The sequence below is a fragment of the Salinicola lusitanus genome, from assembly GCF_038648475.1.
Classification (GTDB): Bacteria; Pseudomonadota; Gammaproteobacteria; order Pseudomonadales; family Halomonadaceae; genus Salinicola; species Salinicola lusitanus.
On sequence record NZ_CP151919.1, the window covers coordinates 458,976 to 684,103 of the forward strand.

A 225,128-nucleotide genomic window follows, 5' to 3' on the forward strand; every position below is an offset into this window, starting at 1 on the left:
CGCCCTTGATCACCTTCGCCAGCGACAGCCGCCCCTACCGGGAGCTCCAGTCGCTGTTGCATCAGCAGCGCCTGGAGCGGATCAAGCTGCACTGCTCCGGCTCGGTCTGGACCATCGTGCGCCTGGCACTGGACGGTATCGGCGTCGGCGCCATCCCGCCTCGCATCGTCGAGCAGGAGATCGCCCGCGGCGAGCTCATCACCCTGCCCTGTGATCTGCCACGGCTCGACTTCGCCGCCTCCTGGCCGCAGCACATCGACAAGGCGCTGGCCGATGGCGTCATCGACCTGGCGATCGAGCTCGGGCAACGGGACCAGCGCGAGCACGCCTGACGCCGAAAGCGGCGTTACCGAGGGGTCCCTTGTCGCAAGGCGTTGCCGATGTACCTGACGTCGAAAGGTTTTGTCGAGAACGCTGGGATTGAAAGGTTTTACCGATGAATAAGAATCATAAAAATCGATTGGATTGATGCGCCGTGAACCCATAGCGTGGGATGTCATAAGGCGGCGCCCGGTTCTACCGGCCAAGACCGCCACGACAATGACAACCAGGATCGACGACATGACCTCTCTCGACGCCACCGTCTCTCCGGCCGAGGCGCGCGCCGCCATCCGCCGCGGCGACTGGCCCACCACGACCACCGGTATCTCCAACGGCTATGCGCAGGCCAATCTGGTCATCATTCCCGAAACCTACGCCGCCGACTTCCTGCGTTTCTGCATGGCCAACCGCGCCGCCTGCCCGGTGCTCGACGTCAGCGAACCAGGCAGCTTTCATCCGCAGGCCCTGGGAGAGTCGATCGACCTGCGCACCGACGTGCCGCGCTATCGCGTCTACGAACATGGCGAACTGGTCGACGAGCCGGCCGACCTCGTCTCCCGCTGGCGCGACGACCTGGTCACCTTCTCGATCGGCTGCTCGTTCTCGTTCGAGGAGTCGCTGATCGCCGAGGGCGTGCCGGTTCGCCACATGGCCGCGCGGACCATCGTGCCGATGTACCGGACCCGCATTCCACTGATTCCCGCCGGCCCGTTCCACGGCAGCTACGTCGTGTCGATGCGCGCCATGTCGCCGGCCGATGCCATCCGCGCCGTGCAGATCACCACCGACATGCCCAGCGTTCACGGCGCGCCCCTGCATCTGGCGCGACCGGAGCTGATCGGCATCGACGATATCCACCGGCCGGACTTCGGCGATGCCCCGGTGATGGAAGCCGGCGACATCCCGGTGTTCTGGGCATGCGGCGTGACACCGCAGATCGCGCTGATGAATGCGAAGCTACCCTTCGCCATGGCCCACGCCCCCGGTCATATGCTGATTACCGACATCCCCAACTATCGTCTGAAGTATCGGTAGCGGCGATATCGCGGCGGTCACGCCGGTCGCGCCTGCCGAAGACTCGTAAAACAACCTCAACAAGCGAGACTCCCATGAAGAAGACACTGTTTGGCCTCACGCTCTCCGCCCTGACTGTCGGCCTTGCCCAGGGCGCCGTCGCCGATACCAGCCTCAACGTCGTCGGTACCTGGAGCGCGGTCTCCCTGCACAAGAACTTCGAGAAGCCGTTCTGGACCGAGACCCTGCCCAAGGCGAGCGATGGCCAGATCCAGGTCCAGATGACGACCTTCGATCAGATGGGTATCGAAGGCAGCGATGTCTTCACCTACCTGAAGAACGGCCTGTTCAATGTCGGCATGACCTTCTCCGACTACGTCGGCGGCGAGGCGCCGGCACTGGAAGGTCTCGACCTGCCGATGATGACCACCGATCCCGAGAAGGCCCGCGAGGTCAGCGAGGCGTTCATGCCGATCGCCGAGAGAACGATGCAGTCTCACTACAACGCGCACGTGCTGGCGATCGCGCCCAACACGCCGCAGGTGGTGTTCTGCAACACGCCGATCAAGGGCCTCGGCGATCTGCAGGGCAAGAAGGTCCGCGCCAGCGGCCGCACCACGGCGGAGTTCCTCTCCGCCATCGGCGCCCAGAGCACGGTCATGGCCTTCAACGAAGTGCCCGGCGCGCTGGAACGCGGGGTGATCGACTGTGCTGTCACCGGCTCGCTCTCCGGCTACAACTCCGGCTGGCAGGATGTCGCCGATTATCTGCTGCCGCTCCCCATCGGCGGCTGGGATACGGTCATCACGGCGGTCAGTGACGATACCTGGAACTCGCTCGACGACGAGACCAAGCAGACCATCGAGAGCCAGATCGTACCCGGCTTCATCGATCCGGTGTGGAACAACCTGGCCAAGGATGAGCAGCAGGGCATCGCCTGCCTGACCGGCAATGGCGAGTGCGAGCACGGCAAGCCGGGCGACATGACACTGGTCGAGGTGACCGATGCCGACCGCGAGCGCGCCCATCAGGCGCTGGTCAGTGCGGTCCTGCCGAGCTGGGCCTCGCGGATCGATGACGAAACGATCTCGCTGTGGAACGAGAACGTCGCTCCCCTCGTCGCCCTCCCCATCGTCAAGTAAATGGATCGCAGGGCCGGGCACGTCAGTGCTCGGCCCTTGCCCGTCGGCAGGTATCCAACATGCTCGCTCTCGTCTCTCTGTTCGACGCCCTCGTGCGCGTCGTCCGCCTCGTCTCGCGCTGGGCCGCTCGGCTCATCGGCCTGCTGCTGCTGGCCGTCGTCGCGATGGTCATCATGGAAGTGGTCAGCCGCAAACTGCTGGGCCGCTCCTTCGAAGGCGTCCAGGAGTATGCCGGTTACGTCCTCGCCGTTCTCTCGGCCTGGGGGCTCTCGCACACGCTGGTCGAACGAGCCCATATCCGCATCGATGTCGGCTACTCGAAGCTGCCGATCGCCGCCCGTGCGGCGCTCGACCTGCTCTCGATACTCGCCGTCAATCTGGTCGGCTGGATGATCGTCATCCACGCCTGGCCGGTGTTCTCGGGGTCACTCTCCAACCACACCACCGCCAATACGCCGCTGTCGACGCCGCTGTGGATACCGCAGCTGGTCTGGGTGTTGGGCTACACCTGGTTTGCCCTGGCGGCGGCGGTGCTGGCGATTCGCGCCCTGCTGGCGGCGGCCGGCGGCGATAGCGCCACGATTCGCACGCTGATCGGCATGGGCCACGAGGCCGACCCGTTCGAGACCAACGAGCTCGAAGCCCGCGCGCACGACAACGCCGCGACAGGAGGAAAATCCTGATGCTCGCCTATCTCTCCATCGGGATTCTGGCGCTGCTGCTGACCGGCATCCCGGTCGCCATCACGCTGTTCCTGCTCGCCTTCGGCGTCGATCAGTTCTTCTCGTTCTTCCCGCTGATGCGGGCGCTCGGCCAGAACCTGTGGTCGGCGGCGGACTCCTTTCTGCTGATCGCGATTCCGCTGTTCGTGCTGATGGGCGAGATCATCGTCCGCGCGGGGATCGCCGAGCGCGCCTATCGCGCCATGGATCACTGGCTCTCCTGGCTGCCCGGCGGCCTGCTGCATGCCAACGTGATGACCTCGATGCTGTTCTCCGCGACCTCGGGCTCCTCCGTGGCCACCGCGGCGACGATCTCCACCGTGGCGCTGCCGCAGGGCGACAAGCTCGGCTATCACCCGCGGCTCTTCTGCGGCAGCATCGCCGCCGGCGGCACGCTGGGCATCCTGATCCCGCCATCGATCAACCTGATCGTCTACGGCTTCCTGACCGAGACCTCGATCCCCAAGCTGTTCGTGGCCGGGCTGCTGCCGGGGCTGCTGCTGACCGGCCTGTTCATGCTGACGGCGATCCTGTTCTGCACCTTCAAGCCGTCGCTGGGCGGGCCACGTCGTCGCTCGAGCTGGCCGGAGCGTTTGCGTCATCTGAAGTTCCTGCTGCCGCTGCTGATCCTGTTCATCGCCATCGTCGGCTCGATCTACACCGGCTGGGCGACGCCCACCGAAGCCGCCGCCATCGGCGTGGTGGTCGCGCTGATGCTCGCCGCGTTCAACCGGCGGCTGGACTGGCGCATGCTGACCGAAGCGCTCGACAACACCGTGCGCACCACCTCGATGATCCTGTTCATCATGCTGGCGGCCTCGTTTCTCAACTTCGCGCTCGCCTCGGCGGGTCTCTCCGGCCAGCTGACGCAGCTGCTGACGCAACTGGACCTGTCGCCGATGGCGCTGCTGCTCTGCGTGCTGGCGCTGCTGGTGGTGCTCGGTTTCTTCATCGAGACGCTGTCGATGATGGTGATCACGCTGCCGATCATCGCGCCCCTACTGTTCGCCGCGGGCTTCGACAAGGTGTGGTTCGGCGTGGTGATGATCCTGTTCGTCGAGATGGCGCTGATCACCCCGCCGGTCGGTCTCAACCTCTACATCGTGCAGGCAGCCCGGCGCGGCAAGCCGTTCTCCGACGTGATCGTCGGCACGCTGCCGTTCATTGCCGCCATGGTGGTGATGGCCGTGCTGCTGATCCTGTTCCCCGGCATCGCCCTGTGGCTGCCGAACTCGCTCTGATCCGCCGCGTCATCGATGACTCGCGGCACTCGACGCCGATGTCCGCTCCAACGACAACTCAGGAACCGCTCATGCTGACTTTCGATACCCCCGAGAACACGCTCACCGTCACGCCGCAACGGCTGGCGATCGCCGGCTGGGCAGGCCGCGATCAGGCGAACGTGCAACATCACATCGACGAGCTGGCCGCCATCGGCGTCAAGCCGCCCTCCAGCGTACCGCTGTTCTATCGCGCCAGTGCGCAACTGCTGACCCAGGCGGAGAACGTCGAGATGCTCGGCGGCGACGGCTCCGGCGAAGCCGAGGTCTGCCTGGTCAGCGACGAAGATGGCCGACTGTGGGTGACGCTAGCCTCCGATCACACCGATCGTAAACTCGAGGCGGTCGGTGTCGCCGAGTCCAAGCAGCTCTGCGCCAAGCCGGTCGCCCGACAGGCCTGGCCGCTGGCGGCCATCCGCGAGCATTGGGATGCACTGGAACTGGCCAGTGAGATCGAAGAGAACGGCCAGGTCGTCACCTATCAGCAGGGCACGCTGGCCGAACTGCTGGACGTCGACACGCTGCTGGCCAAGCTGCCGGCCGCACTCAAGCAGGGCGAATCGCTGGCCCCCAACACGCTGCTGCTGTGCGGCACGGTACCGGCCATCGGCGGTATCCGACCCAGCCCGCGCTTCTCGATGACGCTCACCGACCCCGTGCTGAATCGCCGCCTGAGCCATAGCTACACCGTCATCGAGCTCGAGGTCGCGCAATGAGCTCGCCACAGACGCCACAGGATGCCGCTCGCGCATTCTGGGCGCACCCTGCCGGCCAACGCCGCCTGCACGACTGGCAGGCGGCCATCGACAGCGGCGACTTCACCTCCGCCCAGGCGCTGGAGGCCCTGGTCGAGCGAGCCCGGTCACAGGCTGCGGTCACCGCCACGGCCTATCTCGAATTCGATGCCGACAAGCTGGCGGACCGGTTGGCGCGGGTCGACCCCACCCAACCCCTGGCGGGTGTGCCGATCAGCATCAAGGATCTGTTCGACGTCCAGGGCGAGCTGACCCGGGCCGCCTCCCGCGTGCTGGGTGGCAATCCACCGGCCAGCCACGATGCGCCGGCGGTCCAGCGTCTGCGCCGTGCCGGGGCGCTGCTGACCGGGCGTACCAACATGAGCGAATTCGCATTCTCGGGGCTCGGCCTCAATCGACACTACGGCACGCCCCCCAATCCGTTCGATGACGAACGCATCACCGGCGGTTCGACCTCGGGAGGCGCGGCCTCGGTCGCCTTCGGCCTCGCCGCCGCCACGCTGGGCAGCGATACCGGCGGTTCGCTCAGGATCCCGGCGGCGTTCTGCGGCCTGACCGGCTTCAAGCCGAGCCAGGCCAGCGTGCCCGGTGAAGGGGCTTACCCGCTCGCGCCGAGCCTCGACTGCGTGGGCCCGATCGCGCCCAGCGTCGCGTGCTGCGCCAGCCTCTGGTCGATTCTGGCCGAGCGGCCGCTGCCGGCGCTGGATACCACGCCGCGGCCGCTACGGTTGGCGATCGCCGCAGGCGGCCTGATGAGCGAGCTCGATGATGCGGTTCGCGACGGCTTCGAGGAGGCCGTCGCTGTCCTCGAAGCCAGTGGGTGTCACGTCGAGCGTCTACCGTTCGCGGCCGTCGACGCGGCGCTGGCGATCAACCAGCAGGGTGGTCTGGTGGTGCCGGAAGCGGCCGCGCTGCACCGCGAGCAGCTCGCCCGCGCCGAGGCCGACTACGACCCCTTGATCGCCGAACGCCTGAAGGGCGGCCGGGACATCAGCGCCGCGGATTACCTGCAGCGTCTGTGGCCAAGGGCGGGCTGGCAGCAGCGCTTTGAACAGGAGATGGCCGGCTTCGACGCGGTGCTGCTGCCCACCGTCGCCACGCTGCCCCCGAGACGCGCTGCGCTCGAGAACGACGCCGCCGCCTTCCAGCGCGCCAACCGGCTGGCGCTGCGCAATACCAGCGTCTTCAACTATCTCGACGCGGCCTCGATCTCGCTGCCCTACCTCGCCACCGGCGCCGAGCTCCCCATCGGCCTGATGCTATCGCGCCCCCAGGGCGACGATAACGCTCTGCTGCAGCATGCCTGCGTGGTGGAAGCGATGCTGCAAGACACCGATCGATCCCGTTGAGGACAGTGCATGAACGTCAGGACGCTGCCGATCGACGCACTCTCGCCGACGTCGTTCGCGCCATATGGCGATGTGATGGGATGGCCCGCCGATCTTGCCGAAGGCGAGCCGGGATATCGCTCGACAGCCAGCGATTTCGTCCACCAGCTCAGCTTCGACACCGGCATCGATGGCGGCCCCGCTGAAGTGCTCTGGGTGCACTATCGCGATGACTCATCGCGCATCGACAAGCTGGAGATGCATCGGCTGACCCATCAGGCCGTCGTGCCGATCCATGGCGGCGATCTGGTGCAGATCGTCTGTCTCGATCACGACGGCGGTCCGGATATCGATTCGATGAAGGCCTTTCGGCTGCCTCAGGGCCTGGGCGTATCGATGCATCCCGGCTGCTGGCATGCCACGAGGACACTCGACGGCGAGGTCACGGCGTTGATGCTGACCCGTCACTCCACCACTCGGGAGCTGGTCGCCATGCTGACCGAAGGTGCGGCCGGTAGCGAGAGCCGGTTGACACCGCTGCCGGCCGCGATCGAGCTGGATGTCTCACGGTGATGTGCCACGCGTCGAGATGCATCACGCGCCTGGGCCTCAAGCACCTCATCAGCGTCCCGACCCACGACGCGCGAGACGGCCGATCTTGTCGATCAGTCCCAGTGGCGGCATGGCGGGCAGATAGAAGTGTTGCAGCGGCGTGTCCGGTCGGCTCGATACCATAGTTTTCGGCGCGGCATCGACCTGTCCCCCGCGGCCGGGCCGGTAGCCGATCAGCATCGTCGCCAATGCGATCGACGCGAAGACGATGAAACAGAAGGCGTAGCCGTGGTTGCCGATCAGATAGCCCGCCAGTGGCGAACCGACAATCTGGCCCGCCGCGATCATCAGGAACGGCAAGCCGAGCCCGATGGCGGGACGGTCACTGTAGAGGCGCACGCCCCAGACCAGATAGATCCCCGTCAGCATGATGTAGCTCGCCCCGAACAGGGCACCTGACCCCAGGGCGGCCGGCAGGCTCGAGGGCATCAGCGCGAGCAGCGACAGCGCAAGTGCCAGCGCGGCCAGCGTTGCCCGGTGCACCCCATTGATACCGAAGCGGTTGACGAGATCCCCGGCAAGGCCACCGACCAGACCGGCGACGCCAATCAGAATCCAGACGCTGTTGGCCAGCGCCTGGGAGAACTGCCCCCGCGTGAGCAGCGCCTCGCTCGAGAAGGTCCAGTAGGCAGCACTGGCAATGCCCATGCCCATCGCGGCCACCATCACGCGCCAGGCCGAGTCCCGTTGCACGCCTCCTCGGTTCGACCTGCCCGCTGCCTCCGAGGCAGTGTCGCCACGTGCTTCGCCTGTCCCGGAACGCGGCACGCTGACGAACAACAGCACGGCGTTGAGCAACGCGGTCACCGCAAAAGCGGCGTAGGCGATGCGCCACTGTCCCGTGGCGATAAACGCCACCGGGCCGGAGATGGCGACGCCGAGGCTGGTGCCGGCATTGATGACGGTATTGGCCCGGCCCTGGCGGTCGGTTGCGATCGAACTCGAGACGGCCTGGGCCATGGGTGGCGATGCCAGCCCGGTGCTGGCTCCCGCCAGCAGGATGGCGCCGGCCAGCCACAGCGCGCTGGTGCTGACGGAGATGACCGCCATTCCCGTCGCGGCGACTAGGGCCGCGGCAACGGCCATGGCTCGAGCGCCGAGCCGCTCCACCAGTAGCGCGCTGATCACGATAGCGAAACAGTAGCCCACGTAGGCACCGCTGCCGATGGCCCCCGCCATTGTCGAATTCAACCCGACATCCTCGCGCATGCTGGGCAGGAACAGGCCGTAGGCGAAGCGTGCCAGACCGTAGCTCACACCGATCAGTAGCGTCCCCGCGACGATCAGTCGACGTTCCTGGTGGGTCATGATGCTCTTCTCCCTGGCTACCGAATCCGGCTCGAGCGACGAGCCCAGACGACAGCCTCGATGTAAAATGATCGTTTTCCCTACACTCGTGACACAGCCGCCGGCATCGAGCCGGAGAGGACAATCTGCTGCGGTCAGACCATAGCGGCCTCGACCAACCGCCGCGCCGCTCGCAGAGCCACGTCCACGGTCGCGCTACCCCGATAGGTCGCGGCGTGGGTCACACCTTCGACCAGCAGCAGAATCGATTCGGCCAGTTCGTCGTCGCGACGCCCGGTCTCCGCTTCGACGATCTCTTCGATGCGCTGCCGCAGCCGTGCCTTGTGACGCGTCATGGCCTCGACGATTTCCGGCACCTCGCCGCCGGTCTCGGCCCAACTGCGCAGAAACAGACAGCCCCGCGCGCCCTCGTCGGCGAACCACGCGCCCAGCGCCCCGAACAGGTCATCCACGCTGACAGCGCTCGCCAGCGAGCGCATGAAGCGACGATCGCGCTCGTCGAGGACAATCGCCAGCAGGCGGTTCTTGCTGCCGACATGCTTGTAGAGCGTGCGGCTGGAGATGCCGGCGCCGTGGGTCAGCCGGTCCATCCCCGTGGCGGTGAAGCCATGGCGATCGAAGAGCTGCTCGGCGGTGTCGATCAGTCGTGTGCGAATATCCATGGCTCCAATGTAAAACGATCACTTTACTTATGCAAGGCCCGATTCACCGGACTTCGGCCATCTCCGCGGGCCGCCTGTGCCGGGCGCTTCGCGCAAGGTCGGGTCCGCCCCTTGGCAGGAAAATGCTAAGATGCCGCCCCATTTAGCGAAGGCCGTCAACCGTGTCCCGACCCGTTCCCCCTGCTGCTCGATCGCTCCCCGCCTGGCTATGGCTCGTGGCCTTCGGCCTGGCGGCGATCAACTTGCGCGCGCCGATCGTGGTGATCGGGCCGGTGCTCGAACCGATCATGGGGACACTGGCCATCGGTGCCGGCACGGCGAGCCTGTTCACCACCGGAATGATTCTCTGCTTCGGCCTGCTGTCGCCGCTGGCGCCGGGGTTCGCCGACCGTGTCGGGCTCGATCGCGCCATCGCCTGCGCGATCACGCTGATCGCTCTCGGCGGCGTGATGCGCGGCGTCGAGAGCCTGACGGTCATGCTGCTCGGCACGCTGTGCGCGGGGATGGGTATCGCCTTCGGCAATGTGTTCATGCCGAGCCTGGTCAAGCGCGATCGCGGTGATCGCCTGGGCCGTACCATGGGTCTCTACACGGTGATGATGGGCGTTGGCGCCACGATCAGCGCCGGTAGCGCCATTCCGCTGATGAACGCTTCGGGAAGCTGGTCCACCCCGATCTGGCTGTGGGCCGCCTTCGGGATCGGATCCGCCATCGTGTGGTGGCGCATGGCACTCTCGCTGGGGCCCGAGCCACCGGCCGCCGCCCGTCGGCCGCCAATGTCGCGTCTGTTCCGCAGTCCGGTGGCGTGGACCCTGACCCTGTTCATGGGCGCCCAGTCACTGAGCTTCTATACGCTGCAGACCTGGGTGCCGGCGGTGGCGATCCAGGCCGGCGTCCCCGAGGCGACCGCCGGGATCATGCTGTCGCTGATCAACCTCACCAGCATTCCGGGCAGCTACATCGTCGCCCGCCTGGCCTCGCGGCTGACCCATCACAGCCTGCTGGTGCTCGGGCTCTGTTCGCTGGTGGCGTTGGCGCTGTTCGGCCTGCTGCTGGCACCGGCGGCCTCGCCACTACTGTGGGCGGTACTGCTGGGCGCCGGCCAGGGCGGCTGTTTCGCCTTCGCGCTGACCATGATCGTGCTGCGCACGCGCCAACCCCAGCATGCCGCGATGCTCTCGGGAATGTCCCAGAGCATCGGCTACCTGATGGGAGCCAGCGGCCCTCTGCTGTTCGGCGCCCTGCACGGCCTGAGCGGCGACTGGCAGCTGTCGTTGATCTTCCTGATCGTGCTGCTCGCCGGCCAGAGCGTCGCCGGCGTACTGATCGGCCGGCCCAGAATGGTCAAGCTGGGAGACGACTGACCTCCCCGGATGGACAGGCTGTCGGCAAACGCTCACCGCCCTTGTCGGCAATCTCTGATACGCTGGCCGGTCGAATGCGGGCAGACTTCGGGATCGTTCTGCCGCGATCGGTGACGGGAACCAGCCCATCGGGCTTCGATCGCCTATCGCAACCTCCTCTCTTCCATCACCGCGCGTCGGGAACCGATATGGATTGGAACGTGGCTTATGTCTGGCTGGCCGTCGCCCTGCTGCTGGGGTTGGCGGAGCTGGCCTCCGGTGCCCTGGTGCTGCTGGCGCTGGCGATCGCTGCCGCCACCGCGGCACTGCTGGCCTGGCTGGGTGCCTCGATGACCTGGCAGCTGCTCGGGTTGGGGTTTGCGGCCGGCGTGCTGCTGCCGCTGGTCGTCAAGGTGATCCGGCCGAGGTTCTCGCCGCCGGGCGTCGACTACGGCACCACCGGCACCGGCGTCGAGAAGGGCAACGAGTACCGCACCCTCAAGCGCGATTTCGACGGCGCGACCGGCCTCAAGATCAATGGCGACTTCTATCGATTGAGAGTCGCCGATACCGACACCACCGAACTGCCGCTCGGCAGCCCGGTCATCTTTCAGCGTTTCGACGGCACCGAAGCCATCGTCACGCTGAAGCGTCCTACGGAGTAACGCTCATGGATCTTCTCGCCAGCCCGGGCCTGATCATCAGTCTGATCATCGTCGCCATCGGCGTGCTGCTCATCGTCAAGGGACTGGTGATCGTTCGCCAGTCGGAGGTGATGGTGGTGGAGCGACTGGGCTCCTTCAACCGACTGCTCGAGAGCGGGATCAACATCATCATCCCGTTCATCGAACAGCCCCGCGCCATCAGCATGATCCGCTACCGCAAGCAGGGCGAAGAGTACTACCCCATCGCCACCGACGAGATCCGCATCGACCGCCGCGAGACGGTGATGGACTTCCCGGGCCAGCCGGTGGTGACCACCGACAACGTGACGGTCACCATCAACGGTGCGCTCTACTACCAGATCATCGACCCCAAGCGAGCGGTCTATGAAGTCGCCAACATGAGTCAGGCCGTCGAGGTGCTGGCCAAGACCACGCTGCGTTCGGTGGTGGGCAAGATGGAGCTCGACAAGCTGTTCGAATCCCGCGCCGAGGTCAACAACGCCATTCAGTCCGCCATGGAGGAGCCGGCCTCGAAATGGGGCGTCAAGATCTCTCGCGTCGAGGTGCAGGACATCGCCATGCCGGAGGAGGTCGAGAGCGCCATGCGCCTGCAGATGGCCGCCGAGCGTAAACGACGTGCGACGGTGACCGAAGCCGAGGGCGAGAAATCCGCTGCCATCGCCATGGCCCAGGGTCAGCGCGAATCGTCGATTCTCAATGCCGAAGGCGACAAGCAGTCCGCCATCCTGCGCGCCCAGGGTGAACAGGAGTCGATCAAGCTGGTGCTCAATGCCATCGGCGAGACGGAAGAGAACAAGCGCACCGTGGTGGGTTATCTGCTCGGCCAGAGCTACATCAAGGCGCTGCCGACCATGGCCAAGGATGGCGAGCGCGTATTCGTGCCTTACGAATCTTCCGCCCTGCTGGGCAGCATGGGGATGTTCCGGGAGATGGCTGGCTCACCGGAAGATGTGGTGAGCCAGCATGTCAGAAACCGCCAGAGTGGCGCCGACCTGCGCAGCGGCATGGTCGGTGGCGCCGCGGGGCAAGGCTGAGCGGCAGGCTCATGTCGCCAGTTGAAACGGATAGACGTTGCCGATACCCAGCAGCCGGGTCAGCTCGTCGAGTGCGGTGAGCGTCTCGTCGGCCAACTGGGGGTCGGCAAGGTCGTCCGGGGTCAGGTTGTCGCGATAGTGACGCTCGACCCAGGCGACCAGATCCGTATACAGCGCGTCGTTCAACAGCACCCGACCGTTCAGGGCCTGGCGCTCCGCCGCGGAGAGCACCACCCGCAGACGCAGACACGCCGGCCCGCCGCCGTTGCGCATGCTCTGCTTGACGTCCTTGACCGTGACCTCGCCGATCGGGTTGTAGCCCGCCAGCAACAGATCCTGGATCGTGCGCCACACCGCCTCGTTCTCCTGGCACTCCCCGGGCACCACCAGGGTCATGCTGCCATCCGGATTCGACAGTAGCTGCGAGTTGAACAGGTAGGTCGAGACCGCATCCTCGAGACTGATCGCCTCGCTCGGTACCCGCACCGGGATCAGCGGCGAGGCCATCCTGGCGCGCAGCGCGTCCAGTGTCCTCTCCTCGTCGAGAAACGCCATCTCGTGGTAGAGCAGCACCGGCCCGTTGCCCACCGCGATCACGTCGTTGTGGAAGACGCCGGCATCGATGGCGTCGGGATGCTGCTGGGCGAAGACCGCCTGGGCATCGCTCAGCCCGTGCTGACGCGCGATCGCCTGGCTCGCCTCGAGAGTCTGACGGGCGGGGTAACGCTGCGGCCCCCGCTCGCCACCGAAGGCCTGGCGGCCGTAGACGAACAGATGCACGCCGGCCTCGCCGTACTCGCCACACAAACGGGTGTGATTGGCCGCGCCCTCGTCGGAGAAGGCGGGCGTCGCCGGCAGCTGGGCGTGATGCACGAAATGACGCTCGTCGCGGAAGATGGCGGCCAGCACGCGGCCCGTGGTCTCCGGCTCGAGATAGCGATGAAAGCTCGACTGCAGGTTGGCCGGGGTGAAGTGCACCCGACCATCCGGCGCATCGGGACTTGGTGTGATCGTCGCCGCGTTGGCGGTCCACATCGACGAGGCCGAGCAGACCGCCCGCAGGATCTGCGGCGCTTCTCGCCCAGCCCGCGCCAGCACCTCGGCGTTGCTGCCGGCAAAGCCGAGCGAGCGCAGCGCGCCCAGATCCGGGCGCTGCTGGGGCGGCAGTACGCCCTGGGCGTAGCCGGCATCCATCAGCGACTTCATCTTGGCCAGCCCCTGCAGTGCCGCCTCGCGGGGGCTGGAGGCGAGCCCGCCATGGCGCATCGAGGCCACGTTGCCGTGAGCCAGCCCGGCGTAGTTGTGGGTCGGTCCGACCAGGCCGTCGAAGTTGACCTCGCGCACGTCGTCCTTCACACCGTCGCTGCTCATAGCGTGACCCCGGGCGGCAGCTCTGCGGGCATGACCAGCGTATCCGCTTCCATCGAGGCGACCGGGTAGGCGCAGTAATCCGCCGCGTAGTAGGCGCTGGGACGATGATTGCCGCTGTCGCCGATGCCGCCGAAGGGCGCGTCGCTGGAGGCCCCGGTGGTCTGGCGATTCCAGTTGACGATGCCGGCGCGAATCCGCAGCAGAAAGTCATCCCAGTCGGTCTGATCGCCGCCGATCAGACCGGCGGAGAGCCCGTAGCGGGTGTCGTTGGCCAGTTCGATCGCCTCGTCCCAGCCCGTGTAGCGATGGATCTTGAGCAGCGGACCGAAATGCTCCTCGTCGGGCACGTCGCAGCCGGTGACATCCACCAGGCCCGGTGACAATAGGCTGGTCCCCGCCTGCAGCGACTGCATCCGCACCAGCACACGTCCGCCTCGGGCTTCGAGGTCACGCTGCGCTTCGAGCAACCCCTCCGCGGCCTGGGGGCTGACCAGTCCGGCGTAGAACGGCGCCGGCTCGCTGAAAGGTTCCGCCACACGCAGTTCGGCCATGGTTTTTGCCAGCTTTTCGACCAGTCGATCGCCGGCCTCGCCTGCCGGTACGATCAGGCGGCGGGCACAGGTGCAGCGCTGGCCGCCGGAGAGGAATGCCGACTGCACGACGGTCAGCACCGCTGCATCGAGATCGCGCACGTCCTTGACCACCAGCGGGTTGTTGCCGCCCAGCTCCAGGGCCAGGATCTTGCCGACCTGGCCACCGAACTGGCGGTGCAGCAGACCGCCGACCTTGGCGCTGCCGGTGAACAGCAGGCCGTCGATAGCGGCGCTGCCCGCCAGCGCCTGTCCGACTTCCGCCGCCCCCTGGACCAGATCGATCACGCCGGGGGGCAGCCCCGCCCGCTCCCAGCACTGCAGGGTCAGGTCGGCGGTCATCGGCGTCTGCTCGCTGGGCTTGAACACCACGCAGTTGCCCGCCAGCAACGCCGGCACGATATGCCCATTGGGCAGGTGGCCCGGAAAGTTGTAGGGGCCGAAGACCGCCAGCACCCCGTGAGGGCGATGGCGCAGCACGGCCCGCGTGCCACTGGCATCGCGAGCGCGTTCGCCGGTGCGCTCATGGTAGGCGGTGAGCGAGATCGCGATCTTGCCAATCATTGCGCCCACTTCGGTGCGCGCCTCCCAGATCGGCTTGCCGGTCTCGCAGGCGATGCTCCGGGCCAGCGGTTCACGATTGGCCTCCAGCTCGTCCCGGAAGCGCTCGACGATGGCCTGGCGTTCGGCGAATGGCCGATGCCCCCAGCCGGGGAACGCACGCCGCGCCGCCGCGATCGCTTCATCGACCTGCTCGGGAGACGCCGCCGCGGCCTGCCACAGCAAGTCGCCCGACACGGGATCGCACTTGTCGAAACGCCTGGCGGCGCCGTCGACCCAACGGCCATCGATCAGCAGTTGTTGTTTGGCGTGCATATGTCGCTCCTGATGATTCATGGGTAAGCCGCGAGCCGCGAAATGCAGGATTGAGCCCGCTGAAAGTTCGCAGTCCCTTGCTCGAAGCTCGAAGCTCGAAGCTCGAAGCTCGAAGCTCGAAGCTCAGGTTTCCAGCACCCGCAGCGCATCGCCACTGGTCACGCTCAGCCGCTCCGCTTCCGCGGCGGTGAGCGTGATCACCCGGTCCTCGCTGGGTCCGCGCCCGATCCAGCTGCAGCGGAAGTCGCTCATGCCGGTGGTCGCGGCCAGCCAACCGGGGCGTTCGGACTGGGCGAGAGAGTCACCGCCGACTTCCACCGTGACGCAGGAGGAGTGACGAATGGCACGAACGTCGTCGATATAGGCCTCGACCGTGGGGCCGCCGTCGAAGATGTCGATGTAGCCTTCCCAGCGCAGCCCCTCCTTCTTGAGCATCTCCAGCGCGGGGCGGGTATGCTCGTGGACCTGGCCGATGCACTCCCGCGCTGCCTGCGGCAGAAACGGCGTGTAGATCGGGTACTTCGGCATCAGTTCGCCGATGAAGCTCTTCTGACCCAGGCCGGTGAGCTGGTCGGCCTGCTTGAACTCCATCGGGAAGAAGTGGCTGCCGAGGCTCTCCCAGAACGGGCTGACGCCGTCGGGGCTGAACACGCCGCGCATTTCCGCCAGCACCTTGGCCGGAAAACATTCGCGGAATTCCGCCATGAACAGCCAGCGCGCCTTGGAGAGCAGCGTGCCGTTGCGATCGCGGCGATAGGCCGGGCGCAGGAACAGCGAGGCCACCTCGGCGTCGCCGGTATGATCCGAACTCAGAAACAGCGTGTCGATGGTGCGATGCAGGTCGAGCTGAACCGACGAGTGGGCCAGCTTGCCGACACGGTAGTGGTAGAACGGTGTCTCGCGGCCAACCTCGGCCTCGATCGCGCAGCATCCGGCCAGCTCGCCGTTCTGCTCGTCCTCGAGCACGAAGAAATAGAGCCGCTCCGACTCGGGGACACGGCGCTCGAAAGCCGCCACCGCGTTGGCGATCTTGGCGGCCAGGAATTCGCGGCTGTTGGGCAGCGAGGTGAAACCGACCCCGGTCTCCTGGGCCAGTGCCTGCAGCTCGTCGATGTCGTGGTGCCCAATGGGTCGCAGGCGCATTACAGTTCTCCCTCATCCAACGCGTCTTCGACATCGGGTAACGCCAGCGGCGCGACCAGTACCGCACGCCCCTCCTCGACGCCAAGCAGGGCCGCCTGCTCCTCGGACAGCAGCAGTTGGCCGGTCGGGGTGAGCGCGTAGCGCGCCACGGTGCAGCGGAAGTCCGCCAGCTGCTGGTTGGCCACCATCGCCGGCTCCGCATCCGGCAGCGAGGCGGCCGGGCGGATCCGTACCGGGTGCCAGCCGCAGTGGGTCAGCGTATGCAGTCGCTGGCGCTCTCCCCTGACCACCGGCCCGGCGTCGAAGATATCGACATGCCGCGACCGCACGAAGCCTTCGGCCAGCATCTCCTGCAACGCCTGCTCGTGGGCCGGGTGCTCGCGGCCGATCGCGGCCCGGGCCTGCGGCGTCAGCAGCGGCAGGTAGAGCGGAAACTGCGGCATCACCTCGGCGATGAAGCTCTTGGAGCGCACCCCCGCCAGCAGGTTGATCTCGTGGTAGCCCTGCTCGAAGAAGTGGCGGCCGACACTATTCCAGAACGGCGATCCGCCCTCCTCGTCCAGATAGCCCGGAAAGGCGACGCCCAGGGTTTCCGCGAAGCGTTCGGGGTACTGGGCGATGAACATCAGCCGGGCCCGTCGCAGCAGGGTTGCCGCGCTGGTGCCGCGGTAACGTGCGTCCAGCGACAGCGCACACAGCAGCGACACTTCCGACATCTCGTGGGAGAGCGACAGCGTCTGCACCTCATGGCGCAGGTTGAGCTGCTGCGAGGCGTGGATCAGGGTTTCCTGGCGGTAGGTGTAATAGGCGTCCTGCGCTCCCGCCTGGGCCCGAATGCTGGCGGTACCGACGATCTCGCCCAGATCCCGATCCTCCAGCACGAAGGTGTAGAGCTCGTCGCCGGGAAAATCGACGTTATGGGAGAGTGCGCGGGTCGAGCGGGCGATTCGCTCCTCCAGCCGGTCGCGATGGGCAGGCAGGTTGGTCAGCCTGGGGGTGGAGCCGCCGGCAAGCCGCTCGATCGCGGCCAGATCGCCCGGCCGGGCCGGACGCACCAGCAGGTGGCCGACGCCACGCGACGCGGCCTGCTCCATAGCACCTGAAACCACGTCGGCGTCGATCATGACGGCTCGACGAGTTGCCCGATGGCGATCTCGAGACGCGCCATGCCCTCCTGGATATCCGCCTCCGGGATCACCAGCGACGGCGCCATGCGCAGCACGTTGGGGCCGGCGACCAGTACCATCAGCCCCTGTTCGATGGCCAGCGGCAGGATGTCCCGCGCGCGACCCTCGAAGTCGTCGCTCATCTCGGCGCCGATCAGCAGCCCCATGCCGCGGATCTCCTTGAATACGCCGTACTTGCGATTGATCACCTCGAGATGCTCGCGGAAGAGCTGATGGCGACGTTCGACGCCAGCCAGCACCTCCGGCGTATCGATGGTGGTCAGCGCTGCCAGACCCACCGCGCAGGCCAGCGCGTTACCGCCGTAGGTGGAACCATGAGTGCCCACAGCCAGCGATGGCGCCACTCGATCGGTGGTCAGCATGGCGCCGATCGGGAAACCGCCGCCCAGCGCCTTGGCCGAGGTCAGGATGTCCGGCGTCACGCCGTAGTGCATGTAGGTGTAGAGCTTGCCGCTGCGGCCGACACCCGACTGTACTTCGTCGAGGACCAGTAGCGCCTGGTGCTGGTCGCAGAGCTCGCGCAGACCGCGCATGAACTCAGGCGTCGCCGGCGTCACGCCGCCCTCGCCCTGGATCGGCTCGACCACGATGGCGCAGGTATCGTCGTCGATCAGCGCGCGCACGCTGTCGAGATCGTTGAACTCGGCATGCACGATGCCCCCCGGGATCGGACCGAAGCCCTCGGAGTACTTGGGCTGGCCGCCGACGCTGACGGTGAACAGCGTGCGGCCGTGGAATGCCTGCTTGAACGAGATGATCTTGTGCTTGCGCTCGCCGAAGTTGTCGAACGCCCAGCGCCGCGCCAGCTTGAACGCCGCTTCGTTGGCCTCACCGCCGGAAGAGCAGAAGTACGCCTTGTCGGCGAAGGTCCGCTCGACCATCTGCCTGGCCAGCGCCAGGGCCGGCTCGTTGGTGTAGACGTTGGAGAGATGCCACAGCTTGTTGGCCTGCTCGGTCAGCGCGCCGACCAGCGCCGGATGGCAATGCCCCAGCGCATTGACCGCGATACCGCCGGCGAAATCGATGTACTCCTTGCCCGCCTGATCCCACAGTCGGCTACCTTCGCCGCGCACCGGAATCGCCTGCTGCGGCGAATAGTTGGGGGTCATGTAGTGGTCGAAATCGTCACGTGTCGGGCTCGCGGCCATGTCTCTCTCCCTGGAGGTTTGGGGAAGCACTGCATAAATGCCTGCGCAGGCGAATCGCCGCGTTGCGCGGTGCTCGAAATCCTCACCTATACCCCATAGGCTCCGGCTCCTGCGCTCCGGGCGTCTTGCGCTTCATCCTGCTCGTCGATCTATTCAGCGTTTCCCTAGGGTTGTTTCAGTTGAGTATAAGGAGGCGGCAGCCAGGCGGCTTTCAGCAATGGGACGGCGAATTGCGAAAAGCGTCCTACGCTGAAAGACCCCACGGGGTTGTGTTCGCTGCCAATGCCCCGATCTCGAAGTGTACCCCCGCGACTTTCGTCGGAGCCATCACCCTCGCTCTCGAGACGGCGTGACTCGCGCGAAACGCAGACCACAGCGCAGGACAAAGGAGAGACCTGATGAAAATCGATCTGACAGGCAAGACCGCCATCGTCACCGGCTCCACCGCCGGCATCGGGCTGGCCATCGCCGAGGGGCTGGCCGGCGCCGGTGCGGCCGTCACCATCACCGGGCGAACCCAGGCGCGGGTCGACGACGCCATCGCCCAGCTCGAGCGCAAGCGCCCGGGCGCAACCGTGGACGGGGTCGCGGCGGACCTGGGAACGGCCGAGGGTTGCCGCACACTCATCGACCGGAAGCCCGCCTGCGACATCCTGATCAACAACGTCGGCATCTTCGGACCCAAGGATTTCTTCGAGATCCCGGACGAGGAGTGGCAGCAGTTCTTCGACGTCAACGTGATGAGCGCGGTGCGGCTGTCGCGTCACTACGCCCAGGGAATGAAAGAGCGCGACTGGGGCCGAATCCAGTTCCTCTCCAGCGAATCCGCGCTCAACATCCCCGCCGAGATGGTCCACTACGGCATGACCAAGAGCGCGGTGCAGTCGATCTCCAGAGGCCTGGCCAAGGTGCTCGCCGGCACCCAGGTCACCGTCAACGCCGTGCTACCGGGGCCGACCAAATCGGAAGGGGTGGGCAAGATGATCGCCGATATCGCCCGCCAGCAGGGCATCAGCGAGGCCGAGGCGGAAGCCAACTTCGTCAAGGAGAACCGCCCGTCCTCGATCATCCAGCGCGTGGCCGAAGTCGAGGAAGTCGCCAATCTCAGTGTCTACCTCGCCTCGCCCCAGGCCAGCGCCACTACCGGCGCCGCGATGCGAGTGGAAGGCGGCATCGTCGATACGATGGCCTGAGATTGCGGGTTGCGAAAAGCTTCCCTCGAAACGAACCGGGCCAGTGATCGAGTCACTGGCCCGGTTCGTTTCAGGTCGGCGCGGCTGACCGTGACCCCAGGCGTTTTCTCAGATAGCCGGCCAACGGCGCCAGCAAGAAGAGTATCGCCAGGACCATGAAGACGCCGGCGATGGGCCGGGTGAAGAAGATCGTCCAGTCGCCCTCGTTGGCAATGAGCGCGCTGCGTAGATTGACCTCGGCAATCGGCGTCAGGATGAAGCCGATCACGAAGGGGGCGATCGGCAACTTCAAGCCGCGGAAGGCCAGTCCGACGAGCCCGAAAGCGAGCATGACCCAGACATCGAAGAGCCGATTGTTCACGGCGTAGGTTCCCAGGATGCAGCACACCAGGAGGGTGGGGACGAGAACCGACTTGGGCACCGTCATCAGTCGGGCCAGCCAGCGCAGCGCCACCAGCATGAATACCACCATCACGATATTCGCCAGCAGCAGCGACGACATGAATCCGTAAACGACTTCGGGGTTGGACTGGAACAGCAGTGGTCCCGGACGGATGTCGTGTACCGTGAGCGCGGCGATCAATATGACATCGATGATGGAACCCGGGATGCCCATGGTGATCATCGGAATGATGGCGCCACCGATGGTGGCGTTATTGGCGGACTCCGATGCCAGAACCCCCTCTTCGCTGCCCTTGCCGAACTGTTCGGGTGTCCTGGACATCGAACGAGCGCTGGCGTAAGCCATGATGGATCCCACCGACCCGCCGACGCCCGGCAGTATGCCGACCCAGGTGCCGATCAGCGACGAGCGCAAAAGATTCCATTTCTGACGCACGAAATCGCTTATCCGAATGGATCTGGAGCCCTTCGCGAGAGTGATGATCTCGGCCGTTCTCTGAGGGCGCGCATCGCTGATCAGTTGAGACACGGCAAAAATACCGATCAAGACGGCCAGCAGTTCGAAACCTCCTGCCATTTGACCGAAACCGAAGGTCAGCCTTGTCTGGGCCGTCACCTGATCCAGCCCTGGCAACGCCGCAATCATCCCCAGCGCGCCTGCCAGAAGCCCCCGAGTCAGGGAACCGGCGCTCAGGGTGGCGATCAACGCCATCGCCGACAGGACCAGCGCAAAGTACTCGGGTGGCCCGAAACGCAAGGCGAACGTCGCCAGGGGCGGGGATAGAAACACCAGGGCCAGCCACGAGACCAGTCCGCCGAAGAACGAAGCGACGATACCCAGCTGTAGCGCCCTGACCGCCTGCCCGCGACGAGCCATCGGCATGGCATCGAGCGTCGTCATCATGTTGGATGGGGAGCCGGGAATGTTGAGCAGCGTCGCCGATATGAGCCCGCCGGCGATCGATCCCACGTACTGGCCGATCAATAGCGCAATGGCAGTCAGCGGATGCCACCCGAACGTCAGTGGCAGGCTCAGCGCCACCAGCATGCCGCCGTTCAGGCCCGGTATGGCACCAAAGACGACGCCGAGCACCGTCCCCAGTACCAACAGTGCCAGCACGCCGGGACTCAGCATCGTACCGAAGGACGAAAGCAGTTCCGCTGTCATTGGATAATCACCATGAACAGTTGCGAGAAGACGATCCAGACCACCACCGTCGTCGCGAAAGCGACGCTCGACGCGATGACGAGCGCCTTCTTGCCAAGCCCTTCGAGCATCAGGATGACGGCAAAGATGAAAATCGCCACGGAGAGGTAGAACGGTATTAGCTGGTAATCGGCGTTGACCAACATCAGCACCAGCAGCAGCAGCAGTGCGCCAGGCTTCCAAGCGCCCCGCAGTCGTGGGGAGGCTTCGTGGTCAGGTTCCGCTGGTGGTGCCGTTCGAGGGTCGGTCGCGCGGCGCCCCGCCGTCATCGTCTCCAGCAGAAGCAGGGCCGCCAGCAGGATCAGCACTCCACCGAGCCATTTCGGCAGTAGCCCTGCGCCAAATCCGGTATCCATGAACGAGGGAGGAATGACGTCTCCCGCATGCCAGACCACCACGCCGAGAATCATGAAGGCGACTGCGGCGAGCGCCTCGACTCGCCACTGCCATGACAGCGAGGCCATCACGGGCGCAGCTCCTCGGCCACGCTCTGCATCGTCTGCCACCGCGCGTCCAGATCCTGGGTCAGCGCCTCACCACGCTCGAAATCCGGTTCGATGGAACGATCGAGCATCCGCTGCTGGAACTGCTCGTCCCCGACGATGGCTTCGATGGCATCGGCGACGATGTCGATCCGGTCTGCCGGCGTGCCCTTGGGGGCGTACCAGACATAGTGAATACCGATATCCATCGGGTATCCCTGTTCGCCCGACGTCTCCACATCGGGAAGATCAGCGTGGCGTTGCGGCCCGAAGGTAGCGAGGGCACGAATATTGCCCGCCTCGATCTGGTCTCGGGCCTCCGAGACCACGAAGGTCCCCACATCGATGGTGCCCGACAGCAGCGCCTTCATGGATGGGCCGCCTCCACCGGTAGGGACGAAGGTGACCTCGGGGTCCGCAACGGGCTGCAGTATTCGCATGAAGGCGAAGTGATTGGCAGCGCCGGGACTGACCCCGAGCTTGGGTTTCACCCCACCGGCCGCGGCGGCAGCGTAGAAATCCTGAAGGTTCTGCATCGGGCTATCCTGGCGCACGGCGATGATCTGGCGTTCCAGGCCAACCTGCGCGATCGGTGTGACGCTGTCCGGCCCCATGGTATTGACCCCCATTGCCGAAGAGGTCAGCAGCGCCTCGTGGGTCGACAGCAGGGTATAGCCGTCCGCTCGGCTGCGCGCTGCCTCCTGGGCACCGATCGCCGTACCGCCGCCGGTCACGTTGGCGACTGCGAGACCTTGCCCGAGCCGTTCGGAGAGCGGCTCGACCAGTAGTCGGGTGGTGATATCCGTCGACCCACCGGCGCCATGAGGCACGATCACCTTGATCGGGCGGTCGGGGTAGTCGTCTGCCATCGCCGGCGACACGGTGACGGCGGTCAGAAGCGCAAACATAAGACTGGTCGTTAATTTCATTCTGCCTCCTTTCATCGGCTGACTAGCCGCGTTACGAACGTTGATATGCCGTCACGACTCGGTGGCCATGAGAGTCATGCCCAGCCCCGGGCTTTCGGAAGCCCGGGATATGGCATTGTCGAATGCCGCCCCAGGAGTCGTGATGCTTTCGAACATCGGTGTTTCGCGCCACTGGATTTCGAGACGCTCATGACCGCCAATGGCGGTCGTGGCATGAACGCTGGCTTGGTGGCAGATCGGCCCGGAAGGGTTGTGAGGCGAAACGGCGACTCCGTGCTGCTCGGCACGCCTGGCGATTTCCAGCATCGAGCGGTAGCCGCCGCAATGCTTGATGTCCGGCATGACCACGTCGTAGCAGCCACCCGACACGAAGGGCTCGAAACGCTCCCATCCACAGAGGTTTTCCAGGCCCGCGAGCCGCATGCCCGCAGCGTTGGCCTGGCGACGCAGGCGAGCCAGATCGTCGATGTTCGCGACCGTTTCGGGAAGCGGACACTCGAGCCAACGCACGCCGAGCTCGGCCAGTTCATCGATCAAGCGGGATGCCGCACGCGGCGAAAAACGCCAATGACAGTCGACCTGCAACGCCGTGCGGGGCGAAACGGCATTGGCCACGGCTGCGATACGTTCGATCCCGGCGGCGATCAGCGACTGCCCCTGCTCGGTCTCCGCCAGCTCGGGGGTAAGCGCATCGAATGGCGCCAGTTTCACGGCCTGGAACCCTTCCCTCTCGGCCTCCAGGGCGTTCGCGGCGAACTCTTCCGCCCGTCGGCTTCGCGTCTTGCGGTTGATGTTTGCATAGAGCGCTACGGGGAAAGCCTTCGCCTCGTCCCGTAGCAGAAGGAAACAGGGTTTTTCGGCCTGCTGTCCCCGCAGGTCCGTCAGCGCCTGATCGAGCGCCGAGAAGATGGTCGCATCGGCCATGTCCCCCTGTGTCAGGGAGGCCAACGCAGCCAGCGTCTCCTCATCCGACGTCTTCCCGACAAGCGCCTCTCCAGCACGCGACAGCCGCCTGTTCATGTCGGCCGGCGCAGCATCGAAGGTAGCCTCACCGATGCCCACGAGGCCTTCCCTGGTGGCGACAAGAACATGGCGCCACAGCGTCCGGGCAGTGACCCTGACCTCTCTGATTCGCACTTCGGTAATGATGTTTCCCTTGGTCATCCATGGACTCCGATGGCTTTCCGCAACGCACTCGATAAAAATGATAAACCTTTATCATTTTTTGGCAGGGTCTGTGTCAATACGACGAAAGTGGCTCAATCAGGGTGTGATATTCTCTATCGGTCCAGAACCGACGGCACTCGAAATGGTGAAGAGATGCACAAGCGCAAGCCCCGTATCGACGATGTAGCCAAGGCCGCCGGGGTCTCGTTCATTACTGCATGGCGCGCTCTCAACACCCCCGAAGTGGTGCGCGACGCGACCATCGAGCGTGTCAAGAAAGCGGCAGAGGAGATCGGTTATGTCGCCAACGCCATGGCTCGCAGCCTGGTGTCGAACCGCTCGGGCGTCATTGGCGTCATCGTCCCGACCCTCGAGGACTCGGTCTACTCGGATACCGTGCAGGGCATCTCCGACGAACTCGTCGCTTCGGGACTCGATTTACTGGTGGGATTGTCGAATTACGATCCGATCAGGGAAGAGGAGCTGGTTCGCGCCTTCCTGGGACGCCAGATCGACGGCCTGATCATTCCAGGGCCCATTACCAACCCCAAGACACGCGACCTATTGACGAGAAATCATATTCCCGTCGTGGAGACCTGGGATCTACCCTCCGATCCGCTCGATATGGTGGTCGGCTTCTCCAACCGGGCCATGGCGAAAGCGGCGACCGAGTTTCTGATCGCCAAAGGGAGGCGACACATCCTGTTCCTGTCGCCGCTGGATCGCCCTCGCGCCGAACAGCGGCGCGCCGGAGTCATCGAAACGTTGGCGGCACACCAGTTGCCCCATGCGGACGCTGCCGTACACATCGGTACGACGATGGACGATGGCCGCCACATCATGCCGACCCTGATGGCGCGCGACCCGCGCCCCGATGCGCTCTTCTTCAATGGCGACTCCATGGCACTCGGGGCGTTGACCTGGTGTCTCGAACACCAGGTCGGCATTCCCGACCAGCTCGCCATCATCGGCTTGCACGATACGCCTATCGCGCGGCACATTCGGCCATCGCTGACCAGTATCCGTGTGCCTCGCTATGAGCTCGGCAAGCGGTCGGCCGTCGCGCTGATGGCACGCTTCGATGATCCCGACTTCACCACCTGCCAAAACATCGAGTTCGAGATCATCGAGCGCGGTACCACGTAGCGAGACTCGCGATCAGCTCTCGTAGCGCTTGAAGATCGCGCTGGCGTTGACCCCACCGAAGCCGAAACCGTTACAGATCGCATGCTCCATCGGCATCTGGCGCGACTCGCCGTGAACCACGTCCAGATCCGCCGCCATCGGATCGGGATCGGTGTAGTTGCGGGTCAGCGGCGCCACCTGATCGTGGAGCGCCATCACGGTGAAGATCGCCTCCACCCCGCCGGCAGCACCCAGCAGGTGGCCCGTGGTCGCCTTGGTGGCGCTGATCGCCGGCGAGTGGTCGCCGAACAGCCCATGGATCGCCGCCAACTCCCCACGATCGCCCACCGGGGTCGAGGTGGCATGGGCATTGAGGTGCTGGATATCGCTCGCTTCCAGCCCGGCCTGGCGCAGCGCAATCTTCATCGCCCGTGCCGCGCCGGAGCCGTCCTCCGGACCGGCGGTCATGTGGTAGGCGTCGGACGTGGTGCCGTAGCCGACCAGCTCCGCGATGGGCGTGGCGCCACGCGCCAGCGCGTGCTCGAGCGTCTCGATCACGATCAGCCCGGCACCCTCGCCCATGACGAAGCCGTCGCGCGCCTGATCGAAGGGGCGGGAAGCCTGCTCCGGAGTGTCGTTGAAATGGCTCGACAGCGCCTTGGCGGCGGCGAAGCCACCGAGGCTGACACGATCGATACAGGCTTCACTGCCGCCGCAGAGAGCGACATCGGCTTCGCCTGCGTGAATCATCCGCGCAGCGTCGCCGATCGCCTGCAGGCCGGCGGCGCAGGCGGTCACCGGGGCCCCGAGCGGGCCCTTGAAGCCATGGCGAATCGACACCTGGCCACAAGCCAGGTTGGCCAGGAACGAGGGAATCGTGAACGGCGACAAGCGGCGTGGGCCGCGACTGTCGGTGGTACGCACGGCATCGGCAATCGCCGGGAAGCCGCCGATGCCCGAGCCGATCAGGGTCGCGGTGCGCTCCTGTTCCGCTTCCGTCTTCGGATACCAGTTGGCCTGGGCCAGTGCCTCTTCCGCCGCCGCGACGGCCATCTGGATGAAGCGGTCCATCTTGCGCCGCTCCTTCGGGTCCATGGTGGCGTCGGGGTCGAACCCCGCGCTGTCCTCGGCGATGGTCGGCACCGGCCCGCCGACGCCGGCCGCCAGCCCCTCGACGACTTCCGCCGGCAGCTTGCGCAGACCGGAAGCGCCCGACAGCAGACGCTGCCATACCGTTTCGACGCCACAACCCAGTGGCGTGAGAAGCCCCATACCGGTCACTACGATACGTCGCATGACGATGTCCTTTCATTCATTGATCGAGTCACTCGCCGCCATGGCGGCCCGGCAGTCGGCGCGCGCCGCCGCTGGCTGCGAGTCGGGAAAATCGCCTCGTTCGAAGGCGTTGCGCATACGTTCGACACGGGCATGGACCGCCGGATTGGCATCGGGCCCCGGGGCCAGACACACGTCCCCGGGGGACAGTGGTCGATCGTGGCATCGGTCGTAGAGGATTGGCTCGACAGGGCCCTGGGTCCGTCGATCGACGAGCCGAAAACCATCGGCTTCGATCGGCAGATGCTGCTCGCCCCAGCGGTAGAGTGTCAGGATGACCGGAGCGAGATCGTGGCCCTTGGCTGTCAGATGATACTCGTAACGCGGCGGATGCCGCTGATAGCAGCGTTTCTCGAGCAGTTCGTTGGAGACCATGCGCTCCAGCCGTCGCGTCAGCATGCTGGAAGCGATACCCAGGCCGCGCTGGAACTCGTCGAAGCGACGCGCGCCCTGCATGGCGTCGCGCAGGATCAACAGGGTCCAGCTGTCGCCAACGCACGTCAGCGCGCGGGCTACCGGGCAGAGGGGTGAACTATCATCGGTCACTTTCATTATGGAAGCGACTCTACCGAATTTTCCGCGGCAAGGGAATCCCGACCGGGGCCGCCATCACGAAAACCCCGCTATTCGCCGGACGACTCGGGCGGAAGGCGCATTCGCACCCTCGCCAGCCGTTCGCCGCGACGCTCGACCCACTCCTCGCCGAGGGTCTCCCAGCCGCGCCCGGAGAGCGAAGACGCCAGCATCAGGCTGGCTTCGATCGACACCTCCGCGACGCCCGATTCCCGCACCGCCTCGACGGACAGCGCCAGCAGGCGTGCGCCTACCCCCTGGCGGGCAACCGAGGGCCAGACGTAGAGCGTCTCGATGCGGCCAGCCGTGGCATCGCGCTCGCAGAAGCCGATGCAGTGGCCATCACACTCGGCGACCAGGGTCGGATAGAGGACCTGGCGTGCCGCCCACGCCTCCGCGGTGCGCGGCAGCGAGCCGGCCCAGGCCTCGCGCTGAGCCAGCGTGTAGTGCCCCGCGGCCCCCTCCATGATCGCATGGTGAAAGACCTCGGCCTGGTCCGAGGCGTCTCTGGGCAGGGCCTGGCGAAAGCGGGTTCGTTCGAGCATGGCGATCTCTCTCCTGCCATCGGGGACGGCATGGCGGCCGTCTCAAGCCGTTACAGCGTCGACCAACTTCTCGAAGCGCGGAAACCGGAGAGCGATATCACTCGCCGTCGCGATCACGTCATGGGACGGGACGTTGCACATCGTCAGCACCAGAAAGTCGGGTTCGGGGCCAATATCCAGCCAGTGCGGCAGCCCTGCCGGCACCGAAATCAGATCGCCCCGGTCGCAGCCGACGACATACACCCGGTGGTCGAGGTGAAAATAGAAGATCGCCTGCCCCCTCAGAAACAGATGCCAGGCCTCCTCATCGCTCGCCGACTCGGTGCACAACAACTCCCGCCTGAGTTCGAGATCGGGGTATTGCGGGCTCATGCCGCGCAGGTCGCAGTGACGGCGACCGCTGAGCTGCTGGATCTCCTCCGCCGCATCGTTGTTCAGCACCATGAGCTGGCGACGATCGACACCGACCGGTAGCTCCGTCAACTCGCGCCGATCGAAATAGACCTCGATGGAGCTGAGTTCGAGAGAGATACGATAGGCATCGTGGCTGCTCAACAGCGGCTGATCACCGTCCGCCTCGTGATATACATGCAAGAAACTCATCCAACACCTCTCCTTGGTATCATGCGAGCCTTAACTCTCGTGTCCGGCGAGCTTGGCGACTGTCGACGTTTCATCCACGGCCACACCATCGGCCAGGATGCGAGACCCGGCAGGCGGCACCTGGTCTGGTGTGACCAACGGGCAACCCACGATGCCGCGTTGCAAGGTTCCAGATGACGCGGCCCTTGGCACGGCATCACGGGGTGTGACAGGCAACCGCCAGCCTCGGCATCTCGCACCTTGCCTGCCACCTTCCGGTGCCGCAACGCGGCTCGTGCCGACACGTCGACAGCCCTGACGTCACTGCAGTATGGCACCAATACCCAATTTCACCTCGAGAAGCGTGATTCGATGACACAACCGCCCCGCCTCGGCCCCCCTTCGCCCGACGACACCTTCACGCTGGAGGCGATCGGTCACGTGGCCAGCGACTACCCCGACAAGTTCGGAGTCCCCCGGCAACCCGGGCTGGCGCCGTCGGCGCGGGCGATTCTCTATCTGACGCCGCCTTTCGACGACCCGCTTGCCGTCGAGGGCGTCGAGGCGATGAGCCATCTCTGGCTGACGTTCCTGTTCGATCGCAGCCCGCTGACGTGGAAGCCACGGGTTCGGCCGCCGCGCCTGGGCGGCAATCGCCGTGTCGGCGTGTTCGCCAGTCGAAGCACTCACCGTCCCAATCGGCTTGGTCAGTCGCTGGTTGAACTGGTCGAGGTGGAGTGCAGCCCGCGCCCTTCGCGAGCTCGCTCGCCGATCGCCGGTTCGCGGCTGGCCGGGCACGAGAGCCGGGTCAAGCTGCACCTGCGCGGGCACGATCTATGCGATGCCACCCCGATCCTCGACATCAAGCCGTATCTCCCCTGGGCGGAGTCCCGCCCCGACGCCGACGCCGGTTTCGCGCCCGCCTCGCCGCCCCGCTGCCGCGTCGTCTTCGATACTGCTGCCGGCGAAGCACTTCGTCGGCACGCCGACGGCGAGTCGCTGGCTCGGCTGATCGAGGAGGTACTGGCGCAGGATCCGCGCCCCGCCTACCACGGCAGCGCCACGGCCCGACAGGGCGCCTCGAAGCCCTATGGCGTCCTGCTGCGCGACGTCAACGTTCGCTTTCTGGTCGACGAGCGCGACGGCGACATCGAAATTCGGGTAGCGGCGATCGAGCCGCGCTGACTGGCTCAGCGCAGCAGTCGCTCGAGCACCAGGCTCGCCGGCTCGCCCGGCGTGTCTTCCAGCGTGCCGACGTCGCGGAAGCCCAGCTTGTGCAGGACCCGAACCGACTTCGCGTGTTGCGGACGAACCAGGCCGTGCACCCTGTCCGCCGCCAGTCGCTCGGCCGCGTAGTCGACCGCGCCCTGGCCCATCTCGGTGGCATACCCCTTGCCCCACGCGGCGGGGGAGAAGCGATATCCCAGGTTCAGCATCCAGCCCCAGCCCGCCTCTTTCGTCCAGCCCAGACCGCCAAAGCCGATGACGCCGCCCGGATTCGCCTTCTCCTCGATGGCCCATATCCCGAAGCCGTGGCGCTGCCAGTGGTCGAGCCACCCGCTCAGCACCGCCATCGATACCGCGGCGTCGGTATGGGGGCCGGCCGGATTGAAGCGGTGGGTCTCGGGATCGCCGTAGATCGCGAACAGCCGCGGTCCATCGGCGCTATCCGGCTTCCTCAGGACCAGTCGGTCGGTCTCAAGGCGTGTCATGTTTCACCTCGTCATTGGCCCGTTGGCGGTGTGGACGCCCCGGCCGGCGCTGGCAAGCCCGCCCGGATGCCGCTAGGCTGGCGAGCTTCGATGAAAGACTGGAGTGCCTTCGATGCGAAAGTCGCTGATCCCGCTGTGCCTGTCCGCCCTGACCCTGTTCTCGCTGCCGGCGCTCGCCGATGCCGACCATCCCCACGTGCGCCTGGAGACGAGCCAGGGCCCCATCGAGGTGGAGCTCGACGCCAAGGCAGCGCCCAAGACGGTGGAGAACTTCCTGCGCTACGTCGATGAGGACTTCTACGCCGGCACGGTCTTTCACCGTGTCATGCAGGATTTCATGATCCAGGGCGGCGGCATGACGGCAGACCTCGAGCCCAAGCAGACTCACCCGCCGATCCCGCTGGAGAAGAGCGGTCTCGACAACACCCGCGGCACCATCGCCATGGCGCGCACCGCCAATCCGGATTCCGCCACCAGCCAGTTCTTCATCAACCTGGTCGACAACAGTGCGCTGAATTATCGCGACCTCTACAACCCGGGCTACACGGTGTTCGGTCATGTCGTGTCGGGCATGGACGTGGTCGACAAGATCGCCGAAACGCCTACCGGACGCCAGGGACCGCACGCCGACGTGCCCAGGACCCCGATCACGATCACCGGCGCCGAGCGCCTGGACTGATCCCGGCGACGCCCCCCGAGACGCCGCTTTCCTGCCACGGCCCACCGGCATCTCGGGCCCGACACGAAGAAGCCCCGGCGTGATGACGCCGGGGCTTCTTCGCTCAAACGGCAGGCGAAGGCTCAATCGAAGCTCATGCCCAGACGGCGCCCCACCTCTTCGTAGGCCTCGATCACACCGCCAAGGCCCTGGCGGAAGCGATCCTTGTCCAGCTTCTCGCGCGTCTCGGCATCCCACAGTCGGCAACCGTCCGGCGAGAACTCGTCGCCCAGCACGATCTCGCCCTCGAAGAGACCGAACTCGAGCTTGTAGTCCACCAGCAGCATGCCACCGTCGAGAAACAGCTGTTTGAGCACATCGTTGACCCGGAACGTCAGCGACTTCATGGTCGCCAGCTGCTCGGGCGTCGCCCAGCCGAACGTCTCCGCCAGCGACTCGTTGATCATCGGATCGCCCTTCTCGTCGTTCTTGAGGAACAGCTCGAAGGTCGGCGGGTTCAGAGCGATACCCTCCTCGACGCCGAGACGGCGCACCAGACCGCCGGCGGCCAGGTTACGCACCACGCACTCCACCGGGATCATCTCCATCTTCTTGACCACGCACTCGGTGTCCGACAGCAGCTGCTCGAAATGCGTGGGGATGCCGGCCGCCTGGAGTTTCTCCATGATGAACGCGTTGAACTTGTTGTTGACCATTCCCTTGCGCTCGAGCGCCTCTTTCTTCTTGCCGTCGAAGGCGCTGGTATCGTCGCGGAAGTGCAGGACGAGCCGCTGCGGGTCGTCGCTCAGGTAGACCGACTTGGCCTTGCCGGCGTAGAGAAGATCGCGTTTTTGCATGGAGCTGTCTCCGTCGCGGCCCCGTAGGGCAGCAGGTTCATGAAGAGGGTGTGTAGCGTGATGTGGCGACGGGGTGGGCGGGAGCCAAGGTCACGCCACCTGCTGCCAGTCGATACCCCGATCCTGGGTCGAGACCAGCAGACGCGATTCATCGCCGTCGAGCAATGGCACCAGCGCCTCCAGTACCCGCTCGGGGTGGTTATTTTGCGCCGACAGGTGCGAGCAGACAATCCGCTGCAGCCGGTCGAGTCCCAGCCGCCGCAGCAGGTCCGACGCCTGAGCGTTGGCCAGATGCCCCCAGCGACCGGCGACCCGTCGCTTGAGATGCGGCGGGTAAGGCCCCTCGGCCAGCATCCGCGGATCGTGGTTGCACTCCAGGAACAGCGCATCGCAGCCGCTGAAGGCGTCGACCACGTGGGATGTCGGGTGACCGAGATCGGTCAGCACGCCGAGACGGCGACCGTGGGCGCGAAAGCAGAACTGGATCGGCTCGCGGGCATCGTGGGGCACGGTGACCGGGTCGATCTCCAGCCCGCCGATGGCGAAGCGTGCCTGCGGCACCAGAAGCTGATGGCGGGGTACGTCGCCGAGCTTGCCGGAGAGCCAGCTGCCGGCACTGAGATAGACCGGCAGCTGATGGCGACGCGCCAACGCGCCGACCCCGGTGATATGGTCGCTGTGCTCGTGCGTGACCAGTATGGCGGCCAGCTGGCGCGGGTGGACGCCGCAACGGGCGAGGCGTCTCTCCGCCTCGCGCACGCCGAATCCGCAGTCCACCAGTACCAGGGTCTCGCCGTCGCTGACCAGGGTCGCGTTGCCCTTGCTACCGCTGCCCAGCGAGGCGAAGCTGAGCCCCGGTTCGGAGCGCGCCCCGGGTAGAGCGCGCTGAGCGGGCATCGACGGCCGTGACATCACCGCAGCGTGGACGCGATGGCATCCAGCAGCTCCCGGGCCGCGGCCGGCTCGACCGGCTGTCCATCGGCGCCGGCCACCGTCACCACGCTGTTGCCGGCGTTCGAGTCGAGCTGGAGACGATAGTGGCCGGGCTGCGGATCGCTGCCGAACCAGCTGAACCAGCCACCGTCATCGGCATCCTGCGGCAGGTAGTCGATGAAGAACTGGCCTGCGCTTCGGTTCTGGTCGGTCACCGTCAGGCGGTTGCTGTCGAAGCCATTCTGCAACTGATAGTAGAGTTCGGACCAGGCGCGCTCGCCATCCAGCGCCAGGTCGAGCTCCCAGTTGCCGCCGCGATTGCGCAGCTTCACGCGCTCGCTCTGATCGAGCGGCTGGGCGGCCAGCGAGACACCACTATCCGCGGTGTGGTTGCTGTCCAGATAGGCCTTGATCGAGCTCAGGCACTGGGCGCTGCCGCCGATGTCGCAGCGGACTTCACTGGTGCCGCTACGCAGGCCCTGGCGCAGACTCACACTACCCTGCGCCGTCTCGATGCGACCGCCAGCGGCATTGATCGCCGTCGGGTTGACGCCGTGATCGACGGCGAAGCCCTGCAGCCGTGGCCATACGCTGGCCGGCGCGGCATCGACCAGAAGCCAATGCTCGCTACCGGCCTGGCGCAGCTCGGCATAGGGCTGCTCGTCGCTCTGTCCCGATGCCAGCGGCTGCGGACGAGGCGCATCGTCGACGGCGTCCGACGTGGAGAAGTCGCTGTCGGCCTGGGGCACGGGCATCGAATCCTGGTAACGCACCTGATTGCGCGAAGCCGGCAGCTCCAGCGGCTTGGCCATCTCCGCCGTCTGATACTCGGCATTGCGGTCGTAATAGTAACCGTCCTGGAAAAGTCCGCAGCCGGACAGGGCCAGCGACGAGCACAACATCAGAGGCATCCATTTGAGGATGGGCTTCATGCATCCACCTTTGTTTGAAGCAATGGGCTGGTTGGCGATTCGAACCACGTCGGCAGATTTCACGTCGTTTCGATATTGGCGAGTTGCAGCGCTTCGCCGACGTTGCCGTGATAGCGCTCGGAAAGCCAGGTCAGCGGCAGCCGGATGCCGGTCTCGGCATATCCCATGCGATTGAGTGCCCACTTGACCGGAATCGGATTGGATTCGATCCCCAGCGCCGTGTGCAGCGGCGCCAGGCGCGCATTGATCTGGTGCGCCTTTTCGCGCTGGCCGCTGGTCGCCGCGACGCAGAGATCGTGCATCGACTTCGGCGCGACGTTGGCGGTGACCGAAATGTCGCCATGGCCGCCCATCAGCATGAAATCGCAGGCGGTGGCGTCGTCGCCGGAGTAGAGAGCGAAGCCGCTGCCCTCGAGGCGGTCGATCAGCTCCTCGGCACGCTCCAGGTTGCCGGTGGCATCCTTCAGCCCGATGATCCGCTCGAGCTCCGCCAGCCGGAAAACCGTCTCGTTGTAGATATCCGAGCAGGTCCGTCCGGGAACGTTGTAGAGAATGATCGGCAGCTCGCTCGCCTCGGCGACCGCCTTGAAGTGCTGATACAAGCCTTCCTGGGTCGGCTTGTTGTAGTAGGGTGCCACCGAAAGACAGCAGTCGGCGCCCACTTCACTCGCGTAGCGGGCCAGCTCGACCGCCTCCGCGGTGTTGTTGGCTCCCGTGCCGGCGATGACGGGGATCCGGCCGTTGACCTCTTCGACCACCGTGCGGATGACGTCGAAATGCTCGGCAAACGACATCGTGGTCGGCTCGCCGGTGGTACCGGCGGCGACGATGGCGTCCGTGCCGTGTTCGAGATGGAAATTGACCAGGCGGCGCAGCGCCTCCCAATCGATCTCGCCACCGGCTTTCATCGGCGTCGCCATGGCAACGATACTGCCTGTGATCATCTTGCAGCTCTCTCTACTGTGACCGGATGGGCGGCCGGCCGCCTTGTCCAATCGATATCGAACGGCCGGAAACCGGATTGCCGGCCGGATGCACACCGACACCGGAATCGCTGGCGGGCCCGGTGAAGGCCGGGCCAACGCGTTCAGGTCTCGGGCTCCAGCACGTCAGACATGAAGTCGATGCGGTCGTGGCGCCTGCCCAGGCGCGATTTCACGCCCCCCAGATGGTACTCAGGCAGCCCCAGCGTGTACAGCCGCCAGGCCGGCTGTCGCCGCGATCGGCGCGACTGCCGAAGATCCGCGAGGCCTCGGCTTCCGAGCATTGACCGCCAGGATCGGCTATCGTTCGCCATTCACTTCCCGGTTTCGGAGCGCCTCATGACTCTCAGCGTTGGACAACCCGTAGAAGATTTCTCCGCCGAAGCGACCGGCGACACGCCCTTTCGGCTTGGCGACTATCGTGGCAAACAGGTGGTGATCTACTTCTATCCCAAGGACAGCACCCCCGGATGCACCACGGAGGGCGGCGACTTCCGCGACAGGATCGGCGAGTTCGAGGCCGCCAACACGGTCGTCTTCGGCGTCTCCCGCGACGGTCTCAAGTCCCACGAGAACTTCAAGGCCAAGCAGGGTTTCCCGTTCGAGCTGATCTCGGATCGCGACGAGGCGGTCTGCCGCCAGTTCGACGTGATCAAGCTCAAGAAGATGTACGGCAAGGAGCACCTGGGCGTCGAGCGCAGCACCTTCCTGATCGACGCCGACGGCAAGCTCGCCCGCGAGTGGCGCGGCGTCAAGGTCCCGGGCCACGTCGACGAGGTACTGGAGGCGGCGCGGGAGCTGAACGGCTGAACACGCCCATGACGGCGGTCAGCTCTCCTCCGTGATCACGGCCTGGTCCGACTCCCCGCGCGGCCAGGCCTGGACCAGCGCCTTGATCAGGGTCGCCAGGGGGATGGCGAAGAAGATGCCCCAGAAGCCCCACAGCCCGCCGAAGAAGAGCACCGCCAGGATGATCGAGACCGGGTGCAGGTCGACCGCTTCCGAGAACAGGATCGGCACCAGCACGTTGCCGTCCAGCGCCTGCAGGATGGCGTAGGCCAGCAGCACGTAGAAGAACTGCTCGCCCATGCCGAAGTGAAAGCCCGCTACCGCGGCGACCGGCAGCGTGGCCACCGCGGCGCCGATGTAGGGCACCAGCACCGACAGCCCCACCATCAGCCCGAGCAGCGCCGCGTAGGGCAGTCCGAAGGCCCAGAAGGTGATGAAGGCGACGCTGCCGACGATGATGATCTCGATGGTCTTGCCGCGCACGTAGTTGGCGATCTGGTCGTCCATCTCCTGCCACACCCGGGTCATCAGGGTGCGCTGGCGCGGCAGCAGCGAGAGCAGGAACGCGACCAGACGTTCGCGATCCTTGAGCATGAAGAAGATCAGGATCGGCACCAGCACCAGATAGATGATCAGCGCCATCAGGCTGCCCAGCGAGGCGAGCGAGAGGGTCAGCGCGCGCTGGCCCAGGGTAGACGCCTGGCGCCCGGCGGAGGCGATCCAGCCCTGGATCTGATCCGGCGTCACCACCGTGGGGTAGCGCGCCTGCAGCTCATCGAGCCAGAGCTGGCTGCTGGCGAACATGCGCGGCGCTTCCTGCACCAGCTCCACCAACTGATTCCACACCAGCGGCAGCACGATCAGCGCCAGCGCCAGCAGCGCGCCGAGGAACAGCAGAAAGACCAGCCCCACCGCCAGCAGCCGCGGCAGCCCGCGGCGTTCGAGCCAGGCCACCACGCCCTGCAGCAGGAAGGCGATCACCAGCGCGGTAAAGAACGGGGCCAGCGCGCCGCCGAACCAGATGACGATGGCGAAACCGCCGATCAGCAGCGCCAGCAGGACGATGGCCTCTTCGTCGGACAGATATCGCTCGAACCAGTTACGCAGGATGCCCTTCAAACTCATGCTCGCGCCTCTCCGTCGGCTTTACGCAGCCAGTAGTGGTACACACCCGAATTCTCTTCGCGCCCGACCAACGTATGTCGGCTATGCTCGACGAAACTTTCGAAATCCCGCCACGAACCGGCATCCGTCGCGATCACTTCGAGCAATTGCCCGGCCTGCATGTCCGCCAGCGCCTGCTTGGCTTTCAGCAACGGCAACGGGCAGTTCAGACCGGTGGCATCCAGTCGACGATCCGGCTGTTGAGACATGACATACCCCAGGTTGGTTGGAAAGAGGCCCGCTCGCGCGACAGACCCGCCATGAGGGCTGTTGCAACGCCCGGATTTTCTAGGCAACGTCTGCCACAAGCCGCGGTCGAACGCATGATAGCGCAGACCACCATCGACCACCCCGGCTTCAGCCTGAATGAGGAACGAGATCGTCAGCATGAACCGTCAACGACTGACATCATTCCAGCGGCGCCTGCTGGCCGTTCCGCTGCTCGCCGCGGGGCTGGCCGGCACCATGCCGCCCGCGCACGCCCAGCAAGGCTATCAGCTCCCCGATCTCGGCAGTACCAGCGCCGCCGTCACGTCCAACGACGAATATCGTCTGGGGCGGGCCTGGCTGCGTCAATTTCGCGCCCAGACCGACCCGTGGCAGGACCCGATCACGCAGACCTACGTGCGATCGATGCTGGCCAAGCTGGTGCCCTACAGCGGGGTCAACGAGAATCTCGTCGTAACGATGGTCGACAGCCGCCTGCTGAACGCCTTCGCCGTGCCGGGCGGCGTGGTCGGGGTCAATGCCGGTCTGTTCGCCACCGCGCCCGACGAGGATGAGTTCGCCTCGGTGCTGGCGCACGAACTGGGCCACCTGGCCCAGCGCCACTACGCCCGGCGCATGGAGCGGGTCAAGGAGACGCAGTTGCCGACCATGGCGGCCATGCTGGCCGGGATGATCTTCGCGGCTGGCGGCGGTGGTGGCGCGGGTATCGCCGCGATGATGGGCTCTCAGGCGGCGTTCATGCAGGATCAGCTCGCCTACTCCCGCCGGTTCGAACAGGAGGCCGATCGCGTCGGCCTCAGCGCCATGGCCAAGGCCGGATACGACCCGCAGGCGATGCCGGAGATGTTCCGCACGCTGCAGAAACTCGCTGCGCTCCAGGGCGGCAATCCCCCCGAATTCCTGCTGACCCACCCGGTCACCGAATCGCGGATCAGCGACACCCAGGCCCGTGCCGACCAGTTGCCCTCTCCGCCCCACCGGGACGACCCGACCTACGCCATGATCCGCGGGCGAGCCCTGCTGATGCTCAACCGGGATAACCCGACCCAGGCAATGACGATACTCGAGCAGGACGATCCGCCAGCGGCTGCCGTACGTTACCTGCAAGCGCTCACCGATGCGCAGCAGACGCGCCCCGACGCGGCGCTGAAGACGCTCGACGAGCTTGCCCAAGATTATCCCGACCTTTCGATGATCCCCGCCACCGCCGCCCAGGTTGCCTACGACGCTGGGCGCCACCAGGACGCGCTGGCGCGAGCAAGACGTATCCTGCGGCTCTCTCCCGGCTATTACCCGGCGCAGTGGGTGCAGGCGGAGGCACTGGTACAGACGGCGCCGGCGCAGGCGTTCGACGTGCTGCGAGACATGAGCGAGCAGTATCCGGAAGACCCCAACGTGTTCGGCCTGCTGTCCGAAGCGGCCGGCCGCACCGGCCGTGATGCCTGGGGCCAGCTGGCTCGCGCCGAACAGCTCCAGCTCGAGGGTCGCATCGATACCGCCATCCGTCAGATCGACTCCGCCGAGGATGTCGCCAAACGGAGTGGCGACTACGCCATGGCCAGCCGCATCGAGCAACGACGCAAGGATTTCCTCGGCTACCGGGAGACGATGCAGAGTTTCTGACCGCGTGGTCTCAGGCTGGCGCGCCGGCCTGCCCCTCGAGATGTGCCGCGACCGCATCGCAGAACACCATCGGGTCGATCACCAATCTGCCGAGCGGTTTCGGCGCGGCGGCGTTCTGTGCGATCACGATGTCACGCGTTGGATTGACGTAGATGAACTGGCCGTGAATGCCCTTCGCGGCGAAGGCGCGATCCCGGCGCGACGATGGCGTCCACGCGGTCCACCACATGTAGCCGTATTCCAGCGAATCGCCGCCGGCGAGTGTCGTGGGGCGTGTGGCGGCGTCGATCCAGCCGTCGGGTAGCAGCGATCGACCCTCGACCCGGCCACCATCGAGCATGAATTGACCGAAGCGCGCGTAGTCGCGCAGGGTCGCCGCGATGCCACTGCCGCCGATCTCGACGCCATCGGCGGACTCCAGCCACCAGCTCGCGTCGCTCTCCATGCCGTAGGGCCGCCACAGTTTCAACGCCAGGTATTCGGCCAGCGGTCGGCCCACGGCCCGCCGAACCAGCTCGGCAAGAATCTGCGTCTCGCCGGTACTGTAGTTATGGCGCGTGCCCGGTTTGGCGGCGCGGGGCAGTGCCGCCATCACCTTCATCGCCCCGCCCGGCCGCTGGGCGATCTGCGCCCTCAGCAGCGCGCGACGATCGGACCGGGGGTCGATATAGGTCTCGTTCCAGGCGACGCCGGACGCCATCATCAGCAGGTCGCGCAGGCTGACGCCCTGGTAGGCGCTTCCCGCCAGCGCCGGTACGTAGTCGGTCACCTGTGCGGCCAGGCCCTCGCGGATCAGCCCGTCCCGGATGGCCATGCCGGCCAGCGTCGAACAGACGGACTTGGCCACCGACATCGACATCCAGCGGGTATCGCGATGATTGCCGCGCTGGTAGGTCTCATGGACGATGTCGCCGTGTCGTAGCACCAGCAGGCCGGTGACACTGTTCAATGCCAGGTAGTCGTAGAGATCGTAGGCCTCGCCGTTGACGCTGGCGACCACCCCATCGAGGCACGTCGGCGCCTGCTCGAGCGGACGCGGGGAAGCGCCAGCGGCGATGATCCGCGAGGGAAACAAGCGGTCGATATTGCGGAAGGTATTCACCGCCAGATCGGGTGTCAGGCGGCCGCTGTAGGCCTGCTCGATGTCACCGATCGGCTCGTCGCCATGGCGGTAGATGGCGCTCGAACGGGAGGGTTCGCGGCGAGACGTATCGGCAGCGAGATCTGGCTGGGGCGAACGGGACGTCATGAGGAGGCTCCTGAGGGAATCCTCAATCAGTAACACAGCCACGCGAAGAGGTGCATCGATTTGTCGGCGAAGCGGGAGACCATCGAAATGGTGGGTCGTGTAGGATTCGAACCTACGACCAATTGGTTAAAAGCCAACTGCTCTACCAACTGAGCTAACGACCCGAGACGTGCCACTGACAGCGGGCGCTGTGCAGTGCTGCCGAAACGGCGGGGAAGTGATCGATGGTGGGTCGTGTAGGATTCGAACCTACGACCAATTGGTTAAAAGCCAACTGCTCTACCAACTGAGCTAACGACCCATCGTGCGACCCGTCGGAAAGTGGTGGGTCGTGTAGGATTCGAACCTACGACCAATTGGTTAAAAGCCAACTGCTCTACCAACTGAGCTAACGACCCCTTCCGACTGGGCGCACATATTACTCATAAGCCTCGGAGCAGGCAAGCGTTTTTTCCCGCCCCGAGGCCGATGGCTCAACGCCGGAATCAGGAGTCCTGACGACGCGGGCGACGCGGTTTCTTCATCGCCGTCACCGGGCGCCGCTTGTTCTTGTCGCGGCTCCAGCGGTTCTTCTCGTCCGGCGTCAGCTCGGGCACCTTGCGCGGTTCGAGGCCTGCCAGGTTCGACAGCTCGTCGATCTCGTCCTGGGTCATCTCGGTCCACTCGCCGGCCTTGGCCCGCTTGTCGAGGAAGATGTTGCCGTAGCGAACCCGCTTCAGCCGGCTCACGGTCAGCCCCTGGGACTCCCACAGCCGCCGAACTTCCCGGTTGCGGCCCTCCAGGATCACCACGTGGAACCAGGTGTTGATGCCCTCGCCGCCGAACTCCTGGACATCGGAGAAGCGCGCCGGGCCATCCTCGAGCATCACGCCCTCGACCATGGCGACCACGTGTTCACGCTTCACTTCACCCATGACCCGCACGGCATATTCGCGCTCGATCTGGTGCGAGGGGTGCATCAGCCGGTTGGCCAGCTCCCCGTCGGTGGTGAACAGCAGCAGCCCGCTGGTGTTGATGTCGAGACGGCCGATCGCGATCCAGCGCTCGCCCTTCAGTCGCGGCAGGCGTTCGAATACGGTCCGCCGCCCTTCCGGATCCTTGCGCGTGCACAGTTCGCCTTCCGGCTTGTTGTACATGATGACCCGGCGAGGCACCTCCTCGACGGCGCGCAGGTTGATGGCCCGGTCGTCCAGCGCCACGCGGTCGCGCGAGCCGACGCGATCGCCCAGCTTGGCGACCTGGCCATTGACCTTGATCCGACCGGCGCTGATCGCGGTCTCCATTTCGCGGCGCGAGCCATATCCGGCGCGCGCCAGCACTTTCTGCAGTTTCTCGGTGTTGGTATCCGTCATGATGCTTCATTGCCTCATCGGCTAGTCGCCAGCTTCCGCCCGCGCTATCGGCAGCCCGGTTCGAGGTGGCGACTGTCAGGTGTCCGTGTCTCTTCCATCGGGGTCCGAATCGGTGCCGCTAGCCGGCACCTCCGGTTCATCTCGACGTTGGCGAGCACGTTCGGCCAGTCGCGCCTCGAGCTCGGCAAAACTCAGCGACTCGCCGGGGGACGCCATCTCGGCGTGTTCGTCATTGTCGGAAGCAGGTTCCGGCGTTGCCGATGAATCTTCCCTGCCGGCCGGGGTGTCGTCGAACGATGCGGTGTCATCGACGCCGGCTTCGTCATCGCTCTCGCCCGTCTCGTCGGCGCCGGGTCCGGCATCGGGGGCGACCCCTTCGGGCAGATCGGCGAACGGCTGGTGCATGGCCGTTTCGAACGTCTCGAAGGACTTGAGTTCATGCATCGGCGGCAACGAATCCAGCGTCTGCAGCCCCAGGTCATCCAGAAATGCCCGGGTGGTCGCGTAGACCGCCGGTCGTCCCGGCACGTCGCGATGACCGACGACCCGGATCCAGCCGCGCTCGACCAGGGTGCGCATGATCGAGCTAGACACCGCCACGCCGCGCACTTCCTCGATGTCGCCGCGGGTCAACGGTTGACGATAGGCGATCAGCGCCAGGGTCTCCAGCAGCGCCCGCGAGTATCGCTGCGGTTTCTCGTCCCACAGTCGCGACACCCACGGCGAGTAGCGCTGACGGATCCTGACCTGATAACCCGAGGCGGACTCCTGCAGCTCCAGCGCCCCGCCCGCCATCAGCCGCTCGCCGAGCTTGTTCAGCGACTCGCGGATGGCGGCACGGGACGGCGGCTGCCCCGCACCGAGCGGGCCGTCGCCGAACAGCCCCTCGATCCGCTCCAGCGAGAGCGGCTCGCCGGCGGCCAGCAGTAGCGCTTCCAGAATCTCGTCCAGCGCCGGGGTCACGTAAGGGTCGGTCAGGCGGTTCATGCCCGGATCTCGCCGTCGCCGTTATCGGATGCCTCGATCCCGCTCGCCGAGGCGGACGTCCCGCTCTCGAAAGCCGGCTCGCCCGGGATATCGCCATCGTCGCCTGCGGCGCCGTCCTCGATCGCCAGCCTGGCCCGCAGGTGTATCGGCGAGAGCGGCGCATTCTGCACGATTTCGATCATCGACTCACGCGCTAATTCGAGAATCGCCATGAAGGTGACGATGACCCCGGCGCGGCCCTCGGAGAGGTCGAACAGCGCCTCGAACGGCGTGAAGCGATCCGCATTCAGCCTGGCCATGATCGACAGCATCCGCTCGCGAGTCGAGAGGACCTCGCGACTGATCCGGTGGGTCTGACGCAGATCGGCACGTTTGAGCATGCCGCCGAGGGCCCCGAGCAGGTCGTTCAGCGAGACGTCGGGATGGACCACCCGCGGCTCGAGTTCCGGCAGCGCCGCCTGGGCCGGATACCAGTCCCGCCCCATGCGTGGCAGCGTGTCGAGCTCCTCGGCGGAGAGCTTGAGCTGTTCGTACTCCTGCAGCCGGCGAATCAGCTCGGCGCGGGGGTCGGCTTCCTCGTCGTCTTCGTCACCCTTGGGCGGCCGAGGCAGCAGCGTACGCGACTTGATCTCCGCCAGCATCGCGGCCATGACCAGGTACTCTCCGGCCAGGTCGATCTCCATCGCCTGCATCAGGTCCACATACTCGACATACTGGTGGGTAATGGCGGCGACGTCGATGGCCAGGATGTCGAGGTTCTGGCGCCGGATCAGATAGAGCAGCAGGTCGAGCGGCCCCTCGAAGGTCTCGAGGAAGACCTTGAGCGCTTCCGGCGGGATATAGAGATCCTGCGGCAGCTCGGTCAGGCGCTCGCCGTTGACCCGGACCACGAAGTCGAGTGGCAACTGCCCTGACGGCGACGCCTCGGCGGCATCGGGCTGTTCGGATTCGATCACGCTCACGCCGCCTCCCGGATCACTGATGGATAGTGAACGCAGTCTAACAAGGCAGGCGACGCTGGCCTATCGGCACGAAGTCGACGGCGCGGCGATGGCCCTAACGCCCGGCCGGATATCAAGCGGACTGACGCGAAAATCGCCGGTAGGTGAAGTCGTCGTCACGCTTCGAATCGACGATCGCCAGCGTCTGGATCTCGTCGTGGTAGGGCGAGCGCTCGCACACCGGGTCCATCTGGCTGGCCTCCCCGGTGAGCGCGAGCGCCTGGCAGCGACAGCCGCCCCAGTCGATCTCGCGCCGCTCGCAGCTCTGGCAGGTATCCGGCATCCACGCCGTGCCGCGATAGGCGTTGAAGGCCGAGCTGTCGTACCAGATTTCGCCGAGACCGTGCTCACGCACGTTCAAGAAGGTGAGCCCTGGGATCGTCTCCGCCGCATGGCACGGCAGCACGCGGCCCGCGGGGGTCACGTTGAGCGACTGCCGCCCCCAGCCGTTCATGCACGGCTTGGGCAGGCGCGCGTAGTAGTCCGGCACCACGGCATCGATCACCAGCTTGCCCTCGAGCCGCTCGCGGGCCGCCTCGACCAGCGCGAGCGCCTCCATCACCTGCTCCCGCGGCGGCATCAGCGCGCCACGGTTCTCCAGCGCCCAGCCGTAGTACTGGGCGTGGGCGATCTCCAGGCGCCGTGCGCCCAGGTCGAGCGCGAGTTCGACCAACTCGGGGATCTGATGCAGGTTGGCGCGATGGATCACGCTGTTGAGGGTCAGCGGCAGCCCGACGTCGGCCACCTCCCGGGCAAAGGCGAGCTTCTTGTCGAAGGCGCCGGGCTGGTTGGCGATATGGTCGTTGATCGGGGCGGTCGCGCCCTGCACCGAGAGCTGGACATGATCCAGGCCCGCTTCCGCCAGCGCCTCGAGACGCGCACGATCGATATTGACGCCAGCGGTGATCAGGTTGGAGTAGAGCCCCTGTTCGGCACAGCTCGCCACCAGCGCTTCGAGATCCTGACGCAACGCCGGCTCGCCGCCGGAGAGATGCACCTGCAGCACACCCAGCTCGGCGGCTTCGGCGAAGACACGCTGCCAGGTCGCGGTGTCGAGTTCGTCGCGCTTGCGCGTCAGTTCGAGCGGATTGGAGCAGTAGGGACACTGCAGCGGGCAGCGGTGGGTCAGCTCCGCCAGCATGCCGAGCGGCGGCGCGGGGCGGGCCGGGTCATCGAGATGGCTCATGCCACTTCCAGCACTTGCTTGAGGATCAGATCGGCGAGCATGGCGCGCACGTCGCCGAGAATGCGTTCGCGCGGGGCCGCGAAGGCGGCGGCCAGATCATCGACGATGGCGCCGATATCGCGCTCGCCGTCGACCCGTGCGAGGACTTCACGGGCCACCGGGTCGAGCTGGAACACGCGCTCCGGGGCGAGCAGCACCCAGCCGCCGCGGGCCTTGTCTTCACGCAGTCTGACGCCGCGCGGCAGGCGCACGATCGCGTCCTCCGCGAGCGCTGGCGCTGATGCATTCATGCCGGCTGCCCTCCCCTTTCAGCCTCGCCATTCCAGGCCCCTGGCGGGACTTGGCCCGTCCCTTTCGAACCGGAGCCGACGTAGGCGTGCTGGAGCGCATCGAGCATGGCCCACAGCACGCTGCACTTGAAGCGCAGCGCATCGATCACCGCCTGCTGCTGGTCGGCCCGCTGGGCATGGCGCTTGACGTAATCCAGCGCCATCTCGGCATCCCGCGGCGCCTGGGTCAGGCGCGGCTCGAAGTAGGCCAGGGTCTCGGCCGAGACGAAATCGTAGTGCGCCAGCATGCCGCGCACCCGCTGGCCGATCACCATCGGTGAAAACAGCTCGGTGAGCGAGGAGGCCACCGCTTCCAGCAGCGTGCGATCGCGCACGAAGTGGGTGTAAGCCTCCACCGCGAAGCGTGTGGCCGGCAGGATACCGCGGGTCGAGACCACTAGTTCACGCCCCAGTCCCAGGCCATCGGTCAGCTTCAGCCAGCGCGCGATGCCGCCCTCGCCCGGCGCCTCGCCGTCATGGTCGACCAGCCGGGCGCGCCAGATGCGACGCAGCTCGGGATCGTCGAGACGCGCGATCAAGGAGGCATCCTTGATCGGAATCATCGCCTGGTAGTAGTAGCGGTTGAGCGCCCAGGCCTGCACCTGGCGCTTGTCCAGCTCGCCGTTCTGCAGCATCAGCTGGAACGGATGACGATGGTGATAGCGGGTCTCGCCCACCTCGCGCAGGCGCGCTTCCAACGCTGCCATGCTCAGGGGTTCGACCAGATCGGGATGGTTTTCGACCGTCAGCTGCGACACGCAAGCTCCATGCCGTCGTAGGCGATTTCCCAACCCGCGCGCTCGGCCTGGGCGCGCTCTGGCGAGCCCTCGATCAGCACCGGGTTGGTGTTGTTGATATGCACGAAGACGCGCCGGCTCACCGCCAATTCGGCGAAGGCGGCGATACTGCCCGCGTCGCCCGACATCGACATGTGGCCCATGCGCGCCCCGGTCTTGACCCCGACGCCGGCGGCGATCATCTCGTCGTCGCGCCACAGAGTGCCATCGAACAGCACCAGATCGGCGCCCTGCAGACGCGCGGCGAGGCGCGGCGTCATCGTTGCGCAGCCGGGAATGTAGTAGACCCGCGAGCCGGCGCCGATGAACTCCACGCCGACGGTGTCCTCGCCCTCGACGCCGATCTCGACCGTATCGCCTTCCAGGTAGAGCGCGGTCTTGCCCGGCACCGCGAAGAGTTTTGCGCTGACGCCGTCGAGCAGCTCGAAGGCGGTTTCGAGCGCCACCGGCTCGCGCGTCACGCACTCGGCGTCGAGCACGCCGAAGATCGGATTGGCCTCGAGCACCGCCTGGATCGACGGCGTGGCCAGCAGCCGGAACGACGAACGCTCGCGCAGGTTGAGCAATCCACCGATATGGTCGACGTCGGCGTTGGTCAGCAGCACGCTGCGAATCGGGGTATGGCGGTCACCGTGCTGCGGCTGCAGCACCGGGTTTTGTCTAATCTGGGCGAGAATCTCGGGGGCGCAGTTGATCAGCGCCCACTGCTCGCCGTCGCGACTGATGGCAATCGAGGATTGCGTGCGCGGGGTGATGCGCGGGTCGCCGGCCCAGGCCAGGCGGCACACCTCGCAACGACAGTTCCACTGCGGGGAGCCGCCACCGGCGGCCGCCCCCAGCACGCGAAGCCGCAGACCCGCGGTTTCGCGTGCACCTGCTGCCGGGCTCAAAACTCGGCGGGCATGTAGTCGTTGATTTCCATGCCGACGCAGATTTCCTTCACTTCCGGGGTCGTCCAGCTCATGGCGAGCTCCTTGAATCGAGTGGCGTGGCGCTCCAACGAGCGCCCGTGCATTCTAGCCAATCCGGTTGAAATCCGTGCAACAATTAGCCGGTAAACTATCGTCGTAGGATCCGCCGTCCGCCGCCTCGGCGGTGCGATAGCGCCCGGCGTAGTCGAATAGCTTCTCGCCCAGACGCCAGTAGCGGCCGCTCTTGCGCGCGATGACGAAGTCCGGCGCCCGCAGGCGATGCGCCTCGGCGGCGGCCTCCTCGGCCGAGGCGGGCTGCCAGCCGCTGCCCGGTGCACGCAGATGCCGGCGCAGAAAGACGCGTTCGAACACATGCCGCTGCGCCGGTGTCTCGAGGCCGAACCACTCGTCCAGGGTGTCGCCGTCCTCATCGTGATAGGTCACCTTGAGCCGTGGCACGCCGCGGCCGTTGGTGGTCGCCTGCAGCTGCATGCCGCTGACCCTCAGCACCTTGGCGTGCTTGAGCTTGAGCGCATCGCGCAGCTTGTCGTCGGGGTCGACCAGGCGCTCGCCGCAGTGGCCGCAGGCGCGGGCGGCGATATCGTTCTCGCCACCGCACTGGTCGCACACCTTGAAGCGGAAGCGAAAGGTGCACTGCACCTTATTACTGGCGCCCGAAGCCGCGCCCTTGGCTTTATTGGCACCCGAAGCCGCGCCCTTGGCTTCATTGGCGCCCGAAGCCGCGCCCTTGGCTTTATTGGCGCCCGAAGCCGCGCCCTTGCCTTCATGAGCGCCCGAGGCCGCGCCCCGGCTTTCATTGGCGCCCGCCCCCATGCCGACACCGGCTGACGTTTCCGGGTTCGACCTGTCGTCTTGCGCGCCGGGTTGGGCGCGATCGACAGCGCCGCGTGTGGCTAGCAGCCCCTGGCAGCGGCGGCCGTGGTGTTCGATCACCAGATCACCGTCGCGCTTGCCCCAGAAGGTGTTGGCGAAGCCGCACTCGGGGCACTCGACCTGGACCGGCTCGCTGTCGCTGTCCGGGCGCGCCTGGTCGATCTCGGGGGCGTAGAGATCCCACGGGTTGCCGGCATAGTCGAGCACCAGACAGTCGCGCTTGCCGGGCGATAGCCGCAAGCCGCGGCCGACGATCTGCTGATAGAGCCCCACCGACTCGGTCGGGCGCAGAATGGCGATCACGTCCACGTGCGGCGCATCGAAGCCGGTGGTGAGTACCGCCACGTTGACCAGATACTTGAGCTCGCGCGCCTTGAAGGCGGCGATCAGACGCTCGCGCTTCGGCCCCGGCGTCGCCCCGGTGACCAACGCGCTGGCCTCCGCCGGCAGCAGCCCCAGCACCTCCTCGGCGTGGGCCACGGTGGCGGCGAAGATCATCACGCCTTCGCGGTCGCGGGCCCGCTCGATGACATCGGCGACGATCTGCGGCGTGGCGCGGTTGCCCTGCACCACCCCGTTCAGGTCGCGCTCGGCGAACTGGCCATTACGCTGCGTGGTGAGGTGCGAGAAGTCGTAGAACGCCAGGGCGGCGTCGAGGCGCCGCGGCTCGGCCAGATAGCCCTGGCGCACCATCACCCGCAGCGGCTGCTCGAACACGCAGTCGCGGAAGAAGGCGTCCTCCGGCCCCTTGACCATGCCGTGGTAGTGGCGGTGGTAGAGAAAGCCCTCGCCCAGCCGGTAGGGGGTGGCGGTCAGCCCCAGGATCTTGAGGTTGGGCCGCGCCTGGCGCAGCCGGGCGATCACCTGGGCATAGCTCGAGGAGGCCCGCGCCCGGGCCGCGGCGCTCGTTTGCGCCTCGCTCTCTACCTCGCCGTGGCGCAGTGCGACCCGGTGGCACTCGTCGATCACCAGCAGGGTGAAGTCACCGGCCGCAAACGCCTCGAGGCCGTTGACCACCGACTGCACCGAGCCGAACACCACCTGGCGCGCGCTCTCCTTGCGCTTGAGGCCGGCACTGAAGATATCCGCCTCCAGCCCGTAGGCGAGATACTTGGCGTGGTTCTGCTCGACCAGCTCACGCACGTGCGCCAGCACCAGTACGCGCCCCCGCGCACGCCGCGCCAACTCGGCGATCACCAGCGACTTGCCGCTCCCCGTGGGCAGCACCACCACCGCCGGCTCGTCACTGCCGCGAAAGTGGGCGATGACGTTGTCGACGGCCTGGGTCTGATAGGGGCGGAGTCGGTGGGCGGCGCTGGTGGCGGAGGATCTGGGCATGAGCGGCATGGTACTCAGGTCGCACGGCCGAGGAAACGGTCCGATCAAGGCGAGGCCACCATGCTTTGAGCGCAGCGCTCAACGGCATCCATGCCGACCCACTACATCTTTAGTTGAATTGCCAATAATGATCGTTTCGATCAAATTAACTACCGTTTCAATCACCGAATGCCCTGCATAACTCGACGAGCGGCGTAAAGCACGCCGCGTCGGGGGCTCAGAAACCGGAGCCCAAGCGGTACAGGCGAGAATTCCGTCCGGGCTGGCGTGCCAGCACCGCACAACGAAGCGACCTGCCGCCCAGGCATTTATGCAGCGTTTCCCTAGCGAATCACTCGCCACGCATGGCGCACGGGAGTCAACCCCATGAAACTGCTCGCCACGATCCAGAAGGTCCCCGGAGGCCTGATGGTGGTCCCCCTCATCTTCGGCGCTGCGCTCAATACCATCGATCAGCTCCACCTGCCCTGGATCACCGCGATCCTGCAGTGGCTGGGGGCGGGGCAGACCGACAGCGGTCAGTACGAATTCCTGCGTATCGGCGGTTTTTCCCAGGAGCTGTTCAAGGATGGCGCACTGGTACTGATCGCGCTGTTCCTGTTCTGCTCGGGCAGCCAGATGAACCTGCGCGTGGGGGGCAAGGCGCTCAAGAAAGGTGCCCTGCTGGTCACCGCCAAATATCTGACCGGGCTGGCGGTGGGTGTGGGCCTGGGCCTGATGTTCGATCCGATCGACGGCCTGCTGGGCCTCTCGACGGTGGCGATCATCGCCGCCATGACCAACGGCAACGGCGGCATGTATGCAGCCCTGACCAGCCAGTACGGCAACCGCTCCGACACCGGCGCGGTGGCGATCCTGTCGCTCAACGATGGCCCGTTCTTCACCCTGATGTCGCTGGGCCTGCTGGGCTCCCAGTTCCCGGTGATCGCCTTCATCGCCGTGCTGCTGCCGATCGCGCTGGGGATGCTGCTGGGCAATCTCGACCGCGACATTCGCACCTTTCTCAAGCCCGGCGAGATCCTGCCGGTCCCGTTCTTTGCGTTTGCCCTGGGCGCCAACATGAACCTGGCGGCCTTCTTCAATCCCGAGGTCGTGGGGGCCGGCCTGCTGCTGGGCGTCATGACCACGATACTGACCGGTGGCGTCGGTATCCTGGTCTTCCGGCTGTTCCGCGAGCCCAGTGTCATTGCGCCGGTGTCGGAAGCGACCACGGCCGGCAACGCTGCCGGAACGCCGGCCGCCATCGCCGCCGCGGCAGCGGTGGCCGCCAACTCGGGCATGATGAGCGCGGCCGAGGCGCAGAGCTATCATGACCTGGTCAATATCGCCACGTCGCAAATCTCGATCGCCACGCTGACGACCGCCATCCTGGGGCCGATCACCGTGATGCTGGTCGACCGCTGGCAGAAGAGACGCGGTATCGACGGCACCCTCGAGGACGAACCGCACCTTCGGGCCGGCGAGGAGCTGGGCACGGCGCGCGAGGGCTGAGCGACGCCACGTCGATATCGTGGCATGCTGAAAACCACGCGATTCCCCGACGGCGCGCCAGCGCCGTCAACCTGGAGCTCTCATGAAAATCTCTCTGCTCTACGGCAAGGGTGAGCTGGCACTCGACTTGCCGGACGACGCCTTCGTCGTCGAACCGCCGACGCAACACGCCATGATGGATCCCGCGGCCGGGGTTCGCGAAGCGCTCGACTCGCCGATCGGCACGCCCCCGCTCAAGGAGATGGTCAAGGCCAGCGATACGGTCGCGATCGTGATCAGCGATATCACCCGGCCCACGCCCAACCATCTGCTGGTGCCGCTGCTGATCGAAACGCTCGATCACGTGCCGCACGAGAATTTCATCATCATCAATGGCACCGGTACCCACCGCGACCAGACGGTCGAGGAGCTCCGCGGCATGCTGGGCGACTGGGTGGTGGACCACATCGAGATCATCAACAACCACTGCGACAACTACGACGAACTGGTCAACGTCGGCGACAACAGCTTCGGCTGCCCGTCGTGGCTCAACCGGCGCTGGGTCGAGGCCGATTTTCGCATCGTCACCGGCTTCATCGAACCGCACTTCTTCGCCGGCTTCTCCGGTGGCCCCAAGGGCGTGATGCCGGGCATCGCCGGTCTCGAGACGATCATGACCTTCCATAATGCCCGCATGATCGGCGACCCGCGGTCGACCTGGGGCAACATGGACGACAACCCGCTGCAGGCGATGACCCGCGAGATCAACGCGCTGTGTCCGCCGCATTTCATGCTCAACGTCACGCTCAATCGCGACAAGGCGATCACCCGGGTGTTCGCCGGCGACCTGACCGAGGCCCACCGTCAGGGCTGCGAGCACGAACTCGAACACGCGATGGTGAAGGCCGATCGGCGCTTCGACGTCGTGATCACCGGCAACTCCGGCTACCCGCTGGACCAGAACCTCTATCAGGCGGTCAAGGGAATGAGCGCCGCGCACAAGATCGTCAAGCGCGGCGGCACCATCCTGATGGCCTGCGAGTGCTCGGACGGCATTCCCGATCACGGCAAGTTCGCCGAGATCCTGGCCATGGCCGATTCGCCCCAGGCCCTGCTCGAGATGATCGAGGAGCCGGGGTTCGCCATGCTCGATCAGTGGCAGGTTCAGAAGCAGGCGGTCATCCAGAGCTGGGCCGACGTCATGCTCTACTCCACGCTGAGCGATGCCCAGGCGCGCGCCGCCCTGATGGAGCCGGTCCGCGATATCGCCGAGACGCTGCAGCCGTTGAAGACGCGTTACGGCGAGGAGATGACCATTGCCGTGATGCCGCTGGGGCCGCTGACCGTGCCCTATGTCGATGAATGAGCGGCGACCAACACCTGACGGGAGGGAACCCATGACCTCGCTGGCCCGAACCGAACGGATCGACGCCTTGACCGTGGACGCGGCGCCGTCGTACTCGCCTGGCGTGCCGCTGACAGCCGATGTGGCCCAGGGCGCCGAGCTCGACGCCAAGCTCGAACGGCTGCGCCAGGTGCTGCGCGAGATGGGCGACGTGGTGGTGGCATTCTCCGGCGGCGTCGACAGCACCTTCCTGCTGGCCGTCGCGCTGGAGACGCTGGGCCGCGAACGCGTCCTGGCGGTGACCGCCGATTCGGAATCCTATCCGTTCGAGGAACTCGATGCCGCCCGCGACCTGGCCCGGCGCCTGGAGGCGCCGCACCGGGTCATCGAGACCTCGGAGATCGCCATTCCCGGTTACGCCGACAACGACGCCAACCGCTGCTACTACTGCAAATCCGGCCTGTTCACCCATCTGGCGCCGATCATGGTCGATGCCGGATTCCACAATATCGTGTTCGGTCTGATCGCCGACGATGACGGCGAGCACCGGCCCGGCACCCAGGCCGCCCGCGAGTATGGCGTCCGCGGCCCGCTGCACGAAGTCGGGCTCTACAAGGCCGAGATTCGCGAACTCTCCCAGGCCATGGGCCTGCCGACCTGGAACAAGCCGTCGCTGGCCTGCCTGTCGTCCCGGGTCGCCTACGGCGAGCGCATCACGCTGGAGAAGCTGGAGCGGATCGCCGAAGCCGAGCGCCGCGTCAGAGCTCTGAACATCGGACAGCTCCGGGTACGTCATCATGGCGAACTGGCCCGAATCGAAGTCGAGCCCCAGGACATGACGACGGTGCTCGCACACCACGACCGGCTGGTCGCGGAGCTCACGGCACTGGGTTATGCCTGGGTGACGCTGGATCTGGCCGGCTATCGCAGCGGCAGCATGAATCGGCTGCTGTCTTGAATCCGGATCGACAGGATAAGGCATGACCGAACGCTCCATCTCCGACCTGGGGTTCGCCCGCGTCGACCATGATCGTGAAGCCCGCAACGGTGTCCCCGAAGTCGTGTTCGGCGAAGGCAAGCAGGCCGACCAGATCAGCGCCATCGTCGGGCGCCTGATCGCTCGGCACCAGCGCGCGCTGGTCACGCGCCTCGACGCCGAACGCGCCGAGCGGGTACTACGGGACCATCCCCACGGCCACTACGATCCGATCAGCCGCTTGCTTTGCTGGGGCGCTCCCCCCAGACGCCTTCCCGGGACCGTGGCGGTGATCTGTGCCGGCACCTCCGACCTGCCGGTGGCGGAAGAGAGCGCGGGCACCCTCGAATGGCTGGGGGCCGACGTCGCCCGACTCAACGATGTCGGCGTGGCCGGGATCGATCGACTGCTGGCCCACCGCGAGTCACTGACCCGGGCCGACGTGCTGATCGTGATCGCCGGCATGGAGGGCGCGCTACCCAGCGTGGTCACCGGGCTGGTCCGCAACCCGGTGATCGCGGTGCCGACCTCGGTGGGCTACGGCGCCAGCCTGCAAGGCGTTACCGCCCTGCTCGGCATGCTCTCGGCGTGTGCCACCGGCATGAGCGTGGTCAACATCGACAACGGTTTCGGCGCCGCCTGGCAGGCCGCCAGCATCCTTTCACTGCTCGAACGCGGCCCCGACCCGCGCCCCGCCAGCTTCGAGGGCAGCGCGTCCACCGCGCCGACCTCTCAAACCCAAGCCTCCACCGAGCCCCGGACCTCATGAAGACGCTTCATATCGACTGCACCTTCGGTATCGCCGGCGACATGCTGCTGGCGGCGCTGGTGGACCTCGGCGCCGATCTGGACGAGATCGCCGTGGCGTTGCGGCGCTTGCCGATCGATCCGTTCGCACTCGAGACCCGGCCGGTGGATCGTTGCGGTATCCGCGCGCGACTGCTCAGGATCGCGCTCGAACCCGAGGGTCACGATCACTCCCACGGCCATGACCACCACGAGCATGCGCATGGCCACCGCCGGGCCGGTGACATTCTGGCGATGGTCGCCGATGCCGACCTGCCCCCTCGCGTGGGGCGCCGGGCGACGGCGATCTTCACCGCGATCGCCGAGGCCGAGGGGCGAATCCACGGCATCGACCCGGCCGAGGTGCATCTGCATGAAGTGGGGGCGATGGATTCGATCATCGATATCCTCGGCGTCTGCCTGGCACTGGAAGCCCTCGATATCGAGACGATCACCGCGACCCCGGTGCCGGTGGGGTACGGCGTGGTCAGCATGGCCCATGGCCGCTTCCCGATCCCCGCGCCGGCCACGCTGGAACTGCTCAAGGGCGTACCGCTGTCCCCCTTCGAGCCCGATGTCGCGGGCGAACTGACCACCCCCACCGGTGCCGCGTTCCTGGCAACGCTGGTGGAGTCGTTCCACCCCGCGCCATCGGGGACCCCGGTCGAGATCGGCTACGGGGCCGGCAACCGCGACTTCCCCCACCCCAACGTACTGCGCGTGATCTCGCTGGAGACGGTCGCACCGGGCCAGGGTAGAGAGACCATTGCCGTGCTGGCCTGCCAGCTCGACGACGTCACCGGGGAGCAACTGGGCCATCTGATGGGCGTACTGCTGGATGCCCGGGCGCTCGACGTGTTCTACACCCCGGTGACGATGAAGAAGTCGCGCCCGGGAACGCTGGTCACGGTACTGGCCCCCTGCCACGAAGCCGATCGCCTGGAGACGCTCATGCTGCGCCACTCGCCGACGTTCGGCGTGCGCCGTCACCACACCACGCGACGCATCCTCGAGCGCCGGATCGAAACGGTGGAGACCCCATGGGGAAGCGTCCGGATCAAGATCGGTAGCCTGGACGGCGAAGAGATCCGGGTCGCGCCGGAGTATGAAGACCTGCATCGGATAGCACTGGCGCAGGGCTGCAGCTTGGCCGACGCCCACGCCGTTGCATTGGCGGCTCATGATCAGCGGAAGCAGTCGCCAACCGGACCGAACGACCTCCAGTAATGACCGATTCGATCACCCACTGATCATTTCCAGATCAGGGTATCGAGGCGGCCTCGTACCCGATATTGGTGAAATCCCGGGGATCGCCACTTTAGTCGACTTGCCATTTATGATTGAAACGATCATTTTATGCGGCAAAATACTATCGATTCAATCACGAGCGATGACGCCAATGCTTCCCGATCGCCACTCTGATCCCACCAAGAGCCAGCTGACGTCGCTACTGATTCTGGCCGACGATCTCACCGGAACCGCCGACTCGGCGGTCGGCTGCACGCTGCTGGGCCTGTCCACCGAGGTCATGCTCTCTGCCACCGCCGTCAGTGGCTGCGATGCGGTCGCCATCGATCTCGACTCCCGCGCCTGCAGCGCTGAAGAAGCCGCGGAGCGACATCGCGCCTGCCTGACCCAGTGGAAGCATCGCTACCGCTATCTGTTCAAGAAGGTCGACTCGACCCTACGCGGCAATGTCGCCGCCGAGATCGCGAGCCTGGTGCCCAGCGCGGGCATGGCGATTGTCGCGCCCGCCTACCCGGCCACCGGCAGGACCACGCGCGACGGCCGCCAGTGGCTTCACGAGCGTCCGGTCGAAGAGACTGAAGTCTGGACCAACGAAGGCATTGGCGGCCGCGCGGATCTGGTCGGGATGCTGGAGGGCGCCGAGTTGACGACACGCCGACTCGATCTATCGACGCTCCACGAAACGGACGCCGTGGTATCGGATACCTTGCGCCAGTATCAGCAGGAGGGCGTCCAGGCCGTGGTCTGCGATGCGCTGACGGCGGGCGACCTGGAGCGTGTGGCGATGCTTTCCGCGCCACTCGCCGGGGTGTTCTGGGTCGGCTCGGCCGGGCTGGGGCTGGCGCTACCAGGCGCTCTGGGTCTCTCGGGCCGGCCGCAGCCGGGCCCACCGCCGGTTCCGCGTCGACGCCCGACGATGATCGTGGTCGGCAGCATGAGCGGCATTTCACACGCGCAGGCCGATGCGCTGGTTGCCGCCGATCCCGCCCTGGAGGTGGTCGTGGTGGAAGCCGGCGATCTCTCGAATGGCGCGAGTGATGCCCCAGCCTCGCCCGCTCTGACCTCGCTTCATCAACGCATCCAGCAGACGCTGCAGGCCGGCAACGACATCATGGTTCGTCTGGCCCAGCCCGACGATCGCGATGCCGCGGAGGGGCCCAGACTCAGCCGCGAGCTCGGCGAGCTGCTCGCACCACTCCTGGCGGCGCTCGATCGCCTGATCGTCACGGGCGGCGCGACCGCCCGGGCACTGCTGATGGCGGCGGATATCACCCAGCTCGGCCTCGTCGACGCGCCCGATACCGGAATGGCACGACTCACGACGCCTCACCGCGGCCGGACGCTGGAGGTCATCACCAAGGCTGGCGGCTTCGGCGACGTCGATGCGTTCCAGCGAATCTGGCGCGACGCGGGACCTACCGCCCACGCTAGACCCGCCACCCGTTTTCGAGACACAGAGGATATACGCATGACCGATCGTCCTATTATCGGCATCACCATGGGGGATGCCGCCGGTGTCGGGCCGGAAATCATCGTCAAGGCACTCGCCCAGGAGACGGTCCATGCTGGCTGCCGACCGCTGGTCATCGGCGATGCCGGGCGCCTGCGCCAGGCGATGGAGATCGTCAGCTCGCCGCTCGAACTGCACGTTGTCGAGACTCCGGCCCAGGCCCGCTTCGAGCCCGGCACGCTCGAGTGCATCGATCTCGGCCTGATCCCCGCCGACCTGCCCTGGGGCAAGGTCTCCAGCGTCGCCGGCGATGCCGCCTACCAGTACATCGCCAGGACCGTGGAGCTGATCGAGGCCGGCGAGCTCGATGCGATCTGTACCGCACCGCTCAACAAGGAGGCGCTACATGCCGGCGGGCATGTGTTCCCGGGGCACACCGAGCTGCTGGCGCACCTGACCGGTACCGAGGAAGTCTCGATGATGCTGGTGACCCCCAAGATGAAGGTGATCCACGTCACCACTCATATCGGCATCATCGATGCGATCGCACGTATCGAGCCGGGGCTGGTCATGCGCACCATCGAACGCGCCCACGCAACGCTGGTCCGCGCCGGCCAGAACCAGCCGCGCATCGCGGTCTGCGGCATCAACCCCCACGCCGGCGAAAACGGCCTGTTCGGCTATGGTGAGGAGGAAGAGAAGATCGTTCCGGCCATCAAGGCGCTCCGCGAGCGCGGCTGGGACGTCGAGGGGCCGCTGCCCGCCGACACCCTGTTCTTCCGTGCCGGGCGCGGCGACTTCGACTGCGTGGTGGCGATGTACCACGATCAGGGCCATGGGCCGGTCAAGGTGATGGGACTCGAGGCCGGCGTCAACGTCACCGTCGGGTTGCCGGTCATACGCACCTCGGTCGATCACGGCACCGCCTTCGATATCGCCGGCAAGGGCATCGCCGACGACCGCAGCCTGATCGAAGCCCTGCGCCAGGCGGTCGAATTGGCGAGCCGTCACGGCGCCGAGACTTGAGCGACAGGGCGCCGTCGACAACGATCCATCGATACCCAGGAGAGACACATGCCGATCATCGGTTTTGCAGGACTCGGACTCATGGGCGCCGGTATGGCCGGCAACATCCTCAAGGCGGGTTACCCGCTCAAGGTACTGGCGCACCGCAATCGCCAACCCATCGACGACCTGGTCTCCAGAGGGGCCGCAGAAGCCGCCAATGCGGCAGCGCTGGGCGCCGAATGCGATATCGTCTTTCTGTGCGTGACCGGCGCGCCCCAGGTCGAGTCGCTGATCGATGACGAGCATGGCATCCGCGTCGGGGCCAGACAGGCGGGACGCGACAACCTGGTCATCGTCGACTGCTCGACGTCCGAACCGACGCTGACGCGCAAGCTCGCCGAATCACTGGCCCAGGATCGCATCACACTGATCGACGCCCCGCTGGGCGGCATCCCGGCCCAGGCCGAGAGCGGCGAACTCCAGGCGATCATCGGTGCCGACCCAGCGACGCTCGAGCGAGTGCGCCCGGTCATCGAGACCTGGGCCGCCAGAATCATGCATGTCGGCCCGGTGGGTGCGGGCCATACCATGAAACTGCTCAACAACTTTCTGGCCATGGGCTACGGGGCGATCTTCGCCGAGGCGCTGGCCATCGGTGCCAAGGCCGGCATCACGCCGCAGACCTTCGACAGCGTCATTCGCGGCTCGCGCATGGATAGCGGTTTCTACCGCACCTTCTTCCAGTACGTGCTGGAACGTGACCGTAACGCGCACCGTTTCACCCTGGCGAACGCCCATAAGGACACGCGCTACCTGGCCTCGCTGGCCGAAGCGATGAACGTGGACGCCGGCGTCGCCAGGGCCGTGCGCGACCTTTACGCCGGCGCCGAGGCCCAGGGCGATGGCGAGAAATACGTTCCCGAGCTCTCCGATATCGTTGCGGCGCGTCATCAGTTGTCTCTAGCCGACTGAGCGCCGCCACGATCCACGGTGGGGCGCGAGCCATAGCGATGGCACAATAGCCGGCGATCACTGGCCAGGAACAGGAGTCGAACCCGCCCAGGCGGGTTCGTTCGATTGCGGGGATACCTCCATGAAAGTCGCCAAACGCCGCCACGACATGCTCGAAGCCGTCCATGCCGGCATTACCAGCATCGAGGCCCTCTGCCGCCATTTCGGCATCTCCGAGGCGACGGCTCGACGCGACCTGGGCGCGCTCTCCGAACAGGGGCTGCTGGTTCGAACCTACGGTGGTGCGGCCACGACGATAGGCCAGCGCGAGCCCGAGTTGACACTCGAGCAGCGCCGCATGCGTCAGGGTGACGTCAAGGCGCGGCTGGCGGCGTGCGCGTTGGCGTGCATCGAGGATGGCGACACCCTGCTGCTCGATGGCGGCACCACGACGGCGGCACTGGCGGCTCGCCTCAACGAACGTCACGGACTGCATGTGGTCACCAACAATCTGGCCGCCCTGCCCTGGCTGACGCAGCTACCGGAGGGGCACACCACCGTGCTGGGCGGCGATCTGCGCGCCTCGAGCATGACCGCCTATGGCCCGCTGGCCCACGCGGCCCTCTCTCGCCTGACCGTCGATCGGCTGTTTCTCAGCGCCGACGGTGTCACCGAACTCGGGCTGTGCGAGGCCAGTCCGGAACAGGCCTGGCTCAAGGAGGCGATGATATCGCGTGCCGCCGAGGTCTACGTGATGGCCGATGCCACCAAACTGGGCCATGCCAGCCAGCAGCACTGGACACCGTTCCCGCGGCAGTGGACGCTGATCACCGATGCCACGGACGAACGGCTGGAGACGTTTCGCGCACTGGGCGCCAGCATCAGGCACCCCGCCGCGGCAGAGCGCTGATCGCCAGGCCAGCGCCCTGCCACCCAGTGAAGACCGCAAACGCCGTGATCGATGTGTGCTGACGGGCCGGCGCCGGCCGGCATGGTGTCCGACCGGGATGGCGGGCACAATGAATGGCATTGGCGCCGCCGCGCCCAAGACCGACTTTGCCCGGAGCGCCCCCATGCAAACCGATACATCACAGGAATCCAACGCGCCACTCGCGCGTTACATCGAACAGCTGCGTGCCATGGAGATCGACATCGAGGCGATGGACACCCACGCGGCACGCATACGCCAGGACCAGTTGGAGTTCGTGCTGGTCGTCGCCGCCGACGAGCCGGCGTTCTTCCAGTTGATGCTGCCCGGCGTTTGGCAGGCCGCGGAGACCACCACCCGGACGCTGTTACTGGAAACCGCCAACGAGGTGATGAATACCCTGAAGGCCGCCAAGCTCGTCGTGCACAACGAGGCCGTGCACGTCAGTGTCGAGCAGTTCGTCGAGGGGCCGGATCAGGGCGTTGCGCTGATCCCCGGATTGCTGGAACTCCTCAAGAGCGCAGTGGCCGAATTCCAGGAGCGTCTCGGCATGGGCGAGGCACCGCGCGTCCACTGATCGGGCCGGCGGCTTTCGCCCTTTCCGTCGCGCGCCTAGACTGCTTGCAACACATCCATTCCCACAAGGAGGTTCCCATGGCCGACACCACTCACTTCGTGGTCATCGCCGAGTTCCAGGTAGAGGCTGGGCAGGTACCGGCCTTTCTGGCGCTGGCGCACAACGATGCCAGCGAGTCGCTGGCCAACGAGGAGGGCTGCTTCGCCTTCGACGTGCTGACCCCGGAAGGCAGCGAGGACATCGTCGTGCTGCACGAGGTCTACCGCGATCGCGCCGCCTTCGAGCACCACACCCAGATGCCGCACTACAAGCCGTTCAAGGAAGGCTCCGCGCCGTTGCTCGCGGCCGACCCCTCGGTTCGGTTCTTCTACACGGCGGTCCGGCCAGGCTGATCGCGAGGACCACCGCCCGGCCTGCGGTTGCGCCAGCCTGTCGTGACAGCCCCCTACACTCGACCTTTGTCGTACGCCATCCGCTGGTTCGTGGCCCGATCGCCGGGCTAGACTCGGCGATCCTCGAACCCCGGATGTCGCTTTCATGTCACTCCCCGCCTCTCCTGTCGTCTTCGGCCCCGAGCCGCTCTCCATCGATGCGATCGACGCGCTCTCGAAGCGTCGAGTGACATCGTGCCTCGATGCCGATCCGCAATGGCGCGAGCGAATCGACCGGGGGGCGGCGGTCGTCGACGGCCTGCTCGACCGCGAGGGGCAGATCTACGGCATCACCACCGGCTACGGCGACTCCTGCGTCACCGCGATCCCCCTGGCCCAGGTGGCGGCGCTGCCGCGTCAGCTCTACACCTTCCACGGCTGCGGCCTGGGCCGCTTTCTCGAGCCCGAGGCGGCGCGGGCGGTGCTCGCGGCACGCCTGCAGTCGCTGTGCCAGGGCGTCTCCGGAGTGCGCTTCGAACTGCTCGAGCGGCTCCACGCCTGTCTGCGGGAGGACCTGCTGCCGAGAATCCCCGAAGAGGGCTCGGTGGGAGCCAGCGGCGACCTGACGCCGCTCTCCTACGTCGCCGCCATGCTCTGCGGCGAGCGCGAGGTGATCTGGCGCGGCGATGTCCGGATGGCGGCCGATGTCCACGCGGAGCTGGGCTGGGAACCGCTGACCCTGCGCCCCAAGGAGGCGCTGGCGCTGATGAACGGCACTGCGGTGATGACCGCGCTGGCGTGCCAGGCCTTCGTCCGCGCCGAGTACCTGCTGAAGCTCGCCACCCGCATCACCGCCCTCAATGTGGCCGCGCTGCGCGGCAATCCGGACCACTTCGGCGCCCGGCTGTTCGCCGCCAAGCCGCATCCCGGCCAGGGCCAGGTCGCCACCTGGCTGCGCGCGGATCTGGAGAGCGAGACCGCCGCACCGCAGCAGCGCCTGCAGGATCGCTACTCGCTGCGCTGCGCGCCCCACGTGCTGGGAGTGCTGGCCGATAGCCTCGGCTGGCTGCGCGGCTTCATCGAGACCGAACTCAACAGCGCGAACGACAACCCGCTGATCGACCCGGACGTCGGCGACGTCATGCATGGCGGCCACTTCTACGGCGGCCATATCGCCTTCGCCATGGACAGCTTGAAGACGCTGACCGCCAACGTCGCCGACCTGCTCGACCGCCAGCTCGCGCTGCTGGTCGACAGTCGCTACAACCACGGCCTGCCGAGCAATCTCTCCGGCGCGCCGGCGGCCCGGGCGATGATCAATCACGGCTTCAAGGCAGTGCAGATCGGCGCCTCCGCCTGGGCCGCCGAGGCGCTCAAGAGCACCCTGCCGGCGAGCGTCTTCTCGCGCTCCACCGAGTGCCACAATCAGGACAAGGTGAGCATGGGGACCATCGCCGCCCGCGATGCCCTGCGCGTGCTCGAGCTCACCGAACAGGTCGCCGCGGCGACACTGCTGGCGGCGCTGCAGGGGGTGCATCTGCGCGCTGACCCGCTACCCGCGCCGCTGGCGGCGATGGTCGAACACCTGCGTGAGGATTTCGCCCCGGTGGCCGAGGATCGCGCCCTGGATGGCGAGCTGCGCCACTGCCTGACGCGGATCCGCTCACGCCACTGGCCGCTGTATACGTCCGCGGCCTGAGGCGACAGCGGTCGAATCGGCCAGCCAATGGGCACTCAGCGTAGCGAGCGCCCAGGGCGGGCGCCGCTCAGAGAGTGTTTACAAATTCGACGAGCGAAGGCCAGACCGGGGCGCGTCGCCAAGGCAAAAATCGGCGAAAACGGACCGGGCTGACGCTCCAGATTACGGGATCTACATGACCTTTTGACGGGGGCGCCGAGCTCAGGCTGGCGCTCCAGCCGACTTTCAACGCCGTATTGTCGAGCGCAGGCACTTTGTAGACACCCTCTCAGTTCACCAGACGCAGGCACTGCCCCAGGTGGTAGAGCGAGAAGCCGCTTTCGTAGGCGGCGCTCCATAGCCCGCGCCCGCGTATGGCGCGGTAGGACTTGAGCGGCAGCGGCAGTAGGCTGTCGTCGCCGCGGCTGAGATACTCGGCGAAGCCCTCGCCCACCACCGTGCCGGTGGTGTTGCCACGGCCGTTGTAGCCGCAGGCGGCGACGATCCCCGGCAGCGGTTCGAACAGGCGCAGGGTGTGATCCGGGGTGAAGGCGACGCGGCCGCTCCAGGTGCACTCCCACTCGACCGGGCCCAGCTCGGGAAAGTAGTGGCCGGCGATGCGGTCGGCCCAGCACTTCAGATAGGCCCGCGGCCGCCCTTCGCCACGCCCCAGGCTGCCCAGCACCAGCCGCCCGGCGGCGTCGCGGCGGATGCTCGAGAGCACCGTGCGGGTATCCCAGGCGCCCTGACGCTCGGGCAGGATGGCATCCGCCGCGGCCCCGGAGAGTGGGCGCGAGGCGACCTGCATATAGTGGCCGGCGAAGAAGTGCTGGCGCGTCTGGTTCCAGCTCTCCTGGGCGTAGGCATTGGTGGCGATCACCACCCGGTCGGCGACGACACTGCCGCGGGGGGTGCTCAGGCGCCAGCCGTCGCCCTCGCGCTGGATGTTCGACACCGGGCTGTGGGTGAACAGCCGCGCACCCTGGGCCTGGGCGACACGGGCCAGCCCGCGGGTATACTCGGCGGGGTTGAGCGTGCCGGCACGGCGGTCGCACAGCGCGGCGCGGATGCGCCGGGTCCCGGTGAGCCGTTCGCACGCCTCGCCCTCGATCAACTCGACCGGTGCCCCGCGTGCCACGAGCTGGTCGCGCCGGCGGGCCAACTCGTCGCAGCCCTTGGCGTTGTGGCCCAGGTGCAGGGTCCCGGTGCGGGTGGGATGACACTGGATGCCATGGCGCTCGATCAGCGCGAACACCTTGGCCGGGGCCGCGCCCAGCACCTGGTTGGCACGCTCACCGTCGGCCTCGCCCAGCGCCTTGACGATATCGTCCGGCGGCACCCACAGGCCGGCGTTGACCAGCCCGACATTGCGCCCGGAGCCGCCGGTGGGAATATCCCCCGCCTCCAGCACGCACACCTCGGTGCCGCTGGCGCTCAGATGCAGCGCGGTGGAGAGGCCGGTGATCCCACCGCCGACGACGCACACGCGGGTGCGCAGCGCGCCATCCAGCGTCTCGGTGACGGGCGCCGGCTCCTGCGCCCCCTGGGTCCATAGACATTGCTCTTGCATGACCGCTCCTCGCCTGAGCGCTGATTGCTGGATGCCTTACTGGCCGGCCACTGACCCAGCAGCCAATGTCCGGCCGATCCCATCGCCTGGGATGGCGTCTCGATCACGCCGCGCGCTCAGGTGACGCCCGCCCGTACCGCGCCTCCAGGCGATGAACTCATACGACCCACATCGGCCGCCCCATCCGCTGTCGTCGTTTCCCGCGGGACAAAGCGGCCGAGCAGTGCCCACAGCAGGCCGAACAGCGGCGACAGCCAGCAGGCAAAGGCGAAGGGCGCATAGAGCAGCGTGGGCACGCCGGTGGTGGCGGCGACGAAACTGCCGCCCATGTTCCACGGGATCAGCGGCGACAGCAGCGTACCGTTGTCCTCGATGGTGCGCGACAGCACCGAAGTGCGGTAGCCCAGCTGCTGGTACTGCCCATGGAGCAGCCGCCCCGGCAGCACCAGGGTGGTATAGACGTCGCCGACCACGGTGCCCACCGAGGCGGTGGTGACCGAACTGGTCAGTACCATACTGAAGCGGCCACGCATCAGCTTGGCCAGGTGCAGCATGATCGCGTCGATGGTGCCGTAGGCTTCGAGCATCCCGGTGAAACCGAGCGCGAACAGGGTGAGCGTCACTACCCAGGTCATCGACATCGCGCCCCCCTTGGAGAGCAGCGTATCCATCGCCGCGCTGCCGGTATCCGCGACGTAGCCGTTCTGCATCACGTCGAACACCGCCTGCACGTCGCTGCCCTGGAGCAGGATCGCAATCACGCCACCGAGCGCGGCACCGCCGAAGATGGTGGGGAACGGCGGAAATCGGGCCATCGACAGCGAGATCACCACCACCGGCGGGATCAGCGTGATCCAGCTCAGGGTGAAGTGCTCGGCCAGCGTGCGGCGCAACGTATCGATACCGCCGACGTCGATCAGCTGATCGGCGTAGCCGGCACCGAGCCAGGCGTAGGCCAGCAGCGCCAGCGTCATCGCCGGCACCGTGGTCGCCATCATGCTCTTGATATGGGTCCACAGGTCGGTCTCGCAGACCGCCGGGGTGAGATTGGTGGTATCGGAGAGCGGCGACATCTTGTCACCGAAGAAGGCGCCGGAGACCAGCGCGCCCGCGGTCAGATAGACCGGGATGCCGAGGCCATGGCCGATCCCCATCAGCGCCAGACCGACGGTGCCCACCGTGCCCCAGGAGGTCCCCACGGCGAGCGAGATCAGCGAGCTGATCAGGCAGGTGGCGACCAGAAACCAGCCCGGCGAGACCAGGTTGATGCCGTAGTAGATCAGCGTCGGCACCGTTCCCGCGAGAATCCAGGTACCGATCAGCATGCCCACCGCGAGCAGGATCAGGATCGCCGGCAGGCCGAGCTTGATCACCTTGAGCATCGACGCCTCCATGCGCGTCCAGGGGATGCCGCGCAGGCGCGCGAAGAAGGCGCAGATCAGGATGCCGCAGGCGAGCGGAATGTGGGGCGTGAAGTCGCCGAAGACGAAGAACTGCGTCATCAGCAGCGCCACCGTGAGCAGTAGCGGCGCCAAGGCCATGGGCAAGCTGGGAATGGCGCCCACGCGAACGTTGTCACTCATCGACCTTCTCCCGGAGTTGTTATTGGTGCGCGTATCGGGGATCGCGTTGGAGACTGCGGAAAGGCGTGCCGGAGCGCAGGAGGGCGCTCCGGCGAGGCGTCAGTCGAACTTGATGCCCTGGGCCAGCGGCAGCTCGCGCGAGTAGTTGACGGTATTGGTCTGGCGGCGCATGTAGCTCTTCCACACGTCGGAGCCGGACTCACGCCCGCCGCCGGTCTCCTTCTCGCCGCCGAAGGCGCCACCGATCTCGGCGCCGCTGGGGCCGATGTTGACGTTGGCGATGCCGCAGTCGCTGCCCTGGTCGGAGACGAAGGCTTCGGCCTCGCGCACGTCGGTGGTGAAGATGCACGACGACAGTCCCTGCGGCACGTCGTTGTTGAGCGCCAGCGCCTGGTCGAAGTCGCGGTAGCCGAGCACGTAGAGGATCGGCGCGAAGGTCTCGTGCCTGACCAGCTCGTCCTGCTCGGCGACCTCGACGATCGCCGGCGAGACGTAGTAGCCATTGGGATAGGTCTCGGCCAGCTGGCGCTCGCCGCCGAAGACCTTGGCCCCCTGCTGGCGTGCTTTCTCCAGCACCGACTGCATCTGATCGAAGGCCTGGGCATCGATCAGCGGGCCGACCAGGTTGCCCTGCATCGGGTCGCCGATGGTGACGTTGGCGTAGGCTTTCTTGATCCGCTCGACCACTTCGTCACGCACCGATTCGTGGACGATCAGGCGGCGCAGGGTGGTGCAGCGCTGGCCGGCGGTACCGACCGCCGAGAACAGGATGCCGCGCACGGCCATGTCGAGATCGGCACTGGGGGCCAGGATCATGGCGTTGTTGCCGCCCAGCTCGAGAATGCTGCGACCGAAGCGCGCGGCGACCCGGGGCGCGACTTCACGTCCCATGCGGGTGCTGCCGGTGGCGCTGATCAGCGGCACCCGCGGATCGTCGGTGAGGGCTTCGCCGGCCTCGCGCTCGCCGATGATCACCTGGCTCAGATCCTGCGGGGCGTCGTCGCCGAAGTCGGCCATGGCTCGCTCCAGCAGGGCCTGGCAGGCGAGCGCACACAGCGGGGTCTTCTCGGAGGGCTTCCACAGCAGGCTGTTGCCGCACACCAGCGCCAGCGCGGCGTTCCAGGCCCAGGGCGCGACCGGGAAGTTGAAGGCGGTGATCAGGCCGATCGGCCCCAGCGGATGCCAGCTCTCGCGCATGTGGTGGCCGGGGCGCTCGGAGGCGATGGTCAGGCCGTAGAGCTGGCGCGACTGACCCACGGCGAGATCGCAGATATCGATCATCTCCTGGACCTCGCCCAGCCCCTCCTGCAGGATCTTGCCGCACTCCAGCGTGACCAGTGCGCCGAGATCCTCCTTGTGCCAGCGCAGCTGCTCGCCGAACAGCCGTACCAACTCGCCGCGCCGCGGGGCCGGCACCTGACGCCAGGCCGCGAAGGCGCGCTCGGCGCGGTCGATACGCGCGGTCACTGCTGCCGCGGATTCGGTGCTGACCCGGCCCAGCTCGCCGCCGTCGGTGGGCGAGGTGATCACGTAGTCGCCGTCGCGGTAGGCCGAAGTCGCCACGCCGAGGCGTCCGAGGATCTCGTCGATCATGTTGTTCTCCTGCTGCCGGAACGAAAAAGGTGTCGCGGCAGTATTGCGCCGGCCATTGACGCGCCACAAACGACGTTTTATACCGACGTCATTCCTTTTTTTCCTGTCAGCAGGCTGCCATGAATCGTCGTCACCTCCCCACCCTCACCGCCATGCAGTGCTTCGAGGCCGCGGCACGCCATTTGAGCTTCACCCGCGCCGCCGACGAGCTGAGCCTGACCCAGAGCGCAGTGAGCAAGCAGGTCGCCCAGCTCGAGGCGATTCTCGAACATCCGCTGTTCCGCCGCGTGCGACGCCGGCTGCAGGTCACCCCGGAGGGGTCGCTCTATCTCACCGAGGTGCGCAAGGTGCTGGCCCAGGTCGAGATGTCGACCCGCTACATGCAGTCCTACGGCGGCGAGAGCGAGGTGCTCAATGTCACCACCCTGCCGACCTTCGGCGCGCGCTGGCTGGTGCCGCGGCTCAACGGTTTCCGCCTGCGCTACCCCGGCGTCTATCTCAATATCGGTATCCGCACGCAGCCGTTCGATCTCGAACAGGAGCGGGTCGACGCCGCCTTCTTCTACGGCCGCGGCGTCTGGCCCAAGGCGGAGTGCATCCATATGCTCGACGAGGAGATGGTGGCGGTATGCGCGCCCTCGCTGGTGCCCACCGGCGGCTTCGACGACCCGCTCGCGCTCACCCAGCAGGTGCTGCTGCAGAGCGATTCGCGCCCTGAGGCGTGGCACGCCTGGTTCGCCGATCAGCGGCTCTACACCCAGCACAGCTATCACGGGCCGCGCTTCGATACCTTCGAGATGCTGCTGCGTGCGGCGCGAGTGGGCTGCGGGGTGGCGCTGGTGCCGCGGGTGCTCGCCGCCGAGGAGCTCGATCAGGGGCTGCTGGTGCAGGCCTGGCCCCACGCGCTCGCGAGCCGCGACGCCTATTATCTCGCCTATCCCGAACACAAGGGCGAGGTGGCCAAGGTGCGCGGCTTTCTCGACTGGATGTGCGAGCATCGCGACCGCCCCACCCTGGGGCCGGTGCAGGCGCCCGCACCGACCGACGCATAGCCGGCGGGAGAATCCAGAATTTTTGGAATGATACCGCGGCTTTTTTTCGTTTGAAGCGCCGCCTGCCGGGCTGCTTTGATGACCCCGAACCGTCATCGTCGCCACCGCAGGTAGCCGCCCATGGAGTTTCCCCACGTCAGCCACGCCCTCGGGGTGGTCCACCCGATCTGTCTGGAGCGCGGCGCCAACGCCGAGGTCTGGGATGAGCAGGGCCAGCGCTATATCGACTTCATCGCCGGCATCGGCGTACTCAACCTGGGGCACGGCCACCCCCGCGTCCTGGCGGCCATCCAGGCGCAGTTAAGCAAGCTGACCCACTCGGCCTTCAACGCCCTGCCCCACCGCGGCTATCTCGATCTGGCCCAGGCGCTCGATGAGTTCGTGCCGGTCAGCTATCCCCTCAGCTGCATGCTCACCAACAGCGGCGCCGAGGCGACCGAGAACGCGCTCAAGCTCGCCCGCGCCCATACCGGGCGCACCGCGGTGATCGCCTTCGACGACGCCTTCCACGGACGCACCCTGGCGGCACTCAACCTGGGCGGCAAGGTCGCCCCCTACAAGCAGCGTCTGGGCAGCCTGCCCGGCCCGGTGCATCACCTGCCGTTCCCGGGGCCGGACAGCGGGGTCGACGCCGCCACGGCCCTGGCCGCGCTGGAGCGGCTGTTCGCGGTCGAGGTCGACGCCGAGGAGGTCGCCGCGATCATCGTCGAACCGGTGCAGGGCGACGGCGGCTTCCGCCGGCTCTGCCCCGAGTTCGCCCGCCAGCTGCAAGCGCGCTGCCAGGCGCTGGGCATCCTGCTGATCTTCGACGAGATCCAGTCCGGCTTCGGGCGTACCGGGGCGCGCTTCGCGTTCTCGCAGCTGGAGGTCGAGCCCGACCTGCTGCTGCTGGGCAAGAGCATGGCCGCGGGGCTGCCGCTGGCGGCGGTGGCGGGCCGCGAGACAGTGATGAACGCCCTGCCCCGGGGCGGGCTGGGCGGCACCTACTCGGGCAACGCCCTGGCCTGCGCGGCAGCCCTGGCGGTGATCGCGGAGATGAGCGACGCCAACCTGGCACGCTGGTCACAGGCGATCGAGTCGCGCGTGCTGGCCCACCACCGCGAGTGGCAAGCCAGCGGCCGCTACCCCATGGTCGGTGCCCTCACCGGGATCGGGGCGATGCGCGGCATCATGCTCGAGGACACCCCCAACGCCAGCGGCGCCGAGCACCTGAGCGCGCTGCTCGCCGCGGCGCGCGCACGCGGCCTGCTGCTGATGCCCAGCGGGCGCAAGCGCAACGTGCTGCGCCTGCTGCCGCCGCTGACCAGTGAACCCGAGATTCTCGATGAGGGCCTGGCGCGGCTCGGCGAGGCCCTGGCCACGCTGCGCGCCTGAGCGCGTCACGCCCTGGCCACCCCCCAATCCGCCCCCCCCCTTTTTGACGCGCCCCCTTGCAGGAGACTTGCCATGCCCTCTTTTCTCTCCCCCGACGCGATTCGCGATCGCTTCTCGCGCGCCATGTCGGCGATGTACCAGGCCGAGGTGCCCCAGTACGGCACGCTTCTCGAACTGGTCGAGACCGTCAACCGCGAGACCCTCGCGGGCGACCCCGAGCTGGCCGCCAAGCTGGATGCCCACGACGATCTGGCGCGCCTCGACGTCGAGCGCCACGGCGCCATTCGCGTGGGCACAGCGGCAGAGCTGGCCGGCCTGCGCCGGCTGTTCGCGGTGATGGGCATGCAGCCGGTGGGCTACTACGATCTCGCCGCGGCGGGGGTGCCAGTCCATTCCACCGCCTTCCGCCCGGTGGACGATGCCGCGCTGGCACGCAATCCGTTCCGCGTCTTCACCTCGCTGCTGCGCCTGGAGCTGATCGAGGATGCCCAGCTGCGCGAGCGCGCCGCAGACATCCTTGCGTCACGCCAGATCTTTACCCCGGAGGCGCTGGCGCTGATCGAGCGCCACGAAGACCAGGGCGGGCTGAGCGAAGAGGACGCCGAGCGCTTCGTCGCCGCCGCGCTGGAGACCTTCCGCTGGCACCGCGAGGCGACCGTGGACTGGCCCACCTACTGCGCCCTGCACGACCAGCACCGGCTGATCGCCGACGTGGTCTGCTTCCGCGGCCCGCATATCAACCACCTGACCCCGCGCACCCTCGACATCGATTCGGTTCAGCGCCGCATGCCCGAGGCCGGGATCACCCCCAAGGCGGTGATCGAGGGTCCGCCCCGGCGCGCCTGCCCGATTCTGCTGCGCCAGACCAGCTTCAAGGCGCTGGAGGAGGAGATTCGTTTTGCCGACCGCCAGCAGGGCTCGCACAGCGCGCGCTTCGGCGAGATCGAGCAGCGCGGCATGGCGCTGACGCCGGCCGGGCGCGAGCGCTACGACCGCCTGCTAGCGACCGCCCGCGAGCGCAGCCAGGGCCTCGACAACACCGCCCACCAGCAGCTGCTCGACGACGTCTTCACGGCGTTTCCCGATGATGCTGCTCAGCTACGTCACCAAGGGCTGGCCTACTTCGATTACCGCCTGACCCCGGCGGGCGAGGCGGTCAGAGAGGCGGCGGTGAGTGGGGAGAGGGCGGACCTGGCGGCCGTGGATCTGGCCACAGTGGACCTGGAAGCAGCGATCGCCCGCGGCTGGGTCAGCGCCCAGCCGATCACCTACGAGGACTTCCTGCCGGTGAGTGCGGCCGGCATCTTCCAGTCCAATCTCGGCGATGCGCGCAGCGACGGCTACGCCGGCCACGCCAACCGTGACGACTTCGAGCAGGCGCTGGGGGCAGAGGTCATCGACGAGCTTTCGCTCTATGCCCGGCGCGAGAATGCCTCGCTTGAGAAACTACGCGCCTTGATAGGATTCGAGCGATAACGGATCCAAGCACTAGAGGGGCGGACACACTCCACTCCAAGAAGAGACCCATAAAAAACCGGCTTGCTCCAGGATAGTGATCCCAGGGCAAGCCGGTTTTCGTCATAACGCCGCTGGCGTCACGTCTTTACATCATCCGACCCAGACACGGGCATTGCGGAACATCCGCATCCAGGCGCCGTCCTGCTTCCACTCCGGCGGCCGCCAGGAGTTGGTCACCGCGCGGGCGACCCGCTCCGGGTGGGGCATCATGATGGTGACGCGGCCGTTCGGCGTGGTCAGGCCAGTGATACCGGCCGGCGAGCCGTTGGGGTTGGCCGGATAGCGCGTCGTCACCTGGCCTTCGTTGTCGATATAGCGCATCGCGATCTGGCCGCTGGTCTGCATGCTGCGCAGGTGGCCGCTATCCTCGAACAGCGCCTGGCCCTCGCCGTGGGCGACGGCGATCGGCAAGGTCGAACCGGCCATGCCAGCGAGCAGGATCGACGGGCTCTCCTCGACCTGGACCATCGACACGCGCGCCTCGAACTGCTCCGAGCCGTTGCGGACGAAGAGCGGCCAGCGCTCGGCGCCGGGAATCAGCTCCTTCAGCTGCGAGAACATCTGGCAGCCGTTGCAGACGCCGAGGCCGAAGGTGTCTTCACGTTCGAAGAAGGCCGCGAACTGATCGCGCGCAGCGGCATTGTAGAGCGCCGACTTGGCCCAGCCGCCACCGGCACCGAGCACGTCGCCGTAGGAGAAGCCGCCGCAGCCGACCAGGCCCTTCATGTCGTCGAGGGTGAGGCGCCCGGCGAGAATGTCGCTCATGTGAACGTCGACCGCCTCGAAGCCGGCACGGTCGAAGGCCGCCGCCATTTCCACGTGCCCGTTGACCCCCTGCTCGCGCAGGATCGCCACCCGTGGCCGTACGCCGGTCTGGAGGTAAGGCGCGGCGATGTCGTCGTCGACATCGAAGGTCGGGCTGGCCGACAGCCCCGGATCGCGCAGGTTGAGCAGCCCGTCGAATTCGCTCTTGGCGGACTCCGGGTTGTCGCGCAGCGCCTGCATCCGATAGCTGGTTTCCGACCAGACACGCTGGGTCATGGCCCGAGTGGTTTCCAGCAGCGGCTCCTCGAACAGCGTGACGCGGACCTGATCGTCATAGCGCGGACGGGCGATGACGCCACAGGTCTCGAGGCCGGCCGCGGCGAACTGCGCCAGCACGAATTCGGTGTCCTGGCGGTTGACCTGGATCACCGCGCCGAGTTCTTCGGCGAACAGGGCATCCACCGCGCCGACGGCATCGTCGGTGAGCCAGTCGAGCTTGATCTCGAGCCCGCCGCGGCCGGCGAAGGCCATCTCCAGCAGGGTCACGATCAGGCCGCCGTCGCTGCGGTCGTGGTAGGCGAGCAGCTTGCCGTCGGCGTTGAGTCCCTGAATGACGCTGAAGAACGCCACCAGATCCTCGGCTTCGTCCAGATCCGGGCAGACGTTGCCGACCTGGCCATAGACCTGCGCCAGGGCGGAGCCGCCGAGCCGATGCTGGCCGCGACCGAGATCGATCAGAATCAGGTCGCTCTCGTCCTGGTCGAGGCGCAGCTGCGGGGTAAGCGTGCGCAGCGCGTCGGTGACCGGGGCAAAGCCGGTGATATTGAGCGTCAGCGGTGCGGTAATGCTTTTCTCGTCACCCGCTTCCGTCTGCCAGGCGGTGCGCATCGACATCGAGTCCTTGCCCACCGGCACGGCGATGCCAAGCTGAGGGCACAGCTCCATGCCCACCGCGTGCACGGCATCGTAGAGCGCCTGGTTCTCGCCGACGTGATCGGCGGCACTCATCCAGTTGGCGGAGAGCTTGATGTCGGAGAGCTTTTCGATCGGCGCGGCGGCGAGGTTGGTGATCGCTTCCGCCACCGCCAGGCGCGCGCTCGCCGCCGGGTCGATCAAGGCCACCGGCGGCCGCTCGCCCATCGCCATCGCTTCGCCGGCATGGGTATCGAAGCTGGCAGTGGTGACCGCACAGTCGGCGACGGGCACCTGCCACGGGCCGACCATCTGGTCGCGGGCGACCTGACCGGTAATCGAGCGGTCGCCGATGGTGATCAGGAAGCTCTTCGAGGCCACGGTCGGCAGGCGCAGCACGCGATCCAGCGCTTCCCGCAGGTCGAGATTGTCGAGCCCGAGGCCGGGCAGGTTGAGGGTGTGACGTTCGAAGCTGCGCTGCATCTTGGGCGGCTTGCCGAACAGTACACTCATCGGCAGGTCGACCGGATCGGCCTCGAAATGACCGTCGCGAACCGCCAGGTGATGAGACTCGGTCGCCTCGCCGACCACCGCGTAGGGGCAGCGCTCGCGGGCACACAGCGCGTCGAAGCGCTCGAGCTGCGCCGGCGTCACCGCCAGCACGTAGCGCTCCTGGGCCTCGTTGCACCAGATCTCCAGCGGGCTCATGCCGGGCTCGGCATTGGGCACCGCGCGCAGATCGAACAGGCCGCCGCGACCGCCATCCTTGACCAGCTCCGGCAGGGCGTTGGAGAGCCCGCCGGCGCCGACGTCATGGATGAAGGCGATGGGGTTGTCGTCGCCCAGCGCCCAGCAGCGATCGATCACTTCCTGAGCGCGGCGCTCCATCTCCGGGTTGTCGCGCTGCACCGAGGCGAAGTCGAGGTCCTCGCTGGAGGCACCCGACGCCATCGACGATGCCGCGCCGCCGCCGAGGCCAATCAGCATCGCCGGGCCGCCCATCACGATCAGCTTGGCGCCAACGGGAATCTCGCCCTTGAGCACGTGAGCGTCGCGCACGTTGCCGTAGCCGCCGGCCAGCATCACCGGCTTGTGATAGCCGCGGCGCTCGATGCCGGCGGCGCCGACGGCGTCGAGCTCGAAGGTGCGGAAGAAACCGTTGAGATTGGGCCGACCGAACTCATTGTTGAACGCCGCCCCGCCAATCGGACCTTCGAGCATGATGTCGAGGGCCGACTGAATCCGCTCGGGCTTGCCGTAGTCGAACGCCTCCCACGGCTGCACGAACTCGGGGATGCGCAGGTTGGAGACGGTGAAGCCAGTCAGCCCCGCCTTGGGCTTGCCGCCACGCCCCGTGGCGCCCTCGTCGCGAATCTCGCCGCCGGCACCGGTGGCCGCCCCCGGATGCGGCGCGATGGCCGTCGGGTGGTTGTGGGTCTCCACCTTCATCAGGATGTGGATCGGTTCCCGAGTCGCGCCGTAGACCTGATCTTCGGGCGAGGGGAAGAAGCGCCCCGCCGTCGACCCCTCGATGATCGCGGCGTTGTCGCTGTAGGCCGAGAGCACCTTGTCGCCGGACTGCTCGAAGGTGTTCTTGATCATCTTGAACAGCGAGCGGCTCTGCGGCTCGCCGTCGATGACCCAGTCGGCATTGAAGATCTTGTGGCGGCAGTGCTCGGAGTTGGCCTGGGCGAACATCATCAACTCGACGTCCGTCGGATTGCGGCCCAGCGCCTCGAACGCTTCGACCAGATAGTCGATCTCGTCTTCCGCCAGTGCCAGGCCGAGCTGGCTATTGGCATCCGCCAGCGCCGGGCGTCCGCCCTCGATCACGTCGATGGTCGCCAGCGGTGCCGGCTGGTGATGGGAGAACAGCTTGGCGGCATCGCTGGCGTCGTACAGCACGGTTTCCGTCATGCGGTCATGCAGACGCGAGACAAGGATGTCGTAGGCATCGGCGGTCGGCGCACTTTTCAGCGTCAGCCGATAGGCGATACCACGCTCGATGCGCGCGACCTGCCCGAGCCCGCAATTGTGGGCGATATCGGTCGCCTTGGATGACCACGGCGAGATGGTGCCGATACGGGGCACGACCAGGAACAGATGCCCCTCGGGCGGCGTGTCCCGTCCGGGTTCGGCGCCGTGGCCATAGTCCAGCAGCCGCTCCAGCACCCGACGTGCCTCATCGTCGAGCTCGTCATGGTGGTCGACGAAATGAACGTAGTGCGCCTTGAGAGACTCGACTTCGGGAACGGCGGCGCGAAGATCGGCGAGCAGTTTGGCGTGACGGAATGCAGATAGCGCGGGGGCGCCTTGCAATTCGAGCATGGCGTGGAAAGCCTCCAGGACGGTCGAGGATCGCATTTGTCTCGTGCGAGACGGGCAGCAATGCCGGGATCAGGGCGACATGATACTGGAAAGCGACGACGCTCGCTAAGGCAACGGAACCGGCGCCGGCCGATGCCCCTGCGGGGCGCCAGGCCGTCCCTTGCACCGAAGCCGCGCCCCCGCCTTGCGGGACGTGTAGCGTGGTAGCCAATAGATGACAGCGGGACGGCGGCCGGCTATGGTGTGCCGTCACGCTCTCACCGATCCGACTGCATGGCCAAGCTCCTGACACGTCTGCGGCGCGCACTGGTACTGCTGTTGGCGCTGACGATCGTCCTCTGCCCCGCTCAATGGGTACCGCCTTTCAGCGACGGACTCGAGCCGATCCAGAAGCGCGGTTTCCTGCAGGTGGCGACACGCGGCGGGCCGATCACCTTCTATTCCGGGGGCCATGGCCCGACCGGCTTCGAATACGAGCTGATGCGCCGTTTCTCGGCGTCGCTGGGAGTCAGCCTGTCGGTCGATACCGAAGCCAGTATCGGAAGCGTCATCGGCCAGGTGAGGCGTGGCGACGCAGACGTGGGGGCCGCCGCCCTGGCACTCGACCTGGATCGGGAAGGCATCCGCTACAGCCAGCCGATCCTGACGCTGCAGCCGCTGGTGGTCTACCGCCGCGGTCTCCCTCCGGTACGCACGCTGGACGATCTTCCGGGGTTGCGTATCGGCGTCATTGCCGATTCCGGCAATGCCGCGGCGCTGCGCACGCAGCAGCGAAATCTGCCGGGGCTGGGCTGGAAGGAAGCCGAAGGCCTGACCATCGCCGATCTGATGGAGATGGTCGAGCGTGGCGACCTCGATGCCGCAGTGGTCTACACCCAGCAATTCAGGCTCAACCGGTTGTTCTTTCCCAATGTCGAGCGCGGTTTCCCACTGGGCAAGCCCGTGAGCCTGGCCTGGGCCTTCTCGGCGAATCAGCCGATCGACCTGCTCAGCGCCGCCAACGATTTCCTGGAAGACCAGCGTCGCAACGGCAAGCTCGACGAACTCGTGGGGCGCTACTTCGGCCACGACGACTATCTCGAATACGTCGGCGCCCGACTGTTCATTCACCATGTCGGGACGCGGCTGCCGCGCTTCGTGCCTTACTTCAAGGAGGCCGCCCGGGAGACCGGCTTCGACTGGCATCTTCTGGCCGCGCTCGGCTTTCAGGAGTCGCACTGGGAGGCCGATGCCGAATCGCCGACCGGCGTTCGCGGGCTGATGATGCTGACGCACCCCACCGCCGAAGAGGTCGGCATCGACAATCGTCTCGACCCGCGACAGAGTATCGACGGTGGCGCCAGATACCTGCTTCAAGTCAAACAGCGCCTGGCCGATAACATACCTGAGCCCGATCGAACCTGGATGGCGCTCGCCGCCTACAATGTCGGCCTGGGACACCTGTTCGACGCCCAGGAAATCGTCCGCATGCGCGGCGGCGATCCCGAGCGCTGGGCCGACGTCCGCGAAGCGCTGCCGCTGCTGCAGGAGCGCGAGTGGTACTCCCGGGTGCGCCACGGTTACGCTCGTGGCGGCGAACCGGTAATCTACGTTCGTAACATCCGCCGTTATTACGAGATACTGAAGTACGTCAATCGCAGCCAGCAACAGTTTAACCAACTGGGCGAGCGCGCGCTGGACGACGAGGGCACCACGCCCTTCGAAATCGTCGCTCCGCTGCTGTAATCGGCGACCGCGCCGTGGAGAACCATAACGCCTATGCCTATGGTGGTGTCTCGTCTGTCGCTGTACCTGGCGTTTCCGGTCGCGCTAATCGCCCTCCTCCCCGCCGGCGGACCGGATCAACGCTGGTTGCTGATGCCACTGCTGGGCGCGCTCTGGCTAGGCCAGATCTCCGCATTGCACCAGTGGATCCGGGCCAGTCGCTGGCTGCTGATTCCCACCGGGCTCCTTGCCCTGACCATCCTTGCCAGTTATCTGGTGGCGGAGACCTGGCTCAGTGTCGATATCTGGCAGCGCTGGCTCGATCATCTGCCAGGCGGCTGGGAGCTCTTCCGCAGCCGACCGCCGGTTCTCTCGCTCTGCATGATCTTCGGGCTGACCCTCAACGTGCTGTTGCTGTCGCGCCTTGGCCTGGGCTCACCGATTCTGCTGCTGCTGGTCGCCATGGGCGGCGTCTGGCTCAGCTACCGCTCGTTGGCTCCACCGCCGCAATACGCCTCCAGCACGACGGCAGTGCCCCTGGCGATCCTGGCGGCGTTATGGCTGCTCTGGTCTGCCCAGGGCCTTGCGCTTCTTCCCACGCTCCGCCGCTACTGGCGGCGGATCCTGCCACCCTTGGCAGCCGGCGGGCTGATCGCGCTGCTGGCCATGGTCAGCTGGCAGGAGCAACGGCAGACCGACAACCTGCGCCTGTATGACCTTGCCGCCGACGAAGGCGACGACATCGCCACCTGGATGGCTTCGGAGACCGCCTCCCATCTCAAGGCGATGCGACGCTTCACCAGTTTCTGGAACATGCTGGGCTATATTCCGTCCCGCTCCGAGTGGGAGCAACAGGCCAGGCGATACCATGACGACTTCGGCTACTTCCGCAACATCGCCTTCATCAACCTCGACGGTACCGTCATCCGCGTCTATCCGTTACGAGGCAATCAGAAGGTACTCGGCACCAACCTCTACCTGTCGGATTTACAGAGCCGAGAGGCACTGGATCACCCGCTGGTCTACGGCATCGAGGGGCAGACCGGGATCGTCGACTTCATTCAGGGTGGGCGCGGCGTGATCAGCTATATCCCGGTACGCGATGTCGTCGATGGAACCCTGCGCGGTGCCGTGGGGATGGTGGTGAGCGTCGACGAGCTGCTCAATTCGCTACTGGCGCAGACGTCCAACCAGGATCGCGCGGTGACCCTCAGTAGCGACCGCCAGCTCTACTTTCACTACGGCCCGCTGGGCAATCTCGCGGACTGGCGGTATCAACAGTCGGTCGCCCTGGGTGCCGACCGGCTGACCCTGAGCGTGGCGCCGTCTCTGCACTGGTTACAGGTCCAGCGGAGTCGGCTGCCGGAGATCACCCTCGTCTTCGGCATCCTGCTGGCCTACCTGCTGCACATGGTGCTCTATATCTACAGGAGACTGGCCCATCAGCATCGCCTGGCGAACCGGGCCAACGCCTCTCTGCGCGAGGAGATGAAGGAGCGCGAGCGCCTTCAGCAGGAGATCGAATGGATCGCCCGCCACGACGAGTTGACCCAACTGCCCAATCGTCGCGAACTGCTGCGCTGGATGGACGATCATCGGGACCCGCTACCGCTGGCACTGCTGATCTGCGATCTGGACCACTTCAAAAGCGTCAACGACCACTTCGGCCACCTGGAGGGGGACCGTTATCTCAAGACGATCGCCCAGCGCTGCCGGCTACCGGTCGAACGGGCGGGCGGGCTGTTCGCCCGTTACGGAGGAGAGGAGTTCGTGGCCTGCCTGCCGAACTGCGATCGCCGGACCGCCGGAGAGATCGCCGAGGCGCTGCGCCGGGCGGTGGCCGAGAGTGGCCTGCTCCTGCCGGGCGACGTGCCGGTGACGCTCAGCATCGGCGTCAGTATCACCGACGAGCCTCCGATCCGTCGCGATCGACTCTTCCAGGCCGCCGACGAGTCGCTCTATCGCGCCAAACAGGGCGGACGCAATCGCGTGATTCTCACCGACGCCAGCTGATCCGGGTCACGGCTACGGGTCAGCCCGCCGGCGTTCCCGGAAGAATTGCTGAAGCAAGCGCTTCGCCGGCGCGGCCAGCACGCCACCCTCGATCTCGACCCGGTGGTTGAACCAGGGCTGCGCGAAGAGGTTGGCGCGGGATTCGACCATACCGCCCTTGGGCTCCGCAGTCGCGTAGACGACCCGCCGAATCCGGGCATGGATGATCGCCCCCGTGCACATGAGGCAGGGCTCGAGCGTGACGAACAGCGTACAGTCGTCCAGCCGGTAATTGCCCAGCGCCCGCGCCGCGCTTCTCAGCGCCTGCACCTCGGCATGGGCGGTCGGATCCTGACCACCGACGGGGCAGTTGTAGCCGGCGCCGATCGGCTCGCCCCGGCCATCGACGACCACGGCGCCAACCGGCACCTCGCCAGCCTCCAGCGCCAGCCGGGCCTGCTCCAGCGCCCGGTGCATGTAGAATTCGTCGTTGCGTATCATGATCGTCCCGTATTGCCGCGCCGCGTCGCGGCGAGTCACCATCGAGCAGGATATACTCGTGACCAGCCATCATCGACGCGCCATCAAGGATACCCGAATGACACAAGCGCTGAACGACCTTATCCAGCTTCTTGGCCTGGAAGCGCTGGAGGAGAACCTGTTCCGTGGTCAGAGCCAGGACCTGGGGCTGCCGCAACTGTTCGGCGGTCAGGCTCTGGGCCAATCCGCCGCCGCCGCGACCCGCACGGTGCCCGAGGATCGCTACCTGCACTCGCTGCACGGCTACTTCCTCCGCCCCGGCGACGCCCAGCTCCCGGTGATCTACTCCGTCGACCGCGTTCGCGATGGCGGCAGCTTCACGACGCGGCGCGTCACCGCGATTCAAAAAGGCAAACCGATATTCTTCTGCAGCGCCTCCTTCCAGGGACGGGAACACGGCCTGAGCCACCAACCCAAGGCGCCGGCGGTACCCACGCCCGAGGCGCTGCTGGCGGAGGGCAAGGCGGTCCACCAGCGCTTTCGCGGACACCCCGTCGAATTCATCACCGTGGAAGAGCGCCATGACTGTCCGCCCTCGCGGATGATCTGGTTCCGCATGGCCGGCGGCCCGATGCCGGACGACCCGGCACTGCACCGCTACCTGCTCTCCTACAGCTCGGACTTCAACCTGCTGTTGACCTCGCTGCTGGCCCACGATGTGGAGTTCGGCGATCCACGCCTGCGCATCGCCAGCCTGGATCACGCCCTGTGGATCCACGAGGACCCCAGGATCGACGAGTGGTTGCTGTACGTGATGGAGAGCCCCTGGGCGGGCGGCGCACGCGGTTTCGCTCGTGGCAGCTTCTACGACCGCGACGGCCGCCTGGTGGCCTCGACGGCGCAGGAGGGATTGGTGAGGGTTCAGCCCTGAGCCGCGAAGTCATCGGGCGCTACCCGAAACGGAAACAGCGCCAGTGCACCACTGGCTGAAAGCGGAGAGACACCAGACGCTTGTCACCGACTCCGCCAGCGATGCTTCGCTTCGAGGAGTGCCTTGTACCGCCGCTTATCTGGCTTTCACGAGCCGTTGCCACGCGAGCCCGGTAAAACGTCACGGGCTCGAGTAAAATTTTTCGAACTGCGCTGCCCACCGCACTGCATACAGGGGGAGCGCCCCGACAGCTCATTACAGAGCAGAGAGCCTCCCTCACCGCTGCGAGCCGCTACCACAGGCCAGCGAGCCATGGGCCCACAAGGAGACATCGGATAAAGGAGGACAACATCCAAGCCACATTTATTCATTCACCTGGACCACAGTTCATGCACAACACTCTACCCTTTCTCGGATCGCAGCTCGTCTTGAAAGTCCATCGCCCACAACGGAATGACAAGCACGATAGCAATGACCATAAACGCAGGAGTCGGGTCTCCAGCGACATCCAGAGCCAGCCCCAACCATGACCCCAGCATAAACAAAACCGAAGAAAGTGTATGGGATAAGCCAAGTGCGCTGGCAAACTGACCACCTGAATACCTTTTTTGCCGCGCAGTAACATTCACGAAATATATCCAGCTAGCAAAAACCGAGCTCGAAAATAAATAGACTGACGACAATACAATAAATATCAATTTTCCACCGAACATGAAACAACCTGACAGCGCCAGAAAAAAGGCCACAAGATTGAGCATCAACAGAACAATAAGGCAACCAGCAACATTGGCCGAGAACTTGTAAACCCTGATAAATCTTCTGCCCAACCACGGTCCGATCACCATTCCAACCCCGCCAATCATAATGAAAAAGGCGATCGCCCCACCTGCATTCTCAAAATACTGCGATATCCATATCACCAGATACATACTCGTCAAACCGGACGTTAGCGAGATCGTAGGAACCAGCAATGCGGCGCCAGGAGCATAGCTAAGCAACTCGGTGCGGAAGCGTGTTCGAGAGCTACCTTTATCCAAAGACCCGTTACCCACCTGGAGCTCAACCAAGTCAGAACACCTCAAAGAGGCCAGCCTAAAGAAAAGGCCTGCCGCAGAGAAAACGGCATTCGCCAAAATCAAGAGCAAGATAGAAGACTCTACAACCAGACTCCCCAAGGGCTTTGCTACTATTAAAGAAACGGCAGGAACCAACATGAGCACAGTGGCGTTAAAATTGAGCGCAGCGGATTCCGACACTCTGGATATATTTTCGGCATACATCTCCTCCGCCAAATCGACCAGAGTTGGAAGAAACGATACGGACAATATGTAGATCGACAAAACCAGCGCAGGGTTAACAGGAACCGACCAAATCACGAGAATTGCCAATGCCGACAGAAAAATATCAGCACACTCACAGAACACCAATATACTGCCTGCTCTAAATCTCGCCAGGTACCTGGCAAAAAAGACACTCGATGAGTCCAACAGGCGTGTAATAGTAGAATATACTGGCACCCAGGCTAGCGGCAAGAAACCCAATGCAACCATGGAGGGCACACTACCTTCAACAAGCATCGTTCCAAAAAAAGAGGAAAGAAATCCCAGTAGCATCAAATTACTGGAAGTTTTCAGAGCACGAAAAATACTCGTTACCGACATGCCATCACCAATTGGCGAGCGGTGTCATTCAAGACGTAACCGGATATTTGCAGGCTGTCTGACCGGAAAATGAAACTCTCACTGACCTGAAAGCCAATATCAGCTGCCCCTTACCTTCATGGTCAGCATCGGACTGCTCTCTCATGGCTCGAGCGATGCAGACTATCGAGCCTCCTATTTTCTCCGACGTAGAAAGCCGAAGTAGAAAGAACACCTAGAGGATAAACATCGACCAATGATGACCCGATAGCGACAGATCCTCCAACGTTTTCAGAACTGGGAGTTCTTGCAACTCTCCAGACATCGAGGGCACCGATCTTAGCTCGTGCACGTCCCATTTTCTTTCTCTTAAAGCGATATGAATTTTCTCCTGCCCTTTCCATGTACGATTTTCATGCCAAAGAAAAGCTTTACTTTAAATTTCATGGCCTTGAATAATTATTCTACGAATGGGTATGCCACCTCTCTTTCCATTCTTGCGCTCGTTTGCCATTCCCTGCACTTGCTCAGTGCAAACCTTGTGCTGGAGGAAGCACACTGCTGACGACTCACCAGCAAGGCCGAGGGGAGGGCTGGATTGGCAGATCGTTTTTAGTGGTGACTGACATGGCCAGCATCATTGCCGGCTTAGCATGGACTCGAGATGTACAGGGTGACGGTAAAGGTGTGCCGTCCGCGAGACAGCGACCCACCGAAGCCGGCGGGCCCTTTAACCTGTCTCACGAAAAACGCCAGCGACATCGTCGCTGGCGTTCGAAGCTCGAGGCTCGGGGCTCTTGGCTCTTGGCTCTTGGCTAGGAGCTCTTAGCTCTCCTTGATCGATGCCATGTCGATCACGAACCGATACTTCACGTCGCCCTTCTGCATGCGCTCCCAGGCCTCGTTGATCTGATCGATGTTGATCATCTCGACGTCGCAGGTGATCCCGTTCTCGGCACAGAAATCGAGCACTTCCTGGGTTTCCGGCATGCCGCCGATCAGCGAACCGGCCAGCACCCGACGACGGAACACCAGGTTGGCACCAGAAATCGCCGGATCGATCGGCTCGAGCAGGCCGACGAGAATGTGCGTGCCATCCGGCTTCAGGGCATTGAGATAGGGGTTGATATCATGCTGCACCGGCACCGTGTCGAGCATGAAGTCGAAGGTTTCGGTGATCGCTGCCATCTCGTCGTCGTTGGTGGAGATGACCACGTGATCGGCGCCCTGCTTTCTGGCCTCGGCCTTCTTGGACTCGGACCGCGTGAACAGCGTGACCTCGGCACCCAGCGCCTTGGCGAGCTTGACCCCCATATGGCCGAGACCGCCCATGCCGATGATGCCGACCTTGTCACCCGGCTTGACGCCGTAGTGTTTCAGCGGTGAATAGGTGGTGATACCGGCGCACAGGATCGGCGCGGCAGACTTGAGGTCGATGCCATCGGGCATGCGCACGACGAAACGTTCGCTGACCACGACCTTGTCGGAGTAGCCGCCCTGGGTCAGGGTGCCGTCATGCTTGTCGGGACTGCCGTAGGTCATCACGAAACCTTCGGCGCAGTAGTTCTCGAGGCCTTCGTTACAGGCCTGGCACTGGCGGCAGGAGTCCACCATGCAGCCGACGCCGACCAGATCGCCGACCTGGTACTGGCTGACGTCATCGCCCACGGCCGTGACGCGACCGACGATCTCGTGCCCCGGCACGACCGGATAGGAGGCCATGCCCCAGTCGTCGCGAGCGAAGTGAAGATCGCTGTGGCAGACGCCGCAGTAGAGAATTTCGATCGAGACATCATCCGGGCGCGGCGCACGGCGCTCGAAGTCCCAGGGCGCCAACGGCGTCGTGGCGGAATGCGCAGCGTAACCCTTGGCGGGCGTGGCAGTAGCCTGAGTCATAGCGGTAACCCTTGGTCGAGAAGACGAATGATGCGCCGTGATGGGGCGCGGAAACGCGACCAGTGTGGTCGATGCGCTTGACGGCCGCCATGCCGGATCCTGTCGAACATCCGCCCTATTCTCTTGAGATGGCGCATTTTGTTATTTTATAACGCCATTTTCATGCACAATACGCTGATCCTCCGTATCGCCCCACTTTCGGGAGACGTCATGCTCGAGCACTCACTTCAGGTTTCGCCAAGCGATCAGCCAGACGCCATCGAACCGACCCGGCCGGCCCCGGACTGGGCTTCCCGTCTGGCCCGGGCACTGGCACCGCTGGCCAGGACCAACGGCTTCTCCGCCACCCACATCGACGGGGTGAAGCTGATCGCCTCGGAATGCAGCTGTCCGCGAACACCGCTGATCTACGAACCGGGGCTCTTCATCATCGCGCAGGGTGACAAGATCGGCTATCTGGAGGACCGGGTCATTCATTATGGTCCCGGCAACTATCTGGTACAGGCGATGCCGCTACCCTTCGAGTGCGAGACGCTCGCCCGCCCCGGCGCGCCGCTGCTGGGCCTATCCATCGATGTGGACCCGTTGACGTTGAGCGAACTGGTTCACCACCTGCCGACACCGGCCGATGGCAATCGTCGCTCCCCCGAGCCCATGGCGGCGGTCCCCCTCGATGCCACCATGGCGGAAGCGGTACAACGACTGGCCGACTGCCTGCAGGATGAGAGCACCAGCCGGGCCCTGGGCGCGGGCCGGGTGCGGGAGGTGCTGTTCGCGGCGCTCAACGGCCCGCAAGGCCAGTCGCTGCGGGAGCTGGTCCAGCAGCAGGGACACTACGCGCGTATCGCCGAGTCGCTGAACTACCTTCATCGCCATTTCGCGCTGCCGCTGACAGTGGAAGCGCTCGCCGAACGTGCCAACATGAGCGCCTCGCACTTCCACCATCACTTCAAGCGCGTGACACAGTTGTCACCGGTGCAGTATCTCAAGCGCCTGCGACTACTTCGGGCGCGGGTCCTGCTGAGCCAGCAGCGGGTCAATGTGGCCAGGGCTGCTGGCGATGTGGGCTATCGCAGCACCTCGCAGTTCAGTCGCGAGTACAAGCGCTACTTCGGCGTCAGCCCCTCCCAGGAGTAGACTTGCCGGCCGCCCCGATCACGCCCACAGCCCCATCAGTCCCCGGATCAGGTAGTAGGCCCCCACCACGGTGACGATCCAGCGCGTCCAGTAGCGAAAGCCGGCATCCGTCAGCCGGGAGAGCACCAGATTGCCGGTGCGCGTGCCCACGAAGGCGAAAGGGATCGCCAGCGCCACCCAGCCCCACTCGCCGCTGTCCATCGCCAGGGCCGCCTGCCAGTAGAAGAGGATCTTGAGGCTGTGCGCGATGACCTGAATGGTGGCCTTGGTCGCCACCACGGTGCGACGATCGAGATGGGTACGGATGAAGCCGAGGTCGATGGTCGGGCCGGATACGCCGACGGCAATGGTCAATCCCCCGGAGACGAGCCCGCACAGGACGGCATGCCCCGGCCGCGAGACATCGAAATGGAACCAGCGCTTGGGTATCCACACCATTACCGGCATCAGCCCGAGCACGATCAGCACCACCGTCTCGCTGGGAGAGTAGCGCACCAGCGCCAGCAACCCGGCCGCGATCAACACGCCGCAGGCGATCATGGCGACGATGCGCCATTCGATGAAGTGACGCGACAGCCAGGCGCGCGATCCGTTGGCGGTGAGCTGGATCACCCCGTGAACGGCGATCGCCGTCGCCGCCGGTAACCAGGCGAGCAGGAAGCCAAGCAGAATCAGTCCGCCGGCCATGCCAAAGACGCCGGACAACACCGAGGTCGAGAACACCACGGCCAGAAACAGCAATCCAACGGGTAGTGCCATACGAGGTCTATACTCCAGTGGCGGGCCAACAGTGTCCGAGAAAGATCCACGACCGCTGAAGCCGTGGACAATGTGCCAGCTCGACGGGCGCGATGCGCTCATACCACTGGCAGCCGGTGACACGCCACCGGCATCGCCCCTTCCACCGGCAACAAGGACCGTATCCCTCATGCGCCGTTTCACGCCCTACACCGTCCCGACCTGCCTCGCCACGGCCCTGCTCGCCATGGCCGGCCCCGCCCACGCCTCCAGCGATGCCGCCTGGGAGGAGCACGACCGGGCGGTCATCGAACAGTGCCAGCAGGCCAGCCAGTTTCCGGATGCCGCCCCGGCTGGCGAGCCGGTGCTGTTCGACGACGAGGCCGGCATGACGGCTCTGCTGATCCAGGGCCATTACCCGCAGGACCACATGAACGGTCAGGCCGGCCAGGAACTCTGCCTGTTCCTGCGCAGCAGCCAGGAGGTCTATATCGCCGACGCCGACAAGCTGGCGATAGGTTCCGATGCGCTGCCGAGCACGCCGACGGAGGCCATCAACGGCGACGCCGACAGCGGTAGCGCAGGCCAGTCGGGCAAGCCCGGCGATGCCCCCTGATCACTCCGCGCGAGGGCGCTCCGGCGTCGCCAGGATCCGCTGGTAGAAGGCCAGGTCGAGCCAGCGCCCGAACTTGAAGGCGGCCTGACGGACAGTGCCGGCGTGTTCGAAGCCCAGCCGTTCGTGCAGCACGATGCTGGGGGCGTTGGCGGCATCGATGCCGCCGATCAGGGTGTGGCACTGCTGAGCCTCGGCGCGCGCGATCAGTGCCGTCATCAGCTGCCTGGCGACGCCCCGCTGGCGGAAGTCGCCATCCACGTAGACCGAGTGCTCGACGCTGTAGCGATAGGCGGCATGGGGCCGAAACGGGCCATAGCTGGCGAACCCCATCAGCCGGCCGCTATCGTCGTCGAGCATGCCGAGGATCGGAAAGTCCCCTGCGCGCTTGGTCTGGAACCATTGCTCGACGACAGCCCTCGTCCGTGGCTGATACTCGTAGAGCGCAGTGGTATTGAGGATGGCGTCATTGAAGATCGCCAGCACGGCATCGCCATGCCGGTCGAACTCGCAGTCGATCAGGGTCAAGGTACGGTCCTCACGGTCGAATCAGGGAGCTTGCGCGTCGCTCAATACAGCGCATTGGCCTTGAGTCTGGCCAGCGTTCTGTCAGCCGCGTCCTTCAGCACGAGCGACTGTCCGGAAATCGAGTAGTGCGCCGTTTCGGAGAGTGTCGCCAGCCACCCCTGTTCGAGGGTCGCCATCTCCCCGGGACACGCCATTCGGGTCGAGGCCAACTGCGAGAAGGTCAGCGTATCGCCCTCCATCCGGTAGCCCCCCATCAACCGGTTGCAGCCGGTCGAGCCGGCAACGCGCCCCTGCGCATCGAGTACCAGGTGCGCTTCGCGCTGGTTGTCCGCCACGGGCACCGGCTCGCCGTCGAGCGTCATCAGTTTCCAGTAGGTACCGACCAGGGCTTCGCTGGCGGCCGGTGCGTTGGCGCCGGTTGCGGCGTCATCCGGGTTCGAGGCACAACCGGCAACGCTCACGATGATGGCAGCGGCGAACAGGGAAAGGCGTGACAGCACTTGGACGTCCTCATGTAGGAAGGGTGGAGCAAACGGTACGATTTTGCGCGCGGGCGACCACGGAGGCAATCCGGGCCGCCCGCCTCGGCGAAAACGCCAGGGCCTGTCCAAACGATTCACCCGGCTCACGATGTCGCGGGTGAACACGCCCTAGTGGCGCTCGATCATCGCGGTCAGGTCGTCGGCGACCATCGGCAGCGTCTCGCGCCAGGAGAGATACGGCGTCGACCCGGTACCGTTGACCAGCACGGCGAAGCTGCCCCAACGCCCGCTGTCGGTGCGGAAATAGCCTGCCACCGCGCGTACCGTCACCGGCTCGTTGAGCGTACCCGTCTTGAGCATCACGTGGTCCTGGAAGGTCTGGCTGCCACGACGGATGAAATGCATCGGCCCGTTGGCGGGTACCTGCATGCCGGCCACGAACGTGGGAAACAGCGAGGCATTGCCATACATCGCGCCAAGCAGCGAGTTGACGCTCTGCGCCGACACCCGGTTTTCCGGCGTCAGCCCGCTACCGCTGCGCAGTATCGCCGCACCGTGTCCCGGCAGGCTGGTGGCGAAACGCTCGAGCTCCCGCCCGGCGTCCGGCAGATTCTGCTGGGTGCCGGAGGTCAGATCCAGCGCCAGGGTGTCGGCCATGAAATTGTTCGAGTAGTTGAGCGTGCGCAGCAGCAGCTCCTGCAGCGGCTTGCCCTCGACGGCGGCCAACTCCTTGGCGATCGACGGCGGAGCCTGCCGACTCACGGCGTAGCCGCCGCTGACCGGCACGCCCGCCTGGCGCAGCAGTGACAGCAGCGTCTGCCCGGTCTGGTCCGCCGGATCCGAGCTCGCCTTGTAGATGGGGCGGGGATAGGTCCCGGCGGGAATCTGCCCGCTGACCTTGAGCGTGTCCCCCTGGCTGTCGGTCACCCGCTTGGCGTAGAGGTCGGCGGAGCCGCCCGCGGCGATCGTGGTCACGTCGTTCTGGATTCGCAGGGTCGGCGCCACCGTGTCGCAGCTGGTGATCCGTGCCGGCTGGCCGACCACCCCCGGCATCACCGTGGCGCACCAGCTGCCGTAGTTGACCGCCGCGGAAGAGAGCAGCGAGGCGTAGGCGTTGGTGCCCTCCGTCTGTGTCTTGCAGCGATCGCTGGTCTGGCAGGTCACCGGGCCGAAGCGCCACTGGCTGATCACCAGTTGCCCGTCGACGCTGGAGACCCCGAGCTCCCGCAGCTTCTGGATCAGCCGCCAGAGCTCTTCCGACGTCAGCGCCGGGTCGCCGCCGCCCTCGAGCACCAGGTCGCCGTGCAGGACGCCGTTGCCATCGAGCGTGCCGGTAGAGACGAAGCGGGTGGTGAACCGGTGCTGTGGTCCCCAGCGATCCAGGGCGGCGGCGGCGGTGTAGAGCTTGGTGACGGACGCCGGTGACAGCGGTTGCGAGGGATTGAGGGCGCCCAGCACCTCCCCGCTATCCAATAACCGCGCCTGGGCGCTGATCACGAAACCCTTGTCGGCGAGCCGGGCGACATGATCGAACCCGGCTGCCTGGACGACGACAGAGACCACCGATAGTGACAACGCACCGAGAAACAGAGAACTCCGACCTAGCCACTGCCGCATAATGGATGCTCGCTTCAAAGAAAAATGAGGGCCAATCTGGTCCAGAGCGTACCAATTAACGCCCCTCGGAGGCGATGCCTGGTGTCATGTCGAAGTACCAAAAGACGAAAGCGCTGAAATAGAGAAGGCACCACCGCACGTCAGTGCGACGACAGCCGCGAAAAAACCTGGATGACGACGACGCCGGCGATGATCAGCCCCATGCCCAGGTAGGCGGGCAGGTCCGGTTTCTCGCCGTAGAACACGATACCGATCAGCGTCACCAGCACGATACCGAGGCCGGCCCAGATCGCGTAGGTGATGCCCACGGGCAGCGACTTCAGCACCAGCGACAGCGCATAGAACGAGAAGCCGTAGCCCACGACCACCACGAGGCTGGGTAGCCAGCGTGTGAAACCGGCCGAGGCTTTCAGCGAACTGGTTGCCACGACTTCGGCGACGATCGCCAGGGCGAGGAGCAGATAGCTCATCGGGCGGGCTCTCCGTTGGGTAGCGAAGCGGCGAGATCGACGCGATAGCGCCACAGCGTCTGGCCGCTCTCGTAATATTTTCGCTCGAATGGCGTCATGAACGTGACGCCGGGAGTGAAGGAAGCGATCTCGCCCTCGACCCCGAGCAGCGCCTCGACGCCGAGGGCGAACTCCTCGACATAGATGGCCCAGTTGGAGCGCAGCTCCAGCACCCCACCGAGCGCGAGCAGCGAGGGAAAGACCGGATGGCCATGCCAGCGCTTCTTGAGTTGCGTGCTCTTGGGATAGGGGTTCGGGTAGAGCAGGTAGTGCCGCGCCGGCCGCCACCCGGCGGCGAGCGCCAGGCGCCAGAAATCGACCAGATCGGCACGCACCAGTCGCGCATTGTCCGGCAAGGCACCGTGATCTCGCGACAGCCGCAGTTCGCTGCGGTCCACGCCGATCACGGCATGATCGGGATGACGTTCGGCGAGCCGGCGCGTGGAGAGCCCCACGCCACAGCCGGCGTCGAGGATCAGCGGCCGGCACTGCGCCTCCAGCCATCGAGCCGCTTCCGCGAAGGCCAGCCGCGTATGCTCGGCCGGCGGGCGTTGCCACTCGCTATCGCGAGCACGCTGGACGCGGCGCATCAAATCCTGGTGCGGCCCCTGCTGACTTGAGACGATGGCGCGCGATGAGGCTTGCATGAGAACACCGATGATAAAGCTGCGACAGGCCGGGTATTCTAGCAGCCGGCTGCCCGACCCATGCATCCGGAACGCACGATAGCTTACCTGGCGTGGCATGACGGCGCGCGCGCGCAGGTGTATCATCCCTGCCCACATTCAGCCAATCCTGGCAATACGGCCTTCGATGGCATGTACGATCACTGTTTTCCCTGTTCGCTCGGGGGCTTTTCTCCACCGGTCTGGACCGAAAGCTGAGTCCCCGGCGGGAATATCCTTTCATCGCAGTCGATCCATCCCCATGTCATGGTCACCGATTGCCCCAATGTTCACGAGGGACGTGGCTTGTCACATTTACCGGTAATCGTCGGTATGGGCGGCGTCAACGCCGCGGGAAGAACCTCCGGGCACCAAGCCTACCGCCGCACGATTCTCGACGTTCTGCCAGCCGCCGAGCAGACCCGTACGCTCGTTGCCCTGGCGACCCTGATGCAGTTGGTCACCCCGTGCGGCGAGGGCCAATGGCAGAGTCCCGATGGCGAGACGCTCGGCGAGGCCGCGGTCGTCGATCGCTACCGCGAGCAGATTCTCAAGCAGACGCTGATCCGGCGCATCGAGGACGACGCCTTCCGGGAGGCCGGTATCCCCGGCAACCGCGAGATGCGGCTGACGTTCTCGCAGCCCGTGAGCTTCACCACGTTACGGCGCCAACTGCCGCAGCCACTGCCCGATGGCTGGGAGATCCGCGAGCTCGACAGGCAGACCGTCGAGGTCAACGTGCCTGCCGGTACGCTGAACGCGCTGCTGCCCGAAAGGCGGCAGGCGCTGGTGCGGGCTGCCGGCTGCCTGCCGTCGGGCTTCTCGCCGGAAACCTTCTACCGCAGCGTTCACCACCCGCGTGGCCTGTCGATGGCGATCTTCGGCGTCAGCGACTGCCTCGGCCAGAGCGGGCTCGACTGGGAATCGCTGCGTGACCGGGTGGATCCGGATGCCATCGCCGTCTACGCCGGCAACTCCATCGGCCAGCTCGACGACGCCGGCTGGGGCGGCATGCTGAAGAGCTTCGTCACCGGCCAGCGGACCACCTCCAAGCAGATGCCGCTGGGCTATGGCCAGATGCCGGCGGACTTCCTCAATGCCTACGTACTCGGCAGCGTGGGCGCCACCGGTGCGATCCAGGGCGCCTGCGCCACCTTCCTCTACAACCTGCGACTCGGCATCGACGATATCCGCCAGGGCCGTCGCCGCATCGTCATGGTCGGCACCAGCGATGCGCCGGTGACGCCGGAGATCATCGAAGGCTTTCGCGCCATGAGCGCGCTCGCCGACGACCAGAGCCTGATGGCGCTGGACGCACTGGAGCTGCTGACCGACGAGGATTACCAGCGCGCCTGCCGTCCGTTCGCCCGCAACTGCGGCTTCACCATCGCCGAGGCGGCACAGTTCGTGCTGCTGATGGACGACTCGCTGGTGCTGGAGACCGGCGCCCAGATCCTGGCCGCCGTGCCCGAGGTGAACGTCAATGCCGACGGCTGGAAGCGTTCGATCTCCGCCCCCGGTATCGGCAACTATCTCACGCTGGGCAAGTCGGTGGCCCTGGCCACCTCGATCCTGGGCGAACAGAGCGTGCGGCAGCGCAGCTATCTCCACGCCCATGGCACCAGCACGCCGAAGAACCGCACCACCGAGTCGCATATCTTCGACCAGGTGGCCCGGGCCAACGGCATCGAAAACTGGCCGGTCGCCGCGATCAAGGCGTTCATCGGCCATTCTCAAGGCACTGCCGCCGGCGACCAGATCGCCAGCGCCCTGGGCACCTTCGCCCATGGCTGGGTGCCGGGCATTCCGACGCTCGATGCGGTGGCGGACGATGTCTACGCCGAGAAGCTACGCTTCTTCCAGGCGCCACTCGCGTTCGAGGCGGACTGCAGCTTCATCAACGCCAAGGGGTTCGGCGGCAACAACGCCACCGGCCTGCTGCTGTCGCCGCAGGTGACCGAGCGCCTGCTGGCCCAGCGCCACGGCCAGCGCGCACTCGACGACTGGCGGCATCGCCGCGAGCGCACGCTCGCCGCCGCCGCGCAGTACGAAGCCGAGGCCGATGCGGGACGATTCGAGGTCATCTATCGCTTTGGCGAGGGCGTGCTGGAGGGGCCGGAGCTGGAAGTCGGTCGCGATGCGATCCGGATTCCCGGCTATGCCAACCCCGTATCGCTGAAGGTCGACAATCCTTTCGGTACACTGGATTGAGTTCGGATCGTCAACGACACCCGGACAGGAAATCGACTTCGGCCGAGCAGTCGGCCGTCCGCCATGCTCTCGATCAGCGCGGAGTCTTGCGAATGAAGAACATCGTCGTCTACCCCGGCACCTTCGACCCGATCACCAACGGTCATCGGGATCTGATCCAGCGCGCCGCGAGGATCTTCGACAAGGTCGTGATCGCCGTCGCCGAAAGCCCGCGCAAGCAGCCGACGCTGTCGCTCGAGGTGCGCGAGGCACTGGCTCGCGAAGTGGTCGCCGACTGGCCCAATGTCGACGTGGTCGGCTTCGACGGCCTGCTCACCGAACTGCTGGTGCAGCAGCGGGCGAGGATCATCCTGCGCGGGCTCAGGGCGGTATCGGACTTCGAGTACGAGATGCAGCTGGCCAACATGAACCGCGCCCAGGCACCGGATGTCGAGACGCTGTTTCTGACCCCCGAGATCGAAAATTCGTATATCTCCTCGACCCTCGTGCGCGAGATCGCGCGCCTCGGCGGGGACGTTTCCCAACACGTATCGCCGTGCGTTGTCGATGCACTCCGCCGGCGGTTCGCGGCAGACGGCGCGTGAGCGCCGCGAGGACGGTTACATGGCACTGATGATCACCGATGAATGCATCAACTGCGATGTCTGCGAGCCGGAATGTCCCAACGACGCGATCTCGCCCGGGGAAGAGATCTACGTGATCGACCCGGGCCGCTGCACCGAGTGCGTCGGTCACTTCGACGAGCCGCAGTGCCAGCAGGTCTGCCCGGTGGACTGCATTCCGCTCGACCCCGAGCGCGAGGAGAGCAAGGAGCAACTGATGGAAAAGTACCGGATCATCACCGCCGCCTGAGCCCGCTCGTCCCGCTCCCGTGACCCGTGAATGAGCCCACCGCAAATCCGGGTCGCGCCCGTTATCCGCGAAACGCCCACCATGAAGATCAACGTCGTCGGCACCAGTGGCAGTGGCAAGAGCACGCTGGCGAGAAAACTCGCCAGCGTGCTCGACGTTCCGCATATCCAGCTCGACCAGCTTTACTGGCAAGCCGACTGGCAAGGCACTCCCGACGACGAGTTCTTCGCCCGTCTCCGCCAGGCCATGGCGGCATCGCCGGACGGCTGGGTCATCGACGGCAACTTCGATCGCACACGTCATATCAAGTGGCCCGAAGCGGATATCGTCATCTGGCTCGACCTGGGCTTCTGGCGAGTACTGAGCCAATCCGTGCGCCGCGCCATCGAACGCATCGTCACCCGCGAGGAGCTCTGGCCCGGTACCGGCAACCGGGAAAGCTTTCGTCAGACCTTCCTCAGTCGCCGTTCGATCCTGCTATGGTCGCTGGGGACCTGGCGTCAGAATCGCAGGCGCTATCTGGCTGCCATGATCGACCCGGCCTACCGGCACATCCGCTTCATTCGCCTGACCCATCGCCACGAGCTGGCGACCTGCGTCTCCGCGCTGGTCCAGCGCAACCGCTGAAAACGCCGGCGCCGCGCCGATTTCCGGGTCGGAGCGGTGCTGGCATTCTCGCATTCTCGCATTCACGGCATCGCGTTCGCGGTGCGGCTAGAACGTGTAGGTTGCGTAGAGCTCGAACAGCTGAGCGGTGTCGTCGTTGCCACCGAAGCGCTCCTCGGCCCCCTGCTGCGGGTCGGCGATGGCGTAGATACCCGACAACGAGAGACGCTCGGTGATCGACCAGTCGGCATAGAGATTGAGTTCGTTGGCGAAGTCGCTATGGCTCGTACCCGCCGCTTCGGTGTCGTGATAGCGGAACCGGTAGCCGATCGCCCCGACCTCCAGATCGTCCCGCGGCGCCACCGAAAAGCGCAGCATGTCGACATCCAGATTGGCGTTGAACAGCATGTACTCGCCGACGATCTCGCCCATGAACCAGTTGCCCCAGCCGCCGGCGAAGTCGTAGAACAGCGTGTCGTAGTCCTCGCCGAATTCGGCGTGGCGATAGGCGATCTGCGGCGTCCAGGGCGCCTCGGAGAAGTCGTAGGTCGCCTGTATATACCAGCCGTTGTCGTCGATGCCTTCATCGCTGTTCTTCTCGCGGACGATCTGGCCCCCCAGCGAGAAATCGGGCACGGCGGCGAACGGCTTGCCCTTGGCTCGCAGGTTGTAGACGTCCATGCCGTCGCGGCCGGCGATGTCGCTGTCGGAGACTCGCAGGTAGGCCGCGCCCACCTTGGCCCGATCGCCCCAGGTGTAGTCGACGTTGACGCCATTGGTGCTGGTTTCGTCATCCGGCCCGCCGCTGACGTACTGATCGGCCTCGAGGTGGAACAGGTCGCCGTGCCAGCCGTGACTCTCGATCGAGGCGACGGCACTGTTCTTGAAGCCTTCGCTGGGGCCGATGTAGTAGCCCGCGTACTTGCCGGTATCGGTAAAGCCGTCTCCGACCAGAAAGCCGTCGCCGAATTCGAACTTCTGGCGTCCGGCCGAGAGCGTGATCGCGTCCTCGCCCAGCGTATCGGCCCACAGATCGCCGCTGCGCCATCCGAGGTAGGCGCGATCGAGGCGCGCATGCTCGGGATGTCCGGGTGTCGCGCCGGCCGCATCGCCGTAGGCGCTGCCGCGAGTCAGCGCGTAGCTGCCCTGAACACCGGTGAACCAGGTGCCACCGTCGGGGATATCCCACTCCGCCGTCAGCGCCGGCTGGCCTGCGGCTTCCATCCAGTCAGGGCTGGTCCCGGTGGGCGCGCCGCCATCGATACTGGACCCTGATCCGAAATTGACGTTATCGGTCGCGGCGCCGAAACCGTAGAGGGTCAGCCCGCCGTTGAGGCGAAGACGTCCATCGTCACTCTCGTAGAGCGAATGCGGGGCGCTCGGTGTGGCGATGCCGGCACCGAGATAGTCGATATCGGTGACGGCAGTGATGGCGTGGGCCTGGGAGGAGAACATTCCCCCCATCAGAAAGGCGCACGTGAGTGCACGACGACCGGGCAAGGCCGGCTGCTCGCTGCTTGGCGACATGGTCAGGTTCCCTTGGCTCTCGGCTTTTGTTCAACCGTTGGCGATAGCGAATGCGGTCTCCGGGATCGGCCGGTCAGACGACGATGGCATTCGCGTGACATCGAGCTAAGCCTAGAAAATTTCGCCGACAGCGCAACTCGCGACCCGCACGGGGCCGAGTTGCGAGTATGCTGGCGGACGCCGCTGGCTGGATTTCGACGAACCGCAGGAAGCACGACTTGGCCTCTCAATATACGACCCGCCACATCTGGAAGCTGGCGTGGCCGATCATCCTCTCCAACATCACCGTCCCGCTGCTGGGCCTGGTGGACACGGCCGTCGTCGGCCACCTCCCCGACTCACGTTATCTGGCAGCAGTAACGCTCGGCGCCACGCTGTTCAGCTTCCTCTACTGGGGGTTCGGCTTTCTGCGAATGGGCACCACCGGCCTGACCTCCCAGGCGGTGGGTCGCGAGAACGACAGCGACGTGCGTCTGCTGCTGGCCCAGTCGCTGGTCATGGCCGCCACGATCGGGTTGATGCTGATCCTGCTGTCGCACCCGTTGATCGATTTCGGCCTGTGGCTGCTCGACGGCAGCGAGGCGGCGATGGGGCTCGCCGCCGACTACGCGCATATCCGGATCTTCTCGGCCCCGGCGGTGCTGGCCAATTACGCCATCCTGGGCTGGTTCATCGGCCAGCAGAAGACGCGCATCACGCTGGCGATCCTGCTGCTCACCAACGGCGTCAATATCATCCTCGACCTGCTGTTCGTGGTCGGCTTCGGTCTGGCCAGCGACGGCGTCGCCTGGGCCTCGCTGATCGCCGACTACAGCGCGCTGGCCTTCGGCCTGTGGCGCGTCGCCGTTCACTGTCGGCAGTTGGGCGGATCGCTGTCGCGCCAGGCGCTGTGGGTGTGGGGCCACTACTCGGCGTTGATTCGCGTCAACCAGCACCTGTTCGTACGAACGCTGGGGCTGCTGTTCGCCCAGGCCTTCTTCACCGCCCAGGGGGCCAATTTCGGCGACACCGTCCTCGCTGCCAATGCCGTGCTGCTGCAGTTCATCATGCTTGTCTCGTTCGCCCTGGACGGCTTCGCCAACGCCGCCGAGGCGCTGACCGGACGCTCGGTGGGACGCCGCGACTGGAACGACTTCGGCGCCGCCGTCGGTGCCGCCGGCAAGCTGTCGCTGCTGGTGGCGGGCGGCTCGATGCTGCTGTTCGCGGTGGCCGGGGATGGGCTGATATCGCTGCTGACCGACCTGCCGGAGGTCCGCGCCACCGCTGCCGACTACCTGCCCTGGATGATCGCCATGCCGGCGCTGGCGGTATGGAGCTACCTGCTCGATGGCGTCTTCATCGGCGCGACCGAAAGCCGTGCGATGCGCGACACCGTATGGCTGGCCATCGCCTGCTATCTGCCGGTGTGGTGGCTGACCCAGGACTACGGCAATCATGGCCTGTGGTTCGCGTTCCTGTTTTTCACCCTGGTGCGCTCGACTTCTCTCGGCCTCTGTTACCTGTACTACCGAAGGACGCGCTGGTCTCCGACCGCCGGCAGCGAAACTTCCCCGGAAACAAGTCGCTAGACCAAGGTTGACTAATGGAGAGTGCGGGGATGCGTTAGGCTCGCGCCAATCGAACGCTGCATGAATCGATGAGCAGGATGAAGTGGCCGGCACGCCGTCGCACAGAGCGCAGGCTCAGAGAACGTCTCAAGGACGGCCTCGAAGGGGCGAGAAACCGCAGGTTTCGAGTCAACCGGAGCATATGGGTGATAGGCGAGGATTGCGCTCGGACTGGCACCGCGCAACGAAACCGATTCGCCTGCTTGGCCATTGATGCAGTGTCTCCCCAACGTTCACCGACGAGATACCCCTCATGCTGCAGCGCCTCTCCCGCCCGGCGGTCAAGCTGGTCGAGCGCTACCTGCCCGACCCCTACATCTTCGTACTGCTGCTGACGATCGTCGCCGCACTGGCGGCGATGCTGCTCGAACGACAATCGCCACTGGCGGTCATGCAGTACTGGGGCGACGGGTTCTGGGGACTGCTGTCGTTCTCGATGCAGATGCTGATGGTGCTGGTGACCGGGTTCATGCTCGCCAACTCGCCACCGATCAAGCGCCTGCTGGACAGGCTCGCCGCCACCGCCCGGACGCCCGCCGGCGCGATCATTCTGGTGACCCTGGTATCGCTCGCCGCGAGCTGGATCAACTGGGGCTTCGGGCTGGTCATCGGGGCGCTGTTCGCCAAGGCGCTGGCGCGACAGATACGGGTCGATTACCGCCTGCTGATCGCCAGCGCCTACTCCGGTTTCGTGGTGTGGCACGGCGGCCTGGCCGGCTCGATCCCGCTGACCATCGCCACGCCGGGGCACTTCAGCGAGGCCCAGATCGGCATCATTCCCACCTCGCAGACGATCTTCGCCGGCTACAACCTGGCCATCGTCGTGGCGCTGTTCGTCATCATGCCGTTGATCAATCGCTGGATGCTGCCACCGGAGAACGAGAGCGTTTTCGTCAGCCGTGACCAGCTCTCGGAACCGGAGGCCCCGGACGCCACTCGGGCCCAGCGACCCGCCGAGCGACTGGAAAACAGTACCCTGCTGTCGCTGCTGGTGGGCGTGCCGGGACTGCTCTACCTGATCCACTACTTCGTCTTTGCCGGCGGCGGGCTCAATCTCAACAGCGTCAACTTCCTGTTCCTGTCACTCGCCATCGTGTTCCATCGCACGCCGCGCAGCCTGCTTGCCAGCCTCAACGAGGCCATCAGGGGCGGCGCCGGGATCGTGATCCAGTTTCCGTTCTATGCCGGCATCATGGGCATCATGATGCAGTCCGGTCTGGCGCAGTCGCTCTCGGAGATGTTCGTCGCCATCGCCACTGCCGATACGCTGCCGTTCTGGTCGTTCATCAGTGCCGGTATCGTCAACCTGTTCGTGCCCTCCGGTGGCGGCCAGTGGGCGGTTCAGGCGCCGGTCATGTTGCCCGCGGCCCAGGCGCTGGGTGCCGATGTCTCGCGCGTTGCCATGGGCGTGGCCTGGGGCGATGCCTGGACCAATCTGCTGCAGCCGTTCTGGGCCCTGCCGGTGCTCGCCATCGCCGGTCTCAAGGCCAAGGACATCATGGGATTCTGCCTGATCCAGCTGGCGGTCACGGGGGTGGTCATCGGGCTGGGGCTGACCCTGATCTAGCTCGCCGCCCTCGCGCCCGAGAGCCGGCGCGAGGGAACCGGCGGGACGATCGATGGGCAGTCCGGGCCAAACGTGGTACATCTGGCGCATAACAACACGCACCAGACGACCCCGAGGATACCGTGACGCCCGATGACCTGCCCCGACAGCACGAGCTGTCGATGACCGTACTCATGACCCCCGACATGGCCAACTTCAGTGGCAAGGTGCATGGCGGGGCGATTCTCAAGAAGCTCGACGAAGTCGCTTACGCCTGCGCCAGCCGCTATGCCGGCAGCTACGTGGTGACGCTTTCCGTCGACCAGGTCCTGTTCAAGCAGCCGATCCACGTCGGCGAACTGGTGACCTTCCTGGCGATGATCAATCACGTCGGCCGCTCGTCGATGGAGGTCGGCATCAAGGTGCTGGCCGAATCGATTCAGGAACGGGTGATACGCCACACCAACAGCTGCTACCTGACCATGGTCGCCGTCGACCATGACGGCAATCCCGTCCCGGTACCGTCGCTGGAATTGAAGACCCCACTGCAGAAGCTACGCTTCGAGAAGGCGGCACTGCGCAAGAAGCTGCGCAAGCAGGAAGCCGAGGAAGAGCGCAACGCCATGGCCGAGCATCTCAAGGCCTATCCGGCCGGACAGTGACATTTCACCCTCCCGCGATATCGTCGCCGGCCTGAACGCCCGACGAACAAGGATGTTCGATGCCTGAAACCGAATTCCATCAAGCCCGCACCGCCAGGCGGTCCAGTCCGCTCGGCGAGCGGCTGTTGATGATCTGGGATCTTGCCGTCGTCGTGCTGGTGGCGATCAACCTGGCACTGCTGCTGTTCGACAGCCTGTTCCTGATCCCGCCGCTCAACAGCGCTTTCGGCGCCGTGGCGCCGGGTCTTCATGCCGCCTACGACACCTACATCAGAGCCAATTTCGTCGAGATCGACCTCTGTTTCGTCGCCATCTTCCTGCTCGACGTGCTGCTGGGCTGGGCCATCGCCATCGCCCAGCGCCGCTATGCCCGCTGGTTCTTCTATCCGTTCGTGCACTGGTACGACGTGCTCGGCTGCATCCCCCTGGCCGGATTCCGCCTGCTGCGCGTGCTGCGTGTCATCTCGCTGCTGATCCGGCTGCAGCGCCTGGGCCTCATCGACGTGACGCGCTGGCGTCTCTATCGCTTCTATCGCACCTATTACGGTGTGCTGATGGAAGAGATCTCCGACCGGGTCGCCATCAACCTGCTCGGCGATCTGCAGAAGGAGATCCGCAACAGCAAACACCTGACCCAGCGCATTTCGAACGAGGTGATCCAGCCGCGCAAGGCGGCCCTCGTCGACGAGATCGCCAGCCGGCTGGAGCGCACCGTCAGCAAGGGCTACGCCGAAAATCACCAGCAGGTGCACCGCTATGTCGCGGCGCTGGTGGCCAGGACGATGGAGGAGAACGAGGAGCTGCGGCGGCTACGGCGCCTGCCCATGGGCGATGCCGTGGCGGAGAGCATCGAACGCAGCCTCAGCGACATTGCCAGTCGCGTCGTCCACGAGGCCATCGATGGTCTGCGCTCGCCGCATTTCCACTCGTTGATGACCGACCTGGTCGGCAGCGGTCTCGACGCCTGGCTGCAGGTCGACGACAAGACCGACCGGGTGACCCAGCAGGTGCTGATCGACATGCTGGAGCTGCTCAAAGAGCAGGTCGCCATCAAGCGTTGGAAAAGTGAGCTCAGCGAGCCGCGAACCCGGCACGACGACACCGCCGAACCGACTGGCGGGGGCTGAACCGGCGAATCAGTCGGGCGCCGGCCCCAGCATCCGGCGCAAGGTGCCATCTCGAAGCCGGAAGTGGTGGTACATCGCCATGCAGACGTGGCCGACGATCATGAGCGTCAGCAGCCAGGCAAACGTGCCGTGCAGGCCACCGAAGCTGGCGGCCCAGGGCGCATCGGCGCCTTCGAACCAGGCCTTGCCGAAGAGATGGACGCCGTACCCCATGCCCCAGGTCATCAAGGCACCCGACAGCGGCATCAGTATCAGCAACGCATACATCACCACGTGGCCGACGATGGCCAGGCGCTGCAGCCCGCCTTCGTGGCGCGGGCGACGCCGGCGCTGGGAAAGCGACCACGATGTGCGAACCGCCATCAGGATCAGCACGCTCACCCCGATGGTGGTATGCCACGGGAAGATCGCCTGGCTGAAGGCATTGTCCTTCCACAGGGCGTTGACGAACACACTGCTCAATTGCGTGACGATCAGCACCGCGACCAGCCAGTGCAGGATTCGCGTCACTCGACCATAGGCCCGCGGGGAATCCTTCAGCATGATGATCTCGCTCTCCCGTCGTGGTCTGCGGCAAGGCGCCTCGGCGCACATCGGATCGCCAGCGTTGCCGCCGTCATGGCACGATTCGCAATAGCGTGTAGGGCGCTTCGCACGCTTCCCGTTCGTCCCGCTGGTCGATTCGGCCCAGAGACATGTCGCGATCGTTGTCGTAGGCCACGAACAGCCGCTCGGCGTCGAGCACCGCCAACCCCTCAGCCTTGTGCTCGAACTCCAGCACCTCCCCGTGAACGTCCTCCACGATCGAGGGCGGGGTCCCGCGACTCAGATCGGCCAGTGCCATCGACCACAGGTAGCCGCCGATCTGCTCGCCATGCTCGTCCGCCACCTCGAAACTGGCCATGAGATAGAGGCGATCGTTGAAGGGATCGTATTCGAGGCTCGATAGACCGCAGATGTGGCGGACACCCGCGTACTCCGAGGGGTCGAAGCGGTAGCGCTCGCGGAGTTCGTCGACGAACTCCAGGTTGCCGGCGGCCGTCGTCCGATAGTGAACGCCCACCACGCGAGCCACGTAATCGAAATCATCGTGCGCGCGCCCCTGCTCTCGAACGCCGAACAGCAACAGCCCATCACAGGGTTCGTCCAGCTCAGGCGAGGCCGGAACCGCCGCCAGCCCCTCGATCTTGTAGTACGGCAGGCCGATGGCATCGTCGAGCTTGCGACGCAGCTCCAGCGACCCCTCGACACCGTCGCGGGGATCCGGATCCACGACCTGCACCCGCTCCGGCTCGCCCACCGGCCAGATCAGCAGGTGATTGTAGACGTTGAGATCGTGACTCTCGTCGTCGATGCGGTCGAATCCGGTGGTCGCCAGGATGTAGCGCCCATCGACGGTCAGGGCGAAGTCCTCGTACTTGACCGCGCGCCGGATGGCATCGGCGGTCAGGAATCGATGGCTATCGGGATCCGGCACTCCCTCCACCAGATCGAAGGCGAAGACGGCCGAGCGCCCCTCTCCCGGAATCGGCTTGTCGCTGGCCAGCAGCAGACGATGGCCGTCGAAGACCACCGCCGACACCTCGACGTTGACCGGCGAGCCGTCCTCGTATTGCAGTCCGGGAGAAAAACAGGTCAGCGTTCCCTCGGTGATGATCTCGGTACGTAGCATGGCAACCTCCCCGGCAGGGCCCGCTGCGTGAAAGAAAAGGGCCGAATGGTTCGGCCCTCGAAGTCCGCTGTTGCCGCGATCAACCGCAGGAGATATCCGTGATCATGCGCTGATCGTCGACCTTGATATCGAGCCGCTCCGCACGGTAGTCCATGGTGTAGCCCTTGCCGGGCTCGATGACTCGAATCTCGGAGGCCCGTGATCGGTCCGCGATATCCGCCCGCAGCGCATCGGTGAGGGTTTCCCCGACCAGGCTACCCACCGTCTGAGCACCGCAGGCATCCTCGGGAACCGGCTTCACGTCGGGGGGCAGAGGCGCCTCGTCGGGCTTGGGTGCCGTGCTGCAACCCGCCAATAGAAAGCCACTCACGATCAGCGCCGCACCGGAAATTTTCATGCCTTGCTCCTTGCTGGAGAAACCGCTCTCGTTGATTGAGGCGCGCTGAGCCGGGCGCCACATTGGGTCCGCCAAGCCTAGCAGGTCACGCCGAACTCGGCATCGGCTGGTCGACCCGGCGCAGTGCCGCTAGACTCAAACTCTCATTGACCGGCCCTTGTCCCGGTCAGCCACGCAGAGCCGTCCCGGACGGACGACCCAAAACAACCGAGTCTTCAAGCTCATCGATCGCAAAGGAACGCCACCATGCGCCCGTCGCTCTCCGTTCGCCTCATCACCTCCATCGCCGCCGCGGCGATCACCGCCAGCCTCGGCGTGGGTCAAGCCGTGGCGCAGGACGACCAGCAGCCGATTCGCGTCGCCTCCAAGATCGATACCGAGGGCTCCCTGCTCGGCAACATGATCGTCGATGTCCTGGAAAACGCTGACCTGCCGGTCGATAGTCGGCTGCAGCTCGGCCCCACCAACATCGTGCGCCAGGCGCTGGTGGCGGGCGATATCGATCTCTACCCCGAATACACCGGCAACGGCGCGTTCTTCACCGACACGACCGACGATCCGGCCTGGAAGGACGAGCAGGCGGGCTACGACAAGATCAAGGCTGCCGACAGCGAGGCGCATCAGCTGGCTTGGCTGACGCCGGCGCCGGCCAACAACACCTGGGCCATCGCCGTACGCCAGGACGTGGCCGACGACAACGACCTGTCCACCATGGCCGATTTCGGCCAGTGGGTCAGTGACGGTGGCGAGATCAAGCTGGCCGCCTCGGCCGAATTCGTCGAGAGCGATGCGGCGCTGCCCAGCTTCCAGCGCGCCTACGACTTCACGCTCGACGAAGACCAGTTGCTGGTGCTCTCGGGCGGCAACACTGCCGCCACCATCCGTGCCGCTGCCGAGGGCACCAGCGGCACCAACGCCGCCATGGTCTACGGCACCGACGGCGCCATCGCCGCCGCCGAACTCAAGGTGATGGACGATCCCAAGGGCGTGCAGATGGTCTACGAGCCGGCCCCGGTGGTGCGTCAGTCGGTGCTCGACACCTATCCCCAGATCGCGGAACTGCTGAAGCCGGTATTCGAATCCCTCGACCGCGAGACGCTGCAGACGCTGAACGGCAAGATCCAGGTCGACGGGCTGCCGGCCGATCAGGTTGCCCATGACTATCTGACCGAGCAAGGCCTGCTGGACTGAGTTCGATCGTGGCGCTTCCCGAACGACGCCGATGGGTCGGCAACCGAGTGCTGGCGACGCTGCTGATTGCGGCCGTCGCCAGCGTCGTGATGCTGCCGTTTGCCAGCCTGTCCCCCAATCGGCTGGTGTCGGGCCAACCGGTCATGCTGTGGCAGGCGCTGGCCGGCTGGCAATTCGCGGCCTTCGCGCTGATCGGACTCCTGCTGCTGGTCGCGGCGCAGGCCGGACCGCTGCCCCGACGCCTCGCGCTGTGGCTGTCGCTGGGCGCCACGCTACCGCTGCTGGCGCTCGATCTCCAGGCGCTCGGGGCCTACGCCCATGGCGCCCTGGCCGACGCCTCGCCGGCCGCGCGCGTGTCGCAGGGCGCGACCTTCTGGATCCTGCTGTTCGCCAGCGCGCTGATCGCCATCGATGCGCTGCAACGGCTGCGTCTCGGCCCGGCGGGGCGCGCCCTCTACGGCGTCGCGGCGCTGGCGGTGATCGGCGTCTGTTTCTCCGGCGAGCTGCTCTCGCCGCTGTCGATCATGCGCGAATTCGCCAACCAGCGGGACAACTTCATCGACCAGCTGGTGCGACACCTGCTGCTGGTCGGCGGTGCGCTGCTGCCCGCCCTGCTGGTCGGGCTGCCGCTGGGCCTGCTGGCCAATCGTCGGGCCCGCCTGCGCAACGGCCTGTTCAGTGTGCTCAACGTGTTCCAGACGCTACCGTCGATCGCGGTGTTCGGGCTGCTGATCGCACCGCTCTCGGCGCTCGGCCGGGCGGTACCGTGGCTGGGCGAGCTGGGGGTCAGCGGTATCGGCGTGGCGCCGGCGATCATCGCCCTGGTGCTCTATTCGCTGCTGCCGATCGTGCGCAACACCTACTCCGGCCTCGCCGGTGTCTCGACCGGCGCCCTGGAGGCGGCCCGCGGCATGGGCATGACGCCGCGCCAGATCTTGTGGCGGGTGGAGATCCCGCTGGCGCTACCGGTGATCCTGTCGGGGCTGCGCATCGTCACCGTCCAGGCGATCGGGCTGGTGGTGGTCGCCGCCCTGATCGGGGCCGGCGGCTTCGGCGCCTTCATCTTCCAGGGGCTGGGCCAGTACGCCATCGACCTGGTGCTGCTGGGCGCCATCCCGACCATCGTGCTGGCGGTCATCGCCGACTTTGCGCTGCAGATTCTGGTCAGCCTGAGCCGTCCATCCGGTACTCGCTGACGCCGTTTCAGGCACCGATCAGGAAAGACCCATGATTGAATTGCAAGGGCTGACCAAGACCTACGCGGGCAAGAACGTCGTCGAGGACGTCTCGATGACGCTGGAGACCGGTGAGTTCGGCGTGCTGATCGGCCCTTCCGGCTGTGGCAAGTCGACCACCCTGAAGATGATCAACCGGCTGGTGCCGCTGAGCAGTGGCCGGATCATTCTCAACGGCGACGACGTGACCGAGCTACCGGCCGAGCAGCTCAGGCGACGGATCGGCTACGCCATCCAGTCGACCGGGCTGTTCCCGCACTGGAGCGTGGCCCGGAATATCGCCACCGTGCCGCAGCTGTTGAAATGGTCGAAGTCCCGTATCGACGACCGGGTCGACGAACTGATGGCGATGTTCCACCTCGATCCGGCCGAGTTCCGCCACAAGTACCCGCACCAGCTCTCCGGCGGCCAGGCGCAGCGCGTCGGCGTGGCTCGCGCGCTCGCCGCCGATCCGGAAGTGCTGCTGATGGACGAGCCGTTCGGCGCGGTCGACCCGATCACCCGCGAGGCGCTCCAGGCGGAGATGCGTCGGGTTCATGGCCAGACCGGCAAGACCATCGTCTTCGTCACCCACGACATGGACGAGGCGCTGCAGCTGGCGACCCGGATCGCGCTGCTCAACAACGGCAGGCTGGTCCAGTACGACCGCCCCATCGAGATGATGGTGAAACCCGCGGACGACTTCGTTCGCGAGTTCTTCGGCCAGGCCGACCTGGGGCTCAAGCTGCTCTCGCGGCGCTGGGTCCATCAGTACCAGCGGCCTCCGAGCCTGACCCATCACGCCACGCTTCCCGGCCTCGATCACTGCTGGCGACTCGACGAGGCCGGCCGGCCGATCGTTCTCGAGGGCGCCCGGCTGGACGACCAGCATCAGCACACCGACGTCAGGTCGGAGTGGATCGCCACGCCGGAGATGAGCATGAAGGAAGCGCTCTCGCGGATGGTCTGGTATCGCGTGATGGTGCTGCCGGTCGTCGATGAAACCGGCAAGCTGGTCGGCGAGGTGGGCATGCAGGGCATCATGGGAATCGAGTCGAACGGCGGGCTACGCGCCGGAGGGCCGGCGTCATGAGCGGCGTCGCTCGAAGCGCGCGACAGTGGCGGGCGGCTTCCGCCGGCAACGGCGTACTGTTTGTGCTGATCGCGCTGCTGATCGCACTGACGCTGGGCATGGCCCAGCTCGAGCCGCTGTTTCGGGCGCTGTTTCCCGATCTCGGCAACCCGCTCTACGCCCGCGACAGCTTCCTCAACCTGATGCTGGCCCATATCGGGCTGGTGCTGGTGTCGTCGCTGATCTCGGTGACGATCGGCATCGCCGCCGGCCTGTTCGTCACTCGCCCGGTCGGGCGCGAGTTCGAACCGATGGTGTCGTCGCTGGCCGCCATCGGCCAGACCTTCCCGCCTGCCGCGGTGCTCGCCATCGCCGTTCCGCTGGCCGGCTTCGGCTTCGCCCCGACCATCATCGCCCTCTCCCTCTACGGCCTGCTGCCGGTGATCCAGAACACCATCGCCGGTCTCGGCACGGTACCGCAGACCACGCTGGAGGCCGCCCGCGGCAACGGCATGAGCCGTTGGCAGATCCTGCGCCGCGTCGAACTGCCGCTGGCGATGCGGGTGATCATCGCCGGCATTCGCGTCTCGGTGATCATCAACATCGGCACCGCCACCATCGGCTCCACCGTCGGCGCCAAGAGCCTGGGCACACCGCTGATCGCCGGTCTGGTCGGCAACAACCTCGCCTACGTGATCCAGGGCGCGCTGCTGGTCGGGCTGCTGGCGATCGTCACCGACCTGCTGTTCGAGCGGCTGGAGCGACGCTACTCGTTCGGCGGCCAAGCCTAGTCGGCGCCGAGGGGATTGACGAGCGGCGTAACGCACGAAGCGTAAGGCGCGCGAAAGCGAAGCGGAGAGAACGTCTAGAAAGCGGCCTCGAATGGCAGGTTTCGCGTCAGCCCGAGTCTATGAGGTACCGGTGAGGAGTTGCGCTCCGGCACCCTGAACCGACGTGACATGCCCATCCAGCCCTTTATGCCGTGTTTCCCCGACCGGCGGTACTCTCCGCCTCATCGGAGGAGAGGTCATCGGTGGGCGGGATCTGCTTGCGCAACTGACGAAGGAAGGCTTCCAGCGCCGGCGAGGCGTGCAGCGGCTTGCGCCGGAGAATGCCGATTTCCCGTGGCTCCTGCATGTTGACGGGCAACCGGGTGATGTCGTCGAGATTGAAGACGTCGACGCTGGAGGCCGGCAGCAGCGCGTAGCCGAGCTTCGCTCTCACCATCGCGATCGCCGAGCTCATGAAGCTCACCTCCCAGCTGGGCGCGACCTGCCTGCCGGCGTGCTCCATCGCCAGATCCGCGTAGTGCCTGGCGCTCGAGCCCGGGGCCATGGCGATGTAGGGCATCTGGTCGAGCCCGTACCAGGGCGATTCACTGCGTCTTACCACCCGTGGCGGCGTGATCAGCAGCAGATCGTCGTGAAACAGCGGCTGGAAATCGAGCTCCCGGTCCCGTTGCAGAGGCGACCCCAGCCCCATGTCGACCTCACCGCGACGCACCCACTGGTGAACCTGGTCGGCCAAGCCGTCGCGCAGGACGACGGTCACCTTGGGATGACGCTTGCGAAAGGCGGCGATGGCCCGCGGCAGCAACGACGAGGCCACCGAAGGCAGCCCGGCCACCGTGACCTTTCCCTGCTCGAGTTCGCGCACGTTGCGGGTGTCGTCCAGCGCCAGCGACATGTCGGCGAGGATACGCCGGGCGTGGCCCAGAAACAGCGCCCCACCTTCAGTCAGGACCACGGTACGGGTATTGCGCGCAAACAGCGCAATGCCCAGTTCTCCTTCCAACTTTCGTATCAGATAGCTCAACGCAGGCTGCGACAGGTGAATGTCCTTCGCGGCCCGCGTGAAGCTGGCCAACTCGGCGGTTCGCACGAATGCCTGCAGCTGCCGCTGATGAAACATCTCGCCCTCGAATCGAAATTTTTTATCAATTCATAAGATATATGGCTTTGCCTGATCCTGTCGCGCTACGCCATTGTTTTTCGATCTTCGATGCCATGGATCCCTCATGCTCCCCTCCCCTCGACGCATAGCGCATATCGGCTGCGGTGCCGGCTTTGCCGGCGATCGCCCCGACGCGGCGATCGCGCTGGTGGCGGCACTCGCCGAGCGCGACGGCCCGCGCTATCTATTCTTCGAATTGCTGGCCGAACGCACTCTCGCCGAAGCTCAGTTGCGGCGGCTGGAAGACCCCGATCTTGGCTACGCCACGCACCTGTTCGCGTTTCTCGCGCCGATCCTCCGGCCCTGCCTGACTCACGGCATCCCGATCATTACCAACGGCGGCGCCGCCAACCCGGTGGCGGCGGCGCGTCGGCTGCGACGAGAACTCGAATCACAGGGGCTCGAGGCCCGCATCGCCTGCGTGCTGGGCGACGACCTGGGCGAGGCGCTCGACGACACGGCCGATTGGCTTCCCGCCGACTGTCCACGCGAGGAGATCGTCTCCTGCAACGTCTACATCGGTGCGGAAGCGGTCACGGAGGCGCTTCTCGGAGGGGCGGACATCGTCATCGGCGGGCGGCTGGCGGACCCTTCGATGGTGGTCGGTGCCTTGCGCCACGCCCACGGCTGGGCAGCCGACGACTGGCAGCACCTGGCGGTGGCCACGGCCGCCGGCCATCTGCTGGAGTGCGGCACCCAGGTCACCGGCGGCTATTTCGCCGATGCGGGACGCAAGGCGATTCCCGACCCCGCCCACCTCGGCTGCCCGATCGCCGAAGTCGGCAGCGACGCCAGCCTGGTCATCACCAAGACCGCGGGCAGCGGCGGCTGCGTCACCGAACAGACGGTCAAGGAGCAACTGCTCTACGAGGTTCACGACCCTGCGGCCTACCTGACCCCGGACGTCACCCTCGATGTCTCCCGGGCGAGCCTGGAAACGGTGGGCCCGGATCGCGTCGCCATACACGGTATTCAGGGCCATCCGGCCCCGGCGACGCTGAAGGGCAACCTGGGGCTGCGCGGGCTGTGGTTCGGCGAGGCGGGTATCTCCTACGCCGGCCCCGGCGCGGTGGAGCGGGCCCGGCTGGCCATGGACATTCTGCGCCAGCGGCTGGATGACCGGTTGCCGGCGCTGCGGCCCCACTTCGACCTGATCGGCGTCGCCAGCCTGTTCAACGATGGCAGCGGCGAATGGCTGGCGGATCGTCTGCAGGATGACCCCGCCGTCGAGGACGTCCGCCTGCGCCTGGGCCTCGTCGATCGCGATCGCGAGGCCGTCGAGCTGGCGCTGCAGGAGCTCGAGACGCTCTACCTCAACGGGCCAGCCGGCGGCGGCGGTGTCCGCCGGCAGCTCGGCGAATCGCTGCGCACCCGATCCTTCCTGATCGCGCGCGAACGGGTGACACCGTTCGTGACCTGGCCATGAGGTACCGACGATGACACCTGACGTGCTACTCGCCGATTTCGCCCACGCCCGCGCCGGCGACAAGGGCAACACGTTGAACGTGGCGGTGTTCGCCTTCGAGCGCCGTCACTACGCCTGGCTCGAGCGACACCTCTCCGAAGATGCGGTGGCGGCGCGCTTCGGCCATCGCCATCCGACCAGGGTCACGCGCTACTGCCTGCCCCAGCTCGCCGGTATCAACTTCGTCATCGAGGGTGCACTGGAGGGCGGCGTCAACCAGAGCGCCACCCTCGACCGCCACGGCAAGAGCCTGAGCTATCTGCTGCTGGGCATGTGCCTGCCCTCGCCCGGGGATTGAACGCGACCGGGGTCGTCGCGTCGTGACGATCGGCAGCCAGCGGAGGACGGTGCCATAGGCCCCGTTCCCATCCAAGAGGCGCCCAAGCGCCCCAACCTACGCCAACTCACGGAGCCATCATGATAACAACGCTCGGATTCGTGATGATGCTGGGCATCATCGCGCTGATACTGCTCAAACGACTGACCCCGGTGGTCGCGTTCGCCCTCGTTCCGGTCGCTGCCAGCCTGCTGGCGGGCTTCACCCCCGCCGAGACCGGTGGGTTCATCAAGGATGGCCTGACCGCCGTCGCCCCGACCGCGACGCTGTTCATCTTCGCCATCCTCTATTTCGGGATCATGCGTGAACGCGGGATGTTCGACCCGCTGGTCAACTTCCTGATCAAGCGTACCCGGGGCGAGCCGCTCAGAGTCGCCATCGTCACCGTGCTGGTCGCCGCCATCGCCCATCTCGACGGCGTCGGCGCGGCGACCTTCCTGCTCACGATTCCGGCCTTCCTGCCGCTCTACCAGCGCCTCAACATGAGCCCGCTGATCCTGCTCTGCCTGGTCGGGCTGAGTGCCGGGGTGATCAACATGGTGCCCTGGGGTGGCCCCACGGCCCGCGCCGCGGCTACCGCCGGCGTGGACGCCTCGGAACTGTGGTTGCCACTGATACCGGTACAGGCGCTGGGGATCGTGCTGCTGCTGGGGTTGGCGAGCTACTTCGGCATCAAGGCGCAGCGCCACAACCGCGTCACCGGGCACGGCCATGCCAGCGGCGACATGAGCGCCTACCTGCTGCCGCCGCGGGAAACCGCCCTGCCGCTCAGCGACTGGCGCTATTGGGCCAACGTGGGGCTGACGCTGATCATTCTGCTGATCCTGTTCACCGGCGCCTTCCCGCTCTACGCCAGCTTCATGGTCGGTCTCGGCATCGCCCTGCTGCTCAACTACCCCCGTCCGGAAGCTCAGGGCAAGGAACTGGCCAGGCATGCCAACGATGCACTGCAGATGGCGCTGGTGATGCTCGCCGCCGGCATCCTGCTCGGTATCCTGGCCGGCGCCGGCATGTCCGACGGCATGGCCGGTGCGCTGATCGAGCTGCTACCGGCGGGCTCGGCGAGCGTACTGCACCTGATCGTCGGCTTCTTCGGTGTGCCTCTGGGGATGCTGTTCTCGCCGGACGCCTACTATTTCGCGCTGATGCCGATCGTGCGCGACATCGCCACCGCCGCCGGCGTCCCCGTGGAGGCGGTCGCCCGGGCGATGCTGATCGGCGAAAACACCGGCTTCAGCATCAGCCCGGTGGTGCCCAGCGTCTATCTGGCCATCGGCCTGGCCGGCGTCGAGCTGCGCGAGCACCTCAAGTTCACCTTCCTGTGGGCCTGGGGTATCGGCATCATCCTGCTCGCCTTCGCCTGGCTGATCGGCGCCATCGGTGGCTGATCGCGTCGCCGGTCCGGCCGGTCGACTGACCGCCCTGCCCGGCACGCTGCTGCCGCCGACGATCTTCGCCCCGGTAGCGCTGGAAGCGGGCTGGACGTGGGAACCTCTCGACTGGCTCGCCGGGCCGGGCGCCGGCGATCTGGAGCTTGCTGCCGGGGAGATCGTTGCCCGCTGGCCCGCCCGGAAACGCGGCTACCGGCTGCTGGTGGGCCACTCGGCCGGCGGCGTCGTGGCGTTGCAGGTCGCGGCAGCGCTGGACGATAGACTCGACGGCCTGGTACTGATCGATACCGGCGCCAGCGCCGCCCATCACGGTGATCCCGATCTGCCGCAGCGCCTGCTGGCCCAGTGGGGAGAGGCCTTCATCGACACCTTCCTGCTGCGCTGCGTAGGACGGGAAGCGCTGGACCGTCACGGCGATGCCCTGCGTCGCTACGCCCTAGCCACTGGCCCCGAACGCCCCCACCGCGCCATGACCAGCCTGCGCCGCCTCGATCTCGCCTCGCGGTTAGGCGAGATCCGCTGTCCGACGCTCGTCATCCATGGCATCCGCGACCCGGCACGCTCGCTTCGACACGCCAGGGCCCTGGCTTCAGGTATCGCCGATGCAAGGCTCGAGACGCTCGATGCCGGCCACACCCCGATGCTCGAATGCCCCGACGCGCTGGCTGGCTGCCTCGACGACTTTCTCAGCGAGCTCCGCCAGCCAAAGTGCCGTTAACCAAAGTACTGGGCGCCGTTGATGTCGATGATGGTGCCGGAGACGAAAGCGGCACCGTCGCTGGCCAGCCACAGCGCCGCCGAAGCGACGTCCTCGGGCAATCCGGCCCGCCCGGCGGGAATCGTCTCGAGGGTGGCGCGCTTCGATTCATCGGTGGTGAAGGTGGCGTGGAACGGCGTCGCCTCGATGAAGCCGGGCGCCAGCGCATTGACGGTGATACCGCGACCGGCCACTTCCTTGGCCAGCCCCCGGGTGAAGCCGAACAGCGCCGCCTTGGCGGTGGCGTAGGCCGTCGCGCCGGGGTGGCCGCCGTTGCGCCCGGCCAGCGAGGAGACGGTCACGACGCGCCCGCCATCGCGAAACAGCGGAAGCAGATGGTGGGTGACCAGAAACACCGAGTCCACGTTGAGCGCCTGTACCCGACGCCACAGCGAGAACGGCATCTCCTCGATGGTCGAACGCTGAATCAGGCCGCCGGCGTTGTTGACCAGAATATCGACACCGCCGACTTCCTCCGCCAGCCAGCTGGCGAACCCCTCGACGGCGGTTTCGTCGGTCACGTCCAGCGACCGCGCCAGCGCCGGTTCGCCGCCGCTGGCGGCCAGTGCTGCCAGCATCCCGGCATCGGGCTGGTGGGAGCGATAGGTGATCACCACTCGCGCCCCGGCAGCGGCCAGCGCCTGGGCGATGGCGAAACCGATTCCCACCCCGCCGCCGGTGACCACGGCGACTCGTCCCTTCAGTTGATCGTCTGGCATCTGACTTCCTTCTCCGGTGATCGTGAAGTGCATCGATACCGGCATTGAGTCAGCAAGTGGTGGCCAAAATCAACCGCAGGGCAGGACTGGCGCCACCGACCGGCGTGGCCGTGACCCAGCCGTCGCTCTCGAGTTCGGCCGCCGCCCGGCGGACAAGCGCGTGCTCGAGGCCCAGACGACGGGACACCCGTGCCGTGGAGACGCCGCCGTCGCCCGCCGCGTCGGCGTGGCGAACCGCCAGCAGCACCAGCGCCGCCAGCGGGTCGAGTTCGGGATGTTCGGCCTGCAGCGTCGCCAGTCGACCCTGCAGGGTTTCCGGGTCGAGCGGTTCAGGCAAGTCGCGTGCTCGCCTCGAGCCTGACGGCGATCGACTTGGAGGCCGGGGTGTGGCTGAAATCGCCCTTGTGGGAAAGCGGAATCAGCGGATTGGTTTCCGGATAGTAGGCCGCGGCGCAGCCCTGGGGGGTGTCGTAGGCGACGATCTTGAAGCCGTCGACACGGCGGACGACGCCATCGTCGGACTCGCCCACCAGGTCGACCCACTGACCGGCCTCGAACCCGAGCCGCGCGATGTCGTCACGGTTGAGGAAGATCACCTGGCGACCGCCCTCGATGCCGCGATAGCGATCATCGTAACCGTAGACGGTGGTGTTGTACTGATCGTGGGAGCGCATCGTCTGCAGCGTCAGCCACCCTTCGCGCGAGGCGAGCTGCTGGTGCATCACCGCCGCTGGCAGCGGGTCAGCGGAGAACTCGGCCCTGCCGGTCGCGGTGCCGAACTCGAGCCCGGCCACCGGGTTGGCGAGCCAGAAGCCCCGCGGCACGCGCACGCGGCTATTGAAATCGTGAAACCCGGGAATCACCGCGGCGATATGCTCGCGGATGACATCGTAGTCCTCGCGCATCGCTGCCCAATCGATGACCTCGTCAGCGATCGCTGCATCGGCGAACAACCGCTCGGCAATGCCGGTCAGGATGGCGATCTCGGAACGCAGCGACTGGTCCGCCGGCTTGTTGATCCCGGCCGAGCCGTGAACCATGCTCATCGAGTCTTCCACCGTGATCAGCTGCGACTTCCCGGCCGCATTGCGATCGATCTCGCTGCGGCCGATACACGGCAGGATCAGAGCCTGGTCTCCGGTCACCAGATGACTGCGGTTGAGCTTGGTACTGATGAAGGCGGTCAGGCGGCAGTTGGCCATCGCCTTCTCGGTGACGACGCTATCGGAAATGGCGCGGGTGAAGTTTCCGGCCAGGCCAATGAATACCTTGCCCGGCTGGTCACGCATCGCCTCGACCGCCGCCACCGAGTCGACACCATGTTCACGCGGCATCGGCCGCGCATATTTCGCCTCCAGCGCGTCGAGCAGCGCCTTCGACGGCTTTTCGAAGACGCCCATGGTGCGGTCGCCCTGGACGTTGGAGTGGCCGCGAACCGGCGAGGTGCCGGCACCGGGCTTGCCGAGGTTGCCGCGCAGCATCAGCAGGTTGACGATCTCGCGCACCGTCGGCACGGAGTGCTTGTGCTGCGTGATGCCCATGGCCCAGCAGGCGATGGTGGCATTGGAGCGCGCATAGAGCTCGGCCGCCTGCTCCATCTCCTCCCGGGTCAGGCCGGACTGGGCTTCCAGCGTCGCCCATTCGGTCGCCTCGACGCGAGCACGGTAGGCTTCCAGGTGCGCGGTGTGCCGGTTCAGGAAGTCATGGTCGAGCACCGCCTCCCCGGCGGCATCGCGGGCGAACAGCGCCTTGGCCATACCCCGCACCACGGCCATGTCGCCGCCCAACTTGGGCCGGAAATAGTGGCTGCTGATGCGATGGCTGCCGTTATGCAGCATCTCCAGCGGCTTCTGCGGATCGGCGAATTTCTCCAGCCCACGCTCCTTCAGGGTATTGAAGGTGACGATGGTCGCCCCGCGTTCCGCCGCCTCGCGCAGCACGCCGAGCATGCGCGGATGGTTGGTGCCCGGGTTCTGGCCGAACACGAAGATCGCCTCGGCCTTCTCGAAATCCTCCAGCCGCGCGCTGCCCTTGCCGGTGCCCAGCGCGGCGTTGAGCGCCACGCCGCTGGCTTCGTGGCACATGTTGGAGCAGTCCGGCAGGTTGTTGGTCCCGAACAGGCGCGCCAGTAGCTGGAACACATAGGCGGATTCATTACACGCCTTGCCGGAGGTGTAGAAGATGCCATCGTTCGGGGTCGGCAACGCCTTGAGCTCGTCGGCGATCAGATCGAGCGCCTCGTCCCACGCCACCGGCTCGTAATGATCGGTCTCGGCGTTGTAGCGCATCGGCTCGACCAGACGCCCCTGGTCCTCCAGCCGATAGTCGTCCCAGGTCTTGAGTTCGCTGACGCTGTACTTGGCGAAGAACTGGCGGGTGACGCGCTTGGCGGTCGCTTCCCAGGTCACTGCCTTGACCCCGTTCTCGCAGAACTCGAACGACGAGCCGTGCTCGGGATCGCCCCAGGCGCAACCCGGGCAGTCGAACCCGTCGGGCTGGTTGAGCTTGAACAGCGAGCGGGCGTTGAGTGCCGGCGAGCGGCTATGCAGCAGATGCCGGCCCACCGACTTCAGCGCGCCCCAGCCACCGGCCGGGTTGTGATAGTCGAATATCTTGGGTGCCTTGGCCGACGCGGCCCTTGGGGCATCCTCGGCGGGAGACTCGGGACGGGACTCTCGTTGAAACTGGGACATGCTGTTCCTTACACGTTCGGTGACGACCGGAAATCGCGGACGGATGCCCGCCGGCGCGCAGCGATACGGTCGGCTTGGGTCGGCATGAGATTCGGGATCCGGTGTCGGCGCAAAGCGGCTGATGCCCGCGAGAAGTGACGAGCGCGCTGCAGACGTTGGTCGTAATACAAAAGTATATTACGCCGCTAACGTTTCGGCTGTCGACAACTGGCGGGAGCTAGCAGGCACGCGGGACGAGGTAACGTATCGGCCGATACGCGCAGGGCTTTAGAGGAAGCAGGGCCGACGTTCTGACTCAGCCGTCGCCGCGGCTCAACAGTTCGAGCCGCTTGCCGCGGTGGCAGTTGATCAGGGTCAGATTGCAGCTGCGGGCGACCTCGACCGCGAGCCGGGACGGATAGGAGAGCGTCGCCAGCGCCGGAATCCGAGCCCGGACGCTCTTCTGCACCAGTTCGAGGCTACAACGGCTGGAGGTCATCACCAGCGCCGGCATCCTACCGGCCATCAGGCTGGCCCCAATTACCTTGTCCAGTGCGTTGTGGCGCCCGATATCGCGGCCGACGGTGTCAATCCGGCCCTGCTCGGAGAGGCCTAGTGCCAGATGAACACCCGGCGAAGACTCGGTTCGCAGCGCGTCCAATCCCGCGCCGAGGCTCGCGACGGGCGGCAACGACGTGACAGGCAGTCGGGTCAGGCCGAACAGCAGTTGCGACTCCTCCTGCACTCCGCAGGCACCGCAGCCGCTGGTCGACAGGGTGGCCCGCGCCTGACTGCCGGCCCGCCGGGCAATCCGCTCGGCCACCCGCAGCCTGACCCGAAAGCCGTGGCGGCTGGTTTCGACCGCCACCGACTCGACATCGGCGTATCGGTCGATCACGCCCTCGCTGAACGCGAAACCGACCGCCAGCGCCTCGAGCTGGTGCGGCGTCGCCAGCACCGTGGCGTAGGCGGTGTCGTTGAAGACGATGGAAACGGGAGCTTCCTGCGGCCCGGGCAGCGTATCGAGCGCGTGCGGGCTGGCATCATCGTAGCCGGTCAGCGGCTCGCGATCGTTTTCGTACCCCTGCGGGCTGGACTCGGTGGAGAGGGGGGAGGTCATGGCGGACTCCGATCTAGCGACGATTGCCGGGGCGACAAGGTGACGATATCACGCGTCGGAGGGAGGTAACGGGCCATGTAGAAACGAGAAAGGAAGAAACCAATGCCCGATCCGTCGAGGACCGGGCATTCGGCTGTCAGCTGGCGGCGTCCTGAACGGCTTCACCGCCGCTTTCGATATCCTTGCCGGCACCGTCGACCGTGTTGCAGCCTGCCAGGATACCTGCGCTGAACAATGCGAACAGAGAGAAAGCGATTAGGCGTTTCATGATGTCGTCCTCCTTAACGTTTTGGGCAGACGGACACGAGGTCCATCCGGGCCGTTTTGTGATCGGCCTGTCATCAAAATAGCAGAGAGTCGTGCTAACGCGTACGAGATCTTGCCTAACTCCCGGATTTGGCATCCAAAACGCTATTGCGAAGCGTTCTGGATCTTCTCGCCGCCACGCTCGATGTCCTTGCCCAGGCCATGCATGGTATTGCAGGCGCTCAGTGTCACTATCAGCCAGCCGATGGCCAGCCATCCCAACCCAGCTTTCATTGCCGTGTTCCTCGAGTTGCCAGGCCGCCGACCGGTGCGACGGAATCGAGAGCTTATCACCGTTGCCCCGTTCGCAGCGCAACTCGACGCTCCCGTGGCCTCGACGTAAAGTGGCGCCTTGCGATCCGCTTCTCCCCTTCTCCACCGTCGGAGGCGTCATGCCCAATTTCACGCTCGACTCTCGCCTGCAACAGGACAGCATTCACGTCGTCGATCTACCCCTGTGCCAGGTTCGCCTGAGTCGAGATGCCCGCTACCCCTGGGTCATCCTGATCCCGCAGCGCGCCGGTGTCGTCGAGATCTACGATCTGCCGGGCGACGACCAGGCGCGCCTGTGGCAGGAAGCCACGCGACTGGGGCAGGCGATGATGGCGTTCTACCGGGGGGATAAATTGAACATCGCCACGCTGGGCAATGTCGTGGCGCAGTTCCATCTCCATGTCATCGTGCGCTTTGCCGACGATGCCGCCTGGCCCGGCCCCGTCTGGGGCCATGGCAGCGCCGACGCCTATCCGGCCGATTTGCTCGAGCAGCGTCGTGCAGAGATCGCACGGCTGGCGAGCTCTGCGACGTCGTCGTGACACCGACCGGAGCTATTCACCTCTCCGCCGTGAGGGTCAGCCCCGCCCCGCGCCGAACGGCCCCGGCGCGGGGTCGGACTGCTGCGCGGTAGGCGCGCCAAGCATGGGGGGACCGGCGGCCGGCCCTCGCTGCCACTGGGCCAGGGTCAGCGACAGGCCCAGCACCAGTATCAGCGCCCCGCCGGCCAGACCGACCCACGCCTGCCACTGGCCGCCGCCCCTGGCGGGCTTGAGATGGCGCTTGACCCAGTCGCGCGCCAGCACGCTGAGCAGGGCCAGCGATGAGACGGTCAGCGCCGTCCCCAACGACATTGCCAGGACCGCGACCACCCCCTTGCCGAACTGATCCAGCAGGGAGGCTGCGCCCAGTAGCAGCACCGCGCCGCTACAGGGGCGGATACCGATCGACAGCACCGTCAGCAGCGCCACGCGCCAGTCTCCCGCCTGCTGGGGATCGATATGATGCTCGTGCCCGCACCCGCACTGGGCGCCGTGGGCGTGTCGCTGCGCGGGCGCCATCGGGCCCGGCGCCGAATGGCTCGACGCCGGGCCGGTCGTCGTCACCGGCGTGAAGGTCGAGCTGAAGGTCGTCGTGGCAGCGATGCCAGCGTTGTGGCGCGTTCGCCACAGGCGTCGCAGCGACCGGATACAGAGCCACAGCCCGACCAGGGTGACGATCGCGAAACTCGCCAGTTCCGCCTGATCGATGCTGCCCATCGCCTGGCGGGTCAACCACCCCAGACCGAATACCAGAACGCCGATGATGGCGATCGCCATCACGCCCTGCAGCAGGGCCGCCAGCACGGAGAGGCCCAACGCGCGGCGCCAGGCGCCCCCCTGCGACGCCAGATAGGTACTCAACACCACCTTGCCATGGCCCGGTCCCGCGGCATGGAAAACACCGTAGCCGAAGCTCACACCGAGCAGCACGCCCCAGGCCGTCGCGTCGGGAGCGCGCTTCAGCGCACTGACGGCCTCGACCAGGGCGTGATAGAACTCGCCCTGCCAGAAGACGATCTGGACCGCGACCTGCTGCCACCACCCCAGCGCATAGCCAATCCCGCCAGCGCCAATCAGCAGCGCCAGCGGTACCAGGAATCTCAGCGTCATTTTCAGGCTGGGCACGAGATCTCTCCGGTCTCGGCAAAGAAGCGCCCGAGATTCGGCTCGCCATTCTCACCCTTGTCCAGCATCGCCGCCTCCATCACCTTCTGCGGGTCCGGGGTCGCCTTGACGATCCGGGTGGTGCAGCCTGCCGGCGGATGGTCCAGCTTCAGGGCGTCGGGTAGTGGCTGGGAGCCGTCCTCGTTGGCCTCGTGCACCATCTCGATGTAGTAGGTGGGATCGAAAATCCGATAGCTCAGGGTATGGCCGGCCAGCGGTTGCGGTGCCGACAGCGGCAGCACGAACTCGTACACCAGCCGGTCGTCGCGATAGTCGGTATTGGTGTCGGTGACATCGCCCTGGGTGACGGGCTGACCGTCGAGCGTGATGTTGGTCAGGTTGTGCTGGGTAGCGAGATTGTTGCGAATCTCCACCCCCAGCGCATCGAGGCGCTGGGCCATGCTGGTACCATCCTTGACGGTCGCCATCTCCTCCATCACCACCTGGCTGTAGAACGGATCCATGCGCCAGCGCTGGCGCAGAGCGGTCAGGTTGCCTTGATCGTCGAAGACACCCTCGACGCTCATGTCGACCCAACCGTGGGGATGCGCCAGAGCGGCCGGCGAAGCCCCCAGGAGCATGCCCATCGTCAACCCCAGCCACGCGCAGTGTCGCCAAAAAAACCGTTTCCTCAAGGCAGCAATCCCAATCGATTCTGAACGTCGATGAACAAGGGGTCGAGCGCCAGCGCATCCAGGGGCTGGCCGCCGCGCCGACCGCTCAAGGTGAGGTAGGTATCGCCATTCTGCATGACCAGCCCCGGCGGGCGTTCGCCGCCGCTGGTGATCTGAGCGTGAATCTCGTAGCCGGAGCGGGAGGCGAGCACGGCATCGAGCTGGCCCAGATCGCCATCGCCATGGCGAATCACGAACCCGCGCTCGGCGAGCATCGCCAGCGTCGCCTTGAGCGTCTCATCCGCCGTGGCCTGTACGGCAATACTGCGTGGCTGTGGCTGCGGCGACACCGCACAGGCGGTCAGCAGCAGCAACCCAACCAGCACGCCCAGCCAGGCGGCCTTGCGTCCGCCGGACCACGCTGTCACGGCTCGCCTGCGAGGCATCGTCTCGCGGTCTCTCATGGTGTCACTCCGGTGGCGGGCGGGTTGAGACGAGATTCGATATCCTGGCGCAACTGCTGGCAGAACGAAGGCTGATTGTAGCTACGTGCGTCGATCACATAGCCGTTGTGATCGACCACCACCGAATCGCGGTCGACCAGCGTCGTCGCCTCCGGTGTCACCACCGAGACGCGCTCGACCTGCACCGGATCGGTGTTGTAGCCACCGCCGAAATTCTGGAACACCCCCAGCGAATATCCGCTCCTGCCACCCAGGCCGAACCCTCCCCACAGGCCGGTACGCCCGAACGGGCTGTTGACGGCGCCAAGGCCTGGCTGTGAGGTCTTGCGTTCGGCGCTGACCAGGCCCAGCGACGCGTCGGTATCCAGGATGGTGTAGCCCTGGCTCTCCAGAGCATCCCGCGTGGCCCGTAGCCGCACCAGCGGATCGCCGGAGGCTGGCCACTGGCAGGCAGCGGGCAGAGAATCCGGGCGATTGGCGGCGAGCGGTTCCGGCGTGGCCAGCGACTGACAGCCGCTGGCCAGCGCCACCACGGCGCCGACGAAGAGCCAACCGATGGGGCCGGGACGCGTCGCGCGGGGCAACCGGCAACGCCAGGATGATGGTTTCATGGCACTCTCCTCGAGAGGCAACGGCGAACAGCGTGAGCATGACAGTTGGCCCTTCGCCGGTCCACGTCCATTGAACTTTGTAGGAAAACTGTCGGCCTCGACAATCCGGCGTCAAAAATCGGCTCAATGAACCACGTTCGGCACGTCCGGGGACGCGCCTTGATGAAGCGTCTGAGCCACGGGTCCTCCTCCGATAGTGGCTCTCAAGATAGACCATGACGCCGCGGGACCATGGACCGGTGCCGTGCCTGAACGTCATCACCGGTAGCCGGCACGCCAGCAACAGCCTGAATATCCAGGAGTTCAGGATCGTGCCCCACCAGGCGAGTTCCTCTGCCGAAGCGAGTCGTATACCCGTGATGGAAGCGCCAGCGCCTTCGGTCAACTGACCTGGGAAAACGAGACCTCGAGCGCCGGGCTGCGCTACGACGACTATCGGCGCCAGGGCAAGACTGCCCTGCCGGGAACGGAATGGAGTGGATAGCGCTGAAGTGTCTGCAGTGAGCATCCCGTTGGGTTCAGCACCCGCTGGGGCCAACCGCGTGTACGCGCATCAGGGCTAGCCCAAGCGCAAATCTAAATGTAAATTATTATCAATAAATTCTCGATATCGATGTCCCGCCGGACACCGTGGTCTTGCAAGCAAAGGGCACGCATCGACTTTTCACTCGCTTTGGCAGCCGTCTTAGGAACCTGTGAATCATGAAGACTATTCTTCGCTACGCGTTGACGTTGCTCCTGCTTGCCGGAATGGCTCCCGTCATGGCCGCCGAACCCCGAACGGTGGTGATCGGCGGCGATATCGGAGAGATCCTGGCCGAGCTCGACGCCACCGACTCGCTGGTGGGGCGCGACGATACCGTGCGCCATCCGGCGTCGCTGACGACGTTGCCGAGCGTCGGCTATTTGCGTCAGCTCTCTGCGGAGAGTGTACTGTCGCTTCACCCGCAGCGACTCATCGTCAGCGCCGATGCGGCGCCATCGGAGACGCTCGATCAGCTCGAGGCGAGCGGTGTCGAGCTGATCGAGATTCCGGCCGACAAGCGTCTTGAGTCGATTCCCGATAAGGTCCGCACCGTGGCCGAGGCGGTAGGTGTTCCCGAGCGTGGCGAGGCGCTGGCGCAGAAGCTCGCAGGGCAGATCGCGGCGCTGGACGCGTTGCCGCCCTTGACCGACCTCCGCGGCCTGTTTCTGCTCAGCCATTCCGGCATGACGCCGATGGTCGCGGGTAGCGGCACTGGCGGTGACGGCATGATGCAGGCGGTCGGCCTAACCAATGCCTTCGCCGGATTCGAGGGCTATCGCCCGGTCGGCGCCGAGGGGCTGGTCGCCAACCATCCCGATGTGGTGATCGGCACGACCCTGGGCATTTCGGCGGTGGGCGGCGAGTCCGGCGTGTGGGCGCTGCCGGGAATGATGGCCACGCCGGCCGGTGCCAAGCATCGGCTCTTGGTCTTCGACGATTTGGCACTGCTCGATTTCGGGCCGCGTACCCCGCAGACGCTGATGGATCTGCGCAGGGCGCTGGAAGCACTGCCGTGAGGGAGGGCATGATGACGGTGGCGATGCTGGCCGATCCGATTCGGCGCGCGTCGCGGCGGCGCCGCCGCGTTCTCACCGCGCTAGCGCTATTGCTGGTGCTGGCGCTCGTCATCGCCGCGCTGACCGGCGCGGTCGGGCTGTCGCCCCGGGTGCTGCTCGGCGAGATGCCAGCGCCGATGGATGCCTACGTCTGGTGGCAACTGCGGCTGCCGCGACTACTGGCGGCCACGCTGATCGGTGCCGTGCTGGCGGCCAGCGGCACCGCCATGCAGGGGCTCTTCCGCAATCCGCTGGCCGACCCCACCCTGCTCGGCGTGGCCAGCGGCGCGGGCCTCGCGGTCGCGGTCTGGATCGTGCTGCTGGGTGGCATGGGCGGCCAGTTCGGCCTCTACGGCCAGTTCGTCGCCGGTTTTCTCGGCGCGCTCTTCATCACCGTGGTGGTTTTCACGCTGGGCAGCCGGGCGCCTGAAGGCGGTTCGCTGACGACGCTGCTGCTGGCCGGTCTGGTTCTCAACACGCTGGCCGGTGCCGCCGGCGGGCTGCTGGCGTTCATCGCCAACGACCAGCAGTTGCGCCAGCTGAGTCTGTGGGGGATGGGAACTCTGGCGCACTCGCTGTGGCCGGGGGTGATCGCCGCACTGATCGTGGTGCCGCCGACGCTGTGGGTACTGGCGCGCAGCAGCCACGACCTGGATCTGCTGCAACTCGGTGAGTTGACGGCGTTCGGCGCCGGTCTGAACGTGATCAGAATGCGCCGGGGCGTGGTCATCGCAACTGCGCTGGGCGTGGGCTTGAGTGTCGCCCTGGTCGGCATCATCGGGTTCATCGGCCTGCTGGTGCCGCATACGCTCAGGTTGTGGCTGGGTCCGGGCCATCGCCTGCTGATGCCGGCGTCGATGCTCGGCGGTGCGCTGCTGCTGGTGGTCGCCGATACCCTGGCACGCACGCTGGCCAGCCCTGCCGAAATTCCGGTGGGGCTACTCACCAGCATCGTCGGCGGCAGCTATTTCCTATGGTTGCTGCTGCGTCGACGTTTTCATTGATTCATCCCCCACGAAGGTGACCATGCTAAGACTCGAAGAGGCGGGCCTTTGTACTGCGCCGGCGCTCGATGCGTTCAGCGGTGACGTGGTGCCGGGAGAGCTGCTCGCCATCGTCGGCCCCAACGGCGCGGGCAAGACGACCTTGCTGACAATGCTGGCAGGGCTACGCCTCCCGGACAGCGGCCGGCTGACGCTGGATGCCGTCGACCTGCGCGACTGGACGCCTCAGTCGCTGGCGTCGCGCCGAGCCATCGTCGCCCAGCGCGACGTGCCCAACTTCGCCTGGCGGGTACGCGATCTGGTGACCTTGGGCGGTACGCCGAGCGTGGCTCGGCTCGAACGCACGCTGGAATCGATGCAGCTTACCGCGTTCAGCGAACGAGTTGTCACCGAGCTCTCCGGCGGCGAGTCGCAGCGGGTGATGATCGCCCGTGCGCTTTGTCAGCTGGCGCCGCGGCCTGAGGATGCGACCCGCCCTAAGGCAGGCGGCATCCTGCTCCTCGATGAACCGACCAGTGCGCTGGATATCGGCCAGCAGCAGCGGTTGATGCGGCTGCTGGCGCGCTGTGCCCGAGACGACGGTCTGGCAATCGTTTGTGTGCTGCACGACCTGAACCTGGCTGCGCGTTATGCCCATCGGGTGTGGCTGTTGAAAGCCGGTCGGCGAGTCGCGGCGGGAACGCCCGAGAACGTGCTGACGGCCGAGCGGGTAGCCAATGCCTTCGATGCCGAGCTGACGCTGCTCGATACTATCGACGGTGGTGAGCGGGTGCTGCTGCTCGATCGGTGAAGCGCATTTGTAGAGGCCAGAACTTCTGGTACGGATGCCCCCTGGCAAGGCGCTTCGTCACCCCTCTTCCTGACTCTGAACAGCAAACGCTGGCTGCACTCTGCACGCCCTACGGTGGCGTGCTCATGCCATCTTGCGGAGTGATCAAAACCATACGGTCCCGCCAATCAGTGAAATACTGCAGATTCGCCTTGACGCCACTGAGTGCGCGCCTCCCGTTCGAGCACCCGCGTGATGAGGTGCATCGGCTGCTAAATAGGTGAGTATTGCACCTACGATTTGCATTCGCACCCGCGATGGCACCACTCAATACCCCGAGGCCTGGCAGCCAGAGCCCAAGCAAGTGAGCCAGCTCAAGGCGCTGGCCACGAGCCTCGATGCCCTGGCCGAGGACATTCAGCGTGAGTGGGATCGTCGCCAGCAGATGATCGATGGCCACCTCGATCGACACCCCGGCTTGCAGCAGGATCGCGCCTTGCCGCAGACGACTTCCGTCGCAGACCCTGCGGTATCGCTCCGGCGCCTGGCGACGCTGCGTAGCCGCGTTTTCGAGCGCGTCCGACAGCCAGCGGCCTTCGCCGGCGCGATGCCTGTCCGTTGGGAATCGGGCAGTTCCGTACGGGGTCCTCGAGGCGCAAACCGCATGCCGGCCACACACCGCTTGATGAGACATATGTGACCGGCCCGGAGAGAGGATATCTAGAAGACGTACTGTGCACTCACGCCGAAGTTACGGCCGGGCTGCGTATAACGATCCAGCCCGTCGCCCTGAATGTTCAGGCCGCGCACGTCGTCCCATACCCAGTACTTCTTGTCGGCGAGGTTGAAGATGCCGCCGCGCAGCGTCAGATGCTGGCCGAGCGCGACATGCGCCGTCATATCGTAGAGCTGATAGGCGGCCGGGGCGAACGATGCGCCATCGGCGTCGTGATCGCTGACGTGATTGACGAAGGTGCCGGTCAGCTCGCCGCCCCAGCGTTGGCTCGGCGCCTGGTAGCCGAGGCCGACGACCGCCTGTACGGGCGGAATTGTCTCTAAAGCGCTGCCATCCTTGAGATTCTTGCCCTCGATATAGGCGGCGGCAATCCGGCCATAGAGGCCGTCGATGGCGCCGAACGCTTCGGCCAGATCGAGCTGGCCGCGGAATTCGACGCCGCGGATCAGGGCGCGATCGACGTTCTCGGTCGTGAACTCGCCGTAGGGATAATTGCTCGGATCGATGCTGGCTGAGACACCGCTTTCGATGAAGTCCCGGTAGTCGGTGTAGAAGCCTGTCAGCTCGGCGCTACCGAGATGACTCTGCGTGCGCACGCCGGCCTCGACGAAGCGGCTGCGTTCGTCCTTGAGATCCGGGTTGGCGACGATGCGATAGCCGCGACCGCCATTGTAGTCGTAGTAGAGCTCATCGTAGGAGGGTGCGCGGAAACCCCAACCGGTCTTGCCGAACAGCTGCACCGCCGGGGTGAGATCGAAGGTGCCGCCGAGCTGTCCGGTGAAGGCGTCGCCCCTTGCGCCGTCGTAGTCCTGCGAGACCAGCGCATCGTCATCGAGGTCGTAGCGGTAGCTGTCATAGCGGATCGCCGGCGTCAGACTGACGCGGCCATCGGCCAGTGCCAGGCGATCCTGCAGGTAGACCCCAAAGCGGGTGGCATCGCCGCGCGGGGAGAAGCGGCTCTTGGCGACGGTGCCGGCATCAAGATTGCGATCCTGGCTCAGGCTGTCGTAGCCGTCGCGCTTGATCACGGCGCCGTAGGCGACCTGCTGTGGCACGCCGAACGTGAACTCCTTGCTCAGATCGCTCTTCAACTGCCAGGTGGTCTGGTCATACTCGCGCTCGACCTGGCGATTGTAGCCAGCGTAGATCATATCGCTCTGATTGACGGTTTCGCTGCGCTGCCAGTCGAGCTGCCAGTGCAGATCGTCGAAGAGTGGCGTGTCGGCGGCGAGATCCTGATAGATCCCGAGGCGCAAGCGCGTGATGTTGTCGTCACTATGGTAGTCGTCGTATCTGCGGCCCTCCTCGGAGAAGAGGTGCAGTTTGGAGGAGATGCGATACTTCTGGGCGATCAGGCCGATGCGGCTGTTGTCGCTGACCTTCTGCAGTTTCCACAACACATCGTAGTTATCGACGTCGCCGGGATCGGGTTCGCGGCGTGCGGTGCCTCGGGTGTCGTCGCTCTTACCGTCGCCGACATGATTCTTGGTCGCATCGGCGTTACGGTTGGTGGCGACCAGCAGTGACTCCAGGCTGCCACGGCGACCGGCCAGCGTGATGTTCTCGAACAAGCCGTCGTTATCGCTGCGATAGCCGCCCATGACGCTCGCGTAGCTGTCATCGCCACTCGGTGAGAGAAAGTCTTCGGGTGACTGCAAGCGCAGATTGACGGTGGCGAAGCCGGAGCCGTGTCGAGCGTCGCCGCCCTTGACCACGCTGGCGCCACTCAACGAGGCGAGATCCACGCTCAGGCGGCCGGCGTTGAGATAGCTCGAGGTCGGCTCGTAGGACTCGGGCATCTCCAGCCCATCGAGCTGAATCGATACTCGATTGTCGTCGTTGCCGCGTACGTTGAAGCCGGCGAGACCAAAACGGCCATTGTTAGTGGTCAGTATGCCGGGCTCGTAGCGGAACAGATCCGCTGGCGAATAGGCGATCTGATCCTTGAGTTCGACGGCTTCGACCTCGGCGGTGGCACCCTCTTCGGCAGTAGTGCGCTGGATCGCGCGTTCTCGGATCGAAGTCACCCTGATATCGCTGAGCGTGTCTCTTTTCTCGGTCTTGGCTTCCGCGGCGAGAAGCGTGGCTGTCGGCAGCATCAACCCTGCGATCAGGCAAGAGGTGATGGCGAGAGCGCGCGAGTGCGGGCGTGACGGGTGGCCGTTGTGGCGGGTATCAGGAAGAGAGGTGCCGTGTCGTTTGGAAGCGTTCATGAGTCTTTGTGTAGGGGTGGATGTGAACGCTAGTAACCGATAGGTGATAATAAATGTCAATTGCAAGTGATATTCATTATCGAAAAAAGGTGCCAGAATAACGATTGGACGCGCTCACGAAGGCACGAGCCCTGCGGAATCCGCGGGGTCCACACGCCTAGGCGCTGTCTGGAAACGGCCTTCACCACGCCACCCGCCGCGAACGGGGCCGTCGCAACGGCCGGCCAACGGCGCTAAGCTGGTCGCGCCACCGCTCCCGCGCCCACGATGCCACCCATAGCCGAGGATTCGATGAAGATCGTCATTGCTCCCGACAGTTACAAGGACGCGCTCAGCGCCCGCGACGCCGCTGCCGCCATCGCCGCCGGCATCGAGCGGGAACTGCCCGATGCCATCCTGCACCAGTGTCCGATGGGCGACGGCGGCGAGGGCACGCTGGATGCCCTGCTGGCGGCAACGAGCGCCGAGCGGAGAACGGCAAGCGTGCAGGATGCGCTGGGGCGCGAGGCCACCGCGGCCTGGGGCTGGCACGAGGCATCGCGCACCGCGTTCGTCGAGCTGGCCGAGGCCAGCGGTCTGCAGCAGCTCAAGCGTGACGAGCGTACCGCGCTCGACAGCACCACCTTTGGCGTCGGGCAACTGATCGTGGCGGCACTGGATGCCGGCGCGGAGTCGCTGGTACTGACCCTGGGCGGCAGCGCCACCAACGACGCCGGCGCCGGCATGCTGGCTGCCCTTGGCGGACGACTGCTCGACAGCAGAGGCAACCCCCTGCCCCCCGGCGGCGCCGCGCTGGCCGAGCTGGCGACACTCGATCTCGATGGCCTCGATCCGCGGCTGGCCTCGCTGACGGTTCAGACCGCCGTCGACGTCGATAACCCGCTGCTCGGGCCACGCGGTGCCAGTGCCGTGTTCGGGCCGCAGAAGGGGGCCACGGAGGCCGATGTCGAGCGGCTGGACCAGGCGCTGTCGCACTTCGCCGATCATGCCGCCAGGATCCTGGGCGAGGATTTCAGGGAGCTGCCGGGCGCTGGCGCCGCCGGCGGGATGGGTTTCGCGGCTCGCGCCTTTCTCGGCGCCACCCTGCGTCCCGGCATCGAACTGGTGATGGATCAGGTCGATTTCGACACACTGCTGGCCGACGCCGACTGGGTCATCACCGGAGAGGGGCAACTGGACGGTCAGAGCCTATCCGGCAAGACGCCGATCGGCATCGCCCGCCGGGCGGAGCGCTTCGGCGTTCCCACCATCGTGCTGGCCGGAAGGCTGGGCGATCAGTGGCAAGCCTCCTTCGATCACGGCATCACGGCCGCGTTCGCACTGGCGGATGGCCCGATCACCCTGGACGAGGCACTGGCTCGCTGCGGCGAACTGCTGGCCGATCGCGCGCGGACGCTGGCCAGGCTGTGGCGTGTGGGCAGCCAGGGATGACATACCACCGGAAGCTCTTCCACGACGCTTGTTTTGTCGTCATGTGGCCCTGATATACCCAGGCATGGAACGCGCTTAACGTCCTGATAGAACGACGCTATCCGCGCCATATCGAGACTTGGATGGGGCTTCGGAGAGCGCCCGGTTACACTGTCACGATCACCTTTCAGGAGAGAGACCATGTCCGACATCGATACCAATGCCATCGGCCTGCATACTTCCAGCGCCGAGCAACTCGCCGAAAAGCTCAACACGCTGCTCGCCAACTACCAGGTGTTCTACATGAACACCCGCGGCTACCACTGGAACGTCAAGGGCGAGCAGTTCTTCGAGCTCCACGCCAAGTTCGAGGAGATCTACACCGACCTGCTGACCAAGGTCGACGAGGTCGCCGAGCGGATCCTGACCCTGGGCTATCAGCCGCTGCACGCCTACAGCGACTATGCCAAGGTGTCGCAGATTCAGGAGGACAAGCAGGTCGCCGACGGCAAGCAGTGCGTGCAGGGTCTGGTAAAGGGGTTTCAGGTGCTGATCGAACTGCAGCGCGAATTGCTCTCCCAGGCCAGCGACGCCGACGACGAAGGCACCGCCTCCCTGGCCAGCGACTACATCCGCGAGCAGGAAAAAACCGTGTGGATGCTCAACGCCTATCTCGGCTGAAGCGCTCGCTCTCACTGCCGCTGCCGACGTCGATGCCGCCCTCCGGGGCGGCATCGTCTTTTGGGGTACGGTTTATCTCACCGATAGTCGAGATTAATTAAACTTCGACACCACCCAGCCGATGTTGTGCGGTATCCACCACGAGCCCCGTCATCCGACAGGCTCGCGGCTTACTTCCCGCTCTGCGGAGGCCTCATGCCCCTCGACACTTCCACCGACAGCTTCGACACACTCGCCGCCCCGCCGCTGGAGGCGCTGTGGCAGGCGGTCAACCGCTCCCAGGCGGTGATCGAGTTCGACCTCGACGGCCATGTGCTCGACGCCAATGCGCGTTTCCTCGACGCCATGGGCTATCACCGCGACGAAATCATCGGCCAGCACCACCGCCTGTTCTGCGACGAGCGCTACGCCCAGAGCCGCGCCTATCAGGAGTTCTGGATGCGCCTGGGACGCGGCGAGTACGTCAGCGGCGAGTTCAAGCGCGTCACACATCAGGGCGAGGATATCTGGCTGCAGGCGACCTATAACCCGGTGCTCGACACCGAGGGCAGACCCTACAAGGTGATCAAGCTGGCCTCGGACATCACCCTGCAGAAGCGTGCCGTCGCCGAGTACGAAGGCAAGGTCAAGGCGATCGATCGCGCCCAGGCGGTGATCGAGTTCGACCTCAAGGGCAACATCCTCACCGCCAACCAGAACTTTCTCGATACCCTGGGCTACCACGCCGACGAGATCGTGGGTCAGCATCACCGCCTGTTCTGCACGCCCGACCATGTGGTCAGCCGCGAGTACCGCGACTTCTGGCTGGCACTGAGCCGCGGCGAACTGTTCGACGGGCGCTTCATGCGCCTGGGCAAGCATGGTCGCCGGGTCTGGATCCAGGCCACCTACAACCCGATCTTCGATGCCGACGGCAAGCCCTACAAGGTGATCAAGTTTGCCACCGACATCACCGCCGAGGTCGAGCTGGAGGAGCATATCCAGGCCCAGACCGAGGCCATGAGCCAGTCGGTCCATGCGCTCAACGCTTCCATCGCTTCGATCGCCGAGAATACCCAGTTGACCCGCTCGCTGGCCCGCGAAACTCAGCAGGAGGCCAACCGCGGTACCCAGTCGCTGAGCGACTCGCGCGAGGCGATGGCGGCGATCCAGAAGTCCTCCGAGGATATCGATGCCATCGTCAAGGTGATCGGAGAGATCGCCTCGCAGACCAACCTGCTGGCGTTCAACGCCGCGATCGAGGCCGCCCGCGCCGGGGAGCACGGCCTGGGCTTCTCGGTCGTCGCCGACGAAGTGCGCAAGCTGGCCGAGAAATCCGCCGACGCCACGCGCCAGATCAACCGCCTGCTGGGCGAGTCGCTCAAGCGCATCGACAGCGGCAACATGGTGACCCAGCGCGCCACCGACTCCTTCGCACGTATCGTCGAGGGCGTGGCCCAGACCACCGACTCGATCGAGGAGATCGCCACCACCGCCAGTGCCCAGCTCGAGACCGCCAACCGGGTCGATACCGCGATCCGTGAACTGGCCCGGGTTACTCGCAGCGAGGAGCGAGCGACGTCATGAGCGCGTGCGTCTTCGGCATCCTGCGCGTCGGTGCCGGCGATGTCGCCCTCGATGCCCACGACCTGCAAGAAGTGGTACGCCTGGAGCGCCTGCCGCCGCCGCGCCCGCGGGCACCGACATGGTCGCTGGGCACGCTGTCGCTGCGCGGCCAGCCGCTGCCACTGGTCGACCTGGCGGGGCTGCTGCAGCTCGATCATGACCTCCCGGCAGCGTCCACTCTCGATGCCCATGATGAGCCCCAAGTCGACGAGGTCCCTATCGACGAAGCCCAGAGCAAGACTCTCCGCCAGGGCAAGTCTCGGGCCAGCTTCGTCGCCGTGGTGGCGCATCGCGGTGCGCGCTTCGGGCTGTGTGTAAGCCAGATCGTCGATGTGATCGAGGTGCTGCCCAGCCAGCGCCATGCCGTGAGCCACGGCGACGGCAGCACCCTGGCGCTGACGCCGGCGCTGATCGATCACCCGAGCCTGGCCCACCCGGCGTACCTGCTCGACCTGGATGCGCTATTCGCGCTGGAGGAGATGGTCGCGGTGACACCGTCGCCAGAACTCACCGATCGTCGTTCGCCGGACGCCTCGGCGCCGCCGACGCTGACCAGCGATGCCACGCCGACACGGTTCACCGCCCGGCGCTGGCTGATCGTGGAGAGTGGCGGCCAGCCGCTGGCGCTGGATACCGCGATCGTCGGCGAGGTCGCCAACTGCCCCGAGATCGAACCGCCGCCGATCGAACTCGATGCTTACCTCGGCAACGTCACACTGCGCGGTACGCGGCTGCCGCTGTTCGACCCCAGTGCATTGATCGGGCGCGCCCCGCAGCGCCTGCGGCCCCGCTACATGGTGGTGCTCGATGGCCCCGAGGGGCGTCTGGCACTGGCCCTGGAACACGTCACCACGCTCAGTGCCGACGGCACCCTGTCGCCCGCCGGCCCGGGGCAGCCGGCGGCGGTGGCCGGACTGGTCGCCTGCCCCACGGGGCGCGATGCGCTGGCGCTCGATCACCGGGAGCTGCTGTCGGCGCTCAATCTGAGTGCGCTGGCGCGCCTGCATGCGCGGCTCGACGGCACCCAGACGGGCAGCGCGGCCGCCGAGCACCAACCCCGGCGACGCTTCGCGCTGGTGCGCTTCACCTGTGCCGGCGACTACACCACGTTGCTCGATCAGCTCGACGCGGTCGACGTCGCCCCCACCGACTATCTCGCCAGCGGCGGTGACCCGCGCTTCGTCGGCGTCTGGCGCCGTCAAGGACGCAGCGTCGCCCTGGTCGATCTGCGCCGCCTGCTGGGCCGCGACGCATCGCGCCCACCCCAGCACGTGCTGATCGCCGACAGTGGCCAGGGGCTGATCGGCTTTCTCGCCGATACGGTGCAGCGCATCGACTACGTCGAGGCGGCCGAAGAGAGTCTGGTGGTGCGCTGGCGCGGTGACATCGACCCCGCGGCCCCGGCGATCGAACGCGCCAAGCGGCTGGTGGCGCTCGGCGTCGGCGCCGACCATCAGGTGATGGCGCTGCTCTGCCTGCAGGGCCTGGCGATCGACCTGGCGGCGGGCGGTGCGGCACTGCCGAACGCCGCCGAGCCCGCCTAGCCCGGCCTGCCCTGCCTCGGGCGGTCTTGCGCGGCGGGTGCGGTATCGCTCTCGCCGCTATCGGTATGCGCGCTATCTTCGGCGCGCTCGCTTTCGGCAGGGCCGCTCTTGGCGTGCTCGTTCTCGCCCCTCTCGTTTTCACCCCTCTCGTTCTCGCCGGCATCACCCGTGCGACTCGCATCAGCGTCGGCCGGGGTTCTATCGAGTGCCGTCTCGTCGGCGTCCGCCTCCCGGGTCAGGTGTTCGGGCAGCGCGCGCTTCATGCGCACGCCGAGCTTCTCCAGCGCCAGCGCCTGGCCGACCAGACTGCCCTGGCCGGTGGCGAGCCGCCCCATGGCCTGGTCGTAGCTGCCCCGGGCACGGCCCAGATGGCGCCCGACATCCTCGAGACTCGAGACGAAGCCCTGGAACTTGTCGAGCAGCTTGCCGGCGCGCTCGGCGATATGGCGCGCGTTCTCGTTCTGGCGCTCCAGATTCCACAGGCTCGCCACGGTGCGCAGGCTGGCCAGCAGCGTGGTCGGCGTGACCACCACGATGTCGCGGGAGAAGGCGTCCTGGAACAGGGTGTCGTCGAACTGGAAGGCGACCGCGAAGGCCGGCTCGATGGGCATGAACAGGAACACGAAATCCGGTGAGCGCAGCCCCGGCAGGCGCGGGTAGTCGCGTCCCGCCAGGCCGTCGATATGCGCGCGGATCGCCTGTACGTGGGCCCGCAGCGCCTGCTCGCGCTCGGCGTCCTCCTCGGCGTTGACGTAGCGCACATAGGCGTTGAGCGAGACCTTGGCGTCGACGATCAGATGCTTGTCGTCGGGCAGGTAGATCACCGCATCGGGGCGCTGACGTCCCTGCTCGCCCTCGATCGAGACCTCGCGGCGATACTCGATGTCGCGGCGCAGCCCGGAGCGTTCGAGCACCGACTCCAGCATCACCTCGCCCCAGTTGCCCTGCATCTTCTTGTCGCCCTTGAGCGCCCGGGTCAGGTTGGCCGCCTCTTCGGTGATCTGACGATTGAGGGTGGCGAGCTGGTCGATCTGCACCTTGAGCGTGGTGCGCTCACGCACCTCCTGGCCGTGGATCTCCTCGAGCCGCTGGCGAAAGCCGCTGACCTGCTCGCGGAAGGGCTTGAGCAGCGCCTCGAGGCTGTCGCGGCTCTGGGCGCTATAGGCGCGCTGGCGCTCGTCGAAAATGCGTCCGGCAAGGAATTCGAATTCGTGCCCCATCCGCGTCTTCGCCTGCTCCAGCAACTGGAGCTGTTCCGCGTGCTGGTTCTGCTGCTGCTCGTGGCGAGTCTCGAGCCGCCCGTACTGCTCGCGCAGCGCCGCCAGGCGCTCGTTGAGGGCCTCGAGTTGCTGCTCGCGGGCACCGAGCTGCTGCTGCAGTTGCGCCTGCCGCTCGCGGAGATCGTCCTGCTGGCCGTCGCTCTGGGCCAGTTCCTGCTCCAGGCGCCGGCACTGCGTCTCGCTGGCCTGAAGCCGCGCCTGCAGGCTGTCGCGCTCGCCCATCCAGTGCCGGCGCTGCCACACCAGGACACCGACCAGGATCGTCACCAGACCACCCAGCAGGACGAGCCCGCCGGTAGACGGCAACAGCCATTCCCCCACTCCGCCACTCATCGCATCGCTTCCTCTTGCCCTGGCACTCACTCGCCATCTCGCGGCGGCCACCATCCCCGAGTCGGCTCCCGCGCGCAAGCCGCGTGCTCCTGCCCGAGGCGTCCGACGCGCGTTTTTCCTTGAACTTTGCCCAGACTATCCCAAACTTCCTGAGTGAGCCGAGACATGGACCGGGATGGCCCATGGGCTTGCCACTCATCGAAACATCAAGCCGATATATCAAGACCAGGAGGTCAAGATGGCTCAGCAACTCAACGGTAAACGTGTCGCAATCCTCGCCGCCGACGGCTTCGAGGAGTCCGAGCTCGCCTCCCCCCGTGCCGCGCTGCAAGGTCAGGGCGTCGAGACTCATGTCATCACCCCGGACGGCAAGGGCATTCGCGCCTGGGCCGAGACGGATTGGGGCGACACCTACGAGGCTGACAAGAGTCTCGACGCGGTCAACGAATCCGACTACCACGCCCTGGTGCTGCCGGGTGGCCTGTTCAATCCCGATACGCTGCGACTCAACGACAAGGCGCTGGCGTTCGTCAGGCACTTCTTCGAAGCCGGCAAACCGGTCGCGGCGATCTGTCACGCGCCTTGGATCCTGATCAACGCCGGCGTCGTCGAGGGCCGCAAGATGACCTCGGTACCCTCGGTCGCGCAGGATCTGAAAAACGCCGGTGCCCAGTGGTTCGACGAGTCGGTCGTGGTCGACAGCGGCCTGGTCACCAGCCGCACGCCGAAGGACCTCGACGACTTCAATGGCAAGTTGCTCGAAGAGTTGGCCGAAGGTCGTCACAGCAATCAGCACGCCTGATCGACGCTCGACAACGACCCTCCGGACGCCCACCCTATGGTGGGCGTCTTGGTATCTGGTACCGGTGAACGGCCAGACTTTGCACGATAACCTGCAAGTTCCCATACTCATCGTTAATCGAACCTAGGATTGCCAGCTATCGTGCCCCACTCCTCCGACACCGCTTCCGAAACCGACCGCGCTGGCTCGCTCCCCCGGCTGTTCGTGACCAAGCTCATCCACTTCACCAAAAAGCTGGTGCGCCTGTTCACACGCCCCATGCGGGGAGGCGACAAGGGCGAGGGTGGGGTGATCGTCCATCCCTATCGCGGCTACGGCTCGCATACGGAAGCCTTCATCATGGGCCGTGTCTTCCGCCAGCCCGGACGATTGATGAAGTGGGAGAAAGGCGGTGCGGCTCGCGATCTGGTCGACGTCACGCGTCGTCTGGTCAGGCATGGTGTCAGGGATGCACGGGTCGACATCCGGCTCGGCGCGACCCACGCCACCGTCACCACCGATCGCGATGGCTACTTCCACGCCCATATCGACATTACCCACACCCTGCCCGCCGAAGCGATCTGGCACTCGGTCAAGCTGGAAGTCCTCTCGGAGGACGACGCCATCAGCACCGAGACCGAGATCTACATACCGCCGGCGAGTACCGACCTGATCGTGATCAGCGATATCGACGACACCGTGATGTACACCGGCGTCGCCAACAAGTTGAAGATGCTCTATCGCCTGTTCATGGAAAAGGCCGACCGGCGTACCGCCTTCCCCGGCGTCGCCGCCCTCTACCGCGCGCTCTATGGTGGTGCCGAGGGCAACCGCAAACGCCCCATGCTGTATGTCTCGCGGGGGCCCTGGAGCATCTACGAAGTTCTCGAGATGTTCTTCAACATGAACCGTATCCCGGTCGGGCCTATCCTGTTTTTGCGCGAGTGGGGCATGACGCTCAAGCGGCCCTGGCCACGCAAGGCCGAGGATCACAAGTCCGACGTCATCTGCAACATGCTGTCGCTCTACGACACGCTCCCCTTCATTCTCATCGGCGATAGCGGCCAGCGCGACCCTGAGGTCTACACCGAGATCGTCAAGATGCATCCCGACCGCGTCCGCGCCATCTACATCCGCAAGGTGGACAACGACCCGAAGCGGGACGCCGCGATCGAGGCCTTGGCCAATGAAGTCAAGCACGCCGGTTGCGAACTGATCCTCGCCCGGGACAGCGTCAGCATCGCCGAGCACGCGCTGGCGAAGGGATACATCTCGGAGGAAGGTTGCGAGGCGGTACGCGAGGACACGCATCGCCAGCAGCAGTAATAAGGCGCTCTTGCTGGCCTTTCCCTGCCTGCATTGCCATCGTTTATCGGAGAGAGGTCCGCCGAATGCTGGGCCTCTAGTCTCTGAAATGGAATGCCACGTCCGATTGAAACCACCCGCCCCTCACCTATCCCCCTCTGGATAAGTTGATGGCCTAACGACAGGCTTCCGCCGTCGTGTCTCACTTTTCTCCCTGAGAGACAGGCCTCATCAGCACGCTTCTCAAACCACTCACCCTTCCAGGGTCGTGGCTATGATTTCTTCCTCCAGCCGCCCGTTTGAAGCTAACGACTGAAGAGGAATAGCGGAAGACGAGCCGGCTGCAAGGCATCATTGTGCTCCGCCTAGTGGGCATTCCTTTCCTTCGGGTCTTCGGCCAGCGAGTTGACTCGAGATCCATCGGCGAACGAGATAGTTCGCTGCGGGAAGGGAATTTCGATGCCGACCTCGTCGAATCGGCGTTTCAGATTGACGTAACTGTCACATTGCAACACGAAACCGTTGGCAGGACTGTCTGCCCAGGCCCAAGCTCTCAGCGTAATCGAAGAATCACCGAGCGCCGTGACTCGTACTGGCACGATCGGGGCGTTATCTCGTATCTGCTCTTCTGTGCGTTGGTCAATGAGCAGCGGATGCTTGACGATCTCGTCTTGCATGATCGTCATCGCCTGCTCCAGGTCGGATGAGTAGCCGACACCCACCTCGATGATCTTGCAGATTTTATTGTCCGTGTGGTTGGCATTGACCACCACCTCACTGCTGATCTGTGAATTCGGGATGATGATTCGATTGTTCTCCGCATCCCGGAGGATGGTTTCCCGAAGCGTGATGTCTTCGACTGTTCCAGTGTAATTGCCGGAGACGGTGATTCGGTCGCCGATCCGGAACGGACGGAAGAACACGATCATGAAACCGCTGACAATATTGCCAAGTACTTGCTGCGAGGCCAGACCGCCGACAAGGGTGAGAATGCCGGCGCCCGTCAGTAGTGAATGACCCACGATATCGAGCTCGGGGATCCGTGTCAGGCATGCGCCAACGCCGACACCATAGATCACGACGGATATTAGACGCTTGGCGAAATTGAGCGCGGTTTTGTCGACCGAGGCGGTTGCCAACTTAGACGCTTCCAGCCTATTGATTATCGCAATGACAGCCCAGTTCACCATAAACGTAATGACTACGATGGTCACGAGTACCGATAGAAGCCGAAAGTCAGAAGGTACGCTGTCGAAGACTGATTTCATCTAGAAAGTCCTAAGAGCCGGAGCATGAAGCCTGAGCGCGCTGGCCCCCTTGGCGCAGAGAAGCGGAGGCAAGGAGGCCCGAATGACGAGAATCGATAGAACATGCCCGACGATTACTCATGTTGTAGGACATTGATGAGCTTTCCGAAAGGATCTCTGATGTAGAACCGGCGGACACCCCAGGGCTCAGTTACAGGCCCGTACTCAATCTTTATGCCATTGTTCTTCACCCTCTCCAGGGCGGTCTCCAGGATATCGACTTCTATGGACAAATCAGGAACAGGTGTGCCGGATCCGCCCTCCGAGGCCACGCTTACCTGACTGCTCATTTCCTCACCCGAGCTATAGGTCCTTATCCATCCGTGATCCATCACAAGCTTAAGCCCAAAAATAGCTGAGTAAAAATTCTCCGCATTCGAGGGATTGGCGGCGGCAATATTCGAGACTATGCGTTTCACCTTCATTCATGCCTCCCGCAAGCTACGACTCTTCCGACCCTGCCAAGTATGAGCGAGAGTGTGCTGGCCGGTCACTCGGTTTGGCACGAACGGAGGCGTTATAACCGGTCAGGAAAGCGATTGGGGGAGAGAGGGGCCGCCAGGGCGAGTGGTTCTCTCGATGGCGCTCCGGCGGGAACGCCTTGCCACGAGAGCACCACTCGCCAGGCTCGTTTCCGGGGCGGCTTCAGGCGGCCTTGCCGGAGGCGATGTCGGCGACCAGCGCCTTGAGCACCTTCCAGAACTCCTCGACGGAGGCCAGCTCGGTACGCTCGGTGGGTGAGTGGGCGCCGCGAATCACCGGGCCGAAGGAGATCATTTCCAGCTGCGGATACTTGCCACCGATGATGCCGCACTCGAGGCCGGCGTGGATCACCTTCACCGCGGGGTCGCTGCCCAGCTGCTCCTGGTGGAGCCGACGAAAGCGGGTCAGCAGCGTGCTGTCCGCGCTCGGTGTCCAGCCAGGGTAGACGTTCTCGACCCGCGTCTGGGCGCCGATCAGGCCGAACAGCGCCGTGAAACGGTCCGCCAGGTTGCGCGTCGCGCTGTCCCGCAGCGATCGCACCAGCGCGCAGAGGTGGAAGCGCCCCTTCTCCAGCGATACCACCCCCAGGTTGTTGGAGGTCTCCACCACGCCCGGCACCTCGACGCTCATGCGCTCGACACCGTAAGGCGCGGCGTGGAGGGCGGAAACCAGCAACTGGGTGGCGGTATCGGTCAGCGCCTCGGCCTCATCGCAGGAGAGTTCGCCCGGCGAGAGCGTCAGGGTGACGCCGTCGTCGACGCCGGCCAGCTCCTCGCGGTAGAGCGCCTGCAGGTCGGCGAGCACCTGCTCCACCGCCGGCAGATGGTGCTCGTCCACCACGATGGTGGCGAACGCCTCGCGAGGCAGCGCATTGCGCAGCGTGCCCCCCTGGTAGTCCACCAGTCGAATCTCGAACTCGCCCAGCCCTCGCAGCGCCCTCACCAGCAACTGGTTGGCGTTGCCCCGCTCCTTGTGGATATCGGCGCCGGAGTGCCCACCGACCAGGCCGGTCAGGGAGAGGCGACGCATCACCTCCTCCTCGTCGCAGCCGCGCATCGGCAGGTCGGCGTCGACCACGACATCGGCACCGCCGGCGCAGCCGATATAGACTTCGCCGCGATCCTCGGAGTCGAGATTGAGCAGGTAGCGCCCCTCCAGCCAGTTCTCGTCCAGCGACAGCGCCCCCTGCAACGAGGTCTCCTCCTCCAGCGTGAACAGCGCCTCGATCGGGCCGTGATCGATGTCGTCCGCCTCGAGAATCGCCAGCGCCGCCGCGACACCGAGACCATTGTCGGCACCCAGGGTGGTACCGCGGGCGTGGAGCCAGCCATCCTCGACGTAGGTATCGAGCGGATCGTTGAGGAAATCGTGGGGGTGGTCGCTGTTGGCCTGCGTCACCATGTCGAGATGGCCCTGCAGGATCACGCCGGGGACGGACTCGCAGCCCGGACTCGGCGCCTTGCGGATCCGCAGGTTGCCGTAGCTGTCGCGATCGTGGGTCAAGCCCTTGTCGTCGGCCCAGCGCTGCAGGATGTCGATCAACTTCGCTTCGTGGCCGGAGGAGCGCGGCGTATTGCAGAGCGTACGAAAATGACGCCACACGGGCTCGGGGGAGAGTTGCAGCAGATGATCGTTCATGGTCGATTCCAGCCTCGTCGCGCGGCGAGAAGCTCGCCGCAACGGGTGTCGAAAGAGTGATGAATGAAACCCGAGCCGCCAGCGAACCGCGGCTCATTTTGAGGTGCAAACACCTTACTCGTCTGACTGCGGCTTGACCATATGTGCCGAGCGCTCGCGCGCCTCAGCCAGGCGCCGGTGCGGTGCCCTCGGGATCGCGGCGGTCGTGGTGCCAGGCCAGCAGCGCCGCGGCCAGCCCGCGTGCGCTCGCCAGGCGTTCCCGCCGCCCCTGCAGTGAGAGCGCCTCGTCGCGATACTGGAACAACGCCGGGACGGCCACCCGCACCGACCGCGTCAGGGCGTCAGGCACCACGACTTTGCCCTCCTCGTCCGCCAGCAGGCGCTCGACCGTGGCTAGCGGCTGTCGCCGCCACCAGCCCAGCCAGGCCTCCCGCAACCAGGGCCGGATCGGTGCCAGCTCGCCGCCTCCGGCGGCAAACCAGTCCAGTCGCTCGTGGAGATCGACGGACAGGACCGGCACGGGCCCCTCGTGCAGCCAGGCCGCCACGACGAGCGGCTCGATCTCCCGCAGTTCACCTGCCAGCAGGTCCGGCAGGTGGCGTACGAAATCGTCATGCATCCGGTCGAGGAGCCGCGCCGAATCATCCGCCAGCGCCAACGCCATCATCTGCGCCGGCTCCCCGCTGGACGCCTCTCGAGTCAGCCCGATCCGCAGCGAGCGGAACCCCTGTCGACGCCAGAAGCCGGTCAACGACGGCTCCGCACCGTAGCTCACACCCAGGTGATCGACAGCGCGCTCCCGTGCCGTCGCGGCAACCCGCCCGATCATCGCCGAGCCGATTCCCTCCCGCCGGGCCTGCGGGTGAACGGCGATCCGCATGATGCGCCACCAGCTGGCGAGCGCGGCCTCCCGGTAACCGCCGTGGGTGGCCAGCGACTGTGCCAGCAGATGCCCTCGCGGTCGCCTCTGCCCCCGATGGATCGCCTCGGCCAGTGCTGCGTCGAAGCCCCCCTCCTGCTGCACCACGCAGATACCGACGGCCATGTCGCCGACGAAAGCCGCCAGCAGGTGAACGTCGGGGCCGTCCAGCAGGTGGCGAAGATCGCTCGGCGAGGTACGGTAGTGAGCCTGCACCAGCAGGCCGAAAATCGATCTCAGCAAGTCGTCGTCCCGGGCCAGCGCCGCCCGGTCCAGCCAGACATGGGCGACCGGCATCGAGCGCGCGACAGCGGGGTCGACGGCGACGATCTCGGCATCCAGGCACAGCAGGTCGCGGGTCAACGCTTCCAGCGGGTCGCCGGCCGCCCAACGAATGGGGGTATCCAGCGGTAGCCGCCGCCACTCCGGGGTCAGCCGATCCAGCGCCTCGCGCAGACGAATCTCGAATCCGCGGCCGGTGCCCTCGTAGCCATGCACCGTGGTGGCGAAGGCGATCCGCGGAAAGCGACCCAGCCAGTCGACCAGACGTGCGGCGGGAATCGCGGCCGCCTCGTCGACGAACAGCGTCGGCGGCGACTGCGCGTCGATGTCGCGTGCCGCCAGCGCGGGGACGACCTGCTCCGGTGCCAGCCATTCGACCCGGCACTCCCGACCGTCGACGCGGACCTCGAAACGACCCGCGTCGCGTCTACCGCCGGGCAGCAATCGCTGGAGGCGTTCGAACACCGCTTCCACCGCGACCGAACTCGATGCCGCGATCCAGAGCCGTCGCTCGCCCCGCATCAGTCGACGCGCGGCCGCGATGCCCAGCGCCGCGCTCTTGCCACGACCGCGATCGGCCACCAGCACCACCGGCCGGCGTCGCCGCATTCGCGTCAGTCGCGAAACCGCTTCGGCCTGGTCACGGGTCAGACAGTCGCTGTCGTTGACGCGATCCTCGATGTGAGAGTCCGGGTCGAGCGCTGGTTCGATGCTTGAATCGATGACTGGATCGGAGCTCGGGACGGAGAAGATCGCTGAAGACGAGAGCGGCAACGCGGTATCAGACGGCCATACCGCCAGATCGGCGCTGTCTCGAAGCCCTCCGGCGAGGCGCTGCAGGTAGTACGTCGACAGGGTTTCCGCATCATGGGGCCAGTGCGCCAGCCGTCGATAGTCGGCATCCGGCAGCCAGTCTGCACCGGTGGGCTGCTGCCAGTGCCTCGGTGTCAACAGCACCAGCCACCCCCCGGCCAGGACGGTACCGCTGATGGCGCCGAAGGCATCCGGATCGAATCCCGCCTCGGGGGATAGGGCGTCGAAGATCACCAGATCGTGCTCGCTGCCCAGCTGGCCGCGGGCGCGGGAGGCGCTCAGCCGCGTGATCCCCTCGGGCAGTGGCGACGCCTGGGAAGAGAGCGCCAGCTCGGGGCCGATCCACAGCGGAGAGTGCCAGCGCCCCGCCGCGATCCAGGCCCGAGCCTTGCTGACGGCCTGGGGGGCATCGTCGGCGATCCACAGCACGCCTCGCCAGCGCCGCCGCCGAAGCTCCTCGCGGCGCCCGGCCAGCCAGTCGCCGAGCCTGGGATGCGCATTCGAGGCGGACACGACCGACACCTAGCCGAAGGCATCGCCCAGATCGGGTTTCATCGTGGGGCAGTATCGGGCTGCGGCCACCGCGAGAAGAATCCCGACCAGGGTCAGCGCGACCGGCAGCCAGCTGAACACGACGCCGGAAGAGGTGTAGAGATAGAGGAAGAACACCGTCATCACGCCACCCCCCAGCAGCCGACCGGCCCTGACACCGGCGAGGTAGACGCTGGCCAGCACGCCGACGAATGGAATCAGCACGCTGAAGAGATTGATCGTGAACGCTCGCCCGGCCGCCGCCACGGCGGGAAGTATCAGCCACGCCACCAGTTCCCAGGCCACCAGGTAGATCGCCACCGGCGCGGCGAAACTCCCGATCAGGCGCAGCACGGTGCGGGTCGGCTCATCGGCGCCGGGCTTGTTTGATTGAGGCGTTTTCATCGCGGCAAACCATCCTGAACGATCGAACGAAACGCTGAGGCGGGTCAGCAGGAGAGCCAGATTACAGAAAGAAGCTTCGAGCTTCGAGCTTCGAGCTTCGAGCTTCGAGCTTCGAGCTTCGAGCTTCGAGCTTCGAGCTTCGAGCTTCGAGCTTCGTCAGAATGGTACGCCGACGATCCCGGCCCGCAGTCAATGCTCGATCTTCTTGAGCAGGAACACCAGCGGCACGCTCAGCAGGTAGATGCAGCCCAGCCACAGGAAGATGTCGTTGTAGGCGAGCACCTGGGCCTGGACGCCAAAGCGCTGGCCGAGCAGCGCCACCGCGCTGTGGTAGGGATCGGCGACGTGCCCGATCAGCATCGCCTGGTAATTGTCGATCTGCTGCTGGACCACGACTCGCCCCTCGTTGAGCGCGGGGATCAGCTGGTTCCAGTGATAGTCCTCGCGCCAGTCGCGCACGGTGTCGAGCATCGCCAGCCCCACCGCGCCGCCGAGATTACGCATCACGCTGAAGAGCCCGGCAGCGTTGCCCAGCTCCTGCGGCGGCAAGGTGCCGAGCGCGATGCGGGAGGCCGGGATGATGCACATGATCATGCCGATACCGCGCACGATCTGCGGCCAGAAGAACTGCCAGAACCCGGATTCGCTGGTGAGGTTGTTGTTCATCATCGTCCCGATGCCGATCAGCGTCAGGCCGAAGAACAGCAGCACGCGCAGATCGACCGAGTTGGTCAGCCGCCCCACGATGGGGGCGGTGAAGAACATCGCGACCCCGGTGACGAACATGACCTCGCCGATCTGCAGGCTCGAGTACCCCCTCACGCCGCCGAGAAACAGCGGCATCAGATAGACCAGGCCGTACATCGCGATACCGACCACGAACACGAGCCCGGTGCCGATGGAGAAATTGAGATTGCGAAAGGCGTGCAGGTCGACGATGGGAAATTCATAGGTGAACACACGCCAGAAGAAGCCGATGCAGGAGGCCACGCAGAGCAGTGTCATCCATACGATCAGCTCGCTGGCGAACCAGTCATCGCCCGGCCCCTCCTCGAGCACGAACTCGAGGCTGCCAAGAAACAGCGCGATCAGGATCAGGCCGCGAAAATCGAGACGTTTGGCGACCTCCTTGTCGCCCTTGTCGATATCGAGGAAGCGCCATGCCGCCAGGGTGACGAAGATCCCCGGAATCACGTTGGCCAGGAACAGCCAGTGCCAACTGAACAGCTCGGTGACGTACCCCCCGACGGTCGGGCCGATCGACGGCGCCATGGTCACCACCATGCCGATCACGCCCTGGACGGCGCCCATGGCGCGCCGGGGAAACAGCGAGAAGCTGATCGCCTGGGTGATCGGGATCATCGCCCCGCCCATGAAACCCTGGATGGCGCGCAATACGATCAGCTGCTCGATGCTCGAGGCGAGCGCACAGCCGAGGCTGGCCAAAGTGAAACCGGCGCAGGAGATGACGAAAGCGACCCGCGTCGAGAGCCAGCGCATCAGCACGCCGGAGAGCGGGATCATGATGATCTCGGCAACCAGGTAGGAGGTCTGGATCCAGGATATCTCGTCGCTCGAGGCCGAAACGCCGGCCTGAATCTCGTTCAGCGAGCTGGCGACGATCTGGATGTCCAGAATCGCCATGAACATGCCGAACACCGCCGCGATGAAGCCGAAGCGGTAGTGCCAGGACGGCATCTCCTGCGGGCCGGCGCCGGCTGGTGCTGCCACTTCACTCATGCCACGGACTCACAAGGGACTGTCACGATTGCGACCCGTCGTCCAGCTCGGGGCCGGGATCGAAATAGATCGCCTGGCCATCGACCTCGCGGGTATCCACCGAGGGCTCGACCGAGAGGCCGGACTGCAGCCGCCACAGTTGATCCTTGGGCCCGGTGACCCGGATCTTGACCGGCACGCGCTGGACGATCTTGTTGAAGTTGCCGGTGGCGTTGTCCTGGGGCAGCAGACTGAACTGGGTGCCGGTGGCCGGCGCCACGCTGTCGACCTTGCCGGTAAACGTGATGTCCGGATAGGCATCCACCGCAAGCGTTACCGGCTGACCCACCCGCATACGCTCGATCTCGGTCTCCTTGTAGTTGGCGACCACGTAGGCGCTGGCAACCGGAACCAACTGCATCAGGGTAAGCGACGGCTGGGCCAGATCGCCGGGCTCGACGGTCAGATTGCCGATGATGCCGTCGCGACGGGCGACGATGCGCGTCTTGGCCAGCTGGCTCTGGTTGTAGTCGATGTCCGCCTCGGCGGCGTCTCGATTGGCCTTGGCGCTGTCGATGGCAGCCTGGTCGGCCGACAGTCGCCGTTTGGCCGATTCGACGCTCGCCTGTCGCGCCGCCAGCGTGGCCTGTGCGACCCGCAGCGACGCCTGGTCGTCCTGCAACTGCTGGCGCGAGGCGTAGTTGTTGGCCGCCAGCGACTGCGAGCGCTCGAGATGCTGGCGCGCCTGGGCGACGTCGGACTGGGCAGCGGTCACCTGAGCCTGCGCCTCGTCGATACTGGCCTGGTCGAGCTCGACCTGGCGCTGGGCCTGGGTCACGTTGGCCGAGCTGACGGCCAGTTGCGCCTGGGCCTGGGCCAACTGGCTGCGGGTATCGCGGTCGTCGAGCCGCACCAGCAGATCGCCCTGCTTCACACGCTGGTTGTCGTCCACCGCCACCTCGATCACCCGCGCGCTGATCTCCGAGCGCACCGCGACGCTATCGGTGTGTACGTAGGCGTTGTCGGTCTCGATGAAAAAGCGACCGGTCTGCCACCAGTGCCACGCGAAGACGAGCGCCACCGCCAGCGCGACCAGTATCACGACTGCCGTGTAGAGTTTCTTTTTGATCTTCATGCCGAGCCTATTTTGATGCGGGAACTGCGCGCCCAACCAATGTGTAGTGTAGACTACACTATCTTCTTGAAAACGCCACCGCGTATCGAAAAAATCAAGCCTTGCCGGCACGAGGGAAAACCATGTCATCGCCACGCCCCCAAGACTCCCCCCCGACCACCGCGCGGGGCCGTCAGCGTCGGGATGCCCTGCTCGATGCGGCACAGCAGCTGTTTCTCGAGCATGGCTACGGCCAGGTCAGCGTCAACGACATCGTTGGTCGCGCCGGCGGGTCACTGTCCACCCTCTACCGCCACTTCGGTAACAAGGAAGGCCTGTTCCAGGCCATGGTCGAACGCCGCTCCCATCATATCTACGGCACCCTGACCGACGAGGGGGTCGACGAGCTGGCCATCGAAGCGGCGCTCCAGCGACTCGGCATCGACCTGCTGGTCAAGGTCATGGGTGAGGAAACCCTGGGCATCTACCGCGAAGTCGTGGCCGAGAGCCCCCGCCAGCCGCAACTGGCCCGGCTGTTCTTCGATGGCGGCCCCGGTCGCGTCCGGCTCGCCCTGGCGGACTACTTCGAGCGTCGGGTGCAGCGGCAACTGATGCCGGCCTGCGACACCGTCGAGCTCGCCGGCATGTTCCTCGGCATGCTGCTGGGTGAATGGCATCTGATTCGCGTGCTGCAACTGAAATCGCCGCCCTCACGGGCGGCGATCGAGGAGCGGGTGACACGCTGTGTCGACCTTTTCCTGCATGGCGTCCAGGGCCTTCCGTCACGATGACGCCAACAGTGCCTCGATGGTGATCGGTAGGTCGCGATGGCGCTTGCCGGTGGCGTGGTAGATCGCATTGGCGATCGCCGACGCCACGCCGGTCAGGCCGATCTCACCGACGCCACGACCCCCGAACTCGTTGTGCTTGAAGTCCGGGTAGTCGAGCAGCTCGACGTCGATCTCCGGCGCATCGGCGTGCGTCGGGACGATGTAGTCGGCCACGTTGGCGTTGATCAGCCGCGCATCCCGCGGGTCGTAGTCCAGCTTCTCGAGCAGGCCCATGCCGACGCCCATGACGATGCCGCCCTCGACCTGGTTGCGCGCCGTTGGCGGGTTGATCGCCCGGCCGATGTCGATCGAGGAGACCACCCGCGCCACGCGCACTCGGGAGATTTCCGGGTCGATACGGACCTCGACGAAGTGCGCGCCGAAGGAGCGGAAAGCGTACTCGCTGCGCTCGTCTCCGGGGGCGGCGCTGCCCTGACCGTTGACGCTCGACAGCTTGCTGGTCTCGAGGATCTCCTCGAAGCTCACGCGGCGCTCGCCATCGGTGAGGCCACCCGCTTGTGCGGAGAGCGAATCGGGGTCGCTGCCTTCGAATGCTCCGCCACTGCCCACTGCCACTTCCTTGATCGCATCCAGCGCGTCGCGCGCTGCCGCCGCCACGGCGGGCAGCACCGTCGCCGTCGCCATGGAGCCACCGGAGAGCGGCCCCGCCGGTAGGCTGGTCTCGCCCAGCTTGACCTCGATGCGCGAGAGCTCGGCGCCGGTGAGCTCGGCCACGGCCTGGGCGACGATGGTGTAGGTGCCGGTCCCGATGTCCTGAGTGCCGCAGGCGGCGAATAGCGAGCCGTCGGCGCGCAGCTCGACCCGCGCTTCGCACGGCTGACGTCCGGCTGACCAGGTGCAGGAGGCCATGCCGTAGCCGATGATCTCGTCACCGTCGCGCATCGAGCCGATGGCCGGGTTGCGCTGCTCCCAGCCGAAGCGCTTGGCAGCGCTGGTCAGGCACTCGTCGAGATGCTTGCTCGACCATGGCAGCCCGCTCGCCGGGTCCTGCTCGGCGTTGTTCTTCAGCCGCAGCTCCACCGGATCCATCTCGAGCGCCACCGCCAGCTCGTCCATGGCGGTCTCCAGCGCGAAGATGCCGGAGACCTCGCCCGGCGCGCGCATCGGGCACGGCGTGCCGTGATTCACCTCGAGCACGCGCTGGCTGGTCGAGACGTTGTCGCAGGCGTAGAAGCTCGGCGTGGCGCTGCCGCAGGTATCGACGTACTGATGCACCAGCGAGGTCTCGGTGGTGCTGTCATGGATCACCGAGGTGAGCTTGCCGCTGCGATCGGCACCCAGGCGGATACGCTGACGCGAGGCGGGGCGATTGCCGCCGCTGGTCATGTCCTGCTGGCGCGGCAGCACGACCTTCACCGGCCGACCGATCATCCGCGCCGCCACCGCGGTGGCGACCGAGTGGGGCCACATGAACAGCTTGTTGCCGAATCCGGAGCCGATGTAGTGCGAGATGACTTCCAGATTCTCCTGGGCGAGCCCGAAGACCCGCGCCATGGCGTTACGCTGGAAGAAGACGCCCTGGGTCGATTCGTGCACCACCAGCCGCTTGCCCGCGTCGCGCCACTCGGCGAGGGTCGCGTGCATCTCCATCTGCAGGTGGCTTTCGGCGGCGATGTGGTAGGTCGAGTCGACCTTGACCTCGGCACCGCCGAATGCCGCTTCCGGATCGCCCCGGGTGCTACCGGCGCTCTCCTGCAGCGTGCCTTCGGCCTCGGTCTGCAGCAGGCTGACGACGGCACCGCGCTCTTCACGATAACGGGCAACCACGCGTTGGGCCGCGGCCCGCGCCTGCTCGAAGGTCTCGGCGACGACGAGGGCGACATACTGGCCGTGGTAGTAGATGCGCTCGTCCTCGAACGGCAGGCGCACCTCGTTGACCATGTCGCCATGGGCCATGGAGTTGGGCGAGCGATGCAACGCCTCGAAGTGGCCATGATGGAAGATGTCCACCACGCCCGGCATCGCGCGGGCGGCATCGAGGTCGAGGGACTCGAGCACGCCATTGGCGATGGTGGCCGGCACCGGGTAGCCGTAGAGCATGCCGTCGACGTGGAGTTCGCCGGTATAGCCGGCGCGGCCTGTGAGCTTGAACTCGCCGTCGATGCGCGGGGTGCGCTGGCCGACGACGCGGGGCTTGTCGAAGTCGGGTCGGGTCATGTCGTTCATGCCTGGCTCTCCTGTGTCTCGCTCGCCGGCTTGTCGCCGCGGGCCGCATTGCGCAGCGCGCGCACGATCGCCTGACGCGCCAGGGGGATCTTGTAGCCGTTGTGCTCGCGCGCCTGGGCATCCTTCAGGGCGATGTCGGCGGCGCGCTCGAAGCTCGTCTTGTCGGCGGTCTGGCCGACCAGCGCCGCCTCGGCATCGCTGCAGCGCCAAGGTTTGGTGGCAACGCCGCCGAGCGCGAGGCGCGCTTCCCGAATCGTGTCGCCGTCGAGCATCAACTGGGCCGCGCAGGAGGCAAGCGCGAACTCGTAGGAAGCACGGTCACGCAGCTTGAGATAGTGCGAACCGGCGTTTTTCAGCGGCGCGTCCAGCGTGATCGCGGTGATCAGCTCACCATCGGCCAGATCATGCTCGATGTGCGGCGTGTCGCCCGGCAGGCGGTGGAAGTCGGCGAAGTCGACCTCACGTTCACCGTCGGGCCCCTGCAGCGTCAGCGTTGCGCCGATGGCAGCGATACCGACGCACATGTCCGACGGATGCACGGCGATGCAGGCGTCGCTGCCGCCGAGCACGGCGTGCATGCGGTTGATGCCGTCCATCGCATCGCAGCCGCTGCCCGGCTCGCGCCGGTTGCACTTGGCCGCCGGGTCGCGATAGTAGGGGCAGCGAGTGCGCTGCATCACGTTGCCGGCGGTGGTCGCCATGTTGCGCAGCTGCGTCGAGGCCCCCGCCAGCAGCGCTTCGGAGAGCACCGGATAGTGCGACTTGACCTCGGGGTGGTGGGCCAGGTCGGTATTGGTGACCAACGCGCCGATCTTGAGCCGACCGTCGTCGAGCCGCTCGACTCGCTTGAGCGGCAGCGCGTTGATGTCGACCACGTTTTCCGGCTTCAGTACGTCGAGCTTGATCAGATCGAGCAGCGTGGTGCCACCGGCGACGAAGGCCGTATCGGGCATCGTCCGATGGGCGGCATGATCGACGCTATCGGCGCGGGAGTAGGCGAAGGTTCTCATGCCGCTCCCTCCTTGCGCGTGGCGTCGTAGCCCAACTGCGCGCGGGATCTCTGGATCGCCTCGACGATGTTCTTGTACGCCCCGCAGCGGCAGATATTGCCGCTCATGGCCTCTTTCACCGAGGCGTCGTCGGTGCCGATACGCTCGTCGTTGAGCAGCGCAGTGGCGGACATCATCTGGCCCGGCGTGCAGTAGCCGCACTGATAGGCGTCGCACTCGAGGAAGTTCTGCTGCACCGGGTGGAGTTCGCCGTCGCGGGCGAGCCCTTCCACCGTGGTCACCTGCTGACCTTCACACATCACGGCGAGGCGCAGGCACGAATTCATCGCCTGGCCGTCGACATGCACGGTGCAGGCGCCGCACTGGCCGTGGTCGCAGCCCTTCTTGGTGCCGCCGAGCCCAAGCTGCTCGCGCAGCACGTCGAGCAGCACGGCGTTCGGCGCGACTTCGAGGGTGCGCGGCTCGCCGTTGAGCGTGAAATTGAGCGTCTGGGTACCGAGAGTCTCTGGCACCCGGGGTCGGGAATGCACGGAATCATCCATCTTGCCGGCTCCTCATCGGGGATCTAAACGGTGACGGCACGGCGCGTCACTGCGCCTCGTCACGGTCGTTGTCAGGTGTCGTCTTCGCAGGTCGAGCAGACGTAGAGCATTGTCTCGCTCTCTCGGTCACGGGCCTGGACCACGATCTATCGCGGTACCCGCCCGTCGCCAGCTGCCGCCGACGGCCATGCGGCGCGACGGCTCGGCCTGTCTGTCACGGAAGCGTCGGGTAGCCGATGTTGTCAGGACATCGATGCCACCCACCGACAACAGCATAGTCACGTCACCATGATCTCGCCCGGACCGTCGGCGGGAAATTTTGTCGCACCGTACCGCAACGGGTTCGACATCCGTTAAGCTCGGCGGCTAACGAGTTCACACCGGTCGACCGGATCGATGAATACGCTGTTACTGGTTCTAATTCTGCTGCTGGTCGCCTCGGCGACCGGCGTCATCACACGCTTCGTCCCCACGCTCCCGACCCCGCTGATACAGATATTGCTCGGTGCCCTGCTGGCATGGCCGGCGTCGGGGCTGCACGTCGAACTCGAGCCGGAGATATTCCTGCTGCTGTTCATTGCGCCACTGCTATTTTCCGATGCTCGCCGCTTCCCCCAGCGCGAGTTCATGATCCTGCGCGGCCCGATTCTGGCGCTGGCATTGGGACTGGTGCTGTTCACGGTGGTCGGGGTCGGCTACTTCATCCATCTCCTGTTCCCGACGCTGCCGCTGGCGATCTGCTTCGCCCTGGCGGCGATCCTCTCGCCCACCGATGCGGTGGCAGTATCGTCAATCTCCGGCCGCCTGCCGGTACCGCCACGATTGATGCGCATCCTCGAGGGGGAGTCGTTGATGAACGACGCCTCTGGCCTGGTGGCGTTCAAGTTCGCCGTCGCGGCAGCGCTGACCGGAACTTTCTCGCTGACCGACGCGGCCGGGAGCTTCCTGCTGATCTCGATCGGCGGTCTGGTGGTCGGCGGGTTGCTGGCCTTCGGTTTCAATTTCCTGCGCACGCGACTGATCGAGCGGCATCTCGGCGAGGCCACCACGGTACAGGTCATCCTGCTGGTGCTGCTGCTACCCTTCGCCGCCTATCTGCTGGCCGAGCATCTCGGCATGTCCGGCATCCTCTCCGCGGTGGCCGCCGGCATGGTAATGAATCGTGCCGACATCAAACGCGTCGGCCAGCTCCACACCCGCATGCAGACCCAGGCGGTGTGGGAAATGCTCGAATTCGTCCTCAACGCGCTGGTGTTCCTGCTGCTGGGATTCCAGCTGCCGGCGATCATCAGCGCCGCGCTGGATCACTCGCTGCACGACATCGGCGACTTCGAATTCCTGCGCCTGCTGGGTTACGTGGCCGCAATCTCGATCGCCCTGCTCGCTTCACGTTTCGCCTGGATCTGGCTGGCCCGGGAAGTGGGCCGCGGGCTCACCAGGCTGAGCGGCTTTCTCGGCGGACGGCCGCGGCTACCCTCGCCGGACAGCGGTGGCCGTGTGCCGCTCAAGCTGATGCTGGCGGCAACGCTCGCCGGTATTCGCGGCACCATCACCCTGGCGGCGGCGTTGTCGCTGCCCCATGTCATGGCTGATGGCACCCCCTTTCCCGCCCGCGAGCTGCTGATTTTCCTGGCGACCGGCGTGATCCTGTTCACCCTGATCACCGGCAGCATCGGCCTGCCGCTGGTGCTGAGAAATCTCAAGATCCCGGCCGATACCCATGAGTTCGAGGAGGAGCGCAAGGCCAGAATCGCCGGCGCCGAGGCCGCCATCTATCGCATCGAACGCTACCACCACGATCGCACCGGCGAATTCGCCCGCGACAAGACCAACGACGAGACGATCATCGCCTTCAACGACATCAGTTCGCAGCTGATGAGCTATTATCGCGAGCGTCTGACCCTGCACTCGACGGAAACGTCGACGCCGCAGCTCGCCGCCCTGCGCCAGCTGGAGCGCGACACTCGCCTGGAAGCGCTGCGCGCCGAACGCCGTGAGTACTACAAGCTGCGCCAGCGCGACCGCATCAACGACAGCGTGCTGCGCAAGCTGGTCCGCGAGGTCGACCTCGCCGAAGCGGCGCTGACCGGAGACCAGGGTGCAGCGCATCACTGATCGGCACGCTGAACACGCAAGCTCGAGCGACAGTCTCGAGTGCCACTACCGAACGACATCCTCGATCCGGAGACGAGACATGCCCCGACCGTTCTTCCGCCAACTGCGCCTGGCGCTGATCACCGCCGGCCTGCTGGGCTTCACCGCCAGCGTATCGGCGCAGGCGACACCGCCGGCCGAATCCGTTCAGGAGACGCCCTCCGTTCCCGGCATGATCGTCGCCAAGAGCGACGCTGGCGTGCACGAGACCGCCATCCGCTTCGCCGAACAGGCGCGGACCAGCGGCATGACCGTATTCGCCCGCGTCGATCACCGTCAGGGCGCGATGTCCCGCAGCATGGCGCTGTTGCCCAACGAAGTGGTCATCTTCGGCGATCCCAAGGGCGGCACCCCGCTGATGCAGTGCGCCCCGACCGCCGGCATCGATCTGCCGATGAAAGCCCTCGTCTGGCAGGATAACGATGGCCAGACCTGGCTCGGCTACAACGACCCGGCGTGGATCGCCCAGCGCCACGGCGTCGCCGACTGCCCCGCCGTCAAACCGCTCCAGCAGGCGATGCGGAAGCTGGTCGAGGCGACGCTGCAGGAGTAGTTTCGAAGGGAAAAGCCGCCGCGCCCGTCGGACATGATTGTCTGACAGACGCGGCGGCTTTCGTTGACGCGGGAACGATCACCTCACGAAGATCTTGCCCTTCGTGGCGTCACGCGCTCCGTGCCTGGGGCACGTCATCCATCAGTTTGTCGAGGGTGATCGGCAACTCGCGGATGCGCTTGCCGGTGGCGTGATGGACGGCATTGGCAACGGCCGCAGCCAGACCCGTGACCCCGATCTCGCCGATGCCACGGGCGCCATACTCGTTGAATGCCAGATCCGGGTAGTCGAGCAGGATCACGTCGATCTCCGGCTGGTCGGCATGCACCGGCACCACGTACTCGGCGTAGTCGTTGTTGACCGGCCGGGCGTTGCGCTCGTCGTACTCGGTCGCCTCGAACAGCCCCATGCCGATGCCCATGACCACGGCGCCTTCGACCTGATTGCGCGCGGTGGTCTCGTTGATCACGCGGCCGACATCGATCGCGCTGACCACGCGGGCGACGCGCAGACGCGAGATGCCCGGGTCCCAGCGCACTTCAACGAAGTGGGCCCCAAAGGAGCGGTAGGAGTACTTCGAATCCGCCCCTTCGGTATGCGCCTCGCCATCGGCGCTGCCGTAACGGCCCGCCTGGAGGATATCGGCGAAGCTCACCTGCTTGCCATCGGCGTTGCGCAAGCCGCCATCCGCGACCTCCAGATCGTCGCTGGAGGCCCCGGCAAAGGCCCCGTTGCTACCCGTGGCATAGCGCTTCATTTCATCGAGCGCGTTGCGCGCGGCTTCGGCAATGGCCGGCAGCGTGGTCGCCGTCGCCCAGGAGCCGCCGGAAACCGGCCCGTCGGGGTAGGAGGAGTCGCCGAGCTTGACGGTAATGCGATCGATCGGAATGCCGGTCACGTCGCTGACCGCCTGGGCCACGATGGTATAGGTGCCGGTGCCGATATCCTGGGTGGCGCAGGAGGCAAACGCGGTGCCATCGGCGCGAATCGAGACCCGCGCGTCGCAGGCCATCTTGAGCGCTTCCCAGTTGCACGCCGCCATCCCGTAGCCAACGATCTCGCGGCCCTCTTTCATGCTGCCGACTTCCGGCTTACGGTCGGCCCAACCGAACCGTTCGGCGGCCCGCTTGGTTGCCTCGACGATATGGTTGCTCGAGAACGGCAGGTCTTTGCTCTCGTCGCGCTCGGCGTAGTTGTCGAGACGAAACTGCACCGGGTCGATACCCACGGCGTCGGCCATCTCGTCGATCGCCGACTCCAGCGCGAACAACCCGGGCGCAGCGCCCGGGGCGCGCATCGAGGTGGGCGTGCCGCGATTCACTTGGGTCGTCTCGTGGCTGACGGTGAGGTTGGGACAGCGATAGAGGCTCTTGGTGACGCTTCCGCAGGTCTCGACGTACTGGTCGGTGTAAGAGGTCGTGTTGATCGACTCGTGCCGCAGCGAAACCAGCCTGCCGTTGTCGTCCGTCGCCAGACGCAGGCGCTGGCGCGTTTCCGGCCGATGCCCGGTCGTGGTGAACATCTGCTGGCGCGGCACGACGAGTTGAACGGGACGGTCGAGTTCGCGGGAAGCTGCCGCCGTGGCGATGGCGTGGGGCCAGGTCCACAGCTTGCTGCCGAAGCCGGAACCGATGTAGGGCGCGTGGACGGTGATCCGCTCCGGCGGAATGGCGAAGATCTTGGCGAGCGCGTTTCGTGCCACCACGACCCCCTGGGAGGCATCGAAGATCGTCAGATCGCCGTTGTCCCACCACGCCGTGGAGGCGTGCATCTCCATCGGATTATGCGTTTCCACCGGCGTGCGGTAGGTCGCATCGATGGTGGTCGCCGCGCCGTCGAAAGCCGACGCCGCGTCACCGCGATCGTGATTGCCGCTGCCGGCCTGGGTGCCATTGGCCTCGACACCCTGGTCCAGATTGGCCACGGCCTTGTCCGCCGCGTAGGTCACCTTGACCCGACGCGCCGCCGCTCGGGCATTCTCGAAGGTGTCCGCGACGACCAGCGCCACGAACTGACCGTCGTAGTAGACGCGCTCATCCTCGAACGGCAGCCGGGTCTCTTCGACCTTGTTGCCCTGCGCGAAGCTCGACGGTGTCCGGTACAGCGACGGGAAGTGGCTGTGGTGGAAGATATCGATGACGCCCGGCATCTTGCGGGCTTCGTCGACGCTCAACTGCGAAACCTTGCCACTGGCGATGGTGCTGAAGACGCCGTAGCCGTAGGCCAGATTGGGTGGCAGGTTGTCGGCAGCGTAATTGGCACGTCCGGAGAGCTTGTCCGGGCCATCGATGCGCGGCACGCCTGCGCCGATGATGCTTTGCGGTTTGTCGCTCATGGTCGATTCTCCTCGCGGGCGATCAGGCGGCGGTCAGGTCGGAAAGATTGCGCACGATAGCCTGCTGGCCGAGCGGAATCTTGTAGCCGTTCTGGGAGTAGGCGATGGCATTCTCGAAAGCGAGCTTTGCGGCCTCGGCAAAGAGTCGTTCGCTCGCCGACTTGCCCTTGAGTGCAGCCTCCACCTCCGGTGTCCGCCACGGCTTGGTGCCGACGCCACCCATCGCCACGCGGGCATCCGTAATGGTGTTGCCATCCATCTGCACGATCACCGCGCTGGAGGCGAGCGCAAACTGATACGACTGGCGGTCGCGCAGCTTGAGATAGCCCGAGCGGCTGCCGTCGAGCGGCGCATCCAGCACCACATGGGTAATCAGCTCGCCCGGTTCCAGCGCATGTTCCCGTGCCGGGGTATCGCCAGGCAGCAGATGGAAATCGGCGAAATCGATCTCGCGGACGCCTTCTGGCCCCTGTACTTCGATGGTGGCGCCGATGGCGATCATGGCGACGCACATGTCCGAGGGGTGCGTGGCGATGCAGTCATCGCTGGTGCCGAGCACTGCGTGAACGGTGCGGTTGACGCCGCCGATCGCCGCGCAGCCGCTGCCGGGCTCGCGCTTGTTGCAGTCGGAAACGCCATCGCGGAAATAGGGGCAGCGCACCCGTTGCATGACGTTGCCGCCGGTAGTGGCCTTGTTGCGCAGCTGGGTCGAGGCGCCGGCCAGCAGGGCCTGCGAGAGTACGGCGTAATCCTCGACCACGCGCTCGTCACGGGCCAGCGCGGTATTGGTCACCATCGCGCCGATACGCAGGCGGCCATTGTCCAGGCGCTCGATCTGGTCGAGCGCGACACCGTTGATGTCGACGATCTTGTTCGGCTGCATGACGTCGAGCTTGACCAGGTCCAGGAGCGTCGTGCCGCCGGCGAGAAAAGAGACCTCTCGATCCGCGCCGTGAGCGGCCACCGCCTGCTGCGCGCTCTCGGCGCGAGCGTAGTCGAAATGTCTCATGCACTGCCTCCTTGCAGGGCGCCTCGAGCCGACTGGATCGCCGCCACGATGTTCTTGTAGGCGCCGCAGCGGCAGATGTTGCCGCTCATCGCCTCGCGCACGTCGGCGTCACTGGTGCCGATGGAGTCGTCCTGGAGAATTGCCACCGCGCTCATCATCTGGCCCGCCGTGCAGTAGCCGCACTGATAGGCGTCGTGCTCGAGAAACGCCTGCTGGATCGGATGCTGCTGGCCGTTCTTCTCCAGCCCTTCGACGGTCGTGACCTCGTCGCCGTCGTGGGTGACCGCCAGGCTGAGACAGGAGTTGATCGCGGTGCCGTTGACCAGGATCGTGCAGGCGCCGCACTGGCCATGATCGCAGCCCTTCTTGGTCCCGGTGAGGCCGAGACCGTGGCGCAGCGCGTCGAGCAGAATCACGTTGGGGGTCACGTCCAGCTGATGACGCTGGCCGTTGACGGTCAGCGTGATGCGCTGCGTGCCCTCGGCAGGCGGGGCATCGGTCTGGGTCTGCGGCTGGTCCGGCGACCCGGCATAGCTCACCTGGGAGAGCGCCGGTGCTGCCGCCACTGCCAGGCCGGAGATGCCCGCGGTCTGCAGGAAACGCCGGCGACCGGGGGAGCTTGGCCGTACCGAGCTGCTTTCGGGATCGTAGATGTCTACGCCCGCACTCGAACGCTGGTTGTCGTCCATGGAATCATCCTCATCAGTTTCCGCCCGTCATTGTCATGCCCGTCGTTATCATCGTTGCTATCGGCATGTCGGGCGCGCCTCGGTGCAGGCGAGACGGCGGAGCGACCAGCGAGAGCTCGCCGGCCAGGGAGTCAGCAACCCTCCGCCGTGTCAGGCGGCGGAGGCTTACTTAACTTAGGAGAGCCGCCAGGGCGATGCAAAGCCTGGCGATTGGTTCAGGAGCATTCCGCGGCGATCGCAGAGGATTGGGCAAGAGATCGGCGCTCAGCTTTCGTCCACGGCTGCCAGCGCCACACGCAAGTGTTCCAGCAGCACCTCCCCCGCCGGCGGCAGGCTGCGGTCGGCAGCGACACAAAGCGCCAGCTGGGCGTGCAGCCGTCTGTCGCTCAGCGAACGGAACACCAGCTCGCCCTGGGCCAGTTCGCGCGCCACATCCAGCCGGTTGAGAAAGGCGATGCCGAGCCCGGCCCGCACCAGTGACTTGATCGTCAGAATGCGATTGCAAGAGGCCACCGGCGGCAGGGCATAAGGCGAGTTGGCCAGCAGCTTTTCAAGCGTCGATCCGCGGAACATCTCTCCGCTCGGCGCGACCAGCCGATAGGCGCGGCAGTCGCGCAACTTGACCGCCGCCTGCTCGGCCAGCGGATGCGTCGGCGCAACGACGACGCCGAATTCGAGATTGACGCGCTGGACGAAGCGAACCTTACGGGTCGGCGGGGGATTGATACAGATCCCGATATCGGCATCGCCGATCTGTACCTGCTCCAGGATCGACTCGGTCATGCCGGTCTCGAGCACCAGCCGCAGGGCGCGAAAGCGCTGGCTGAAGGATTCAAGCAGCGTGGGCAGCAGCTGGTCGGTGAGTGACTCCACCGTCGCCAGGCGAATCTCGGCGGTCCCGGCGCCGCGGATATTGCCCAGGATTTCCAGCAGATGGCGTTCGTCGCGCTGCCACTGGCGAGTCTGGTAGAGCAGCAGCTCCCCGGCGGCGGACAGGCGCAGCCCCCGCGGCAGCCGTTCGAACAGCGGCACGCCCAGTTCGGCCTCCAGCTTGAGAATCTGGCGATTCACGGCGGAAGCCGCCACATGCAGCCGCTCGGCGGCCTTGCGCAGGGAACCTTGCCGGGCCACCTCTTCGAAATAGCGGAGCGATGTCTGTAGCAGCTGCATGAGAATGTTCACCCTCGTCCAAATGGTTACTGTTGCCGAAAAGAGAACGGTATGCACGAAAATCAATGATGGAATCGTACAACCAAATCTCGTTAGCTTACGACCACCGCCAAGGCTCGCACCGGAGCGAAGCCGGCCAGTAACGGGTGCGAGCCGAGTCGTTCCAGACGGCGAACAAGCGCGCAAGCGGGACCCCATGCCAATAACAACCGGAAGCCCGTCATGAATGCCAAGACCGACAGCGATTCCAAAATCGTCAACGACTCGAAGTTCAACCGTGACGCCAAGTTCGACGACGTCGGGCGGGGCGGCGATCCCCTGTCCCGGGCGTCCGACGTTGACCCCGTCGACGAACGTCTCTCGCCGGGCGCCCTGCTGCTTTATGGCCTTCAGCATCTGCTGGTCATGGCAGCGGCGCCGATCACCGCCGTGTTCCTGATCAGCCAGGCGCTGGATTTCCCGACCGAAACCGCTACGGCCCTGATGAGCGCGACCTTCCTCGCCTGCGGGGTCGGTACCCTGCTGCAAACCTTCGGCCCGTTGGGTATCGGTGCCCGGCTGCCCTTCGTCCAGGTGCCGGGCGGCGCGCCGATCGTGATCTTTCTCACCATCGCCCAGACAACCGATATTCAGACCGCCGTCGGCGCGGTGATCCTGACCGCCCTCTGCTACTTTCTCGTCCTGCCCTTCTTCACCCGGCTGCTGCGCTTCTTTCCGCCGATCGTCATCGGCACCATGCTGCTGCTGGTTGCGGTCAATCTGATCCGGATTTTCGGCAGCCTGATCATCGGCAGGCCGGGAAGCGACGACTACGCCGCGCCGCTGCAGATCCTGCTGGCGCTGGCAACGATGGGCGGCATCGTGCTGTTCGCCCGCCTGCTCTCCGGTGCCTGGCAGCGTATCTCGGTCATGCTGGGGCTGGTCGTGGGAGTCCTCGTCGCGGCGGTCGCCGGCGAGATGCACTTCATGCCGATCATGGACGGGCCACTGATCGCCCTGCCGACGCCGTTTCCCTTCGGCATGCCGCATTTCGACCTCTTCGCCTCGCTACCGCTGATCATCTTCAGCGTGATCGCCATGACCGAAGCCACGGGGCAGACCCTGGCCACCGCCGATATCGTCGGCAAGCGCGGCGATGCCCGGCTGCTGGTGCCGCGCAATATCCGCGCCGATGCGGTGGGCTCATTGCTGGGCGGTTGCCTGGGCACGTCGCTGATCATCACCAGCGGCGAGAACATCGGCATCGTCAGGACGACCGGCGTCCGCTCACGCTATGTCACCGCGGTGACCGGCACGCTGCTGATACTGCTGGCGCTGTTTGCCCCGCTGGGGCGGCTGGCGGCGACGTTGCCCAATGCCGTCGTGGCCGGCACCGCCGTCATCGTGTTCGCCGTGATCGGCGTCATGGGCGTCAACCTGCTGCGCCGGGTCGACTTCGATCGCCAGGGCAATCTCTTCACCCTGGCGGCCGGGCTCGCGATGGGCCTGCTGCCGATCCTGGTGCCCGACTTCTACAGTGCCTTCCCCGCTTCGCTACAGATCGTGCTGGGCAATGGCCTGGCGATGGGCACCGTGACGGCCGTTCTGGTGAATCTGCTCTTTCACCACACCGGAGCCACCGAGCCATCTCGTGAGCGCTGAATGGAAACCTTCATGACCCCAAACGCAGACGACGCCCTTTCACCCTCGGCCCTGGCCGCCGACACGCTACTGCTGCTCCCCGAGAAGCTGCTCATGGCAGGCGAGGTCTCGAGCGACAAGGGCGTGCTGGTCATCGACGGGCGTTTCGCCGAGATCGACCAGGCCGCCGCGCTGATCTCTCGCCACCCGACGCTGGAAGCGATTCCCCTGCCGGGCAAACTCCTGATGCCGGGGTTCATCGACACCCATCACCACCTGACCCAGTCGCTGGGCAAGTCGCTGGTGTTCGGCGAGCCCTCGGAGATCTTCAAGCGCGTCTGGGTGCCGCTGGAAGGCAGTCTGGACGAACGCGCGCTTCACCTCTCCGCCAAACTGGCGGCACTGGAGGCGCTGCGCGGCGGATTCACCACCGCCGTCGATGCCGGAACGCGGGCCACGGTGGCGCTGGACGTCATTGCCGCCGCGGCCCACCAGACCGGACTCCGCTGTGTTCTCGGCGCCATCTGCAACGATCGTGGGCAGGAAGCCGAAGCCGCCGCGATTCTGCACCGGGCCGAACGCCATCTGGCGCGCTGGGAGCACGACCCGCTGATCACTCCGTCGCTGGCGATCTCGATTCCCGAAGCCGCCAGCGACACGATGCTGCACGACGTGGCCCAGCTATGCCGGGAGAGCGGTCGCATCTTCCAGACCCACGTCAACGAACACCTGCAAGCCGTCGAACGGTCGCTGGTCAGTCGCGGCGAGCGGCCCCTCGGGCATCTCGACGCGGCAGGCGCCCTGGGGCCGCAAACGCTGATCGCCCACGCTACCCTGGTCACGCCACATGAACTCAACCGGCTGAAAGACACCGATACGGCAGTCGCCTTCAACCCGGTCGCCAGCAGTTGGAAAGGCAACGCCGTGGCGCCGGCGCTGCAGATGGCCGCCCTCGGTATCCGCTTTGGCCTGGGCACGGACGGCACACGCAGCGATGCCTTCCGGCTCATGGATGCCGCCGAGACCAGCCAGCGGCTGACCGCCGGCATCGCTCACGGCGACAGTTCCTGTGGCGGCGGCTGGCTCTGGCTCGATAGCGCGACCCACCGGGCCGCCGATGCCGTCGGCCTCGGCAGCCTCACGGGCGATATTGCGCCGGGCCTGGCGGCCGACTTTCTGCTGGTGGATCTCGAGGTGCCGGAGCTCACCCCGTCATGGGATCTGCCGTGGGAACTGGTGCGCTACGGCAATCGCGATCAGATCGAGGCGGTATTCACGCAGGGGCGACTCAGGCTGTGGAAAGGATGGCCGGTCGACTGGGACGCCAGGGCCATGCTGCGGGAGATCGACGAGATCGCCGACGGCGCCGTCGCCCGCGCGCCTATCCAGCGCATTCACCCTGTCGCCAGCGAACACCGGTCCCGTTTCGGGCCTCGGTAACCATGAGCGATATCGTACTCTATCTGGTACTGGCGCTGGCAACGGCGCTGGCGGCCTTCGTTCAGGGCGCCATCGGTATCGGATTCGCGCTGATCGTCGCTCCGATACTTGGCCTGAGCCACCCGGAGCTGATGCCCACTGCGCTGCTGATGCTGATGCTGCCGCTCAACCTGTTCGTCGCTCTGCGGGAACGGCGGTCGATCGACTGGCGCGGCGCCGGGTGGATCACGCTGGGGCGTCTGCCGGGCACGCTGGCGGGGCTCGGCGTCCTGCTCGTCATGAGCCGTGGCGGACTCAATCTCCTGATCGGCCTCTCCACCGTCGTCGCCGTTCTCGTTGCCTGGTGGGCGCCGGCCTTCTCGCCCCGACGCGGCAGTTGCATGACCGTGGGCACCATCACCGGCGTGACCGAGACCGCTACCGGCGTGGGCGGCCCACCGCTGGCACTGCTCTACCAGCATCGGCCAGGGCCGGAGTTGCGAGCCACCATCGCGGCCTGCTTTCTGCTCGGCGAGCTCATCTCGCTTCTGAGCCTGGCGATAGCCGGCCAGCTCGAGATGGTCCAGTGGCTATGGGCACTGGCACTGCTGCCGCCGCTGCTGCTCGGGAGCGCCGCCAGCCGCCTGCTGCATCAGCGACTCGACGCCCTCCGGCTAAGACAGGGCGTACTGCTGTTCGCGCTCATTTCCGGCCTGGTACTGATGATCCCGTTCTGAGACGAATGCCTGGCTGCGGGATTCTCTTCCCCGGTCGCCCCAGGGTGTATGAACTGGCCTTTTCCTCGAGCCTGCCGTATGTTTTTCGCCACATACCGAGACCCGCTTCAAGGATGAATGACATGTTCGATGCAAAGAAGAAGCTCGCCTGGCAGCTGGCGCTCGCCGCGAGCAGTGTCGCCGTCAGCTCGGCGGCCCTCGCCGCCCAGCCCGAATGGGAAGGTACCGTCGGCGCCGGAGCGATCTACAGCCCGGACTACCTGGGTAGCGACGACTACGAATGGAATGCCTGGCCGTCGCTGGACGCCACCTATGGCGATACGTTCTTCGTCAGTGCCACCGACGGCATCGGCTGGAACGTGATCAGGCAGGACAACTGGCGGGTCGCGCCCTTCATCGGCTACACCTTCGGCCGCGACGACACCGGCGATATCGATGATCTCGACCAGGTCGATGGTGGCGCTACCGCCGGGCTGCGCGTCAGCTACCTCGACGACGCCTGGCGCTACAGTGCCGCCGCCGAGACGCCCTTCAGCGGTGATATCGATGGCTATCGGGTCAAATTCAAGGCGACGTATGTCACCAAGCTCGGCGAACGCATGGCCTTCACCATCGGGCCACGTTTCGAGTACACCAGCGCCGACTGGACCGAGGACATGTTCGGCGTCTCGAACCGCGAGAGCGCACGCTCCGGTATCAAGGCGTATGACCCGGATAACGGCTACTTCGCCATCGGCGGCGATGCCTCACTCAGCTACTACCTCACCCGGCAGTGGTCCGTCACCGGCCTGGTCGGCGTGGCACGCCTCACCGGCGACGCCGAGGATAGCCCGATCGTCGACGACCTCGGCGACGCCACCCAGTGGCGCGCGGGGGCCTTCATCAACTACCACTTCTGACATCGCCAGGGGCGTGCGCCGCCCATCGGCAAAAACGCCCGCCCCGGATGACCGGAGCAGGCGTTTTCGTTTTCCCACGGACAGCGCTGGGGGTGATGCCAAAAGTCGGCGAGCGACGTCCGTTCTCGTACCCAGCCTAGCGACGCTTCAACTCGGCACCGAACTCCAGCATGCGATTCAGCGGTACCAGCGCCTGGCGCGCGATCTCGGGATCGACGTGAATCTCCTGGCCACAGCCGTTAGCATCCGCCAGCACCGCCAGGGTGTTCTCGAGGCCGTTCATCGCCATCCACGGGCAGTTGGCGCAGCTTCTGCAGGTGGCGCCATTGCCCGCCGTGGGCGCGGCCATGAAGGTTCTGTCCGGCATCAGCTGCTGCATCTTGTAGAAGATGCCGCGATCGGTGGCGACGATGAAGCTGGGGTTGTCGAGCTTCTGGGCCGCACCGATCAGCTGCGAGGTGGAGCCGACCACATCGGCGATCTCCACCACCGAGGCCGGTGACTCCGGGTGCACGAGCACCGCGGCCTGCGGATGCAGCGCCTTGAGATCGAGAATCCCCTTGGCCTTGAACTCATCGTGGACGATGCACTCTCCCTCCCAGCAGAGCACGTCGGCCCCGGTTCTCTCCCGCACATAGTTGCCCAGATGGCGATCCGGCGCCCACAGGATCTTTTCGCCCTGCCGGTCGAGGTGATCGATCAGCTCCACCGCGATCGACGAGGTCACCACCCAGTCGGCACGCGCCTTCACCGCCGCCGAGGTGTTGGCGTAGACCACCACGGTGCGCTCCGGATGCTGGTCGCAGAAGGCGGAGAAGGCGTCCGCCGGACAGCCGATGTCCAGCGAGCAGGTCGCCTCCAGCGTGGGCATGAACACCCGCTTTTCCGGGCTCAGGATCTTGGCGGTCTCGCCCATGAAACGCACCCCGGCGACGATCAGCGTGGTCGCCGGGTGATCCTTGCCGAAGCGGGCCATCTCCAGCGAGTCGGCGACGCAGCCACCGGTCGCCTCCGCCAGCGCCTGGATCTCGGGGTCGGTGTAGTAGTGCGCGACCAGCACCGCGTTACGCGCCTTCAACTGCGCCGCGATGCGCGCCCGATAGTGCGCCTTGGCGCCCTCGTCGAGCACCGGCTGCGCCTGGCCCGCCAGATGCTCGCGAACGCGATCCCGCTCCCGTTCCGCCATCGCTTCGTCTCCGTCAGTCCTGCAGCCACTCGGTGTGGAAGGTCCCTTCGCGATCGACACGCTTGTAGGTGTGAGCGCCGAAGAAGTCGCGCTGGGCCTGAATCAGGTTGGCCGGCAGTTTCTCGCTGCGGTAGCTGTCGTAGTAGGCGATCGCCGAGGAGAAGGTCGGCACCGGGATACCGTTCTGCACGGCATGAGCGATCACGTCCCGCAGCGCCTGCTGATAGTTGCCGGCGATATCGCCGAAGTACGGCGCCATCAGCAGGTTCTTGAGCTCGGGATTCTCCTGGTAGGCGTCGGTGATCTTCTGCAGGAAGCGCGCGCGGATGATGCAGCCGGCGCGGAACAGCTTGGCCACTTCACCGTAGTTCAGGTCCCAGCCATGCTCGTCGGAAGCGGCGCGCATCTGGGCGAAGCCCTGGGCGTAGGAGGCGATCTTGCTGAAGAAGAGCGCCTTGCGCACCTTCTCGATGAACTCCTGCCTGTCACCTTCGAGCGGCGTCTCCTCGGGGCCCTTGAGCACCTTGGACGCCTCGACGCGCTCATCCTTCAGCGCCGAGATGAAACGCGCGAAGACCGACTCGGTGATCAGCGGCAGCGGCACGCCGAGATCGAGCGCGCTCTTGCTGGTCCACTTGCCGGTGCCCTTCTGCCCCGCCGAGTCGAGGATGATGTCGACCACGTCGTGATCGCTCTGGTCATCCTTCTTGGTGAAGATCTTGGCGGTGATATCGATCAGGTAGCTGTCGAGCTCACCCTCGTTCCAGTCGCTGAACACCTCCGCCAGCTCGGCATTCGACAGCCCCAGCGAGCCCTTGAGGATCGCGTAGGCTTCGCTGATCAGCTGCATGTCGCCATATTCGATGCCGTTGTGGACCATCTTGACGTAGTGGCCGGCGCCATCCGGACCGACATAGGCCACGCAGGGCTCGCCGTCGTCGGCGCGGGCGGCGATCTTCTCGAGGATCGGCGCCACCATGTCGTAGGCTTCCTTCTGCCCGCCCGGCATGATCGACGGCCCTTTCAGCGCGCCCTCCTCGCCACCGGAGACGCCGGTGCCGATGAAGTTGAAGCCCGCCTCGGAGAGCTCCTTGTTGCGGCGGATGGTGTCCTCGAACGGGGTATTGCCGCCGTCGATCAGGATATCGCCCTGGTCGAGATGCGGCGTCAGCGACGCGATCGTCTTGTCGGTGGCATCGCCGGCCTTGACCATCAGCAGGATGCGCCGCGGGGTCTCCAGCGACGCCACGAACTCCTCGACGCTGTAGAACGGGACCAGCTTGCTGTCGGGGTTCTCCTGCATCACTTCATCGGTCTTCTCTCGCGAGCGGTTGAAGATCGATACCGTGTAGTCGCGGCTTTCGATGTTGAGCGCCAGATTCCGGCCCATGACGGCCATGCCGACGACACCGATTTGCTGTTTGGCCATTACCTTGTGCTCCTTGCGAAAATAAAGCCGTCACGCGGCGATAACGATGACAGTAGTGTAAGCCACAGAGGCGAATCATCCGAATCGCCTATGATTTTCCGATTTCACGCTGCGAAGTGGGAAGCGCTGAAGACGCCGTTGGATCGAGCTGAAAAGTCGGCGAGCAAAGCTCAAACAAGGCAAAAAATGGCGAAAGTCCGGAGTTTACAGGGTGTAAATGAGGAGCTTGAGTCATTTTTTAACGCCGTGTGAGCGAGCGCAGCCAGTTTTCAGCCGAGCCTAGTGGGCTTCGTCCCAGTTCACCCCACTATTGGCGTCGACGATCAGCGGGACATTGAGTTCGGCCGCATTCTGCATCCGGCCCCGGATCGCGACGAGGAAGTCGTCGACCTGACTCTGCTCGACCTCGAACACCAGTTCGTCATGCACCTGCATCACCATCCAGGCGTCGAACTCGGCCTGGCCCTGGGCCGGGTTGAGCCAGTGGTGCACGTCGATCATGGCGAGCTTGATGATGTCCGCCGCGGTGCCCTGCATCGGCGCGTTGATCGCGGTGCGCTCGGCGGCCTGGCGGCGGGCGTGATTCTGGGCCTTAATCTCCGGCAGGTAGAGCCGGCGGCCGAACACGGTCTCGACGAAGCCATCCTCGCCGGCCTGGGCGCGAATATTGTCCATGAACCTGGCCACGCCCGGGTAGCGGTCGAAGTAGCGATCGATGTAGACCTTGGCCTGCTTGGCCTCGATATGCAGCTGCCGGGAGAGCCCCCAGGCACTCATGCCGTAGATCAGGCCGAAGTTGATCGCCTTGGCGCTGCGCCGCTGATCCGCGGTGACCTTCTCCAGCGCCACGCCGAAGACCTCGGCGGCGGTGGCGGCGTGGATGTCGCGGTCGTTGGCGAAGGCATCGAGTAGACCCTTGTCATCGGAGAGGTGCGCCATGATCCGCAGCTCGATCTGCGAGTAGTCGGCGGCGACGATCCGATAGCCATCGCGGGCGACGAACGCCTGGCGGATCTTGCGGCCCTCCTCGGTACGAATCGGGATGTTCTGCAGGTTGGGGTCGGAGGAGGAGAGCCGCCCGGTGGCGGTGACGGCCTGATGGTAGCTGGTATGCAGCCGGTTGGTCGCCGGGTTGACCAGCCGCGGCAGCTTGTCGGTGTAGGTCGACTTGAGCTTGGTCATGCCGCGATGGGCCATGATCAGCTTGGGCAGCGGATAGTCCAGCGCCAGCTCCTCGAGCACCGCCTCGGCGGTACTCGGCGCGCCCTTGGGGGTCTTCTTGATCACCGGGATCTTCTGCTCCTCGAACAGGATCTCGGCGAGCTGCTTGGGCGAGCCCAGGTTGAACTCCCGGCCAGCGAGTTCGAAGGCCTCGGTCTCCAGTTCGCGAATCCGCCCCTCGAGCGCCTGGCTCTGGGTGTGCAGGCGCGTGGCATCCAGCGCCACGCCGTTGCGCTCCATGTGCGACAGCACCGGAATCAGCGGCCGCTCGAGGGTATCCAGCACCTCGGCGAGGCGGCCGGCATCTTCCACCTTCGGACGCAGTTCGCGATGCAGACGCAGGGTGATGTCGACGTCTTCACAGGCGTAGGGCACGGCTTCTTCGAGGGCGATCTGGTTGAAGGTGAGCTGCTTGGCCCCCTTGCCGGCGATCTGCTCGAAACTGATGGTCTTCTCGCCGAGATACTTCAGCGCCAGCGAGTCCATGTCGTGGCGTGTCGCCGTGGAGTTGAGCACGTAGGACTCGAGCATGGTGTCGTCCAACGCGCCAGCGACGCGAATCTCGTAGTTCGCCAGCACCGAGATGTCGTACTTGAGGTTCTGGCCGATCTTGCCGATCTTCGGATCCTCCAGCAGCGGTTTGAGCGCCGCCAGCACGCCGTCGCGTTCGAGCTGCGCGGGCGCATCGAGATAGTCGTGGCCGACGGGAATGTAGGCCGCTTTACCCGGCTCCAGCGCCAGGCCGATACCGACGATCGCGGCTTCCATGTAGTTGAGGCTGGTGGTCTCGAGATCGAAACAGAACGTCTCGCTGGCCTTCAGCCGCTCGAGCCAGCTGTCGAAGGCGGCCTGGGTCAGCACCGTTTCGTCTTCCCGGCTGGAGGTGGCAAGCGCGGCGTCTTCCTCGATCTCGCCACTGGCCGCCTCGCCGAGCTTCGCCCGGCTGCCGCTCTGGACGTCATCGACGCCTTCGTCCTTGCCCTCGAGCAGCTCGGTCAGCCAGTTCTTGAACTCGAGCCGCTGATAGAGCGACTTCAGCGCCTCGCGATCCGGCTCGGCCAGATGCAGGTCGTCGAGCCCGACCGGCAACTCGCAGTCGGTCTTGATCGTGGCCAGCTCGTAGGAGAGGTAGGCTTGCTCACGATTCTCTTCCAGCTTCTTCGGCATGGTCTTGGCGCCGCGAAAACTCAGCGTGGTGACGCGCTCGAGATCGGCGTAGATCGCGTCCAGACCACCCCCGATGCCCTGGAGCAACCCCAGCGCGGTCTTCTCGCCGACCCCGGGCACCCCCGGGATGTTGTCGACCTTGTCGCCCATCAGCGCCAGGTAGTCGATGATCAGCTCGGGCGGGATGCCGAACTTGGCCTCCACCCCGGCGACGTCGAGGGTCTCGCCCTTCATGGTGTTGACCAGCGTGATGTGCTGGTTGACCAGCTGGGCCATATCCTTGTCGCCGGTGGAGATCACCGCATCGCGACCACGATCCGTCGCCAGCCGCGCCAGCGTGCCGATCACGTCGTCCGCCTCCACGCCCTCGATGCACAGCAGCGGCAGGCCGAGCGCCCGGACGCAGTCGTGCAGCGGCTCGACCTGCGGGCGCAGGTCGTCCGGCATCGGTGGCCGGTGCGCCTTGTACTCGGCGAAGATCTCGTCGCGGAAGGTCTTGCCCTTGGCATCGAACACCACCGCCATGGGGCTCTGCGGATACTGCTTGATCAGGCTCTTGAGCATCGCCAGCACGCCGCGAACGGCGCCAGTGGGCTGCCCATCGGACGTGGAAAGTGGCGGCAGCGCGTGAAAGGCGCGATAGAGATAGGACGATCCGTCGACGAGGACGATGGGGGCATCTGCCATGAGCTGCATGATCCGTGGCTGGCTTTCGATGGACTCATGATACGCAAGCCTCGGCTCGGCGTCAGGGCGTTCGCCCCCCCCCTGCGCCAGTGGGGTGGAAAGCGATACACTGGGTTCATCCATATCCCCGGGAGCCTGTGCTCCAAGACCCGCGAAGGAGTCCGCCATGTCACGATGGCCGCGAATGACCTCAGGATCGCAAACGACGGCGCCGCTGGCGAGCCTGCTGATGGCGCTGCTGATCGCCGGGTCGGCGCTGCCCGCGCTGGCACAGCCCGCGGAGCAGCCCAGCATCACATCGCAGCAGGACGGCCAGCGCACGATCGACGAGTACCGCGTCAACGGCAAGCTCTACGCGATCCGCATCGTGCCCGCCAGCGGCAAGCCCTACTTCCTCTACGACGACAACGGCGATGGCGACTTCACCCGCATCGAGGCACCCAGCGTTGCGGTACCGGCGTGGGTCGGACAGGAGTGATGCCGGCGACGAACCGCGGACGTTCCAGCCCGAGGCGCCAGCGGTTCAGCACGCTCACCGGTCGGCGCCCGATAGCCGGTAGGAGAGCGCTCCGCGAGCCGCTACAATGCGCGCTGGCTTTTTTACCCTGACGACCGAGACCCCATGGCCGTATTCACTCCCTTGAGCGACGAACAGGTCGCCGATTTCCTCGAACGCTACACCGTCGGCCGCCTGCAGACGCTCAAGGGCGTGCCGCACGGTACCGAGAACAGCACCTTCTTCGTCACCACCGACCAGGGCGAGTGGGTGCTGACGCTGTTCGAGCAGGGGGAGTTCGAGGATCTGCCGTTCTTCGTCGATCTGCTGGACTATCTGGCCGCGCAGCAGTTGCCGGTGCCGGGGCCGGTCCACGATCGCGACGGTGTCGCCCTGCAGCGCCTGGCCGGCCGGCCCGCCCTGCTGTTCCCGCGCATGCCGGGCAGCCACCCCAGCGCCCCGAACCTGGCCCAGTGTGCCGCACTCGGCGATGCTCTGGGCCGGATGCACCAGGCCTCGCAGCGTTTCACCGGCCAGCGCACCAATCCGCGCGACCTCGACTGGTTGACACGGCGCCATCGCGAGGTGCTGCCGTTTCTGTCCGACGACGATCAGGCCCTGATGCGTCGCGAGATAGCCGATTACGCCAACGCCTTCGGCGGCGTCGAGCTGCCACGCGGCGCCATCCATGGCGACCTGTTCCGCGACAACACGCTCTACGAGGGCGACCGGCTCGGCGGCATCATCGACTTCTACAACGGCTGCACCGGGGAGCTGCTGTTCGATCTGGCGATCGTGATCAACGACTGGGCCAGTGACGCCGATGGCAGCCTGAACGTCGCGCGCCATGACGCGATTCTGGCACCTTACCTGAAACATCGACCGCTCTCCGACAGCGAGCGCGAACTGTGGCCGACCATGCTGCGGATGACGGCACTGCGCTACTGGCTGTCGCGGCTGCTGGTGATCCACGTGGACCCGCCGGCCCACGACATCACGCCCCATGACCCGGCGCGCTTCCGCACGCTGCTGGGCAGGCGGCTCGAGGCCGCGCCCCCCGAACTCCCCGACGCCATCGACTGAGCTGCCGGACGGACGTACGACGTCAACCACTGCACCTATGGCGACTTTCGACTAGCTTTTCCCTGACATCGGGGGTCGTGATCGTCATAATGCGCGCGAAAATGCGTTCCCGGCCCACCGTCATCGTTTACGCCGGGTGTCCACCGCCGGTCGATCGGAGAGCGTCATGAAGCATTCTTCCCCCGCCGCCAAGGCCCGCCGTACCTACAACATCGATCAATGGGGCAGCGGCTATTTCGATGTCGACGACCAGGGCCGCACGCTGGTCCGGCCGCTGGGCAGCGAAACCCCCGGGCCGACGCTGGTACTCGACGCGCTGGTCGACCGCCTGCGCGAGGCCGGATTGCGCCTGCCGGTGCTGGTGAGATTCATCGATATCCTCCACGACCGCGTCGAGCAGCTCTGCATGGCCTTCGACCGGGCGATGAAGGAGGAGGATTACCAGAGCAGCTATACCGCGGTCTATCCGATCAAGGTCAACCAGCAGCGGCGCGTGGTCGAGGAGATTCTCGCCACCCAGGAGCGTGGCCATGGTCGGGTCGGCCTGGAAGCGGGCAGCAAGCCGGAGCTGATGGCGGTACTGGCGCTGTCCGGCGACGAGGGCTCGTCGCTGATCGTCTGCAACGGCTACAAGGATCGCGAGTACATCCGCCTGGCGCTGATGGGGGAAAAGCTCGGCCACAAGGTCTACCTGGTGGTCGAGAAATACTCCGAGTTGAGCCTGATCCTGGAAGAGGCCGAGAAGCTCAAGGTCAAGCCGCGTATCGGCCTGCGCGCCCGGCTCTCCTCCGTGGGCAAAGGCAAGTGGCAGGATACCGGCGGCGAGAAGTCCAAGTTCGGCCTCACCGCCAGCCAGTTGCTGGCGATCACCGAACGGGTCCGTGACGCGGGCGCGCTGGACAGCCTGCAGTTGGTGCACTTCCACCTCGGCTCGCAGATCGCCAACATTCGCGATATCCAGCGCGGCCTGCGCGAGTGCGCCCGGTTCTATCACAGCCTGCGCGAACTTGGCGCGCCGATCGACACGGTCGATGTCGGCGGCGGCCTCGGCGTGGACTACGAGGGCACCCGCTCCCAGAGCTTCTGCTCGATCAACTACTCGATGCAGGAGTACGCCACCAACGTGGTGTGGGCCTTCCGCCAGATCTGCGAAACCCACAACCTGCCGCACCCCCAGTTGATCTCCGAATCCGGCCGGGCGCTGACCGCGCACCACGCGGTGCTGGTCACCAACGTGATCGGCGAGGAGCGGCTAGGACACATCGAGCCGGAGCGCCGGGTCGAGGGCGACGCCCATGTGGCCGAACTGTGGCGCGTCTATGACCGTCTCGAAGGCATGCGCGAGCCGCGGGATCTGGTCGAGGCCTATCACGATGTGGTCCAGGCGGTGGGGGAACTGCAGGATCGCTTCGTGCTGGGGCTGGCCAATATGCAGGCCCGGGCCGAGGGGGAGTCGGTCTACTTCGCCGCTTGTCAGCGCCTCCATCAGCGCCTCGACAGCCGCAACCGCGCCCACCGGGAGATCGCCGACGAGCTGGCCGAGAAACTCGCCGACAAGCTGTTCGCCAACTTCTCGCTGTTCCAGTCGTTGCCGGATGTCTGGGGGATCGACCAGGTGTTCCCGGTGCTGCCGTTGACCGGCCTGGATCGCGAGCCGACACGTCGTGGCGTAATCCAGGACATCACCTGTGACTCCGATGGCCGCATCGATCTCTACGTCGACGGCCAGGGGCTCGAGACCACCCTGCCGCTGCCCGAGTGGGACGACGACGACGACAAGCTGCTCGGCCTGTTCCTGGTCGGCGCCTATCAGGAGATACTCGGCGACCTGCACAACCTGTTCGGCGATACCGACTCGGTGGACGTGGCGCTGGATGCCAACGGCGAGTGGCGGCTATCGCACGTCCAGCAGGGCGACGCGGTCGCGGACGTGCTCGGCTACGTCAACTTCGATGCCGAGGCGCTCAAGCGGAAACTCACCGAGCAACTGATCGCCAGCCCGCTCACCGTCGAGGAGCGCGAGCTGTTCGTGAGCGAGCTGTCGGAAGGTCTCAGCGGCTATACCTATCTGGAGTGACGGGCCGCGAGCGCAAGATGGTCTCCGGCAAAAGAAGAGCGCCAGCGGTATTCACCGCTGGCGCTCTTCGTAGCCCGTAGCCCGTAGCCCGTAGCCCGTGGCCCGTGGCCCGTAATGGCCTTATCGCGTACGCGTGCCCACATCCAGGCCCAGCGACAGCGACAGCCCGAGAACGGCATCGCGCGGGAGCTGGCCGACGCCGGAAGGCGTGCCGGTCAGGATCACGTCGCCCGGCTCGAGAGTGAAGGTCTGGGTCATCTCTTCGATCAACGCCGGCATGTCGAACAGCATGTCGCTGGTCCTGCCGCTCTGCTGGCGCTCGCCGTTGATATCGAGATGGAACGTGATCGCGCCCCAGTCGATCTCGCCCTCCACCGGTACGAAACGCGAGATCGGGCAGGCGCCGTCGAAGGCCTTGGCCCGCTCCCAGGGGTGCCCCTTTTCCTTGAGCCGCGACTGCACGTCGCGCAATGTCAGATCCAGCGCCAGGCCGACCCCGGCCACGCCGCTCATTGCCTCTTCCGCGCTGACTTGACTCAGGCGTTTACCGATCAGCAGCGCCAGTTCGGTCTCGAAATGCACCTCGCCGTGGCTGAACTGTCTCTCGATCGGCTCTTCCAGTTCGACGGCACTGGTCGGGGGCTTGATGAACAGGATCGGCGAGGTGGGAACCGGGTTGTTGAGCTCCTTGGCGTGTTCCGCGTAGTTGCGCCCCACGCAGAGAATCTTGCCCAGCGGCAGGCCGGTCTCGAGACCGTCGACGAATCGGGTGGTAAAAGGCATGTCGAACTCCAAAGTCATGACGATGAACGTGACCGACCGTTCGACGACTCGACGTTCGCGTCGAAACGGCAACCTCCAGACACAAGAAGCCGCCGCTGGCGGCAACTCATCGAGTCTACCTCCAACGGCGGCTTATTGGCATCACGCCAGCCCGGGCCTGAGTATTGAGCGAAAAGCTCGAGGCCACGGGACGGCGATCACCACTGCTTCAGTGGGTACCCTGCTGCGGCGTCCACACTTCGTCCGGCTGGTGGGCCAGGAACGAGGGCCGCTGTTTCCTGGCGCCGAACGGCTGGACACAGGCGTTGTCGCGACGGTTGTAGACGAAGAATGCATTGCTGCGCGGATCCGGTGACATGTTGGCATTGGAGCCGTGCAGCGTGTTGCAGTCGAAAAGCAGCAACCCGCCAGCGGCACCGGTCGGCGCCTCGATACCACGCGCCTTGATCAACTCACGCAGCGCATCGTTGCTCGGTACCCCGAGCTCCTGCTGTTTCAACGACTGCTTGTGGTTGTCATCCGGCGTTTCACCGAGGCAGTGCACGAATACCTTGTGCGAGCCAGGGATCAGCATCAACGGGCCGTTGAAATGATGGTTGTCCGTCAGCACGATGGAAGCGCTGACGGCATGCATCTCCGGCATGCCATCTTCGGCGTGCCAGGTCTCGAAGTCCGAGTGCCAGTTGAAACCCTTGCCGTGGAAGCCGGGCTTGTAGTTGATCCGCGACTGATGCACATAGACATCGCCACCGACGATCTGTCGGGCACGGCCCACCATGCGCTCGTCTTCCGCCAGCTCGGCAAATCGCCGGGACAGGTGGTGGACGGCGAACAGCGAGCGAATCTCGTGACTCTGCGGTTCCGTGATCGAGAAGTCCCGGTCTCGGAAGTCGTCACGATCCAGCATGGAGGCCAGCTCGGCGCGCAGGGCGTCGAGTTCCGCCTGGCCCAGAAAGTTGGGTTCGAACAGGAAACCGTCACGCTCGAAGCGATCCAGTTGTTCGCCGTTCAGCGGGCCATCGAGATGGCGCCCCTTAACGACGTCTTCCTGACGCTGTTGCCAGAGCGCGTCCTGCGGCTGGCGCAAGCGTGTCGGATAGCGATCCTGCTTCGTCCACGTGGCGTTTCGGTTTTTGGGGGATGCGGTCTGTACTGACATCCAATCACCTCCAAGTTTGTGATCAGGGTTCAGATCCAGTCCTAGGTGCGAAGCGCTATACGAAATGAAGCGCCGCACGACACTTGATTAGGAAAGGGTCAAAGGATCCTCAGTTGTCTTTCAGTGGGATAACCATCCTAGAAAAGAGCCAAGGAATTTCAACCTGCGAGGCTCTCGTCCAGAGACGTCACGGTGACACTCACCGATCACGCGCTCGATAACGTAAATCAAGTAATCCTGAATTACCCTGCCACCGCAGCGGGCGGAGGCAAAGACGCCACGGGGCATTCATCACCACGTCATACGCAGCCACCAGACTACGCCCCACGAAGCGACGATGATCCAACCTTCACCCGCTCCAGAGGTGCGCCATGATTCGCGTCACGCTCGATCTCACCTGCTCGATCTGCGACCACGACCAGTTCCATCTCCCGGTGCGAGCCGACGAGAGACAACAGGTCCGGTGCGCCAACTGTACGGCGTTCAAGTGTTACTCCGCGGATCTGGAGAAAGCGATGATCACCCTGGCTCGCGAGCGTCAACGACGTTCCGAGCAGCAGCGGGTCAACGCCGCATGACAGCGGTGCGTCTTTACCCGGCAGGGAATCCAGGCGCTTACTGCGCCTCGAGATAAGCCAGTGAAAAGCGAGCGCCGCGACGATCAGTCCGATTCCGGGACTCTGCGCGCAGTCTCGTCGGGAAGGTCAACCCGGGGCGATCGGGATACCGGCAGTTGCCGGGCCGTGGGCTCCCAGTCGTGGTAGGGCCGCATCGGCTTGACGACCTGGTCGCGATAGAAGGAAACGAAGGGCTCCGCGATCAATGGCGGGTCGGCCTTGGGCACATCCCCGAAGCGACAGCGGAAGTTGGCACACGCCAGGGAAGCCTCGGGATTCGCCTCCGCGCTACCACTGGCCATGGCGCCAGGACTCGAGCCCAGCCCAGCGCCCGTCACACAGATGACCGTCAGTAAGCATCCAAGCGTTCTCATGGCATTCTCGCTTCGAGCTGGAATCGCGACGAAAACCCCGATTGTAGAGAGAGCCTCGCTCCGCTGCCGCCTGAAAGGCGTCATACTCGGAGCGCGAAAAGCGTGAGTCATCGCTAAGCGATCACCACCCCTCCGCCAGGGCAACGGGTAGCGGGTAGCGGGTAGCGGGTAGCGGGTAGCGGGTAGCGGGTAGCGGGTAGCGACGATGCCTTGCAAGGCGGTCGATCAACATCGCTGTCAACAGCATCGGCGGGCAGCCGGTCGCGACCGGGAGCGGGCTTGCGACCACCCCATCTCATGGCGTTCGGCGTGGCCGATCACCGCGATGAGAGCGGTGGTGCCATCCGGCGGATATAGGGCGCGAACGCGAAGCACGGCTTGACGCCCCCCACACGGGGTGAACATCAAGCCGCTTACTTCAGCGTGTCGCTCAGACGCGAATCAGCTCGGCAATGGCGCTGGCATCCGGCAAGTCGGTGACCGACCAGGCGGTACGGATCAAATTATCCTGCGCTTCCGGGGAGAGTACGCCATTGCAGCAGGAGCGGACTTTGCCCTCCAGTTCCGCATCGGTCAGGGGGTTTTCTGGCCCACCCCGATAGCGCTCATCGGCCCAGCCCGAGATTTCGTGGCCGTCCTTCAGTTGGATCGTGATGCGCGAGCGCATCTTGTCGAAGCCCTGGCCCTCGATTTCTGCGTCAAACTCGGTACGAATGCGCCGTTGCATATCCTGCATGGCCTGGGAAGCCACGAACGCATCCGAGAACTCACGCTTACCGGCCTGACGGTCCAAGGCGATCATGGCCAGAGCGGCCGGCAACGAGAACTTGGCCTGCAGGTGGTTGGCCGCGACCGGATAACGGATCGGGTTGAGAATGTTGCTCCCCGCATGGACGGTGACCTGTTCGATATTGTCCGGGGCGACATCGCCTTCGGTGACAAGCCGCAACATCAGGTCGATGGTCGGGTGAGTCAGCACGCCGCAAGGATAAGGCTTGATCGAGACGCCCGGTTCGATGATGGTCCAGACCCTGCCGAAACCCTGTTGCAGTTTTTCGGCGCTCACCCCCCCACCCTGTACGGCCATGAATCCCCAAGGGCCATCGAGCGCATCAGGATCGGCCGTGAAGCCCCGCTCCGCCAACAGCGCCGCGGTCACTCCATTTTCCGACGCGCGCCCGACGTGGAGCGGTTTGGTCATGGTGCCGAAGTTGCAACGGATACCGGCGGCCAGGCTGGCGGCGATGCCGAAGCCATGGCGTAGCTTGTCGCCGCTCAGTCCTATCAACTTGGCAGCACTGGCGAAAGCACCGAAGGTTCCGACGGTACCGCTGGAGTGCATGCCCCGCATATAGTGCTGCGGCAACATCCATTCGGAAATCTTGCACTCGACCTCGAAACCGGTGAGGAACGCTTCCATGAAGCGAGTTCCTGTCACGCCACCCAGCTTCTGGCTCATTACCAGGGTCGCGGTCAGCGATGGAATGGTCGGGTGAGTGAGCAGACCGTAGATATGGTCCGGATCCTTGCTAACCTGGCTGTCGTCCCAGTCATGGGCATGTCCGGCCGTACCGATCACGCGCGCTGCCATTGCCGCTGGCACCTTGACCTCGCCCTTGCTGAGCAGGTAGGCATCGGCACGCCCCTGGGTATCTTCCGCTTCGTCAGCGAGCAGGCGCACCGTCTGCTCTTCGGAACCCGCCACGAAGAGCCCCAGCCCGTCGAGCAGACAACGCGTCCCGATGCGCACCACCTCCTCGGGTATATCACTGAATCGGACACCTTCGATGAAGGCCACGGCTTCTGCCGTGATGTGCGTTTGTTCAGGCATTTTAGCGAATACGTTATTGGCAACTGACATGGATGACTCCTTTCTTCGAATGATGAAAGACGCGAAGTCCCCCGTAGGGAGGGACCGAGCGAATCGGTGCATGAGAGGGCTAGCCGAAGTAACGACCGCCGTTGAGGTGGAAGGTCTGCCCGGTGATGTAGCGCGCCTGCGGCCCGGCCAGAAAGCCGACGGTCGAGGCAACTTCGTCAGGTCGCCCCAGGCGAGCGGCGGATACGCTCGCCCCCTGGAGGTGCGGTGGCGGCGAGCCGGCTGCTCGCTGCGTCTCGATCTGGCCCGGCACGACACAGTTCGCGGTGATACCGCGTCCCGCCAGTTCCACCGCCAGCGCCCGCGTCAGCCCGACGACGCCCATCTTCGAGGCGATGACGTTGGCCCGCTCCGCCGCGCCGACATGCGCACTCAGTCCACCGAAGGTGATGATCGAAGCCTCGCGGGATTCGCCCAGCAGCGATAAAGCCGCATGAACGGTATAGAAGGCGCCGTCGAGATTGACGCCCATCACCTCGCGCCAGTCTTGCGGCGTAATTCGTTCGAGGGGCTTGTGCGGGCGAACCGCCGCGCAGCAGACCAAGCAATCCAGCCTGCCGAAGCGGTGATCGAGTTGCGCCACGGCGGCCCTGATCGAGCCGGGATTTGCCACATCGGCAACGACACCCAACGCTTGCTGGCCCGCCGCCTCGATGGCGGCCATGGTCGACTGCATGGACTCGCCGTCTGCCCTGGCTACGATCGCGACATCGGCACCCTGGCGGGCCAGTTCGATCGCCACCGATCGGCCGATGTTACGGCTACCTCCCGTCACCAAGGCGACCTTGCCCGCCAATGCTCTGTCCGCAGACATCACTTGGCCCCCTTGCTGGCAGCAGAACGAGGGCGACGAAAGCGTCGCAGCCAACCGAAAACAGGCTGATAGAAGAGACTGAAGGCGGCCAGCAGGAAGAAGCCGATAGCGATCGGACGATCCAGGAAACGCCAGGCATCGTGATCGAAGATGATCATGGACTGAGCCAGCGAGTTCTCGACCAGCGAACCGAGCACGACCCCCATGATGATTGGCGCGGCACCGAAGCCGTAGCGCTTGAGCCAGAAGCCAGCGAAGCCTGCGATCAGCATGATCATGACGTCGACCATGCTTTGGTTGACGCCATACGCTCCAACCACGCACAGCGCGAACACCGTCGGCCACAGGAAAGTCCGTGGGATCAGGGAAATACGCGAGAACAGCCTGGCGCCCACCAATCCGAATACCAGAAACACGACGTTGGCCAAGAACATGGCGGCAAAGATCGAGTACAGCAGATCCGGCTGATTCTCGAACAGATAGGCCCCCGGGCGGATGCCATGAATCTGGAGCCCGCCGAGGATAACGGCCGCCGTGGCCGAGCCGGGAATGCCAAGCGCCAGTGTCGGTACCATCGAACCACCCGTGGCGGCGTTGTTGGCAGCTTCCGGGCCCGCGATCCCTTCTATCTCTCCGGTGCCGAACTTGTCGCCGTTCTTGGACCACCGCCGCGCCTCGTTATAGCCGATCATCGCGGCCATGGTGCTGCCTTCGGCGGGCAGGATACCGATGAAGGTACCGATACCCGATGAGCGAAGAATCGTCGGCCAGACCCGCTTGAAATCGGTAACGGATGGCAACTTGATGGCATTGAGCGAGATACGCTCCAGTACCTTGTCGCGGACATTGGCCTGGGCTAGCAGTTCGGCAATCGCGAATAGGCCGATCAGGATCGGAATGAAGCTGATGCCTTCGTAGAGTTCGGGGACGCCGAAGGTGAAGCGCTCCACCCCGGTGGTCAGATCGACCCCCACGGTCGCGATCAGCAGCCCGAACGCCCCGCCGATCAGGTTCTTGACCGGAGACTTGCCGCTGATGGATGCCAACATCGAGAGGCCGAACACCGCTAGCGCGAAATATTCCGGCGGCCCGAAAGAGTGGGAAATCCGGGCCAGCGCCGGCGCCGCCAGCACCATTACGATCAACGACAATATCCCACCGATGACGCTGGCGACGGCGGCCATGCCAAGCGCCCGGCCCGCCTCTCCTCGCTGGGCCATGGGATAGCCGTCGAACGCCGTCGCCGCCGCCGGTGGCGCGCCCGGCGCGTTGATGAGAATGGCCGTGATCGAGCCGCCGAAGGTCCCTGCGCAATACAGCGCAGCGAGCATCGAGATGGCGGGAACCGGGTCGAGATAGATCGTGAATGGCAGCAGCAGCGCCACCGCCATGGAGGAGCTGAGGCCCGGCAAAGCACCCACCAGTACCCCGACGATAGTCCCCAACAGAATGACCGCCAGCGACATCGGATCGATAAGAATGCTAAATCCCGTCAGTATGTGTTCCATAAACGTTCCCGTTACTCAGGACAGCCAGGGTGAGAGGATTCCCTGCGGCAGCCGAAGCTGCAGCGCATAAGTGAAAAGCAGATAGATCATTACCGGTGTGCAGACGGCGTAGATCACGATCCGTCCCAGACGGCGCTCACCCCATAGCAGTGGGATCAGCAGGCAGGTCAGCGCCATGGTCAATGTCAGGCCGAGAATCTCGAACAGCAGAAATGCAGCCAGCAGCAGCCCGGCCGTTACCCACATGCGCCAGGAAATGACCGGCTTGTCCTCCTCGACGTGGCCATATCCCTGATAGAGCATCACCAGGGTCAGCACCGCCATCACCCCCAGAATCAGACGTGGCATGGCGGTGGCCTGCATGCCTTGGGCAAAGAGGGCCGGCACCGTCGAGAAGGTCGTGGTTATCCAGTAAAGCGCGACGACCATGACCAGGAGTACGACTCCCGGCAGGAGATCTCTCCAGCGGCTCAACATGGTGGAAACTCCGAGTTGGAACAGAGGAATTGGCCGAGGCCGGTAAGTCAGAAGCGAGCCGAGGCCGATGGATCACCGAGCCAGGCCCAGGTCCTGCATCGTCTCCTGGCCAGCCTTGTACATCCGACGGATCTGGCTGTCCCAGTCAGCGGCGTCCTCGATACTGGTTTCGTCGAGTCCGATGCCTTTCAGGTAGTTCTGGTAGCGGTCGCTCTCCATTCCCTCGAGCATCGCCTTTTCCAGAATTTCCTGGCGAGCCTTGGGCGTACTCTTCAGCACCACGTAGCCGCGGACGGTGGAGAACGAGATATCCAGACCTTTTTCGCTAAGCGTTGGTACGTCCGGTAGCGCCTTCATACGATCGTCGGCCATGACGGCAAGAGGACGGAAATCGCCGGCGGCGATCTGATCCCGAGTTTCGGAAATATTGAGCCCCGCTGCGTCGATGTCGCCCCGGGATAGAGCGGCGGCGAATTCGGCGCCACTATCGAAGGGCACGAAAGAGACCTTCATCCCTGCCGCCTTGGCGAAGCTCATGGCGGCAATGTGATCGACTCCTCCGATCTGGGTACCACCCCACTTGATCACGCCGGCCCTCCCCGCCTCGATGAGATCGTGAATGGACTCGTACCGGCTGTCTCCGCGAACCATGACGATGATCGGATCATCGGTAGCGCGCGCCAGGCCCTGGATATCGTCGATATCGAGTGGCGAATTCCCGCGCAGCATGGTGAAGAGGTGCGTGGGCGTGATCGCCATGACCGTATAGCCATCGGCGGGCTTGCTCTTGACGTAACTCATGGCAACCGAGCCGCCACCGCCTTTCTTGTTCTGGACGTAGACGTTGGTACCCAGTTGCGCTTGGGTCGCCAATGCCACGATTCTCGCCGTGGTGTCGGTTCCGCCCCCCGGAGAGGTGTGAACGACGATCTCGATCGGCTCGGAAGGGAAGTCGTCGGCTCCCGACGTAGCGCTAAACGCGAGAGCGGCTGTGGCCAGACTTGTCATCAACAAGCCTGACTTCATCCAATGGCGCATCGTTATTCTCCCGTTATGTACTTGTTGGGCATCGCTCATCGAGCAACTGTAAACTGTTAACAGTTTACGATAGACAGACTATTCGACCGTTCGGCCCTTCTGTACTAGACAATGGTCTAGCCAGGGGGGTTAGGGTCGTAGTCGAGAGGAGGAAGTCGGGCTGGGAGCATTCGCCGCATCAGCGACAGCGCCAGGCACGCCGAAACTCGAGACGTGAGGCAGTCGCGCAGATGTGGGCCTGTGGCAACGCGGGGGCGACATCGATGATCGCCACCAGGGAACGTTCGGATTGAACGGCGGTAAGCCAGCCAAGCGGCCTGCAGGAAAAGCGGTTAGCGCGAAAAGCCAATTGAAGACGCGGCGACGACAGGAACCAAGGGGATAGCAGCTTATGACTCCTCGAGGGTGCCAACCATTCGCTGCCAGCCGCAAATGACATGCTGACGCAAGGCTTCGGCCGCCTCGGAGCCATTGCGCCGGCGTAAAGCTTCGACGATTTTCACATGTTCCTCGTTCGAGGCCCGGAGGTTGCCATGCTGCAGGAGCCCGCGACGCCGGAAGAGATGCAACTGCTTGACGATATCACCGTAATAACGTTCCAGCGCCGGATTATCGGCGTTGGCCACCATCGTGTTATGGAATTCCAGATTGAGGTTGTAGTACGTGCTCAGGTCGTCTTCCTCGACGGCTCGCGCCATACGCTCGACCAGGCGCTGCAACTCGTCGAGCGTCTCATCGCTCGCCCGTTCGACAAGCAGCTCGCCCACCAATGCCGTCAATGCTCGCCTCACCTCGTAGAGAGCACGAGCCTCTTCAAGACTCATCTCACGGACATAGGCCCCTTGATTGGCCACGTTACGGATCAGACCGGCGTTTTCGAGACCCCGACAGGCCTCTCGAATCGGACCCCGACTGATATTGAAGCGTGCCGCCAGTGCACTCTCGTTGATGCGGTCACCCGAAGATAGCTCGCCAGAGATGATCATGTTCTCGATCGCTTCACGGACGATCGATGTCAGCGTGCTCGATCGGCGCTGACCAATCTGATCCATGGTGGTATCCAAGGCTATTCCCTCATCTGTGGCGTGGCACGCCAAAGTGTAAACTGTCGACGATATCCAGTCCATCGACGTCGAACCTCATTGACAGTGCCAGCATTCGAGCTCTATGGCCCTTCCCTCGGCACCATTGGAGCCCCCCCGCCGTGGCTATCCGCCGTCTCGCAAGATCGATCAACGTCTCATGATCACCATCGCGCTCCTCGGCGGAGAGTGCTTCGACACGAATGTACGGTCACGGAACATCGAGCCCTACGAAAGTATCTGAAATTTCTTTCGCTCCAGGACTACACTTTCTTTGTTTCTTGTCGTTAACTTATGTTAATTCGGCAGTAACAGCGGCCGTAGGTCAGTTTCCAGGGGCGACCATGAACGACATCCTCTCGGAAACGACCAAAGATCGATTTCTGGTTGCTTCCCTGCGGCCGCTTCGACCCGGCATGGCAAACGGTCCTCCCTGACGGTTTTCCATCGCCGGGTTTCTTTTGACCGCTCCTCTCTCCCCGCAGATGACAGCCCTGGACACTCACCGGAGCAGACAGCCAGACCCGCTCATCGATTTCAGACAGCACCTAGCGCTGCCGAGTGTAACGGCGAATCGAACACCCGGATAATTTGAATAAGTATCTTACTGTTTTTATTAATTAATTTGTTATGTAACTTTTGTTTTCATTTTACCTATCCCCTTTCTGCCACATAACGGCCACAATGTTTCCCATGCACTGCTCGGACGGAAAAGATCCCGTCCAGTTGCAACTGGGTTCATGGTCACAGTTCGCAGGGAGCAGCATCTTCAGGCCCGTAAGCAAGTCATCATCAGAATGACGCTTATCGGGCCGTTTTTTTCGGGTCCAGCGCTGCCGCATGGCACGGGCGTGACCGAGGCCTCGTTCGCCCTGGTGCCCACGCGCCCTCCGGGGGATGGTCTCCGCCTGAATAGCGATTGCGACCGTTTATTGTGGCGAGTACGTGTGCGACTACACCGGATGCGTCACTTCGCCTGCCCACTGTCGCGCCGTCGATCGCCTGGATTGCATGGCGATCCTGTATCCACTTGTACAGAAAGGATCTTTGACCGGACGGCGAAGACAGGCGTCGTTACTTTGTTGACGCCAACGAAAAAAGCCACCCGAAGGTGACTTTTCAGCGATACCTAAACCAATGAAACCAATGGCTTTTTGGTGCCGGTAAGTGGACTCGAACCACCGACCTACGCATTACGAATGCAAGAGCGAAGTACCACGCTACGCGGGATTCGCCCAACAATCTCAGTAAATACGGGCCTCTAACGCTAACCTGACAAGTCATCGATGGTCACTTTTTGGCACACCGACTGTACCAATAATGCACCACGTGGAGAGCCATGGAGAACCTGGGTTGTCTATCGATCTACGCGAGCCGTCGCAATCATAGCAGCGAGACAGCGAACCAGGTGTGGATAAGCCGACATTTTGCATAAATCCGCATAAAAAACTGCACCCTTATAACCCCCAATGCGGCCAGTACTGGCGCGGCTTCCGCCCTCCTGCAGAGGTGCGTAATTTCCGCCCCATTTAGCGCGCGGGCGGGGCGGGGTGCTGATCGCGCGGCTCGGGTGCGCGCCAGGGCCCGTGGCAGGGGTAGGCGTGCCGCCTGCGGGCTGATCGGGAGTTGGACCGAGAGCGGGAATGGGGAAAGCGCCGCGCCGCTCTGGCGGCTGCGTTGGCGGTGCGTCGGGGACGCATGCGAATCGAAAAGCTAACGCGTCGCGTTCGATGTGAGCACATCGCGCGGGCAAAAAAATGCCGCCCGGGCGGGCGGCGAGGTCTACTAGAAGTCAGCAGTTTACAAGCTGGGCGCGCTAGGGTCGACTGCTCGCGGGGAGTCCAGCGAGTATGGATCGAACCGCACCACCTCTTCGCCGACGCGGTCGTTGATCTCGAGCATGGTCTGTTGCAGCGGCTCGAGCTCGTTGGCCACGAACACCCGGGCGGCCTTCTCGACGTCACCGAACCCGCCCGTGTTGCTCGGGATGATGCCCATCAGCTGCGGCGGGATCCGGTGACCGGCGAGCTGATCGTCGCGGGTGATGTTCTTGATGTGCCAGAACTCGTCCTTAGCCGCTACCTCCGATACCGGGATGATCTGGACGCCGTCCTTCTTGCCCTTCGGCGCGTACATGAACAGGTTCTTGAAGTTGCCGACGCCCTTCGACTCTTTGAGGGCTTGGCGCATCGCGTCGATATCCTTCTTGTCGTGCGCCTCGTCGTTCACGTACATGATGAACCCGGCATGGGAGCCGTTGAGGTAATACCGGCGCCGGAACAGTGTTGCGCTCTCGTTGAGCCATGCCGACTGCAGCGAGCCCAGGTAGTCGGGCAGACCGTAGACCTGCTGATCGATGTCCGGCTCCATCAGGTGGATCGTCCGACCCTCGGGCAGCTCGGCTTTGTTCACCCAGTCCGGTACCCAGAAGTAGCGATTCCGGTTGCCGCGACGCATGTACTTCGCCGGGCGGCGCTGCAGCTCGAGCAGCCGCCCCAGACGCCCGCGGACCTCCTCCAGATAGCAATTGCCGAACACCAGGTGATCGAGCGCCAGCGCGCTAAATGTCTGTCGATTCAGCAGCGGGTGCGGCTTGAAGGTGCGTAGAAGGATATTCCGCTTCACCTGTAGCGCTGAGCCATGATGAGCGGTGGCGCGGTAGCTCTTCGAGAGAACGTCGAACGGGACCGGCGGCTCGTACCACTCGTTCGGCGAGAGCCAGACGCCCTCATAGAACACGTCGCGCATGGTGGTGACCGGTTCCGGATCGCCAAAGCTGAACGCCTCGGCCCGGGCTGGCTCGCTGGATTGCCCCATGATCGCGGGAACGCGGACGCGTGGCTTGGCGGCGACTGGCTCGCTCATTCGTAGAACTCCATCATTGATTCGCTGGTCTCGCCGGCCGGGCCGTCGATCGGTTCGAAGTGCAGGGCATGCATCGTCGCCCAGGCCAAGTCGGCATGGCCTGTCTGCGCGTTGCGCCCGGATACGTAGGTGAATTGGCGGCCGCTGGCCGTGAGCTGCTTCTTGATCGCCATGAACGACTGAGCCAGGTCGACCCAGCCGGCGTCGAATTCGAGCCGGTCCTTGCGGATGATCTGCTGGGCCTGCAGCACCATCTGGGTCTTGAGCTCGACGGTGTAGTGATACCGGGTGACGAGCGGGAACCACTTCTCGACGTGCTCGGCCACCGCCGCGCCGACACCGGTGGTGTCGATGCCGATGTGGTCGATGTCGTACTTGTCGGCGAACTTGCGGATGAAGGCCGCCTGCTCTTCGTAATCCTGTCCTTTGAGGCGATGCCGCTCGAGGATCCGATGCTTCTCCCCTGCTGCTTGCGCGGGCAGCACCACGACAAGCCCCGCGCCGTCGCCGTCCTCGTTGCGCCCGGTCGGGTCGTAACCGATCCAGACGCCGCGATTGCCGACCGGTCTCGGTGCATAGGGACGGTAGACGCTTTCCCACTCTTCCCAGGCATCGACCATGCAGCCCTGCATGACACCGAGCGGGAACGCCGACTGGCTGTCGTCGACGAACTCGCACTCGAACAGGTTGGCGAATTCGTCGTCGCTGTACTCGAACTGCAGATCCTCGACATCGAACAGATCGCACCCGCCGGCCTCGGCGTCGTGAACGGTGACGATCTGTTTCCACTGGCGATCCCCGCACAGCGCACCGTCGGCGAGCGCGGCATGGCTCACGTCGATGTCGACCCGGTCGGCTTTCTTGCGCCGCTTGTTGATCCGCTCGCCCGTCCAGAACGTGTACGCCTCGTGCGCGATCGATGACGGCGTCGAAAAGTAGGTCTGCCGCCACTGCTTGTGCGTCGCCATCGCCGAGGCGACTTTCCGGAACTGCTCGAAACCGTGGATCCAGAAGTATTCATCGAGATAGACGTCGCCGTGATAGCCCTGGGCGGTCTTCGAATTCGTGCCGAGGAAGTGCAACTGCGCGCCATTGTCGAGAACGATCGGATCGCCTTTCAGCTCGACGTCGCACGTCTCTTTGACGAACTGAATGATGTACTGCTTGAAGATATGGGCCTGAGCCTTCGAGGCGCTGAGGAAGATCTTGTTCTTCCCCGTTTTGAACGCATCGACGATGGCCTCCCGGGCGAAGTAGAACGTCGCGCCGATCTGGCGGCTCTTCAGGATGTTGCGGATCCGGTGCTTTTCGCCGGCGCGTAGCCACTGGCGCTGATACTCGAACAGGGACTCGAGGAACGCCATCTCCAGCGCCTCGAACTGTTCTTCCGTGAGCGCGTTCCGCTTGGGCTTGCGCTTCTCGCCTGCGTTGCGCGCGGCGATATTCGGATTGAGGTCGCCCTCTTTCCCCGTCTCTTGATACCGGTGCACTCGCGCCAGGCGCTCGATCATCCGCCCGAGGGCGTCGATCTCCTTGTAATCTCCGTTCCCCTTACGCTCCTTGCCGATCAGTTGCACCAGACGCGCTTCGAGCGCGCCCTCGAGACGCTGGGTCGGGCTCGCCTCAGCCCAGCCGTCGCGGTCCTTCCAGCTGTGAACGGTGGCCGCCTTCACATCGATGAATTCGGCAATACGCGCGACGCGCCAGCCCTGCCAATAGAGATGGCGAGCCGTGAGTCGCGGGGAGTCGAGTGTATCGGGGGCTGTCGTCGTCATGCGGCCAGCGTACCCGCGCGCTAGACGTCGCCATCGGCGCACGCGTTGTAGATCGCGAATCTACAACGCGGCTTGGTTGAGCGAATGAGAGTCGACGCGGAACCTGACCGCACTTTGCACCGAAACCGACTTCGCCAAGCTCACCCGCTGAGGAAACCCCATGCCCTGGCACGTTATCGCAACCGAAGGCGCCACCACCGATGGCCGTCAGATTCCGGCCGACTGGCTCGAGAAGATGGCCGCGAACTTCGATCCGAAGACCTACGGATGCCGCGTCAATCTCGAGCACATCAAAGGCGTCCTACCCGATAGCCCGTTCAAGGCCTACGGCGACGTCACGGCGCTGAAAGCCGAGAAGAACGACGCCGGCAAGGTTCAACTTCATGCGGAGATCGACCCGACCGACGAACTCAAAGCGCTGAACAAGCTGCGCCAGAAAGTCTATTCGTCCATGGAAGTCGACCCGGATTTCGCCGGCACCGGCGAGCCCTACCTGGTGGGCCTGGCCGTCACCGATAACCCAGCCTCGTTGGGCACTCAGATGCTCCAGTTCAGTGCCAGCGCCGGCGATGCATCGCCGATTGCCGGTCGCAAGACGCGGCGCGAAAACCTCTTCTCCGCCGCCGTGGAGACAGATCTCGATGGCTACGTCGAGCAGCCGGCCGACACCAGCCCGTCGCTGCTCGATAGCGTGAAAGCCCTGTTCAAGCGACACGACGCGAAGACGGAAAAAGGCTTTTCCGCGTTCCGCACCGATCTCGAGCAGACGCTCGGGCTCTTCGTTCAGCGCCACGCGGCACTCGAGGCCGATATCGCCCAGCGCCCCACCGCGGACGCGTTCGCCGAGTTGCAAACCGCGCACGAAGAGACGCGCACCAAGCTCGACGAGCTGTTCAACACGCTCGACAACACCCCCGATCAACCGCTCCGCTCACCCGCTCTCGGCGGCAACGGCGGTACCGAACTGACTGACTGCTAAGGACCGCCACACCATGCGCAACGATACTCGCGTCGCCTTCAACCGCCTGACCGCACACATCGCCCAGCTCTCCGGCGTCAATTCCGCGACGGAATCCTTCGCGGTCGAGCCCAGCGTCCAGCAGACGCTGGAAACACGCATCCAGGAATCGAGCGAATTCCTCAGCCTGATCAACGTGATCGGCGTCGACGAGCTCAAGGGCGAAAAGCTCGGCCTCGGCGTCACCGGCCCGATTGCCGGTCGTACCGACGTCTCGGCCAAGGACCGCTCGCCGCGCGACGTCACCGCCCTGAGCGCGAACACCTATGAGTGTGTGTCCACCGAGTTCGACACGGCCATCCCCTGGGGCAAGCTCGACGCCTGGTCACGCTTCCAGGACTTCCAGACTCGCGTCCGTAACGTGATCCTGCGCCAGCAGGCGCTGGACCGGATCATGATCGGATTCAACGGCACGACGGCAGCCATCGAGACCGATCGAGCTGCAAACCCGCTGCTGCAGGACGTCAACAAGGGCTGGCTGCAGCAGTACCGCGATCACGCCCCCCAGCGCGTCATGACTGGCGCCGCAACGGCCGGCCAAATCGTCATCGACCCCACCGAGAAGACAAACGCCGAAGGCAAGGTGATCGGGATCGTTGGCGATTACGCCAACCTCGACGCCCTCGTCATGGACGCGGTCAACGAGATGATCGATCCATGGTTCCGTGAATCCACCGATCTGGTGGTGATCATGGGTCGCAAGCTGCTCGCCGATAAGTATTTCCCGCTGGTCAACAAGAATCAGCCGCCAAGCGAGCAGCGCGCGCTGGATCTGATCATCAGCCAGGAGCGCGTTGGCGGCCTGCAAGCCGTGCGTGCACCGTTTGTGCCGGACGGCACGATCTTCATCACCGCGCTGAGCAACCTCTCGCTCTACTGGCAGAACGGCAGCCGTCGCCGCTACCTGCGCGACAAGCCGGAGCGCAAGCGTGTCGAGAACTACGAGAGCTCGAACGATGCGTACGTCGTCGAAGACTACGGCTTCGGCTGCGTGATCGAGAACATCGACACCACCAATGCGTAAGGGGAAGCCATGACAAGCCCAGCCCGCCGGCACTTCCAACGCGTCACCGCCGCTCAGTCGGCCGGTGGCGCGGAAGCCGGCCAGCAGCAGAGCGGCGATCAGTACGAACTGATGATGGCCACGCTCTACGACGCCCGCCTGTCGCTGAAAAAGGTGAAGTCCACCGAAGCCAAGATCGCGATGAAGCGCGAGCTGCTGCCGCAGTTCGACGCCTACATCGAGGGCGTTCTCGACGCCGGCAACGGCGCCCGAGATGAAGTGGTCACCACCGTCATGATCTGGCGTCTCGACGTTGGCGACCTCGAAGGCGCGCTGGCGATTGCCCGCTACGCCATCGAGCACGATCTCGACACGCCCGACCGGTTCGAGCGCGACACGCCCAGTCTCATCGCCGAGCAGCTGGCCGAGGAAGTCTTGAGCCAAATCGAGAGCATCGACGACGAGACGCGCCAGCAACTCGGCACGCGCCTCGCGGCGATCATGTCCGGCGCCCACGACCTGATCGACGGCGTCGACATGCACGACCAGATCACGGCCAAGTTCCGCAAAGCCTATGGCTACGCATTGCGCGACGCCGGATGCCCCGTTGCCGCCGTCGAGCAGTTGAAGCGAGCGCTGGAGCTGAACGACCGAGTAGGCGTGAAGCGGGACATCGAGAACCTCGAACGCCAGATCAAGAAGAACGCTAGCGATCAGCCCAGCGGCTGATGCTGCAACCGAGTCGCACGCCGACGGCCGGGAGGCATCGGGCGGAGATCCGGGCATCGTGCCCCACATCGTCGATCCCCGATCCACCTCCCTTTTTGAACGGAACGCGCCATGTCTCTAGTCGCCCACGGCGGCAGCAACACCCAGCCCGCCCCAGCGCCACCGATCACGAATAACGGATTCTGGCCCGACATCGAGCCAGGTACGTTTCGCGAACGTCATCGCATCGATACGACCGTTACGCCCGGTCGCGTCGAGCACGCGCTCGGCATCGCCATGCGCGATATCAACCGGCAGCTCGCCGACTTTCAGGCCCGGCAATGGGAAGCGGACATCACTGCCGCCGATGCGATACCGGCCGAGCCCTGGCAGATCCCCGGTCACACAACCGAGCTCTACCAGCAGGCGGTGTTCTCGGAAGCCCACGCGCGGATCCTCGAAAGCTACCGGAACTACAGCGCGACACGCGACGGCGACGAGCGCGGCGAGATCAAAGACGAAGCGGCGGAGGACTACCGGCGCGATGCCCGCTGGGCGGTTTCCGAGATCATCGGCGAGCCACACACCACGGTTGAGCTGATCTGATGGCCCGCGTCGTCTACGCCCATCAGTACGACACCGTCGACGCGATCTGCCAACGCGTATACGGCCACACGGCGGGCGTCACGGAGCAGTTGCTCGAGCAGAATCCCGGCCTTGCTGATCTCGGGCCGATGCTGCCCCAGGGCACCGCGATCACGCTGCCGGATGTCGTCCAGCAGCCTCAGAGATCGGCCGTCGTTCAGCTATGGGACTGATGCCATGACCGCGCGACTACGCCACCCACGCAAACAGCCCGATCCGATAGTCGTGCTGATCACCCTTCTGATAGCTCACGCAGGAACGGCCATGGCCCAGCAATTGAACATCACCACCGAAGCCATCAAGTCGACGCCGCCCGCGATCGTCACGCTCCTGCATGCCGGAGGCATGACGCCCAGTGACTGGATCACGGTGCTCACGCTCGCGTATCTCGCCCTGCAGATGGGGCTGATCATTCCGAAGTACCTCGAGAAGATCCGCAACTGGTGGGAGCGCATCAGAGGAGGCCGATCATGAAGAATCTGAGCCGCTGGCTTGGCGGGAGTGTGATTGGCGGGGCATGCGGCATTGCGCTATCGATCTCGATCGGCGTCGTCAAACACTACGAAGGCACCGAGCTGGAGAGCTATCCGGATCCGGTCGGCATCCCGACGATCTGCACAGGCCACACCGGGCCGACGGTCAAGCTCCACCAGACCAAGACGCCCGAAGAGTGCGAGGCGCTGCTCGCCGGCGATCTCGGTACCGCCTTCGATGCCATCAACCGAAACGTGACACCCGAGATCAACGCCACCATGCCGCCGACGCGGCGAGCGGGGATAGCCAGCTTCATCTTCAACGTCGGCGAGGGCGCGTTTCGGCGCTCGACCCTGCTCGAGCTGCTCAATGCCGGCCAGCCTCGGGCGGCGTGCGATCAACTGTCCCGCTGGGTCTATGCCCAGGGCAAGAAGCTCGCCGGGCTCGTCAAACGTCGCGCCGCCGAGCGCGAACTCTGCCTCGCGGGTCTGGAGTGAACGGCCGCGCGCTGGCTGTTGTCGCCGGCCTCGCCATCGCCGCTGGTACCGGCTGGCTCGCCCGGGGCTGGTTCGAAGACGCCCAGCGACTGACCGAAGAGCGCGCCGCGCGTCTGGTCGCTGATGCCGCGATGGCACGCGAGGCCGGCATCGCCGGCGTCGTCGAGGATCGCCTGGCCGAGCTCGACGCGAACGAGCGCGTTATCGATAGAGGGATCATCCGTGAAATTCAGCAGCCGATTTACCGCAACGTGTGCCTTGGCGATAACGCTGTGCGCTTGCTCAACGACGCCGCAGCCGGGCGAGCCCCCGAATCAACAGAACCTCAAGCGCAAATGCCCGGCGACACTGCCGCCACTGAATGATGGCACCGGCGGGGAAATCACACTCACCATGAACGCTTGGGCGTGGCAGTACCACGACTGCGCCACGCGTCATAACGGCCTGGTGGACGCTCTCGATGCGCAAGCTGACTAGCCTTCGCCAGCATCTACTGACTAGCGTGCCGGGGCTCGCCGCCGATCCGGATCGCCTGCGCACCTACGTGCCGGAAGGCAATATCGCCTTCAGCCGTGGGCTGAATCTCTCGCACGAGTATCGCGTCACCGCCGAGGTCATAATCATCGGCACCGATGGCGACCTCGATCCGATCATGTTGCCGATGCTGCAATGGCTCGGCCGCTATCAGCCCGACGTCGACCCGGCCCAGGCACTGCGATTCTCGGCCGAGATTCACTCGAACACAGAGGTAGACGTCATTTTCAGCGTCGAACTGACCGAGCGCGTCGTCGCCCTGGTCGACTGCGCTACCGGGCAGATTCGCAGCGAACACCGCATGCCGGAATATCCGCTCGACCCCTGCCCCGCCGAACGGTGGCAGCTGCTGGTACGTGATGACCCGAATGCCGATTACACCCTCGCCGCCGAGTGGCAATCTCCGTGACCACTGACGATCTCGAGATTCTCGAAGAGTGGGTCCAGCCGCTGATCGAGGAGCTCGAGCCATCCGCGCGGAAAAACCTCTCGCGCCAGATCGCCCTCGCGCTGCGCAAAAGCCAGCAGCAGCGGATCCGGCAGCAGAAGAATCCCGATGGCTCCGCGTACCAAGCCCGCGTCGGCAAGAAACAGACCCGCCGCGCGCGAAAGCGCCTGCGCTTCATCTACGAGAAGCCAGGCCATGAACCGGAAGAGCGCGAGATCGTCAACTGGATCCAGACGCCGCAGACTTACTTCGGCTATGACGAGCGCAAAGGCGGAGACCTGCGAACCTTCCTGAAACGCCGCGTCGTGCGCGTGATCGAGCGAGATCTCACCCCCGTCGCCCGTCCCGGTGCTCGTGGCAAGCGCAGCCCGGATAACCGGATGTTTCAGAAGCTGGCCACCGCGCGCTACTTGAAGATGAACGCCACGGCTGACGGCGCCTCGGTCGGCTACGAAGGCCGCATCGCTCATATCGCTCGCATTCATCAGGAAGGCCAGACCGCCCCGGTCAATCCCTATGTCCGCCACGACTACCCCGAGCGCGAGCTACTCGGCGCCACGCCGGACGATATCGAGATGATCCACGACATGCTGGTGCGGCACCTCGGATCCGATATGGATGGCTAGGCCGTTGTAGATTCGCGATCTACAACGGCCCCCGCTTCCGCCCATCCGAACGTCGCGCAACCATCGCGGCATGAACAACGCCGCCGAACTCCTCCGCCTGATTCACAACCTGATCCGCCTCGGCACCATCGCCGAGGTGGATCACGCGGCCGCGCGCGTGCGCGTCAAATCCGGCGACATGCTGACCACCTGGCTGCAGTGGCTGACCCTGCGCGCCGGCACCACTCTCGACTGGGATCCGCCGACCGTCGGCGAACAGGTCATCCTGTTTTCTCCTGGTGGGGATCCTGCCTCGGGCGTCGTACTCACCGGCCTATTCAGCACCGCTAACCCATCGCCAGCCAATGCCGCCAATCTCTGGCGCCGAGTGTTCCCGGATGGCGCCGTGCTCGAGTACGACCACGAAGCGAGCCACCTGCGCGCCACGCTCCCCGGCTCCGCTTCTATCGACGCCAAGGCCGACGTCACCGTGAACACCGCCGCCGCCCTCACCGCCACGGCCGGCGGCGGCGCAACGATCAATGCCAATACCGTCATCAACGGCAACCTGACCCTGAACGGCAACTTCAGCCAGCCCAGCGGCCAGACCGCGACGATGGCCGGCGATGTCGCGTTCAAGGGCGCAGTGACTAGCAACGGCAAGAACATCAGCTCGAGCCACACGCATGACGGTGTACAGCGCGGCGGCGACAAAACCGAGGGTGTCAGCTGATGGGCGGCATGAGTCGAGGCAACGGTACCGCCCTGACGGGCATCGACCACATCCGTCAGTCCATCGCCGACATCCTGACGACGCCCATCGGCTCCCGCGTCATGCGCCGTGATTACGGCTCACTCCTGCCGAGCATGATCGACCAGCCGCTCAATGACGCCACGCTACTGCAGGCCTACAGCGCCTCGGTCATGGCGATTCTGCGCTGGGAGCCGCGCGTCCGCGTCACCGCGATTCGAAAGAGCGTCAGCACCACCGAGCCGGGGCGCGTCACCTTCGAGATCGACGGCGTCACCAACGACGACAACGTCGTCGCCCTGAGTATTCCCCTATCGGAGCGCGCCTCATGAGTGGCGGTTTTACAGCGGTCGACCTCTCTCGCCTGCCGGCGCCTGATGTCGTCGAAGCCATCGAGTTCGAGACGATATTCGAGGCGATGCTCACCGACCTGCGCGAGCGCGATCCCAGCTTTGACGTCACCGTCGAGTCCGACCCCGCTTACAAGGTTTTGCAGGTCGCCGCCTACCGCGAGATGCTGTTACGACAGCGCATCAACGAAGCCGCCAAGGGCGTCATGCTCGCCTACGCCATCGGCTCGGATCTCGATCACCTGGGCGCGCTCTACGGCGTCGAGCGTCAGACGCTGACCATCGGCGATCCCGATGCCATCCCGCCGGTCGAACCAACGTTCGAGACCGACGCGGATTTTCGCCGCCGCATCCAGCTTTCTCTTGAAGGGTTCTCGACCGCAGGCCCGGAAGGCGCCTACGTGTTCCACGCGCTGTCGGCCGATGGCGCCGTGCTGGATGCCAGCGCGACCAGCCCATCGCCCGGTGAAGTCGTCGTCACCGTGCTCTCACGGAATGACAACGGCAACGCGCCGGCGTCACTGCTCGAGATCGTCGATGCCACGCTTTCCGCCGAAGACGTCCGACCGCTGACCGATCACGTCACTGTTCAGTCGGCCGAGATCGTCGAATATCGCATCGACGCGACGCTCTACTTCTACGCCGGGCCGGATCGTGAGGTGGTCATGCGCCAGGCGCGCGAACAGGCCACCGCCTACGCCGAGCAGCAACACCGGCTCGGCCTCGATGTGACGATGTCCGGCCTTTACGCCGCGCTGCATCAGCCCGGCGTCCAGCGGGTCGAGATCGCCGCGCCGGCGGCGAGCCTTGTCGTCGACCGCACCCAGGCGACGTTCTGCACGGCCATCGATCTGACCGATGGGGGCCTCGATGAGTAGCAATAGCCTCCTGCCCCCAAACGCCACCGCCGCCGAACGCGCCCTCGAGACGACCACGGCGACGGCAAGCGATCTACCGGTACAGCTGCGCTCGCTCTGGAACCCGGATACCTGCCCCGCGGATCTGCTGCCCTGGCTGGCCTGGGCGCTGTCGCTGGATTCCTGGCAGCCGTACTGGCCAGAGCGAATCAAGCGCCAGAGAATCCGCGATGCTATCGAGATCCAGCGCCGCAAGGGCACCGCGAGGAGCGTGAGAGACGTCGTCCGCTCGTTTGGCTCGAGCCTAACCATTCGTGAGTGGTGGCAGCGATCCACGCCCGGCGAACCGCACACCTTCGACGTGACCCTCTCGCTCGGTGCCGATGTACCCAATACCGCCGAGTACCAGCAAGACATCGTCGACGAGATCTCACGCACAAAACCCGTGCGCAGCCACTTCACATTCACCGCCGGGCTGAACGCCACCGCCGGCATCGGCATCGTTGCCGTCGCCCGCCCCTATATCTATCGCCGCCTGACGGCCACAGCAGACTGACGGAGAGCCCATGGCGATTCGATTCATTGTCACCGACGCCGGCCGCGCGGCGCTGACCAACGACGACAACACCGGTACCGGCGCACGCCGGATTGCAGAGATCGGCCTCGGTAGCGGCCAGTACACGGCCGGCGACCGCACTCGCACCGACCTGGTCGACCCGATCAAGCGAATGGACACCATCGGCGGCGAGACCGTCGCGCCGGACATCATTCACGTCACCCTGCAGGACGAGACCAACGACACCTACAGCGTCGGCGAGATCGGACTGTTCCTCGATAACGGCGTGCTGTTCGCTTACACCAGCCAGCCCAACGACTGGATCATCGAGAAAGCCGCACCGGCCACGTTGCTACTCGCCACGGATATCGAGATCGCTGATATCGACGTCTCGTCGCTCACGTTCGGCGATGCCGCGTTTCTCAATCCACCCGCGTCCGAGACGGTCCTGGGCGTGGTCGAGATCGCCACCCAGGACGAGGTCGACGCCGGTACAGACCGCCGTCGCGCCATCGTTCCGCGCACCCTGAAAGCGTTCATCGACAAGGTACTCAAGGCGTACGCCACGGTGCAGCAGCTCGCCGACCACGCAGCCAGCCGCAATCACCCGGCGGCTAACACCACCAATCAGGGTATGGTCGAACTCGCGACCTACCAGGAAACCAAGGATGGCGCGGACAACACTCGCGCAGTCACGCCAGCGGCCAATAAAGCTGCGCTGGACCAGCACCGACAGGAAACCGGCGCCCACGCCGCCGACCGTATCAGTCTGGGCGACCTGCCCAAACTCGGCGGCCCATCAACGGTGCAAGCTGCGTTCGCGGCGCTGGGCACGGCAGCCCGCCGTGATGAAGGCGCGGGTAAAGGGCTGGACGCGGACAAGCTGGACGGACTGGATTCGGAACGGTTCATGCGCAGCGATGTCGCGAATTCCGTGTTGTTGCTCGGCAATCGAGAAGCCGGTGATGTGAAAGAAGACGGCGCCGTTATCTTCGATCACAGTCACGGCATCTATGTCTACATGACCTCGCCGCCTATCGGCACGGAAGGCCCGTACGCTGTCATGACGGCGGCGACAACTCAGGCTGGCAACAACATCGAGATAACCGGTGGGAAAAGCAAAGACAGCATTCCCACGATTTCCGTCAAGCAAGGGTCTGGGTCAGGTCTGGACGCGGACAAACTAGACGGACTCCAGGCAAGCCAATTCATTCGAAGCGACGCCAAGAGCCAGCTCAAGGGAGAGTTACAAGTCGATTCCGACCAAGGACTTATCATCGTCTACAGAAGCGCCGGTGGGCTGCGTCTATCCGGGTTCGCAAACGGAGAGACTCATTTCATTCATGGCCCCGAAGGCAACGGGGATGACATCTTCAGAATCACAAGACGTGGAAAAAGAAGCTACGAGGTATCAGTCGGTAATGGCGGCGGTTTTTCTGAACTCTGGCATGCCAATAACCTTAATCCAGTAAAGGTCGGTGCCGCTAACCAAACGGTAGGCGATGGGTTTCATGTAAACGGCAATAAATTTTACTTCGGCACTGATGGCAACAAAGAGCATAACTTGTTCGATAACGACGGCGCTGGCAACGCCGGCTTACAGTTCGGCATGGACAAGGACAAATCGACAGCCGTCGGCGGCGCCGTCGAGTTCCAAGCGGATATCGACAATAGTGATAATTCAGCTTGGAGGATTAGCCTCGACAGCCGGAAGCGAAACAAGGGAGATTCAATAAATTTCGATCAGGAGCTTGTGGGAAGCCGAAGCGGCCTTCAATGGAACGGCAACAATATCTGGCATGAGGGCGATGCAGCGCGCAGCCGAGGAACCAGCGGATATGTCAAAAATCCCGATGGCACCATCATTCAATGGGGTGAAGTGAACAACCGGTCGGGTGGTAATTCCGGTGGCGCATACGATACATGGAAGATCGGATTTCCCATCACGTTCCCTAACGCGTGTCGCCAGGTTATCCCATCGTTCGGAAATCTCCAGTTCGGCGGATCATCACGCGCCATGCTTTGTGCCGAGCAGCTTGAGAACAATCGTTTCCAGCTCGCGATTGGTGCGGAACAACCGTACTCGGGACAAACCGTTCGTTACATCGCCGTGGGGTACTGATGATGCATTACAGCGCAACGCAGAACGCGTTCTACCCATCCGAAATGCAGGCCGATTACATCGCTGCTGGCACCTGGCCAGATGATGCCGTCAACGTCGACGACGAGACGTTCCGGATTTTCGGCTTGGGGGAGCCACCCAGCGGCATGATTCGAGTGGGAGACGATACTGGTCAACCTAGCTGGCAACCGTCCCCAGCAGAACCCATCGAGTCGGTCGCCGCGCGTCAGCGTGCCCTCATCGAATCCGCCCTCTCCGCCACTCTCGCTGCCGGCATGTCCTACACCCTGCCCGACGGCATCGACGACGTGATCCAGACCCGCCCCGACCAGGATGAAGCGAACCTGCTCGGCCTGGCGATCGAGGCCCGTGACCTGCGCACCGCTGGCGAAACCGGCGCGGTGATGTCGCTGCGCGCCCAATCGAACCGGGTCTACACGCTCACGCCCGAACAGATGATCGCGCTCACCGATGCCGCCAAGAATTTCAAACAAGGCCTGCTCGCCAAGAGCTGGCGACTCAAGGACGCCGTCAGCGCCGCCGAAGCGGCAAAGGACCGCGCCGCGCTCGAGGCGATCACCTGGAACAACGACACCCCCAACGAGGAAACCGCATGAACCGAACGAACTGGCAACACGCGCTGATCGGCGCCGTCATGATGCTGGTCGCCTGGGCGATACTCGCCCTTTTAAATGTCGCGGGCGCGGCTCTAATCGCGTTCGCGATCCCCGTCGTCTGGTTTCTCGCCCGGGAGTGCACTTCCCACGAGTACCGGCTCGGCGTCGCGCGTGGCTGGCGCTGGGGAAAGAAGCTGCCCGTTCGGTGGTGGGAGGGAATCGCCCGGGGCTGGACGCGGGATTCGATGCTCGACTGGGTCACCCCCGCGCTGGTCTGCCTGTTACTGCTCTACGCCATACAAATCGGAGCCGGCGTCTTTCTGACATAGCTCAGCCGAATCCAAGTCCCCCAGATAAGCCCGCCACGCGCGGGCTTTTTCATGCCCGCGCGCGCCCTCCGTTGTAGATCACCAATCTACAACGCCCGCCGCTAGAGCTCCGCCACCCTCCGCGCAAGCATGGCCGCACGCATGCACCGAACCACCACCTGCGCAGGAGCTCGCCCATGGCGACCGATTACCATCACGGCGTTCGCGTCGTCGAGATCAACGAAGGCACCCGCCCGATCCGCACCGTTTCCACGGCAGTGATCGGCATGGTTGCCACGGCAGACGACGCCGATCTCACTCAGTTTCCGCTGAATACGCCGGTGCTCGTCACCGATCCCTATACCGCCATGGGCAGGGCTGGTGACACCGGCACCCTCGCCCGCTCGCTGGATGCCATCGTCGATCAGGCCAAGCCAGTTTCCGTCATCGTTCGCGTCGCCGAGGGCGAGACTGCCGACGAGACCAAGGCCAATATCATCGGTAACGTCGACGGCACCGGCCAGAAGACCGGCATCCAGGCACTGCTGGCAGCGCAGGCGAAGTTCGGCATCAAGCCGCGCATCCTGGGCGTGCCGGAACTCGACGACGAGGACGTCGGCGCCGCTCTGATCAGCGTCGCCCAGAAGCTGCGGGCCTTCGCCTACCTCTCGGCGTTCGACTGCACCTCGGTCGAAGAAGCGACCATGTACCGCCAGACATACGGCGCCCGCGAGGCGATGGTGATCTGGCCGGACTTCACTGGCTTCGACGTCAACGCCGCCCAGACTCGCAACCTCTCCGCCGTCGCCCGAGCAATGGGCCTGCGCGCCAAGATCGACGAGCAAACCGGCTGGCACAAGACGTTGAGCAACGTCGCCGTGAACGGCGTTACCGGTCTGTCGCATGACATCTACTGGGATCTGCAGGATCCGGCGACCGATGCCGGCGTACTGAACGCCGCCGACGTCACCACGTTGATCAACCGTGACGGTTTCCGGTTCTGGGGCTCGCGCACCTGCTCGGACGATCCGCTCTTCGCCTTCGAGAATTACACCCGCACCGCGCAGGTACTCGCGGACACGATGGCCGAGGCCCACCTCTGGGCGATCGACAAGCCGATGCACCCGAGCCTGGCGCGCGACATCATCGAAGGCATCAACGCGAAGATGCGCGAGCTGACGCGCCAGGGTTACCTGCTCGGTGGTAGCGCGTGGTTCGACAGCGAGATCAACACCACCGACGTCCTCAAAAGCGGCAAGTTGTACATCGACTACGACTACACGCCGGTTCCCCCGCTCGAAAACCTCATGCTGCAGCAGCGAATCAGCGACCAGTACCTGGTCGACTTCGCCGCGCGCGTCGCCGCCTGATAGGAGCCCGCGACTATGTCACTTCCCAACATCCTCAAGGACTTCAACCTATTCGGCGACGGCAACAACTGGCAGGGCAAGATTCCCTCGCTGACGTTGCCGGAGCTCGCGCGCCGAATGGTCGAGTACGAAGGCGGCGGCATGGATGGCCCCATCGAAGTCGATCAGGGCATGCAGCTCATGACGATGGAGTGGACCGCCGGCGGCCTGATCGTCGATGGCCTGTTCGATTCGTTCGGCTCCCCAGTTCACGACGCCGCGATGCTGCGCATGAACGGCAGCTACGAAAGCGACGAGACGGGCCAGGTCATCCCGGTCGAGATCGTCGTGCGCGGCCGTCACAAGACCATCGGCATGGGCGAAGGCAGCAAGGGCGACAACAACACCATGTCGATCACCACGACCATCAGTTACTACAAGCTGACCGTCGACGGGGAAGACATCATCGAGCGTGACGTGCCCGGCTTCGTGTTCAAGGTGCGAGGCGAAGATCGCCTTGCTGATCGCCGCGCTGCCCTCGGCCTTTAAATCGAACGACCCGATGCCCGGCCGGTTGCCGGGTTTCTTTCCCTGATTCTGGAGCGACACCATGACCGAACAAGCCATCGCCGAGACCCACGAAGAAGCGGCCCCGAAGTCCGACAACGAAACCGTCATCACGCTGGATTACCCAATCAAGCGCGGTAGCAAAAGCGTGAGCGAGATCACCGTGCGCAAGCCGAAGGCCGGCACGCTGCGTGGCGTCTCCCTGACCGACGTGCTGCAGATGGAAGTGACGGCGCTGACCAAGGTGCTGCCGCGTATCACCGAACCGTCGCTTTCCGAAGCGGAACTGCGCGACATCGATCCCGCCGACCTCTTCCAGCTGGGCGGTGCCGTTACCGGTTTTTTGCTGCCTCGGAAGTTCCGCGAAACGAGCGACTGACGCTACCCAATCACGTCGATGACGCCATGGCCGATATCGCCATGGTGTTCCACTGGACCCCGGGCGACATGGACACCATGTCGCTCGAGGAATTGACAGAGTGGCGAGAGCGCGCCCGCCTCCGCCACGAGCCCCCCAAGAAAGCCCCGACCCGATAGGACGCCACGATGGCCGGAAACCTAAAGCTCGACGTCCTTCTCCGCGCAGTCGACAAGGCGACCGGCCCGCTCAAGAAGATTCGCGAAGGCAGCGGCGAAACCGCTGAGGCTCTGAAGGCCAGCCGCGACCAGCTCAAGACGTTGGAGCGCGCGCAGAAGGACATGCGCGGATTCCGGCAGCTCAAGGAGCAATCCCGCGAAAGCGCCCGCGCACTGCAGCAGCAACAAGACGAGATCCGCGACCTCTCCCGCCGCATGAACGAAGCCGGCGCGGATACCGTCGCGCTCGGCCGTGAGCGAAAGGCGGCAATCCAGCAGGCACGCAAGCTCTCCGAGCGCTACGAAGACGAGCAGCGCAAGCTGCGTGACCTGCGCTCGAGTATGACCCGCGTCGAGGGCGTCACCGGCAGCTACGCCGACCAGCAGCGCGAACTGCAGCGCCGAATTCGCAGCACCAACGAACAGATCGAGAAACAGCAGCACGGGCTGCGCGAAGTCGCGCGACGCCAGAAAGCGGCGGCCGATGCCGCCAAGAAGTATCACCGCACCATCGGCCGCGCCAACAACATGACCGGCGCGGGCATGACCGGCGTCGCCGCCGGTGGTGGCGGCGTCTTCGCGCTGACCAACCAGGCGTTTTCCGCCGAGATGTCCGGCGCCCGGCTGGCCTCGCAATTTGGCGAGGACACGGATCGGGGCGTGGTCTATCAGGACGTCATCGCCGACGTCTACGGCACCGGACGCGGTGCCGACATGCAGCAGATCAGCGACGCTGTCGCCGCCGTGGGTGCTGCCTTCGGCTCGCTGGATGACATGAGCCAGGCGAGCCTGACCGACATCACCAAGCGCGCTTTGACCCTCTCCGACGTCTTCGGCACCGACGTCGCTGAATCCGTGCAGACCGCTCAGCTCATGGTGAAGAACGGCCTGGCGAAAGATGCCAATGCCGCCATGGATCTGATCGGCGCCGGCTTCCAGCGTGTGTCGGTTGAGATGCGTGACGAGCTGCCCGAGATCCTGCACGAGTACTCGACCAACTTCCGCGCGCTAGGCTTCGACGGTAAGCAGGCAATGGGCCTTCTCGTCGACGCCGCCGGTCAGGGCAAGTTCGCTCTCGACAAGACCGGTGACGCGCTCAAGGAGTTCACGATTCGCGGCTCCGACATGAGCAAGGCCAGCGTGTCGGCCTATGAATCGGTCGGCCTGAACGCCCAGGCCATGTCGGACGCCATCGCCAGCGGCGGGCCGATCGCGCGGGAAGCCCTGCAGCAAACCGCCCAGGCGATTCTCGCCATCGAGGATCCAGCCAAGCGCGCCAACACCGCCATCGCGCTATTCGGCACGCCCATCGAAGATCTGTCGGTCGACCAGATCCCCAAGTTCCTCAAAGGGCTGACCGGCGCCGGAGAGGGGCTCGGGGATGTCACCGGCACGGTAGACGAGATGGCGAAGACGCTCGGCGATAACGCCATGTCGGCGCTGAAGCGCGTCCAACGCGCGCTATCCGGCGAGCTGATGCGCGTGCTGCGCGATGTCCGCGACGACATCATCGCCGTCAGCGACGCCGTGGTAACGTGGATCAAGGCCAATCCCGAGCTTGTCTCGTGGCTGATTAAGGTCACCGCCGCCATCGCCGCCGTGGTCGCGGTATGCGGTGGGCTGACGCTCGTCATTGCCTCGTTGCTGGGTCCGTTCGCGGCGACCCGCTGGGCGATGGAGATGGTCGGTCTACGCGCCAAGGGTGCCGATTCGCTGCTGGGCAAACTCGCAAAGGGTGGCATCAAGGCGCTCGGCGGGTCGCTGAAATGGCTCGGCCGGATCGTCGCCGTGGTCGGCCGGGCGTTCCTGCTCAACCCGATCGGTCTCGCCGTCACAGCCATCGCCGGCGCCGCGTACCTGATCTATCGAAATTGGGACGGCATCGCCGAGTTCTTCGCGGATCGCTGGCGCGACGTCAAAGCCGCGTTCGACAGTGGCGTCGGCGGCGTCATGCGCCTGCTGTTCAACTGGAACCCGCTGGGTCTCGTCTACAAGGGCGTCATCGCCATCCTGCGAAAGCTGGGTGTCGAAGTGCCGGACAGCATCGCCACCCTGGGCGACGCCATCGTCAACGGCCTCGGCGCGGCGTGGGAAGGCATCACCAGCCTCTGGGACTGGTTCAAGGACGCCCCCGGCAAAGCCATCGATTATGTCATCGGTCTCGTTAGCGACTGGGATCTGATGGGCCAGCTCGAGCAGAAGTGGGACGAAGCGATCGCCTACCTCAAGTCGCTCCCCTCGCGCATGTGGAGCGCGGGAAAAGACGTCGCGGCGGGCCTCGGCGAAGGCATCAAGAGCGGCGCGTCCGCTGTCGCCGACCGCGCTGGTGACATGGCCAACGGTGCCATCGACAAGGCGCGCGAGCTGCTCCGGATCAACTCACCGTCGCGAGCGTTCCGGGAGATCGGCGGCTACACCGTCGAAGGGTTCAACCAGGGGCTCGATCAGAAGCGCGAAGAGCCGGTGCGCCGCGTGGCCGAGATCGCCAGGCGTGTCACCCAGGCCGGCGCGGGTATCGCCATCGGCGCCGCGTCGCTGCCAGTGGCCGCCATGCCCGGGCTCAACGCCGGGCAGAGCGTGGCGCTGGATACTCGCCCGCCCATCGCCGCGGCGGCGAGCGGTAATGTCCAGATCACCATTGGCGACATCAACGTGCACCCCGCGCCAGGCATGGACGAGCAGGCGCTGGCCCGCTACGTCGCCGCCGAGGTGCAGCGGGCCCTGGCCGCTGCCGAACGTGACGCCGCGGCCCGGACCCGCCGCAATCTCTACGACAACGACTGAGGATCGAACTGATGATGATGGTCTACGGCATGTTCGTCTTCTCACTCACCACCGCCGCCTACCAATCGCTGCAGCGCCAGACCCAATGGCGCCAATCCAGCCTCTCGCGGATCGGCAAGCGCCCGGCCATTCAGTTTCTCGGCCCGGGCAGCGACACGATCACGCTCTCCGGCGAACTGTATCCCGAGTTCACCGGTGGCCAGATGAATCTCGACCAGTTGCGCGCCATGGGCGAACAGGGCGCCGCGTGGCCGCTGATCGAGGGCACCGGGCGCATGTATGGGCTCTACACCATTGACTCGATGGACGAAGGCAGCGACCGTCACTTCCGCGACGGCGCCGCCCAGCACATCACATTTTCGCTCTCGCTCTCGCGCATCGACGATGACCGCCGCGAGCTGCTCGGCACCCTCAGCGAAACCGCAATCCGCGCCGCCACGCAGGCACTGGCATGAGCAGCGTCGGCAGACCGGCACGCTCGCCGGATTACCGTCTAGCGATCAACGGGCAGCAGATCACCCCGCGCGTTCGCGGCCGCCTGCAGCGCCTCACTCTGACGGATCGGCGCGGCCTCGAGGCCGATCAGCTGGATATCGTGCTGACCGACGATGACGGCCAGCTCGCCCTGCCCCGGCGCGGCGTCGAGATCCACGTTGCCATCGGCTGGACTGGCGAGCCGCTGACCCAGCGCGGCACCTTCATCGTCGACGAGGTCGAGCATTCCGGCGCCCCGGATAGGCTCTCGATCCGCGCCAGTAGCGCCAACCTGCGCGGCCAGTTCCCAGTCAAGCGCACGCAGAGCTGGCACCGCACCACCATCGGCGACATCGTCACCACCATCGCCAAGCGCCACGACCTGAGCCCCAGCATCGGCCAGGCGCTGCGCGTCGTCGGCATTCCCCACATCGACCAGACAGAAGAAAGCGATATCAACTTCCTCACTCGGCTGGCCGAGCGGTATGACGCCGTGGCTACCGTGAAAGCCGGCAACTTGCTGTTCATTCCCGCCGGGCAGGCCACCACCGCAACCGGCCTCGAGATCCCGCCGATCATCATCCGCCGGCAAGACGGCGACCAGCACCGCTATAGCGTGAGCGATCGCGACAGCTACTCCGGCGTTATCGCCAGTTGGCACGATGCTGACGGCGCCGAGAAGCGCGACGTCATTGCTGGTTCCGACGAAAACGCCAAGCGACTACGCCCGACCTACGCCAGCGCCGACGACGCCCTCGCCGCCGCCAAGTCGGAATGGCAGCGCCTGCAACGCGGCACGGGGGAATTCAGTCTCAACCTCGCAGAAGGCCGCGCCGATATCTATCCGGAGACGCCGGCGCGATGCGTCGGCTGGAAGCGCGAGATCGAGGAAACCGAGTGGCTACTGGTGGAGGTCAGGCACGACATCGGTGATGGCGGCTACACCAGCAGCCTCCAGTTCGAGACCAAGGCGCCGTCCTGACCCGGTTGCCAGTCTGATGCGATCTACCGGATACTGTATTTTTAAACAGTATTCGGTAAACCGTTATGTCAGAGATCCCCGAACATATCGCGCGCTGGCGAGACAGGCTGATCGAACGCGGCTGGATGGATCGCGCGGGATGCTCACCACCCCAGCGAGACCGCATCGACTATCACGTGGTCTGGAATGGGCGGATCTACTCCGGCCGTTGCACGCTGAGCGATTACCTCTGGTCCGACGCGGACAAACCTGGCCATCATTGCTACCTGATCGGGGCCGCGCTACCAATAGGCGTCACCGTCCGCCTATGGCGCATGGCGCCGGGCTCTGATTGAGGACAGCATGGCAACCAGGATCATCACCGCACTACTGATGACATTGTGCATCGCTACAGCCGCCCAGGCCGACTACGGCAGCGCCACGGTCGAGCGCGTCACCAGCATCTACGACGGCGATACGTTCCGCGCGGATATTGCCGACTGGCCGGCGATCATCGGCGAACGCATTCCTATCCGCGTGAAGGGCGTCGATACACCCGAGATACGCGCGCAATGCGACACCGAGAAGCGCCTCGCACGCCAGGCGAAACAGTTCACGGTAGCGGCGTTACGCGGCGCGGATCATATCGAGCTGGAAGAACTGGAGCGCGGGAAGTACTTCCGGATCGCCGCGCGAGTCATGATCGACGGCGAGGATCTGGCGACCGGACTGATCGAGGCGGGATTGGGCCGCCCCTACCAGGGGGGTTATCGTTACGGATGGTGCAGTTAAACCGCTACGTCCATTGAGTGTGCCCCCGAAGCATTCATTATCTCAGCCGTCAATTCCCTTAGCATTTTGTCAGGATTTCGCTCGTAACCATCAAAAAAGTTCCCTACGAACTGGCAAGCTTCTAGCTGATCATCCCTGTCAGGCGCCATCAGCGCTAGATATCTTAGATCGTTGGTGAGGAATTCATCACGGTATTTCTCAACTTGCTCCACTTCACTAATCAAGCGTTTATAGCGGGAAAGACCTTTAGAAATTTCTGTAAGGCGGCGACCAGATGTACTTTTCTTGATGCCATCATAGGCTTTCCTGAAACCAACAAGTTCGCTGACATGATTTGATGCAGACCTAAGCGCCGCGTCGTTGATAAATCGAATACCGACAAACTGATAAATTCTCGATCTTTGACGTTCAGTCTCAATTTGAAGTTCACCATTCTCATCGCGATATTCACGCTTAACAATGAAACTAGCCGTCAAGTCAGAGCGTAGAGAACGGCCCATGCCTTCGAGTCGTCGAGAAACAATGGCGGGCAGTCCTGCAAAAACTGACTTTCGAAGCGCACGGCAAGATGAAAGGCGGTGCCCCAATGCTGATATGTCATCAAGTTCAGGCAGTTCTCCATCGATCCGGCCAAGGACGAACTCGAGCTGATCTTTACGGCGCTGCTCTTTCTTAAATGCTTCAGCATCGAGCGAGAGCTGTTCATCTGACGCCAGCTTACGAACACACTCATTACCGACGACTGTCACAGAACCATCGACGAGGCGAATGACAAAACCTACATTATGTTGAGTATGGCAAACTCCTGCTTTCCTGCGAAAACAGCATTTCAACTTTGGAGAAAGACGGTAACCCCCCAGTAGCGATTGATACTCACTTTCCTCAAATGGCAGGTCATCCACGTAACCGGGTAACGCTGCAATCTCGTCATATGACTCAAAGTTTTTGACGTCTTTTAGATCCATCATTCCCCCGACCAAGGTTTATAGATCGATTGCCACCTGACTCCCATCTTTTCGCATTATCTAGGAGTTTGGAAAGCATCATGCATAAATTCGCTTATTGCTTCGGCACACTTCGCTCGCCGCTGTAGCGCCTGCTCGCTGTAGTCGTCCCACCGTCCCCTATGGCGCAGGGAGATCGCCACGCGCAACGTCTCCGCGAATGTGTAGGCGGACATGCTGCCACCGCGATCGAGGTACCGCGCACAACACTCATGGAATCGCCGCGCGTCGGCTGGGTTCGGCGTGCTCCAGGTCGATAAGCTAAACCAAGGCTCAAACACTTCGGCTAGCGTGATCGCCATAGGTGGAGTCCCCTGTTGAATCTCATTCGCGGGATCGCGCGCCCGTCGAACTACCACGCCCACGCAATCTAGCGCGGACGCCGGCACGGCTTCGCCGCCGCCCATCGGCACCAGACGCAGACAGCCGCCGACCCGGTGAGAGTGGTAGGCGCGCATCTCGTCGTACTCATCGCAGGCCAACACCACATCGCCGTACTCGGTGATGCGGTTTTCGTCGGCGACCAGCACGTCGCCCTCCATCAGCTCCCCGTCGACACCCGCATCCGGGGCAACCTCAACCAGAAAGCTCGAGGCCGGCAGATCGCTAATCGGCATTTCCTGAATGGCTGGATGGTTGGCGCACTCGGCCAACGGCCCTAGATAATTTACCTTCATGAATCAATGCACGACCAAGTAGATAATGCCGAGAAGTACCAATGACATCCCCCCGAGGATTCCACCGGCCAAGCATGATAGAAAGAAACCGCTGATGACGCCCCGCCCATTGACTCGCTGAATGTACATAGCCCGAAAGGTCGCGACGACGGAAAGAATAAGAACTGCCACAACTGCCAACGTCCAGCCCATGAAAAGCTCCCCTCAATTCCCTTGTGCGCAGTATTCAACCATCTCGTAATCTTGCCCCCACTCCTGCCGGCAAGACGACACCAACGAATCCGGATAATCAGCTAACCGATCTCGGGCCGATCGCTGCTCGTTGATGCAGTATTCGACCATCTCGTGGTCGCTGCCCCACTCGGACTGGCAATGGCTGGTGACCTCATCGGTACTATCGGAAGCGAGTCGATTCCGGGCCGCGCTCTGCTCGTTGTAGCAGTAGAGCGCCATTTCATAATCGGGTAGCCATTCGTCGGCGCAAGCGTCCCGAATCGAACCCGACTTCTGGCCGAACTGATGAGCAGCTGAACGCTGCTCATCCACGCAGTAATCGCGCATATCAGCATCGTTGGGCCACTCGCTGGCACAAAACGAGGTCGTCTCATCTGCAAATAGCGGTGTGAGGGCGCTCGCCGACAATAGGCCCAGGCCGAATAGAGCACGATTGAGCATGCTGATGTTCCCTTACGTAGTAGCGCGGCTCTTTGTCCGCTTCGATGCCGTGATTGATGCATAACAGGGCGATATAGCCCTATTTGCCTATCGGCAGATCCTTGGTACCGCTAAATCAACTGATCTCACCCAGCCGCGTCTTCACCCGGCCAAGTATCGCGACGTCCTGCATCTGGCCGCGGCGGATCATCTCTTTTTCGTAGTGGGTGTTATCACTGATCAGGTACATCGCCCCGCCGGCCAGGCGCTGTACGCGCTTGATGCGCAGCTCTCCACTCACCCACACCAGGAACACCCCGGCCTGGGCGAAGTTGGTATCGTCCAGATTGACGAACGTCCAGTCGCCATCGAACAGCGTCGGCTCCATGGAGTCACCGCGAACGCGAATGCCGGCCAGCCGCGCACCGACGAGGCCCAGTTGAGTCAGCGTTTCGGAGTCGATTGTGAAGGTGCCGACAACGCTCTCGTTCTCAAGTGAACGCCCAGCGCCAGCGGCCCCCTCGACATCGTACAGCGGAACAGCCTGGCCTTCGGAACCGCCAAACGTGGAATAAGGGGCCGCTCGGTTTGCGACATAAAGCGATGACTCCCCAGGATCACCCTCACCCAAGATCAGCCACTCGAGGCTTATCTTTTTGGCGATCGCCAAACTGACGCACTCGTCATAGGGCACGCTGCCACGTCGACGCCAATTGTGGACAGAAGTCGGCGAAACCCCAAAATATTCAGCGACTTCCTTGTCAGATGAGAGGTTTAGAGCGGCTTTCATCCGCTCAAGAATCCCCCCAGCGATTGCCTTTTTGTCGATCATCGCCATCGCCTAATAGTTAATTACAATCGCCATTGTGTTGATAAACGCCATTTTGGCGATTAGTGTGACTGCACAGTTAACACGCTCCCACACGAGCCCAACACTAACCAACACGCAGGTTACCACAATGCCCCTGTCACTCGCTCAAGCCCGAGAACGACTGGATCAGCGCGGCATCAGCCTTGCCGAATTCAGCCGCATCAACGACCTGAACCCGAACCTTGTTAGCGACCTACTCGCCGGCCGCAAGAAAGGTCTTCGCGGTGAGTCTCATCGCGCAGCCGTACTGCTGGGCATCAAACAAGGCTTTCTCCCCGAATCACCAATGTCGTTGGCGGCTGCCCGCCCGGCTCTCTAAGGATCGCGTCATGCACATGGACCCTAGTCGTGTTCGCTCCCGTTACGCCGCGATCAATCTCGATGAGTACGAGCGTGCGCTGTTCGATGCCCTCGTCAACTACACCGGCATGTCGCGAGCCACGCTGCTGCGCCAGCTGGCGCTGAAAGAAGCTCTCGAAACGCTGGGCATCAACGATCTTGCCGCGACTGGAACCAGTGTCGCGCACCACGCGGAGTGATGGCAGGCCCAAAAGAGGCACTCATTCAGCACCCACGGAGCACCCATGCCGATTCAAGACGATTTGCGACTACCGCTGGACCCGGAACTGGAGACGCAACTCGAACGGGTGCGCGTGCAGGAGGGCCTGGAATCGCTCGACCAAGCCTATGAGTTCCTGATCCGTCGCCGCCTGCGTAAAGGCACCGCAGCACTGACCGGCCGAGGCCGCGCACTTTACCCAATTCAAGGAGGTCCTCGGTGAGGATTTGTTGCCCCCACTGCGCCGAAGCGGCCATCACCCGAACCAGCCGACGCCCGTCGCCGGTGTTCTACGAAGTCTACGCCCAGTGCACCAACCCGCGCTGCGGCTGGGGCGGAAAGATCTACGTCGAGTTTGCGCTAACGCTGGCACCCAGCAGAGCACCGCACGCCGATATCCGAATCCCCATGGAGCCAGGCCGACGCCGGGCCTACATGGACCAACTGGCCACGATGAACGACTGAACGGCCATCGCCAAAGCCCCCGGAGAGAGGGGCGACCCCTACTAGGAAGCCGAAAAGATGAATACCGCTATCGCAATGCCGATCGACACCAACGCCCGCGCCGCTCGCGTCATACAGCTGGACCCTGATAACGCCGCCGTAGGCTGGATGTTCCGTCATGGCCATCGCCTTGATCGCGTCACCGCCATCGAGGAGCTGACGCTTTTTCTCATGAGCGAATACGCGATGACCGAGCGCGCGGCAGAGATCGCCGCCCTGCAGGCGTACGCCGAAACCTCGAGCGTGAGCCAGCTCGCCAGCATCGACATCGACGCCAGCACTGCCCATCTCGTGGTGCTCCGCACCACCGGCGGCCGAGCGGTAGCGTTCACCGTCGATGACCTGATGCGAACGCTCGAACAAGCCCGCGCCGATGGCCGCGCCCGCGTCGTCAACAACGATACCCGGACCCCGGTCGTTCTGAATCAGTAACGCCAACGCGCCGCGACCAGCGGCGCCATCTCCCGATGCTTGAGGACTCCGCCATGCAGACCAGTCATCGCGCGGCTACCACCGCTACGCCTGCAAATCACCTGCAGCTCGTCCAAACGGACGGCCGCGCCGGCTTCGGCGCGCTGCGCGCCGAGCTGCATGCCCGCACCGAGGACAGGGATCTGGCCGAGCTATGGGCCGGGCTGAAACTCGCCGAGCGCAAAGCAGTCGCGGCGAGCGCAGGGATGGAGCCGAAAGATGCACTGCGCAGCATCGAGAGCATGGGCAAGCACGATCGCGACGCTATCCGCGCTGCGATTGGCCGCATGAGCCGCTACGCCCAGCAGTTGAACGGACGCCTTGGCACGCCACGCAAGGCTCATCCGAGCCGAGCGCTGGCCGCCATGGCCCGTAGCGCGCTCGAGGAAGGTGACCACGCCGGCGCCACGCACTGGCTCAACCTGATCGAGCAGGGGGCCGAGTGAACGCGGTTGATCAGTCCCGCGAATGGGGCACGGCCGACTGCCTGAAGTGGCGGCACGAATCGTTTTTCGAGCCGCTGCCATCGCTCGCCGAGGATCTGGCCGCCGGTTTTCTGCACGTCGCCAAACGCTACGGCAACGCGGCGGGCAACCGCTGGCTGGCACGTCACGCCGCCGAGCTGATCGAGCCGGAGCACGTACTCCGCCGCTTCGAGATCGTCACCAACGATCTGCGCCGGGCGTTTGCCGAGATCCGCCGTCAGGGCAATACCACCATCGAGGGCCTGAAGGCCGGGTGCGTCTGGCTGGCCGATGTCGAGAAACGCCTGACCGTGGGCTCGCTCAATGCGACGCACGACGATGATGCCCTGGTCGACTACGCCAAGGCCCAGGCGCTGGGCGTGGAAGAGGTCCGTAATAAGCTGATCGGCAGCATCGCCAGCCATAACCGGCGCCTGCGCCTCGGCCTGTTGCCACCGCCCCGCCGATTGCCGCGGTTGAACGGCGAGACGATCTCCGCCCAGGCGCGCCACATGGCCACGCTGATCGCACGAGCCCGCAACCCGCTGACGCCGCCGGCACCGAGCGTGCCGCTGATGGCCGTGTTCCAGTGGGAGCGCGCGCCGATCATGACCATCGCCGTCGCCGACGAAATGGCGCTGGCTCAGGCACGGGAGCGCGCTCGGGTCCACGGCATCACGCCGCCGAGCCCCAAGCTGCAGCGCGCCGCCCAAGTCTCTCGGCTGGGGTGCGACAAGTGGTGGCGACGCAAGCTGCGCCGCATCACCGGCCGCCGAATCGAGCAGGTCATGCGCGAGGCCCGCCGCGTTCACAAGCGCGCGGGGATCTACTGCAGCGACCTCACCGTCGAGCGTCGCCGCTCGCAGAAGGTGCGCAACCGCGCGCTGCTGGAAACCATCGAGGCGATCAACCAGAACGACCAGACCTACACCCTCGCCGAACTCGCCGAGCTGGGGCTGGCGAACCCGGACCACCGCCGCGCCGAGCTGATGCTGCGGATCCGCGATACCGAGGTCGAGGCGATGCGCCTGGGCCACGTCGGCCTGTTCTTCACCGTGACCGCGCCGTCCCGGTTTCACCCAGTGCTGGCCAGCAGCTCCCAGCGCAACCCGAAATACGACGGCAGCACGCCGCGCGACGCCCAGCAGCACCTGCAGAAGCTATGGGCACAAGTGCGCGCGTCGCTCGCCCGCGATGGCCTGGGTATCTACGGCATTCGCGTGGTCGAGCCCCATCACGACGGCACCCCACACTGGCACCTACTCGTCTGGGCGAAGCCGGACCATGTCGACGCCGTGACCGAGACGCTGCGCAGCTACGCCGAGGCGGAATCGCCCGAAGAGCTGTTCGACCGCTTCGGCCAGCGCACGACCGCCCGTTTCAAGGTGGAGCGGATCGACCCGAAGCGCGGCACCGCCGCCGGCTACGTGGCCAAGTACATCAGCAAGAACATCAATGGCGAGCAGTTCAGCAGAGCCGGCGTCGACGGCGACCACTTGGACAGCTACGGCCACGACCTCGCCGACAGCGCGCCACGCATCGAGGCGTGGGCGGCAACCTGGGGCATTCGCCAGTTCCAGTTCCTCGGCCTGCCCAGCGTCACCGTCTGGCGCGAAGTGCGCCGGCTGACCGAACAGCAGCAGGACGAGCTGCAGGCGTGGGAAGAAGCCACCCAGCCCCGCGCCTCCATCGCGCGGGTGCTGCACCAGATCCGCGATGCCGCATTGGGCGGCCATTGGGATCAGTTCGTCCGCCTGATGGGCGGGCCGAACACCCCGCGCAAGGACCAGCCGATCAAGCCCTGGTCGATTCCCGCCTTCCGCACCGGTGCCGGCGATGACGATTTCAGCCACGCCACCGGCGAGGTGAACCGGAGCATCGTCGAGCGCGGCCGCTACGGCGACGAGATCAAGGTGCCCAAAGGCCTGGTGGTGAAGGACCACAAGGGCCGCACCGCCGAATACCTCACCCGCCTGTATCGCTGGGACGTTCGGCCCAAGCGCGGGTTTTCAGGGGTTGGGGGTTCCGATCGCGGCGAAGCCGGATCGGCTTGGACTTGTGTCACTAACTGTACGGACCCCGGCACGGGGGCCGGCCAAAGCCTCATTCCTCGGAGCCTTCTGACTCCGAAAGAACTCACCCCGGAGGAGTTGGAGGCCCAACTCCAACGCTATCGAGAGTGGCGCGCCAGCGAACACGTCCGGCAGGAGATGGAAGACGCCGATCTCGAGCACCGAATGATTCAAGCCGCCGTCCGGCGGCACAAGAACGCCGCCCCGCCCGAGTGGCAGGGCGTCCCCGAGTATTTCCCCGACGGAATCTGACAGGAGATCGAACAATGCAGACCGAACGAATGATCGACCGCGGCGCCCGTGACGCCGAACGCCAGCGCCTGCTGGGCCGCGATGAATGGTGCCGGCGTTTTGCTCTGCGGATTCACAAGCGCACCGGAACCGGCAATGACGCAGCGAGCCAGGTGGCGCAAGCCGCGTGGATCGACAGCGAGAACGATCGCCGGCAGCACCCGGAATTTTTCAATCAGCAAGAGCCGGAAGCGGCCGCTGACGAAGAACTGACCTACTGGGGCGAGTGATATGAACGAACGCCAAGAAACCATCCCGGTCGATGGATCACAGCTGGTCTTCCGGGCCGATGGTAAGCCGCTCTATCTAGCTTGGACTCCCCAGACGTACGCCATCCACGTCGCCGGGTCTCGCATCCACATCGACAAGGACGGCTACACGACGTTCGAGGGCGACAACCTCGATGACGCGGCCCGCGCCTTCTTCGAGCACGCCGTATGCATCAACAACCAACGCATGCAGCAGCTGATGCGACAGATCGAGTCACTACGGTCACAGCTCGATCATGAAAGGGAGACGACCAATGGCTGATCCAGCAGACAACGCCGGTGCCGTCATCGAGCACCACCTCGCAAACTCACTCGCCCGCCATCGGCTGCCGGAATTCACCGGTATCGATTGGGCAAAGCTTGAATGCGAAGAGTGCGGCGAAGAGATCCCGGCGGCGCGCCGCGAGGCCGCACCCTGGGCAACCACCTGCATCGACTGCCAGTCGATCCGAGAGGAGAAGAGTCGCCATGTGCGTTAGACAACGATGGCGACCCACACCGCCACCGCCGCCGGACTGGCAGAGAGACAATTACGACGGCACCTATATCGAGAATCACTGCACTGAGTGCGGGGAGTTCGAGAGCGAGTGCATCTGCGACAACAGTGAAGAGGGAAAGGCCGCCATGTCTGGTAGACAGGAAGGTCTCGGCGTCACAGCCTGCGAGATTATGGAGCAGGCGCAGTGTTACACCAGCACCTGGTCATCAGTCGGAGGCCTTTTCGACCACGGTGATACGCTCACCCGCGCGCAAGATGAGGAAACCGAACTCCGCCGGCTGGTAGAGCGGCTCGCATTTGAACGCGATAGCTACCGGGAACATCTCAGGGATGTAGCGAAAGCACTATGCCCCGACGGACAGGCAGTGATCGGGATGCTTGAGGAACAGTATCCGGAGCATCTGCGCCGAGGTGACGCATGAACAAGAGCTACGACGAGCTGTGCCAAGAGGTCACGATGCTGCGCGATCAGCTCGAGCGATCACAGGAACAGGGCCGCCGCCTCACTCATCGCCTGCAGGAAACCAGCGACATGTTGACCGAAGCGCTGGCGCTCGGCGAGGACTCGGCCGAACGCTACCACGCGTTGAAGGAAAGCCGCCCGACCGAGATCGCCGACGCCGTGATGCGCGCCCGCCGCGATTGGGCCACGCAGGCCGATCCCGACTATCTGCGCGAGCGAGATACGAGGGTGGCGGCGGCCGCTATGCGTCAGGTCGCGGACTGGATGGACGCCAACTCAGAGTCATCTGGCGGGCCAACCGGTCATGAGGCCGAATCGATCGGTATGGAAATCTCGGGACCCACACAGTGTTCGGCCGCTGATCGGTGCTACCGGGCCGGAATGCGAGCGTTCCGAGAAGCGGCGAGCATCTGGGAGCGGCAGGCCGGAAAGGACCAAGGGGGTAAGGCGTGAGCCAGCAACGCTCCCGCGCGGCCGGCGCGCCACTACCGCCGGTGATGCGTTACCACGGTGGCAAGCATCGTATCGCGGACTGGATTATCGGACAGTTCCCGCCGCACTCCGTCTACGTCGAGCCGTTCGGCGGTGCCGGATCCGTTTTGGTGCGGAAGGAGCCGGTACGCAGCGAGGTCTACAACGATCTCGATTCAGAAACGGCCAACGTCTTTCAGGTTCTACGGAATCCGGCGAGCGCCGAACGTCTCCGCGCCCTCTGTGAGCTGACGCCATACGCGCGAGCCGAGTTCGATCTCGCGCAGATGAGAAGCGACGAACCCGTCGAGCAAGCACGGCGCACCCTGTTTAGAGCGTGGTCGTCATTCGGCAGCGCGGGGGCAACCCGTGGCCGATCGGGCATGCGGACCTACACGCGCCCCGACGGCGATCATCTGAACGTGGCCAAGTCTTGGAACCGTGTCGCCGACATGATCCCGCACTACGTCGAACGCATGCGAAAGGTGGTGATCGAGAACCGCCCGGCCATGGACGTCATGCGACAGCACGACTCACGCGAAACGCTGCACTACGTCGATCCGCCCTATCTCCCCGAGACGCGGTCGCAAGGAAGCCACCGCTACTACCGGCACGAGATGACCGTCGACGATCATGTCGCGTTGCTGGAAAGCCTGCGTGATCTCAAAGGGATGGTGCTACTGAGCGGCTACGAATCGACACTCTATGACGAGAACTTACCGGGATGGCGGCGACTAACGTTGTCCACGACCGGATCGTCGCGGATGGGATCGGTACAGCGTCTCGAATGCTTATGGGTATCGCCAGAGGCCGCTCGCGCTCGAGACCGCTTCGAGCAACAAGTCGATATGTTTGGGGGTGTTGCATGAACCAGCACCACGCCCGCGCCGCAGGGATCCTTTGCCGGGATCCCTTGTTCCGGCTATACCTCGACCGCCGCGCCCGCGTCCGTTTCGGCGCGGACGTGCCAGACGGTACCCATACCGATCAGGACGCCAGCGAGTGGATCCGGAAAGCGTGCCGAGTCAGCAGTCGCGCCAAGATCGATTCAAACCCGCAGGCGGCGGCCACGTTCCGGCTGATTCAGAACCGATTCAACCGCTGGCGAGCTCGCCGTCCAAAAGAACAAGGAGCCTCCTCATGATGAGACATCACCAGGCAGAGATCCTCTACGCGTCGGACGTGGCGCAGCTGATGGGCAAGTCGCAGCAGGCGGTGACCAACCTCATCAAGCGGGAGAGCGACGCACTGCCGCCGGGCAGGTTCAAGGTCGGTCGCCTTTGGGCGTGGAAACGCTCGCGAGTAATGGACTGGCTCGAGAACTTGGATGCCGAAGAAGCGACAGCGCCACAAGAGCCGCGCCGCCGACCGGGGCGACCACGCGCTACCCCAGCTTCTCCGCAAGCGCTGAGGGGTTGAGGTGGGTATATCGCCGCAGCATCCGCAAATCCTTGTGACCAGTGATCGCGGCGACCTCCATGATGTTGAGCCCTTTCTCGAAGAATCGCGACGTCGCCTCGTGGCGCAAATCGTGAAACCGCAGCCCCTCAACTTCCGCCGCTTTACAGCTCTTCTCGAAATAGTGCGTGACCGTATCGGGCCGCAGCGAGAAGAGCTGACCATCCAGCCTCGCCGGTAGCGCCTCAACCGCCGCGCGGGCCGCTCGCGAAAGAGGCACCGCTCGACTGGTGCCATTCTTCGTCTCGGCCAGGTAGGCCACACTACCCCTCACGTCCGACCGTTTCAGCCCTATCAACTCGCCCCGCCGCATGCCACTCTCGACGGCCAGCGTGATCAATCGCGGCATCTCAACGTGAAGCGCGCCTGCTGCCTCCATCAGCCCGGCCAGCTCATCATCCGTTACCCGGCGCTCTCGATCCTTATTGAGCTTCGGCTTGCGGATCTTTGCGCAGGGGTTGTCGACCGGCATCCCCCACTCCTTGATCGCGATCGTGTACAAGTGCGATAGAAGGGCCAAGTCACGGCGTACCGTCGAGCCAGATGCGACCTCGAGACGTTGGTCGCGGTACAGCGCGACGTCGGATGAACGGAGGGTCGAGAGTGTGAATCGCCCGAGATCTCGAGCGAGGATTGCCAGCCGCGATCGCTCGTTCCGATAGCTCTTCTTATGGACCGATATCTCCCGCTCGTAACGCTCGAGCGCCGTCCCGATTGTCAGCGCATCGGCCTCCCGAGTATCGACGAACCTGGCTTGGCTCATCTCGGTTTCGATCTGCTTCGCCCAACGCTCGGCCTGCGCCTTCGTGTCGAACGTCGCGCTGAGTTGCGGATAGCCTTTCTTGCGAATAATCGCTCGCCAAGAGCCGGAGCGTTTTTGGAACGTAGCCATAGCGTTACCTGCGGAGATGTACCGCAAGTGTGCCAAATACTGGATAAAAAGGAAGTGATGCGGGGCGGGATCGGGCGCAAACCCTTGATGTGCCTGGTGCCGGTAAGTGGACTCGAACCACCGACCTACGCATTACGAATGCGTTGCTCTGCCAGCTGAGCTATACCGGCCAGGCGGCGCCTATCATAATCACCAAATCCGTGGCGGACAACTAAGGCGACGCTTCCGATATCGTCTGCCGCGCCTGAGTTCTCGGAACGCTCACTTCATGCCGGGCGCAGCGACCGGACCATCCCCGCCCGGCGGAACGCCGGCGTCCAGCACGAGACCGCCACCCAGCGCCTGGACGAGCTGCACCGAGCGGTCGAGGCGCTGGGTGTCGATCTGGGTCAGGCTCTGTTCGGCCGATAGCAGCTGCTGCTCGCTGCTGAGCACGTCGAGATAGTCTGCCAGCCCGGCGCGGTAGCGCTCCTCGGCCAGCCCGTAGGCGGAGCGGGCGCTTGCCAGGGCCTGCTGCTGACTCTGGCGCTGACGCTCCAGCGATTGCAGCGTCGTCACGTCGTCCGCGACTTCTCCCAGCGCGGAGACGATGGTCTTGTTGTATTGCGCCACGGCCAGGTCGTACTCGGCATCGGTGCTTTCCAGATTGGCGCGAAGCCGGCCACCTTCGAAGATGGGCAGCGAGATGGCAGGCGTGACGCTGCCGGACTTGGCCGCCTCACTGAAGAAGTAATCCCCCAGCACCGAGCGAAATCCCGCCATCGCCGAGAGATTGATATTGGGATAGAACTGCGCCTTGGCCGCATCAATGCTGCGAGAGGCGGCTTCGACCCGCCAGCGTGCGGCGACGACGTCCGGCCGGTGGCCGATCAGGTCGGCAGGGATCACGCTGGGCAGCGCGGCAATGGCGGGCGACAGCGAGTCGGGCCGTGGAATCGTCTCGCCGCGGTCAGGCCCCTTGCCCAGCAGGATGGCGAGGGAAATGCGCTCGCTGCGGATCGACTGCTGCGCCGACTCCAGCGCCTGCCGTGCGCTGGCGGCGGTCACCTGCGACTGCAGGCTCTGGGTCTGGTTGTTGAGTCCGGCCTGGAGCAGTTCATCGTTGATGTCGTTGATCCGCAGGGCTCGGTCCAGTTGGCGCTGGGCGACATCGCGGCGGGCATAGGCATCGGCGAGACTGACGTAGGCGCGTGCCACGTTGACCGACAGCGTCAATCCGGCGGCACGGTATTCGATCTCCTGGGCGCGGGCTTCTCCCAGCGCGGCTTCCCAGGCGGCACGGGCGCCGCCCCACAGGTCGAGATCGTAGTCGAAGGAGAGCAGCAGCGAGCGCGAGGTGGAGTAGAAGTTGCCCTGCCCGAGCGGGTCTTCGACCTTGGAGACGCGGGAGCGCGAGATTTCGGCGGAGGCATCGATGCTGGGTAGTTCGTCGGCCCTTGCCGAGGCGATGGCAGCGTTGGCGGAACGTAGCCTCGCCTGCGCCACTGCGATGTCCGGAGAGTCGCTCAAGGCTTCCTGGATCAGCGTATCGAGCATCGGATCCCCCAGCCGCTTCCACCAGTCGGCATCGGGCCACGCGGCCGGTGATACCGGTGAGCGGCCAAGCACCTGACTGGCACTCAATTGGCTGATGGGCGTCAGCGTCTGCTGTGGTTCGATCCCGGCGTAGTTGGCACAGCCTGCCAGCAAGGTCCCGGCGAGCGTGGCGCCAGCGGCCCATCGGACCGTGACACCAGGGAATGGAGAGAAGTCAGACATCCGTGCCCTGATCCAAAGAGTTCCAAAAATTAATTAGCACTATAACAATAATATGACTTAGCCATCCACTGACGCGCCGCGCTTGGGCGGTTCGGGAACCGCCTCGTCCGCCGTGCCCTCGCGTGACGCCATTTCGGCCTCTTGTTGCTGCTCCTGACGGAACAGCGACCAGACGACAATGAACAGTGCGGCGATCAGCGGCCCGAGCACGAAGCCGTTGATCCCCAGCAGGGTCATTCCGCCGACGGTCGAGATCAGCACCACGTAATCGGGCAGCTTGGTCTCCTTGCCCACCAGCGGTGGGCGCAGGAAGTTGTCGACGAGCCCGATGACCACCACGCCGACAAATACCAGGATCACGCCTTTCACGTAGGCCCCGCTGAGCAGCAGGTATGCCGCTACCGGCACCCAGACGATCGCCGAGCCGATCGCCGGCAGCAGCGACAGGAACGCCATCATCACGCCCCACAGCAGCGCAGCTTCGATACCCAGCGCCCAGAACGCCACGCCGCCGATCGCCCCCTGGACGATGGCGATGATCACGTTACCTTTCACGGTGGAACGCACCACGGCAGTGAATTTCTCGATCAGCTTGGAGGTGTACTCGTCACTCAGCGGAATCGTCGTGCGAATCAGTTGCCCGAGCGAGCGCCCGTCCCGGAACAGGAAGAACAGCAGATAGAGCATGATGCCGGCGCTGACCAGAAACTGGAGGGTGTTCTGCCCGATGCTCAGCATATGCGTGGCGATCAGCCGACTCCCCTGCTCGAGCGCCGAAGCCAGGCGGTTGCTGATATCGGAGAAGCTCCCGAAGCCCGCGTCCCCCAGCCAACTCTGAACCGAAGCCGGTAGCGACCCCTGGAACTGCTGGATGTACTGGTTGAAGTCGATATCGCCGCTGCCCACGCGCTGGTAGACGCTAGCCCCCTCACGAACCAGGGCACCGAAGATCAACGACATGGGAATGATGACGATGAATACGCACGCCATCACGCTGATGAGTGCGGCCCAGTTGTTCCGGCCCTTGAGCCGGATGACCAGACGCCGATGCATGGGTTGGAAGAGGATCGCCAGAATCACCGCCCATAGCACGGCACCGTAGAAAGGCAGCAGCAGCCATACGAACGCGATGGACACTAGCGTCAGCAAGAGAATGAACGCTTTGTGTTGGCTCAGAGAACTCATGGGGATTCCGAATTGAAGGGTCACTGACGCTAAGCATAGCGTCCTCGACACCTTGGCGTTCAACTAAGAATGCCGACAATTCGATCTTGCCCGGTTCAGGCGCTCCAGCCACCCTCGCCAGACGGCAACGAAGAAGCGCCAAGCCTCACGGCTGAGCGCTGGTACTGACCCATCATCCTTGATGTCGAACCACGCGTCCTGCGCTCCGCTTCCCTGCTGATCGACACCTTCCCGGTGTCGCATCGCCACTCTAGCCCCCGGTAGATGACAGAACGTTAACAACGAGGTGAATCTACCCGGGATGAATGTCCCGATTTCAGCAACCTGCGAGATTACAAAAAATTTCAATTTTCACGACTGGGCGCCGGCTTAGCTGATTCAGGGACTTACCAGGCACTGTTTAACACAGGATAATAAGACATCGAATTCAATGCCGTACAACCCTTGTACACCCTCAATCGCTATGCCAGCATGAAATCGTGAAGTCGGCATGGAAAGCCGGAACGATCGGGCAGGGATGCCCGGCACGTGGCGACAAGGATTTGCCGCCATCTGGTCAATCTGGAAGACCAACGTCCAAGCCAAGGAGGGCTGATCGTGAAAGATACCATTGCTTGCACCCGCTGCGGTCATAGTCAGTCGGTTCTCTTCGAATCGCACACCGAGTGGGATGAAATCAGCTGCATCGAATGCGGCGAATTTCTCGATACCGTCGGTCATTGGAAGGATATCCATGCGCCCAGCTACTCGGTACAGATTCTCAACCAGTGCCGCAGTCTGACGTTGAAGATGTCGCGCGAGAAGGATCTGTCGTATCGCCCCCCGAATGACCATCACCTCGATTTGAGGGAATCGGCATGATGAAAGTCACTCTGGATCTCACTTGCTCCGTTTGTGGTCATCAGCAGTTTCATTTGCCGGTCAACAGCCAGCAGGGTTCCAATGTCCGCTGTGCCAACTGCAGCGCCTTCAAATGCAAGATATTGGATCTGGAGAAAGCGCTCAGCGCGGTGAACCGGCTATCCGCTAGAGGCCAGCCTGCAGCAGCATGACGCGAACCATCATTTGACAAGCCGCCTCCAAGAGGCGGTTTTTTGCGTCTCCAACCATAATGAAAAAATCCGTTAGCGGTTCCGACAAAGGATCCAGACCATGGTCGATATCGAGCAGCTGAAAAGTCACATCAGAGACGAGGTCGGTGCTTGCCAACAGCGCCTGACAGAGTTCAGGCAACAGCTGGAATCCCGTAAACAAGACCTGTGTCTATTGCAGAGAAACATCGAAGAGTGGGTCGATGCACTGGGGCTGGAAGACATCGGTCGTCGCTACGATGAACAGACCCATACGCTAGAAAAGTTCGACGAAACCTTCGAGCTGACGCTTCAGAAACTGACACTCTCCTTTGGCAGCTGCAAACTGCATGTCGCTCCCGAGGAGCAGTACCTCCATGGTAGTCGCGTACTGTTGTATTCATCCGCCGATGAAGACGACATCAAGGAGATCATCAAGTCGGAAGGCGAATACTACTTCACTGAGCTGCAGTTCGGTCAGAAGCGGGACCTTTCGCGATACGACCAGTTGACCGACGTCTCGTTCTACAAACTGCTCTATCGCTGGCTCCGTACTTGAGGCCATCATGATCGGATGGCCGAGCCCAGGGTCCTCCGCCATCGTGGCGCGGACCTTCAGCCACAAAAAAGCCCCGATCGAAATCGGGGCCAAGGAAATATTCCGCAGGGAGCGAAACGACGGCTAGTCTAGCCAAGATACCTCTCGGCAAAAGCCCGACGAGAGCAGGCTTTGGCCTGCAATTCCATCTTCACTGCCGTGTCGACTCGATTCGACTTATGCCTGGAGCGTCAGCGAAACCCATGAATTCCGCGACCGACTCCCTCTGCGCCCGCAGCTTCTCGCCAACAGCCTGAAACCTCAGGTCTTTCTAGGCCGCCCCTGCGGGCCGATGGGGCGGTCCAATGCGATCTCGATCGCACGATCCCGGTCAAGACCGCCTTCGATGAGTTTCTTGAGGCGTGTCTTGAGTGTGCCCGCCGGCATTTTTCCCATCGTTGCCCTGGTCGTAAGACTCCCCTCCTTAGGAGCATTTCTCTTTTTTAGAACGAGCACTCGCTGCTCGTGCGGGGTGATCTTCATCGCAACTTCCTTGGAGGCGCTAGCCCCCTGTTCTCGAGTGAGAGGAAAACGATATGGTCGGGAGATTCAAACGGTATGGCTCGACGGTGTCGAGCTCCTCGAAACTAGCCGCTTCTCACACCGCTGACTACTCCTTTTTCGGCAAAACGTTCAGCTTGCGCAGCGCATCTCGCCTCGTCGCGCCGGAAGCCCCGGCTGGCACCGAAGTTGGCATTCGCTAATTCGCTATCCTGCACCCATACTGACTTCACGATCTGCTCGGATTCTCGCCAGGCGCGTGCCGATCCTCCAAGATCGGCCTGCACCTCCCGTGACGCCTCACCTCGTAGCACGCCGCGACCGTCGGTCGCGACGCTTTTCAACTCGACACTCGACGAACTTTCGAGTGGCACCGCCTAACGCCAGCAGGCGTGCCCCATTCTTCACCATGGCATGGCGTTACCGCCTCGACCCGAGCCCTGCCCCCTCGGTCGGCGGCAGGAGATCACCAATGCATCGATGCAACGGCTTGCCGATTACTCTCTCCCGCGCCTCATCGCGTGGATATCAACCATGAATGCCTGGTGGCGGCGGGGCAACACCAGTGCCGACCCACCGCCTCCCTGGAATTCCAGGGCCCCGGTCCGCGAAGAGCTGTTCGGCCCGGAGCGGCTCGAGCAGCACGCACAGAGTCTTGCGCTGGCGCAGTCGGTCACCCTGCGCCCGCCAGCAGTCCTGCCCTTGCATCGACGACTTCTCGACAACACGGTGGCGCTGGCCGCGGCCTACCACAGCATTGCCGACGAAGTCGCCCAGCGCCGCAGCATCGTGCCAGCCGCGGAGTGGCTACTCGATCACTACCACCATGTCGAGAAACACGTCAGCGATATCGGAGAAGATCTACCACCGGGTTACTACCGCCAGCTGCCCAAGCTGGCCGACGGCCCCTTCGCCGGCTACCCACGAGTGCTGGGCCTGACCTGGGCCTACGTCGCCCATACCGACAGCCATTTCGATCCCCTCACCTTGGCCCGGTTCATCAACGCCTACCAGCGCTCGGAAGCGCTGACCATCGGTGAGTTGTGGGCGATCGCCATCAGCCTGCGACTGGTTCTGGTGGAAAACCTGCGACGGCTCTCGGACCAGATCGTCCATGCGCGGGAAGCCCGGGCCGAGGCCGATACCCTGTGCGAAAGCCTGCTGCGGCGTGAGGCCGATGGCCGTTCGCTGCAAGCGTACGCCTACCTCGACATCAGCGAGCCTTTCGCCGCCCACTTCTACGCCCAGATGGTCAAGCGTCTCAGGGATCAGGATCCCGGCAAGGTGCCGGCGCTGGCCTGGCTGGAGCAGGAGTTCACTCGCCAGCACACCTCGATCGCTGCCGTGGTGCACAACGCCCAGCAACGCCAAGGTGCATCCAACGTCAGCGTGCGTAACGTGATCACCAGCCTGCGTCACATCGCCGATTTCGACTGGGCGACCCTGGTCGAGCAGGTCAGCCTGGTCGACCAACGCCTGCGCGCTGGCAGCCGCTTCGCCGAGATGGACTTCGCCACCCGCGACCGCTATCGCAATGCCATCGAGCAACTGGCCCGCGGCTCGCACCGGGGCGAGCTATTGGTGACCGAGCAGGCACTGGCCGCCGCGCGGGCCGAGCTTGCCCCGGATTGCCAGCCGGCCGAGGCGGAACGACGCACAGATCCGGGGTATTACCTGATCGCCGACGGTCGTCGTGAACTGGAGCGATCGCTCGGCTTCCGTCCGCCCATGGCACTGCGAATTCGACGGGCCGTGCTGAAGCTGGGCCTGACGGGCTACGCCTGTGCCACCAGCGTGATCACGCTGCTGCTGCTGGGGCTGGCGGTGTGGGCGCTGGCAGCGGCCGGTCTGACACCGGGGTGGCAACTGGCGTGGCTGGTACTGATTGTCCTGCCCGCCTACGAGGTGGCGACGGCGCTGACCAACCGCGCCCTGGGCGAAGGTGTCGGCGGCGAGGCGCTGCCCGGTCTGGCACTCGAGGAGGGCGTTCCCGCTACGCTCAGAACGCTGGTCGTGGTACCGGCCATGCTGACCGATTCGGTCGCGCTGCGTGAACTGATCGAGCGTCTGGAAGTGCACTATCTCTCCGGCACCGGCGGCGATCTCACCTTCGCCCTGCTGCTGGACGGCCGCGACGCCGATACCGCCGAACTCGCCAGTGACGACATCCTACTCGCCAGTGCGGTCGACGCCATGGCGCACCTCAACCAGCGTCACGGCCCTGGTCCGGCAGGCCCGCGCTTCCTGCTGCTCTATCGTCGCCGACTCTACAATGCCAGCGAGGGCTGCTGGATGGGTTGGGAGCGCAAGCGTGGCAAGCTGACCGAGCTCAACCGCTTGCTGCGTGGCGCCGACGATACCTCCTACATCGACGTCGCCGGCCACACGCCCTGGGTACCGTCCGACGTGCGCTACGTGGTGACACTGGACAGCGATACTCGCCTGCCTCGCGATACCATCACCAGGCTGGTCGGCAAGATGGCGCACCCGCTCAATCAGCCGGTCTTCGGGCCCAAAGACCGGGTCGTTCGCGGGCACGCCATTCTCCAGCCCCGGGTGACGCCTTCGCTGCCCATCGGCCGCCAGGGCTCACGCTACCAGCGGCTGTTTTCCGCCCCCGGCGGCATGGACGTCTATACCGCCGCGGTATCGGATCTCTACCAGGATCTGTTCGGCGAGGGATCGTTCGCGGGCAAGGGAATCTACGCCGTGGACGCCTACGAGCGCTCCCTGGTGGGCCGAATTCCCGAGAACAGTCTGCTCAGCCACGACCTGCTGGAGGGCATCTTCGCGCGGGCCGGTCTGGCTTCGGATGTCGAAGTCGTCGAAGCCTACCCGGAACGTTACGACGTTGCCGCCAGGCGCCAGCACCGCTGGACGCGAGGCGACTGGCAACTACTGCCCTGGTTCTGGGGTGGGCGTTCGGATCGCCAGGCGCTGACCGCCGTCGGCTGCTGGAAGATCGCCGACAACCTGCGACGATCGCTGCTGGCACCTAGCCTGTTCGGCGCGCTGATGATCTCTGCCTGGCTACCGATATCGGCCGCGCTCACCACCCTGGCACTGACGCTGGCCTGCCTGATCATTCCCGCGCTGATTCCGGTCGTTTCTGCGCTCGCGCCCCATCGCCGCGACGGCAATTGGCGCCATCATTGGCGGACACTGGGCCGGGACCTGCGAACCGAAATGGGCCGCTGCCTGCTGAGCCTCGCCCTGCTGGCGGATCAGGCCTGGCAAATGGGTGATGCCATCGTGCGCACGCTGTTCCGCGTCTACATCTCCCAGCGCCATCTGCTGGAGTGGACGACGGCATCGCAGTTGGCCGGCAACGAGCGTCTCGGCGCGGCCGGGTTCGGTCGCGAAATGGCCGGCGGCACCCTGCTGAGCCTGGCACTGGCGCTGCTTCTGGCGATCGTCGAGCCACCGGCCTGGATCGTCATCCTGCCACTGCTGGTACTGTGGCTGGCCGCTCCGCTGATTGCGCTCTGGACCAGCCGCGCGCCCACCGACACCACCGACAACCTGCGTCTCTCTCCGCCGCAAGCGCAGGCATTGCGACGCATCGCGCGACGCACCTGGCAGTTCTTCGATACCTTCGTGACCGAGGATTCCCACGCGCTGCCACCAGACAATTTCCAGTTCGACCCCAAGCCGGTCATTGCCCAGCGCACCTCGCCCACCAATATCGGCCTCTATCTGCTGGCCTGCGTATCCGCGCGGGAGTTTGCCTGGATCGGCACCCATCGCGCCGTGGAGCGACTCGAGGCCACGATGGCCACGCTGCTCACGCTGGAGCGCTGCAAGGGCCATTTCTACAACTGGTACGACACCCGAACACTGGCGCCACTCGATCCGCTCTACGTCTCCACCGTCGACAGCGGCAATCTGGCAGGCCACCTGATCACACTGGCCAACGCCTGCGAAGCCTGGGCCGCCCACCCCCACGTCCTCGACCCGCGCAACGGCCTCACCGATACCCTGCTGCTGTGCCGAGAGGACATCGCCACCACCGCATCGCTCGACGCAGAGATACGCACGGCCCTGCTAGACGAGCTGGACGCTCTCTCCTCCCATCTCGAATCGACCGGCTACGGCATCGAGTACTGCGATGCCCTGCGTCAGTCGATCGATAGCTGCCTGCACCTGCTGGGCGCGCAGTCCGGCGATACCACCGACGCCGACGCGGCGACCGGGGAAGTCCCGCCTCAAGGCTGGATGCGGATCCTGCAGCGCTGTCTCGACGAGCACCGATGCGACGCCGAGAATACCGCGCCCCTGTCCCGGACTGCCCCCGCCCAAGGAGATCCTTCGGAGGCGGCATCCGAAGCCACCCTGGGACGGCGCCTGTCCATGCTGGCAACGCAATCGCGGCGGCTCGCGCTGGAGATGGATTTCCACTTCCTGCTGGTGCCGGAGCGCAAGCTGATGTCGATCGGTTACGCCCCGCGGGAGGATCGGATCGACGAAGGCTGCTACGACCTGCTCGCTTCCGAGGCGCGCCTGGCGAGCCTGCTGGCGATCGCCAAGGGCGACCTGCCCACTCGCCACTGGTTCCGTCTGGGCAGGGCGGTGACACCGCTGAAAGATGGCGTCGCACTGATCTCGTGGTCGGGCTCGATGTTCGAGTACCTGATGCCCTCGCTGGTCATGCGTGCGCCGTTCGGTAGCCTGCTGGAGCAGACCAACCGGCTGGTCGTGACCAGCCAGCGTCTCTATGCCAGGCGCAAGGAGATCCCCTGGGGGATCTCGGAATCCGCCTACAACGCACGGGACATCGACTTCACCTATCAGTATTCCAACTTTGGCGTGCCGGAACTGGGACTCAAGCGAGGACTCGGCGACAACCTCGTCATCGCCCCCTACGCCACCGCACTGGCGACCATGGTCGCGCCGCAGGCCGCACTGGAGAACTTCGCCCGCCTGCAAACCATGGAGGCGGAGAGCCACTTCGGCTTCTTCGAGGCGATCGACTTCACCCCGACGCGACTGCCGATCGACCGGACCTTCGTCATCGTGCGCAACGTCATGGCCCACCACCAGGGGATGACCATCGCCGCCATCGCCAACAGCCTGCTCGAGGGACGGCTGCGCAGCCACTTTCATCGCGAGCCGATCATCCAGGCCAGCGAGCTGCTGCTGCACGAGCGCCTGCCTCGGGAAGTCGCGACCCTGCCATCTCCCAACGATGCCAGGCACGCCGCGCCGTCGAGCACCGCCGCGACAGCAGCGGCGGCGGTGCGACGACACGTCGGCGAGCCATCCTCGTCGCCCCCAGTGACCCACCTGCTCTCCAATGGGCGCTACAACGTGATGCTGACCGACGCCGGCGCCGGCTTCAGTCGCTGGCAGCGCCAGGCGATCACCCGCTGGCGCGAGGACGCCACCTGCGATGACTGGGGCAGCTTCATCCTGCTGCGCGACCGGGAGAGCAACGTGCGCTGGTCCGCTGGCGCGCACCCGCTGGCCAAGGCAGCCGATTGGCGAGAGGTGATCTTCGCCGAGGATCACGCCCGTTTCACCCGCCGCGATGGTGAGATCACCACCACACTCGAGGTGCTGGTCTCCGGTGAGGACGATGGAGAGGTACGACGTGTCTCGGTCACCA

At 65.0% G+C, this 225,128-nt stretch carries 216 protein-coding genes, 4 tRNA genes and 1 pseudogene (2 of these 221 cut by a window edge); 118 read left to right on the forward strand and 103 right to left on the reverse strand.

All coding sequences use genetic code 11. The features are described from left to right. The 8 genes from AAGT95_RS02030 to AAGT95_RS02065 all read left to right on the forward strand — a co-directional run. A protein-coding gene (locus AAGT95_RS02030; RefSeq protein WP_110597967.1) for a LysR family transcriptional regulator crosses the window boundary here: on the forward strand, positions 1-332 show its final stretch. 568 nt of this gene lie to the left of the window's left edge; only the last 332 of its 900 coding nucleotides appear in the window; its start codon lies beyond the left edge, outside the window; it ends in the stop codon at positions 330-332. A gap of 229 nt (positions 333-561) precedes the next feature. Then, positions 562-1,356: a putative hydro-lyase gene (locus tag AAGT95_RS02035; protein WP_342595358.1), complete on the forward strand. Its 795-nt coding sequence runs from the start codon at positions 562-564 to the stop codon at positions 1,354-1,356. 74 nt (positions 1,357-1,430) lie between these two features. Then, a complete protein-coding gene (locus AAGT95_RS02040) occupies positions 1,431-2,477 on the forward strand; it encodes a TRAP transporter substrate-binding protein (protein ID WP_110707894.1) in 1,047 nt (348 codons plus the stop codon). 59 nt (positions 2,478-2,536) lie between these two features. After that, the gene (locus AAGT95_RS02045) at positions 2,537-3,160 is read left to right on the forward strand and encodes a TRAP transporter small permease (protein ID WP_342595359.1); all 624 of its coding nucleotides are present in this window, start codon (positions 2,537-2,539) and stop codon (positions 3,158-3,160) included. Further along, positions 3,160-4,440: a TRAP transporter large permease gene (locus AAGT95_RS02050; protein WP_342595360.1), complete on the forward strand. Its 1,281-nt coding sequence runs from the start codon at positions 3,160-3,162 to the stop codon at positions 4,438-4,440. The genes AAGT95_RS02045 and AAGT95_RS02050 overlap by 1 nt, the downstream gene beginning before the upstream one ends. A 71-nt stretch (positions 4,441-4,511) precedes the next feature. Next, positions 4,512-5,195 carry a DUF2848 domain-containing protein gene (locus AAGT95_RS02055; RefSeq protein ID WP_110597972.1) on the forward strand — a complete coding sequence of 228 codons (684 nt, stop codon included), beginning with the start codon at positions 4,512-4,514 and terminating at the stop codon, positions 5,193-5,195. Next, positions 5,192-6,583 carry an amidase gene (locus AAGT95_RS02060; RefSeq protein ID WP_342595361.1) on the forward strand — a complete coding sequence of 464 codons (1,392 nt, stop codon included), beginning with the start codon at positions 5,192-5,194 and terminating at the stop codon, positions 6,581-6,583. The genes AAGT95_RS02055 and AAGT95_RS02060 overlap by 4 nt, the downstream gene beginning before the upstream one ends. A gap of 9 nt (positions 6,584-6,592) precedes the next feature. Next, entirely contained in the window at positions 6,593-7,135 is a 543-nt protein-coding gene (locus tag AAGT95_RS02065) for an ureidoglycolate lyase (RefSeq protein WP_342595362.1), read from the forward strand. Positions 7,136-7,183: 48 nt separating this feature from the next. Here AAGT95_RS02065 and AAGT95_RS02070 read toward each other — a convergent pair whose 3' ends face one another. Together AAGT95_RS02070 and AAGT95_RS02075 are read right to left on the reverse strand one after the other, a co-directional pair. Continuing rightward, positions 7,184-8,482 carry an MFS transporter gene (locus AAGT95_RS02070; RefSeq protein ID WP_342595363.1) on the reverse strand — a complete coding sequence of 433 codons (1,299 nt, stop codon included), beginning with the start codon at positions 8,480-8,482 and terminating at the stop codon, positions 7,184-7,186. A 134-nt stretch (positions 8,483-8,616) separates the two neighbouring features. Next, positions 8,617-9,144: a TetR/AcrR family transcriptional regulator gene (locus AAGT95_RS02075; protein ID WP_110597976.1), complete on the reverse strand. Its 528-nt coding sequence runs from the start codon at positions 9,142-9,144 to the stop codon at positions 8,617-8,619. Positions 9,145-9,305: 161 nt separating this feature from the next. Here AAGT95_RS02075 and AAGT95_RS02080 point away from each other — a divergent pair, with 161 nt between their 5' ends. From AAGT95_RS02080 to AAGT95_RS02090, 3 genes are all read left to right on the forward strand, one after another. After that, complete coding sequence (locus AAGT95_RS02080; RefSeq protein WP_110597977.1) at positions 9,306-10,508, forward strand: CynX/NimT family MFS transporter; 1,203 nt, start codon at positions 9,306-9,308, stop codon at positions 10,506-10,508. Between the two features lie 188 nt (positions 10,509-10,696). After that, a complete protein-coding gene (locus AAGT95_RS02085; RefSeq protein ID WP_110597978.1) occupies positions 10,697-11,152 on the forward strand; it encodes a nodulation efficiency, NfeD-like protein in 456 nt (151 codons plus the stop codon). A gap of 5 nt (positions 11,153-11,157) precedes the next feature. Then, positions 11,158-12,207, forward strand: coding sequence for an SPFH domain-containing protein (locus AAGT95_RS02090; protein WP_110597979.1), 1,050 nt, complete (start codon positions 11,158-11,160; stop codon positions 12,205-12,207). A gap of 9 nt (positions 12,208-12,216) precedes the next feature. On the opposite strand, the gene astB is transcribed toward AAGT95_RS02090, so the two are convergent. The 5 genes from astB to AAGT95_RS02115 form a co-directional block, all read right to left on the reverse strand. Then, the gene (astB, locus tag AAGT95_RS02095; protein ID WP_342595364.1) at positions 12,217-13,578 is read right to left on the reverse strand and encodes an N-succinylarginine dihydrolase; all 1,362 of its coding nucleotides are present in this window, start codon (positions 13,576-13,578) and stop codon (positions 12,217-12,219) included. Further along, positions 13,575-15,044 carry a succinylglutamate-semialdehyde dehydrogenase gene (astD, locus tag AAGT95_RS02100; protein ID WP_342595365.1) on the reverse strand — a complete coding sequence of 490 codons (1,470 nt, stop codon included), beginning with the start codon at positions 15,042-15,044 and terminating at the stop codon, positions 13,575-13,577. The genes astB and astD overlap by 4 nt, the downstream gene beginning before the upstream one ends. 123 nt (positions 15,045-15,167) lie before the next feature. Further along, positions 15,168-16,187, reverse strand: coding sequence for an arginine N-succinyltransferase (astA, locus tag AAGT95_RS02105; RefSeq protein ID WP_342595366.1), 1,020 nt, complete (start codon positions 16,185-16,187; stop codon positions 15,168-15,170). After that, the gene (locus tag AAGT95_RS02110; protein ID WP_110598191.1) at positions 16,187-17,281 is read right to left on the reverse strand and encodes an arginine N-succinyltransferase; all 1,095 of its coding nucleotides are present in this window, start codon (positions 17,279-17,281) and stop codon (positions 16,187-16,189) included. The genes astA and AAGT95_RS02110 overlap by 1 nt, the downstream gene beginning before the upstream one ends. 26 nt (positions 17,282-17,307) lie before the next feature. Further along, complete coding sequence (locus tag AAGT95_RS02115) at positions 17,308-18,522, reverse strand: aspartate aminotransferase family protein (RefSeq protein WP_110597983.1); 1,215 nt, start codon at positions 18,520-18,522, stop codon at positions 17,308-17,310. 398 nt (positions 18,523-18,920) lie between these two features. Between AAGT95_RS02115 and AAGT95_RS02120 the strand changes: the two genes are divergently transcribed. Next, positions 18,921-19,715, forward strand: a complete 795-nt coding sequence (locus AAGT95_RS02120; RefSeq protein ID WP_342595367.1) for an SDR family NAD(P)-dependent oxidoreductase — start codon at positions 18,921-18,923, stop codon at positions 19,713-19,715. 70 nt (positions 19,716-19,785) lie between these two features. Here AAGT95_RS02120 and AAGT95_RS02125 read toward each other — a convergent pair whose 3' ends face one another. The 4 genes from AAGT95_RS02125 to AAGT95_RS02140 are packed head-to-tail and all read right to left on the reverse strand — an operon-like array spanning position 19,786 to position 23,899. Then, positions 19,786-21,285, reverse strand: coding sequence for a tripartite tricarboxylate transporter permease (locus AAGT95_RS02125; RefSeq protein WP_342595368.1), 1,500 nt, complete (start codon positions 21,283-21,285; stop codon positions 19,786-19,788). Beyond that, positions 21,282-21,788: a tripartite tricarboxylate transporter TctB family protein gene (locus AAGT95_RS02130; protein WP_110597986.1), complete on the reverse strand. Its 507-nt coding sequence runs from the start codon at positions 21,786-21,788 to the stop codon at positions 21,282-21,284. The genes AAGT95_RS02125 and AAGT95_RS02130 overlap by 4 nt, the downstream gene beginning before the upstream one ends. Beyond that, entirely contained in the window at positions 21,788-22,735 is a 948-nt protein-coding gene (locus tag AAGT95_RS02135) for a tripartite tricarboxylate transporter substrate binding protein (protein WP_342595369.1), read from the reverse strand. Before AAGT95_RS02135 ends, AAGT95_RS02130 begins: the two co-directional genes overlap by 1 nt. Before the next feature lie 51 nt (positions 22,736-22,786). Then, on the reverse strand, positions 22,787-23,899 hold the full coding sequence (locus AAGT95_RS02140) for a mandelate racemase/muconate lactonizing enzyme family protein (RefSeq protein ID WP_342595370.1): 1,113 nt from the start codon (positions 23,897-23,899) through the stop codon (positions 22,787-22,789). Between the two features lie 12 nt (positions 23,900-23,911). Here AAGT95_RS02140 and AAGT95_RS02145 point away from each other — a divergent pair, with 12 nt between their 5' ends. Further along, entirely contained in the window at positions 23,912-25,048 is a 1,137-nt protein-coding gene (locus AAGT95_RS02145) for a LacI family DNA-binding transcriptional regulator (RefSeq protein WP_342595371.1), read from the forward strand. Positions 25,049-25,060: 12 nt separating this feature from the next. Here the strand turns inward: AAGT95_RS02145 and fabF are convergent, their stop codons facing one another. From fabF to AAGT95_RS02165, 4 genes are all read right to left on the reverse strand, one after another. Next, positions 25,061-26,323 carry a beta-ketoacyl-ACP synthase II gene (gene fabF, locus AAGT95_RS02150; protein ID WP_110597990.1) on the reverse strand — a complete coding sequence of 421 codons (1,263 nt, stop codon included), beginning with the start codon at positions 26,321-26,323 and terminating at the stop codon, positions 25,061-25,063. Positions 26,324-26,335: 12 nt separating this feature from the next. Continuing rightward, entirely contained in the window at positions 26,336-26,914 is a 579-nt protein-coding gene (locus AAGT95_RS02155) for a winged helix-turn-helix transcriptional regulator (protein ID WP_110597991.1), read from the reverse strand. 71 nt (positions 26,915-26,985) lie between these two features. Further along, positions 26,986-27,480, reverse strand: a complete 495-nt coding sequence (locus tag AAGT95_RS02160; protein ID WP_110597992.1) for a GNAT family N-acetyltransferase — start codon at positions 27,478-27,480, stop codon at positions 26,986-26,988. 42 nt (positions 27,481-27,522) lie between these two features. Then, positions 27,523-28,083 (reverse strand): cupin, encoded by a 561-nt coding sequence (locus AAGT95_RS02165; RefSeq protein ID WP_110597993.1) that lies wholly within the window; start codon positions 28,081-28,083, stop codon positions 27,523-27,525. Between the two features lie 351 nt (positions 28,084-28,434). On the opposite strand from AAGT95_RS02165, the gene tsaA reads away from it, so the two are divergent. Next, positions 28,435-29,247: a tRNA (N6-threonylcarbamoyladenosine(37)-N6)-methyltransferase TrmO gene (gene tsaA / locus AAGT95_RS02170; protein WP_342595372.1), complete on the forward strand. Its 813-nt coding sequence runs from the start codon at positions 28,435-28,437 to the stop codon at positions 29,245-29,247. Positions 29,248-29,252: 5 nt separating this feature from the next. Here tsaA and AAGT95_RS02175 read toward each other — a convergent pair whose 3' ends face one another. Further along, entirely contained in the window at positions 29,253-29,774 is a 522-nt protein-coding gene (locus tag AAGT95_RS02175; RefSeq protein WP_110597995.1) for a GNAT family N-acetyltransferase, read from the reverse strand. 112 nt (positions 29,775-29,886) lie between these two features. Between AAGT95_RS02175 and AAGT95_RS02180 the strand changes: the two genes are divergently transcribed. Further along, positions 29,887-30,453, forward strand: a complete 567-nt coding sequence (locus AAGT95_RS02180; protein ID WP_110597996.1) for a peptidylprolyl isomerase — start codon at positions 29,887-29,889, stop codon at positions 30,451-30,453. 122 nt (positions 30,454-30,575) lie between these two features. Here AAGT95_RS02180 and purC read toward each other — a convergent pair whose 3' ends face one another. The 4 genes from purC to dapA form a co-directional block, all read right to left on the reverse strand. After that, on the reverse strand, positions 30,576-31,289 hold the full coding sequence (gene purC, locus AAGT95_RS02185) for a phosphoribosylaminoimidazolesuccinocarboxamide synthase (RefSeq protein WP_342595373.1): 714 nt from the start codon (positions 31,287-31,289) through the stop codon (positions 30,576-30,578). A 90-nt stretch (positions 31,290-31,379) separates the two neighbouring features. After that, positions 31,380-32,186, reverse strand: coding sequence for an MBL fold metallo-hydrolase (locus AAGT95_RS02190; RefSeq protein WP_342595374.1), 807 nt, complete (start codon positions 32,184-32,186; stop codon positions 31,380-31,382). A 14-nt stretch (positions 32,187-32,200) separates the two neighbouring features. Beyond that, on the reverse strand, positions 32,201-33,154 hold the full coding sequence (gene bamC, locus AAGT95_RS02195) for an outer membrane protein assembly factor BamC (RefSeq protein WP_342595375.1): 954 nt from the start codon (positions 33,152-33,154) through the stop codon (positions 32,201-32,203). 59 nt (positions 33,155-33,213) lie between these two features. Beyond that, on the reverse strand, positions 33,214-34,098 hold the full coding sequence (gene dapA / locus AAGT95_RS02200; RefSeq protein WP_110597999.1) for a 4-hydroxy-tetrahydrodipicolinate synthase: 885 nt from the start codon (positions 34,096-34,098) through the stop codon (positions 33,214-33,216). Between the two features lie 378 nt (positions 34,099-34,476). Between dapA and AAGT95_RS02205 the strand changes: the two genes are divergently transcribed. Next, positions 34,477-34,947 carry a peroxiredoxin gene (locus AAGT95_RS02205; protein ID WP_110598001.1) on the forward strand — a complete coding sequence of 157 codons (471 nt, stop codon included), beginning with the start codon at positions 34,477-34,479 and terminating at the stop codon, positions 34,945-34,947. A gap of 18 nt (positions 34,948-34,965) precedes the next feature. Here the strand turns inward: AAGT95_RS02205 and AAGT95_RS02210 are convergent, their stop codons facing one another. Both AAGT95_RS02210 and AAGT95_RS02215 read right to left on the reverse strand, forming a co-directional pair. Next, positions 34,966-36,051, reverse strand: coding sequence for an AI-2E family transporter (locus AAGT95_RS02210; protein ID WP_110598002.1), 1,086 nt, complete (start codon positions 36,049-36,051; stop codon positions 34,966-34,968). Continuing rightward, a complete protein-coding gene (locus tag AAGT95_RS02215; RefSeq protein WP_342595376.1) occupies positions 36,048-36,479 on the reverse strand; it encodes a sulfurtransferase TusA family protein in 432 nt (143 codons plus the stop codon). The genes AAGT95_RS02210 and AAGT95_RS02215 overlap by 4 nt, the downstream gene beginning before the upstream one ends. Between AAGT95_RS02215 and AAGT95_RS02220 the strand changes: the two genes are divergently transcribed. After that, on the forward strand, positions 36,478-37,941 hold the full coding sequence (locus AAGT95_RS02220) for a M48 family metalloprotease (RefSeq protein ID WP_110598003.1): 1,464 nt from the start codon (positions 36,478-36,480) through the stop codon (positions 37,939-37,941). The two genes, AAGT95_RS02215 and AAGT95_RS02220, sit on opposite strands and share 2 nt — an antisense overlap. A 10-nt stretch (positions 37,942-37,951) precedes the next feature. On the opposite strand, the gene AAGT95_RS02225 is transcribed toward AAGT95_RS02220, so the two are convergent. From AAGT95_RS02225 to AAGT95_RS02285, 13 genes are all read right to left on the reverse strand, one after another. Continuing rightward, positions 37,952-39,190, reverse strand: coding sequence for a serine hydrolase (locus AAGT95_RS02225; RefSeq protein ID WP_342595377.1), 1,239 nt, complete (start codon positions 39,188-39,190; stop codon positions 37,952-37,954). 88 nt (positions 39,191-39,278) lie between these two features. Next, positions 39,279-39,354, reverse strand: a tRNA-Lys gene (locus tag AAGT95_RS02230). Positions 39,355-39,415: 61 nt separating this feature from the next. Next, positions 39,416-39,491 (reverse strand) — tRNA-Lys (locus AAGT95_RS02235). Between the two features lie 21 nt (positions 39,492-39,512). Continuing rightward, positions 39,513-39,588, reverse strand: a tRNA-Lys gene (locus AAGT95_RS02240). 87 nt (positions 39,589-39,675) lie between these two features. Beyond that, a complete protein-coding gene (gene rluB, locus AAGT95_RS02245; RefSeq protein WP_110598005.1) occupies positions 39,676-40,542 on the reverse strand; it encodes a 23S rRNA pseudouridine(2605) synthase RluB in 867 nt (288 codons plus the stop codon). 75 nt (positions 40,543-40,617) lie between these two features. After that, positions 40,618-41,529, reverse strand: coding sequence for an SMC-Scp complex subunit ScpB (gene scpB / locus AAGT95_RS02250; RefSeq protein WP_342595378.1), 912 nt, complete (start codon positions 41,527-41,529; stop codon positions 40,618-40,620). Then, on the reverse strand, positions 41,526-42,434 hold the full coding sequence (locus tag AAGT95_RS02255; RefSeq protein ID WP_240612283.1) for a segregation and condensation protein A: 909 nt from the start codon (positions 42,432-42,434) through the stop codon (positions 41,526-41,528). Before AAGT95_RS02255 ends, scpB begins: the two co-directional genes overlap by 4 nt. Before the next feature lie 169 nt (positions 42,435-42,603). Beyond that, on the reverse strand, positions 42,604-43,716 hold the full coding sequence (pqqE, locus tag AAGT95_RS02260; protein ID WP_342595379.1) for a pyrroloquinoline quinone biosynthesis protein PqqE: 1,113 nt from the start codon (positions 43,714-43,716) through the stop codon (positions 42,604-42,606). Next, on the reverse strand, positions 43,713-44,006 hold the full coding sequence (gene pqqD, locus AAGT95_RS02265) for a pyrroloquinoline quinone biosynthesis peptide chaperone PqqD (RefSeq protein ID WP_342595380.1): 294 nt from the start codon (positions 44,004-44,006) through the stop codon (positions 43,713-43,715). Before pqqD ends, pqqE begins: the two co-directional genes overlap by 4 nt. Beyond that, on the reverse strand, positions 44,003-44,803 hold the full coding sequence (gene pqqC / locus AAGT95_RS02270; protein WP_342595381.1) for a pyrroloquinoline-quinone synthase PqqC: 801 nt from the start codon (positions 44,801-44,803) through the stop codon (positions 44,003-44,005). The genes pqqD and pqqC overlap by 4 nt, the downstream gene beginning before the upstream one ends. After that, entirely contained in the window at positions 44,791-45,732 is a 942-nt protein-coding gene (pqqB, locus tag AAGT95_RS02275; RefSeq protein WP_342595382.1) for a pyrroloquinoline quinone biosynthesis protein PqqB, read from the reverse strand. The genes pqqC and pqqB overlap by 13 nt, the downstream gene beginning before the upstream one ends. Further along, positions 45,729-45,857 carry a pyrroloquinoline quinone precursor peptide PqqA gene (gene pqqA, locus AAGT95_RS02280; RefSeq protein WP_110598010.1) on the reverse strand — a complete coding sequence of 43 codons (129 nt, stop codon included), beginning with the start codon at positions 45,855-45,857 and terminating at the stop codon, positions 45,729-45,731. The genes pqqB and pqqA overlap by 4 nt, the downstream gene beginning before the upstream one ends. 1 nt (position 45,858) lies before the next feature. Further along, positions 45,859-47,985 carry a DEAD/DEAH box helicase family protein gene (locus AAGT95_RS02285; RefSeq protein WP_342595383.1) on the reverse strand — a complete coding sequence of 709 codons (2,127 nt, stop codon included), beginning with the start codon at positions 47,983-47,985 and terminating at the stop codon, positions 45,859-45,861. Positions 47,986-48,351: 366 nt separating this feature from the next. Between AAGT95_RS02285 and AAGT95_RS02290 the strand changes: the two genes are divergently transcribed. The 11 genes from AAGT95_RS02290 to AAGT95_RS02340 all read left to right on the forward strand — a co-directional run bounded on the left by AAGT95_RS02290 (position 48,352) and on the right by AAGT95_RS02340 (position 60,794). Further along, positions 48,352-49,476, forward strand: coding sequence for a 2-keto-3-deoxygluconate permease (locus AAGT95_RS02290; protein ID WP_342595384.1), 1,125 nt, complete (start codon positions 48,352-48,354; stop codon positions 49,474-49,476). Between the two features lie 82 nt (positions 49,477-49,558). Then, positions 49,559-50,821, forward strand: coding sequence for a nickel-dependent lactate racemase (gene larA / locus AAGT95_RS02295; protein WP_342595385.1), 1,263 nt, complete (start codon positions 49,559-49,561; stop codon positions 50,819-50,821). Positions 50,822-50,852: 31 nt separating this feature from the next. Beyond that, a complete protein-coding gene (gene larE / locus AAGT95_RS02300; RefSeq protein WP_342595386.1) occupies positions 50,853-51,758 on the forward strand; it encodes an ATP-dependent sacrificial sulfur transferase LarE in 906 nt (301 codons plus the stop codon). A 22-nt stretch (positions 51,759-51,780) separates the two neighbouring features. Then, a complete protein-coding gene (gene larB, locus AAGT95_RS02305) occupies positions 51,781-52,545 on the forward strand; it encodes a nickel pincer cofactor biosynthesis protein LarB (protein ID WP_342595387.1) in 765 nt (254 codons plus the stop codon). Further along, entirely contained in the window at positions 52,542-53,789 is a 1,248-nt protein-coding gene (larC, locus tag AAGT95_RS02310; protein WP_342595388.1) for a nickel pincer cofactor biosynthesis protein LarC, read from the forward strand. Before larB ends, larC begins: the two co-directional genes overlap by 4 nt. 172 nt (positions 53,790-53,961) lie before the next feature. Next, positions 53,962-56,286, forward strand: coding sequence for a 4-hydroxythreonine-4-phosphate dehydrogenase PdxA (pdxA, locus tag AAGT95_RS02315; protein WP_342595389.1), 2,325 nt, complete (start codon positions 53,962-53,964; stop codon positions 56,284-56,286). Positions 56,287-56,334: 48 nt separating this feature from the next. After that, the gene (locus tag AAGT95_RS02320) at positions 56,335-57,240 is read left to right on the forward strand and encodes an NAD(P)-dependent oxidoreductase (protein ID WP_342595390.1); all 906 of its coding nucleotides are present in this window, start codon (positions 56,335-56,337) and stop codon (positions 57,238-57,240) included. A 121-nt stretch (positions 57,241-57,361) separates the two neighbouring features. Further along, complete coding sequence (locus AAGT95_RS02325; RefSeq protein ID WP_110598018.1) at positions 57,362-58,129, forward strand: DeoR/GlpR family DNA-binding transcription regulator; 768 nt, start codon at positions 57,362-57,364, stop codon at positions 58,127-58,129. A 163-nt stretch (positions 58,130-58,292) separates the two neighbouring features. Beyond that, on the forward strand, positions 58,293-58,724 hold the full coding sequence (locus AAGT95_RS02330; protein WP_110707939.1) for a hypothetical protein: 432 nt from the start codon (positions 58,293-58,295) through the stop codon (positions 58,722-58,724). A gap of 77 nt (positions 58,725-58,801) precedes the next feature. Then, positions 58,802-59,116 (forward strand): putative quinol monooxygenase, encoded by a 315-nt coding sequence (locus tag AAGT95_RS02335; RefSeq protein WP_342595391.1) that lies wholly within the window; start codon positions 58,802-58,804, stop codon positions 59,114-59,116. A 145-nt stretch (positions 59,117-59,261) separates the two neighbouring features. Then, a complete protein-coding gene (locus AAGT95_RS02340) occupies positions 59,262-60,794 on the forward strand; it encodes an aromatic amino acid ammonia-lyase (RefSeq protein WP_342595392.1) in 1,533 nt (510 codons plus the stop codon). Positions 60,795-61,062: 268 nt separating this feature from the next. Here AAGT95_RS02340 and amaA read toward each other — a convergent pair whose 3' ends face one another. The 3 genes from amaA to amaB form a co-directional block, all read right to left on the reverse strand. Further along, on the reverse strand, positions 61,063-62,343 hold the full coding sequence (gene amaA / locus AAGT95_RS02345) for an L-pipecolate oxidase (RefSeq protein ID WP_342595393.1): 1,281 nt from the start codon (positions 62,341-62,343) through the stop codon (positions 61,063-61,065). Positions 62,344-62,459: 116 nt separating this feature from the next. Then, positions 62,460-63,926 carry a Na+/H+ antiporter NhaC gene (nhaC, locus tag AAGT95_RS02350; protein ID WP_342595394.1) on the reverse strand — a complete coding sequence of 489 codons (1,467 nt, stop codon included), beginning with the start codon at positions 63,924-63,926 and terminating at the stop codon, positions 62,460-62,462. A gap of 99 nt (positions 63,927-64,025) precedes the next feature. Then, positions 64,026-65,519: an L-piperidine-6-carboxylate dehydrogenase gene (gene amaB, locus AAGT95_RS02355; RefSeq protein WP_342595395.1), complete on the reverse strand. Its 1,494-nt coding sequence runs from the start codon at positions 65,517-65,519 to the stop codon at positions 64,026-64,028. Between the two features lie 119 nt (positions 65,520-65,638). Here amaB and AAGT95_RS02360 point away from each other — a divergent pair, with 119 nt between their 5' ends. The 3 genes from AAGT95_RS02360 (at position 65,639) to hglS (ending at position 69,421) form a co-directional block, all read left to right on the forward strand. Next, a complete protein-coding gene (locus AAGT95_RS02360; protein ID WP_342595396.1) occupies positions 65,639-66,571 on the forward strand; it encodes a LysR substrate-binding domain-containing protein in 933 nt (310 codons plus the stop codon). Positions 66,572-66,691: 120 nt separating this feature from the next. Beyond that, entirely contained in the window at positions 66,692-67,945 is a 1,254-nt protein-coding gene (locus AAGT95_RS02365) for a 2-aminoadipate transaminase (RefSeq protein ID WP_342595397.1), read from the forward strand. A 72-nt stretch (positions 67,946-68,017) separates the two neighbouring features. After that, complete coding sequence (hglS, locus tag AAGT95_RS02370; protein ID WP_342595398.1) at positions 68,018-69,421, forward strand: 2-oxoadipate dioxygenase/decarboxylase HglS; 1,404 nt, start codon at positions 68,018-68,020, stop codon at positions 69,419-69,421. A 132-nt stretch (positions 69,422-69,553) separates the two neighbouring features. On the opposite strand, the gene purL is transcribed toward hglS, so the two are convergent. After that, the gene (gene purL / locus AAGT95_RS02375; RefSeq protein ID WP_342596571.1) at positions 69,554-73,468 is read right to left on the reverse strand and encodes a phosphoribosylformylglycinamidine synthase; all 3,915 of its coding nucleotides are present in this window, start codon (positions 73,466-73,468) and stop codon (positions 69,554-69,556) included. A 273-nt stretch (positions 73,469-73,741) separates the two neighbouring features. Between purL and mltF the strand changes: the two genes are divergently transcribed. Next, on the forward strand, positions 73,742-75,193 hold the full coding sequence (mltF, locus tag AAGT95_RS02380) for a membrane-bound lytic murein transglycosylase MltF (RefSeq protein ID WP_110598028.1): 1,452 nt from the start codon (positions 73,742-73,744) through the stop codon (positions 75,191-75,193). Between the two features lie 33 nt (positions 75,194-75,226). After that, positions 75,227-77,185, forward strand: a complete 1,959-nt coding sequence (locus AAGT95_RS02385; RefSeq protein ID WP_342595399.1) for a diguanylate cyclase — start codon at positions 75,227-75,229, stop codon at positions 77,183-77,185. A 12-nt stretch (positions 77,186-77,197) separates the two neighbouring features. Here the strand turns inward: AAGT95_RS02385 and tadA are convergent, their stop codons facing one another. Then, positions 77,198-77,662, reverse strand: a complete 465-nt coding sequence (tadA, locus tag AAGT95_RS02390) for a tRNA adenosine(34) deaminase TadA (RefSeq protein ID WP_342596572.1) — start codon at positions 77,660-77,662, stop codon at positions 77,198-77,200. 100 nt (positions 77,663-77,762) lie between these two features. On the opposite strand from tadA, the gene AAGT95_RS02395 reads away from it, so the two are divergent. Beyond that, positions 77,763-78,575, forward strand: coding sequence for an acyl-CoA thioesterase domain-containing protein (locus tag AAGT95_RS02395; protein ID WP_110598030.1), 813 nt, complete (start codon positions 77,763-77,765; stop codon positions 78,573-78,575). Between the two features lie 401 nt (positions 78,576-78,976). On the opposite strand, the gene AAGT95_RS02400 is transcribed toward AAGT95_RS02395, so the two are convergent. Both AAGT95_RS02400 and AAGT95_RS02405 read right to left on the reverse strand, forming a co-directional pair. Then, complete coding sequence (locus tag AAGT95_RS02400) at positions 78,977-80,236, reverse strand: MFS transporter (protein WP_342595400.1); 1,260 nt, start codon at positions 80,234-80,236, stop codon at positions 78,977-78,979. 804 nt (positions 80,237-81,040) lie between these two features. Then, positions 81,041-82,111, reverse strand: a complete 1,071-nt coding sequence (locus AAGT95_RS02405) for an NAD(P)-dependent alcohol dehydrogenase (RefSeq protein WP_110598032.1) — start codon at positions 82,109-82,111, stop codon at positions 81,041-81,043. A 210-nt stretch (positions 82,112-82,321) separates the two neighbouring features. Between AAGT95_RS02405 and AAGT95_RS02410 the strand changes: the two genes are divergently transcribed. After that, positions 82,322-83,248 (forward strand): AraC family transcriptional regulator, encoded by a 927-nt coding sequence (locus tag AAGT95_RS02410; protein ID WP_110598033.1) that lies wholly within the window; start codon positions 82,322-82,324, stop codon positions 83,246-83,248. An 18-nt stretch (positions 83,249-83,266) separates the two neighbouring features. On the opposite strand, the gene AAGT95_RS02415 is transcribed toward AAGT95_RS02410, so the two are convergent. Then, complete coding sequence (locus AAGT95_RS02415) at positions 83,267-84,007, reverse strand: TSUP family transporter (RefSeq protein WP_342595401.1); 741 nt, start codon at positions 84,005-84,007, stop codon at positions 83,267-83,269. A gap of 169 nt (positions 84,008-84,176) precedes the next feature. Here AAGT95_RS02415 and AAGT95_RS02420 point away from each other — a divergent pair, with 169 nt between their 5' ends. After that, positions 84,177-84,602: a hypothetical protein gene (locus AAGT95_RS02420; protein WP_342595402.1), complete on the forward strand. Its 426-nt coding sequence runs from the start codon at positions 84,177-84,179 to the stop codon at positions 84,600-84,602. On the opposite strand, the gene AAGT95_RS02425 is transcribed toward AAGT95_RS02420, so the two are convergent. The 5 genes from AAGT95_RS02425 to trmB form a co-directional block, all read right to left on the reverse strand. After that, a complete protein-coding gene (locus tag AAGT95_RS02425; protein WP_342595403.1) occupies positions 84,603-85,127 on the reverse strand; it encodes an N-acetyltransferase family protein in 525 nt (174 codons plus the stop codon). A gap of 41 nt (positions 85,128-85,168) precedes the next feature. Then, positions 85,169-85,627, reverse strand: a complete 459-nt coding sequence (locus tag AAGT95_RS02430; protein WP_342595404.1) for an META domain-containing protein — start codon at positions 85,625-85,627, stop codon at positions 85,169-85,171. 150 nt (positions 85,628-85,777) lie between these two features. Continuing rightward, a complete protein-coding gene (gene dacB / locus AAGT95_RS02435; protein ID WP_342595405.1) occupies positions 85,778-87,226 on the reverse strand; it encodes a D-alanyl-D-alanine carboxypeptidase/D-alanyl-D-alanine endopeptidase in 1,449 nt (482 codons plus the stop codon). Between the two features lie 140 nt (positions 87,227-87,366). Next, positions 87,367-87,696, reverse strand: coding sequence for a DMT family transporter (locus AAGT95_RS02440; RefSeq protein ID WP_110598037.1), 330 nt, complete (start codon positions 87,694-87,696; stop codon positions 87,367-87,369). Then, positions 87,693-88,382: a tRNA (guanine(46)-N(7))-methyltransferase TrmB gene (trmB, locus tag AAGT95_RS02445; protein WP_342595406.1), complete on the reverse strand. Its 690-nt coding sequence runs from the start codon at positions 88,380-88,382 to the stop codon at positions 87,693-87,695. The genes AAGT95_RS02440 and trmB overlap by 4 nt, the downstream gene beginning before the upstream one ends. A gap of 351 nt (positions 88,383-88,733) precedes the next feature. Between trmB and AAGT95_RS02450 the strand changes: the two genes are divergently transcribed. The 4 genes from AAGT95_RS02450 to AAGT95_RS02465 all read left to right on the forward strand — a co-directional run bounded on the left by AAGT95_RS02450 (position 88,734) and on the right by AAGT95_RS02465 (position 92,090). Further along, positions 88,734-90,611 carry a beta-ketoacyl synthase gene (locus AAGT95_RS02450; protein ID WP_342596573.1) on the forward strand — a complete coding sequence of 626 codons (1,878 nt, stop codon included), beginning with the start codon at positions 88,734-88,736 and terminating at the stop codon, positions 90,609-90,611. A gap of 92 nt (positions 90,612-90,703) precedes the next feature. Then, on the forward strand, positions 90,704-91,195 hold the full coding sequence (gene coaD / locus AAGT95_RS02455; RefSeq protein ID WP_342595407.1) for a pantetheine-phosphate adenylyltransferase: 492 nt from the start codon (positions 90,704-90,706) through the stop codon (positions 91,193-91,195). Then, positions 91,152-91,463 (forward strand): YfhL family 4Fe-4S dicluster ferredoxin, encoded by a 312-nt coding sequence (locus AAGT95_RS02460; protein WP_232822195.1) that lies wholly within the window; start codon positions 91,152-91,154, stop codon positions 91,461-91,463. Before coaD ends, AAGT95_RS02460 begins: the two co-directional genes overlap by 44 nt. A gap of 81 nt (positions 91,464-91,544) precedes the next feature. Next, positions 91,545-92,090: an adenylate kinase gene (locus AAGT95_RS02465; protein ID WP_110598040.1), complete on the forward strand. Its 546-nt coding sequence runs from the start codon at positions 91,545-91,547 to the stop codon at positions 92,088-92,090. A gap of 87 nt (positions 92,091-92,177) precedes the next feature. Here AAGT95_RS02465 and AAGT95_RS02470 read toward each other — a convergent pair whose 3' ends face one another. After that, on the reverse strand, positions 92,178-93,596 hold the full coding sequence (locus AAGT95_RS02470) for a hypothetical protein (RefSeq protein WP_110598041.1): 1,419 nt from the start codon (positions 93,594-93,596) through the stop codon (positions 92,178-92,180). A 218-nt stretch (positions 93,597-93,814) separates the two neighbouring features. Here AAGT95_RS02470 and AAGT95_RS02475 point away from each other — a divergent pair, with 218 nt between their 5' ends. From AAGT95_RS02475 to AAGT95_RS02490, 4 genes are all read left to right on the forward strand, one after another. Continuing rightward, positions 93,815-95,164 carry an MATE family efflux transporter gene (locus AAGT95_RS02475; protein WP_342595408.1) on the forward strand — a complete coding sequence of 450 codons (1,350 nt, stop codon included), beginning with the start codon at positions 93,815-93,817 and terminating at the stop codon, positions 95,162-95,164. A gap of 292 nt (positions 95,165-95,456) precedes the next feature. After that, a complete protein-coding gene (locus AAGT95_RS02480) occupies positions 95,457-96,770 on the forward strand; it encodes a short-chain fatty acid transporter (protein ID WP_342595409.1) in 1,314 nt (437 codons plus the stop codon). 161 nt (positions 96,771-96,931) lie between these two features. Beyond that, positions 96,932-97,411, forward strand: coding sequence for an acyl-CoA thioesterase (locus tag AAGT95_RS02485; RefSeq protein ID WP_110598044.1), 480 nt, complete (start codon positions 96,932-96,934; stop codon positions 97,409-97,411). Between the two features lie 59 nt (positions 97,412-97,470). After that, a complete protein-coding gene (locus AAGT95_RS02490) occupies positions 97,471-98,538 on the forward strand; it encodes an ion transporter (protein WP_342595410.1) in 1,068 nt (355 codons plus the stop codon). Between the two features lie 9 nt (positions 98,539-98,547). On the opposite strand, the gene AAGT95_RS02495 is transcribed toward AAGT95_RS02490, so the two are convergent. The 3 genes from AAGT95_RS02495 to AAGT95_RS02505 all read right to left on the reverse strand — a co-directional run bounded on the left by AAGT95_RS02495 (position 98,548) and on the right by AAGT95_RS02505 (position 100,607). After that, positions 98,548-99,081 carry a cytochrome b gene (locus AAGT95_RS02495; RefSeq protein ID WP_342595411.1) on the reverse strand — a complete coding sequence of 178 codons (534 nt, stop codon included), beginning with the start codon at positions 99,079-99,081 and terminating at the stop codon, positions 98,548-98,550. Positions 99,082-99,154: 73 nt separating this feature from the next. Beyond that, positions 99,155-100,210 (reverse strand): hypothetical protein, encoded by a 1,056-nt coding sequence (locus tag AAGT95_RS02500; RefSeq protein ID WP_342595412.1) that lies wholly within the window; start codon positions 100,208-100,210, stop codon positions 99,155-99,157. A 79-nt stretch (positions 100,211-100,289) separates the two neighbouring features. Continuing rightward, positions 100,290-100,607 carry an I78 family peptidase inhibitor gene (locus AAGT95_RS02505; RefSeq protein WP_110598047.1) on the reverse strand — a complete coding sequence of 106 codons (318 nt, stop codon included), beginning with the start codon at positions 100,605-100,607 and terminating at the stop codon, positions 100,290-100,292. Positions 100,608-100,853: 246 nt separating this feature from the next. Here AAGT95_RS02505 and osmF point away from each other — a divergent pair, with 246 nt between their 5' ends. The 4 genes from osmF to AAGT95_RS02525 are packed head-to-tail and all read left to right on the forward strand — an operon-like array spanning position 100,854 to position 104,875. Then, complete coding sequence (gene osmF / locus AAGT95_RS02510; RefSeq protein WP_110598048.1) at positions 100,854-101,798, forward strand: glycine betaine ABC transporter substrate-binding protein OsmF; 945 nt, start codon at positions 100,854-100,856, stop codon at positions 101,796-101,798. 8 nt (positions 101,799-101,806) lie between these two features. Further along, positions 101,807-102,994, forward strand: coding sequence for an ABC transporter permease (locus AAGT95_RS02515; protein ID WP_342595413.1), 1,188 nt, complete (start codon positions 101,807-101,809; stop codon positions 102,992-102,994). Positions 102,995-103,025: 31 nt separating this feature from the next. Continuing rightward, positions 103,026-104,105 (forward strand): ABC transporter ATP-binding protein, encoded by a 1,080-nt coding sequence (locus AAGT95_RS02520; protein ID WP_342595414.1) that lies wholly within the window; start codon positions 103,026-103,028, stop codon positions 104,103-104,105. After that, positions 104,102-104,875, forward strand: coding sequence for an ABC transporter permease (locus AAGT95_RS02525; RefSeq protein WP_342595415.1), 774 nt, complete (start codon positions 104,102-104,104; stop codon positions 104,873-104,875). The genes AAGT95_RS02520 and AAGT95_RS02525 overlap by 4 nt, the downstream gene beginning before the upstream one ends. A 184-nt stretch (positions 104,876-105,059) precedes the next feature. Here AAGT95_RS02525 and AAGT95_RS02530 read toward each other — a convergent pair whose 3' ends face one another. Beyond that, positions 105,060-105,995 carry a LysR family transcriptional regulator gene (locus tag AAGT95_RS02530; RefSeq protein ID WP_110598052.1) on the reverse strand — a complete coding sequence of 312 codons (936 nt, stop codon included), beginning with the start codon at positions 105,993-105,995 and terminating at the stop codon, positions 105,060-105,062. A gap of 106 nt (positions 105,996-106,101) precedes the next feature. Between AAGT95_RS02530 and AAGT95_RS02535 the strand changes: the two genes are divergently transcribed. The 4 genes from AAGT95_RS02535 to AAGT95_RS02550 all read left to right on the forward strand — a co-directional run bounded on the left by AAGT95_RS02535 (position 106,102) and on the right by AAGT95_RS02550 (position 109,948). Then, complete coding sequence (locus tag AAGT95_RS02535) at positions 106,102-107,463, forward strand: acyclic terpene utilization AtuA family protein (protein ID WP_342595416.1); 1,362 nt, start codon at positions 106,102-106,104, stop codon at positions 107,461-107,463. 10 nt (positions 107,464-107,473) lie between these two features. After that, entirely contained in the window at positions 107,474-107,800 is a 327-nt protein-coding gene (locus AAGT95_RS02540) for an AtuA-related protein (RefSeq protein WP_110707962.1), read from the forward strand. Positions 107,801-107,919: 119 nt separating this feature from the next. Continuing rightward, positions 107,920-109,227 (forward strand): CitMHS family transporter, encoded by a 1,308-nt coding sequence (locus AAGT95_RS02545; protein ID WP_110598055.1) that lies wholly within the window; start codon positions 107,920-107,922, stop codon positions 109,225-109,227. Then, positions 109,220-109,948 (forward strand): alpha/beta hydrolase, encoded by a 729-nt coding sequence (locus AAGT95_RS02550; RefSeq protein WP_342595417.1) that lies wholly within the window; start codon positions 109,220-109,222, stop codon positions 109,946-109,948. The genes AAGT95_RS02545 and AAGT95_RS02550 overlap by 8 nt, the downstream gene beginning before the upstream one ends. On the opposite strand, the gene AAGT95_RS02555 is transcribed toward AAGT95_RS02550, so the two are convergent. From AAGT95_RS02555 to AAGT95_RS02580, 6 genes are all read right to left on the reverse strand, one after another. Further along, positions 109,945-110,706, reverse strand: coding sequence for an SDR family NAD(P)-dependent oxidoreductase (locus tag AAGT95_RS02555; RefSeq protein ID WP_342595418.1), 762 nt, complete (start codon positions 110,704-110,706; stop codon positions 109,945-109,947). The genes AAGT95_RS02550 and AAGT95_RS02555 overlap by 4 nt on opposite strands. Before the next feature lie 49 nt (positions 110,707-110,755). Beyond that, positions 110,756-111,043 carry a MarR family transcriptional regulator gene (locus tag AAGT95_RS02560; RefSeq protein WP_110598058.1) on the reverse strand — a complete coding sequence of 96 codons (288 nt, stop codon included), beginning with the start codon at positions 111,041-111,043 and terminating at the stop codon, positions 110,756-110,758. After that, positions 111,036-113,399, reverse strand: coding sequence for an FdhF/YdeP family oxidoreductase (locus AAGT95_RS02565; RefSeq protein WP_342595419.1), 2,364 nt, complete (start codon positions 113,397-113,399; stop codon positions 111,036-111,038). The genes AAGT95_RS02560 and AAGT95_RS02565 overlap by 8 nt, the downstream gene beginning before the upstream one ends. Positions 113,400-113,694: 295 nt before the next feature. Continuing rightward, positions 113,695-114,498, reverse strand: coding sequence for a formate dehydrogenase accessory sulfurtransferase FdhD (locus tag AAGT95_RS02570; RefSeq protein ID WP_342595420.1), 804 nt, complete (start codon positions 114,496-114,498; stop codon positions 113,695-113,697). Positions 114,499-114,634: 136 nt separating this feature from the next. After that, on the reverse strand, positions 114,635-114,766 hold the full coding sequence (locus tag AAGT95_RS02575; protein ID WP_075562204.1) for an entericidin A/B family lipoprotein: 132 nt from the start codon (positions 114,764-114,766) through the stop codon (positions 114,635-114,637). A 143-nt stretch (positions 114,767-114,909) separates the two neighbouring features. Continuing rightward, on the reverse strand, positions 114,910-115,038 hold the full coding sequence (locus AAGT95_RS02580; RefSeq protein WP_110707968.1) for an entericidin A/B family lipoprotein: 129 nt from the start codon (positions 115,036-115,038) through the stop codon (positions 114,910-114,912). Positions 115,039-115,196: 158 nt separating this feature from the next. Between AAGT95_RS02580 and AAGT95_RS02585 the strand changes: the two genes are divergently transcribed. Further along, entirely contained in the window at positions 115,197-115,619 is a 423-nt protein-coding gene (locus tag AAGT95_RS02585) for an HIT domain-containing protein (RefSeq protein ID WP_342595421.1), read from the forward strand. Positions 115,620-115,655: 36 nt separating this feature from the next. Here AAGT95_RS02585 and AAGT95_RS02590 read toward each other — a convergent pair whose 3' ends face one another. Genes AAGT95_RS02590 through AAGT95_RS02605 form a run of 4 tightly spaced genes read right to left on the reverse strand, consistent with a single transcriptional unit; the run spans position 115,656 to position 118,472 of the window. Beyond that, on the reverse strand, positions 115,656-116,744 hold the full coding sequence (locus AAGT95_RS02590; RefSeq protein ID WP_342595422.1) for a nickel/cobalt transporter: 1,089 nt from the start codon (positions 116,742-116,744) through the stop codon (positions 115,656-115,658). Continuing rightward, positions 116,732-117,370 carry a DUF1007 family protein gene (locus tag AAGT95_RS02595; protein ID WP_110598064.1) on the reverse strand — a complete coding sequence of 213 codons (639 nt, stop codon included), beginning with the start codon at positions 117,368-117,370 and terminating at the stop codon, positions 116,732-116,734. The genes AAGT95_RS02590 and AAGT95_RS02595 overlap by 13 nt, the downstream gene beginning before the upstream one ends. Before the next feature lie 44 nt (positions 117,371-117,414). Continuing rightward, positions 117,415-117,825, reverse strand: coding sequence for a hypothetical protein (locus AAGT95_RS02600; RefSeq protein WP_157958337.1), 411 nt, complete (start codon positions 117,823-117,825; stop codon positions 117,415-117,417). 32 nt (positions 117,826-117,857) lie between these two features. Then, positions 117,858-118,472 (reverse strand): hypothetical protein, encoded by a 615-nt coding sequence (locus tag AAGT95_RS02605; RefSeq protein ID WP_342595423.1) that lies wholly within the window; start codon positions 118,470-118,472, stop codon positions 117,858-117,860. A gap of 215 nt (positions 118,473-118,687) precedes the next feature. Here AAGT95_RS02605 and AAGT95_RS02610 point away from each other — a divergent pair, with 215 nt between their 5' ends. The 5 genes and pseudogenes from AAGT95_RS02610 to AAGT95_RS02635 all read left to right on the forward strand — a co-directional run bounded on the left by AAGT95_RS02610 (position 118,688) and on the right by AAGT95_RS02635 (position 122,526). Next, positions 118,688-118,861 carry a hypothetical protein gene (locus AAGT95_RS02610; RefSeq protein ID WP_342595424.1) on the forward strand — a complete coding sequence of 58 codons (174 nt, stop codon included), beginning with the start codon at positions 118,688-118,690 and terminating at the stop codon, positions 118,859-118,861. A gap of 313 nt (positions 118,862-119,174) precedes the next feature. Beyond that, the gene (locus AAGT95_RS02615) at positions 119,175-120,014 is read left to right on the forward strand and encodes a heme/hemin ABC transporter substrate-binding protein (protein WP_342595425.1); all 840 of its coding nucleotides are present in this window, start codon (positions 119,175-119,177) and stop codon (positions 120,012-120,014) included. An 8-nt stretch (positions 120,015-120,022) separates the two neighbouring features. After that, positions 120,023-121,057 carry an iron ABC transporter permease gene (locus tag AAGT95_RS02620; RefSeq protein WP_342595426.1) on the forward strand — a complete coding sequence of 345 codons (1,035 nt, stop codon included), beginning with the start codon at positions 120,023-120,025 and terminating at the stop codon, positions 121,055-121,057. 91 nt (positions 121,058-121,148) lie between these two features. Then, positions 121,149-121,847, forward strand: a pseudogene (locus AAGT95_RS02625) (ATP-binding cassette domain-containing protein); the annotation flags it as partial. A 343-nt stretch (positions 121,848-122,190) separates the two neighbouring features. Next, positions 122,191-122,526: a hypothetical protein gene (locus AAGT95_RS02635; protein WP_342595428.1), complete on the forward strand. Its 336-nt coding sequence runs from the start codon at positions 122,191-122,193 to the stop codon at positions 122,524-122,526. 20 nt (positions 122,527-122,546) lie between these two features. On the opposite strand, the gene AAGT95_RS02640 is transcribed toward AAGT95_RS02635, so the two are convergent. Next, a complete protein-coding gene (locus AAGT95_RS02640; protein WP_342595429.1) occupies positions 122,547-124,775 on the reverse strand; it encodes a TonB-dependent hemoglobin/transferrin/lactoferrin family receptor in 2,229 nt (742 codons plus the stop codon). 291 nt (positions 124,776-125,066) lie between these two features. Here AAGT95_RS02640 and AAGT95_RS02645 point away from each other — a divergent pair, with 291 nt between their 5' ends. The 4 genes from AAGT95_RS02645 to AAGT95_RS02660 all read left to right on the forward strand — a co-directional run bounded on the left by AAGT95_RS02645 (position 125,067) and on the right by AAGT95_RS02660 (position 130,015). Beyond that, positions 125,067-126,206 (forward strand): glycerate kinase, encoded by a 1,140-nt coding sequence (locus tag AAGT95_RS02645; RefSeq protein WP_342595430.1) that lies wholly within the window; start codon positions 125,067-125,069, stop codon positions 126,204-126,206. A 180-nt stretch (positions 126,207-126,386) separates the two neighbouring features. After that, positions 126,387-126,866 (forward strand): Dps family protein, encoded by a 480-nt coding sequence (locus AAGT95_RS02650; protein ID WP_110598074.1) that lies wholly within the window; start codon positions 126,387-126,389, stop codon positions 126,864-126,866. Positions 126,867-127,061: 195 nt separating this feature from the next. Continuing rightward, on the forward strand, positions 127,062-128,432 hold the full coding sequence (locus AAGT95_RS02655; RefSeq protein ID WP_342595431.1) for a PAS domain-containing methyl-accepting chemotaxis protein: 1,371 nt from the start codon (positions 127,062-127,064) through the stop codon (positions 128,430-128,432). Further along, positions 128,429-130,015 (forward strand): chemotaxis protein CheW, encoded by a 1,587-nt coding sequence (locus tag AAGT95_RS02660; protein WP_342595432.1) that lies wholly within the window; start codon positions 128,429-128,431, stop codon positions 130,013-130,015. The genes AAGT95_RS02655 and AAGT95_RS02660 overlap by 4 nt, the downstream gene beginning before the upstream one ends. On the opposite strand, the gene rmuC is transcribed toward AAGT95_RS02660, so the two are convergent. Further along, the gene (rmuC, locus tag AAGT95_RS02665; RefSeq protein WP_342595433.1) at positions 130,012-131,628 is read right to left on the reverse strand and encodes a DNA recombination protein RmuC; all 1,617 of its coding nucleotides are present in this window, start codon (positions 131,626-131,628) and stop codon (positions 130,012-130,014) included. The two genes, AAGT95_RS02660 and rmuC, sit on opposite strands and share 4 nt — an antisense overlap. Before the next feature lie 238 nt (positions 131,629-131,866). On the opposite strand from rmuC, the gene AAGT95_RS02670 reads away from it, so the two are divergent. Together AAGT95_RS02670 and AAGT95_RS02675 are read left to right on the forward strand one after the other, a co-directional pair. After that, positions 131,867-132,430, forward strand: a complete 564-nt coding sequence (locus AAGT95_RS02670; RefSeq protein ID WP_110598203.1) for a type 1 glutamine amidotransferase domain-containing protein — start codon at positions 131,867-131,869, stop codon at positions 132,428-132,430. 141 nt (positions 132,431-132,571) lie between these two features. After that, complete coding sequence (locus AAGT95_RS02675; RefSeq protein ID WP_342595434.1) at positions 132,572-133,735, forward strand: App1 family protein; 1,164 nt, start codon at positions 132,572-132,574, stop codon at positions 133,733-133,735. A 344-nt stretch (positions 133,736-134,079) separates the two neighbouring features. On the opposite strand, the gene AAGT95_RS02680 is transcribed toward AAGT95_RS02675, so the two are convergent. The 7 genes from AAGT95_RS02680 to AAGT95_RS02710 form a co-directional block, all read right to left on the reverse strand. Further along, entirely contained in the window at positions 134,080-134,982 is a 903-nt protein-coding gene (locus AAGT95_RS02680; RefSeq protein WP_342595435.1) for a mechanosensitive ion channel family protein, read from the reverse strand. A gap of 113 nt (positions 134,983-135,095) precedes the next feature. Then, positions 135,096-135,446, reverse strand: coding sequence for a VOC family protein (locus AAGT95_RS02685; RefSeq protein WP_342595436.1), 351 nt, complete (start codon positions 135,444-135,446; stop codon positions 135,096-135,098). A gap of 220 nt (positions 135,447-135,666) precedes the next feature. Continuing rightward, the gene (locus AAGT95_RS02690; protein WP_342595437.1) at positions 135,667-137,142 is read right to left on the reverse strand and encodes an aminoacyl-histidine dipeptidase; all 1,476 of its coding nucleotides are present in this window, start codon (positions 137,140-137,142) and stop codon (positions 135,667-135,669) included. 163 nt (positions 137,143-137,305) lie between these two features. Next, positions 137,306-139,669, reverse strand: coding sequence for a tRNA(Met) cytidine acetyltransferase TmcA (locus tag AAGT95_RS02695; protein ID WP_342595438.1), 2,364 nt, complete (start codon positions 139,667-139,669; stop codon positions 137,306-137,308). Positions 139,670-139,678: 9 nt separating this feature from the next. Beyond that, entirely contained in the window at positions 139,679-140,092 is a 414-nt protein-coding gene (locus tag AAGT95_RS02700; protein WP_110707980.1) for a hypothetical protein, read from the reverse strand. 189 nt (positions 140,093-140,281) lie between these two features. After that, complete coding sequence (locus tag AAGT95_RS02705; protein WP_110707981.1) at positions 140,282-141,832, reverse strand: DHA2 family efflux MFS transporter permease subunit; 1,551 nt, start codon at positions 141,830-141,832, stop codon at positions 140,282-140,284. 22 nt (positions 141,833-141,854) lie between these two features. Then, on the reverse strand, positions 141,855-142,946 hold the full coding sequence (locus AAGT95_RS02710) for an HlyD family secretion protein (protein WP_342595439.1): 1,092 nt from the start codon (positions 142,944-142,946) through the stop codon (positions 141,855-141,857). Between the two features lie 122 nt (positions 142,947-143,068). On the opposite strand from AAGT95_RS02710, the gene AAGT95_RS02715 reads away from it, so the two are divergent. After that, a complete protein-coding gene (locus AAGT95_RS02715) occupies positions 143,069-143,716 on the forward strand; it encodes a TetR/AcrR family transcriptional regulator (RefSeq protein WP_342595440.1) in 648 nt (215 codons plus the stop codon). Here AAGT95_RS02715 and AAGT95_RS02720 read toward each other — a convergent pair. The 3 genes from AAGT95_RS02720 to AAGT95_RS02730 are packed head-to-tail and all read right to left on the reverse strand — an operon-like array spanning position 143,708 to position 147,494. Further along, entirely contained in the window at positions 143,708-145,942 is a 2,235-nt protein-coding gene (locus AAGT95_RS02720; protein WP_342595441.1) for a xanthine dehydrogenase family protein molybdopterin-binding subunit, read from the reverse strand. The genes AAGT95_RS02715 and AAGT95_RS02720 overlap by 9 nt on opposite strands. After that, the gene (locus AAGT95_RS02725) at positions 145,939-146,952 is read right to left on the reverse strand and encodes a xanthine dehydrogenase family protein subunit M (RefSeq protein ID WP_342595442.1); all 1,014 of its coding nucleotides are present in this window, start codon (positions 146,950-146,952) and stop codon (positions 145,939-145,941) included. The genes AAGT95_RS02720 and AAGT95_RS02725 overlap by 4 nt, the downstream gene beginning before the upstream one ends. After that, on the reverse strand, positions 146,949-147,494 hold the full coding sequence (locus AAGT95_RS02730; RefSeq protein ID WP_110598085.1) for a (2Fe-2S)-binding protein: 546 nt from the start codon (positions 147,492-147,494) through the stop codon (positions 146,949-146,951). Before AAGT95_RS02730 ends, AAGT95_RS02725 begins: the two co-directional genes overlap by 4 nt. A gap of 396 nt (positions 147,495-147,890) precedes the next feature. Here AAGT95_RS02730 and AAGT95_RS02735 point away from each other — a divergent pair, with 396 nt between their 5' ends. Continuing rightward, positions 147,891-149,609: a Na+/H+ antiporter gene (locus AAGT95_RS02735; RefSeq protein ID WP_110707984.1), complete on the forward strand. Its 1,719-nt coding sequence runs from the start codon at positions 147,891-147,893 to the stop codon at positions 149,607-149,609. 79 nt (positions 149,610-149,688) lie between these two features. Then, positions 149,689-150,201, forward strand: coding sequence for a DUF302 domain-containing protein (locus tag AAGT95_RS02740; RefSeq protein WP_342595443.1), 513 nt, complete (start codon positions 149,689-149,691; stop codon positions 150,199-150,201). A gap of 109 nt (positions 150,202-150,310) precedes the next feature. Here the strand turns inward: AAGT95_RS02740 and AAGT95_RS02745 are convergent, their stop codons facing one another. From AAGT95_RS02745 to AAGT95_RS02760, 4 genes are all read right to left on the reverse strand, one after another. Next, positions 150,311-152,536, reverse strand: a complete 2,226-nt coding sequence (locus AAGT95_RS02745) for a xanthine dehydrogenase family protein molybdopterin-binding subunit (protein WP_342595444.1) — start codon at positions 152,534-152,536, stop codon at positions 150,311-150,313. Between the two features lie 22 nt (positions 152,537-152,558). Then, entirely contained in the window at positions 152,559-153,545 is a 987-nt protein-coding gene (locus AAGT95_RS02750) for a xanthine dehydrogenase family protein subunit M (RefSeq protein ID WP_342595445.1), read from the reverse strand. Further along, on the reverse strand, positions 153,542-154,234 hold the full coding sequence (locus AAGT95_RS02755; protein WP_342595446.1) for a (2Fe-2S)-binding protein: 693 nt from the start codon (positions 154,232-154,234) through the stop codon (positions 153,542-153,544). Before AAGT95_RS02755 ends, AAGT95_RS02750 begins: the two co-directional genes overlap by 4 nt. 264 nt (positions 154,235-154,498) lie before the next feature. Beyond that, positions 154,499-155,404 carry a LysR family transcriptional regulator gene (locus AAGT95_RS02760; RefSeq protein WP_162302594.1) on the reverse strand — a complete coding sequence of 302 codons (906 nt, stop codon included), beginning with the start codon at positions 155,402-155,404 and terminating at the stop codon, positions 154,499-154,501. A 222-nt stretch (positions 155,405-155,626) separates the two neighbouring features. Between AAGT95_RS02760 and AAGT95_RS02765 the strand changes: the two genes are divergently transcribed. The 4 genes from AAGT95_RS02765 to AAGT95_RS02780 all read left to right on the forward strand — a co-directional run bounded on the left by AAGT95_RS02765 (position 155,627) and on the right by AAGT95_RS02780 (position 160,079). Continuing rightward, the gene (locus tag AAGT95_RS02765) at positions 155,627-157,045 is read left to right on the forward strand and encodes a uracil-xanthine permease family protein (protein WP_342595447.1); all 1,419 of its coding nucleotides are present in this window, start codon (positions 155,627-155,629) and stop codon (positions 157,043-157,045) included. 12 nt (positions 157,046-157,057) lie between these two features. Further along, entirely contained in the window at positions 157,058-158,464 is a 1,407-nt protein-coding gene (locus tag AAGT95_RS02770) for an amidohydrolase family protein (RefSeq protein ID WP_342595448.1), read from the forward strand. A 2-nt stretch (positions 158,465-158,466) separates the two neighbouring features. Next, a complete protein-coding gene (locus AAGT95_RS02775; RefSeq protein ID WP_342595449.1) occupies positions 158,467-159,180 on the forward strand; it encodes a sulfite exporter TauE/SafE family protein in 714 nt (237 codons plus the stop codon). 122 nt (positions 159,181-159,302) lie between these two features. Then, positions 159,303-160,079, forward strand: coding sequence for a MipA/OmpV family protein (locus AAGT95_RS02780; RefSeq protein WP_342595450.1), 777 nt, complete (start codon positions 159,303-159,305; stop codon positions 160,077-160,079). Between the two features lie 136 nt (positions 160,080-160,215). Here AAGT95_RS02780 and nadA read toward each other — a convergent pair whose 3' ends face one another. The 3 genes from nadA to polA form a co-directional block, all read right to left on the reverse strand. Further along, a complete protein-coding gene (nadA, locus tag AAGT95_RS02785) occupies positions 160,216-161,265 on the reverse strand; it encodes a quinolinate synthase NadA (RefSeq protein WP_342595451.1) in 1,050 nt (349 codons plus the stop codon). 13 nt (positions 161,266-161,278) lie between these two features. After that, entirely contained in the window at positions 161,279-162,694 is a 1,416-nt protein-coding gene (gene gndA / locus AAGT95_RS02790) for an NADP-dependent phosphogluconate dehydrogenase (RefSeq protein ID WP_342595452.1), read from the reverse strand. A 279-nt stretch (positions 162,695-162,973) separates the two neighbouring features. Continuing rightward, positions 162,974-165,769: a DNA polymerase I gene (gene polA / locus AAGT95_RS02795; protein WP_342595453.1), complete on the reverse strand. Its 2,796-nt coding sequence runs from the start codon at positions 165,767-165,769 to the stop codon at positions 162,974-162,976. Positions 165,770-165,935: 166 nt separating this feature from the next. On the opposite strand from polA, the gene AAGT95_RS02800 reads away from it, so the two are divergent. The 3 genes from AAGT95_RS02800 (at position 165,936) to speA (ending at position 169,425) form a co-directional block, all read left to right on the forward strand. Next, a complete protein-coding gene (locus AAGT95_RS02800; RefSeq protein ID WP_342595454.1) occupies positions 165,936-166,247 on the forward strand; it encodes a DUF2782 domain-containing protein in 312 nt (103 codons plus the stop codon). 144 nt (positions 166,248-166,391) lie between these two features. Beyond that, the gene (locus AAGT95_RS02805; RefSeq protein WP_342595455.1) at positions 166,392-167,348 is read left to right on the forward strand and encodes a homoserine kinase; all 957 of its coding nucleotides are present in this window, start codon (positions 166,392-166,394) and stop codon (positions 167,346-167,348) included. Between the two features lie 166 nt (positions 167,349-167,514). After that, complete coding sequence (speA, locus tag AAGT95_RS02810; protein WP_110598099.1) at positions 167,515-169,425, forward strand: biosynthetic arginine decarboxylase; 1,911 nt, start codon at positions 167,515-167,517, stop codon at positions 169,423-169,425. A gap of 120 nt (positions 169,426-169,545) precedes the next feature. Here the strand turns inward: speA and AAGT95_RS02815 are convergent, their stop codons facing one another. Together AAGT95_RS02815 and thpD are read right to left on the reverse strand one after the other, a co-directional pair. After that, positions 169,546-170,208: a fumarylacetoacetate hydrolase family protein gene (locus tag AAGT95_RS02815; RefSeq protein WP_342595456.1), complete on the reverse strand. Its 663-nt coding sequence runs from the start codon at positions 170,206-170,208 to the stop codon at positions 169,546-169,548. Between the two features lie 208 nt (positions 170,209-170,416). Then, positions 170,417-171,367 (reverse strand): ectoine hydroxylase, encoded by a 951-nt coding sequence (thpD, locus tag AAGT95_RS02820; RefSeq protein WP_110598100.1) that lies wholly within the window; start codon positions 171,365-171,367, stop codon positions 170,417-170,419. Positions 171,368-171,738: 371 nt separating this feature from the next. Here thpD and AAGT95_RS02825 point away from each other — a divergent pair, with 371 nt between their 5' ends. Further along, positions 171,739-171,945 carry a hypothetical protein gene (locus tag AAGT95_RS02825; RefSeq protein ID WP_342595457.1) on the forward strand — a complete coding sequence of 69 codons (207 nt, stop codon included), beginning with the start codon at positions 171,739-171,741 and terminating at the stop codon, positions 171,943-171,945. Positions 171,946-172,028: 83 nt separating this feature from the next. Here the strand turns inward: AAGT95_RS02825 and AAGT95_RS02830 are convergent, their stop codons facing one another. The 10 genes from AAGT95_RS02830 to AAGT95_RS02875 all read right to left on the reverse strand — a co-directional run bounded on the left by AAGT95_RS02830 (position 172,029) and on the right by AAGT95_RS02875 (position 183,796). Next, positions 172,029-172,286 (reverse strand): hypothetical protein, encoded by a 258-nt coding sequence (locus AAGT95_RS02830; protein WP_342595458.1) that lies wholly within the window; start codon positions 172,284-172,286, stop codon positions 172,029-172,031. Positions 172,287-172,479: 193 nt separating this feature from the next. After that, complete coding sequence (locus AAGT95_RS02835; RefSeq protein WP_342595459.1) at positions 172,480-172,647, reverse strand: hypothetical protein; 168 nt, start codon at positions 172,645-172,647, stop codon at positions 172,480-172,482. Between the two features lie 141 nt (positions 172,648-172,788). Next, a complete protein-coding gene (locus AAGT95_RS02840; protein ID WP_342595460.1) occupies positions 172,789-174,291 on the reverse strand; it encodes an MmgE/PrpD family protein in 1,503 nt (500 codons plus the stop codon). Positions 174,292-174,298: 7 nt separating this feature from the next. Then, positions 174,299-175,051, reverse strand: coding sequence for an SDR family NAD(P)-dependent oxidoreductase (locus AAGT95_RS02845; RefSeq protein ID WP_342595461.1), 753 nt, complete (start codon positions 175,049-175,051; stop codon positions 174,299-174,301). Further along, positions 175,051-176,559 carry a tripartite tricarboxylate transporter permease gene (locus AAGT95_RS02850; RefSeq protein ID WP_342595462.1) on the reverse strand — a complete coding sequence of 503 codons (1,509 nt, stop codon included), beginning with the start codon at positions 176,557-176,559 and terminating at the stop codon, positions 175,051-175,053. The genes AAGT95_RS02845 and AAGT95_RS02850 overlap by 1 nt, the downstream gene beginning before the upstream one ends. Before the next feature lie 15 nt (positions 176,560-176,574). Further along, on the reverse strand, positions 176,575-177,036 hold the full coding sequence (locus tag AAGT95_RS02855) for a tripartite tricarboxylate transporter TctB family protein (RefSeq protein ID WP_081919249.1): 462 nt from the start codon (positions 177,034-177,036) through the stop codon (positions 176,575-176,577). 72 nt (positions 177,037-177,108) lie between these two features. Next, positions 177,109-178,074, reverse strand: coding sequence for a tripartite tricarboxylate transporter substrate binding protein (locus tag AAGT95_RS02860; protein WP_342595463.1), 966 nt, complete (start codon positions 178,072-178,074; stop codon positions 177,109-177,111). Positions 178,075-178,463: 389 nt separating this feature from the next. After that, complete coding sequence (locus AAGT95_RS02865) at positions 178,464-179,201, reverse strand: GntR family transcriptional regulator (RefSeq protein ID WP_342595464.1); 738 nt, start codon at positions 179,199-179,201, stop codon at positions 178,464-178,466. Between the two features lie 1,755 nt (positions 179,202-180,956). Next, the gene (locus AAGT95_RS02870) at positions 180,957-182,021 is read right to left on the reverse strand and encodes a phage portal protein (protein ID WP_342595465.1); all 1,065 of its coding nucleotides are present in this window, start codon (positions 182,019-182,021) and stop codon (positions 180,957-180,959) included. Then, a complete protein-coding gene (locus AAGT95_RS02875; protein ID WP_342595466.1) occupies positions 182,018-183,796 on the reverse strand; it encodes a terminase large subunit domain-containing protein in 1,779 nt (592 codons plus the stop codon). Before AAGT95_RS02875 ends, AAGT95_RS02870 begins: the two co-directional genes overlap by 4 nt. Before the next feature lie 160 nt (positions 183,797-183,956). On the opposite strand from AAGT95_RS02875, the gene AAGT95_RS02880 reads away from it, so the two are divergent. From AAGT95_RS02880 to AAGT95_RS03000, 25 genes are all read left to right on the forward strand, one after another. Beyond that, complete coding sequence (locus AAGT95_RS02880; protein WP_342595467.1) at positions 183,957-184,775, forward strand: GPO family capsid scaffolding protein; 819 nt, start codon at positions 183,957-183,959, stop codon at positions 184,773-184,775. 13 nt (positions 184,776-184,788) lie between these two features. Further along, the gene (locus AAGT95_RS02885; RefSeq protein ID WP_342595468.1) at positions 184,789-185,838 is read left to right on the forward strand and encodes a phage major capsid protein, P2 family; all 1,050 of its coding nucleotides are present in this window, start codon (positions 184,789-184,791) and stop codon (positions 185,836-185,838) included. Between the two features lie 9 nt (positions 185,839-185,847). Further along, on the forward strand, positions 185,848-186,546 hold the full coding sequence (gpM, locus tag AAGT95_RS02890) for a phage terminase small subunit (protein ID WP_342595469.1): 699 nt from the start codon (positions 185,848-185,850) through the stop codon (positions 186,544-186,546). 111 nt (positions 186,547-186,657) lie between these two features. After that, a complete protein-coding gene (locus tag AAGT95_RS02895) occupies positions 186,658-187,131 on the forward strand; it encodes a head completion/stabilization protein (RefSeq protein ID WP_342595470.1) in 474 nt (157 codons plus the stop codon). Beyond that, positions 187,131-187,343, forward strand: a complete 213-nt coding sequence (locus AAGT95_RS02900) for a tail protein X (RefSeq protein WP_342595471.1) — start codon at positions 187,131-187,133, stop codon at positions 187,341-187,343. The genes AAGT95_RS02895 and AAGT95_RS02900 overlap by 1 nt, the downstream gene beginning before the upstream one ends. Before the next feature lie 4 nt (positions 187,344-187,347). Beyond that, entirely contained in the window at positions 187,348-187,644 is a 297-nt protein-coding gene (locus AAGT95_RS02905) for a hypothetical protein (RefSeq protein WP_342595472.1), read from the forward strand. After that, on the forward strand, positions 187,641-188,141 hold the full coding sequence (locus tag AAGT95_RS02910; protein ID WP_342595473.1) for a lysozyme: 501 nt from the start codon (positions 187,641-187,643) through the stop codon (positions 188,139-188,141). The genes AAGT95_RS02905 and AAGT95_RS02910 overlap by 4 nt, the downstream gene beginning before the upstream one ends. Next, positions 188,138-188,506, forward strand: a complete 369-nt coding sequence (locus tag AAGT95_RS02915) for a hypothetical protein (protein WP_342595474.1) — start codon at positions 188,138-188,140, stop codon at positions 188,504-188,506. Before AAGT95_RS02910 ends, AAGT95_RS02915 begins: the two co-directional genes overlap by 4 nt. 95 nt (positions 188,507-188,601) lie before the next feature. Then, positions 188,602-189,084, forward strand: a complete 483-nt coding sequence (locus AAGT95_RS02920; protein WP_342595475.1) for a phage tail protein — start codon at positions 188,602-188,604, stop codon at positions 189,082-189,084. After that, complete coding sequence (locus tag AAGT95_RS02925; protein WP_342595476.1) at positions 189,081-189,749, forward strand: phage virion morphogenesis protein; 669 nt, start codon at positions 189,081-189,083, stop codon at positions 189,747-189,749. Before AAGT95_RS02920 ends, AAGT95_RS02925 begins: the two co-directional genes overlap by 4 nt. A gap of 70 nt (positions 189,750-189,819) precedes the next feature. After that, positions 189,820-190,461, forward strand: coding sequence for a phage baseplate assembly protein V (locus AAGT95_RS02930; protein WP_342595477.1), 642 nt, complete (start codon positions 189,820-189,822; stop codon positions 190,459-190,461). 8 nt (positions 190,462-190,469) lie between these two features. Next, positions 190,470-190,811 (forward strand): GPW/gp25 family protein, encoded by a 342-nt coding sequence (locus AAGT95_RS02935; RefSeq protein ID WP_342595478.1) that lies wholly within the window; start codon positions 190,470-190,472, stop codon positions 190,809-190,811. Further along, positions 190,808-191,707: a baseplate assembly protein gene (locus AAGT95_RS02940; RefSeq protein WP_342595479.1), complete on the forward strand. Its 900-nt coding sequence runs from the start codon at positions 190,808-190,810 to the stop codon at positions 191,705-191,707. The genes AAGT95_RS02935 and AAGT95_RS02940 overlap by 4 nt, the downstream gene beginning before the upstream one ends. Then, positions 191,700-192,242 carry a phage tail protein I gene (locus AAGT95_RS02945; RefSeq protein ID WP_342595480.1) on the forward strand — a complete coding sequence of 181 codons (543 nt, stop codon included), beginning with the start codon at positions 191,700-191,702 and terminating at the stop codon, positions 192,240-192,242. Before AAGT95_RS02940 ends, AAGT95_RS02945 begins: the two co-directional genes overlap by 8 nt. Before the next feature lie 10 nt (positions 192,243-192,252). Beyond that, on the forward strand, positions 192,253-194,364 hold the full coding sequence (locus AAGT95_RS02950; protein ID WP_342595481.1) for a gp53-like domain-containing protein: 2,112 nt from the start codon (positions 192,253-192,255) through the stop codon (positions 194,362-194,364). Then, positions 194,364-194,981 carry a tail fiber assembly protein gene (locus AAGT95_RS02955; RefSeq protein ID WP_342595482.1) on the forward strand — a complete coding sequence of 206 codons (618 nt, stop codon included), beginning with the start codon at positions 194,364-194,366 and terminating at the stop codon, positions 194,979-194,981. The genes AAGT95_RS02950 and AAGT95_RS02955 overlap by 1 nt, the downstream gene beginning before the upstream one ends. Further along, positions 194,978-195,310, forward strand: a complete 333-nt coding sequence (locus tag AAGT95_RS02960; protein ID WP_342595483.1) for a hypothetical protein — start codon at positions 194,978-194,980, stop codon at positions 195,308-195,310. Before AAGT95_RS02955 ends, AAGT95_RS02960 begins: the two co-directional genes overlap by 4 nt. A 176-nt stretch (positions 195,311-195,486) precedes the next feature. After that, on the forward strand, positions 195,487-196,659 hold the full coding sequence (locus tag AAGT95_RS02965) for a phage tail sheath protein (RefSeq protein ID WP_342595484.1): 1,173 nt from the start codon (positions 195,487-195,489) through the stop codon (positions 196,657-196,659). A 15-nt stretch (positions 196,660-196,674) separates the two neighbouring features. Further along, positions 196,675-197,187: a phage major tail tube protein gene (locus AAGT95_RS02970; RefSeq protein WP_342595485.1), complete on the forward strand. Its 513-nt coding sequence runs from the start codon at positions 196,675-196,677 to the stop codon at positions 197,185-197,187. Positions 197,188-197,248: 61 nt separating this feature from the next. Beyond that, entirely contained in the window at positions 197,249-197,584 is a 336-nt protein-coding gene (locus AAGT95_RS02975; RefSeq protein WP_342595486.1) for a phage tail assembly protein, read from the forward strand. A 68-nt stretch (positions 197,585-197,652) separates the two neighbouring features. Next, positions 197,653-197,742 carry a GpE family phage tail protein gene (locus tag AAGT95_RS02980; protein ID WP_425356064.1) on the forward strand — a complete coding sequence of 30 codons (90 nt, stop codon included), beginning with the start codon at positions 197,653-197,655 and terminating at the stop codon, positions 197,740-197,742. Positions 197,743-197,751: 9 nt separating this feature from the next. Beyond that, a complete protein-coding gene (locus tag AAGT95_RS02985; RefSeq protein ID WP_342595488.1) occupies positions 197,752-200,565 on the forward strand; it encodes a hypothetical protein in 2,814 nt (937 codons plus the stop codon). An 11-nt stretch (positions 200,566-200,576) separates the two neighbouring features. Then, positions 200,577-201,020: a phage tail protein gene (locus AAGT95_RS02990; RefSeq protein WP_342595489.1), complete on the forward strand. Its 444-nt coding sequence runs from the start codon at positions 200,577-200,579 to the stop codon at positions 201,018-201,020. After that, positions 201,017-202,021, forward strand: coding sequence for a phage late control D family protein (locus AAGT95_RS02995; RefSeq protein ID WP_342595490.1), 1,005 nt, complete (start codon positions 201,017-201,019; stop codon positions 202,019-202,021). The genes AAGT95_RS02990 and AAGT95_RS02995 overlap by 4 nt, the downstream gene beginning before the upstream one ends. A 342-nt stretch (positions 202,022-202,363) precedes the next feature. After that, positions 202,364-202,792, forward strand: coding sequence for a thermonuclease family protein (locus AAGT95_RS03000; RefSeq protein ID WP_342595491.1), 429 nt, complete (start codon positions 202,364-202,366; stop codon positions 202,790-202,792). On the opposite strand, the gene AAGT95_RS03005 is transcribed toward AAGT95_RS03000, so the two are convergent. The 4 genes from AAGT95_RS03005 to AAGT95_RS03020 all read right to left on the reverse strand — a co-directional run bounded on the left by AAGT95_RS03005 (position 202,789) and on the right by AAGT95_RS03020 (position 205,959). Next, the gene (locus AAGT95_RS03005) at positions 202,789-203,760 is read right to left on the reverse strand and encodes a hypothetical protein (protein ID WP_342595492.1); all 972 of its coding nucleotides are present in this window, start codon (positions 203,758-203,760) and stop codon (positions 202,789-202,791) included. The genes AAGT95_RS03000 and AAGT95_RS03005 overlap by 4 nt on opposite strands. A 53-nt stretch (positions 203,761-203,813) precedes the next feature. Beyond that, positions 203,814-204,473 carry a hypothetical protein gene (locus tag AAGT95_RS03010; RefSeq protein WP_342595493.1) on the reverse strand — a complete coding sequence of 220 codons (660 nt, stop codon included), beginning with the start codon at positions 204,471-204,473 and terminating at the stop codon, positions 203,814-203,816. A gap of 204 nt (positions 204,474-204,677) precedes the next feature. Beyond that, positions 204,678-205,148, reverse strand: a complete 471-nt coding sequence (locus AAGT95_RS03015; protein ID WP_342595494.1) for a hypothetical protein — start codon at positions 205,146-205,148, stop codon at positions 204,678-204,680. Positions 205,149-205,263: 115 nt separating this feature from the next. Continuing rightward, positions 205,264-205,959 (reverse strand): LexA family transcriptional regulator, encoded by a 696-nt coding sequence (locus tag AAGT95_RS03020; RefSeq protein WP_342595495.1) that lies wholly within the window; start codon positions 205,957-205,959, stop codon positions 205,264-205,266. A gap of 127 nt (positions 205,960-206,086) precedes the next feature. On the opposite strand from AAGT95_RS03020, the gene AAGT95_RS03025 reads away from it, so the two are divergent. From AAGT95_RS03025 to AAGT95_RS03090, 14 genes are all read left to right on the forward strand, one after another. After that, complete coding sequence (locus AAGT95_RS03025) at positions 206,087-206,317, forward strand: DNA-binding protein (protein ID WP_342595496.1); 231 nt, start codon at positions 206,087-206,089, stop codon at positions 206,315-206,317. A 10-nt stretch (positions 206,318-206,327) separates the two neighbouring features. Next, a complete protein-coding gene (locus AAGT95_RS03030; RefSeq protein ID WP_342595497.1) occupies positions 206,328-206,537 on the forward strand; it encodes a hypothetical protein in 210 nt (69 codons plus the stop codon). Between the two features lie 45 nt (positions 206,538-206,582). Then, positions 206,583-206,780: a hypothetical protein gene (locus AAGT95_RS03035; RefSeq protein ID WP_342595498.1), complete on the forward strand. Its 198-nt coding sequence runs from the start codon at positions 206,583-206,585 to the stop codon at positions 206,778-206,780. Next, on the forward strand, positions 206,777-207,022 hold the full coding sequence (locus AAGT95_RS03040; RefSeq protein WP_342595499.1) for an ogr/Delta-like zinc finger family protein: 246 nt from the start codon (positions 206,777-206,779) through the stop codon (positions 207,020-207,022). The genes AAGT95_RS03035 and AAGT95_RS03040 overlap by 4 nt, the downstream gene beginning before the upstream one ends. A 75-nt stretch (positions 207,023-207,097) precedes the next feature. Further along, positions 207,098-207,493 (forward strand): hypothetical protein, encoded by a 396-nt coding sequence (locus tag AAGT95_RS03045; protein ID WP_342595500.1) that lies wholly within the window; start codon positions 207,098-207,100, stop codon positions 207,491-207,493. Between the two features lie 53 nt (positions 207,494-207,546). Next, positions 207,547-207,978 carry a hypothetical protein gene (locus AAGT95_RS03050; RefSeq protein WP_342595501.1) on the forward strand — a complete coding sequence of 144 codons (432 nt, stop codon included), beginning with the start codon at positions 207,547-207,549 and terminating at the stop codon, positions 207,976-207,978. After that, positions 207,975-210,320: a replication endonuclease gene (locus AAGT95_RS03055; RefSeq protein WP_342595502.1), complete on the forward strand. Its 2,346-nt coding sequence runs from the start codon at positions 207,975-207,977 to the stop codon at positions 210,318-210,320. The genes AAGT95_RS03050 and AAGT95_RS03055 overlap by 4 nt, the downstream gene beginning before the upstream one ends. A 14-nt stretch (positions 210,321-210,334) precedes the next feature. Continuing rightward, positions 210,335-210,589 (forward strand): hypothetical protein, encoded by a 255-nt coding sequence (locus AAGT95_RS03060; RefSeq protein WP_342595503.1) that lies wholly within the window; start codon positions 210,335-210,337, stop codon positions 210,587-210,589. Position 210,590: 1 nt separating this feature from the next. Next, positions 210,591-210,890, forward strand: a complete 300-nt coding sequence (locus AAGT95_RS03065; protein WP_342595504.1) for a hypothetical protein — start codon at positions 210,591-210,593, stop codon at positions 210,888-210,890. Then, positions 210,883-211,107 (forward strand): TraR/DksA family transcriptional regulator, encoded by a 225-nt coding sequence (locus AAGT95_RS03070; RefSeq protein WP_342595505.1) that lies wholly within the window; start codon positions 210,883-210,885, stop codon positions 211,105-211,107. The genes AAGT95_RS03065 and AAGT95_RS03070 overlap by 8 nt, the downstream gene beginning before the upstream one ends. 145 nt (positions 211,108-211,252) lie before the next feature. Beyond that, the gene (locus AAGT95_RS03075) at positions 211,253-211,549 is read left to right on the forward strand and encodes a hypothetical protein (RefSeq protein ID WP_342595506.1); all 297 of its coding nucleotides are present in this window, start codon (positions 211,253-211,255) and stop codon (positions 211,547-211,549) included. Beyond that, a complete protein-coding gene (locus tag AAGT95_RS03080) occupies positions 211,546-212,043 on the forward strand; it encodes a hypothetical protein (RefSeq protein ID WP_342595507.1) in 498 nt (165 codons plus the stop codon). The genes AAGT95_RS03075 and AAGT95_RS03080 overlap by 4 nt, the downstream gene beginning before the upstream one ends. Next, complete coding sequence (locus AAGT95_RS03085; protein WP_342595508.1) at positions 212,040-212,930, forward strand: DNA adenine methylase; 891 nt, start codon at positions 212,040-212,042, stop codon at positions 212,928-212,930. The genes AAGT95_RS03080 and AAGT95_RS03085 overlap by 4 nt, the downstream gene beginning before the upstream one ends. Positions 212,931-213,201: 271 nt before the next feature. After that, positions 213,202-213,480 carry a hypothetical protein gene (locus tag AAGT95_RS03090; RefSeq protein WP_342595509.1) on the forward strand — a complete coding sequence of 93 codons (279 nt, stop codon included), beginning with the start codon at positions 213,202-213,204 and terminating at the stop codon, positions 213,478-213,480. On the opposite strand, the gene AAGT95_RS03095 is transcribed toward AAGT95_RS03090, so the two are convergent. From AAGT95_RS03095 to AAGT95_RS03110, 4 genes are all read right to left on the reverse strand, one after another. Then, positions 213,446-214,411: a site-specific integrase gene (locus AAGT95_RS03095; protein WP_342595510.1), complete on the reverse strand. Its 966-nt coding sequence runs from the start codon at positions 214,409-214,411 to the stop codon at positions 213,446-213,448. The two genes, AAGT95_RS03090 and AAGT95_RS03095, sit on opposite strands and share 35 nt — an antisense overlap. A 94-nt stretch (positions 214,412-214,505) precedes the next feature. Next, positions 214,506-214,581: transfer RNA gene (locus AAGT95_RS03100), tRNA-Thr, on the reverse strand. A 91-nt stretch (positions 214,582-214,672) separates the two neighbouring features. Next, the gene (locus AAGT95_RS03105; RefSeq protein WP_342595511.1) at positions 214,673-216,169 is read right to left on the reverse strand and encodes an efflux transporter outer membrane subunit; all 1,497 of its coding nucleotides are present in this window, start codon (positions 216,167-216,169) and stop codon (positions 214,673-214,675) included. Positions 216,170-216,226: 57 nt separating this feature from the next. After that, positions 216,227-217,354 (reverse strand): AI-2E family transporter, encoded by a 1,128-nt coding sequence (locus tag AAGT95_RS03110; RefSeq protein ID WP_342595512.1) that lies wholly within the window; start codon positions 217,352-217,354, stop codon positions 216,227-216,229. Positions 217,355-217,951: 597 nt separating this feature from the next. Between AAGT95_RS03110 and AAGT95_RS03115 the strand changes: the two genes are divergently transcribed. From AAGT95_RS03115 to AAGT95_RS03125, 3 genes are all read left to right on the forward strand, one after another. Next, positions 217,952-218,215, forward strand: a complete 264-nt coding sequence (locus AAGT95_RS03115; RefSeq protein ID WP_342595513.1) for a hypothetical protein — start codon at positions 217,952-217,954, stop codon at positions 218,213-218,215. Then, positions 218,212-218,406, forward strand: a complete 195-nt coding sequence (locus AAGT95_RS03120) for a hypothetical protein (RefSeq protein ID WP_342595514.1) — start codon at positions 218,212-218,214, stop codon at positions 218,404-218,406. The genes AAGT95_RS03115 and AAGT95_RS03120 overlap by 4 nt, the downstream gene beginning before the upstream one ends. Before the next feature lie 100 nt (positions 218,407-218,506). Beyond that, positions 218,507-218,983: a hypothetical protein gene (locus AAGT95_RS03125; RefSeq protein ID WP_342595515.1), complete on the forward strand. Its 477-nt coding sequence runs from the start codon at positions 218,507-218,509 to the stop codon at positions 218,981-218,983. Between the two features lie 300 nt (positions 218,984-219,283). Here AAGT95_RS03125 and AAGT95_RS03130 read toward each other — a convergent pair whose 3' ends face one another. Continuing rightward, positions 219,284-219,505 carry a hypothetical protein gene (locus tag AAGT95_RS03130; RefSeq protein ID WP_110598114.1) on the reverse strand — a complete coding sequence of 74 codons (222 nt, stop codon included), beginning with the start codon at positions 219,503-219,505 and terminating at the stop codon, positions 219,284-219,286. 552 nt (positions 219,506-220,057) lie between these two features. Between AAGT95_RS03130 and AAGT95_RS03135 the strand changes: the two genes are divergently transcribed. Further along, positions 220,058-225,128, forward strand: the 5' portion of a protein-coding gene (locus AAGT95_RS03135) for a GH36-type glycosyl hydrolase domain-containing protein (protein ID WP_342595516.1). Its footprint extends 3,728 nt past the window's final position; only the first 5,071 of its 8,799 coding nucleotides appear in the window; the start codon lies at positions 220,058-220,060; its stop codon lies off the right edge, out of view.

What these genes read in the sequence shown, in the direction of transcription:
- AAGT95_RS02995 (WP_342595490.1), top strand. Translation starts at nt 201,017, where the DNA reads ATGAGCAGCGTCGGCAGACCGGCACGCTCGCCGGATTACCGTCTAGCG.
- AAGT95_RS03105 (WP_342595511.1), bottom strand. Translation starts at nt 216,169, where the DNA reads ATGTCTGACTTCTCTCCATTCCCTGGTGTCACGGTCCGATGGGCCGCT.
- AAGT95_RS03010 (WP_342595493.1), bottom strand. Translation starts at nt 204,473, where the DNA reads ATGAAGGTAAATTATCTAGGGCCGTTGGCCGAGTGCGCCAACCATCCA.
- pqqD (WP_342595380.1), bottom strand. Translation starts at nt 44,006, where the DNA reads ATGAATGCATCAGCGCCAGCGCTCGCGGAGGACGCGATCGTGCGCCTG.
- AAGT95_RS02730 (WP_110598085.1), bottom strand. Translation starts at nt 147,494, where the DNA reads ATGGATGATTCCGTGCATTCCCGACCCCGGGTGCCAGAGACTCTCGGT.
- astA (WP_342595366.1), bottom strand. Translation starts at nt 16,187, where the DNA reads ATGCGCCTGCGACCCATTGGGCACCACGACATCGACGAGCTGCAGGCA.
- AAGT95_RS02945 (WP_342595480.1), top strand. Translation starts at nt 191,700, where the DNA reads ATGAGTAGCAATAGCCTCCTGCCCCCAAACGCCACCGCCGCCGAACGC.
- amaB (WP_342595395.1), bottom strand. Translation starts at nt 65,519, where the DNA reads ATGATCGACGAGATCCTCGGACGCCTCGGCGTGGCGACTTCGGCCTAC.
- AAGT95_RS02710 (WP_342595439.1), bottom strand. Translation starts at nt 142,946, where the DNA reads ATGAAGATCAAAAAGAAACTCTACACGGCAGTCGTGATACTGGTCGCG.
- hglS (WP_342595398.1), top strand. Translation starts at nt 68,018, where the DNA reads ATGCCCTCTTTTCTCTCCCCCGACGCGATTCGCGATCGCTTCTCGCGC.
- AAGT95_RS02615 (WP_342595425.1), top strand. Translation starts at nt 119,175, where the DNA reads ATGAAGACTATTCTTCGCTACGCGTTGACGTTGCTCCTGCTTGCCGGA.
- AAGT95_RS02130 (WP_110597986.1), bottom strand. Translation starts at nt 21,788, where the DNA reads ATGGCCTCGCTGTCATGGCAGTGGCGAGTCGAGGCGCTCGCCGCAGTC.
- AAGT95_RS03080 (WP_342595507.1), top strand. Translation starts at nt 211,546, where the DNA reads ATGAACAAGAGCTACGACGAGCTGTGCCAAGAGGTCACGATGCTGCGC.
- AAGT95_RS02770 (WP_342595448.1), top strand. Translation starts at nt 157,058, where the DNA reads ATGACCCCAAACGCAGACGACGCCCTTTCACCCTCGGCCCTGGCCGCC.
- AAGT95_RS02780 (WP_342595450.1), top strand. Translation starts at nt 159,303, where the DNA reads ATGTTCGATGCAAAGAAGAAGCTCGCCTGGCAGCTGGCGCTCGCCGCG.
- AAGT95_RS02975 (WP_342595486.1), top strand. Translation starts at nt 197,249, where the DNA reads ATGACCGAACAAGCCATCGCCGAGACCCACGAAGAAGCGGCCCCGAAG.
- pqqE (WP_342595379.1), bottom strand. Translation starts at nt 43,716, where the DNA reads ATGAGCCATCTCGATGACCCGGCCCGCCCCGCGCCGCCGCTCGGCATG.
- AAGT95_RS02400 (WP_342595400.1), bottom strand. Translation starts at nt 80,236, where the DNA reads ATGTCGGTAACGAGTATTTTTCGTGCTCTGAAAACTTCCAGTAATTTG.
- AAGT95_RS02805 (WP_342595455.1), top strand. Translation starts at nt 166,392, where the DNA reads ATGGCCGTATTCACTCCCTTGAGCGACGAACAGGTCGCCGATTTCCTC.
- AAGT95_RS03000 (WP_342595491.1), top strand. Translation starts at nt 202,364, where the DNA reads ATGGCAACCAGGATCATCACCGCACTACTGATGACATTGTGCATCGCT.
- AAGT95_RS02335 (WP_342595391.1), top strand. Translation starts at nt 58,802, where the DNA reads ATGGCCGACACCACTCACTTCGTGGTCATCGCCGAGTTCCAGGTAGAG.
- AAGT95_RS02930 (WP_342595477.1), top strand. Translation starts at nt 189,820, where the DNA reads ATGAACAACGCCGCCGAACTCCTCCGCCTGATTCACAACCTGATCCGC.
- AAGT95_RS02905 (WP_342595472.1), top strand. Translation starts at nt 187,348, where the DNA reads ATGACCGCGCGACTACGCCACCCACGCAAACAGCCCGATCCGATAGTC.
- AAGT95_RS02705 (WP_110707981.1), bottom strand. Translation starts at nt 141,832, where the DNA reads ATGAGTGAAGTGGCAGCACCAGCCGGCGCCGGCCCGCAGGAGATGCCG.
- rluB (WP_110598005.1), bottom strand. Translation starts at nt 40,542, where the DNA reads ATGACGGATACCAACACCGAGAAACTGCAGAAAGTGCTGGCGCGCGCC.
- AAGT95_RS02145 (WP_342595371.1), top strand. Translation starts at nt 23,912, where the DNA reads ATGGCTTTCCGCAACGCACTCGATAAAAATGATAAACCTTTATCATTT.
- AAGT95_RS03095 (WP_342595510.1), bottom strand. Translation starts at nt 214,411, where the DNA reads ATGGCTACGTTCCAAAAACGCTCCGGCTCTTGGCGAGCGATTATTCGC.
- AAGT95_RS02045 (WP_342595359.1), top strand. Translation starts at nt 2,537, where the DNA reads ATGCTCGCTCTCGTCTCTCTGTTCGACGCCCTCGTGCGCGTCGTCCGC.
- AAGT95_RS02330 (WP_110707939.1), top strand. Translation starts at nt 58,293, where the DNA reads ATGCAAACCGATACATCACAGGAATCCAACGCGCCACTCGCGCGTTAC.
- AAGT95_RS02840 (WP_342595460.1), bottom strand. Translation starts at nt 174,291, where the DNA reads ATGCACCGATTCGCTCGGTCCCTCCCTACGGGGGACTTCGCGTCTTTC.
- AAGT95_RS03110 (WP_342595512.1), bottom strand. Translation starts at nt 217,354, where the DNA reads ATGAGTTCTCTGAGCCAACACAAAGCGTTCATTCTCTTGCTGACGCTA.
- AAGT95_RS02815 (WP_342595456.1), bottom strand. Translation starts at nt 170,208, where the DNA reads ATGCCTTTTACCACCCGATTCGTCGACGGTCTCGAGACCGGCCTGCCG.
- AAGT95_RS02530 (WP_110598052.1), bottom strand. Translation starts at nt 105,995, where the DNA reads ATGTTTCATCAGCGGCAGCTGCAGGCATTCGTGCGAACCGCCGAGTTG.
- AAGT95_RS02580 (WP_110707968.1), bottom strand. Translation starts at nt 115,038, where the DNA reads ATGAAAGCTGGGTTGGGATGGCTGGCCATCGGCTGGCTGATAGTGACA.
- AAGT95_RS02070 (WP_342595363.1), bottom strand. Translation starts at nt 8,482, where the DNA reads ATGACCCACCAGGAACGTCGACTGATCGTCGCGGGGACGCTACTGATC.
- AAGT95_RS03060 (WP_342595503.1), top strand. Translation starts at nt 210,335, where the DNA reads ATGCAGACCGAACGAATGATCGACCGCGGCGCCCGTGACGCCGAACGC.
- AAGT95_RS02845 (WP_342595461.1), bottom strand. Translation starts at nt 175,051, where the DNA reads ATGTCTGCGGACAGAGCATTGGCGGGCAAGGTCGCCTTGGTGACGGGA.
- AAGT95_RS02755 (WP_342595446.1), bottom strand. Translation starts at nt 154,234, where the DNA reads ATGGACGACAACCAGCGTTCGAGTGCGGGCGTAGACATCTACGATCCC.
- AAGT95_RS03020 (WP_342595495.1), bottom strand. Translation starts at nt 205,959, where the DNA reads ATGATCGACAAAAAGGCAATCGCTGGGGGGATTCTTGAGCGGATGAAA.
- AAGT95_RS02865 (WP_342595464.1), bottom strand. Translation starts at nt 179,201, where the DNA reads ATGGACTGGATATCGTCGACAGTTTACACTTTGGCGTGCCACGCCACA.
- AAGT95_RS02520 (WP_342595414.1), top strand. Translation starts at nt 103,026, where the DNA reads ATGATTGAATTGCAAGGGCTGACCAAGACCTACGCGGGCAAGAACGTC.
- AAGT95_RS02545 (WP_110598055.1), top strand. Translation starts at nt 107,920, where the DNA reads ATGATAACAACGCTCGGATTCGTGATGATGCTGGGCATCATCGCGCTG.
- AAGT95_RS02220 (WP_110598003.1), top strand. Translation starts at nt 36,478, where the DNA reads ATGAACCGTCAACGACTGACATCATTCCAGCGGCGCCTGCTGGCCGTT.
- AAGT95_RS03030 (WP_342595497.1), top strand. Translation starts at nt 206,328, where the DNA reads ATGCACATGGACCCTAGTCGTGTTCGCTCCCGTTACGCCGCGATCAAT.
- AAGT95_RS02870 (WP_342595465.1), bottom strand. Translation starts at nt 182,021, where the DNA reads ATGAGCGAGCCAGTCGCCGCCAAGCCACGCGTCCGCGTTCCCGCGATC.
- AAGT95_RS02140 (WP_342595370.1), bottom strand. Translation starts at nt 23,899, where the DNA reads ATGACCAAGGGAAACATCATTACCGAAGTGCGAATCAGAGAGGTCAGG.
- AAGT95_RS02940 (WP_342595479.1), top strand. Translation starts at nt 190,808, where the DNA reads ATGAGTGGCGGTTTTACAGCGGTCGACCTCTCTCGCCTGCCGGCGCCT.
- AAGT95_RS02680 (WP_342595435.1), bottom strand. Translation starts at nt 134,982, where the DNA reads ATGAAATCAGTCTTCGACAGCGTACCTTCTGACTTTCGGCTTCTATCG.
- AAGT95_RS03070 (WP_342595505.1), top strand. Translation starts at nt 210,883, where the DNA reads ATGGCTGATCCAGCAGACAACGCCGGTGCCGTCATCGAGCACCACCTC.
- AAGT95_RS02570 (WP_342595420.1), bottom strand. Translation starts at nt 114,498, where the DNA reads ATGACCTCCCCCCTCTCCACCGAGTCCAGCCCGCAGGGGTACGAAAAC.
- AAGT95_RS02340 (WP_342595392.1), top strand. Translation starts at nt 59,262, where the DNA reads ATGTCACTCCCCGCCTCTCCTGTCGTCTTCGGCCCCGAGCCGCTCTCC.
- AAGT95_RS02955 (WP_342595482.1), top strand. Translation starts at nt 194,364, where the DNA reads ATGATGCATTACAGCGCAACGCAGAACGCGTTCTACCCATCCGAAATG.
- AAGT95_RS02645 (WP_342595430.1), top strand. Translation starts at nt 125,067, where the DNA reads ATGAAGATCGTCATTGCTCCCGACAGTTACAAGGACGCGCTCAGCGCC.
- AAGT95_RS02440 (WP_110598037.1), bottom strand. Translation starts at nt 87,696, where the DNA reads ATGAGCTATCTGCTCCTCGCCCTGGCGATCGTCGCCGAAGTCGTGGCA.
- AAGT95_RS02495 (WP_342595411.1), bottom strand. Translation starts at nt 99,081, where the DNA reads ATGCTGAAGGATTCCCCGCGGGCCTATGGTCGAGTGACGCGAATCCTG.
- AAGT95_RS02605 (WP_342595423.1), bottom strand. Translation starts at nt 118,472, where the DNA reads ATGAAACCATCATCCTGGCGTTGCCGGTTGCCCCGCGCGACGCGTCCC.
- AAGT95_RS02910 (WP_342595473.1), top strand. Translation starts at nt 187,641, where the DNA reads ATGAAGAATCTGAGCCGCTGGCTTGGCGGGAGTGTGATTGGCGGGGCA.
- AAGT95_RS02065 (WP_342595362.1), top strand. Translation starts at nt 6,593, where the DNA reads ATGAACGTCAGGACGCTGCCGATCGACGCACTCTCGCCGACGTCGTTC.
- AAGT95_RS03125 (WP_342595515.1), top strand. Translation starts at nt 218,507, where the DNA reads ATGGTCGATATCGAGCAGCTGAAAAGTCACATCAGAGACGAGGTCGGT.
- AAGT95_RS02180 (WP_110597996.1), top strand. Translation starts at nt 29,887, where the DNA reads ATGCGAAAGTCGCTGATCCCGCTGTGCCTGTCCGCCCTGACCCTGTTC.
- AAGT95_RS02385 (WP_342595399.1), top strand. Translation starts at nt 75,227, where the DNA reads ATGCCTATGGTGGTGTCTCGTCTGTCGCTGTACCTGGCGTTTCCGGTC.
- AAGT95_RS02740 (WP_342595443.1), top strand. Translation starts at nt 149,689, where the DNA reads ATGCCCCGACCGTTCTTCCGCCAACTGCGCCTGGCGCTGATCACCGCC.
- AAGT95_RS02825 (WP_342595457.1), top strand. Translation starts at nt 171,739, where the DNA reads ATGATTCGCGTCACGCTCGATCTCACCTGCTCGATCTGCGACCACGAC.
- AAGT95_RS02850 (WP_342595462.1), bottom strand. Translation starts at nt 176,559, where the DNA reads ATGGAACACATACTGACGGGATTTAGCATTCTTATCGATCCGATGTCG.
- AAGT95_RS02970 (WP_342595485.1), top strand. Translation starts at nt 196,675, where the DNA reads ATGTCACTTCCCAACATCCTCAAGGACTTCAACCTATTCGGCGACGGC.
- AAGT95_RS02160 (WP_110597992.1), bottom strand. Translation starts at nt 27,480, where the DNA reads ATGCTCGAACGAACCCGCTTTCGCCAGGCCCTGCCCAGAGACGCCTCG.
- trmB (WP_342595406.1), bottom strand. Translation starts at nt 88,382, where the DNA reads ATGCAAGCCTCATCGCGCGCCATCGTCTCAAGTCAGCAGGGGCCGCAC.
- AAGT95_RS03015 (WP_342595494.1), bottom strand. Translation starts at nt 205,148, where the DNA reads ATGCTCAATCGTGCTCTATTCGGCCTGGGCCTATTGTCGGCGAGCGCC.
- AAGT95_RS02920 (WP_342595475.1), top strand. Translation starts at nt 188,602, where the DNA reads ATGCGCAAGCTGACTAGCCTTCGCCAGCATCTACTGACTAGCGTGCCG.
- AAGT95_RS02405 (WP_110598032.1), bottom strand. Translation starts at nt 82,111, where the DNA reads ATGACTCAGGCTACTGCCACGCCCGCCAAGGGTTACGCTGCGCATTCC.
- AAGT95_RS02055 (WP_110597972.1), top strand. Translation starts at nt 4,512, where the DNA reads ATGCTGACTTTCGATACCCCCGAGAACACGCTCACCGTCACGCCGCAA.
- AAGT95_RS02980 (WP_425356064.1), top strand. Translation starts at nt 197,653, where the DNA reads ATGGACACCATGTCGCTCGAGGAATTGACAGAGTGGCGAGAGCGCGCC.
- AAGT95_RS02050 (WP_342595360.1), top strand. Translation starts at nt 3,160, where the DNA reads ATGCTCGCCTATCTCTCCATCGGGATTCTGGCGCTGCTGCTGACCGGC.
- AAGT95_RS03005 (WP_342595492.1), bottom strand. Translation starts at nt 203,760, where the DNA reads ATGATGGATCTAAAAGACGTCAAAAACTTTGAGTCATATGACGAGATT.
- AAGT95_RS02670 (WP_110598203.1), top strand. Translation starts at nt 131,867, where the DNA reads ATGGCTCAGCAACTCAACGGTAAACGTGTCGCAATCCTCGCCGCCGAC.
- AAGT95_RS02595 (WP_110598064.1), bottom strand. Translation starts at nt 117,370, where the DNA reads ATGGGCATGCTCCTGGGGGCTTCGCCGGCCGCTCTGGCGCATCCCCAC.
- AAGT95_RS02965 (WP_342595484.1), top strand. Translation starts at nt 195,487, where the DNA reads ATGGCGACCGATTACCATCACGGCGTTCGCGTCGTCGAGATCAACGAA.
- AAGT95_RS02325 (WP_110598018.1), top strand. Translation starts at nt 57,362, where the DNA reads ATGAAAGTCGCCAAACGCCGCCACGACATGCTCGAAGCCGTCCATGCC.
- AAGT95_RS02210 (WP_110598002.1), bottom strand. Translation starts at nt 36,051, where the DNA reads ATGAGTTTGAAGGGCATCCTGCGTAACTGGTTCGAGCGATATCTGTCC.
- tsaA (WP_342595372.1), top strand. Translation starts at nt 28,435, where the DNA reads ATGACACAACCGCCCCGCCTCGGCCCCCCTTCGCCCGACGACACCTTC.
- AAGT95_RS02290 (WP_342595384.1), top strand. Translation starts at nt 48,352, where the DNA reads ATGAAACTGCTCGCCACGATCCAGAAGGTCCCCGGAGGCCTGATGGTG.
- AAGT95_RS02225 (WP_342595377.1), bottom strand. Translation starts at nt 39,190, where the DNA reads ATGACGTCCCGTTCGCCCCAGCCAGATCTCGCTGCCGATACGTCTCGC.
- AAGT95_RS03045 (WP_342595500.1), top strand. Translation starts at nt 207,098, where the DNA reads ATGCCGATCGACACCAACGCCCGCGCCGCTCGCGTCATACAGCTGGAC.
- AAGT95_RS02320 (WP_342595390.1), top strand. Translation starts at nt 56,335, where the DNA reads ATGCCGATCATCGGTTTTGCAGGACTCGGACTCATGGGCGCCGGTATG.
- amaA (WP_342595393.1), bottom strand. Translation starts at nt 62,343, where the DNA reads ATGCAAGAGCAATGTCTATGGACCCAGGGGGCGCAGGAGCCGGCGCCC.
- AAGT95_RS02585 (WP_342595421.1), top strand. Translation starts at nt 115,197, where the DNA reads ATGCCCAATTTCACGCTCGACTCTCGCCTGCAACAGGACAGCATTCAC.
- AAGT95_RS02880 (WP_342595467.1), top strand. Translation starts at nt 183,957, where the DNA reads ATGCCCTGGCACGTTATCGCAACCGAAGGCGCCACCACCGATGGCCGT.
- speA (WP_110598099.1), top strand. Translation starts at nt 167,515, where the DNA reads ATGAAGCATTCTTCCCCCGCCGCCAAGGCCCGCCGTACCTACAACATC.
- dacB (WP_342595405.1), bottom strand. Translation starts at nt 87,226, where the DNA reads ATGCGGCAGTGGCTAGGTCGGAGTTCTCTGTTTCTCGGTGCGTTGTCA.
- AAGT95_RS03090 (WP_342595509.1), top strand. Translation starts at nt 213,202, where the DNA reads ATGATGAGACATCACCAGGCAGAGATCCTCTACGCGTCGGACGTGGCG.
- AAGT95_RS02215 (WP_342595376.1), bottom strand. Translation starts at nt 36,479, where the DNA reads ATGCTGACGATCTCGTTCCTCATTCAGGCTGAAGCCGGGGTGGTCGAT.
- bamC (WP_342595375.1), bottom strand. Translation starts at nt 33,154, where the DNA reads ATGAAGCCCATCCTCAAATGGATGCCTCTGATGTTGTGCTCGTCGCTG.
- AAGT95_RS02410 (WP_110598033.1), top strand. Translation starts at nt 82,322, where the DNA reads ATGCTCGAGCACTCACTTCAGGTTTCGCCAAGCGATCAGCCAGACGCC.
- AAGT95_RS02500 (WP_342595412.1), bottom strand. Translation starts at nt 100,210, where the DNA reads ATGCTACGTACCGAGATCATCACCGAGGGAACGCTGACCTGTTTTTCT.
- AAGT95_RS02035 (WP_342595358.1), top strand. Translation starts at nt 562, where the DNA reads ATGACCTCTCTCGACGCCACCGTCTCTCCGGCCGAGGCGCGCGCCGCC.
- AAGT95_RS02485 (WP_110598044.1), top strand. Translation starts at nt 96,932, where the DNA reads ATGACCGTACTCATGACCCCCGACATGGCCAACTTCAGTGGCAAGGTG.
- AAGT95_RS02950 (WP_342595481.1), top strand. Translation starts at nt 192,253, where the DNA reads ATGGCGATTCGATTCATTGTCACCGACGCCGGCCGCGCGGCGCTGACC.
- larC (WP_342595388.1), top strand. Translation starts at nt 52,542, where the DNA reads ATGAAGACGCTTCATATCGACTGCACCTTCGGTATCGCCGGCGACATG.
- astD (WP_342595365.1), bottom strand. Translation starts at nt 15,044, where the DNA reads ATGCACGCCAAACAACAACTGCTGATCGATGGCCGTTGGGTCGACGGC.
- AAGT95_RS02775 (WP_342595449.1), top strand. Translation starts at nt 158,467, where the DNA reads ATGAGCGATATCGTACTCTATCTGGTACTGGCGCTGGCAACGGCGCTG.
- AAGT95_RS02725 (WP_342595442.1), bottom strand. Translation starts at nt 146,952, where the DNA reads ATGAGAACCTTCGCCTACTCCCGCGCCGATAGCGTCGATCATGCCGCC.
- AAGT95_RS02750 (WP_342595445.1), bottom strand. Translation starts at nt 153,545, where the DNA reads ATGAGACATTTCGACTACGCTCGCGCCGAGAGCGCGCAGCAGGCGGTG.
- AAGT95_RS02575 (WP_075562204.1), bottom strand. Translation starts at nt 114,766, where the DNA reads ATGAAACGCCTAATCGCTTTCTCTCTGTTCGCATTGTTCAGCGCAGGT.
- AAGT95_RS02135 (WP_342595369.1), bottom strand. Translation starts at nt 22,735, where the DNA reads ATGAAATTAACGACCAGTCTTATGTTTGCGCTTCTGACCGCCGTCACC.
- AAGT95_RS02655 (WP_342595431.1), top strand. Translation starts at nt 127,062, where the DNA reads ATGCCCCTCGACACTTCCACCGACAGCTTCGACACACTCGCCGCCCCG.
- AAGT95_RS02660 (WP_342595432.1), top strand. Translation starts at nt 128,429, where the DNA reads ATGAGCGCGTGCGTCTTCGGCATCCTGCGCGTCGGTGCCGGCGATGTC.
- AAGT95_RS02480 (WP_342595409.1), top strand. Translation starts at nt 95,457, where the DNA reads ATGCTGCAGCGCCTCTCCCGCCCGGCGGTCAAGCTGGTCGAGCGCTAC.
- gpM (WP_342595469.1), top strand. Translation starts at nt 185,848, where the DNA reads ATGACAAGCCCAGCCCGCCGGCACTTCCAACGCGTCACCGCCGCTCAG.
- AAGT95_RS02395 (WP_110598030.1), top strand. Translation starts at nt 77,763, where the DNA reads ATGACACAAGCGCTGAACGACCTTATCCAGCTTCTTGGCCTGGAAGCG.
- AAGT95_RS03035 (WP_342595498.1), top strand. Translation starts at nt 206,583, where the DNA reads ATGCCGATTCAAGACGATTTGCGACTACCGCTGGACCCGGAACTGGAG.
- AAGT95_RS02565 (WP_342595419.1), bottom strand. Translation starts at nt 113,399, where the DNA reads ATGTCCCAGTTTCAACGAGAGTCCCGTCCCGAGTCTCCCGCCGAGGAT.
- dapA (WP_110597999.1), bottom strand. Translation starts at nt 34,098, where the DNA reads ATGATCACAGGCAGTATCGTTGCCATGGCGACGCCGATGAAAGCCGGT.
- AAGT95_RS02090 (WP_110597979.1), top strand. Translation starts at nt 11,158, where the DNA reads ATGGATCTTCTCGCCAGCCCGGGCCTGATCATCAGTCTGATCATCGTC.
- AAGT95_RS02415 (WP_342595401.1), bottom strand. Translation starts at nt 84,007, where the DNA reads ATGGCACTACCCGTTGGATTGCTGTTTCTGGCCGTGGTGTTCTCGACC.
- pqqA (WP_110598010.1), bottom strand. Translation starts at nt 45,857, where the DNA reads ATGCACGGGCGCTCGTTGGAGCGCCACGCCACTCGATTCAAGGAGCTC.
- AAGT95_RS02540 (WP_110707962.1), top strand. Translation starts at nt 107,474, where the DNA reads ATGACACCTGACGTGCTACTCGCCGATTTCGCCCACGCCCGCGCCGGC.
- AAGT95_RS02120 (WP_342595367.1), top strand. Translation starts at nt 18,921, where the DNA reads ATGAAAATCGATCTGACAGGCAAGACCGCCATCGTCACCGGCTCCACC.
- AAGT95_RS02060 (WP_342595361.1), top strand. Translation starts at nt 5,192, where the DNA reads ATGAGCTCGCCACAGACGCCACAGGATGCCGCTCGCGCATTCTGGGCG.
- AAGT95_RS02470 (WP_110598041.1), bottom strand. Translation starts at nt 93,596, where the DNA reads ATGTCGCCAAGCAGCGAGCAGCCGGCCTTGCCCGGTCGTCGTGCACTC.
- polA (WP_342595453.1), bottom strand. Translation starts at nt 165,769, where the DNA reads ATGGCAGATGCCCCCATCGTCCTCGTCGACGGATCGTCCTATCTCTAT.
- AAGT95_RS02360 (WP_342595396.1), top strand. Translation starts at nt 65,639, where the DNA reads ATGAATCGTCGTCACCTCCCCACCCTCACCGCCATGCAGTGCTTCGAG.
- AAGT95_RS02125 (WP_342595368.1), bottom strand. Translation starts at nt 21,285, where the DNA reads ATGACAGCGGAACTGCTTTCGTCCTTCGGTACGATGCTGAGTCCCGGC.
- AAGT95_RS02505 (WP_110598047.1), bottom strand. Translation starts at nt 100,607, where the DNA reads ATGAAAATTTCCGGTGCGGCGCTGATCGTGAGTGGCTTTCTATTGGCG.
- thpD (WP_110598100.1), bottom strand. Translation starts at nt 171,367, where the DNA reads ATGTCAGTACAGACCGCATCCCCCAAAAACCGAAACGCCACGTGGACG.
- AAGT95_RS03075 (WP_342595506.1), top strand. Translation starts at nt 211,253, where the DNA reads ATGTCTGGTAGACAGGAAGGTCTCGGCGTCACAGCCTGCGAGATTATG.
- AAGT95_RS03065 (WP_342595504.1), top strand. Translation starts at nt 210,591, where the DNA reads ATGAACGAACGCCAAGAAACCATCCCGGTCGATGGATCACAGCTGGTC.
- AAGT95_RS02365 (WP_342595397.1), top strand. Translation starts at nt 66,692, where the DNA reads ATGGAGTTTCCCCACGTCAGCCACGCCCTCGGGGTGGTCCACCCGATC.
- AAGT95_RS02765 (WP_342595447.1), top strand. Translation starts at nt 155,627, where the DNA reads ATGAATGCCAAGACCGACAGCGATTCCAAAATCGTCAACGACTCGAAG.
- AAGT95_RS02640 (WP_342595429.1), bottom strand. Translation starts at nt 124,775, where the DNA reads ATGAACGCTTCCAAACGACACGGCACCTCTCTTCCTGATACCCGCCAC.
- AAGT95_RS02420 (WP_342595402.1), top strand. Translation starts at nt 84,177, where the DNA reads ATGCGCCGTTTCACGCCCTACACCGTCCCGACCTGCCTCGCCACGGCC.
- AAGT95_RS02525 (WP_342595415.1), top strand. Translation starts at nt 104,102, where the DNA reads ATGAGCGGCGTCGCTCGAAGCGCGCGACAGTGGCGGGCGGCTTCCGCC.
- AAGT95_RS02205 (WP_110598001.1), top strand. Translation starts at nt 34,477, where the DNA reads ATGACTCTCAGCGTTGGACAACCCGTAGAAGATTTCTCCGCCGAAGCG.
- coaD (WP_342595407.1), top strand. Translation starts at nt 90,704, where the DNA reads ATGAAGAACATCGTCGTCTACCCCGGCACCTTCGACCCGATCACCAAC.
- AAGT95_RS02895 (WP_342595470.1), top strand. Translation starts at nt 186,658, where the DNA reads ATGTCTCTAGTCGCCCACGGCGGCAGCAACACCCAGCCCGCCCCAGCG.
- AAGT95_RS02040 (WP_110707894.1), top strand. Translation starts at nt 1,431, where the DNA reads ATGAAGAAGACACTGTTTGGCCTCACGCTCTCCGCCCTGACTGTCGGC.
- nhaC (WP_342595394.1), bottom strand. Translation starts at nt 63,926, where the DNA reads ATGAGTGACAACGTTCGCGTGGGCGCCATTCCCAGCTTGCCCATGGCC.
- AAGT95_RS02175 (WP_110597995.1), bottom strand. Translation starts at nt 29,774, where the DNA reads ATGACACGCCTTGAGACCGACCGACTGGTCCTGAGGAAGCCGGATAGC.
- astB (WP_342595364.1), bottom strand. Translation starts at nt 13,578, where the DNA reads ATGAGCAGCGACGGTGTGAAGGACGACGTGCGCGAGGTCAACTTCGAC.
- larE (WP_342595386.1), top strand. Translation starts at nt 50,853, where the DNA reads ATGACCTCGCTGGCCCGAACCGAACGGATCGACGCCTTGACCGTGGAC.
- AAGT95_RS02685 (WP_342595436.1), bottom strand. Translation starts at nt 135,446, where the DNA reads ATGAAGGTGAAACGCATAGTCTCGAATATTGCCGCCGCCAATCCCTCG.
- purL (WP_342596571.1), bottom strand. Translation starts at nt 73,468, where the DNA reads ATGCTCGAATTGCAAGGCGCCCCCGCGCTATCTGCATTCCGTCACGCC.
- purC (WP_342595373.1), bottom strand. Translation starts at nt 31,289, where the DNA reads ATGCAAAAACGCGATCTTCTCTACGCCGGCAAGGCCAAGTCGGTCTAC.
- AAGT95_RS02165 (WP_110597993.1), bottom strand. Translation starts at nt 28,083, where the DNA reads ATGAGTTTCTTGCATGTATATCACGAGGCGGACGGTGATCAGCCGCTG.
- gndA (WP_342595452.1), bottom strand. Translation starts at nt 162,694, where the DNA reads ATGGCCAAACAGCAAATCGGTGTCGTCGGCATGGCCGTCATGGGCCGG.
- AAGT95_RS03050 (WP_342595501.1), top strand. Translation starts at nt 207,547, where the DNA reads ATGCAGACCAGTCATCGCGCGGCTACCACCGCTACGCCTGCAAATCAC.
- AAGT95_RS02155 (WP_110597991.1), bottom strand. Translation starts at nt 26,914, where the DNA reads ATGAAAGTGACCGATGATAGTTCACCCCTCTGCCCGGTAGCCCGCGCG.
- AAGT95_RS02735 (WP_110707984.1), top strand. Translation starts at nt 147,891, where the DNA reads ATGAATACGCTGTTACTGGTTCTAATTCTGCTGCTGGTCGCCTCGGCG.
- AAGT95_RS02830 (WP_342595458.1), bottom strand. Translation starts at nt 172,286, where the DNA reads ATGGCCAGTGGTAGCGCGGAGGCGAATCCCGAGGCTTCCCTGGCGTGT.
- AAGT95_RS02690 (WP_342595437.1), bottom strand. Translation starts at nt 137,142, where the DNA reads ATGAACGATCATCTGCTGCAACTCTCCCCCGAGCCCGTGTGGCGTCAT.
- AAGT95_RS02610 (WP_342595424.1), top strand. Translation starts at nt 118,688, where the DNA reads ATGACGCCGCGGGACCATGGACCGGTGCCGTGCCTGAACGTCATCACC.
- mltF (WP_110598028.1), top strand. Translation starts at nt 73,742, where the DNA reads ATGGCCAAGCTCCTGACACGTCTGCGGCGCGCACTGGTACTGCTGTTG.
- AAGT95_RS02900 (WP_342595471.1), top strand. Translation starts at nt 187,131, where the DNA reads ATGGCCCGCGTCGTCTACGCCCATCAGTACGACACCGTCGACGCGATC.
- larA (WP_342595385.1), top strand. Translation starts at nt 49,559, where the DNA reads ATGAAAATCTCTCTGCTCTACGGCAAGGGTGAGCTGGCACTCGACTTG.
- AAGT95_RS02720 (WP_342595441.1), bottom strand. Translation starts at nt 145,942, where the DNA reads ATGAACGACATGACCCGACCCGACTTCGACAAGCCCCGCGTCGTCGGC.
- AAGT95_RS02800 (WP_342595454.1), top strand. Translation starts at nt 165,936, where the DNA reads ATGTCACGATGGCCGCGAATGACCTCAGGATCGCAAACGACGGCGCCG.
- AAGT95_RS02960 (WP_342595483.1), top strand. Translation starts at nt 194,978, where the DNA reads ATGAACCGAACGAACTGGCAACACGCGCTGATCGGCGCCGTCATGATG.
- AAGT95_RS02760 (WP_162302594.1), bottom strand. Translation starts at nt 155,404, where the DNA reads ATGCAGCTGCTACAGACATCGCTCCGCTATTTCGAAGAGGTGGCCCGG.
- AAGT95_RS02860 (WP_342595463.1), bottom strand. Translation starts at nt 178,074, where the DNA reads ATGCGCCATTGGATGAAGTCAGGCTTGTTGATGACAAGTCTGGCCACA.
- AAGT95_RS03025 (WP_342595496.1), top strand. Translation starts at nt 206,087, where the DNA reads ATGCCCCTGTCACTCGCTCAAGCCCGAGAACGACTGGATCAGCGCGGC.
- AAGT95_RS02700 (WP_110707980.1), bottom strand. Translation starts at nt 140,092, where the DNA reads ATGAAAACGCCTCAATCAAACAAGCCCGGCGCCGATGAGCCGACCCGC.
- AAGT95_RS02190 (WP_342595374.1), bottom strand. Translation starts at nt 32,186, where the DNA reads ATGCCCGCTCAGCGCGCTCTACCCGGGGCGCGCTCCGAACCGGGGCTC.
- AAGT95_RS03130 (WP_110598114.1), bottom strand. Translation starts at nt 219,505, where the DNA reads ATGAAGATCACCCCGCACGAGCAGCGAGTGCTCGTTCTAAAAAAGAGA.
- AAGT95_RS02650 (WP_110598074.1), top strand. Translation starts at nt 126,387, where the DNA reads ATGTCCGACATCGATACCAATGCCATCGGCCTGCATACTTCCAGCGCC.
- AAGT95_RS02555 (WP_342595418.1), bottom strand. Translation starts at nt 110,706, where the DNA reads ATGCCAGACGATCAACTGAAGGGACGAGTCGCCGTGGTCACCGGCGGC.
- AAGT95_RS02620 (WP_342595426.1), top strand. Translation starts at nt 120,023, where the DNA reads ATGATGACGGTGGCGATGCTGGCCGATCCGATTCGGCGCGCGTCGCGG.
- rmuC (WP_342595433.1), bottom strand. Translation starts at nt 131,628, where the DNA reads ATGAGTGGCGGAGTGGGGGAATGGCTGTTGCCGTCTACCGGCGGGCTC.
- AAGT95_RS02115 (WP_110597983.1), bottom strand. Translation starts at nt 18,522, where the DNA reads ATGGCCGCGAGCCCGACACGTGACGATTTCGACCACTACATGACCCCC.
- fabF (WP_110597990.1), bottom strand. Translation starts at nt 26,323, where the DNA reads ATGCGACGTATCGTAGTGACCGGTATGGGGCTTCTCACGCCACTGGGT.
- AAGT95_RS02885 (WP_342595468.1), top strand. Translation starts at nt 184,789, where the DNA reads ATGCGCAACGATACTCGCGTCGCCTTCAACCGCCTGACCGCACACATC.
- AAGT95_RS02715 (WP_342595440.1), top strand. Translation starts at nt 143,069, where the DNA reads ATGTCATCGCCACGCCCCCAAGACTCCCCCCCGACCACCGCGCGGGGC.
- osmF (WP_110598048.1), top strand. Translation starts at nt 100,854, where the DNA reads ATGCGCCCGTCGCTCTCCGTTCGCCTCATCACCTCCATCGCCGCCGCG.
- AAGT95_RS02085 (WP_110597978.1), top strand. Translation starts at nt 10,697, where the DNA reads ATGGATTGGAACGTGGCTTATGTCTGGCTGGCCGTCGCCCTGCTGCTG.
- AAGT95_RS02465 (WP_110598040.1), top strand. Translation starts at nt 91,545, where the DNA reads ATGAAGATCAACGTCGTCGGCACCAGTGGCAGTGGCAAGAGCACGCTG.
- nadA (WP_342595451.1), bottom strand. Translation starts at nt 161,265, where the DNA reads ATGGCGGAACGGGAGCGGGATCGCGTTCGCGAGCATCTGGCGGGCCAG.
- AAGT95_RS02075 (WP_110597976.1), bottom strand. Translation starts at nt 9,144, where the DNA reads ATGGATATTCGCACACGACTGATCGACACCGCCGAGCAGCTCTTCGAT.
- AAGT95_RS02875 (WP_342595466.1), bottom strand. Translation starts at nt 183,796, where the DNA reads ATGACGACGACAGCCCCCGATACACTCGACTCCCCGCGACTCACGGCT.
- pdxA (WP_342595389.1), top strand. Translation starts at nt 53,962, where the DNA reads ATGCTTCCCGATCGCCACTCTGATCCCACCAAGAGCCAGCTGACGTCG.
- AAGT95_RS02985 (WP_342595488.1), top strand. Translation starts at nt 197,752, where the DNA reads ATGGCCGGAAACCTAAAGCTCGACGTCCTTCTCCGCGCAGTCGACAAG.
- AAGT95_RS02490 (WP_342595410.1), top strand. Translation starts at nt 97,471, where the DNA reads ATGCCTGAAACCGAATTCCATCAAGCCCGCACCGCCAGGCGGTCCAGT.
- AAGT95_RS03120 (WP_342595514.1), top strand. Translation starts at nt 218,212, where the DNA reads ATGATGAAAGTCACTCTGGATCTCACTTGCTCCGTTTGTGGTCATCAG.
- AAGT95_RS02745 (WP_342595444.1), bottom strand. Translation starts at nt 152,536, where the DNA reads ATGAGCGACAAACCGCAAAGCATCATCGGCGCAGGCGTGCCGCGCATC.
- AAGT95_RS02855 (WP_081919249.1), bottom strand. Translation starts at nt 177,036, where the DNA reads ATGTTGAGCCGCTGGAGAGATCTCCTGCCGGGAGTCGTACTCCTGGTC.
- AAGT95_RS02535 (WP_342595416.1), top strand. Translation starts at nt 106,102, where the DNA reads ATGCTCCCCTCCCCTCGACGCATAGCGCATATCGGCTGCGGTGCCGGC.
- scpB (WP_342595378.1), bottom strand. Translation starts at nt 41,529, where the DNA reads ATGAACCGCCTGACCGACCCTTACGTGACCCCGGCGCTGGACGAGATT.
- larB (WP_342595387.1), top strand. Translation starts at nt 51,781, where the DNA reads ATGACCGAACGCTCCATCTCCGACCTGGGGTTCGCCCGCGTCGACCAT.
- AAGT95_RS02285 (WP_342595383.1), bottom strand. Translation starts at nt 47,985, where the DNA reads ATGCCCAGATCCTCCGCCACCAGCGCCGCCCACCGACTCCGCCCCTAT.
- AAGT95_RS02935 (WP_342595478.1), top strand. Translation starts at nt 190,470, where the DNA reads ATGAGTCGAGGCAACGGTACCGCCCTGACGGGCATCGACCACATCCGT.
- AAGT95_RS02110 (WP_110598191.1), bottom strand. Translation starts at nt 17,281, where the DNA reads ATGGAGCAGGCCGCGTCGCGTGGCGTCGGCCACCTGCTGGTGCGTCCG.
- AAGT95_RS02990 (WP_342595489.1), top strand. Translation starts at nt 200,577, where the DNA reads ATGATGATGGTCTACGGCATGTTCGTCTTCTCACTCACCACCGCCGCC.
- AAGT95_RS02450 (WP_342596573.1), top strand. Translation starts at nt 88,734, where the DNA reads ATGGGCGGCGTCAACGCCGCGGGAAGAACCTCCGGGCACCAAGCCTAC.